Origin of the sequence: Serratia sp. CY55921, from assembly GCF_052167655.1 — a bacterium.
Classification (GTDB): domain Bacteria; phylum Pseudomonadota; class Gammaproteobacteria; order Enterobacterales; family Enterobacteriaceae; genus Serratia; species Serratia ureilytica.
The window spans coordinates 56919-232537 of record NZ_JBJNMU010000006.1; the positions used below are offsets into that span (position 1 = coordinate 56919).

Consider the following 175619-nt stretch of genomic DNA (forward strand, 5'->3'; position numbering starts at 1 on the left):
ACGGGGAGTTGGACGAGTAACGAAGATGGCCGCAGGCAGGGCGCCTGCGGCCGACGGATTATTTCTCTTCGGCCAGCGAGTAGGGCAACGGTTTGATCGCCAACTGGCTGGCGGCATCGTCGCGTACCCGCAGCTTGCTGTCGGCGTCCAAATCGTTGTTCATCACCACCTGCACCCACAGCGTGCCGTCGGCCAATTGGCTCGACGCCAGTACGGTGCCGGTGCGGCGCCAGTTTTCACCCAGCTGCAGCTCCAGATCTTCCGCCGCCTGCGGGGCGCGAGCGGCTTTACCTTCCAGCCAGTAGAGCGCGCGTTTGTTGGCGCCGCGGAATTTGGCGCGCGCCACCATCTCCTGGCCGGTATAGCAGCCCTTGCTGAAGCTGATGCCTTCCAGCGCCTGCAGGTTGGTGGCCTGCGGGATCAGCTGCGCGCTGTTGGCGGCGTCGATAATCGGATAACTGGCTTCGATCTCCAGCGCCAGCCACTGGCTGCTGTCATTCAGTTCCGCCTGATCATGCAGTTTGCCGATCAGCTGTTCGGCCACGGCGGGGCGGGTCACCAGCAGAAAACGTTCCGCCGGCGCAGCGAAGTGCAGCAGCGTGGTTTCGCCTTCCTGCACCACCGGGTGCTCGACGCTCGGCAGCGTGGCGAACAGGCCCGCCAGCGCGGCGCGCGCCTGGAAACCGGCGACCCCCAGCAATACCGCGTCATTATCGGCGGCGATGGTGACTTTGGAAAACACCGCATATTTTTTGATTTCAGCCAGTTGGCTGTCCAGCACGCTGCGGCGCTCCAGATAGGCGAAGCCTTCGCCACGGTGGAACAGACGCAGGTTGCTCCACATTTTGCCCTTGGCGTCGCAGTGGGCGCACAGCACGTGTTGATCGGCCGCCAGCGCGTCGATGTCCGCCGTCACCTGGCCCTGGAGATATTTCACCGCGTCCGGCCCGTTCAGCGTCACCAGCGCCCAATCTTCCAGCGAGATCAGCGTCAGGGGCAGATGGGTGGAAGCGGAGGGCTGACGGGGTGGGAATGGAATGTTATGCGCCATAGTAAGTTCCTGCTCAACGTTTAGCTTACCTGAAGGGTATTGAACCCATGGTAAAAGAGGCGGCGGGCTTTGCAAACTGTTATTCGCGCCGCGGCGCCGGGGGGCGCTTTTTTTGGCATTTTGCGCTTTATTGCGTTTTCCGCCACAAAGCGCCTTCCCGGCGTGTATGTCAAATTGTTACTCTATAGGCTTGCGGCCAGGGCACCCTTGCAGACAGATCCCCGGTTGATGGAATTATATTGCGACGGCGTTGCCATACAGTGTGTCATTTGAACCCTGCGCTGGCGCTGCCGCGCTGAAAAGAGGTGAGTCATAACAACATGGATATTAACAACAAAGCACGTATTCACTGGGCTTGCCGTCGTGGCATGCGCGAGCTGGACATCTCCATCATGCCGTTCTTCGAATACGAATACGACAGCCTGAATGACGCGGACAAGGCGCTGTTCATCCGTCTGCTCGAGTGCGACGATCCCGATTTGTTCAACTGGCTGATGAATCATGGCGCGCCGCAGGACAGCGAGCTGCAAAGAATGGTGACCCTGATCCAAACGCGAAATAAAGATCGTGGCCCAGTGGCGATGTGATATCCGCATTTCCTGGCGCACCCAGCTGTTCTCTCTGTTGACCCACGGCGTCCTGATCCTGCTGATCCTGATTTCGCCCTGGCCGGAAGGCTTTGGTCCGCTCTGGCTGGTGTTGCTGACGCTGGTGGTGTTTCAGTGCATTCGCAGCCAGAAGCGCATCGCTGCGGTGCAGGGTGAACTGCGGCTGCTGGCGGACAGGCGTTTCAGCTGGCACGGCCGAGAATGGCAGCTGGCGAAAAAGCCCTGGATGCCGGGCTACGGCCTGCTGCTGACGCTACAGTCTATGGAGGGCAAAAAGCGCCGTCGGCTGTGGCTGGCTTCCGACTGCATGAGCAAAGAGGAGTGGCGCCACCTGCGGCAGCTGTTGCTGTATCCGCCGGCGGGTGACGGCGAACAAGACTGATAGGGGGCGCCGGCGCGAATCATGTCGCCGGCGCTCGGCGTTTGGGGAAGATCGCCCGATAGCGGCTACAGCAGCGGCTCCATTTCCAACAGGATCTGTTCGCACCATTGCTGCAGGCGCTCTTCGCTCAGATCGTATTGGTTGACCTCATCGAGCGCCAGGCCGACGAAGTGTTTGCCGTCGGCGCTCAGCGGTTTGGGGCTGGTGAACTCGAAGCCCTCAGTTGGCCAGAAGCCGATGAACTGCACGCCCAGCGGTGCGATGTGATCGTGCAGCATACCCAGCGCGTCGAGGAACCACTCGCCGTAACCGAGCTGATCGCCCATGCCGTACATGGCGACGATCTTGCCTTTCAGATCCAGCGCCGGCAGTTGCGGCCAGATCGCTTCCCAGTCTTCCTGCAGTTCGCCGAAATCCCAGGTCGGGATGCCGAGGATGAGAATGGAATAGTCCTCCATCAGCTTGGGCGAGACGTCTTTCAGGTTGTGCAGGTCGACCAGGTCTTCACCCAGAATCTCACGGATTTTTTCTGCCGCCATCTCGGTGTAGCAGGTGCTGGAGCCGTAAAACAGACCAATCTTCATGTGTAAACCGTTACGTTGCTGTTTAGAGAATTGCAGCGAGTATACCTGATTTGCGTCGGCTTAAGGCATAATGGCGCGGGTGGAAATGCAACGAAGAGAGGACCGCGTGCAACAGCAAGACAATGCGCTGATTGAACAATTCCTGGATGCGCTGTGGCTTGAGCGCAATCTGGCGGAAAATACGCTGGCCTCCTACCGGCTGGATTTGCAGGCCCTGGGCGCCTGGCTTGGCCAGCAAAACACCGACTTGCTGCAGGCGCAGGCCTTGGATCTGCAGGCGTTTCTCGCCGAGCGGGTGGACGGCGGCTACAAGGCCACCAGCTCCGCGCGCTTGCTGAGCGCCATGCGTCGCCTGTTTCAGTATCTGTACCGCGAAAAGCTGCGCGCCGACGATCCCACCGCGCAGCTGGCTTCCCCGAAGCTGCCGCAGCGTTTGCCGAAGGATCTGAGCGAGGCGCAGGTCGATGCGCTGCTGCAGGCGCCCTGCGTCGATCAGCCGCTGGAGCTGCGCGACAAGGCGATGCTCGAGGTGTTGTACGCGACCGGGCTGCGGGTCTCTGAGCTGGTGGGGTTGAACATCAGCGACGTCAGCCTGCGTCAGGGCGTGGTGCGGGTGATCGGCAAGGGCAACAAGGAGCGGCTGGTGCCGCTGGGCGAAGAAGCGGTCTACTGGATCGAAAATTATCTGGAGCACGGGCGCCCGTGGCTGGTCAACGGCCAGACGCTGGATGTGCTGTTCCCCAGCAACCGGTGTCAGCAAATGACCCGACAGACGTTCTGGCATCGCATCAAACACTATGCCATCCTTGCGGGCATCGACAGCGAGCGTCTGTCGCCGCACGTGTTGCGGCACGCGTTCGCCACCCATTTGCTGAACCATGGGGCCGATCTCCGTGTCGTACAGATGTTGTTAGGCCACAGCGATCTCTCGACCACGCAAATTTATACTCATGTAGCGACCGAACGACTGAAACAGCTACATCAACAGCATCACCCGCGCGCCTGAGCGGCGGGTTCGAAAGGATTGGAACAATGAAAAAAGGTTTAATGCTGCTCTCTCTGCTGGTGGCTTCGGTGGCCGGCGCCGCCCATGCCGATGACGCGGCGATCAAAAAAGCGCTCGCCAGCCTGGGCATTCAGCAGGCGGACGTGCAGCCTTCGCCGGTCAACGGTCTGAAAACCGTGCTGACCGACAGCGGCGTGCTGTACGCCTCCGAAGACGGCAAGCACATCCTGCAGGGCCCGCTGTTCGACGTCAGCGGCAAAGAGCCGGTCAACGTGACCAACCAACTGCTGAGCACCAAGATGGAAGCGCTGAAAGATCAGATGATCGTTTACAAAGCGCCGAAAGAGAAACACGTGATCACCGTGTTCACCGATATCACCTGCGGTTACTGCCACAAACTGCATCAGCAGATGAAAGAGTACAACGACCTGGGCATTACGGTGCGTTACCTGGCGTTCCCGCGCCAGGGGCTGGCTTCCCAGGCTGAAAAAGACATGCAGTCGATCTGGTGCACCGCCGACAAGGCCAAGGCGTTCGACGCCGCCATGAAGGGCGACGCCGTTTCTCCGGCGACCTGCAAAACCGACATCAGCAAGCATTACGAGCTGGGCGTGCAGTTCGGCATTCAGGGCACGCCGGCCATCATCCTGGAAAACGGCATGATGATCCCGGGCTATCAGGGGCCGAAAGAGATGGCCGCCATGCTGGACGCGCATCAGGCCGCCACCAAAGCCGGTGGTTAATCGCCGGTGAGTATCAAAACGCAACTACGCCGCCGCCCGGCGGCGGACGACACGCATCTGCCCGCCAGTTTGCCGCCGCTTCTGCGTCGGCTTTACGCCCTGCGCGGCGTGCAGGCTGAGCAAGAGCTGGAGCGCGGCGTTAAGGGCATGCTGCCCTGGCAACAGCTGGACGGCATCGACGACGCCGTCAGCCTGTTGCAGCAAGCGCTGGCCGACGGTCGCCGCATCATGGTGGTGGGCGATTTCGACGCCGATGGCGCCACCAGCACCGCGCTGACGGTGCTGGCGCTGCGCAGCATGGGCGGCGCAGCCGTCGATTATCTGGTGCCTAACCGTTTCGAAGACGGTTACGGCCTGAGCCCCGAAGTGGTGGAGCAGGCGGCGGCGCGCGGCGCAGAACTCATTGTTACCGTCGATAACGGCATCTCCTCCCACGCCGGCGTCGACGTGGCGCACGCCAAAGGCATGCAGGTGCTGGTGACCGATCACCACCTGCCGGGCGAGACCCTGCCGGCGGCTGAAGCGATTGTTAACCCCAACCTGCGCGGCTGCGCCTTCCCGTCCAAATCGCTGGCGGGGGTAGGCGTGGCGTTCTACCTGATGCTGGCGCTGCGCGCCCGGCTGCGGGACAGCGGCTGGTTCGAGCAGCGCGCGCTGGCGATGCCGAATCTGGCGGAACTGCTGGATCTGGTGGCGCTCGGCACCGTGGCCGACGTGGTGCCGCTGGACGCCAACAACCGCATTCTGGTGTATCAGGGATTAAACCGCATCCGCGCCGGCAAATGCCGACCGGGCATCCGCGCGCTGCTCGAAGTGGCCAACCGCGACGCCCGCCAACTGGCGGCCAACGATCTCGGTTTCGCCCTCGGCCCGCGGCTCAACGCCGCCGGCAGGCTGGACGACATGTCGATCGGTGTGGCGCTGCTGCTGAGCGACGACATCGCGCAGGCGCGCATGCTGGCCAACGATCTCGATGCGCTGAACCAGACGCGACGCGAGATAGAGCAGGGCATGCAGGTGGAAGCCCTGCAGCTGTGCGATCAGCTGGAGCGCACCAGCACCGAGCTGCCTTACGGGCTGGCGATGTATCATCCGGAATGGCATCAGGGCGTGGTGGGCATCCTCGCTTCGCGCATCAAAGAGCGTTTCCACCGTCCGGTGATCGCTTTCGCGCCGGCGGGCGACGGCATCCTGAAAGGCTCCGGCCGTTCGGTGCCCGGCTTGCACATGCGCGACGCGCTGGAGCGGCTGGATATGCTGAACCCCGGGCTGATGATGAAGTTCGGCGGCCACGCGATGGCGGCCGGGCTGTCGCTGGAAGAGGCCAAATTCGACGAGTTCCGCCAGCGTTTCGGCGAGCTGGTGGGCGAATGGCTCGATCCGGCGATGTTGGAAGGGGTGATCTGGTCCGATGGCGAACTGGCGATGCAGGAGCTGTCGTTGACGACGGCGGAGCTGCTGCGCGAGGGCGGCCCGTGGGGCCAGGCGTTCCCGGAACCGACCTTCGACGGCAAGTTCCGCATCCTGCAGCAGCGGCTGGTGGGTGAGAAACACCTGAAGCTGATGGTGGAACCGCTTGGCGGCGGCCCGTTGCTCGACGGCATCGCGTTCAACGTGGACACCACGCTGTGGCCGGACAGCAGCGTGCGCGAAGTGGAACTGGCCTACAAACTCGACGTCAACGAGTTTCGCGGCAACCGCAACGTGCAACTGCTGATCCAGCACCTTTGGCCGCGCTGAGGCGAAATTGAACACAACTCGGGGATTGGGCTCTCCAATCCCCGGCATCCTTCCCGATCGCCACAAAAACTGACCAACTCGCTATAAACTGCCGCCCGGATCCGTTAGAATTAGCGGTTCCAATGGCATTCCGCCATCGACGACATCAACGTAAAAGAACGCAAAACCATGTTTGAAATTAACCCGGTAAAAAACCGAATTCAGGACCTGTCCGAGCGGACTGCGGTTCTTAGGGGGTATCTTTGACTATGATGCCAAGAAGGAACGCCTAGAAGAAGTCAACGCCGAGCTGGAGCAGCCGGACGTTTGGAACGAACCGGAGCGCGCACAGGCGCTCGGCAAAGAGCGCGCCGCGCTGGAAGCCATCGTTGAAACCATCGATCACCTGCAGCAGGGCAGCGAAGACGTCAGCGGTCTGCTGGAGCTGGCGGTGGAAGCCGACGATGAAGAGACCTTCAACGAAGCGGTCGCCGAACTCGATCAACTGATCGCCAAGCTCGAGCAGCTGGAATTCCGCCGCATGTTCTCTGGCGAATACGACAGCGCCGACTGCTATCTGGACATTCAGGCCGGCTCCGGCGGCACCGAAGCGCAAGACTGGGCCAGCATGCTGCTGCGCATGTACCTGCGCTGGGCCGAAGCCAAGGGCTTCAAGACCGAAGTGATCGAAGAGTCCGACGGCGACGTTGCGGGCCTGAAATCGGCCACCATCAAGATCATCGGCGACTACGCGTTCGGCTGGTTGCGCACTGAAACCGGCGTTCACCGCCTGGTGCGCAAGAGCCCGTTCGACTCCGGCGGCCGTCGCCACACCTCGTTCAGCTCGGTGTTCATCTACCCGGAAGTGGACGACGATATCGACATCGATATCAACCCGGCGGATCTGCGCATCGACGTGTACCGCGCCTCCGGTGCGGGCGGTCAGCACGTCAACAAAACCGAATCCGCCGTACGTATTACTCACCTGCCAACCAACATCGTGGTGCAGTGCCAGAACGATCGTTCTCAGCATAAGAACAAGGATCAAGCGTTTAAACAGCTGCGAGCCAAGCTGTACGAGTTTGAGATGCAAAAGAAAAATGCTGATAAACAGGCGATGGAAGACAACAAGTCCGACATCGGCTGGGGCAGCCAAATCCGTTCTTACGTGCTGGATGACTCCCGCATCAAGGATTTGCGCACCAACGTCGAAACGCGTAACACGCAGGCCGTACTGGATGGCGACCTGGATAAATTCATTGAGGCAAGTTTGAAAGCCGGGTTATGAGGAATAGAAATGTCTGAACAACAAGTACAGGGCGCCGATCAGGCGCTGGATCTCAATAACGAGCTGCAGTCCCGCCGCGAGAAACTGGCCGGCCTGCGTGAGAACGGCATTGCGTTCCCGAACGACTTCCGTCGCGACTCCACCTCCGACAAACTGCACGCCGCGTACGGCGATAAAGACAACGAAGAGCTGGAAGCGCTGGGCGTAGAAGTGACCGTCGCCGGCCGCATGATGACCCGCCGCATTATGGGCAAGGCATCCTTCGTTACGCTGCAGGACGTGGGCGGCCGCATTCAGCTGTACGTCGCGCGCGACGATCTGGCTGAAGGCGTGTACAACGAGCAGTTCAAGAAGTGGGACCTGGGCGATATCCTCGGCGCGCGCGGCAAGCTGTTCAAAACCAAGACCGGCGAACTGTCGATCCACTGCACCGAACTGCGTCTGCTGACCAAAGCGTTGCGTCCGCTGCCGGACAAATTCCACGGCCTGGCGGATCAGGAAACCCGTTACCGCCAGCGTTACCTGGATCTGATCGCCAACGAAGAGTCGCGCAACACCTTCAAGGTGCGTTCTCAGGTGATGTCGGCTATCCGTAACTTCATGGTGGAACGCGGCTTCATGGAAGTCGAAACCCCGATGATGCAGGTGATCCCGGGTGGCGCGTCGGCGCGTCCGTTCATCACCCACCACAATGCGCTGGATATCGACATGTACCTGCGCATCGCGCCGGAACTGTATCTGAAGCGTCTGGTGGTCGGCGGCTTTGAGCGCGTGTTCGAAATCAACCGCAACTTCCGTAACGAAGGCGTTTCTCCGCGTCACAACCCAGAGTTCACCATGATGGAACTCTACATGGCTTACGCGGATTACAAAGACCTGATCGAGCTGACCGAGACGCTGTTCCGCACCCTGACCGAGAAAGTGCTGGGCACCTCTCAGGTGCAGTACGGCGACGAAGTGTTCGACTTCGGCAAGCCGTTCGAGAAGCTGACCATGACCGAGGCGATCAAGAAATACCGTCCGGAAACCGATCTGGCTGACCTGGCCGACATGGGCAAAGCGGTGGCCATCGCGGAATCCATCGGCATCAAGGTTGAGAAGAGCTGGGGCCTGGGCCGCGTCGTGACCGAGATCTTCGAAGAAGTGGCGGAAAGCCATCTGATTCAGCCGACCTTCATCACCGAGTACCCGGCTGAAGTGTCGCCGCTGGCGCGCCGCAACGACGTGAACCCGGAAATCACCGACCGCTTCGAGTTCTTCATCGGCGGCCGTGAAATCGGCAACGGCTTCTCCGAGCTGAACGACGCCGAAGACCAGGCGCAGCGCTTCGCCGATCAGGTGAACGCCAAAGACGCCGGCGACGATGAAGCGATGTTCTACGACGAAGACTACGTCACCGCGCTGGAGCACGGCCTGCCGCCGACCGCCGGTTTGGGCATCGGCATCGACCGCATGGTGATGCTGTTCACCAACAGCCACACCATCCGCGACGTGATTCTGTTCCCGGCGATGCGCCCGCAGAAATAATCGCGTTTAGCGTGCAACAACCGGTGCGGGCAACTGCGCCGGTTTTTTTTCGTCTGCGGGACTTAACCGCTTAAAACATCGACAGTTACGCGCCATCTCCGCTTGCCCGCCGCCGATAACCGGTTATAATGCCTGTCGCACACCGATGCGGGTGTAGTTCAATGGTAGAACGGCAGCTTCCCAAGCTGCATACGAGGGTTCGATTCCCTTCACCCGCTCCAAGCCCGTTTACTCCTTCGTCTTACACGTTCACAGCACGCGTTATTTCCCGTTTCAGCCTCTGGCACTCATCTCGCCGAAGTCATTCTGACATTGCGCCTTGTCTCTCAATAAAGCAGGTCAGCGTTTGGCAAAGGCCGCCTGTATGCCGTTATTCTCCGCGTGCAGGGATCTGACATACTCGCTGGGCGACTGGCCCACCAGAGCGCGAAAATCGCGAGCGAAATGGGCCTGATCAAAATAGCCCAATTCCAACGCCAGCCTGCTCCAATCGCGAGGCGCGTGAGCCTGCAGTTGCGCGATGGCTTCATGCAGACGATAGCGTTGGATCACCCATTTGGGGCCGACGCCTACGTACTTATGAAATAGCCTCTGTAGCGCGCGTTTGTCTATCGCCGCAGTGCCCAGCAATTGGTTTACCGACGTTATGCCAAGGTTGTCGGCGATAGCGGCCACGAGCCTGTTCGCTCGCGCGACGTTAGGATCGGGTTGGGGCCGCCGCGCCAGCAGGAAAGCCTCCGCCACGAGCGTCATCGCACTCGTCGTAGCGCACGTGGCGATACGCGTCGCCAGCGACTGGCAATCAGCGCCAAACACGGTCTGCGCAGGCATCGAGCGGTTCGCGAGCGTCGATATGGGCGCTTGCAGAAAGGGATGGAAGCCGCCCGGCTTAAACTTGATGCCAAAGGCGAAGCCTCGCCCTTCAAGGAGCCGCTCGAAGCGATCGGTGTGAACGCCGTAAACGTATGATTCATTCCGTTCGATCACCAGATGCACGTTGGGGTGGGGCAGCGTCGCTTGCCGCTGAGGCGGTAACTCCCGCAGATCCCAGCGCACGCACCAGTAGTGCTCGACCAGATCGGCCAACGCAGCTGATGGCGAGTGGCGCTCGTGTATAAACTGACTTTGCGTCGGCTGCGGATGCAGCACTCCGCGCGGTTTGGCATTCCCGGCCGTCATCTTGAGCTACCGTCATGCGGGGCGACTTGTCGCGTTTTTGCAATCATCTACCTGGTCGCTCCTGATACATTCACATATGTCTTCGCGCCGCGTTATGCGCCGCGATAGCTGCTGGAAGATAATGACGATTTTATAACTCGACAGATTGATCTGTATGGGCGCGTTTAATCTTTGCCGCGGCCATTGCCAGGAACGCAGCGCGCACCGATGCGTCTGTGTCATCAACCTTAACAAAGGGGTTTGTAAAATGCATGCGACAGGAACATTCGACGTCAAATTGACGCCGCAAACCGCAACGGCTGAAATTGAGACGGCCAAGCTCAGTCGGATGACGATTGATAAGCAATTTCATGGTGACCTGACTGCGGCCAGCCTCGGAGAAATGCTGGCTGTACGCATGGAGGCGCATGGCTCCGCCGGTTATGTGGCAATGGAGCGCGTAACGGGGACCTTGCATGGCCACAAGGGCAGCTTCGTGTTACAGCACAGCGGCACCATGAACCGTGGGGTTTCGTCGCTGCAGTTGACGGTCGTCCCCGATTCCGGGACGGGCGAGCTGACGCAATTGAGTGGAACGATGACGATCGAGATCGACCAAGGCACGCACCGCTACACGATGGATTATGTCCTTCCCTAGGGGAAGAACGAGGTGAACGGCGACCCAAACTTGTGTCAGCGCCGTGGTGAAGAAAGCAGGGCAAAAAAATGCCGCCCCTGGGGACGGCATGTCGGCCTTTAGCGCACCAGATGCAAGAAATGCAGATGCTTTTCGTACTGGTCGAGAATATCGTTGATCAACTGCTCCTGATTCCAGCCCATGACATCGTAGTTCTGGCCGCCTTCTTTCAGGTAGATCTCCGCGCGATAATACTTGTGCTGCTCGGCTTGCTGTTCATCGTTATCCAGCCCGGCCAGAGCGAACGTCGGCGAACTGTAGCCGCGCAGTCTGACTTCATAGATAAAGTTAAGCTCATCGCCCAAATCGACCTCGAAACGAATGCGGTCTTCCGCAGTGGCGTTGATGCTGCTGAGCGTGTTTTGTTTACTCAGCTCTTCCTGCACCAGCGTCATGGCCGGTTGGATAACCTCATCCATAAAGCGCTTAACCAGCGAGCGTTTTGGCAGATAGGCGATATTGCGCAGCCTGCGCTGCCAGGGAATGGGGTTGCGGGCGGCGGTGGGGGCGATGGTGGCCATATTTTGGCTGTCGCGCTTGGTCAGGTCGCGGCGCAGCGCTTTAAGCAAACCGTAAATGGATATCAGCAAGATGGCCGAGAACGGCAATGCGCTGGCGATGGTGACGGTTTGCAGCGCGCTGAGCCCCCCGGCGATCAGCAAGGCGATGGCGACGATGCCCATCAGCGACGCCCAGAAAATGCGTTGCCATACCGGCGTGTTGCTGGAGCCGCCCGAAGCCAGCGTATCCACGACCATGGCGCCGGAGTCGGCGGACGTGACAAAAAAGACGATAACCATCGCCATGGCGATAAACGAAAGCACGCTGGAGAATGGGAAATGCTCCAGGAAGTTAAACAACGCCAAGGCCACGTCTTGTTGTACCGTAGTGGCGAGATCTGTCGCGCCCTTTTCCATGATGAGGTAAATGGCGCTGTTGCCGAACACGGTCATCCACATGAGGGTGAAGCCGGCCGGGACGAACAGCACGCCCGTGACAAATTCGCGGATGGTTCGGCCGCGGGAAACCCGTGCGATGAACATCCCGACGAAAGGCGACCAGGAGAGCCACCACCCCCAGTAGAGCAGCGTCCATCCGCCTAGCCAGTTGCTGGATTTGGGTTCATAGGCATACAGGTTGAAGGTTTTGCTGACCAGCTCGGACAGATAGCCGCCGGTATTTTCCACAAAGGATTTCAACAGCAAAACGGTTGGCCCCAACAGCAAGACCAAGGCCAGGAGCAACAGCGCTAGGCCAAGGTTCAGCTCTGACAGAAAGCGTATGCCCTTCTCCAGCCCGGAAACCACGGAAATGGTGGCCAGCCCGGTAATCACCACGATCAAGATCACCTGAACGGTTTCGTTGATTGGCACGCCAAACAGGTGGTTAAGCCCGGCGTTGACCTGCAATACGCCATAACCCAGCGAGGTCGCGACCCCGAATACGGTGCCGATGACGGCGAAGATATCGACGGCGTGGCCGATAGGGCCATAAATGCGATCGCCGATGATCGGATAAAGCGCGGAGCGCAGGGTCAACGGCAGGCCATGCCGATAGCTGAAGAAGGCCAGAATCAACGCCACGATGGCGTAGATCGCCCAGGCATGCAGCCCCCAGTGGAAAAAGGTCAGGCGCATGGCCTGTTTGGCCGCCTCGATGCTCTCGGGCGTGCCGACCGGCGGCGAGAGATAGTGCATAACCGGTTCTGCCACGCCGAAGAACATCAGACCAATGCCCATCCCCGCCGAAAACAGCATGGCAAACCAGGAGTGATAGCGAAAATCGGGTTGCGCATGATCGGGGCCAAGTTTGATGTCGCCGTAACGAGAAAGCCCCAGAAACGTCACGCTGAGCAATATGAGCGCCACGGCCAAAATATAAAACCAGCTGGCGTTGGTGAAGATTTGTTGCTGCAGAAGCTTGAAGTTTTTGTCAGCGACGTCGGGGAAAAAGGCGGCGAAGGCGACCAGAAGAAAAATGAGGACTGCAGAGGTGAAGAATACCGCTTTGTTGATATGGCTTTGCGGCTTATTTAAGGAGGTGTCTTTCTCACTCATAAATTGATTTATTCCATTTGTTTGATTATCGCCCTGAATGGAGGAAAGGTGGTGACTGTAATATCGTAGCAAAATAGTCGGGCTGGCGCAGGAGGCCGACGCCGCTCTATAGAGCGGAATTACCGCTGTCTCTGTGCGGTAATTCCGAATAATTCACGTTGCCGTCAGTTAAATAAAAAGGCCAATAACCCCGTCACCTTATTCTTATTTTCCCATCCCTCCAATTTCATGCAGGCATTAACGTGTTCTTTTCTGCGCATTTCATTACGGTCCGAAGGAAAAACGACGCCGTGAGTATTGGGGATATCCGCACCGTTGATATTCATGGAGGAGAATACAGGCGAGCGGGTGTCTAAAGACAGGCTCACGGGATAGCGTTGTTCGGCTTCTTGTCGGCAGCTTGCTCTGGCGGCTTCAAGGGGTGTCGGAGCCGCCGTTTGCGCTTCCCACTTTTCCGGCGTAGCGCAGGAAGACATCATCAACGCGGCGGTGATAACGGCATATTTTCTCAACGTAAAAATCCCTTTTCAAAAAAATCCCGCCTATTCTACCCAACCCCTCAAACAGGGGGAGCGTTATTCACGTTTAACGCCTCCGGCGACACGCACGGCTATTTATGCTGTGTGGCCCGCCGGAAAACCGGTCGGGCCGTTATGGCGCATTAACCGAGGATCTCCTTGGCGAGTATTTCAAACAGCGTATCGATCTCATCAAGGGTGTTGTAGTGCATCATGCCGATGCGCAGCACGCCGCCGTCCTGCAGCCCCAGTTGCTGAATCAGGCCCAGCGCATAGAAATGTCCGCTGCCGGCGCAGATGTTGTGGTGCCCCAGCCGTCGGGCGATCGCGTCGGGCGCCTGGCCGCTGAAGGTCAGGGCGAAGGTCGGCGTGCGGCGTGCGCTGTCCGCCTGCGGATTGCCGTAGAGCCGCACGCCGTCGAGTTGCTGCAGCCGTTGCAAAAAGTGGCGGCACAGCGCCTCTTCATGCCGGTGGTAGGCGGCGAAGCTCTCCTGCAAGCGCTGCCTTAACGGCGCGTCGGGCGTGCCCCACTGCGCCAAATACTCGATAGCGGCCGCGACGCCGGCCAGCGCTTCGAAGCTCTGCGTGCCGGTCTCGAAACGGCCGGGGCCGACGTCAGTGGCCGGCTCGACTTTGTACGGCCGCAGGCGCTGCAGCCACTGCGGCGCGATGTAGGCCATGCCGACGTGCGGGCCAAAGAATTTGTAGGCGGAGCACACCAGGAAGTCACATCCCAACGCCTGCACGTCGATCAGGTTATGCGGCGCGTAATGAACGGCGTCGACATACACCTGCGCGCCCACCCGATGCGCGGCTTCAACGATGGTTTTGATATCGACGATGCTGCCGGTGACGTTGGACGCGTAGCTGACCGCCACCAGACGCGTGTTGGCGTTGATGCGCGCGCACACTTTTGCCGCGTCGAGAGAACAATCGGCGCTCTCCAGCGCTATCTGATGCACCACGGCGCCTTTGTCGGCGGCGGCCTGCTGCCAGCTGGAGACGTTGGCGTAGTGATCCAGCGCGGTGACGATGACCTCATCGCCGTCCCGCCAATCGCGACTGATGATGCGGCTGAGATGAAAGGTCAGCGTGGTCATGTTCATGCCGAAGATGATGTTGTCGGGCGACGGTGCATTTAACAAGGCGCGCACCGATTCGCGCGCCTGGCCCATCACCTCGCCGGTAACCCGGCTGGAGAAATAGTGCCCGCCCAGGTTGGCGTTGTACTTCCCCAGGTAGTCGGTCATTTTTTCCAGCACGCCCCGGGAAACTTGCGCACCGCCGGGGCCGTCGAAAAAGATCGCCGGTTTGCCGTCGATCTGCCGGGACAGGGCGCTGAACTGGCGTCGGGCGAGCTCGGGGGTAAAGGTCATGCTTTCTCTCCCCGAGCGGTGAGGACGAAGAGATCCAGATAGCCTTCTTCATTCGGGCTTACGGTATTGATCGGCGTGGCGTTATGCCACAGTTTACTGTCCGCCAACAGCACGGCTTCACCGTCTGCCAGCGCTTTTTTGAAGAAAGGATCGTGGCGGCTGTCGTCGTACAGCATGATTTCGCCGCCGACGATATTGTGGCGATGAATGGCAATCATCGCGATATGGTCGAAACCGTCCTGGTGAATACCTTCCGGCGCCACCAGCGTATCTTTTTGGATGGCGACCACGCGCATCTGGTGGATCTCTATCTCGGCGCCTTCCGGCAGTTCGTTGTTTTCGGCAAACAGGTTGCACATTTCCGCCATGCCGGCGCTCTGCAGCACGGCGCTGTCGATAGGCTCGAAGCGGCGCACCACGTTGCCCTGGAAATGGTTGATCTGATCCGACTGCATGAAGGTGCGCGGCCCCACTTCGGCGATGTTGGGGTTGAGGTATTTCACGACGGAATAACGGCGCAGGCGATATTTGCCGTCGGCATGTTGCGTGTGGGGCAAGGAAGAAAATGAGGGCATCAGCTCTTGGGTGGCTTGCGGGCTTAGTACAGTCATACTTATTACGTTTTCGTGTTTCTGTAACATAATCACCTCTAATAATAATAATTTCTGATGTTGTAGGGGGTAATTCGATTGAATTGTAGACGACTCTATAACCAACGCAATGTGGGGTTGGCGAGGTGTGATGGCGGTCGTAAAGTGGGGAGAGCGCAAAAAGATAACGTGGCGAAAAGTCGGCTGATGCGGCGGTGAAACGGCGCGGCATCTTGCCCGCACCGGCAGGTATCAAGCGATGGGCGCGCGGCCCTCGTGTTCAGAATGTCTCGAAATAAAGCTCGCGCAACAGCCAGGAGATTTCGTTATTGGTGCGGTTCAGGACGTCTATTCTGTGAACCCCTATCGCTTCTGCGCGCAGGTCGAGCAGCAGGTTGCGAATCTGCCGGAATAACGGAGTTTGCGGGTTGGGTTTGGCCAACTGCTGTCCACACAGTTTGATACCGGCGTCGCAGCCGGTGGCGATGTCCGTCAGGCAGCACGGGCAAGCGGTTTTTTGGCGCGCCATATTGCGGCATTGTTGCCCGATTACCTGGTTGAAGTGGCGTAATTGCAGGCAGACTTCCCGCGAGTTCAACGGTTTGGAATGGGTTGTCATCGGTTTCAGCTCCCTTGTCTTCGCCTATATTGGCACTTACCGATGAAGATAACCACGGACAAGCTGAGGGGGTATCGCCTTGTTTTGTTTGCAAATGGGGAGGGGATGGCGGCCCGCCGTCGGCGGGCCGTTACGATCAGGCGCGTTTAAACAGATTCGCCGCCTGGAACAGGGCAAAGGAACTGACCAGCATCTCGATGCCGACGATCGCCGTCACCAGCGTCACCGACGCCGCCGGGCCTGAGCCGATCAGCATCCAGGCGATGATCAAATCGAGCACGCCGATGACGAACTGCAGCCAGTTGCCCGGCAGGCCGCGGCGCATATAGCCTGCCGCCAGGCGCGCGATGCCGCCGAGCGCAAACAGCACGGCGAGGTAGACGGCCAGCGCCAGAATGCCCGCCAGCGGGCTGGTGATGAACACATAGCCGATAATCAGGTAGGCTACGCCCAGCAAAATGCCGCCGATCATCGGCCAGGTATTCTGCGCCCGGTTGGCTATCATGGCGATAATCAGCCCGGCGCCGCTCAACAGCAGCAGGACGCCCACCACGATGCTCAGCGCTGCGCCGGAGGCGAAAGGATTCACCAGGCACAGTATGCCGCCCGCCAGCAGCAGGAAGGCGATGATCAGCAGGGTGGTGCGTTGCTTTTTGAGCAGCTCTTCGCTCAGGAGGGGCAGATTATTGCGGTCGAGGTTCAACATGACAGTACTCCATTTCGTCGTTGGGTAATTAATCAGTCATCCTTACCTGTTTAGCATAGACCGTCTGGGGGTTTTTGACTGACCCGGCGCAAATGTTACACTGTGCGGCTGACGCGTATCAGAACCGAAAGACGATTGGGGACAGGATTTGAGCACAGGAAGCAAGCTGGCAAGGTGGCGCCGCATCGCGGTGTGTCTGACATTGGGGCTGCTGTTGGCCGGGTGTTCGGGTAAAAACACCTACAACCGCGACTACGACAAACTGCCGAAGGGCAGCTACACCGGCAAGTCCTACACCGTCAAACGGGGCGATACGCTGTACTACATCGCCTGGATCACCGACAGCGAAGTCGGCGATCTGGCCAGAATCAACAAGATACGCCCGCCCTATAATCTGGAAGTGGGGCAAAAACTACGGCTGAGCGGCGGCGCGCCGACCAAAACCGCCGCTACGCGCCGTAAAACATCCTCGTCTTCCGCCGCGATCGCCAAGCAAACGCCGCCGCCGGGCGCCGCACGTTGCTGGCGCTGGCCGACCAGCGGCCGGATCGTGCAGGCGTACTCCAATGCCGATGGCGGTAACAAGGGCATCGACATCGCCGGTAAACGCGGCCAGCCGATCTATGCTTCCGCCAAGGGCAAAGTGGTGTACGTCGGCAACCAACTGCGCGGCTACGGCAACCTGATCATGATTAAGCACGGCGAAGACTTTATTACCGCCTATGCGCACAACGACACCACGCTGGTGCGCAATGGCCAGGATGTGAAAGCGGGGCAGAAGATCGGCACCATGGGCAGCACCGGCACCGATTCTGTGTTCCTGCATTTCCAGATCCGCTACCGCGCCACCGCGCTCGATCCGCAGCGCTATCTGCCGCCGCAGGGATCGTCGCCGTCCTGTTAACGTCAATCCGGCTCCTTGCGGGGCCGGATGTCAGCTATTTCAGCGGCAGATAAAGATCGGTCACCAGTTCATATTCCGCTACCTCGTGCACGAAGTTGTGGTAGTGGAAATAGAGCGGAAAGTCGCGCAGCTCCTCGCCGCTGGCCGGCAACCACTCGCTGTAGAGATAGCGGGCGCTTTCCGAGAGCCCATCCAGCGATCCGAGATGGCGCAGCACCGCGCAGCGTCCGGCCGGCAGCATGCTGTTCACCACGCCGAAGGCGTTGTCCTCCGGGATCGGCGCCGTGACCTCCCCGCAGAGGTAGAAGCGGAAGTCCTGCGCTTCGGTGGTGGCCGGATCGTGCGGCGCGATGCCGTACGTGCGGCTGCTTCTGACCGGCGACAGGCCGCTGGTTTTACGCCACTCGATAAAGCGCGCGGCGGTTTCATTGACCAGCGCGGACGGGCCGCGATGTTCGAGCATCGCCACCGGCGTGGCCGGGCAGTCGACAATGTCTACCTTCATGGGGTGTTTCCTTCTGTGTTTCGGTTCGGGAAAGCGCTGCTGCCAATCGATCCAGGCCGGCTGTTTGCGAAACTGGCTCGGCGTTTGGCTGAACGCCTGTTTGAAGGCGCGGCTGAAGGACTCCGGGTTTTGAAAGCCGGCGTCCAGCGCGATGTCAATCACCGGCTCCAGCGGGTTATACGCCAGGCGGTAAGAGGCGCGTTTAAGCCTCATCCACTGGATATAACGCCACACCGAGATGCCGCAATACGCGCTAAACTGGCGTTGAAAGTGGAAGCGCGAAAAATGGGCCACTTCGCTCAGCTTGTCGACGGTAAGCGCCTCGTCCAGGTGGCGGTCGATATAGTCAAAGACCTGCGCAAAGCGCTTTGCATACGTCTGGGTCATGTGATTGTCTCCTCCATGCCTGAACTTTGCCCGAGTCGCCGCCGCTTCTCCTGACGGATGATGCTGAGTTGCCATCGCAGGAAAACGGAATGGCTGCGGCGTTCGCCGCCGGCCAGGCCAAACTCATAACCCCCGCGCGGCCATGCGCCGCGAGCCCGACCGAGAAGATGAATATTACATGATGGATCGTTCCCGCTTGCTGAAATTCCTGCTGCCCTATCTGTGGCCGAAAGACAACCCGCGGCTGCGGGGGTATTTGGTGGTGGCCTTCGTGTTTATGGTGGCGGCCAAGGTCAGCACCACGCTGGTGCCGCTGGCCTACAAAGCGATGGTCGATGCGCTGAGCGGCGAGACGGCGAAAATGCTGGCGGTGCCGCTGGGGCTGATCGTCGCCTACGGCGTGGTGCGGGTGGGCGGCGCGCTGTTTGAGGAACTGCGCAACGTGATGTTTATCCACGTCAGCCAGAACGCCACGCGCCTGTTGGGCGTGCGGGTGTTTCGCCAGCTGCATGCGCTGAGCCTGCGCTTTCATCTGGAGCGCCAGACCGGCGGGCTGTCGCTGTCTATCGAGCGCGGCACCCAGGCGGTGTCCACGGTGCTGTCGCGATTGTTGTTCTCCATCGTGCCGATCCTGTTCGAGCTGACGCTGGTCACGGCGATCATGTGGCATATGCTGAACGGCTGGTTCGCGTTGGCGATCCTGACCACGGTCGGCTGCTACATTCTGTTCACCGTGCTGGCGGTGAGCTGGCGCACCCGCTTTCGCCGCGAGCTCAACAAGGCCAACGCCGACGCCAACAGCAAATCCATCGACAGCCTGCTGAACTATGAGACCGTGAAGTACTTCGGCAATGAAGCGTTCGAGGCTGAGCGCTTCGATCTGTCGCGCCGGCTGTACGAATACGCCGCCATCAAGAACCAATTCAGTTTTACCGCGATCAACCTGGGGCAAACCGCCATTATCTCGATCGGGCTGATCGTCATGATGGCCATGGCGGCGCAGGGTATTACGCAAGGGACGATGACGGTCGGCGACTTCGTGCTGGTCAACGCCTACCTGCTGCAGCTGTACCAGCCGCTGAACTTTTTCGGCTTTATCTACTCGGAGGTGCGCCAGGCGCTGATCGACATGGAGAACATGTTCGATCTGCTGCAGGAAAAGCGTGAGATCGTCGATAGCCCGGATGCGCAGCCGCTGCGCCTCGACCGCGGCGAAGTGCGGTTCGACGCGGTCAGCTTCGGTTACGACACGCGCCGGCCGATCCTCAAGCAGGTGAGTTTTACCATTCCGGCGGGCCACACGGTGGCGGTGGTCGGCGCCTCCGGCGCGGGCAAGTCCACGCTGTCGCGCCTGCTGTTTCGCTTTTACGACGTGCAGGGCGGCGCCATTACCCTCGACGGCCAGGACATTCGCCAACTGACCCAGGCCAGTCTGCGGCAGGCGATCGGCATCGTGCCGCAGGATACGGTGCTGTTCAACGATACGCTGCGCTACAACATCGGCTATGGCAAAACCGGCTCCAGCGATGAAGAAATCGAGCGTGCGGCGCGGCTGGCGCATATCCATGATTTTATCGTCGGTCTGCCCGACGGTTACGACACCCGGGTGGGCGAGCGCGGGCTGAAGCTGTCGGGCGGTGAAAAGCAGCGGGTGGCGATCGCGCGCACCATCTTGAAAAATCCGGCCATCCTGGTGTTCGACGAGGCGACCAGCGCGCTGGATACCCAGACCGAGCGCGAAATCCAGGGGCACCTGCGCGAGGTGAGCCGCAACCACACCACGCTGGTGATCGCCCATCGGCTCTCTACCGTGGTGGACGCCGATGAGATCATCGTGCTGGAGGCGGGGGAAATCGTCGAGCGCGGGGGGCATGAGGCGCTGTTGGCGGCGAACGGCCGCTACGCCGCCATGTGGCAAACCCAGTACAGCGAAGAGCAGGAACCGCGCTGACGCTGCCGTTCACACCATCGATGGCGCGGCCTTGAGCCGTTGTATCACGTACTCGCAGGCGATGCGGTAATCCTGCTGCAGATCGGTGTCATCCCCGGCCAGGCTGCCGCGCAGCCAGAGCCCATCGATCATCGCCGCCAGCCCGCGCGCCGCGTCGCGCGCCTGCTGCAGCGGCAGCTCGCGGCGGAACTGGCTGCATATATTGGAATAGAGCCGCCGATCGTTGGCGCGCTGCAGGCGGCGCAGCACCGGCTGGTGCATGCTGGCGGCCCAGAAGTCGAGCCAGGCGCGCATGGAAATGGCGTTGGTTTGACTGGGGTGGAAGTTGCCCTGAATGATGGCGCACAGCTGCGACTGGCTGTCGCTCGCCGCCTGAGCGCGGCACTCGGCCACCGCGTCGCGCAGATCGCGCAGGATCTTGCGCATGGTCGCGCTCAACAATCCCTCCTTATCGCCAAAATAGTGGCTGACGATGCCGGTCGACAGCCCGGCTTCTTTCGCCACCTGCGACAGGGTGACGCCGGCCAACCCCACCACGCTGATGGTTTCGAAGGCGGCGTTAATCAACTGCTCCTTGCGCTGCTCAGGAATGTCTCTGCGGTACATATTTTCCCCAACTGATAGGCAAATCACACTTTGAATTTGATTGATTGAACGGTCAATCAATACTCTATATGCTGCGAAAATGTCAAATAAATGACGATAAAATGTTAATCAAAAGTTGCGTTTAAATCGTCTGTCTTTCGCATCATGGAAGCCTGCCAATGACAATAAAAACTCCTCCATCGCTTGACGAAGAACCTGTCAGATTGAATGTCCCGGTATTTTTCGGCTCAGCCGCGGTGATCTTGCTGCTGGGGGCGCTGATTGTGCTGTTTCCCGCCGCCAGCAAACAGTGGCTGAATGTCGCGCAAAGTTGGGTGGCCGACGTGTTCGGCTGGTATTACATGCTGTTGATGGTCGCCTGTATGGTGTTCGTGTTCTGGCTGGCGCTGTCGCGCTTTGGCCATATTCGCCTCAGCCAGGATGACGAGCCGCCGCAGTTCAGCTATCCCTCCTGGGTGGCGATGCTGTTCTCGTCGGGCATCGGCATTGCGCTGGTATATTACGGCGCCTATGAGCCGTTGGATCACTTCCTGTCGCCACCGGAAGGCGACGGCGGCAGCGTACAGGCGGCGCGGCAGGCGATGGCGCTGACCTTTTTACACTGGGGGCTGCACGGTTGGGCGCTGTATGCGTTGATCGCCACCGCGCTCGCCTATTTCGCCTATTGTCGCGGTTTGCCGCTGGCGCTGCGTTCCGCGCTGTACCCGATCTTCGGCGAGCGCATCCACGGCGGCGTCGGCCATCTGGTGGACAGCTTCGGCATTCTGGTGACGGTTATCTCGATGGTGACCAACCTGGGGATCGGCGCGCTGTTGGTGAACTCGGGGCTGTTCTACCTGTTCGACATCCCGCAAAGCACCGGCGTGCTGCTGGCGCTGATCGTGGTGATGATGGTGGTGGCCACGCTGGCGGCGGTCACCGGCGTCGAGAAGGGCATCGCGATGCTGTCGAACATTAACGTCGGCTTCCTGTGCCTGCTGTTGCTGTTCGTGTTTCTGGCCGGCCCGACGCTGAACCTGCTCAACGGCATGTTGCAGAATATTGGGGATTATCTGACCTCGCTTGTCAGCCGCAGCTTCGATATGTATCTGTACGGCAAGGCGCGCCAGTGGCAGGGCGCCTGGACGCTGTTCTATTGGGCCTGGTGGGTGGCGTGGGCGCCGTTTGTCGGGCTGTTTATCGCGCGTATTTCCAAAGGCCGTACCATCCGCGAACTGATCTTCGGCGTGTTGCTGATCCCGCTGGGGTTCACGCTGGCGTGGCTGTCGATCTTCGGCAATACCGCCATCAGTCTGGTGCTGGAGGGCGGGCAAGCGATTCTGGGGCAGGTGGCGCAAAGCGATCCGCCGATGGCGGTGTTCAAGCTGTTCGAATACCTGCCCTATACCCAGCTGACCGCCGGTTTTGTGGTGGTGATAAGCTTCGTGCTGTTCCTGACGCCGGTCGATTCCGGCACGCTGATGATAGCGAATCTGTCCTGCCAGGGCGGTTCCGCCCACGATGACGCGCCGGCCTGGCTCCGGGTGTTCTGGGCGGCGGTCACCACGCTGGTGTGCGCCGGGCTGCTGTACGCCGGCAGTTTCAGCGCGATGCAGACTGCCGTGGTGCTGTGCGGCTTGCCTTTCTCGGCGGTGATCGTGCTGTACATGCTCAGCCTGCGCAAGGATCTGCGCGGCTACGCCATGAAGCCGGCGCTCCCCTGAGGCGGCTTATTCGTCCGCGCGCGGCCGGTGATGCACGTATTCGATAATCGTGCCGTCCGGCAGGCGCGCATTGAAACAGGCGCCGGTGGGCACTTCCACCGGGCCAAAGAAGATATCGGCGCCGGCGGCCTGTAGCCGCTGGTGGTAGGGATAAATGTCATCGACCAGCAACGTGCCGACGGTGCTGCGAAAAGGACGCAGGTTTTCTTCCGAGCCTTCCAGGATCAGAAATGGCCCCACCGCCGCCAGCACCAGCCGATGCTCGGGGAAGTCGAAACGCATATCCGCTTCCACGCCGTGCAGCTGCTCGTAAAACGCGATGGCGCGGTCAATCTCGCCTTCGTCGACATAGACCCGGATCAGCACGCGCGGCTCGCGCAGCGATGAAGAGTCGGCGGTTTTGCGCCAAAAGCCTGCTTCTGTCAGTTTTGCCGTCATTGCTCATTCCTCATGGTGGCTCGTTTCCTTGTCATCATGCCGCCGTTTGACGGCAGGGATTAGACCGAGTTGTTATGAACCAGCAGCGGCGGAAATAAAAAAGCCCCGGTAACGGGGCAAAGTCCAGCTCAGGTCGGAATAGCGGGCTAAAGCGGGCGTCAGGCGCGATGGAATTCCGGCAACACCCATTGGCCGATCTCCTGCATCGTCTCTTCCAGCGGCCGCTGGTTGCGGCGAAAATGCAGGCCGATGTGATTGACCCCGGCGTCACGCATGGCGCTCAGTTCCTGAATCAATCCATTGCGGCCGCTCTTGATGCCGAAGCGATGGCGCTGAATCGGCGCGTCGGCGTTATCGGTGAGGTCGAGATGAATAAAGCTGACGTAGGGCTTGTCACCGGCTACGTTGCGCCAGAGTTTGACCCGCGAAACATGGTCCGCAGGCGTGCCGGGATACGACAGCCAGCCATCCATATTTTTCCCCACCCACTCGGGCGTTTGTTGCGCCAGCCCGGCGACCAGCAGCGGCGGCGGCGGCGTGGCCGGCAGCAGGCGCAGTCCCGGTTGCAGTGCACTGTCGGCTTCCCCTTTGAGAATGCCGACGCTGGCGCGGAAGCTTTCACCGCGCGCGGCGTAATCGGCGCCGAACAGCGGGTACTCCACGGGGCGATCGCCGCTGGCGACGCCGAGCAACAGACGATCGCCGCTCAGCGTTTGCAGCGTGGAAGCCGCTTTGCGCACCAGCCACGGCTGCCGCAGCGGCAGCACCACGGCCGCGGTACCGAGCAGAATATTGCGCGTCAGGCTGGACAGGTAGCCGAGGTAGGTAAAGGTCTCAAACACCTGCGCGGCGTCGCCGAAGTCCGGATCATACAGCGGCACGTCGCGAACCCAGGCGGCGCGAAAGCCGAGCTCATCGGCCAGCTTGATGCGCGCAGCGTGTTCGCTCATGTCCGGCACGCCGAACGGCCGCCCGTCCTGCTGGCGTTTCAGCTGCCCGCTGGTGGACCAATCGTTGTCCAGCGGCAACTCGATGCCGATGGAAAGCGGCTCCCGGGTTAATTTTTCGATGCTCATGTGTCACTCCGTCTCAGGCCTTGCGGCGCGGTGTCGAACGATGGCCCGAAGTGTTGCATGGCGCTAAATTGAGATAAACAGCCCTAATCGCAATAGATAATTGCTGTTGCGAGCATAATTGCTTTGCAGGATACGGCATGATTGCCGTGATTTACGTCACGCTCTGCGCTTTTGTTATTGTCCAGACGGGGTTATATAACCCCGCCGTTGGCCTTTCCCTCGTAAGAGTTAGTTTTTTCTGCGGCCTTAAAATAAAACGAGATGATTCAATAGATAAAAATGGCTCTGAAGCGCGTGCGGGGATCATTCAATGCCGATAAAAAATTAATAAGCCTGAAGCGTCATCGATGGGATTATTCGCAAATAACGTGCAAACAGGCTTTTTTTAATCGCAAGAAAGTACCGGACATTATTTTATATGTATCAAGAACAGAAGGATAAATAACCTGAAGGTGATAATGCGATATTGAAATAGTACCCGTTCAGAATTTCATTTGTCTCTCGAAGAGCGCCGGTTGACAGACCGCCGGCTTGCGATAATTTTATGTCATTAACATGTTAATGAGTTGTTGTCGTGACGGAGGGCCAATTTCTCTCTTGGCCGAGCGCTTAACACACTTATGCCATGGCGGGTCGCCATTCATAAGTTAACTTATGGACAAATGACGCTATGAATACATCGCCAGCGGCACGCAGAGCATTAAGTGAAGAGAACCGGTTGCTGATTATTTTGTTTTTCGTGTTCGGCTGCGTGTTCGTCGATCGTCTGACCATCTCGTTTCTGTTTCCGATGATTGCCGCCGACCTCAAGCTCAGCAACGTGCATCTCGGCACGCTGTCGGCGGTGTTGGCGCTAACCTGGGCGCTGTCCGGCGCCGGGTTGGGGGCGATAGCCGATCGCTTTAATATCCGTAAGCCGATGCTGATCCTGTCCATCTTAGTGTTTTCGCTGTTCTCCGCGCTGTCGGGGCTGGTCAGCGGGTTTGCCATGTTATTGATCTTCCGGGCGCTGATGGGGATTGCTGAGGGGCCGGTATTGCCGATCGCGCAATCGTTGATGGTGGAAAGATCGCAGCCGCAGCGCCGCGGTTTCAACATGGGATTGATCCAGGGCGCGGCGCCGGGGCTGTTGGGTGGCATCATCGCGCCGCCGCTGATCATCTATCTGGCGCAGAAGTGGGGATGGAGCATGGCGTTTCACCTGACCGCCGTGCCGGGCATCATTCTGGCGTGGCTGATCTATCGCTATGTGAACGGCAAAAAGGATCCCGCTTTCAGCGCCGCGCCGGCGGCGGGTAAGCCGGCGGGCAAGGCCGCTTACGGCGAGCTGTTCAAAATCAAGAACGTGGCGCTGTGCATTCTGATCTCCTGCGTGTTCGTCACCTGGTTCATGATCATCATTACCTTCACCCCTAACTTTTTGGTGACCGACCGTGGCTTCGGTGAAGGCACGATGGGCGGCATCATGAGCGCCATCGGCGCCGCCTGGGTCTTCTGGGGCGTGGCGGTACCGGCGATCTCCGATCGCCTCGGGCGCAAACCGACGCTGATTTTCTTTTCGCTGCTGGCGGTGTGCTGCCCGCTGTTCCTGAGCTACGTCGCCAATCCGTGGCTGCTGGGCGTGCTGGTGTTCCTGTCTTATACCGGCCTTGGCTGTTTCACGCTGTTTATGGCCACCATCCCGTCGGAAACGGTGTCGCCGGCGCGCATCGCCACCGCGTTGGGGCTGGTGATGGGGATCGGCGAGGTGATTGGCGGCTGCCTGGCGCCGTTTATCGCCGGGCTGATCGCCGATCGCTACGGCCTGGTCAGCGTAATGTGGCTGGCGGCCGCCGGTGCCGTGTGCGCCGGGGTACTGAGTTGTTTTCTCGATGAAACCGCCCCTGCCGTGGTGAGCCGCCGAGCGGTGAAGCCGGCGGGCGTCGCCGACGTTTGAGACGATTTTTATCCCATTCAATTAAGGAGAGCGAAGATGTCAGCAGAATCATCCGTACTGAATCAAAATGCCGAGCCGGACTGGAAGAATTACGACGATTTCGCGCGCGGCATCGATACCAACCGGTTGCCGGGCTCTCAGGACTGGCGCGGCAAAATGCTGCAGATCGCCTTTGAAGACGGCGGGGACATCACACTGCGTTTCAGCGCCGACCGGCAACGGGTGTTGTGGGCCTGGGGAGGGGAGAGCGGTGAGGACGCTTACGAAGAGGTGCAAACCTCCGCCGCGCGCTATTTCTTCAATATTCCGCTGCAGTCGCCGGGCAACGAATGCCTGACGCTGGTGCTCAACCGCGACAGCGGCCGGGCGCTGCTGGTGCGCAGCACGCTGTTGCCCGAACAAACGGTGGAAAAGGGATCCCGCCTCAAGCAAAGCTTCCACGTTGGGCTGATTGCCGGCGTCACGCCGGGCGGCATCGCGCCGCATCTGACCCGCGAGCTGATCGGTTATCGCACGCTGAACGTTTACAGCCCCAACCATTACTACGAGCACTTCTACGTCAACACCGAGCGTTACGCCTGGCAAAACCTGCGCGGCGAGCAGTTCGGGCACGGCGACATGGATTACGCCACTTACTACAAGTTTGAGGACGAGATGTTCCTGTTCACCTTCCGGGAAAAGATTATCCCGGTGTGCTCGGTGTTCTTCTTCGACTTTATCTCCGGGCGCTGCACCGGCACCTTCCTCGGGTTGGACGCCGCCGGCCGGGTTCTGGTGTCACCGGCCGGGGCCTTCATCAGCAAGATGAGCTACAACGTCTACCCGGAGGGCGTGCAGCCGCTGTGAGTCAGGCGTTTCTGACCAGCGATCCGGCGTTGATCTCCGCAATGGTTTTCGCGCCGGTGAGCGTCATGGCGACGCGCATTTCCTTGTCGATCAGATCCAGCAAGTTAGCCACCCCGGCTTCGCCGGCCGCCGCCAGCGCATAGACGAAGGCGCGCCCCAGCAGCACGCTGTCGGCGCCCAGCGCGATCATGCGCACCACGTCCAGGCCGCTGCGGATGCCGGAATCGGCCAGTAAGGTAATGTCGCCTTTCACCGCGTCGGCGATCGCCGGCATGGCGCGCGCGGTCGACAGCACGCCGTCCAGCTGGCGGCCGCCGTGGTTGGAGACGATGATGCCGTCGGCGCCGAAGCGCACTGCGTCTTTGGCGTCTTCCGGATCCAGAATGCCTTTGATGATCATCGGGCCGTCCCAGAATTCGCGGATCCACTCCAGATCTTTCCAGGAAATCGACGGATCGAAGTTGGCGCCCAGCCAGCCGATGTAGTCTTCCAGGCTGGTCGGTTTGCCGCGGTAGGCCGAGACGTTGCCCAGATCGTGCGGCTTGCCGAACAGGCCGACATCCCAGGCCCACTGCGGATGGGTAAACGCCTGCAGCACGCGGCGCAGGGCGGCGTTGGGGCCGCTCATCCCCGAGTGGGCGTCGCGGTAACGGGCGCCGGGCACCGGCATGTCGACGGTGAACACCAGCGTTTTCACGCCGGCGGCTTTGGCGCGCTCCAGCGCGTTGCGCATAAAGCCGCGGTCTTTCAACACGTAGAGCTGGAACCACATCGGCCGATCGATCGCCGGGGCCACCTCTTCGATGGGGCAGACCGACACGGTGGACAGCGTGAACGGAATGCCTTTTTTGGCCGCGGCGCGCGCGGCCTGCACTTCGCCGCGGCGGGCGTACATGCCGGTCAGCCCCACCGGCCCCAGCGCCACCGGCATCGCCAGCTGCTCGCCGAACAGCGTGGTCTCCAGGCTGAGTTCGGACATATTGCGCAGCACGCGCTGGCGCAAGGCAATATCGGCCAGATCTGCGGTATTGCGCTTCAGCGTATGCTCCGCGTAGGCCCCGCCGTCGATGTAGTGAAACAGAAACGGCGGCAGTTTGGCCTGGGCGGCGGCCCGGTAGTCGGTTGACGCGGAGATGATCATAGTGTTTACCTTCTTGTCTTCTTGCAAATAACGGGTTGTCAGTCAGAGCGAGAGGATCGCCGCCATAGCGGCCGCGATCCCACCGTACGCCAGCATCGGCAGCGCGGTCTTTCTGATGATTTTGCCTTCGGCGTTGCCGATCCCCAGGATCGAACAGACCGCGATAATGTTGTTCAGGCATACCATGTTGCCCATGGCGCCGCCGACGGACTGCAAGGCCAGCGTCAGATTGACGTCGAGGCCGCTGCTCTGGGCGATCGATTGCTGAATGCCGCCGAACGTCAGGTTCGAAACGGTGTTGGAACCGGAGAAGAACGAGCCCAGCGCGCCGAGGAACGAAGAGAACAGCAGCCAGCTGTCGCCGGTCATCGCCGCCAACGCTTTCCCGATCAGGATCACCGGCGCGTTGTCGCCGCCCAGCATCATCAGATTGACCATGACCAGCGCGCCGAACAGGGCGATAAAGGGGCGCGTGATGCGCCCGCCGGTTTCGCTGAACATTTGCCGCACCTGGCCGCCATTCAGACGGAACAGCGGAATGCACAACACCACCACCAGCAGGAACGGGATCAGCGCCGGGACATACAGCGTTTTGTAGCCGGCCGCGGCGGAGGTGCCCAGCACCTGCCGCAGTTCGACGATCAGCGCTTGGCTGATGCGCAGCTCCCCGAGCCAGCCGAGGTTTTCCTGCCACAGCAGCGTGGTGGTGTTAAGCAGCGCCTTGAGGCCCAACTGGTGAATGCGCGTCACTATCAGGATAGCAATCAGCAGTAGGGTCGGCGTCATCGCCTTGACCACCTGCATGAACGGCACCGCCTGCGCGGCGCTCTGCGGTTTTTCCGCGCGGGCGAGGCCAATGCCGCCGCGCGCCAGCAGCACCGACAGCGCCAGGCCGAGAGCGCCGCCGACCAGCGCCGGGAACTCATAGTTCACCTGCGCCAGCAGCAGATAGGGGACGGTGCAGCTCAGCACGCTGAGCAAGATAAACGGCAGGTTGCGGCGAATATCCTGCCAGGAAACGATAAAGCGCAGCGCAAGCAGAGGAATGACGAAGCCGGCGACAACGTGGATCAGCGCGGTTTGCCGGCCGATCTCCAGCAGGCTGGCGTCCGACAGGCCGAGGTTGGCGAAGCCGAACCAGGTGGGGGTGCCCACGGCGCCGAAGGAGACCGGTACCGAGTTCATCACCAGCGTCAGCAGGGCGACGCGCAGCGGGTTGAAGCCCAGCCCGACCAGAATCGGCGCGGCGATGGCGGCCGGGGTGCCGAAGCCGCTGGCGCCCTCGATCATAAAGGCGAACGCCCAGCCGATAATCATTAGTTGGGCCACCGGGTTGGGGCTAACGGTTTCCAACCAGCGGCGCACCACGTTTTCCGCACCGCTTATCTGCATCAGTTTGTTGAGCAGAATGGCGCCGGCAATGATGGTGATCGGCGTCAGCGTCGAGACCAGCGCGGTGATGATATTGGCATGCAGCAGCCGCAGTGAGGCATCGAACCACCAGAGCTGCAGGGCATATACCACGGCGGCCGTCAGCGGCAGGGCCAGATAAGAGGGCACACCATTCCTTTTGGTCATCATCCATATCAGCAGGACGATCGGCGCAATACTGAAAAGCAGGGGCATAAGATCCTCAGGGTTATTATTTTTATGGGCAGAGATATGTAACTGAAAGGTTAATTACCGCAACATTTTCATTCTAATCACAACGTTGGCGATGATGCCACGCGATAATTTTTTAACATCGGCGAATGGCGCCGGCGACGGGAAAAATGTCGGCTGTTGAGGCTGAATTAAATTGATTTAAAATCAATTGGATGGGTTTTTATGTTGTGTAATGAATGCGCTGGATCACATTAATTAGGCGTTAATGTTCACGAGTTCATGTCCAAAAATGCGGTAATCCACGCGGTACTTTACGACGCGTGGAAATAATCAGGAGTGGAAACTTAAAAGTAGTGACTGATATTTTGATAGGAACCGATGATATGTTCGATCAGCAGGCGAGTTTTTAACGGCAGATTGCGGGTATAAGGGTAGACGGCGTAAATGCCCAATACCTTGCCGCAGTGGCCGGCCAGGATCTCCGTCAGTTTGCCGTCCTGCAAATCTTCGTACACCATGCAGCGCGGCACCATGGCGATGCCGTGGCCGCCGATCACCGCTTTGCGGATCGCCCGCGCATTGTTGGCCGACAGGTTGCCGTCAACCTGCAGCTCGTAGATTTCGTTGCGCCCTGGCCGCTTCATCAGCCAGTTGGCGGTGCCGCTCTCTTGATAGGTATAGGTCAGGCAGTTGTGGCTAAGCAGATCGTCGGGATTGCGCGGCTCGGGGTGGTTCTCCAGATAGCCCGGCGAGCAGACGATCACCCAGCGGGAATCGAAGATCGGCCGCGCAATCAGGCTGGAGTCCGGCATGGTGCCGGTACGGATCGCCAGATCGATGCCTTCTTCCACCAGATCGACGAAGCGGTTTTCCAGCCGCATCTCGACCTTCAGGCTGGGGTGCTGGGCGCAAAACTCCGCCACGCTTTCACTCAGCAGCAGCTCACCCGAAATGGTCGGCACCGACATACGAATGGTGCCGGTCAGCTCTTCGCTCTTTTCGCTGACGGCGTACAGCGCTTCCTGCACTTTGGCGCCGATCTCCTTGGCCTGCTGGTAGAGCGCCTGGCCGCTTTCGGTCAGCGTCAGGCTGCGGGTGGTGCGGTACATCAGCCGGGCGCCGAGCGATTTTTCCAACCGCCCGATGCGTTTGCTGACCACCGAACTGGTAATGCCGGCGCTCTCCGCCGCCTTGCTGAACGAGCCGCAGTCGACAATCAGGGCAAACAGAATCAGGTCGTTGGCGTATTCGTGAGTCGCGAGCATGGGCATCCTAAGAGTGAGAGTCCTGTTGCTCAGTGTAAGTCCGGCGCGGCAGGAAGCAATCTTTTCAGCCTGTTTCCAGCGCCGGTTAACTGGTCGGATCTGAAATTTTCTTGGTTAATTACCTCTTAAACTGAGAATTATCCTTCAAATAAATCGTGGCTATTCCGGGGGTGAAATTAACTTCCATGTTTTTATAAGTAATTAAATTAGAATAATCCTTATATCAAACGTTACTTATTCCACTAAGCCTGCGGTGCAGTGTAAATAATTGTATTGATCTGCTTGTGTGAGAGGGCTATTCTTTTTCCCGCAGCGCTCTCATTGTTATCAATTAAATGTTTTTCAATGTATTGAAGAATTACTCTGTCTTGCAGGCAGAGTGATGGGTAGTGTGTTTATATTTTAATATATATAAGGATATTGTAATGAAGAAAATCAATCTGTCTGAAGCGGCAAACATCGTCGGCGGTACTTTTGTGTGTACCAAGGAATTTGCCTGGGTGGGCGGTGGCAATAACCGCACTTGCCAACTGGTGAACACCTGTTCCGATAAGTTTGGCGGCGTGACCAAAAACTATCGTCCGGCGCCGGTGGCGAGCTGCCCTTCCACGCCGACAATCCCGAGCTGATGCGAGCTGAACGCTTGCAGTTAGGTTAGTGATGGACAGGCGGGGCGCTTGCGCGCACCGCCTGATAACGGAGATGAATTCCTTTTTTATCGCTGAACCGTCAATCTCCCTTTCTGATTTATAACGCTCATGCTCAAGTGAGTATTTATTTATTCGCAGGATGCGTCTGCTATGTATAAACGTCCTTTGCTGTTTTTTAGTTACACGCTCGTCATTATTTTCGCCTCTTCTTTTTTGACTGCGCTTTATTTCCAGCATTACGTTATGGCCTCGCCGGCGGCGGAAAGCCTGAGTTTTATCTCTGCGGAAAAAATAGAGCAAAGCCCATTGCAAGATGATAACGCCATTGTCGAAGTCTTCTCTTACGCCTGCCACTATTGTGAAGTTAACGAAAGCGGCGTGGCCGAGCTGGAAAAACGCTTACCGGCGGGAGCCAAATTGGTGCGCCTGCATCTCAGCGACGACGATCACGCCGGCATGGCGGCCTTTGCGCCCCTCTTCGCCACCCTGACGGTCATGGGGATCGAGGCGCAGCATCGTCCCGCCGCTTACCGCGCCATTATCAAAGAAAACCTCAATCTGGCGGATGAAAAGCAGCTCAGCGCCTGGTTGGTGGCCAACGGCATCGACGAGGCCGCCTATCAGCGGACCAGAGATTCAGAGCGGGTCAAGGAACTGTTGGCGTATATGACGGCGGTAAGCCGCTATTACCAGGTCAACGCGACCCCCAGCTTTATCGTCAATCGCAAATGGCTGGCGTTGCAAGACCGTGAGTTTTCCGCTTTCAGCCAGCAACTGCTGTCGCTGTTGCAGCACGATAAGCCGCTGGCCCCCTGATGCGCCTGCTCGCGGTTCGGGGCTTTCTGGCCTGGCGTAACGGCCTGGACGCCGTGGCGCGTCTCTCGGCTGTCCGCACCGGGGTGAGCCGGAGTCTGACGTGCGCTCTGCTGCGGCGCGTGGATTATCGCCTGTGGCTAAAGATGCAGAGGCGGTTGAGGTGGGGTCTGCAGCAACGCCGTTTTCGCCACCGGCAAGCGGTCGCTGAGGCGAATCGCCAAAGCCTGTTGGGCGACGGCAGGCTGGACTTCGCCTGGCTGATGCAGCGGCGACAATGGCTGGATTTGGCGGCGATCCAGGCCCGCAACGCCGCGTTGATGGAGCATTTGGCGCAGTGCACCTCACAGCTCAATCAGGTGGTGGAGCCGCTGCATCGCGCCGGGGTGCCGGTGTTGTTGGCGCCGATGCACACGGTTTCCGATGTGCTGGCGACGCTGGTCGGCGCGGGCGTTTATCCAGGGCGGGCAACGGTGATCGTTTCCGGCGACGCACAGACGTTAGCGCGGCGAGCGCCTGAGGGGGAATGGCGGCAGCGGCTCGACTATTGCTCGATTCACGACGATCCCCGGCATATTGCCGGCACCTTGTCGCAGGCGCTGCTGGAGGCGACGGAGCATCGGCGCAACATCATCCTCTTCCCGGACATCACGCCGGATTACACCTTGAACAGCACCCGGGACGCCTCGGCCAAACTGGCTTGCCGTTTGTTCAACCGGCCAGCGCATTTGCATAGCGGCATCGTTCGGTTATCTCGAGCGATGCGGGCTCGAGTGGTGTGCTATTCGCTTTATTACGAGCGCGGCGTTCGCATTCACATAGAAGAACCGATTGCCACAGAACAGGTCGGCCGCGCCGTGCCGGCGATCGTCGAGCGCACCCTGCGGCGACATGCGGATGATTGGCTGCTGTGGCATTCGCACTCTTTATTTTTTATCAACGAATAAGTCAGGGATATCACTACGCATGGAAAACACCCTCCCTACGCCGGTCTTGCAGAGCGAAATCAATGAATGCGGGCTGGCCTGCATCGCCATGCTGGCGGAAACGCAGGGCGTTCGCGCGCCATTGGCGGAACTGCGTGAGCGTTACCCCGCTTCGCAACACGGCACTTCGCTGGCGACGCTGTGCGCCATTTTAGGGGAGTTGGCGTTGCCGGCTTATCCGGTGGCGTTCGAGCACCGGGATCTGGCGGCGCTGCCTTTACCGGCGATTCTGCATTACGGCGCGGGCCACTATGTACTGCTGGCATATCGTCAAGGCGGTTACGTGTGCGTAATGAATCCGGCGTTGGGGCAACAGCTGCTGCCGTACGCCGCCCTGAAGGCGGAAATCAGCGGCTACGCATTGGTGCTCGATCGCGATGATTTACCGTCCACCGCCCCCGCCGTGCGGAGCCGCCGACGCGGTGCTTTCGCCAGTTTAAGCCTGAAGGATACCGCCGGCATCGCCGGCATTTATCGCCTGGCGGCGATGACGTTTCTTATCTCGCTGACGCTGTTCATCATGCCGATGATGGTCGCCAGCGCGATCAATCAGGTGTTCGCCATGGCCGGTGAGGTCGCGTTCCCTTACGCCTACTATCTGCTGGCGTTTGTGGCATCCACGGCGCTGGCCTTGATGGCGCGCATCATCACCGAGCGTTTTATCAAAAACTTCGTGTTGCTGCACGGCGCCGCCGGGTTTTCCCGCCTGCTGGAAAATTCGCTGAATTTCTTCAGCAAGCGCGCGCCCGGCGAGATTTTCAGTCGTTTCACCAGCTGGCAGATGGCCGCCGGCCAGAAAATCGAGCTGGATAACGGCCTGCGCACCGACTGGATCATCGCTGCTATCGCGCTGGCGGTGATGGGCTATTTGAGCCCGATGTTGGCGCTGGTGCCGATTGCCGGCGTACTGCTGATGGGGGCGATCAGCGTTTGGGCCATTTATCGCGATCGCCACTTCACCCAGCAGCTGCAGGTGAGAGGGGCGGCGCAGAATGATTTTATTCTGGAAACCATTCAGGGGTTTTCGACCATCAAGTCCGCCGGGCTCGCCGGCCAGCGGCAAGAGGGCTTTGCCGAGCATGCCCGTTCGCTGTTCAACTGCCTGCAGCGGCAAAAAGTCTATGAGCAGGTCAAGGGCAGCATTTATCAACTGATTGGCAGCCTGGAAATGGTGGTGTTCATGCTGCTGGCGCTGCCGCTGCTAAAGGGGGGCGAACTCAGTCTGGGGGCATTCTTCGCCTACAGCTTTCTGCGCGAAATTTTTACCTCTTACACCAGCAAGATCTTTTTTGCCGTCCTGCAGAAAAACCAACTGCACGTGATCGATGAGCGTGCGCGGGATCTGTTTCCTGCCGTATCTCTGCGTACCGGGTCTGGCGACGAAAGCGTGAACCATTTTGATGTGCAGTTGGCGTATCGGGGAGTGAGCTTTGCGTACGACGCCGGCCAACCGGTTTTGCGCGACCTGTCGCTGACGCTGGAACGGGGCGAGTGTATCGCCATCTGCGGCGGTTCCGGCGCGGGCAAGAGCACCTTGCTGAAGGTGCTCGCCTGTCTGTTGACGCCGCAGCGGGGGGAACTGACGCTGGATGGCCGCGTGCTGGCTAACGCCGCCGCGCAGCGGCTGTTCTTCCTGCAAAGCCAGGAGGACATTCTGTTCAATGCTTCGGTGTTGCAAAACGTCACGCTGTTCGCCCCGTCGGCGCCGGGCCAGCAGAGGCAAGTGGAACAGGCGCTATGCAGTTTGGGGCTGGCGGATGCGGTGGCGCAACTGCCCGGAGGCGTAAACGTTCTGGTGAGAGAGAGCCATGCCGGGCTGTCGCTGGGGCAACGGCAGCGTCTGTTGCTGGCGCGTGCCATGTACAGCCGTTGCCCGGTGTTGGTGCTGGATGAACCGACGGCGAATCTGGATGAAAAAACCGCTGCGGCGGTGATGTCGGCTCTGGTAGCGCATTGCCGTGAGAAGGGTAAAACCCTGGTGACCGTGACGCATAACCCGCGGCTGCTGCCGTTGTTTGATCGGGTGCTGCACTTGTCGCAGGGCCGGTTGTTGGCCGCCGTCGACACCAGGATGAATGACTGTGCTGAGGTGGAGTGACGTGCCCGGAAAGAAACGCTGGCGGCGTGTGGCGCTGGCGGCGATCGTGTTGGGGGGGCTGGCCGGCGGGCTGTTAGGGTTGAATCGGGCACCTGACATATCACCGCCGCAGACGGCGCGCGTCGATCGCGGCGACATCGAAAAAAGCGTGTTGGCTACCGGCATTTTGAAACCGGCCCGGCAGGTGAACGTTGGCGCGCAGGTCAACGGCCAACTGAAAAAACTGTATGTCAAACCGGGGGACAGAGTGGCTCAGGGCCAGCTGTTGGCCGAGATAGATCCGACGTTGCAACTTAACGAACTGCGCAAGTCGCAGGCCGAATTACGCAGCGCGCAGGCGCAGAAATTGGCGAGTCAGGCGCAGCTCAAGCAGTACCAACTGGAGTTGGCGCGGCAAAGGGCGTTGGCGCGAGATCGTGCCGGCGTGACCAGCGATTTGGAAAAAGCGCAGGCGCAGCACGACGCGCAACTGGCGCAGTTGAAAGTGAACGAGTCGCAGATCGTTCAGGCCGAAGTCGCGCAGGAAACGGCGAGAGCCAACCTGGCTTTTACCCGTATTACCGCGCCTATTGACGGCGAAGTGCTGGGTATCGTCACTCAGGAAGGGCAAACCATCGTCTCATCGCAAAGCGCACCGACCATTTTGGTGATGGCAGACGTGGATACGATGATGGTGCATACCCGCATATCGGAAAATGACATCTTGCAGGTGAGGGCGGGGCAGCCGCTGTGGTTTTATGTCGCCGCCGATCCCCGCCGCCGATATGAAGGGGTCATGGGTGCGATACAGCAAGCGCCGGCAGAAGCGCTGGAAGCCGATCCGCTGGGCAGAAATTCAAGCCAGCAAACGGCGGCGGTGTATTACAACGGCGTATTTGCCGTCGCCAACGGCGAACGTCGATTACGCACCGCGATGACGGCGCAGGTATTCATCATTACCGAACGCGCCACGGGGGTGGTGCGGCTGCCGATGGCGGCATTGGGAGAGGCACTGGATGGCGAGCGCTATCAGATCAGAGTGTTGGAAGGCCAGCGGGTTGTCGCGCGCAGCGTGCGCATCGGGAAGCGCGATCGCCGCTATGCGGAAGTGTTGGAAGGCGTGAGAGTGGGTGAGCAAGTGCTGCTGGAACACCAGCCAGATACGGAGGGTGAGCATGTCAGCTAGCACGGATCCCATTATCGTTTTGGAGAACGTTTCGCGCGAGTTTCAAGCCGGAGAGCAGAAAATCACGGTCCTCAAACGCGTTTCCCTGAGCATTCAGCGGGGAGAAATGGTCGCTATCGTCGGCGCCTCCGGCTCCGGAAAATCGACGTTGATGAATATTATCGGTTGTCTGGACAAGCCTTCTCAGGGGGACGTGTACATCAACGGGGTGGCGATTGGGCAAGCCGACGGCAATCGCCTGGCGCGGCTCCGCAGTCGGCATATCGGCTTTATTTTCCAGCGCTATCATCTGATGCCCTATCTGACGGCCGGTGAGAACGTGGCGATCCCTGCATTGTATACCGCCATGCCGGCCGCCGAGCGCCGCCTGCGGGCCGCACATTTGTTGGCTCGCCTCGGGTTGGCGCAGCGCGGTGGCCATCGTCCGGCGCAGCTTTCCGGTGGGCAGCAGCAGCGGGTCAGTATTGCCCGAGCTCTTATGAACGGCGCGGAAATCATTTTGGCCGATGAACCTACCGGCGCGTTGGATAGCGCCAGCGGTCAGGCGCTGATGGCCATTTTGCATGAGCTGAACGCTGTCGGACACTCCGTGGTCATCGTGACGCACGATCGGCGGATCGCCGAGCAGGCGCAGCGGATCATTGAGATCGGCGACGGCGAGATCGTGGCGGATCGTCGCCACGATGCCGCCCGACAGCGTTTTGCGTTCGAGAGGCCGCTGGCGTTGGCTGCGCCGCTGAAACGCATGAGCCCTTGGGCGGCGCTGCGAGAGGCGCTCGGCATGGCTTGGCGGGCATTATTAGGGCATCGGGTCCGGGCATTATTATCGATGCTCGGCATCATCATCGGCATTGCGGCGGTCGTTTCCGCCATCGCCATCGGTGAAGGCACGCGCCAAAGCATCCTCAGGGAAATCAGCCAGCTCGGCTCCAGCACGTTGGACATTCGTCCCGGATTGGGATGGGAAAAAACGCGTCCCGATTTTGCGCGTTCGCTGAGTGCGCGGGATGCAGCGCTGCTGGCGGCCTTGCCTTATGTTGACAGCGTTTCGCCGGTCATCAGCACTCAACTGTCGGCCGTGCGCGAAGGCAAGCAGGTGCCGCTCGCCGTGATGGGCGTCGGCGAAGGGTATTTCCGCACGCAGGGCATTCGGCTGCTTTCCGGTGGCCTGTTTACTGCGCAGGATCTGAGTGACCGCGCACCGGTGGCGGTGATCGATCCCTTGCTGCAACAGGCTCTGTTTTCTTCCCGGCAAGATCCGGTGGGCGCGGTTTTGCTGATCGCGGGTGTGCCTTATCGGGTGATCGGCGTCGCGCAGCGCCGCGGCGCCCAATACGCCGGTTCTCAACCGCTTGCCTGGCTGCCCCATACCTCCCTGACTGGCCGCATCGCCGGCGATATGCCGCTGGAATCGATTGTGATGCGAGTGAATGAAAAATTGACGTTGGAAGCGGCAAGGCGGGATGTGACCCGGCGTTTGACCGTAGAACATGGCCGGCGGGATTTTTTCACGCTGACCGACGATCAGCTGACGCAATCCATTCAGCGTGCCTCCGACTCCATGCGATTGCTGATTACCGCGATTGCCGCCATCTCGCTGCTGGTCGGTGGGGTGGGGGTGATGAACATCATGTTGGTTTCGGTGACGGAACGAACCCATGAGATCGGCATTCGATTGGCGGTGGGGGCCGCTGAGAAAGACATTATGCGGCAATTTTTGATTGAGGCGGTAGTGATCTGCAGCCTGGGGGGCGTGTTGGGGATCGCCTGCGCCGCGCTGGTTAAAGGGATTCTGAGCGGCTTGGCGCCGCAGGTGACGATGATCTTTACCTGGCCGCCATTGCTGCTGGCCTGCGGGTTCTCGGCGTTGATCGGCGTCGGGTTCGGCTTCTTTCCAGCCCGTGCCGCCGCGCGCCTGCAGCCGGTGGAGGCGTTGGCGCGAGAATGAACCGACTTTTGATTTATGGACTGGTCATGCTGTCTTTGAGCGCTTGCGGAGGGCGGCCGATCGACGCCACTGCGCCACCGTCGTTGCCGCAGCAGTGGCGCGTGGTCGATGAACGTTCCGGTTCATTGCGAGCAGGCGTCGCCTGGTGGGAAAACTTCAATGATCCGCAGCTTTCCTCGCTGATCGATGGTGTGCTCATCGCGAATCAGGATCTGGCGCTGGCTGGATTGCAGTGGCGTGAGGCGATGTTGGAGGCCGGGTTGGTAGCCGGCAATGCGACCCCCGACCTGGCCGCCAGCCTGAGTGGCCGCAATACCAAGGCATTGCGCGGCGCGGCGCGGCCGCAAGAAAGTTACCGCACAGGGCTGTCACTGAGTTATGAACTGGATTTATGGGGCAAGCTGGCGCGTATTCGCGAGCAGGCTCAGTGGCTGGCCGTCGCTTCGGAGTTGGATCGGCGCAATACCGCGTTGACTTTGATCGGCGCTACCGCTCGCGGGTATTGGCAGATCGCCGATTTGAATCAGCAAGTCACCCATCAGCAACAGGCGGTGGCGTTCGCGCGTGAGACTGTACGGCTGGTGGCGGCACGTCATACCGCCGGCGACGTCGGCCGATTCGAGTTATTGCAGGCGGAGCAAAACCTATTGGCGCGGGAGAATCAACGGGATGAACTGGCACGGCAGCGGGAAGACGCTCGCAACTCGCTGGCGCTGTTGTTCGGCCGTTCACCCTTGCTGCGATACAGCGAAAGGCGAGCGCTACCGATCAACGAGGTGCCCATTGCGCCACGTCTGCCGGCGGCGGTGATGGCGCGGCGGCCGGACGTGCAGGCGGCGGAGCGGCGCCTGCGGGCGGCGCTGGCCGGTGCGGAGGCCGCTACATTGCGTTTTTATCCGACGCTGAGTCTGGATGCCGCACTGGATGCCGGCAGCGGGCTTTTCCGCCAATGGTTCAGTGAACCTTCGCGCTCGCTGGGTGCGACGTTGACGCTGCCGTTCATCGAGTGGCGCAAGATGCGCTTGTCCAGCGACAAAGCGGCGTTGCAGGCGCAGCGCGCGGAGATTCAATTTCGCGATACGGTTTACCGCGCGCTGTCTGAGGTAGACAGCGCCATGCGGGAACGTCTGGAAGCGCAGCGGCAAATCGGCAATCAGCAGCGGCATCTGGCGATGGGGCGACAAGCCGTGGCATTGGCCCGCCATCAATATCAGGCCGGTTCCGTCGCGCTGCAAACGTTGTTGGACGCGCAAGAGGCGGTGTTAGCCAGCGAGAATTCACTGTCGGCACTGCAATATCGCTACCTGAACGCCACGATGCAGCTCTGGCTGGCGCTGGGCGGCAACGAGGCTTTCGCATCCGGGCAAGGGGAGTAAGCATGGACAAAGAACGGAATACAAGACGCGTGGTGGTCACCGGTTACGGCGCCGTCACCGCGCTGGGTGGCAACGCGCAGCAAAACTGGCAGGCGATCATGGCCAACCGTTTGGCCTATCGCTATCACGATAAATCGGCGGCGGGGATCCACGCGCGCTTTTTTGCTTTGCTGGAGGCCGAACCGGCGTTGGAAGACGTTGCCGCGCGGGTAAGCCGCCGGCTGCCCAGATTCGCTAGGCTGGCGCTGGCCGCCGCCTCGGAGGCGATCGACATGGCGTTTTCATCTGGCCACGTGAGGCCCGGGCATTTTTATTCGTCGTTGGACTGCGGGGTGATTATCGGCAGCGGCTGGGGCGGCCAGGATGAGATCATGCAAAACAATGCGGACTATCTGCAATCCGGCATGGGGCAGCTGTTTGGCTGTTTTCACGCAATGCCCAATATTGCGACCGCCATATGCGGCCAACATTGGCAGTTACGGGGCTATCAAAGTTCGCCGGCGGCGGCCTGTGCGACCGGCGGCATCGCGATTGGCGATGCGTTTGAGGTGATCCGCAGCGGCCGCGCTTCAATGATGTTGGCCGGCGCGTCGGAATCACTGAGCGGCAATGGCGCGATATGGAACATCGACGCGTTGCGTTTGCTGAGTCGGGAGCAAAAGGATATCACCAAGGCCAGTTGCCCGTTCAGCCGGGAGCGCAGTGGCTTCGTGTTGGCGGAAGGGGCCGCCGTGTTGTGTCTTGAGGAGCGAGAGGCGGCTTTAGCGCGCGGCGCGACAATACTGGGGGAGGTCAAGGGATACGGCAACTTTTCAGACGCTTTTGACCTCACCGCACCGGCGGAGGATCCGCAGGCCAAGGTGAAAACCATTCGATGGGCTCTGGAACAGGCGGGGCTAGGCAATCATGAAATCGACTATATCAATGCGCATGGCACGTCGACGGCGCAAAGCGATGTGAACGAAACCGTTGCGATCAAGGCGGCGCTGGGGCGCGATGCTTATCGCACGCCGATTTCCAGCACGAAATCCTATACCGGGCACTTGCTCGCCGCATCCGGCAGCTTTGAGGCGATCGTCTGCCTACAGGCGTTGCAGCAGCAAATGATGCCGGCAACCTGCCATTTGCACGAGAGCGATCCCGAATGCGATCTCGATTATATCCGCGAGGGGCATCGTCGCGGTCGTTTGCGCAATGTCATGAGTCTCAACTTCGGTTTCGGCGGTGCTAATGCAGCGCTGGTATTCGGCAATCACAATGGATAATGGTAGGGGATATGGAAAAGTATCATCGATTGTATGAGGCGATTTGCGGCCTGTTGTATGAAGCCAAAGGATTGGACAGAACGCTGCTATCGGCCGATATGCCGCTGCAACAGTTGGGGTTGGACAGCCTAGATTATATGGAGTTGATGCTGCTGGTTAGGCGTGAGTTCGGCATTACGCTCAATGCGGAAATGTTTATCGAACGGCCTGATCTGACCCTTGGCGAGCTGTGTCACGTTATGACCAGTCAATAATTCTCCCCCCCCCCAGGCGGCCGTGTGCGGCGGTCAGACCTGGGTTATTCCCCATCGTGACTTTTATTTCCTCCTGCCCTGACCTTTCCTCTTATCGATTCACATAAAGATTAATACTTATCGGTTTGGTTAAGATACGTTCGCGCCGGCGGATTTATTTCGTTTTTTTACGAGCCGTATAACGCTTTGAAACCCATGGCGCCTCGCGATTTTATTAGGATTTTTCTTTGTTTTGTCGGTTTGTTTGCCAATTTTAGCGCATGTGTGAAATGGAAGTATTAACGCAAACTAAAGTGAATCGGGAAGTATGCCGTCCTTATTATTTGTGATGGTGGCAGTTGAGCTGCGGTTTTCATTAATGAGGGGGCCTCAAGGGGGGCGCTGAAGGGGGGATTAATCCCTGTACACTGTTCGCGTTTGGCAAATCCGTTATACTCCGCGCTGGATGCAGGAACCTATCCATAGCCAGGGGAAACCCTGAGTGTCCATTGTGGTGATGTAAAAGGAAAATGACAGCCACATTTTTCCGATCAAAGTAATAGAGGTTGTATGTCTAATCGTAAACATCTGACGCCTTCTGAAGTGGAGAGACTGCTTGAGGTCACGCTGCATGGAAAGAATCCAGAACGCGATTATTGTCTGATTTATATGTGTTTTATTCATGGTTGCCGCGCCAGTGAAATTGGGGGATGGCGTTTGTCGGATATCGATCTGGAAGGCGGTAACATTTATGTTCATCGCTTGAAGAATGGTTTTTCCACGGTGCATCCGCTTTATCTGCGAGAAAGGCAATGTTTGCGGCGTTGGCTGGATAAACGCCGGCAACACCGTTGGGCCGATCAGGAATGGTTATTTCTTTCCAATCGGGGCGGGCGTTTGTCGCGCCAACGTATTTACGGCCTGCTTCGTCATTACAGTAAGGTGGCTAAACTGGAGATTAACGCCCATCCGCATATGCTGCGGCATGGTTGCGGATTTGCGTTGGCGGACCGAGGTATCGATACCCGATTAATTCAGGATTACCTCGGGCACCGAAATATTCAGAATACGGTGATTTATACCGCCAGCAATGCACAGCGCTTCAAAGAAATTTGGTAAGCGCGATTTAATAGAGTAACGGCAAGGAGTCACTTTGAACTAAACTGAAACATACTGTAAGGACGCGTAAAAACAATGTCAATATTCCTACGCTCACTTTGCCTGACAAAGGAAAATCTTTTTTAAAAACATAGCGTTGTGTTCATGCTTCATTTTTTCCGCACTCCAGCCATCTAAGCAAAATCCTAATAAAAGAAAAGTCAGTTTAAATCAATCGGCCAATCCCTTGGTTTTTTGGTCTGATTTGAGGTTATTTTGTTTTCTATTTGGTTTTAAATTCTGTCTTTTATTTGTTTTTTGGTTTTAAAAACCAAAGGAGTCACTTTAGTTCAAAATGAATCGTTTGGGTGAATAAGCCTTAGGCCATCAATAAGTTTGGTCAAGGGTATTTGCTCTTCGTGGAACTAAATAAAAGGGAATGACATTAAGGATATGTCGGAAATAAAACCATGCATATTTTGCATAATTTTAAGGAAAGTAGGATGAAAAAGAATCTGCTGGCTGTAGCTGTTTTGACCGCGTCTGCATTTACCTCCTCCGTATTTGCCGCTGATGGAAAGCTGAATATCACCGGTAGCATCACCGATCAGTCGTGCACCGTCGATCCGGACTCCCAAAACAAGCAGGTCGCTCTGGGTAAGATCGCCAAAGATGCGTTTATTCAATCTAATACTGCAGGTGCCAAGGCATTCAACCTGGTGTTAAAAAACTGCCCGGCGACTGTCACCGGCGCCACCGTGCGTTTTGACGGCACTCAAGTTCAGGGCCAGTCCGGGCTGTTGAAGCTGACTGACGCCGCCGATGTTGCTGGTGGCGTTGGCGTACAGTTGCTGGATGATGCCAGCAACGTGCTCAATATTGGCAACGATTCCCGCGTATATACGCTGGCAGAGAACAAAGACAACGTTCTGGGCTTTGTGGCGCGTTATTACGCTTACGATACCGTTTCCGTCGGTAGCGCGAACGCCACCGCCAACTTCACTATCGCCTATCAGTAAATTCACGCCGTTATGTCGGCGTGAGCGTTAGAAAAATGGGCCAGAGGCTGCGTCTCTGGCTCTTTATTCATCGGGGAAGATAACAAAATGAAAGCGGGATATTTTGCGCTGACGGCAGCGTTATTGATGGCGCTTTGGGCTCCGGCTCAGGCCGGCGTGATCGTGGGCGGGACACGGCTGATATACGACGGAGGTAAAAAAGAGTCCGCTCTGAATATCAATAATCCGGATGCGGTGCCTTATTTGATCCAATCCTGGGTCGATGCTCAAGAGGGGGAAAGCGCTAAAGCGCCGTTTATCATCACCCCACCGTTGTTTCGCTTGGACGGCGGCCAAAATAACCTGCTGCGCGTAGTGCGTGCGGGCGGCAATTTGCCGACGGACAGAGAATCGCTGTATTGGCTGAATGTGAAGTCTATTCCTTCGGTAGAAAAGAAAGAAAACACGCTGCAAATTGCGATCAAGACCCGCATCAAGCTGATTTATCGTCCCCAGGGGCTGGCCGGCAATCCGGAAGAAGCGGCCGGCAAAGTAACGTGGCGGCGCAGCGGCGATCGGCTGCAGGTGACCAACCCTTCACCCTATTACCTCACCTTTTTTAATTTGAAGCTGAACGGCAGTGCCATTACCGGCAACACCATGGTTGCGCCGCAAGCTACCGCCAGTTTTCCGTTACCGACGGCGCAGGGTGGGGGAGGCAGCCTGAGCTGGCAAATCATCAACGACTATGGCGGAACCGGCCAGACCTATACCGGCACGTTATAACCGGGCCGCGATACGTGTTTTTTGGCCCCGGAGTAACGCTGGGGCCGGCGTTCGGCTTACCTGAATTTTAGGCGGCTGAGCCAATCGGGACAGGGAGTTAAAAGGATGAATAACCCGAATAGCATTGGTTTACCAGGGACACGATCGATTTTGGCCGGTTTGATGTCTTGCCAGGTGGCGCTGCTTTATCCAATCGGTGCGGCGCATGCGCGTGATTACTTCAACCCGGCGCTGTTAGAGATTGACAACCCGGCGCTGCGCGGCGCCGATCTCTCCGTATTTGAGGAAAACAACAGCCAGGCGCCCGGCACTTATCGGGTCGATCTTTACCTTAACGGCGAACAGGTTGACAGTCTCGACGTCGAGTTCCGGCTGATGCCGACGGCTGGCGGAAAGCAAGCGCTGCAGCCTTGTTTCAGCGCGGAAAAATTGGCCGAATTGGGGGTGAGAGTCTCCATGTTACCGGCGATTGCGGCGGAGGAGCGCTGCGTCAATCTGGCGCAGGCCATTCCTCAGGCTTCGACGGTGTTCCAGTTTAATCAGCTGAGATTGAATCTGAGCATTCCGCAAGCGGCATTGAACTTAAATGCGCGCGATTATGTTTCTCCGGATAAATGGGACTCCGGCATACCGGCGCTGTTGGTCAATTACAACTTCAGCGGTGCCAATAGCCAAACACGCGGCAGCGAACGGCAGAACAACAATAACTATTACCTCAATTTACGCTCGGGCATCAACTGGGGCGCCTGGCGTTTGCGTAACTATTCCATCTGGAATCACTACACCGGCGGCGCTTCATCCTGGCGTTCAATCAATACCTATCTGCAGCGCGATATTGTTGCGTTGCAAAGCCGCCTGACTCTGGGCGACAGCACAACGTCCAGCGAGGTGTTCGACAGCGTACAGTTCCGCGGCGGGCAATTGGCTTCTGAAGATGACATTCTGCCGGACAGTATGAAGGGCTACTCGCCGGTGGTGCGCGGGATTGCGCGCACTAACGCGCAAATCGTGATCCGGCAAAACGGCTACGTGATTTATCAAAGTTATGTGCCGCCGGGTGCGTTTGAAATTACCGATCTGTACCCCACGGGCGGCAGCGGCGATCTGAACGTCAGCGTGCGCGAGGCTGACGGGCAGGAGCAACATTTCGTGGTGCCTTATGCCGTGGTGCCGGTATTGCAGCGTGAAGGGCGTTTCAAATACAGCCTGACCAGCGGGAAATACCGTTCATACAGCGGCGGCGTTGATGAACGTCCGTTCAGCCAGGCCACCGGCATCTACGGTTTGCCGTGGGGGGCCACGTTGTACGGCGGCGTGCAAGCCGCCAGTAAGTACCAGTCTCTGGCGCTGGGGTGGGGGCAGAACATGGGGGCGGTGGGGGCGCTGTCCGCTGATGTCACTCAGGCATGGACCAAGCAGGAAACTCGGCCGAAAGAGCAAGGGCAATCATGGCGCCTGCGTTACGGCAAAAACTTCATTGAAACCGGCACTAACTTCAGCTTGGCCAGCTACCGCTATTCCACGCGTGGTTTTTATAACCTGCAAGAGGCGCTGGAGAGCTACGGCGGCAACAGCGCGATCTATAACGATCACAAAAAGAGCCGTGCCGAGTTGACGATGAGCCAGAGCCTGTGGGATCTGGGGGGAACGCTGTCGCTCAGCCTGTTTAACGAAGACTACTGGAATGACAATCGTCGTTCGCAGTCGGTCAGCCTCAGCTACAACAACAGTTGGGAAGCTGTCAGTTACGGACTGAATTACACCTTCAGCCAGAACGGGTATGACAACAACGGCAACCGCAGCAATATTCGCGACCATATCGTGGCCTTCAACGTCAGCGTGCCGCTCAGCAAATGGCTGCCTGGCAGCTACGCCACCTACAACATGAACGCCAGCCGCAACGGCGCCACCAGCAACAATCTTGGGTTGAGCGGCACCGCTTTGCCGGGCAACAACCTGAACTACAGCATCAGCCAGGGCTACACCGGCAGGGGCGTGGGGGCGAACGGCAATATTCAGGCGGACTACAAAGGCGCCCTCGCCGAGTGGAACCTGGGGTATGGCTACGATCGCCATCGCCAACAGGTGAGCTACGGCGTGCAGGGCGGTGTTCTGGTGCACCAAAACGGCGTCACGCTGTCGCAGCCGCTGGGCGATACGGTGGCATTAGTGCAGGCGCCCGGCGCTTCAGGGGTGGATGTTTTGAACCAGACCGGGGTCAGCACCGACTGGCGCGGCTATGCGGTTGTGCCTTACCTGACGCCTTATCGGCGCAATATCGTCGGCCTGGACGGCGAGTCTTTCGCCGAGGATGTCGATATGACCTTGAGCAGCCAAACGGTGATCCCAACCCGTGGCGCCGTGGTGCGTGCCAGCTTCAATCCGGATGTCGGTGCCCGCGTGTTGCTGACATTACTGACGCGCAGTGGCAATCCGGTGCCGTTCGGCGCCACCGTCAGCAATCTCAATAGCCCCTCTGATAATGCCGGCATTGTCGGTGACGGCGGGCAGGTTTATTTGGCCGGCATGGCGGAGAGTGGCCGGCTGCAGGTTAAGTGGGGCAATGACGCGGCTCAGCAGTGTCAGGCTAACTATCAATTGGCTAATCAGCCAGAGAGCGGCGGAATACGTCTCGTTAACGGACAGTGTTTATAAGGTGCAGACAATGGCGACAGGAATATCGATTCAACGCAGGGCGATCGCCGGTGGGCTGCTGGCGTGCGCAATACTGGCTGTACAGCAGGCGCAGGCGGCGCTAGGGCAGTGTACGCCGATATCAGGAACGCACGGCTTTTCATTTTCCTTTTCCCCAAGCTTAAGCGACCCATCGCAAAACGTGACGGGGCGGATTATCAAGAACGCGGATAAGAACGCATGGAACTTGCCCGGTTCGTATTATGTGAAATGCGAATGTACCGCTCGCACGGCTTCTTACATCACCGCCAAAATGCTGTTGACCAACCCGGTATTTCAGGAGGGCGGATTGACGTATTACGCGTTGAACGAATATCTGGGCGTCGCCAGCGAGGTCTTCGTGGCGGGGCAGCGCAATGAATACCTTGCTGCACCCTTTACCAATGAGACTAACCGTAAGACCAGCATGGATGGCGATGATGAATCCTGTGCCCGTTCGCCCTACAACAGCGGCGCGCGTGGGCGCATTCACCTGTATTTCCGTCGGCCCTTCGTTGGCGTGACGGCGATCCCGAATACCCGACTGGTGGAAACGTATGTATCGGTAGTGAGTGGCGTGAAAAGCGATACGCCGGTTTCCACCATCTCTATGAGCGGTACCGTCACCGTGCCGCAGAGTTGCGAGATCAGTCCCCAGACGGTGGTGATCGACTTTGGCGATATCGTCAGCACCCATTTCCAAACGAAAGGCGCGATGCCACCTCGTTTCACACCGGAAGAGAGAACGCTGACGCTGTCTTGTCGCAATATTTCCGAGGGCGTCAAAGTCAGTCTGTCATTTCGCGGCGAGGCCGACGGCAACATGCCGGAGGCGCTGAAGACCAGCAACCGCGACATCGGCGTGATGATTAAGGATATGCAGGGCAATGTGATTCGGCCGCAGAGCGGGCGCTTGCCCATCGATGACTTCAACTATCCCGACCAAAGCGGCAGTTCGCGGATCAGCGTATATCCGATCAATACCACCGGGCAAGCCCCTTCAGTGGGGCAGTTTAATGCCACGGCAACCATTCAGGCCGAAATCCAATAAACGGATATTTCAACGGCAGCGGGCTGACGGGCCCCTGCGTTTAACGACAAGGAGCAGATTATGGTGAAAATGTGTAATCGTTTTGGCTGCAACCTGGCGCTGACCGGCGCGTTGCTTTTGACCGTACCGGCGGCGCTCGCGGTATCGAAAATAGTGATTAGCGGCAACATTAAAGCCGCCCCCTGCGAAATCGACGGTGCGAACGGCACTGTGTCCGTCAATTTGGGAGACGATATTTCCGCTGCTACCCTGGCGACGTCCGGGGCTTTCAGCCCCTGGATAGAGTTTCCTCTGACGTTAAAAAACTGCCCAAGCACCACCACCTCTGTCGTCGCGACCTTCAGCGGGACGCCCGCCGAGGAAAGCGCCAGCTTGTACAAGAGCAACGGCGGCTCTCGTCGGGTGCAAATTGAGTTGCAGAATAGCCAAGGGGCCAACCTGGGCAATGGCAAGAGCATGACGCAACTGGTGGATCGCGCGACGAATAATGCCAGATTCGATTTGCGTGCGCGGGCATACAGCACCCATGGCGGATCGACGCCAGGTTCAATAGACGGCGCTCTGCAGGTCACTTTTGTCTATCAGTAGGCAATGGGACAAAAGGGCCGGCGTGGGCGGAAGGTTAACGACAGAGTTAAGGTGATGATATGAAAATCAATTATCCCAATGGAATGGCCTTGGCGGCGGGCAATGAAGCGGCGGGTGCCGTGGCTGTCATGGAACCCTGCGCCATGACGGCTCTGGGGATGAGAAACCGGTTGATTGAATCCTGTGGTCTCCAACCTGGCAACATTCGGCAGGTGGCAAATCTGGGGGAACTGAGAGCCTTATTGACTGAGCATCCGCATCGTTTATTGGTGATGGAGCTGTGTGGTCAATCAGAGTCGGTATTGGAGGGATTCAAGCTGATCGCCGAGGTGCGGGAAAACTCGCCGGACACCGCGATTGTCATCTGTACGGCATTGGATGAACCGAGGCTGTTGCGGCAGCTCATCGCTTCCGGCATTCGCGGCCTGATGCTGAAGCAGGAACCGGCTATTGCATTGACCCACTGTGTTCAGCAAGTCCTGACAGGCAGTTGCAGCTTCAGCCACCGGGTACGCCAACGTCAATTGCATGAGGCTGGCGCCGATAAACCGCTGACGGCGAAGGAACTGGATGTGTTGACCCAACTGTTTTCCGGTAAGAGCGTGACCAGCGTGGCGCTGACCATGTGCCGTGATATCCGCACCGTCAGCACCCATAAACGCAATGCGATGTTGAAGCTGGGGTTTCACAGCGATGGGGAACTGTATCTTCAGGGGAAATGGATGGCTGCGCAAGGTTCATCCTTGGTTCGCTAGGCAAGCGCACGAGGTCTCGTGGGCAAGCAAGCATAGGAGCAGATTATGCATTTATGGCGTCAGCAACCGCTGAACATAGCATTAATGGACAGATGTCCATTGACGCTGGAAGGGTTGGCCAGTTTTTTAAAAACGCTGCCAACCCAGGTAAAAGTCGTCGTAAAGGAAACCAGCGTACGTGCGGTGGTGGATAGCGTGGTCTATCAGCAGGCCGACGTGCTGATTACCGAACTGGACGGTGAAGATGAGACGCCCGCTAAGGGCAGGGAAGCGTTGCTGGCCCTGTGCACGCAACTGCCCGAATTACGGGTGATTGCCTATACCCGTTGCCGTAATGCAGAAGAGTTAGGGCGATTGTTGCCTCAGCCCAATGTCAGCATCGTCGCCAGAGATGACGCTTTACCGCTGGTGGCGGAGTTTTTTAATCGGGTCTTGCTTGGGGAGCGAGTGTTGAGCCCACAGATAGGGACTTTTCTGGCACCCTCGGTTAGCGCAGATGAAGTGTTCACCCGAAAGCTGACTCGCTGCGAGACTGATGTGTTGGCCTTTTTGTTCAACGGCATGAGCCTGCGGCAAATTGCCGAATTGCAACGCCGCAGCATCAAGACGATCAGCGCGCATAAATGCAGCGCCATGCGCAAACTGCAGGTGAAGAATGACAGCGAACTGTTTTCATTGCACGGCAATATTACGCGACAATTTAGCGGGAAGTGGTCAAAGGGGACTTAATCGTTAATGACAGGGTATAAGCAGGTAGCATAGGCGTTGAAAAAACAATCAAACAAGTGTTCCCCTGGGCGGATGGATGAAAGCAGCTCGGCGTTGGAATAGTGCTGAATTAGACCGTTGTTGGCGTGCCGGGCTGCATTTTCCCATCCGATATTTTTTACCTTACTCAATGCGCATGTTAAAAGAAGATGAGCGCCTGCACCGTTATTTCCATCGTAAGATTAAATGCTGATCGTGCGGAATCGCTCTACATTGGTTGCGGTGTAGATCACCGTATTCTGGATATTTTTGTGCCCTAAATAATCCTGAATCAAGCGCGTATCGACCCCGTTATCTGCAAGCGCGTAACCGCAGGAGTGTCGCAGCATGTGAGGATGAACCTGAACGCTAATGCCGGCCATTTCACCGTACATTCTCATTAGGCGATACAGTTGCTGACGTGAAATTTGCCCGCCGTGGCGCGACAGAAATAACCATGGGGAATTGGCGTCAGGATAGTTCGCCCGCTGGGCCAGCCAGTTTAACAGCGCCTGTCGTTCTCGCGGCTGAATGGGGTGTTGAACGGAAAAACCGTTCTTTAGCCGAGATATATGGATCCGATGGGAGGTAAGATCAATATCTTGCAGGCGTAATGATCGCAGTTCGCTCACCCGCAAGCCGTGAATGAAGCACATTAATAGTAAACAACGATCTCGAATGCTATTTTTACCCTCATGCACGGCGGCAATCAGTTGTTCAATTTCAATCTGGCTAAGGAATTTCCTTTTTTTCATTTTCCTTTCCTGCGTATCTGATACTGGCGATTTCCATCATGAAGTTTTATTAAAGCATTGGAACATAATAGGCGGCAAAGGAAATAAATAATTTTATTTGCTAATGCATGGGTTTATTTTATCTTTTTCTTTTTGTTATTTTTTTAGTGAATGAATTTTGATTTTATAGATCTATTTTTTTAGCGGCTTATTTAATTGGCGAATATTTAGCGCCCAGAGTGAACCATGCTGCGAATTGGCCGCCGGCAGGCGGCAACGCCTCTCCCCCGACCAGTGCTTGATAAGCTGTGATGAGAATTCGTCTTGATCTCATTCTCGCGCCGCTTACAATGCCTGCCAGATCGCGATTTCAGAGGTTTGTTCATGGAACTGCTACGGGTGGTTTATCGGCAGTATCGTTGGCCATTTCTGGCGGTTATGGCATTGACCATGGCCAGCGCCGGTTTAGGCATCGGTATCATTGCTTTTATCAATCAATATCTGATGGACGCCAGCGGCAACCCATTGGCCGTGTTGCCGATGTTTCTCGCCCTGCTGGCATTGTTGATAGCGGTCACGTTGGGTTCGCAACTGGCGCTGACCACATTGGGCCATTACTTCGTCTATCGATTGCGTGGGCAACTGGTGAAGCGCATTCTGGATACCGAGATCGAGCGCCTCGAACAGTTAGGCAGCGCCTCATTGCTGGCCAGTCTGTCCAGTGACATCCGCAATATCACCATCGCCTTCGTGCGCTTGCCCGAATTGGTGCAAGGGGTGATTTTGACCCTGGGGGCAGCGGCCTATCTGGGGTGGTTATCGCCGAAAATGCTGGCGGTCACGGCGGTTTGGGTGGCGGTGACCGTGGTGGGTAGCGGCTGCCTGGTGTCACGGGTTTATCGCCATATGGCCAGTTTGCGCGAGTCAGAAGAGCGTCTCTATCATCGTTATGAATCGGTGATTGACGGCCGTAAGGAACTGACGTTGAACCGCAAACGGGCGCAGGCGTTATACGAGCAGGCCTATCAGCCCGACGCGCAAGCCTATCGCTACCATATCATTCGCGCCGATACCTTCCATTTGAGTGCGCTCAACTGGTCAAACATCATGATGTTAGGGGCGATCGGGCTGGTGTTCTTTATGGCCAACAGTTTGGGATGGGCGGACTCGACGGTGGCCGCGACCTACTCGCTGACGCTGCTGTTCTTGCGCACGCCCTTACTGCAGGCCGTGGGGGCGTTTCCGACGCTGGTCGGCGCCGAAGTGGCCTTCAACAAGCTGAAAGCGCTGCGTCTGGCCGAGTATCAGCCGGGGTTTCCAGCCGCCGTTGGCCGTTCCTGGCAGACGCTGGAGCTGCGCGACGTGGTTTTTCACTATGCAGATGCGGAACAACAGCCCGGTTTTACCGTCGGGCCGCTTAATCTGACGCTGCGGCGCGGTGAGCTGGTGTTTCTTATCGGCGGCAACGGCAGCGGCAAGTCAACGCTGGCGATGCTGTTGACCGGATTGTATCGGCCGGTAAGCGGGCACATCGTTCTGGATGGTGTCGCACAGACCGCGGCGGATATGCCGGACTATCGCCGGCTGTTTTCAGCGATTTTCACCGATTTTCATCAGTTCGATCGTTTACAAGGACCGGAAGGCGGCGAACCTGATACGGCGCTGGTCGCGCATTGGCTTGAACGGTTGAATATGAAAAGCAAATTGCAGTTCGACGGCGCCAGAGTGACCAACCCGCAACTGTCGCAGGGGCAGCGCAAACGTCTGGCCCTGTTGCTGGCGGTGGCGGAACAACGCGATATTTTGCTGTTGGATGAATGGGCCGCTGATCAGGATCCGCAGTTCCGGCGCATTTTCTATCGCGAACTGTTGCCGGCGCTGCGCGCGTTAGGCAAAACGGTGTTCGCCATCAGCCATGACGATCACTATTTCGAACACGCCGATCGGTTGCTGGAGATGCGCTCAGGCCATTTACGCGAGTTGACCGGCAGCGAGCGTGAACACGCCAGCCGGGATTCCGTCAGCAGAATCGGTTAACTTACGCCGGCCCGTGCCAGACCAAAACGGGCCGGCGCTTCTCCCGCGCATTATTTCAGTGCGTCGCTTCATTTTCTCTCGCTCCTCCAATGCTGTCTGCTGCCGATTTGGCTTACGACCAGTCAAATAATTGATGTTTGAATTATTTACCGGTGGTTTAATTTTGACCTTTAAAGGTGTGGCACACTGCGCATTCGTTCGCCTATCAAAACACGTTCTCGCCTGCCGATAACAGTGATATCCACGGTGCCGTTCTTACTAAGGCGGTAATGCAGGTCTATGGCTAGCAGCTGTTTTTTAAATTTCCATAGGAAAAAACGACTTTATCGATCGTTAAAACAGATCGATAATTGGTGTTTGAATGGTTTAATCTATTGGTTGAGGGCGCTGTGGTGAGCAAGGATGGATCTGATATCAAACGTAGAGCATGGCTGTGTGTGTTTATCGGTAGCGGGCTATTCTGGCTGTTAACCGCCACCGTGATTTACTGGTTACTGAGTTAGCAGGTTAAGCAGGAAGGCGATTCGTGAACAAAAAGCAGGCTAAAAACCGTGAGAGCGCTCAGCGTCGCGCGCAGTCCAAAATTCCGCCGTCATGGGTGCTGAGCGATGAGCAGCGCGCCTTTATTGAAGACTTATGGCAGGATACCGCTCCCGAAGCGGCGCGGCCCATCGTTCAGCGACGTTAGCCGATCACGCGGCTGCGGCCGGCCAACGCGCCGAACAGCATTTGCAAGACGGTCAGGCACAGCAGGGCGATCAGCGGCAAGCGCCAGCCTTCCGTCAGATCGTGCAGCAGGCCGAATAGGGTGGGCCCCAGCGCCGCCAACAGATAACCGACGGATTGTGCCATACCCGACAGCAGCGTCGCCTGATGATGATGCTGACTGCGCAATCCAAAGAACGACAGCGCCAGCACCAGCGAACTCCCCGCTCCCAACCCGGCAAACGTCAGCCACACCAGTGAACTGGCGGGTTGCACCAATAATCCCCCGACGCCGATAAAGATCAGCAGAGAACTGCCCAGCGCTATCGCCCGCTGATCGCGCGCCCGCGGCAAAATCACCACCATGACAAAGTTGGCGACGATCGCCACCACCTGATAAACGAACAGCTCGAAGCCCGCCTGCTGGGCTGAGGCGCCGTGGCTGACGGCAAAGGCGCTGAACCAGCCGATAATGGTGTAGAAGGCGATCGATTGCAGCCCCATGAACATCGCCACTTGCCAGCCCAGCGCGCTGCCCCAGGGAGAGCGATAGCGTTGCGGCTCTGCCGATTGTGGCTCTTTGGCTGCGGGTGTGGCTGTGCGCCGCAGCTGCGGCAACCAGATCAACAGCGCCAACAGCGCAGGTAATCCCCAGCACAGCAAGGAGAAGCGCCAGCCGAGATCGGCCAGGGAAGCCAGCGGTACCGCCAGACCGGAGGCGATGGCGGCGACCAGTGACATCACCGCCGCATAGGCCGCTATCATCGCGGCGGCGCGATGAGGAAAATCTCTTTTCACCAGCGTTGGCAGCACCACATTGGCGAAGGCGATGGCGGCGCCGATCAGAACGCTTCCCAGCCAGAGCATGGCGTCTTGCGGCAGGGAACGCAGCGCGATGCCGCAAACCAGCAGTGCGAGGGCAAAGCCCAGGGTGCGTTCGATTCCGAAGCGTTTCGCCAGCGCCGGGGTGAGTGGCGAGAGGACGGCGAACAGGATCAGCGGCAGCGAGTTGATCAGGCCGGCGGCGGTGGCGGACAACGCCAGCTGTTGCTGAATCTGTTCCAGCAGCGGGCCGACGCTGGTGAGGGCGGCGCGCAGGTTAGCCGCGATCAGCATGATGCCAACGATCAGCAGAGCAGGGCGATGCAAACGGCGACGCGAGGTCGCGATGGATGATGATGAAGATGAAGCGGGTTGCGGCATGAGTTCCTCGCACCAGGGCATGCAGACAATCAGCGCTGCATGGCGTGATGCGTTGATTGACGTTAACGCTTACGTACCGACAAGGAGCCGATATCTGATCGCAAGTGTAGGGAAGATGGCTCGTGCTGACAAGGGGATGGCCCGGCGGGATGGAGAGGGCTGACCCCCGCCGGCTGCAGGATAATTACCATTATGTGATCCTGGTCACTTAGCGAACTAAAAGCCATGGGGCAGGACGGGGTCTGCGGCGCTTTCACTTCTGCCGCCGCCGGTGCGGCTGCTCTCCGGCGCTCATGCTCGTCATGGCATTTCATTTTTCTCCCATTCCATTTTTTTTGCTTTTCGATTCGTTTCGATTCGAAAGGTTTTTTGGCGGTTTTTTTGCTAAAACGGGGCTGTAAGCCCGATCACAATTTCATTGCTTTCGCTTTGCTGTAATGCCAGCGCAGTAGAGCGAAAGCCATCTTCTCCCCGGCGATACCGGAAACCTGAGGACCGCAGCTCATGCCAGTGAATACCGCAAAGCGACGTGAACACATCATCGATCTGTTATGCGAGCACGGCAGCGTGCGTGTGGAACAGCTCAGCAAACAGTTTGCAGTATCCACGGTGACGATCCGCAACGATCTGCGCTTTCTGGAACGAAAAGGGTGTGCGCTGCGCGCTTACGGCGGCGCAATGCTCAATCAGCAATTCGCTTTCGATCGGCCGCTGCGGGACAAAGGGCGGTTGAATCGCGATGTCAAAACGCTGATCGCCAACGCGGCGGCCGGCTATGTGCGCGACGGCGAGGCGCTGATCCTCGATTCCGGTTCAACCACCGCGCAGATTGTGCCGTTCCTGAAGGGGCGGCGCGATCTGGTGGTGATGACCAACGCGCTGAACATTGCCTATGAGCTTTCGGGAAACGACGGGGTGGAAGTCATGGTGCTGGGGGGCAGCGTGCGCCGCAACTCTTACTCGCTCTACGGTCCGGCTGCCGAGCAGCAATTGCGTCAGTACCGCTTCGACAAGCTGTTTTTGGGCGTCGACGGGTTCGATCTGAGCGCCGGCATCACCACGCCTCACCCCGGTGAAGCGCACCTCAATCGCGTGATGTGCGAGGTGGCGCGCGAGATTATCGCGGTGGCGGATGCCAGCAAATTCGGTCGCAAGAGCTTTTGCATGATTCGCGAAGCCGGACAAATCCATCGGCTGATCACTGACAGCCGTCTTCCGGACGATTACGAGCGGGCGTTAACCGAGCTGGGCGTGGAGGTCATCATCGCCGATCGGTAGCACGGCGCCTGCATGGGGGCTTCATGCAGCAGTTGTTACAGCTTGTCGAGCAGCACAAGGCCGGTATGCCGGTCGGGATTTTTTCCGTCTGTTCCGCCCATCCCTGGGTTCTGGAGGCCGCGCTGCGGCAGGCTAAAAGCCGCGGCACGCCGGTGTTGGTGGAAGCGACCTCCAACCAGGTCAATCAGTTCGGCGGCTATACCGGCCAAACGGCGGCCCAGTTCCGCGATGCGCTTTGGCGTCTGGCGGATGAGGTTGGCCTGGCGCGCGAGCGCGTGTGGCTGGGCGGCGATCATCTGGGGCCGAACGCCTGGCAGGATCGCCCGGCTCAGGAAGCGATGGCGCTGGCGGAAACGTTGATCGACGATTACGTTCGCGCCGGATTTCGCAAAATTCATCTCGATTGTTCCATGTCGTGCGCCGGCGATCCCTCGCCCCTGGGGGATGCGGCGGTCGCCGAGCGTGCGGCACGCCTGTGCGCGGTGGCGGAACGCGCCTGGGCGCAGAGCGGCGGCGAAGCGCCGGTCTATGTGATCGGCACCGAGGTGCCGGTGCCGGGCGGCGCGCAGGAGGCGTTGGCGGGCCTGCAGGTCACCACGCCGCAGGCGGTGGCGCAAACGCTGGAAATGCACCGTATCGCCTGGCAAAAAGCCGAGCTGAACGATGCCTGGCAGCGAACCATTGCGCTGGTGGTACAGCCGGGCGTCGAGTTCGATCACCACAGCGTCGAACGTTATCAGCCGCAGCGCGCCGACGCATTGAGCCATTTCATCGAACGGCAGCCGGGCATGATCTATGAAGCGCACTCTACGGATTACCAACCGCCGCAGGCCTATCGCCAGTTGGTGCGCGATCACTTCGCCATCCTGAAGGTGGGGCCGGCGCTGACCTTTGCGCTGCGAGAAGCGCTGTTCGCCCTCGATCGCATCGAGCGTGAATGGCTGGGGGAACGCCAGTCGTCGCAGCTGCGCGCCACGCTGGAACAGGTGATGCGCGAGCAGCCGCAGCAGTGGAGCCGCTATTACCACGGCACGCCGCACCAACAGTATCTCGATCGCCACTACAGCCTGAGCGATCGGGTGCGTTACTACTGGCCGCAGCCGCAGGTGCAGCAGGCGGTCGACGGCTTGCTGGATAACCTGCGCCGCAACCCGGCGCCGTTGGCGCTGCTCAGCCAGTACCTGCCGGATCAGGCGCGGGCGCTGAACGCCGGCGAATTGAGCGCCGATCCGCAGGAATGGGTGCTGCATAAAGTGACGCAGGTACTCGACGATTACCACGCCGCCTGTTACCCGGAGGGCCGCTAGCATGCCGAACATTTTAATGACCCGCATTGACAATCGCCTGGTGCACGGCCAGGTGGGCGTGACCTGGACCAATACCCTCGGCGCCAACCTGGTGGTGGTGGCCAACGACGAGGCCGCCGCCGATCCGGTGCAGCAGAACCTGATGGACATGGTGGTGGCGGAAGGGGTGCAGACCCGTTATTTCACGCTGCAGAAAACCATTGACGTGATCCACAAGGCGGCGGATCGGCAGAAGATCTTTCTGGTGTGCAAAACGCCGCAGGACGTGTTGACGCTGGTGCGCGGCGGGGTGCCGATCCGTTTCGTCAACGTCGGCAATATGCACTTCGCCGAGGGGAAGCGGCAGGTGCACAAAACGGTATCGCTGGACGACGGCGACGTGGCCGCGTTCCGCGCGCTGGCGGAACTGGGCGTGGAGTGCGAAGTGCGCCGGGTGCCGGATGAAGCGGGTGAGGCGATCGGCAAACTGCTCTTTTGAGCCAGGGGGAAAGCATGTTGACGGATGCGTTATTGATTGCGCTGTTGGCCGGGCTGGCGGGGGTTGACCTGTTCGACGGTCTGACCCACTTCCACCGGCCGGTAGTGATGGGGCCGCTGGTGGGGCTGATTTTGGGCGATGTCTATACCGGGTTGCTGGTGGGCGGCACGCTGGAGCTGGTGTGGATGGGGATGGTGCCGTTGGCGGGAGCCCAACCGCCTAACGTGGTGATCGGCGGGGTGATCGGCACCGCATTCGCCATTCTGACCAAAGCCGATCCTAAAGTGGCGATCGGCGTGGCGGTGCCGTTCTCGATCGCGGTGCAGGGCTGCATCACGCTGCTGTTTACGTTGTTCTCACCGATGATGCACCGCTGCGATCGCATGGTGAAAGCGCTGAACTGGCGCGGTATCGAACGGGTGAACTATCTCGGCATCGGCATTCTGTTCATCTTCTATTTCGTGGTGGCGTTCCTGCCGATTTACTTCGGCGCCGATGCGGCCAGCGCCATGGTGCAGAAAGCGCCGGGCTGGCTGCTGGACGGGCTGGCGGTGGCGGGCGGCATGATGCCGGCGATCGGTTTCTCGCTGCTGATGAAGGTGATGATGAAAAAAACCTACGTGGCCTATTTTATCCTCGGTTTCATCTCGGTCACGTTTCTCAAGCTGCCGATCCTGGCGGTGGCGCTGGGCGCCCTGGCGATCGCTTTGATTGATTTCTTCAACACGCAACGCGGCGCGGCAGAGGCGACGGCCCGGCCCGCTCCGCAGGAGGACGCCGAAGATGGCATTTAACGATTCCGACGATCTGCTGGCGCAAAAGGCCGAACAGCGTATGGCGCAGGCGCTGGCCACCAGTCAGGTGGAGCAGGACGACTATCTGGACAGCCGGCCCGCCGAAGCGCTGACGCGCGGCGACATCAACCGCATGGCCTGGCGTTCGCTGCTGCTGCAGGCGTCGTTCAACTACGAGCGCATGCAGGCGGGCGGCTGGCTGTATCAGCTGATCCCCGCGCTGCGCAAGATCCACCGCAATCCGCAGGATCTGGCCAACTCGATGAAGATGCACATGGAATTTATCAACGTGCATCCGTTCGACGTCACCTTCCTGTCCGGCCTGGTGCTGGCGATGGAGCAGAACAAGGAAAAGATCTCCACCATTCGCGCGGTGAAAGTGGCGCTGATGGGGCCGCTCGGCGGTATCGGCGACGCGCTGTTTTGGCTGACGCTGTTGCCAATCTGCGCCGGCATAGGCGCTTCGCTGGCATTGGAGGGCAGCCTGTTCGGGCCGATCGTCTTCCTGCTGCTGTTCAACCTGTTCCACTTCGGCCTGCGTTTTGGGCTGGCGCACTACGGCTATCAGGCCGGCACCAGCGCGCTGGCGCTGCTGAAGACCCATACGCGGCGCATTTCTCACGCCGCTTCCATTGTCGGCATGACGGTGATCGGCGCGCTGGTGGCCTCGTACGTGCACCTGTCCACGCCGCTGGTGATGCATGCCGGCAAGGCCAGCGTGGCGCTGCAGACCGACGTGCTGGACAAGTTGATGCCCAACTTGCTGCCGCTGTGCTTCACGCTGCTCATTTTCTTCCTGATGAAGCGCGGATTCTCGCCGGTGAAGCTGATTGGCGTCACGGTAGCGATCGGCGTGGCGGGCAAATTTATCGGCATTTTATGAGGAGCGGGATATGCCAGGCATTGTGATTACCGGCCACGGCGGCTTTGCCTCCGGGCTGCTGCAGGCGGTGGAACAGGTGGTGGGGCCGCAGCGACATTGCGCGGCGGTCGATTTCCCCGAACAGATGAGCACCGCGCAGCTCAGGGATGCCTTACGCTCGGCGCTGGTCGCGGTGGCGCAGCCGGACGGCGTGGTGTTCCTGACCGACATGCTCGGCGGTTCGCCTTTTCGCAGCGCCTGTGAACTGGCGGATGCGCGGGGTGATTGCGAAGTGCTGACCGGCGTCAACATGCAGCTGGCGGCGGAAATGATGCTGGAGCGTGACGGACTGAGCCTGGATGAATTTCGCGAGGTGGCGCTGGCGTGCGGTAAACGCGGCCTGACCAGCCTGTGGCATGAACGCCGCCGAGTGAAGTGCGAAGACGCGCAGGCCGACGGCATCTGAACGAAAACCGGGCGCGGGCGCGCCCGGCTCCGTGAGTTAGGCCGGCAACGGGCTCAGCGCCAGACGCGCCGGTTGGTCTGCGCCGCGGCTGAAGCGCCAGCAGGTCTGGTGGTATTTCGCCACGCTGTTGCGGTGCGCCACGCTGACCAGCGTCACGTCCGGCAGTTCATCCACCAGCAGGCAGTACATCAGTTGCTCGGTTTCGTCGTCCAGTGCGCTGGTGGCCTCGTCGAGGAACAGGATGCTCGGGCGAATCAACAGGGCGCGGGCGAAGGCTAGCCGCTGTTGCTCGCCCGGCGACAGGCGATGGCTCCAGTTGGCGGAGGTGTCCAGCCAGCGCTGCAGGTGCTTCAGGCGGCAGTTTTCCAGCACCCGCATCAGCTGCGCGTCGCTGTATTCCGACGCCAGGCTCGGGTAGCTCAGCGCTTCGCGCAGCGTGCCGATCGGAATGTAGCTGCGCTGCGGCAGGAACAGCATGTTGGCGTTGCCCTCTACCCCGATGGCGCCCGCGCCGTAAGGCCAGATACCGGCGATGGCGCGCAGCAGCGTCGACTTGCCGCAGCCGGAAGGCCCGACGATCAGCAGGCGATCGCCGCGTTGCAGCGTCATCTCGGCGCCGGTCAGCAGCGGCTGGCCGTCGGGCAAGTGCAGGCTGAGGTTGTCTAGCGTTAACGGATGGGCGGTCTCCTCCCGCAGTTGAATGCCGCGCGGCTGATGGTGAACCTGATCGACGGCGGCGTTGAAGCCGGCCAGACGGTTAACGCAGGCTTTCCAGGTCGCCAAATCGTTAAACGCGTCGATAAACCACGACAGCGCGCCCTGCACCTGGCCGAAGGCCGAGGCGATCTGCATCAGGCCGCCCATCTGGATGGCGCCGGAGAAGTAGCGCGGCGCCGCCACCAGCAGGGGAAACACGATGGCGAACTGGCCGTAGAAGTTGGTGGCGATGTTGAGCCGCCGGGTGATGCGCATGATCGCCCACCAGTTGCTGCGAATGGTGTCGAAACGGTCACCCAACTGCTGCGCCTCGCGCGGTTCGCCGTGGTACAGCGCAATGGCGTCGTTGTTTTCGCGGATGCGGATCAGGCCGAAACGGAAGTTCGCCTCATACCGCTCCTGGTTAAAGCCCAGCATGACCAGCGGTTTGCCGACCCACCAGATCAGCAGCGATCCCAACACCGCATACAGCAGCGCGAACCACACCATATAGCCGGGCAAGGTGATGGCGTGTTGCCCGAGCGCGAAGGTCATCGGCCCGCTGACATGCCATAAAATGTCGATAAAGGAAAACAGCGTCACCAGGCTGGAGAGCAGCCCGAGCGACAGCGACAGGGTATATTGGGTCAGCACGTTGAGATCTTCAGCGATACGCTGATCGGGGTTATCGACGATCTGCTGCTGCTCGGTGTGGTAATACGCCTGGTGCGCCAGCCATTTTCCCATGAACCTTTCCGTCATCCAGCGCCGCCAGCGCATCTGCAGCCCCTGAGTCAGGTAGATCTTGTAGACCGCCAGCACGATGAAGATCAGCGCCAGATAGGTAAAGCGCCACAGCTGCGCCTTGAATACCGGGTAGTTTTTGTTCTGCAGCGCGTCGTAGAACACCTGGTTCCACTGGTTGATCTGCACGCTGATATAGACCAGGCCGAGCGACAGGACGACGATGGCGATCAGCATCATCCAGGCGCGCCATCGTTCCTCCGACACCCAAAAGGGTTTGATCAACTGCCAAATGGCGTGTCTCTGCAAGGGGGTTGCGTTCATAACGGCTCGATAATTGCGGTATTTTGTTCAGCATGGGCTGCGGGCCGGTAACAAACAAACCGCGACTGTAAGCAGTTTTGACTCCGCTAACCGTTTGAAATAAGGCGGCTGAATCGCCGGCGGCGCGCAGGTGAGCGCAATTGCGGCATACACTCCGGCGCCGGGCGGTTATACTGGCGCCGAATTTTTGCAGAAAGGATAAACGATGAAGGCTTGGTTTCCCCTGTTGCTGACCTGCGGCGTCTTCGCCAGCGCCCGGGCCTGGGCGCACATTGACGAGCCGGACATCGCCGCCGACTGCCAAAAGGTGGCGAGCTACGCCGAACTGGGAAAAAAGGCCTATCAGCGCCAGGATTACGCCAAAGCCGCCGACATCTTTCGCGATCAGGCGGCCTGGAGCGAGTTTTGCGGTCTGAGCGAGCAGGCTGTCGCCACGGCTTACAACAACGTGGCGCTGTCGCTGATGCACGCCGGTGAATTGCTCAAGGCGCAGGCCTATCTGGCGCTGGCGCCGCACGATGACAAATCGCAGCACAACATGAGTCTGTTGCGCCAACGCCTGGCGCAGCGGCCGCAGCCGCAGGGGCCGGGCGGCGTGTACTGGCAATACGCCGGGCGCGGCGTGTGGAGCGAAGTGGTGGTGAAGCCGCAGGGCGAGCGCTGGCTGATCGATTTTTCCGGCTACGCCATGCCGCAGATGGGGCTGTATTACGGCCCGAACATGGGCGACTTCACCGCCGAGCTGCCCATTGAGCACAGCAAGGCCGTCTACCATCAACATGACTCGGAAAGCGCGCAGGTCTGCGACGTGACGATGGCGTTTGGCGAGCAAGCGCTGGAGATGCATACGCGGGGGGATTGCGGGTTCGGCCACAATGTGCGGGCGGAAGGGCGGTTCGTGCGGGTCGAATGACCCGCCCCGGTGGCCGGGGCGAGAAGGGTTACGCCAGCGCGGCGGCGCCCAACAGATTCTTCCAGGCTTCCACATTGCCCAGATAATTGCCGGCCGGCAGCAGATGCAGCTGGCCCTCGCTATCCTGCAGCGCAAAGGTCGGGAAGCCTTGGCCCTGCACTTTGGCCAGCAGCGCCCGGCTTTCCGCGATGTGTTGCGCGGTCGGCGCACCGCTGTTGAAGCGCATTTCGGCGATAAATGCCGCCGAAGGCAACCCCAGCTCTTTCGCCAACGCTTCCAGCACCGGCGTGTCGGCGATGCGTCGCCCTTCCTGATAGTGCGCCTGCTGAATGCGGTGCAGCATGTCCAGCCCGCGTCCCGCCAGTTTTTCCGCCGCCAGGATAGCCGTGATCGGCGGCTCGGAATCCATCACCGCCGTGGTGTCGCGCAGCAGGCCGTTGAAATAGGCTTCGCCGAAAGGCTGGCCCGTCATCTCGGCGATGCGCTTGTCGTGCGGAATGACGTAGTTGCGCCATTCGTCGGTGATCTGACGGCGGTTGTTGCCGGTCATCATGCCGCCGGCGTGCGGCACGACCTTCAGCCCGGGGAGGCTCTGAGCCGCTTTCACCAGCGGTGCGGCGCCGTAGCACCAACCGCACAGCGGATCGAAAATGTAATGCAGAGTGGTTTCGGTCATTTTTACTCCTCGCTTGGCGCGCGGCAAGCCGCCGCGGCGCCAGGGCTGGTTCAATCACGCTCGGGCGCTTATTGCGGCCACTTCATCTCGCCTTTCAGCACTTTCGCGCTCAGTTCCAGGCTCGATTCGTCTTTCAGCGTCGGGTAGTGCTTTTTCATCGCTTCAATCAGCGCGGCGGAATCCTTGGCTTTCGGCAGTTCGGCTTCCAGCGTGGTCAGGTATTTTTGGGTAAAGTGCACCGATGCCAGTGTCTGTGCGGCACCCGGCAGGAAGTGGCCCGGCACGACGACCTGTGGCTTCAGCGCTTCGATGTTTTTCAGCGTCTGCTGCCAGTGCTGGCGCGATTCTACGCTCTGGTTATCGGCGATCCACGGATGGATATTGTCACCGGCGACCGCCACGCCGCCCACGACCGCTTTCAGCGCCGGGATCCACACGAAGGTGCGATCGGGGGTCGGGCCGTTCAGGCCTTTCACTTCCACTTTTTGACCGTCGATGGTGAAGCTGTCGCCCTGCAGCGGCTGCGGCACGATCACGGTTTTCGGCGCGTTGTCTTTCAGGATTGGGCCCCAGTAGGCGATTTTGCCGTCTTTGGTGGCGTTAATGTCCTTGATGGTGCCAGGCGAAGCGATGATTTTCGCCTCCGGGAAAGCGGCCTTAATCACGTCCAGACCGAAATAGAAATCCGGATCTGAGTGGCTGATGTAGACGGTGGTCAGTTTCTTGCCGGTCGCCTTGATCTTTTTCACCAGCTCTTCGGCATCGTTGCGCTGGAACTGTGCGTCGATCAGCGCCACTTCGTGTTTGCCGCTGACGATTTCGGAAGACACCGGGAACACGCTTTTCTCGCCCGGGTTATACACTTCCATGGTCAGGGTATCGGCAGCGGTGGCGTAGGTGCTCAGGGTGGCGACGCCGGTGAAGGCCAGAGTTAACAGTGATTTCTTAAACATGGGCAGAGGTCCTTAGGTATCGGTTAATGTTGTAATGATGTTAGGTTGCATAAAGCGATAGAAAAACCGGATAATAAGCAATTATTCGTTGCATAAATCGGACTAATCATGGATCGCATTACCGCCGCTGAGGTTTTTGTCACCATCGTCGATCGCGGCAGCATGATCGCCGCTGCGGAAACGCTGGAGATGTCGCGCGCGATGGTCACTCGCTACCTGGCCCAGATGGAGCAATGGGCCGGGGCGCGTTTACTGCACCGCACTACCCGTAAGCTTAGTCTGACCGACGCCGGTGAGCGTACTTTGGAGCGCTGCCGACAAATGTTGGCGCTGGCGGGGGAAATCGATCTGGTGGAGGAAGGGCAGAGCGACGAACTGCGCGGCCTGCTGCGCATCACCTGTTCGCAATCGCTCGGACAAACGGCGCTGGTGGGGGCCGTCGCCCAGTATCTGAAGCGTCATCCGCAGGTGGCGGTCGATCTGCAGATGAACAACCGGGCGGTGAACCTGGTGGAAGAGCGCATCGATCTGGCGCTGCGCATCACCAATGAGCTGGATCCCAACCTGATCGCCCGGCCGCTGTCCACCTGCGCGTCGGTGGTGTGCGCCGCGCCGGCGTATCTGGCGGCGCACGGCACGCCGCGCCAGCCGCAGGATCTGGCGTTACACAACTGCCTGACTTATTCCTATTTCGGCAAAAGCCTGTGGCATTTCGACGCTCAGGGGGTGAAATCGGCGGTGGCGGTCAGCGGCAACCTGAGCGCCAACGAATCGGTGGTGCTGATGGCCGGTACGGTGCAGGGGGCGGGCATTTCCCTGCAGCCCTACTATTCGGCGGCGCCGCTGTTGGCCAGCGGCGAACTGGTGGAGCTGTTGCCGGGTTACCGGCCGCAATCGATGGGCATCTACGGCATCTACACCTCACGCCGACAAATGCCCGCCACCTTGCGCACCATGCTGGACTTTCTGGTGGAATGGTTCGCCAGCGATCCGCAGTGGCAGGCGACGCTGCGCTAAGGCCGCGGCAACATTCCCACGCCGTTTTCACCGTTTGACGGCGGCGGCCAGGCGGGCGGAGAACAGTGCCGCCTGTTGATGCAGATGGTCGATAAAGGCCGCCACCAGCGCCGATGAAGGGCGGTGCAGCGGCCGTATCAGGCTGACGGTGAACGGCACGTCGATGCTGAATGGCCGCACGTGCACGCCGCTGCCGGCATAGTCGAGCGCCGTCAGCGGGTTGACGATCGAGACCCCCACGCCGGCTCTCACCATGGCGCACACCGACGCCGCGCTGTGCGTTTCCATCACCATGCGGCGCTCGACGCCCTGCTCGGCGAACAGCGCATCGAGCAAGTGGCGATAGCTGTCGGTGCTCGACAGGCTGATAAAGTTTTGCCCGGCGAAATCCTGCGGCGTCAGTTGGCCTTTCGCCAGCAAAGGATGGCCCGCCGGCAGCACGCAGACCTCATTCAACGTCATCAGCGTTACCCGCTCGGTGCCCGCCGGCGTAAGGGTGGTTTCCGTCAGCCCCAGATCGTGGCGCTGGGCCGACAGCCACTCTTCCAGCAGCGGCGATTCTTGCGGGATCACGCTGAAGCTGACTTCCGGGTAACGTTCGATAAAGGGCCGGCACACCGCCGGCAGCAGCGATTGGGAAAATACCGGCAGGCACACGATCGACAGCTGCGCCTGCTGAAACTGGCGAATGCCGGCGGCGGCGTTGACGATGCGATCGAGGCCATAATAGGAGCGTTGCACCTCTTCGAACAGCCGTAGGCCCTGCACCGTGGGGGACAAGCGCCCGCGAACCCGATCGAACAGCTGCAGCCGAATCAGCTTCTCAAAGCGCGCCAGCTCACGGCTGACGGTGGGTTGCGAGGTTTGCAGCAGGGCCGCCGCCTCGGTCAGGTTGCCGGTGGTCATCACCGCCCGAAAGATTTCTATCTGCCGCAAAGAGATGCTGTGCATGACGAGGCTGCTCGATTGTAGAGAAAGCTATATCATAAATGAATAGACTACGGCTAAATAGATATTTTCCACCCGATTCAGCGTGCGGCACTATTGGCTTATCTGCCGTCACTTTCGAATTGGGAATATCGCCATGCCACGCCCGTTGCACGACACCTCCACCGCGTTGAACGCCGCTAACCTGCTGGCCTTGCCGCAGCGCTTCGGTTGCCCGGTCTGGGCTTATGATGCCGACATCATCAGCCAGCGCATCGCTCAGCTGCGCCACTTCGACACTATCCGTTTCGCGCAGAAAGCCTGTTCGAACATTCATATTTTGCGCCTGATGCGCGAGCAGGGCGTGAAGGTGGATTCGGTGTCGCTCGGCGAAATCGAGCGGGCGCTGCAGGCCGGTTTTCAGCCGGGCGGCGAGCCGAGCGATATCGTGTTTACCGCGGACGTATTGGATCACGCGACGCTGGCGCGCGTCAGCGCATTGAAGATCCCGGTCAACGCCGGTTCCATCGATATGCTGGATCAGCTCGGCCAGGCTTCCGCGGGGCATCCGGTGTGGCTGCGCATTAATCCGGGGTTTGGCCATGGCCACAGCCAGAAAACCAACACCGGCGGCGAGAATAGCAAGCACGGCATCTGGTATGCCGACCTGCCGCAGGCGGTGGAGAAGATCCGCCGCTACGGCCTGAAGCTGATCGGCGTGCATATGCATATCGGCTCCGGCGTCGATTACCAGCATCTGGAGCGCGTCTGCGATGCGATGGTGCAGCAGGTGATCGATCTCGGTCATGACATCAGCGCCATTTCCGCCGGCGGCGGCCTGTCTATCCCGTATCAGTACGGCGAAGAGGCGATCGATACCGAACACTATTTCGGTTTGTGGAACCGGGCGCGTGAGCGCATCGCCGCGCATCTGGGGCACCCGGTGCAGTTGGAGATTGAACCCGGACGTTTCCTGATGGCGGAGGCGGGCGTATTGGTGGCCGAGGTGCGGGCGGTAAAAGACATGGGGAGCCGCCACTTTGTGCTGGTGGATGCCGGTTTTAACGATCTGATGCGCCCGGCGATGTACGGCAGCTATCACCATATTTCGCTGTTGCCGGCCGATGGGCGCGACACCTCGGAACAACCGCTGCGCGACACGGTGATCGCCGGGCCGCTGTGCGAATCCGGCGACGTCTTCACCCAGCAGGCGGGCGGCGGCGTGGAAACCCGCGAGCTGCCACCGGTGCAGATCGGCGATTATCTGGTGTTTCACGATACCGGCGCCTACGGCGCATCGATGTCCTCCAACTACAACAGCCGTCCGCTGTTGCCTGAAGTGCTGTTCGAAAACGGCGAGCCGCGTTTGATCCGCCGCCGCCAAACCATCGAAGAACTGATCGCGCTGGAACTTATCTGATAAGCGGGCGGGCGCCTTGCGCCCGCTTCACAGCGTCATGCGGCGGTGCTGGCCATTGGGCAATTGCACATCCAGCGACAGCGTGCCGCCCATCGCCTCGATATAGCGTTTGAGCGACGACAGCTTTATTTCGCTGCCGCGCTTTTCCAAATTGGCGACGGAGGGTTGGCTGATACCGAGCCGCTTCGCCAATTCAACCTGAGAGACCGCCAGCTCTTCCCTCAGCATTGCCAGCCGCAGTTCGAAAATTTCCTTGTCCGCTTTTTGCCTGGCTGCGGCAACGACGGCGGGATCGAGCTTGTCGATCAGTTGGGATAACGGTTTGGCCATCTGCACTACCTCCGGGTTGCCAGATAATGTGAAAATTCCATGGCAGCGATGGGCAACATGCGCTGGTAAAAGCGTTTGTCGCCGGTTTTATCGCCACCGCACAGCAATACTGCTTGCCGCTGTGGGTCAAAGGCGAAAAACACCCTGAAAGGGCGCCCGCGATGTTGAACGCGCAACTCCTTCAACTGCCGGGCCGCTTCGGAAAAATGCAGCGTATCGGCGTGCGGCCGCGCCAACTGCGGGCCGAACGTCTGTAATTTGAAGATTGCCGCCAGGATGCTTGTTTGCTGGGCGTTGTTCAGCGCCAAAAACCAGTCGTCGAATCGTTCGACGGTCACCACTTGCCACATGATGCGCTTCGAATATAGCGTTTATGCTATATAGCGTAAAGGTTATTGTGCCAACAATCTGCACGAACGCAGGGAGCGGAAAAAATCCAAAAGCGAGAAATGCGGCGGGCTGCGCAATCTGAGCGCATGGGTGACGGCTCACCCATGCGGCGGCATGATTACGGCTGTTCGTGCGCGTTGTTGAGGGTGGCGACCGAGTGGCGGCGCACCAGCGTTGGGCTGAACATGTTGGTGATTTCCGGCAGCGGTTGCCGGTTGGCCAGCGCCAGCGCCAGCTCCGCCGCCTGGGTGGCCATCGCCACGATAGGGTAGCGAATGGTGGTCAGGCGTGGGCGCAGGTAGCGCGAAATCAACACGTCGTCGAAACCGATCAGCGAAATTTCTCCCGGTACGTCGACGCTGTTATCGCTCAGCACCGACAGCGCGCCGGCGGCCATCGGATCGTTGTAGCAGGTAATGGCGGAGAACGAACGGCCGCGGCCGAGCAATTCGGTCATCGCCTGTTCGCCGCCGATCTCGTCCGGTTCGCCGTAGGCGATCAGCTTTTCATCCACCGCAATGCCGTGTTCCTGCAGCGCGTCGAGATAGCCTTGCAGACGATCGGTGGCGTCGGAAATCTGGTGGGTGGAGCAGATGATAGCGATGCGCTGGTGCCCTTGCTGGATCAGATGTCGGGTCGCCAGCCAGGCGCCGTAGCGATCGTCGAGCGCCACGCAGCGCGTTTCAAACCCCGGCAGCGTGCGATTGATGAGCACCATGCCCGGGATCTGTTGCATCCAGCCGCAAAGTTCCTGATCGCTCAGCCTTTTGGCGTGCACCACCAGCGCTTCGCAGCGGTGCCGCACCAGCTGTTCAATCGCCTGACGCTCTTTTTCGGCGTCGTGGTAACCGTTGCCAATCAGCAGAAAATTGTGGGTGGCGTAGGCCACCTGCTCGACCGCCTTGACCATCGCGCCGAAGAAGGGATCGGAAACGTCGGAGACGATCAGCCCCAGCGTCTCGGTGGATTGCTGCGCCAGCGCTCGTGCGTTGGCGTTAGGGTGATACTGCAGCTGTTCCATGGCGGCCTGCACCGCGGTGCGCGACCCTTCGCTGGCCTTGGGGGAATTGTTTATCACGCGGGATACCGTGGCCACGGAAACACCCGCCAGCCTGGCAACATCCTTTATCGTAGCCATATCAGTCAACACATCCTGGGTAATCGCTTACATCCCCCAGTTTTGCGGAAAAAAACCGGGGCTGCAAGCGGTCTCGTGCGCAACTTGTGGTGGCGGTTGCAGAATCTCTTCGAGTCTGTACGCATAACCGACTGCTACCGAACGATAGCGCAATTTGTACGTTGGCACTGGCGGCGGGCTGAGGTAACGTCTGTGCATTCCGATTTGCGCCGAGAACGCCATGTCCATTAAACGCTATCCGCAGCTCGCCCATTGGGGCGCTTATACCGCCGTGGTTGAAGACGGCCGGCTTATCCGTTGTGAACCCTTCGTCGACGATCCTGATCCTTCGCCGCTGCTCGATTCCATCGTCCCGATGGTCTACTCCGACAAACGCATCCGCAAGCCGGCGGTGCGCCGCTCGTGGCTGCAAAAGCGCGAGGGCAGCGACCGGACGCTGCGCGGCAGGGAAGATTTCGTCGAGGTGGACTGGGAATTGGCGCTCGATTTGGTGGCGCAAGAGAATCGCCGGGTGCGCGAGCGTTACGGCGCCTCCGGGTTGTTTACCGGCTCTTATGGCTGGTCGTCGGCCGGGCGGCTGCACCATGCCCGCTCGCTGGTGCGGCGGTTCTACTTCAGCGGCGGCGGCGGCGTCGATCAGCAGGGCAACTACAGCTGGGGCGCGGCGCAGTTCTTTCTGCCGTATGTGATCGGCACTTTTTCGCCCTTGACCGGGCGCGTCACCAGTTGGCCTAGCGTGGTGGAGCATTGCGAGCTGTTTGTGGCGTTTGGCGGATTGGCGCTGAAAAACGCTCAGGTCTCTTCCGGCGGCGCGGCGGAACATGCGCTCAAGCCCTGGCTGCAAAAGCTGGCGCGCAAGGGCACGCCGGTTATCAACATCAGCCCGATGCGCGATGATTGTCCCGAGTTTGTCAACGCGGAATGGATCCCGATCCGGCCGAATACCGACGTGGCGCTGATGCTGGCGCTGGCTTACGAAATCCAGCGGCTGGACGCGCAGGATGAAGCCTTCCTGCACAGCCACTGCGTGGGCTATCAACAACTGGCGGATTACCTGAACGGCACCGGTGACGGCGTGGCGAAAACCCCCGTTTGGGCCAGCGCCATTACCGGCATTCCGGCGGCGCGCATCGCGCTGCTGGCGCGGCAACTGATCGGCGTGCGCAGTTTCATCACCTGTTCCTACTCCGTGCAACGCGCGCATCGGGGGGAGCAACCGTATTGGATGATGATCGCGCTGTCGGCGATGCTGGGCCAGGTGGGGCTGCCGGGCGGCGGTTTCTCGTTCGGCCACGGTTCGATGAACGGCGTCGGCAATCCGCGCGTGGATACGCCTGCGCCGACCATGCCGGTAGGCGAAAATCCGGCCGGGCTGGCGATCCCGGTGGCGCGCATCTGCGACATGCTGTTGCACCCCGGTGAGGCCTATCAATTTTGCGGCGAGACGCGGCATTATCCGGATATCCATTTGGTGCACTGGGCCGGCGGCAACCCGTTCCATCATCATCAGCAGTTGAATCGGCTGGTGGAGGGCTGGCAGAAGCCGGACACGGTGATCGTTCAAGATATCTGGTGGACGGCGGCGGCCAAAATGGCAGACATCGTGCTGCCGGTCACCAGTTCGCTGGAGCGTAACGATATCGGCGGCTCGTCGCGCGATCGCTACGTGTTGGCGATGCATCAGGCCATTGCGCCGCAGCATCAGGCGCGCAACGATTTCGATATCTTCGCCGATCTGGCGGAGCGTCTCGGCTATCGTGAGCGCTTTACCGAGAATCGCGACGAGCGGGCCTGGATCGAAGCTATCTACCGGCAATGCGGCACAGCGCAGCAGCGCGCCGGCGTCGCCTGGCCCGAGTTTGAGGCCTTCTGGCAACGGGGCTATGTCGAGCTGCCCGCGCCGGCTAAAGAGTTCGTATTTTTTGATGCATTCCGCGCCGATCCGCAGGCTAACCCGCTGCAAACGCCCAGCGGCAAGATAGAGCTGTTCAGCGAGCGGATCGCCGGCTATCGCTACGAAGATTTCGCTCCGCATCCGCAGTGGCGGCCGCCGGTGGAGTGGCTGGGCGCGCCGCAGGCCAAAAACTGGCCGCTGCACCTGATCTCCATTCAGCCGAGCGATCGCCTGCATAGCCAGATGGATCCGGCGCCGCTGGCGCAGGGCAACAAGACCGCCGGGCGAGAAACCTTGTACATGCATCCGGACGATGCGGCGCCGCGCGGTGTGGCGGACGGCGCCGAAGTGCTGGTCAGCAACGCGCGCGGCAGCTGTCTGGCGGGGGTATCGCTCACCGATGGCGTGACGCGCGGCGTGGTGCTGATGGCGACCGGTGCCTGGTTCGAGCCGGGTTTCGACGCGCAGCGCCGGCCGGTCGAGCAGGCGGGCAACCCGAACGTGCTGACGCTGGATATCGGCACCTCGCCGCTGACGCAGGGGCCGAACGCCATGAGCTGCCTGGTCGAGGTCAGCGCATTCACCGAACGTCGGGATCAAGATAGTTAGCGCTGACCAGCAATTGGGTCGACAGCGGGATGTTATCGCGTTGCTGTTGACGCAGTTGTGTCGCGGACGCGGCGAAACTGGAGACTGTTAATGACAGTGTGAAGTGTTGCCCAACCTCGTTATCCGGTACAAGGATGTGTAATGCTTCCCGATCGACGGATAGACGATAGTTGGGTAGATGTCTTTGGCGTGGTTGCCCGGGGGCAAGTGAAAAGGAAAGGGGCTCACCATCACCGTTGCGTAATTCATCAACCGTGAGGCTGAGATAGCTAGAAGCATCGGTTGCGCCGCTTCCTTCTGCCAGGTTTCTATTCTCCCGCAGAGTGAACCCCTGCAACTGCACTGGTTCATCGCAAGTCAACCGATACTGCAATGGGGCGCTGTGCAGCAGAGTGGATTGCTGAGACAGTGTCCCAATATTGTGCTCCCCCAGATAAATGCTGTTTTGTGTGGTCGTTAGCGTGCAGTTAGCGTTAGCCCCAAAACTGATGGCTATGGCTGCCAACCCATAATAAATCACTTTCATGTGTTCTCCTGATATCGATGAACGTTTAGCGACACACTGCTTCGGAGTGGCTGATGCCGGCACGATTGCGGGAAGAGGTGTCTGCAGCAATTGCGAAATAACATGCCTGTCCCGAAGAGTTTTTCATGCTGAAGCGTTGTGAAGACGCATCGTTCGTCGCGCGGTGCGCTTTCTGATGTTCAATGAAGGCTGCGCCCTGATCATTGGTAAAAGCGACCACTTGTTGTTGTTCATCCAAAATCATGCTGCCGATAGCGGGTTTGGTGCCGTCTGCATAGCTAATCTGGACAATGGCCCGCAATGTATTAATGGCATCGATATTGATATGTTTAACGCTGCCACGTGCCAGATTGATCTTGCGCACGCCGTTATCGATATCGGCACCGGGAGGTAAGGTGCTTGTGTCTACGTTAATCAGGCTTGGTTGATACTCACGCAGCCTTGGGATGATCGCCTTACCTTGCTTGCCATAGGTTTTCACCTTGCCGCCTGGCGTAGACACGCTGACTCCGGCGAGGCCCGGTATCGACAAGACGCCGAAGGTATCGCCGATTTTCTGTGGTGAGAGCGTTAGCCCGCTGCTGTCTGCCACCAGGGAGCCAGAGGCACTGTAGTAAAATGCCTGCTGATTTTCTGACAGATGGCTATAGCTGCCGGAAAGCGTTGTGAACGGACTCAAATAGTTCACATTGCCTGAGTAGGTGCCGTTGTTGGATTGGGTGCCCTGTGTTGCATTGAATCCATAAGCCAGATCGCCATTCAACGCTTGGCCGGAAAGCGAATTGCTGATGCTACGATTTCTTCCGTTGCTTATCATATTGGCGCTATAACGTCGGTTTTTTCCCAGCGGTAATGAAAGGGTGGCGAACACCCTGGTATCGTTATCGCGAACCTCGCGGCTGCGCTCTTTTTCCAGGCTAACGCCAACGGTGGCTGCGCCAAATTGACGGTTCCAGAAGGCGTAGACTCGTTGATTTTGTTGCTTATCTCCGCCTTCAGCGCGTGTAACGCCTAAAGAAAGATTTCCGATGTATTTATGGTGCCAGCCTAGGCCCAGGCTGTAGCTTTGACGTTGGTGTGAAGATGATGCACCGTGCGATACAGGCCAATAAGTTCCTTCGCCGTCATCTTTACGCGGAGAACGGAGCTGTGTAGGCGAGCGGTATCGCTCTGACTGGATGCTGTAACCGGCGTTCAGCTTAAGGTTTTTTATCAGGGGTAATGCGCTATTCAGCTGTAGCTTGGTGCCCTTTCCGCTTGACGACTGCGCCACGTGGCTCAAGGCTGTAAAACGATAATCGCTATTGGCAACGCTATAACCGGCGGCGATGCCGCGATAATCGCGGCTGAGGAAACTTCCCCCTCTCACCTGGTGCTGGTTGAGCCATGGCAAAGAGAATGAGCCAGTGATGAAAGGCATTTCTGTGCTTTTTGCCAGGCTGTGAGTGCGCCCGAGAGCAAGGGAGTAACTGCCCTGGCGGGGAGTAGAGTGTCCTGAGCTCGTCAGATAAGGGACGATGAATTGTTTGCGGCTACCGTTGCTTTCCGTGACGGTGACGGACAAATCGACTGCGTCGAACTGCGCAGGGATATCGGTCAGGCGGAAAGTGCCCGGTTGCACCTGCGTGGCGTAAACTAATCTGCCATTCTGAAAAATCTCAACCTTGGCTTGGCTCTCGGCGATACCTTCGACTACCGGCACATCACTGCGTTGACTCAATGACAGCGACGAGTCAGGCAGCCATTGCAGGCCATCTAAGGTAATGCCGCTGTAAAGCGAATCTGATAACGTCGCTCGTCCCAAACGCATCATGGCGTCGTGATCCGTCAATGTCCGCTGCAGATAACTATTATAAGGCGTGTACCCCTGATGTCGTTCTGACTTGTTATAGGTGCCATTATGGCGAAACAGCCAATTGTTGCTGTTGAAGCCGGTTTCCAACGCCGCGTAATCACTGCTGTGATTTTGGCTGTCGAATCGGCTCGCGGTATAATTCAGCATCAGGGCATGGCCGCCAAATTCATAGTCCGCCGGTTGTCGACGGATATAGCGCTCGGGCAACAGCAAAATCAATTGATTATTACCGGTTTCATTGTCGATGCGGCTGCCTTGATAACATTGGCTCATCAGCATTTCTGCCTGAGTGTTGAGCTTGCAGGGGTGTAATCCCAGGCTTTCTACGAGTTCAGCGTCGTATTGCCATTCGCCTTGTTTGTCTATGTTGACTTCATGCCGTCCATGATTTTGTCCGTTGACGTTGATGAATAGCGCTTGTTTTCCTGCGGGAAATTTCGCGCCAGAGGAAAAGTAATCAGCAATCTCACTGGGTAGTCCAAGTGCCCGCATCATTTCAATATCGTAATCGGCCAGACTGGTCGAGGCATAGCCAATAGGCAGACAAAACGCCAGTAGACGTAGCGGTATATGCAATTTCAAAGGCTGCCTCACTGGATTGGGGCAAGGTTGACCGTGATATCGGGTATGGCGCGCCCCGTGTTACTGCTTGGCGTGAAGTGCAAACGGGAGGGGGGGATGGTAAGCCTATCGCTCTTACGTGTACCGATCGTTTGCCCAGGCAGCAAATAAGGTTGTTCTAAAACAAACTGCTGGTTACTGGGTTGTACGGTGATGGTAGGGGCTAACCTGACAACGTAAGGGCTGAGATTTTTGACTTGTATAGAATGCCCATTTTGTTGCCAATGCAAGGTTTGCCAGGGAGATTTGTTTTCCACTAGCGCGGAGGGCGTGACGATAGCGACGACCCGATGCCGAGTATTCACCTTAAGCTGGTTGCTTTTTTCTCCCATATCGGGAATTTCCTGGAAATAGATATGGCGCATTTGCTGACGGGTTTTATCAAGTCCCGAGGGATCGGCAAGCATGACGCGTACCAGCTGAGATTTACCCGGATCAATACGCGCGGCTGGCGGAGAAAGAATGAATAAGGGATCTTCTCCTTGCTTGCTTAATGCATTTTTAACAACGGATGAGAATAGCAACACAGGATAATTACCGATATTATCGACTCTTACCGTTGTCTCTCCTTTCTCTTGATTGACCAAGAGGCTTATTTTTTCCAGTTTAATGGTTGCTTGGCCATGAAATGGAGTAAGCAATATAAATATTGCGGTAAGATAATGGATGAGACCTTTCATTTTATTTCCTGAATAGCGGAGAATAACGAACTCTAGTCAAAGGACGTTAAGATATTTTGCCAAACAAAGAGGCTGAAATAAGTGGGAACAGCGAAGTGTCCCCACCTGGTGATTACAGGTAGTGAACCGAAAGATTCACAGAAGCTTGCAATGCAATGCTGTCTTGCATTTGGATGCTTTTATCATCAATGTAGCTAAGCGGGGTAAGGAATGAACGGTAGTTGAATGTGCCGCTCAGGTTCTGGCCGATCGCCATATTGTCGTAATTAGCATCTGATGTGACCGCAAAGCGATTACCTGAGGCAACAGAGAACATCGCCTGTTCGTGATCTGCACCGTTAGTTACATTGGTTAAATCGAAAATATCATCGCCTTCAGGAATCAGCGCCGCACGCACGGTTTCACCATCCATAGCGATATCTGACAGTGCAAGGCCCAGCACGGCGATATCTTTATTACTGGCGTCTTTTGCCAGCGATGCGGTGAAGTTTCTGTCCATATATTGATAATCGGCATCGCCGCTGGCGCTGGTAACTTCAATACCCATGTTGGTCGGTGCCGTGCAATTTACGGTGAACGGGATGCTGCCCATGCCGTTGCCTTCCAACTGGACAGGATTTACTTTATCAAAAGCTTCGCTGGAATGGCGGCCAAGATCAATGCTATTGGTGTTGGCAGCAATACTGCAGCTGGTGTTATTATAAATTTCTCCGGAGAAATCTACAGACGTACTGGCTGTTTTTGCGGCCAGTACGCTCGTGCACGACAGAGGTAGTAGGGCTAAAAATAAATATTTCTTCATTATTCAGATTTCCTTCTGAGAATATGCCACTAAATAAATAAAAATCGTATTGCTTGAAAATATAAAGCAAGGGTTTCGCAACGTTTTACTAGCGATTCAATGCATGGCTATTTTATTTTTCAATCTCATTTCTTGCAATATTGTGCTAAAAATTTATGTAAAAATAGATTTATATTCTGGTTTTTTGGTTTTTGTTATTCTTTTTTAATTGTTAACTCTGTTTGGTTATTAATGCATAGGTTTTATTGCTTGCGGTTTTTTTAATTATTAATAATTAATTATCCTCGGCGTGCACTTTTGCCGTGAGATCACGATAACAGCAAGGTCTGGAGGCGGCTCTGTTGTTAGTTGGCGCTTTTTGACTTTGTCTTTTTATTGTTGCCGTGCTTGAAAAGCAAGAAAACGAATTGCATAAGTTGATGAAAATGACACGTTGGATATCACGTCTAACTTGGCTCTTGCGTTTGAGAATAGTTTTCGTTAATTGATTGCTTTAGCGTTGAGGAGACAAGAGGGATTAAAGGATCTGCTTCAGTCTTGATTAGGCCGAACCCTCATGTGCTGCACTTACCAGCATATGCGCATGGCTTTTTTTCTCCCCCCACTCGCTTCCTGCGGATGACGCATCATTATTGATCTTTCCGCTGCGGCGATTATTTAAGTTTCATTGAGTTATTACAGCAGATCGCGGGAAATTTACAGCTGGTTGCATTTGGAGCAGAACTCTTGCGATTCGGTGGTAGTTTCCTGCACGCCATCTCTCTAGAGTAGGTGATCCCAGAGGTATTGATTGGTGAGAAATCAGCGTGCCTTGCATGCTGAAGCCATTTTCAATTGCACCAACCTACGCGGATGCGTAGGTTTTTTTTTGCCTGCCATATAGTATTCTTTTCCCTACAACGATTTACGCCTCCATGGCCAAGGGAGAAGGGCATGATCTTTTCACTGCTGCGCGCGCTGTTTCGCCTGTTGTTTCGGGTACGGGTCGAAGGGGACGTCCAGCACTTCGAACGGCAAAAATTACTGATTACGCCGAACCACGTCTCTTTCCTCGACGGCGTACTGCTGGCGCTGTTCCTGCCGATAAAACCGGTGTTTGCGGTCTATGCCAGCATCGGCGAGAGCTGGTTTATGCGCTGGCTGCGGCCTTACATCGATTTTGTCTCGCTCGATCCCACCAAGCCGATGGCCATCAAGCAACTGGTGCGCATGGTCGAGCAGGGACGGCCGATCGTGGTGTTCCCTGAAGGGCGCATCACCGTGACCGGTGCGCTGATGAAAATTTACGACGGAGCGGCGTTTATCGCCGCCAAATCGGGCGCGACCGTGGTGCCGGTGCGGATCGATGGCCCGGAGTTCAGCCCGTTTGGCCGCATGGCCGGGGTGTTCAAGATCCGCTGGTTCCCGCAAATCAGCATCCGCATCTTGCCGCCGACCACGCTGCCGATGCCGGAAGCGCCGCGCGCGCGTGAACGCCGGGCGCTAGCGGGCGATCGGCTGATGCAGATCATGATGCGGGCGCGGATGGAGACGCGCGAGCCGCAAACGCTGTTCCATGCCTTGCTGGCGGCGCAGCACCGCTATGGGCGCCGCAAGCCTTGCATCGAAGACATCGCTTTCAAAGAGGACAGTTACCAGACGCTAGTCAAGAAATCGCTGGGCGTCAGCCGCATTCTGCAGCGCTTTACCGCCGAGGGGGAGCACGTTGGGCTGCTGTTGCCCAACGCCACCATTACCGCGGCGGCAATCTTCGGCGCTTCGCTGCGCAATCGCATCCCGGCGATGCTCAACTACACCGCAGGCGCCAACGGCCTGAACAGCGCGATGACGGCCGCCGGCATCAAGACCATCGTCACCTCGCGCCAGTTTCTGGAGAAAGGCAAGCTGACCCACCTGCCGGAACAGGTGCCACAGGCTAACTGGGTGTATCTGGAAGATCTGAAAGAGACGGTCACGCTGGCGGATAAGCTGTGGATCCTGCGTTACTTGCTTCAGCCGCAGCGCGCGGCGTTGCCGCAACGTCCGGAGGACCCGGCGCTGATCCTGTTCACGTCCGGATCCGAAGGCCATCCCAAGGGCGTGGTGCATTCGCACGCCAGCCTGCTGGCCAACGTAGAACAAATCCGCACTATCGCCGATTTCACGCCGCGCGACCGCTTCATGTCGTCGCTGCCGCTGTTCCACTCGTTCGGCCTGACGGTGGGGCTGCTTACGCCGCTGATCACCGGCAGCCGCATTTTCCTCTACCCCAGCCCGCTGCACTATCGCGTGGTGCCGGAGCTGGTATATGACCGTAACTGCACGGTGCTGTTCGGCACGGCGACCTTCCTTAACAACTATGCGCGTTTCGCGCATCCGTATGATTTTGCCCGCCTGCGCTATGTCGTGGCCGGCGCGGAGAAACTGGCGGACAGCACCAAACAGATCTACCAGGACAAATACGGCATCCGCATTTTGGAAGGCTATGGCGTGACCGAGTGCGCGCCGGTGGTCTCGATCAACGTGCCGCTGGCGACCAAGGTGGGCACCGTCGGCCGTATCATGCCGCAGATGGAGGCGCGTCTGATCGCGGTGCCGGGTATTGATAACGGCGGCCGTCTGCAGCTGAAGGGGCCGAATATCATGAAAGGCTATCTGCGGGTTGAACGCCCCGGCGAACTGGAGCCGCCGGCGGCGGAAGATGCGAACGGCGTGCTGCAGCCGGGCTGGTATGACACCGGCGATATCGTCAGCCTGGATGAGCAGGGTTACTGCACCATTCGCGGGCGCGTGAAGCGCTTCGCCAAGCTGGCGGGCGAGATGGTGTCGCTGGAAAGCGTCGAATTGCTGGCGCAACGGCTGTCGCCGGATAAACTGCATGCCGCCACGGTCAAAAGCGACAGCAGCAAAGGCGAGGCGTTGGTGCTGTTCACCACCGATCCCGCCATTACCCGCGAGGCATTGCTGCGGGTGGCGCGCGAACTGGGTAGCCCGGAGCTGGCGGTGCCGCGCGATATTCGCCTGTTGAAAACGCTGCCGGTGCTCGGCAGCGGCAAACCTGATTTCGTCACCCTGCGTCATATGGCCGAACAGCCGGAGAGTGCCTGATGAATCCTTCGACCGAATCCCCTTTGTTGTCACGCGGCATGATCGCGGTGATCAGCGCGCAGTTCCTTTCGGCGTTCGGCGACAATGCGTTGCTGTTCGCCACGCTGGCGTTGATCAAGCAGCAGCTGTATCCGGACTGGAGCCAGCCGATCCTGCAGATGGCCTTTGTCGCCACCTATATCATTCTGGCTCCGTTCGTCGGCCAGATCGCCGACAGCTTTGCCAAAGGGCGGGTGATGATGTTCGCCAACGCCCTGAAATTGGCGGGGGCATTGGTGATCTGTTTTGGGGGTAATCCGTTTCTGGGTTACAGCCTGGTCGGTGTGGGAGCCGCCGCGTATTCACCGGCCAAATACGGCATTCTGGGCGAGATCACCAGCGGTGAGAAACTGGTCAAGGCTAACGGCCTGATCGAGGCTTCGACCATTGCGGCCATTCTGACCGGTTCGGTGGCCGGCGGTATTCTGGCGGACTGGCACGTGGCGGCGGCGCTGGCGGCCTGCGCGTTGGTTTACGCGGGAGCGGTGGTCGCCAACCTGTATATTCCGCGTTTGGCGGCGGCGCGTCCTGGCGCTTCGTGGCGTCCGCAGGCCATGACGCACAGCTTCTTTGCTGCCTGCGTTACGCTGTGGCGCGATGGACAGACGCGTTTCTCATTGATTGGCACCAGCCTGTTTTGGGGGGCCGGCGTGACGCTGCGTTTTCTGCTGGTGCTGTGGGTACCGGTGGCGCTCGGCATCGCCGATAACGCCACGCCAACGCTGCTGAACGCCATGGTGGCCGTCGGCATCGTGGTGGGCGCGGGTGCCGCCGCGCGCTTCGTCACGCTTAAAACGGTGAAACGCTGTATGCCGGCCGGGATCCTGATCGGCGTCGCGGTCGCGGTGTTTGCGCTGCAAACGACCATGCTCAATGCCTACGTCTTGCTGGCGCTCATCGGCATGCTGGGGGGCTTCTTCGTCGTGCCGCTCAATGCGTTGCTGCAGGAGCGGGGCAAATATTCGGTCGGCGCCGGCAATGCGATCGCAGTGCAAAACCTGGGTGAAAACGCCGCGATGTTACTGATGCTGGGCCTGTATTCTTTGGTCGTGAAGCTGGGCGTGCCGGTGGTGGGCGTCGGCGTAGGGTTTGGCGTGGTGTTTGCGCTGGCGATTAGCGCGTTGTGGTGGTCGCAGCGGCAGTGAAACGAGGCGCAGCCAGGCTGCGCCCTCAGGTTTCAAGGCGCCGGAATGGTAAACCGGGTGTGGATTTCTTCGAGCGCCTGTAGCACGTCCTCATCCAGAATCACGTCGAGGCTATCGAGGTTGATTTTCAACTGCTCCACCGAGGTGGCGCCCAGCAGGGTGCTGGCGACGAACGGCTGCTGACGCACGAAGGCCAACGCCATCTGCGAAGGATCCAGCCCGTGTTTTTTGGCCAGCGCCACGTATTCGGCGATCGCCCGTTGGGTTTGCTGCCCTGAATAACGGTTGAAGCGGGTGAACAGCGTATTGCGCGCACCGGCCGGTTTAGCGCCGTTGAGGTATTTACCGCTCAGCGTGCCGAACGCCAGGCTGGAATAGGCCAGCAGTTCTACCCCTTCGTGCTGGCTGATTTCGGCCAGGCCAATCTCAAAGCTGCGGTTCAGCAGGCTGTACGGGTTTTGAATCGACACGATGCGCGGCAGCTCGTGTTTCTCCGCCAGTTGCAGATAGCGCATCACGCCCCAGGGCGTTTCGTTGGAGACCCCGATATAGCGAATTTTACCGGCGCGCACCTGCTCGGTCAGCGCCTCCAGGGTTTCCAGCAGCGTGACCGTGGCTTTGTCATCGGTATATTGATAGTTGAGTTTGCCAAAGCAGTTGGTGGCGCGCTGCGGCCAGTGCAATTGGTAAAGATCGAGATAATCGGTGTTCAGCCGCTTGAGGCTGGCGTCCAGAGCGGCGCGGATGTTTTTGCGATCGAGCGCCTGCTGCGGGCGGATGCTGCTGTCAGTGCCGCGCACCGGGCCCGAGACTTTGCTGGCCAGGACGATTTTTTCGCGATTGCCGCGCGCTTTGATCCAACTGCCGATATAGCTTTCGGTCAGGCCCTGGGTTTCCGGGCGGGGCGGCACCGGGTACAGTTCGGCGGTATCTATCAGGTTCACGCCTGCGGCCAATGCATAGTCCAGTTGCGCATGGGCGTCGGCTTCGCTGTTCTGTTCGCCAAAGGTCATGGTGCCCAGTCCCAGCACGCTCACTTCTAAAGAACTGTGGGGAATACGGTGGTATTGCATTAACGGCCTTCCTTTCTTGTTAGCGCTGACGGGCCGTGTGGCCCGGTGAAACAGGAGCCCAATTCAGAAGACGGCGCAAAGTCCGTCGGGCGGCGATGTCGCCTTTCCTGACTATAACCAAGCGGTGAAGATGGGGGAAGCGGATTCCGTGCGGACACGAATGAGGGCTACCGCGCTCGAGCGGGCGATAGCCGGCGTGCGGTGATTAGCGTTCGATAACCTGGGAAACCTGATCGCCGTTGATCTGGCGGTGATTGCCTTTCTCATCTTTATAACTGATGAGCCCGGTGTCTGTGTCGATCTCCGGTTTGCCTTGCGTCAGGATCATGTTGCCGTCTTTGGTCGCCATGACGTAGTCGCTGGAACATCCCGCCAAACCGGCGGCCATAACCAGCGCAGACACTGCCATTACCCACTTTTTCATCCTGCGGATCCTCGATTATGCAGAAAACAATGTTCTTTCAAGATTAGCAAACTCTTGGCAGAGAGCGTCTCAGATAAGTCTTTATCTGATAAGAAAAACTGAAATGAGGGGGCAACGAAACGGCGGAAGCCGCCGATGGCGGCCTCCGCGTAGGGTTATTCCGGCGAACGGTTTTTCTTGCTGCGCATCAGATTGAGCGCTTCTACCGACATGGAGAAGAACATGGCGAAGTAGATGTAGCCTTTCGGCACGTGCACCTGGAAACTTTCCAGCATCAGCGTGAAGCCCACCAGGATCAGGAACGCCAGCGCCAGCATTTTCACCGACGGATGGCGATTGACGAATTCGCCGATCGGCCGTGCGGCGAACATCATCACGCCGACGGCAATCACCACCGCCGCCATCATGATGAACAGGTGATCGGAAAGGCCTACGGCGGTAATCACCGAATCCAGACTGAAGATGATATCCAACAGCATGATCTGTACGATCGCGCCGAAGAAGCTGTGCACCTTGGTGTGGTGCTCTTCTTCCGTGCCTTCGATGGTTTCGTGGATCTCTTTGCTGGCTTTCCAGATCAGGAACAATCCACCGAGCAGCAGGATCAGATCGCGGGCGGAAATGGCGTGATCCAGCACGGTGAACAGCGGGTGCGTCAAGCGGATCACCCAGGCGATGGAGGCCAGCAGCGCCAGACGCATAATCATGGCGGCGGCCAGCCCGAGCCGGCGAGCTTTGTTCTGTTGCGCTTTGGGCAGCTTGGCCACCACCAGCGACAGAAAAATGATGTTATCAATACCCAGTACGATCTCAAGAATGGTTAGCGTACCTAACGCTAACCAGGCATTGGGATCCATAATCCATTCGAACATTGCCCGACACACCTTAATACTTAATAAATGCAAAGCGTGAATTATACGCGTTTATCGTGGCGCTGACAGGGTTAGCTAAACCAGAGTTAAACGAAATCGCTTAGATTGAGAAATGTCTTGCCAGCAGCGCGCCGGTAAAACCCTTTTTCAGATAGAAACCGCGCGGCAGCGTCATGATAGGTTGCCCCTGTTCGCCGATGGCTTCGGTGAGCGCCTTGTTGTTGGCCGCTTTGGGGCGCAGTTGCAGCACTTCGCCGTGGCGTGCGGTGATGCGTTCTACGTGACCGAGCACAATCAGATCCATCAGCTCTTCCCAATCGCGGCGCAGCATCTCTTCTTCTGCAGCGCTCGGGCTCCACAGCAGCGGCGAACCGACGCGGCGCTGCGCCAGCGGGATTTGCCGTTCGCCCTCTACCGGTATCCACAACACGCGCGCCAGCTTGTGGCGAACGTGGCTGCTGGCCCAGGTGACGCCGCTGTTGCCGGTGAGCGGGGCCACGCAGACGAAAGTGGTCTCCAGCGGTTTGCCGGCGGCGTCGACAGGAATGGTTTTCAGCTCAATGCCCAGCTCGGGAAAATCCTGTTCCGGTTTGCTGCCGGCCATGGCACCGAGGTACAGCTCCAGCAGCATGCCCACCCAGCCTTTATCGCGTTTCAGATCCTTGGGGATCGGCAACTGCGCGCGGGCGGCCAGTTCGCCAAAACTGAAGCCGGCCAGCGCCTGAGCGCGCTCGAACAGCTGCCGTTCATTTTCCGGCGGGGGTGGCAGAGGGGATAAAAACGCCATAAATCAAGCCTGTCGAATTTGGTTGAAAAACGTACTGCAAAGATACACGGGAAACGGTAACCCCAGTCGCCTGGGGAAAAGAATAATAGTAGCATGATTTTACATGACTTTTTTTCTTTCCTTGCGCGGGCGACAATGCTCCCGCGAGGCTTGTTCACCTGAAGCCACCGACAATAAACAGGATCTTACACCTATTTATCCACAGATTTATGGGATAACCCAAATTTTTACCGATCACTGGTTCAATTTACAGCCTTGACTCGGGCGGTTTTTTACGAATTTGTCCGTTTTGTGCGTAACTTGCCCGGATAATCTGTGGATAAAAACGGCGTTGGTGGATCTTTCGCCAGGGTAAGATCCTTACCGTGCATAGATCACATTTTTGCCCTGTACATAACTGTGAGATATTGGTTAATTATATGTTTTTAGGAGTAATATTGTTTTTTCGGTGTGAGGAGGGATTTTCGGGGACGAGAGTTTTACCGGCTTATCCCTCGAGTTCTACACACACCTATCCACAGAAAAAGTGAATAAAACCGGTCTGAAATGCCGATGCATGTTTATAACTTTGCCTATATCTGTGAGTTATCCCAATGTTATCCGGCCCGCAGCGCCGTAAAGCAGTGGTTTACCGCCTGTAGCTTGTGTGAAACAATCAGGACATCTATGCGAATTTAAGCTTATCGAGGTAGTCCGGTGATCGATGATGATGGCTACCGCCCGAATGTTGGTATCGTAATCTGTAATCGTCAGGGGCAGGTCTTATGGGCCCGCCGTTACGGTCAGCACTCCTGGCAGTTTCCCCAAGGTGGGATTAACCCTGGCGAAACTGCGGAGCAGGCGATGTACCGTGAGCTGTTCGAAGAAGTGGGGCTGAGTAAAAAGGATGTGCGCATCCTGGCTTCGACCCGCAACTGGTTGCGCTATAAATTGCCGAAACGTTTGGTGCGTTGGGACACAAAGCCGGTTTGTATCGGCCAAAAGCAAAAATGGTTTTTGTTGCAGCTACTGTGCAATGACGCTGATATCAACATGCAGCGCAGCAGCACACCGGAGTTCGACGGTTGGCGCTGGGTGAGCTTCTGGTATCCGGTGCGCCAGGTGGTGTCGTTTAAACGCGACGTCTACCGCCGGGTGATGAAAGAATTCGCCGTGACCGTGATGCCGATGCAAGAGCAGGCGGCGCCGCGGCAGGCCCCCGCTTATCGCCGAAAGAGAGGTTAAGTTAAGCCGACTATGCTCACGCGCTTGCGAGAAATTGTAGAGAAGGTGGCCGCGGCGGCCAGTCTGACGGATGCGCTGGATCTGCTGGTCAATGAAACCTGTCTGGCGATGGACACCGAAGTGTGCTCCATTTACCTGGCGGACAACGATCGCCGCTGTTACTACTTGATGGCCACGCGCGGGCTGAAAAAGCCGCGCGGGCGCACTATCGCATTGGCGTTTGACGAAGGTGTCGTCGGGTTGGTCGGCCGCCGGGCCGAACCCATCAACCTGGCCGATGCCCAAAGCCATCCCAGCTTCAAGTACGTTCCGCAGGTCAAAGAGGATCGTTTCCGATCCTTCCTCGGGGTACCGATCATTCACCGGCGCCAGCTGTTGGGGGTGTTGGTGGTGCAGCAGCGCGAGCTGCGCCAGTTCGACGAAAGCGAAGAGTCGTTCATGGTCACCCTGGCCACGCAGATGGCCGGGATCCTTTCACAGTCGCAGCTTAATGCCATTTTCGGCCAGTATCGCCAAACGCGCGTGCGCGCGCTGGCGGCCTCGCCCGGCGTAGCGGTGGCGGAAGGGTGGCAGGACAGCAGCCAGCCTTCGCTCGATCAGGTTTACCGCGCGTCGACGCTGGACACCGCCAGCGAGCGCGAGCGCCTGACGTTGGCGTTGGAAGAGGCCGGCGCGGAATTTCGCCGCTTCAGCAAGCGTTTTGCCGCCAGCTCGCAAAAAGAGAGCGCGGCGATCTTCGATCTTTATTCTCACCTGCTAAACGACGCCCGCCTCAAGCGCGAATTGTTCGCCGAAATTGACAACGGCTCGGTGGCGGAATGGGCGGTGAAGCAGGTGATAGAAGCCTTTGCCGAACAGTTCGCCAAACTGCAGGACACCTATATGCGCGAGCGCGGCAGCGATCTGCGCGCGCTGGGTCAGCGCCTGCTGTTCCACCTCGACGACACCACTCAGGGCGCCACCCAGTGGCCGGCGCGTTTTGTGCTGGTGGCGGATGAACTGACCGCGACATTGCTGGCCGAAGTGCCGCAGGATCGCCTGGTCGGCGTGGTCGTGCGCGACGGCGCCGCCAACTCGCATGCGGCGATTTTGGTGCGGGCGATGGGGGTGCCGACGGTGATGGGCGCCGACATCCAGCCTTCTCTGCTGAGCCAGCGGCTGCTGATCGTCGATGGGTATCGCGGCGAACTGCTGGTCGATCCTGAGCCGGTGCTGGTGCAGGAATACCAACGGCTGATCAGCGAAGAACAGGAACTGAGCAAGCTGGCGGAAGACGACGTCGAACAGCCGGCGCAGTTGAAAAGCGGCGAACGCGTTCAGGTGATGCTGAACGCCGGCCTCAGCCCGGAACATGAACAGCTGTTGGGCGGCCGGGTGGACGGCGTGGGGTTGTACCGCACTGAAATTCCGTTCATGTTGCAAAGCGGTTTCCCTTCCGAAGAAGAACAGGTCGCGCAGTATCAAGGCATGCTGCAGCTTTACCCCAACAAACCGGTCACGCTGCGCACGCTGGACATCGGCGCCGACAAGCAACTGCCCTACATGCCGATCAGCGAAGAAAATCCCTGCCTGGGCTGGCGCGGCATTCGCATCACTCTGGACCAGCCGGAGATTTTTTTGATACAGGTGCGCGCCATGCTGCGCGCCAATGCCGGCACCGGCAACCTGGGCATTTTGCTGCCGATGGTCACCAGCCTGGAAGAGGTCGATGAGGCCAAGCGCTTGATTGACCGCGCCGGGCGCGAGGTGGAAGAGGTGCTTGGCTACGCGATCCCGAAACCGAAAATCGGCGTGATGCTGGAAGTGCCGTCGATGATTTTCCTGATCCCGCATTTGGCCGGGCGCGTCGACTTCATCTCGGTAGGCACCAACGATTTGACCCAGTACCTGCTGGCGGTGGATCGCAACAACACGCGGGTAGCCTCGCTGTACGACAGCCTGCATCCCGCGATGCTGCAGGTGCTGAAGCTGATCGCCGAACAGGGGAAAGCGGCCGGGCTGCAGCTTAGCCTGTGCGGTGAACTGGCCGGCGATCCGATGGGCGCGCTGTTGCTGGTAGGCATGGGCTATCGCAATCTGAGCATGAACGGACGCAGCGTGGCGCGCATCAAATACCTGCTGCGGCATATCGATCTTGCCGACGCCGAAGTGTTGGCGCACCGAGTGTTGAACACCCAAATGACCACGGAAGTGCGCCATTTGGTGGCGGCGTTTATGGAGCGACGCGGCATGGGCGGGTTGATTCGCGGCGGCAGATAATCGCCGCGCGATGTGATTTTTTTACAGAACTTTTCCCGCGCTGCCGGCCCGGACCGCGCTAAGCCTATGTTATGATGCGCAACCTCAGCGCGACGCATGTTCGTCGTCTTGCAAACCGCAGCGGCCAACGCTGCCGTTTGAAAGGCGTGTGACAACCTGCGCCGACGTTTGGCACCTGCCGCCCCCGCATGGGGAAAAATAACAGACATGTTGTGGTGATAGATGAGCAATAGCTATCTGGCGTTTCCTAAATTTGATCCGGTCATTTTCTCCATTGGCCCGGTTTCTTTGCATTGGTACGGCCTGATGTATCTGGTCGGCTTCGTTTTTGCCATGTGGCTGGCGGTGCGCCGCGCCAACAAGCCGGGCAGCGGCTGGACCAAAGACGAAGTGGAAAACCTGCTCTACGCCGGTTTCCTGGGCGTATTCGTCGGCGGCCGCGTGGGCTATGTGCTGTTCTACAACCTGCCGTTGTTCCTGGATAATCCGCTCTATCTGTTTAAAGTCTGGGATGGCGGCATGTCGTTCCACGGCGGATTGATGGGGGTGATTCTGGTGATGTTCTGGTTCGCTCGCCGCACCAAACGCACCTTCTTCCAGGTTTCCGATTTTATCGCGCCATTGATCCCGTTCGGTTTGGGCGCCGGCCGCCTCGGCAACTTCATCAACGGTGAACTGTGGGGCCGCGTGACCACCGACACCCCTTGGGCGATGCTGTTCCCAAGCTCGCGCAGCGAAGACGTGGCGCTCGCCGCCGCCGATCCTTCTCTGCTGCCGCTGCTGAATCAGTATGGCGTGCTGCCGCGTCACCCGTCCCAGCTGTATGAACTGCTGCTTGAAGGCGTGGTGCTGTTTATCATTCTGAACCTGTTCATCCGCAAGCCGCGGCCGATGGGTGCCGTATCGGGCCTGTTCCTGATCGGTTATGGCGCATTCCGCATCATCGTTGAAGCGTTCCGCCAGCCGGATGCCCAGCTTGGCCTGTTCGACGGCGTGATCAGCATGGGGCAGATCCTGTCCATCCCGATGGTGGTGGCCGGTGTTATTATGATGATTTGGGCGTACCGTCGTCGCCCGCAGCAACAACTGTCGTGAGGGACAAATGAAACAGTATCTGGATTTGATGAACAAGGTGCTCGCCGAGGGCACTCCTAAAGCCGACCGTACCGGCACTGGCACGTTGTCGATTTTCGGCCACCAGATGCGTTTCAATTTGCAGGAAGGCTTCCCGTTGGTGACCACCAAGAAATGTCATCTGCGTTCGATCATTCATGAGCTGTTGTGGTTCCTGAAGGGCGATACCAACATCGCCTATCTGCGTGACAACAAGGTCACCATTTGGGACGAGTGGGCCGATGAAAACGGCGATCTCGGCCCGGTGTACGGCAAGCAGTGGCGAGCCTGGGGCGCGGCGGACGGTCGTCAGATCGATCAGCTGAGCAACGTGCTCCAGCAGCTGAAACAAGATCCGGATTCGCGCCGCATCATCGTTTCCGCCTGGAACGTCGGTGAGCTGGACCAGATGGCGCTGGCGCCGTGCCACGCGTTCTTCCAGTTCTACGTGGCGGACGGCAAACTCTCTTGCCAGCTGTACCAGCGTTCCTGCGACGTGTTCCTCGGCCTGCCGTTCAACATCGCCAGCTACGCGCTGTTGGTGCATATGATGGCGCAGCAGTGCGATTTGGACGTCGGCGACTTCGTCTGGACCGGTGGCGATACCCATCTGTACAGCAATCATATGGAACAGACGAAGCTGCAGTTGACGCGTGAACCCCGTCCGTTGCCGAAGCTGGTGATCAAACGCAAGCCGGCTTCGCTGTTCGATTACCGTTTCGAAGACTTCGAGATCGAAGGTTACGATCCGCACCCGGCCATCAAGGCGCCGGTCGCGATCTGACCTTAACCGCATCACACCAGGGGCGCAGCGATTGCGCCCCTTTTTTTATCCGCATTGCGCGCCGCGCCGTATTTTATTGTCGCCATTTGTCGCTATAGGGAAAACATTGCGCAACTTGCCGCAAGGCTTGCGCATGCGGCTTTACCGCCTTGTTACGGCCCTTAAACTGGCCGCATGAAAGAAAATACGCTCTCGAACATCGATGACCGCCAGCGTGGCATGACACTGATTGAGCTGTTGGCGGCGCTCCTGATCGCCGGCATGCTCACCGGCTGGGGCGTCGGTCAATGGCGCCACCATCAGCAAATGTTGCGTCTGGAACATACTGCCCAGCAGCTGCTGGCGTTTTTACTGCGACTGCAGGCGGACGCCAACTGGCGCAACCGCACGACGCTGCTGTGGTTCAAGAACGGCACGCCCTGGTGCCTGGGCGGCGGTGTGCCGCCGCCGGATTGCGCTTCCGCCGAGGGTTCCGTTTTCTCACCGTCTTACCGCGACGTCGTTTTGAGCGGCTACACCGACAAAGAGATCGGGTTTTACGGCTTGCGCAATACCGCGCAGGCGGGGCACATCCTGCTCAGCAACGAGGCAGGCGGCCTGCGGCTGGTGCTGTCCGCCCGAGGGCGGCTGCGTTTGTGCAGCGAAGGGCTCCGGATAAGCGGGATCGCGCCATGCTGACTGTCGAACGCGGTTTTACCTTGCCGGAGATGATGTTGGCGCTGGTGTTCGGCAGCGTGATCGCGCTCGGCGCCGCGAAAACCTATCCGCTGTTGCGCCAGCAAAACGTGGCCGTCGGCCAGCATTTTCGGCTGGAGTCAACGCTGCGGCAACTGGCGTTCGGCATCGAGAAAGACCTGCGCCGCGCCGGTTTCTGTGCCGGGCAGTGCGCCGGCCGCCCGCTGCTGATCGGCCAGGCGGCGGGAGAAGCGGCGGGCAGCTGCGTTATCGTCGCTTACGACATTACCCGCAGCGGGCAATGGCTCACCTCGGGCGAGGATGCAGGTTATTTCGGTTATCGGCTGCGCAATGGCGGCTTGGAAGGGCAGCGCGGAGTAAGCCAATGCGACGGCGGCGGCTGGGAGCGGCTGCTCGATCGTGACGAAGTGCGCATTGAGCGGTTTCATGTGGCGATAGAGCGCGGGGAGCATGGCGGTGCGCTGGGCCGTTTGACTCTGGCGGGGCGCTCTGTCGGCGATGCGCGTATCAGGCGCAGCCTGAGCGGGAACGTCGAAATGGCGGCGTTGCCATGAACCGGCGGAGCCAGCGAGGCGGCAGCACTTTGGCGGCGGTAATGTTGCTGTTGGCGTTGGGGTTGATGTTGCTCAATGCCCAGCACCGGCAATTGGATAACGCGCTGTTACTGGCCGCCGATCAGCAGCGCTACCTCCAGGCTTACAATCAGGCCGCTTCGGCGCTGAGTTGGGGCATGCTCCAGCGTTGGCCGCGCGCCGAGCTGAGTGCGGCGGCCTGGTTATGCAGGCAGCGCGCGGAACTGACGGCCTGCGCCCGGCTGTCTGCCAGAGCGGGCGTCGTGACGGTACGCGGCCTTGGGGAGATGCGTGGCGGTGAGCCGCTTTGGCTGTATCAATGGGGCGCGTTTGACGGTGCGGAATCGGTCGGCAGGGTGCAAGCGCAGCCGGGCGGCCGGCTGGATTTTTGCCCCGAGAAAAGGCCGGCCGACTGTGAGGGTTAACGCTCGCGCAGGGCGGTTATCCCGCAACGGCTTCAGCCTGCCGGAAGTGTTGGTGGCGGCATTGTTGTTCTCGGTGTCGCTGCTGGGCTTGTTACAGTATCATCAGGTGCTGTTGCAGTCGTTCCAGCGCCAGTGGCACTACCGGCAAGCCTGGGTGATGGCGCATCAGCAGTTGGAGGCGTTCGCCGTCACCGGTCGGCTCGATGCCGAACCGCTGCCGGAAGGCTGGCGACGCGAGACGGCGTTCGACGGCGCGGATGCGGATTGCCGCCGATTGACGGTCAGAGTACAAACTCCGCAACGGCAGTGGGCGACGCTGAGCCGCTGGTATTGCACCCGTTTTTGAGCCGGTACGTATCTTGTTTTAAAGGAGCCATCATGTTCACGGTTTATCATTCCAATCAGCTGGATTTATTGAAAACGCTGACCAGCGCGCTGATAGCCAGAGATCCGTTGGCCGATCCTTTTCAACAGGAAGTGGTGCTGGTTCAGAGCCCCGGTATGGCGCAATGGCTGCAAATGCAGCTGGCGGAGCAGTTCGGCATCGCTGCCAATGTCGCGTTTCCGCTGCCGGCGACCTTCATTTGGGACATGTTCACCCGCGTGTTGCCGGATATCCCGAAAGAGAGCGCCTTCAGCAAGGACGCCATGACCTGGAAGCTGATGTGGCTGCTGCCGGAGATGCTGACCCAGCCGGCGTTCGCGCCACTGCAGCACTATCTCACCGATGACGGCGACAAGCGAAAAATCCACCAATTGGCCGGCCGGGTTGCCGACCTTTTCGACCAGTATTTGGTTTATCGCCCGCAGTGGCTGGAGAGCTGGCAGCGCGGCGAGCGCATCGACGGTCTGCCCGAGGCTCAGCAGTGGCAGGCGCCGCTCTGGGCGCGGCTGGTGGAGTACACGCGCGAATTGGGGCAGCCGGAATGGCACCGCGCCAATCTGTACAGCCGCTTTATCCACGCGCTGGAGCAGGCAACAACGTGTCCGCCCGGTTTGCCGCCGCGGGTGTTTATCTGCGGCATCTCGGCGTTGCCGCCGGTCTATCTGGAGGCGCTGCAGGCGCTGGGGCGGCATATCGATATCCACCTGATGTTCACCAACCCTTGTCGTTATTACTGGGGCGACATTCAGGATTACGCTTTCCTGGCCCGCTTGCAGAGCCGCAAGCGCCGTCACTATCATCAGGCGCGCGAGCAAGGGCTGTTTCGCGAACCGGCTGACGCGGCGCGTCTGTTTGACGCTGAAGGGCAGCAGCAGCTCAGTAACCCGCTGCTGGCCTCCTGGGGCAAGCTCGGGCGCGATCACCTCTATTTGCTGTCGCAGATGGAAGGGGCGCAAGAGGTCGACGCCTTTGTCGATATCCCGGCGGATACCATGCTGCACGCCGTTCAACGCGATATGCTGGAGCTGGAAGATCACGCGGTGATCGGCATCACGGCGGAAACGCTGGAAAGCAGTTTCAGCAAGCGCAGGCTCGATCCGCAAGATCGTTCCCTCAGCCTGCACGCCTGCCACAGCCCACAGCGGGAAGTGGAGGTGCTGCACGATCAACTGCTGACCATGCTCGCGCAGGATCCCGCGTTGACGCCGCGCGACATCATCGTGATGGTGGCGGATATCGACAGCTATACGCCTTATATTCAGGCCGTGTTCGGCAATGCTCCCGCCGAGCGCTACCTGCCGTTCGCCATTTCTGACCGTAAAGCGCGACAGGCGCATCCGGCTTTGCAGGCGTTCATCTCCCTGCTCGATCTGCCGCAAAGCCGCTTTACGTCGGAACAGGTGCTGGCGCTGTTGGAAGTGCCGGCCCTGGCCGCCCGTTTCGCCATTGGCGAAGAGGGGCTGCGCCTGTTGCGTCACTGGGTCGGTGAATCCGGCGTGCGCTGGGGGCTGGACGACGATAACGTGCGAGAACTGGATCTGCCCGCCACGGGCCAGCACACCTGGCGATTCGGCATTACGCGCATGCTGCTCGGTTACGCGATGGACAGCAACGCCGGCGATTGGCAGGGCATTTTGCCTTACGACGAGTCGAGCGGGTTGGTCGCCGAACTGGCGGGGCAGTTGGCGGATCTGCTGGCCCAATTGAGCCATTGGCGGCAAGTCTTGAGCGAAGCGCGCTCGCTCGAGGCATGGCTACCGCTGTGCCGACAGCTGCTGGATGCCTTCTTCGAAGCGGATAGCGATACCGAAGTGGTGCTGGCATTGATCGAGCAGCAGTGGCAGCAGGCCATCAATTTTGGCCTGGCGGCGCGCTATCCGGATGACGTGCCCTTGACGATTCTGCGCGACGATTTGGCGGCGCGCCTCGATCAGGAGCGCATCAGCCAGCGCTTCCTCGCCGGGCAAATCAACTTCTGTACGCTGATGCCGATGCGCTCGATTCCGTTCAAGGTGGTGTGCCTGTTGGGCATGAACGACGGCGTGTATCCGCGCACGTTGCCGCCATTGGGTTTTGATCTGATGGCGCAGCAGGTCAAGCGCGGCGACCGCAGCCGGCGCGATGACGACCGCTATCTGTTCCTGGAGGCGATTCTGTCCGCGCAACAACGGCTGTATATCAGCTTCATTGGCCGTTCCATTCAGGACAACAGCCCGCGCTATCCTTCGGTGCTGGTTACCGAGCTGCTGGAGTATCTGGAGCAAAGCTATTGCCTGCCGGGAGACGAGGCGTGCACCGCAGACGACAGCGCCCGGCGAGTGGGCGAGCATTTGCTGAAGTGGCATGCGCGCATGCCGTTCGCCGCCGAGAATTTCTTGCCGGGCTCGGAAGCGCAAAGCTATGCCGCCGAGTGGCTGCCCGCCGCCGACGGGCGCGGGGCGGCGCACCCGGCCTTCAACCAGCCGCTGCCCGCCGAAGCGCTGCAGCAAATAGCGTTGGATGAGCTGCTGCGGTTTTACCGCCATCCTATTCGCGCCTTCTTCCAGCTGCGGTTGGGCGTCAGCTTTATCCTGGAAGAGACCGAGCTGCCGGACGAAGAGCCCTTCACGCTGGATAACCTCAGCCGCTACCAGTTCAACAGCCAACTGCTGAATACCCTGATTGACGGCGACGATCCCGAACGGTTGTTCCAACGGGTGCGCGCCGCCGGGGGGTTGCCCTATGGCGCCTTCGGCGAGATCTATTGGCAAAAGCAGCAGGAAGAGATGAGCGAACTGGCCGAGCAGGTGCGTGCGGAACGCGCAGAGAGCCACAGCCTGGAATTGGACATCGATATTGCTGGCGTGCGCCTCAGCGGCTGGCTGCATCAGGTGCAGGATGACGGCCTGTTGCGCTGGCGGCCCGCCACGTTGTCGGCGGTGGACGGCATATTACTGTGGCTGGAGCACCTGGTGTACTGCTGCGCCGGCGGCACCGGCGAGAGCCGCATGTATGGTCGCAAGAACTCCGCCTGGCGCTTTGCCGCGCTTGCGCCTGAAGAGGCGCAGGCGCAGCTGGCGGAACTGCTGGCGGGCTATCAGCGCGGTCTGTGTCAGCCGCTGTTGTTGCTGAACAAGAGCGGCTGGGCGTGGCTGAGTCAGTGCTATCAGCCGGAAACGCAGCAAATCGACTGGGAGGAAGAAGCGCAAGCAAAGGCTCGCGCCAAATTGCTGCAGGCTTGGCAGGGCGATCAGCGCATTCCCGGAGAAGGGGAAGATCCCTATGTTCAGCGAGTGTTCCGCCAATTGGACAATGACTACCTGGCGCAAATACTGGCCGAAACAGAGCGTTATCTGCTGCCGGTGGCGCGTCATAACCTGGGGTAACAATCCCCCGGTGGTGCTGTGCGGCGGGAGGTGGTAAAAATAACGAAGGTTATATTCAACCATTGGGGTAATTCCCGGTCTTACATAACGTACAGGCATATACCCGCCGCGTTTTGGGGCGCCACATTGGCGAAGAACCCGGCGAGTACAGATTTGGTTATGTGGTTTTGATGTACGTCGCCAGCGTCAGGGAGTGGGCGTGGCGATGTCAGAATAGGGGTTTATTTTGGATATGCGCAGACAGTTGGCCCGCATCACCGGGCTGGTATTATTGGCTATGTGTTGGGCGCCGTTGAGCTGGGCCGCACAAGGATGGCAACCGCTGGCGGAGAAGATCAACAAGAGTGAGCACGATCCGCGTCAGTACGAGGCGATCAAGTTGGCTAACGGCATGACGGTGCTGCTGGTGTCCGATGTCCAGGCGCCGAAATCGCTGGCGGCGCTGGCATTGCCGGTCGGGTCGCTCGAAGATCCGAACAGCCAACTGGGCTTGGCGCACTATCTGGAACATATGGTGCTGATGGGCTCCAAACGTTATCCCGAGCCGGAAAACCTGTCCGAATTCCTGAAAAAGCACGGCGGCAGCCACAACGCCAGCACGGCTTCTTATCGCACCGCCTTCTATCTGGAAGTGGAGAATGACGCGCTGGAGCCGGCGGTCGATCGCATGGCCGACGCCATTGCGGAGCCGCTGCTGGATCCGGGCAATGCCGATCGCGAGCGCAACGCGGTGAATGCAGAATTGACGATGGCGCGTTCGCGCGACGGCATGCGTATGGCGCAGGTCGGTGCGGAAACCCTCAACCCGGCGCACCCGAGCGCGCGCTTCTCCGGCGGTAATCTGGACACGCTGAAAGACAAGCCGGGCAGCAAGTTACACGATGAGCTGATGGGGTTCTATAAGCGCTACTACTCCGCCAATCTGATGATGGGGGTGCTGTACGGCAATCAACCGCTGCCGCAGCTGGCTGACATTGCCGCAAAAACCTTTGGCCGCGTGCCGAATCATGACGCCAGCGTGCCGCCGATCACCGTACCGGCCGTCACGCCGGAGCAGCAGGGCATCATCATTCACTATGTGCCGGCGCAGCCGCGCAAGCAGCTGAAGGTTGAGTTCCGCATCGATAACAACAGCGCCGCGTTTCGCAGCAAAACCGATACCTACATCGGTTACCTGATCGGCAACCGCAGTAAAAATACCCTGTCCGACTGGTTGCAGAAGCAGGGATTGGCGGACGCCATCAATGCCGGTGCCGATCCGATGGTGGATCGCAACGGCGGCGTCTTCGCCATCAGCGTCTCGCTGACTGACAAAGGCTTGGCCCAGCGCGACCAAGTCGTCGCCGCCATTTTCAACTACCTGAAAATGCTGCGCAGCGAAGGTATCAAGCAGAGTTACTTCGACGAAATCTCGCATGTTCTGAACCTGGACTTCCGCTATCCGTCGATCACGCGCGACATGGACTACATCGAATGGCTGGTGGACACTATGCTGCGCGTGCCGGTTGAGCATGCGCTGGATGCGCCTTACCTGGCCGATCGCTATGATCCTAAGGCGATCGCTGAACGTCTGGATGCCATGACGCCGCAAAATGCGCGCATCTGGTTCGTCAGCCCCGATGAGCCGCACAACAAGACGGCCTATTTCGTCAATGCGCCTTACCAGGTCGACAAAATCACGCCACAGCGCTTTACGCAGTGGCAGCAGTTGGGCAGCGGCATTTCCCTGTCATTGCCGGCGCTCAACCCGTACATTCCGGATGATTTCACCCTGACCAAACCGTCGCATGAATTCAAAAAGCCGGAAATGGTAGTGGATAAGCCCGGCCTGCGCGTGCTGTATATGCCGAGCCGTTACTTCGCCGATGAGCCGAAGGCCGATGTCACCGTCGCTTTCCGCAACGCCAAGACCATGGATTCCGCGCGCAACCAGGTGCTGTTCTCGCTGACGGATTATTTGGCCGGCCTGGCGCTGGATCAGCTGAGCTATCAGGCGTCGGTCGGCGGGTTGAGTTTCTCGACGTCGCCGAACAACGGCCTGATGTTTAACGCCAACGGCTTTACCCAGCGCCTGCCGCAGTTGTTGACGGCGCTGATCGAGGGCTATTCCAGCTTCACGCCGACGGAAGATCAGCTGGCGCAGGCCAAGTCCTGGTACCTGGAGCAGTTGGACGCCGCCGAGAAGGGCAAGGCGTTTGAACTGGCCATTCAGCCGGTGCAGATGGTTTCCCGCGTGCCGTATTCCGAACGCAGCGAGCGCCGCGAAGTGCTGAAAACGCTGACGCTGAAAGACGTGCTGGCGTATCGCGACAGCCTGCTGGCCGAGGCCACGCCGGAGCTGCTGGTGGTGGGCAACATGAGCAAGCAACAGGTCGATACGCTGGCGTCGACGCTGAAGCACCGTCTGGGCTGTACCGGTATTGAGTGGTGGCACGGCGAAGACGTGGTGGTGGACAAGAATCAGCTGGCCAACCTGCAACAGGTAGGCAGCAGCACCGACTCGGCGCTGGCGGCGGTCTACGTACCGACCGGTTACGACGAAGTGACCGGCATGGCCTACAGCTCGCTGTTGGGGCAGATTATTCAGCCGTGGTTCTACAGCCAGCTGCGCACTCAGGAACAATTGGGGTATGCGGTCTTTGCCTTCCCGATGTCGGTGGGCCGCCAGTGGGGCGTAGGCTTCCTGTTGCAGAGCAACAGCAAACAGCCGGCCTACCTGTACCAGCGCTATCAGGATTTCTATCCGAAAACCGAGAAACGCCTGCGTGAAATGAGCGATGCCGATTTTGAGCAGTACAAACAGGCGCTGATCAACGAACTCAAACAGCGGCCGCAAACCCTCAGCGAGGAGGCCAGCCGGTTCGCCAATGATTTCGATCGCGGCAACTTCGCCTTTGATACCCGCCAGAAGCTGATCGCGCAGGTGCAACAGCTGACGCCGACCAAACTGGCGGATTATTTCCACCAGGCAGTGATCCAGCCGCAGGGGCTGGCGGTGTTGTCGCAGGTCAGCGGCAGCGGGCAGGACAAAGCGGATTACGCGGCGCCTAAGGATTGGGTCACCTATCCGAACGCGTCGGCATTGCAGCAGATCCTGCCGCGTAAAGTGGCGACGCCATGACGGAAGTCGCCCCGCAGAGGCTAGAACCGCTGACGCTGCCGCTGTTTGGCGAACGCCTGATCGAGGCGTCGGCGGGCACCGGTAAAACTTTTACCATCGGCGCGCTGTATCTGCGCTTGCTGCTGGGATTGGGGGGGGAAGCGGCGTTTCCCCGCCCGTTGACGGTCGAAGAAATCCTGGTGGTGACCTTTACCGAGGCCGCCACCGAGGAGCTGCGCGGGCGTATCCGTGACAATATCCACGGGCTGCGCATCGCCTGCGTGCGCGGCATCAGCGCTAACCCGCTGTTTTCGGCGCTGATGGAAGAAATTGACGATTTGTCTGACGCCGCTGCGCAGCTGCTGGCGGCGGAGCGGCAGATGGACGAAGCGGCGATTTACACTATCCACGGTTTTTGCCAACGGATGTTGACCCACAACGCCTTCGAGTCCGGCATGCTGTTTGAACAAACGCTGGTGCAGGACGAACTGCCGCTGCGGCGGCAGGCCTGCGCCGATTTCTGGCGCCGTCATTGCTATCCGTTGCCGCTGGGCGTGGCGCGTGCGATCAGCCAGGAGTGGAGCGGCCCGGAAGCGTTGCTGGCCGACCTTTCCGGTTATCTGCACGGTGAAGCGCCGGCGCTGCGGCGACCACCGAAGGACGAAGAAACCGTTCTGATGCGCCACGAGCAGATCGTCGCGCGCATCGACGCCATCAAGGCGCAATGGCGGGCGGCGGCGGGCGATCTTGAGGCGTTAATCGCCCAGTCCGGCGTCGATAAGCGCAGCTACAGCAGCAAACACCTGCCGAACTGGTTGAACAAGGTCGGCGAATGGAGCGGGCAGGAGACCCAGGATTACCAACTGCCGAAGGAGCTGGACAAGTTTCGCCAGTCGGTGCTGCTGGAGAAGACCAAGAAGGGCGAGCCGCCGCGTCATGCGCTGTTCACGGCGATAGACGAACTGTTCGATGAACCCTTGACGTTGCGCGACCTGATCATGGCGCGCGCGCTCAGCGAGATCCGCACCTCCATTCAGCAGGAAAAGCGCCAGCGCGCCGAGCTGGGGTTTGACGACCTGCTCAGCCGTTTGGACAGCGCCCTGCAAAGCGGCGGCGGCGAACAGTTGGCGCAGGCGATCCGCCAGCGCTATCCGGTGGCGATGATCGATGAATTCCAGGATACCGATCCGCAGCAATACCGTATTTTCCAAAAACTTTACGTCGGCCGGCCTGATTGCGGCCTGCTGTTGATCGGCGATCCCAAGCAGGCGATTTACGCCTTTCGCGGCGCCGACATCTTTACCTACATGCGCGCGCGTTCAGAGGTGAGCGCCCACTATACGCTGGAGACCAACTGGCGCTCGTCGCCGTCGATGGTCGCCAGCGTCAATCACCTGTTTTCTCAGGTAGAAAAACCTTTCCTGTTCGGCCAAATCCCCTTTATTGAGGTTAACGCGGCGGAAAAGAACCAAGGGCTGGTGTTTGAATTGCACGGCAAGCCGCAGCCGGCGATGCAATTCTGGCTGCAGCAGGGGGAAGGCGCGGGTGTAAGTGATTACCAACAGCTAATGGCGCGCCTGTGCGCCACGCAAATTCGCGACTGGCTCAGCGCCGGGCAGCAGGGCCTGGCGCGGCTGCAGAGCGGCAAGGCGTCACGGCCGGTGCAAGCCTCTGATATCACGGTGCTGGTGCGCAGCCGCAACGAGGCGGCGTTGGTGCGCGATGCGCTCAGCGCGCTGTCTATTCCGTCGGTCTACCTGTCCAACCGCGACAGCGTGTTTGACACCCCGGAGGCCAAAGACCTGCTGTGGTTGCTGCAGGCGGTGTTGGCGCCGGAGCAGGAGCGCACGCTGCGCAGCGCCATGGCCACCGGGCTGATGGGGCTGGACGCGCCGACGCTGGACGGCCTGAGCCGCGATGAGCGCGCCTGGGACGCGCTGGTTAATGAATTCGACAATTACCGCACGCTCTGGCTGCGCCGCGGCGTGTTGCCGATGCTGAGCGAGGTGATGAAAACGCGCCAATTGGCGGAGAACCTGCTGGCCAGCGCCGGCGGCGAGCGTCGCTTGACCGACGTGCTGCATCTGGGGGAGCTGTTGCAAGAAGCGGCGGCGCAGCTCGACAGCGAGCATGCGCTGGTGCGCTGGCTGGCGCAGCAGATCGCTCAGCCTAATCGCCAGTCCGACAATCAGCAACTGCGGCTGGAGAGCGACCGGCATCTGGTGCAGGTGATCACGATCCACAAGTCCAAGGGGCTGGAGTTCGATCTGGTGTGGCTGCCGTTCGTCGGCAACTTCCGCCAGCAGCAGCAGGCGCTGTATCACGATCGCCACAGTTTCCAGGCGTTGCTGGACCTCGACGCCAATGAAGAGAGCCAGGCCTGGGCGGAGGAGGAGCGGTTGGCGGAGGATCTGCGTCTGCTGTATGTGGCGCTGACCCGCTCGGTGTACCACTGCAGTATCGGCATTGCGCCGCTGTTCCAGGGCACGCGCAAGAAACAGGGCGATACCGACCTGCACCGCAGCGCATTGGGCTATCTGGTGCAGGGCGGGCAGCCCGGCGACGCCGTGTATCTGCAGGAGCGGCTGCAGCAATTGGTGGGTGGCGGTATCGCGCTGTCGCTGGTTGAACCGCCGGATGCAGAACCCTGGCAACCCCAGGCGTCGCTGGCCGAAGCGTTGGCGGCGAAAAGCTTTACCCGGCGGATCCAGGATTTTTGGCGGGTGACCAGCTATACCGGTTTGCAACAGCACGGCGCGAGCCTGATGCAGGATCTGCTGCCGCGTCTGGATGTCGACGCGGCCGGTGAGCGCGGGGAAGAAAGTGAGCCAGCGCTTACACCGCATACCTTCCCGCGCGGCGCAACGCCCGGCACCTTCCTGCACAGCCTGTTTGAAACGCTGGACTTCACCCGGCCGCTCGACGAACAGTGGCTGCTGGAACAGCTGCAGCAGCAAGGGTTTGCCGAACACTGGCAACCGATACTGCTGGCGTGGATGCAGGTGCTGCTCAATACGCCGCTCGATGACAGCGGCGTGACGTTGGCGGCGCTGACGCCGCAGCATAAGCAGGCAGAGCTGCAGTTCTATTTACCGATTAACCGGCTGTTGCAGGCGAAGGAGCTCGATGCTCTGGTGAAGCGTTACGATCCGCTTTCCGCCCGCTGCCCGGCGCTGGATTTCCATCAGGTGCAGGGCATGCTGAAAGGCTTTATCGACCTGGTGTTCTGCTGGCAAGGCAAATACTACCTGCTGGACTACAAGTCCAACTGGCTGGGGGAGGACAGCAGCGCCTATACCCGGCCGGCGATGGAGCAGGCGATGGCGGAGCATCGTTATGATCTGCAATACCAGCTGTATACGCTGGCGTTGCATCGTTATTTGCGCCATCGGTTGCCGGATTATGATTACCGGCGCCATTTCGGCGGGGTGATTTATCTGTTCCTGCGCGGCGTGGATGCGGCGCACCCGGGCAACGGCATTTTCACCTGTCTCCCCGCGTTTGAGCTGGTGGCGGGAATGGATAGCTTGTTCAGCGGCGAAGCTGCGGCGACGGAGGAAAAATCATGATCGCACTGCTGGAGCAGGCGGTGGCGCTTGGCGCGCTGCGCCCGCTGGACGTGCAGTTCGCCCGCGTGGTGGCGAGCGAAGACGAGCCTGATATTTTACTGGCCGCCGCCTGTCTGAGCGCAGAGGCGGGGGCGGGGCATGTTTGCCTGATGCTGGAGCAGCTGCAGGCGGACACGCTGTTTGAAGGGCGCCAACCGGCGCTGGCGCTGGCGCTGTGGGAGGCGGCCGGGCGACCGGATAGCGCACGTTGGCAGCAGCGCCTGGCGAGCAGCGCGGCGGTTGGGGACGGCAGCGGCGCTACGCCGCTGGTGTTGCGTGGGCAGCGCTTATATCTGCAACGCATGTGGCAAAACGAAGGTGAAGTGGCGGCGTTTATCGGCGGTGAAGGTGAGTCGCTGACGGTGCCGGAGGAGGCGTTGCGCGCCATTCTCGACCGCTTGTTCGGCGCGGCGAGCGATGAACCCGACTGGCAGAAGATCGCTGCTGCGGTGGCTGCCACGCGGCGCATCGCGGTGATTTCCGGCGGACCGGGCACCGGTAAAACCACCACCGTCGCTAAACTGCTGGCGGCGCTGGTGCAGCTGGATGAAAGCGCGCGCTTGCGGATTCAGCTGGCGGCGCCAACCGGCAAGGCGGCGGCGCGCCTGACGGAATCGCTTGGCAGCGCCAGCCGTCAGCTGGCGTTGACCCCGGCGCAGCAGGCGTTGTTCCCCACGGAGGCGGCGACGTTGCACCGTTTGTTGGGGGCGCAACCCAACAGTCAGCGCATGCGCTATCACCGCGGTAACCGGCTGCATTTGGATGTGTTGGTGGTGGATGAGGCCTCGATGGTCGATCTGCCGATGATGGCGCGCCTGATTGCGGCGTTGCCCGATCGGGCCCGGGTAATTTTCCTCGGCGACCGCGATCAGCTGGCCTCGGTGGAGGCCGGCGCGGTGCTGGGGGATATTTGCCGTTTTGCCGAGCAGGGATACAGCGAGGCGCGCGCAGCAGAGCTGAGCCGCCTGACCGGTTGTTCGATCGAAGGACAGCGGGCCGACGCGCAAGCGGCGGTGCGCGACAGCCTGTGCCTGTTGCGCAAGAGCTATCGCTTCGACGCCCGTTCCGGCATCGGTCAACTGGCGTTGGCGGTCAACGCCGGTGCGGGGGATGGTGCGCTGGCGGCATTAAACGGCCGTTTCGGCGATGTCGCGGGCTATGCGCTGGCGACGAGCGAAGAGTATCTGGCGCTGCTGGACGCGTGCGTGGCGGGCTATCGCGACTATCTGCGGCTGACTGCCGAAGGCGCGGATGCGGCGGTGGTGCTGGCCGCCTTTAGCCGCTTCCAGGTGCTGTGCGCGCTGCGTGAAGGGCCGTTCGGCGTTGCCGGCCTGAATGAACGTATTGAACTCGGGCTGCAGCGCGCCGGTCTGATCGACCGCAAACCGGGTGTGCTCGGCCGCTGGTATCGGGGGCGGCCGGTGATGATCGGCCGCAACGACAGCGCGCTGGGGTTATTCAATGGGGATATCGGCATTACTCTGCCGGATGAGCGCGGCGAGCTGCGCGTGCATTTCCAACTGCCGGACGGCAGCATCAAGTCGGTGCAGCCGAGCCGTTTGCCGGCGCATGAAACCGCTTACGCCATGACGGTGCACAAGTCCCAGGGATCGGAGTTTGAGCATACGGTTCTGGTGTTGCCGAACCATTTCCTGCCGGTGCTGACGCGTGAGCTGGTCTATACCGCGATCACCCGTGCGCGTCAGCAGCTCTCGCTGTACGCCACGGACGCGGTGCTGCTGCGGGCCATTCGCACGCCGACCCAGCGTCGCAGCGGATTGGCTGAACGGCTGCAGACGACGGAATAAGCGATGAAGGGGCGCGGTAGCGGCCGCGCCCACAGGGATTACAGATCCGCCAGCAGAATTTTGGAGCGGCGTTGGTAGTTGTACAACGCCTGTTTCTGCATCGGCAGCACGTCGACCTCCGCTGGGGTGAAGCCACGCTCCTGGAACCAGTGGATGCTGCGGGTGGTCAGCACGAACAGCTTCTTCAGTCCCATCTGCCGCGCCTGATTTTCCACCCGCTGCAGCAGCATCTCGCCGCGCGAAGAGCTGCGGTAATCGGGATGCACCGCCACGCAGGCCATCTCGCCGATTTTTTCCTCCGGGAACGGGTACAGCGCCGCGCAGGCGATGGTCAGGTTATCGCGTTCGATAATGGTGAACTTGTCGATCTCCATCTCCAGCTGTTCACGCGAACGGCGCACCAGAATACCCTGCTGTTCGAGCGGCCGGATGAGCTCCAGAATACCGCCGATGTCGTTGATCGTCGCCCGGCGCACCTGTTCGGCGCTTTCCATCACGATTTGGGTGCCGATGCCGTCGCGTGAGAACAGTTCTTGCACCAGCGCGCCGTCCTCCTGATAGCTGATCAGGTGGCTGCGGCGCACGCCGCTGCGGCAGCCTTTCACCGCGCCGCGCAGGAAGCGCACGGTGCCGGAATGGTAATCACCGCCTTCCTCCAGCTCTTCAAGACGCTTTTGCGCGTCGTTGGGGAACAGCTCGGAAAGGATGTTGCCTTCCGCGTCGGTCACGCCCTGCGAGGAGCAGAAACCGATCATTTTTTCCGCTTTCAGTTTGATCGCCAGCTGAGTCGCGACTTCCTCCGAAGTCAGGTTGAAGCTCTCGCCGGTCACCGAGACGGCGACCGGGCCGATCAGCACGATGGCGTTGCTGTCGAGCTGACGATGGATCGCTTCTTCATCGATGCGGCGAATGCGGCCGCTGTGGCAGTAGTCGATGCCGTCATCGACGCCCAGCGGCTGCGCGATGATGAAGTTGCCGCTGACCACGTTAATGTGCGCGCCCTGCAGCGGCGTGTTGTTGAGGCTCATCGACAGCCGGGCGGTGATGTCCAGCTGCAATAAACCGGCCGCCTGCTTGACCAACTCAAGCGTATGGGCGTCGGTCACGCGCGTATGCTTGTGGTAGATCGGTTCATAGTTGTGCTGCGCCAGATTGGCGTCGATCTGCGGCCGAGCGCCGTAAACCACCACCAGGCGAATGCCCAGGCTATGCAGCAGCCCGATATCATTGACGATGTTGGAAAAATTCTCGTGTTCGATGGCTTCCCCACCGAGCATGATGACAAACGTCTTGCCGCGGTGGGCGTTGATATAGGGGACGGAGTGACGGAATCCTTGCACCAGCTCTGTACTACGTTCCTTCACGGGCAAACCTCTTTGCATATTTATACGATATTTTTGTATTTTTATTCTTTTATTGCGCCAATGGCAAGTGGGAAATCGTCATGAAGAGCGAGCTAAGGGCGCTAAATCGTTAATAAATTGAAAAACCATAAAAAGATTTTCTGATGACAGGGCTGGAATGATTGGTTAAAGTTTTCGGCATTCCCAAGTCATTGGTGTTTTTTTCATCTGTTGTAAACAGTTATTACTGCCGGAGCCGCATGCCAAACGCTAATCACAATCTGGGCCGCCGTCGTTTATTACAGGGCGTTGCCGCCAGCTGGTTGCTGAGTGTGAGTCGCACGGGCTTCGCCGCGTCATCGCACGTGATTGCCGTGCGCGTCTGGCCGTCCTCCACTTATACCCGCGTCACGCTGGAATCCAACGTCGAACTGAAATACAAGCAGTTCGCCCTGACCAATCCCGATCGCGTGGTGGTGGATATCGAAGGCGTGCATCTCAACAGCGTGCTGAAGGGCATCGCCGGGCAGGTGCGCGCCGACGATCCTTATCTCAAGCAGGCGCGCGTCGGCCAGTTCGATCAGAATACCGTGCGGCTGGTGCTGGAGCTCAAGCAAAGCGTCAGCCCGCACATGTTCTCGCTGGCGCCGGTGCCGGAGTATCGCAACCGTCTGGTGATGGATCTCTACCCGACCAAGGGCGGCAGCGGCGGCGAGGAGTATGATCCGCTACTGGCGTTACTGGAAGATTACAACAAAGGCGATCTGGAGCGCACGCTGCCGCCCGAAGCGCCGCAGGCCGGCAAGGCGGGGCGCGATCGGCCGATCGTCATCATGCTGGATCCTGGCCACGGGGGCGAAGATCCCGGTGCGATCGGCAAGTATAAGACGCGCGAGAAAGACATCGTGCTGCAGATTGCCCGCAAGCTGAGCGCCATGATCAAGCGCGAGCCGAACATGAAGGTGTTCATGACGCGCAATGAAGACGTGTTTATCCCGCTCAAGGTGCGCGTCGCCAAGGCGCGCAAGCAGCGCGCCGATCTGTTCGTTTCGATTCACGCCGACGCCTTCACCAGCCGCGCCGCGCGCGGGTCATCGGTGTTCGCGTTGTCCACCAAAGGCGCCACCAGCTCGGCGGCCAAGTTCCTGGCGCAGACGCAGAACGCCTCGGACCAAATCGGTGGCGTCAGCAAGAGCGGCGACCGCTATCTCGACCACACCATGTTCGATTTGATCCAGACCGCAACCATCAACGATAGCCTGAAGTTCGGCAAGGAAGTGCTGAACCGGATGGGTAAAATCAACCGGTTGCACAAGAATCGCGTCGATCAGGCCGGTTTTGCGGTGTTGAAGGCGCCGGATATCCCGTCGATCCTGGTGGAAACGGCGTTTATCAGCAATATCGAAGAGGAGCGCAAGCTGCGCACCAGCCATTTCCAGCAGCAGGTGGCGGAGTCGATTCTGGCGGGCATCAAGGCTTATTTCGCCAACGGCGGCGCGTTAGCGAGCCGATAGCGGCAGGGCCGGGCGCAAGTCCGGCTGTTTTTGCGGATTGCAGATACAAAAAAACACCCGTCAGGGTGCTTATCTGTTGTCATCAAGAGTTGGTTGCGGGGGCCGGATTTGAACCGACGACCTTCGGGTTATGAGCCCGACGAGCTACCAGGCTGCTCCACCCCGCGTCCGTCTTGATGCGGTATTACGACGAAACCACCGTTCATGTTATGCCGCTGGTACGGCATTCGGTTGGTTGCGGGGGCCGGATTTGAACCGACGACCTTCGGGTTATGAGCCCGACGAGCTACCAGGCTGCTCCACCCCGCGTCCGTGTAATACTTTGTTATCGAACCCAAACGCAAAATACCGCCACTGCGGCATCGGTTGGTTGCGGGGGCCGGATTTGAACCGACGACCTTCGGGTTATGAGCCCGACGAGCTACCAGGCTGCTCCACCCCGCGTCCGATGGATGCGCACTATACTCTCCATGCGTTTTGTTGCAAACCCTTTTTGCATTTTATTGGCCTAAACCCGTTTTTCTGCTGAATTTGCCCGCAATTTGCCTTCTTTTTCATCACCATCCTCCGTGCGGCTTTTTTTATTTGCAGCGATTCCTTTATCAATGAGCGTTTGTTATCGTTCAGCCGGTAGATCATATCAGTTTGAGAGTGTGCGCGATGAAAGGACGTTGGGGCAAATACCTGCTGGGCGGGTTGATGGTGGCGGTATTGGCGGGCTGTTCGTCCAAGCCGACCGATCGGGGTCAGCAATATAAGGACGGCCGTCTGGATCAATCGCTGGAGCTGGTCAATCAGCCCAACGCCAAAGGTTCGCCGGTCAACGCCAAGGATTATTCGGATCAGCTGATGGAGATCAAGTACGCGTCGCCTTCGCTGTTTAACCGCAACAACAGCACCTATCAGGCGGTGCAAAACTGGATGGCGTCCGGCGCCGACACGCGCATGCTGAGCCAGTACGGCCTCAGCGCTTACCAGATGGAAGGCGTCGACAATTACGGCAACGTGCAGTTTACCGGCTACTACACGCCGGTGGTGCAGGCGCGCTATACCCAACAGGGCGAGTTCCGTTATCCGCTGTACCGCATGCCGCCGAAGGGTAGGGGCCGCTTGCCGGATCGCGCGGGCATTTATTCTGGCGCGCTCGACGATCGCTATATCATCGCTTACACCAACTCGCTGATGGACAACTTCATGATGGAAGTCCAGGGCAGCGGCTACGTCGACTACGGCAACGGTCAGCCGCTGGTGTTCTTCGGCTACGGCGGCAAGAACGGCCACGCCTACCGCAGCATCGGCAAAGTGCTGATCGATCGCGGTGAAGTGGCCAAGGCGGACATGTCGATGCAGGCGATCCGTCAGTGGGCGGATACCCACAGCGCCGCAGAGGTGCGCGAGCTGCTGGAGCAGAACCCGTCGTTCGTGTTCTTCCGCCCGGAAGCTTTTGCGCCGGTGAAAGGCGCCAGCGCGGTGCCGCTGATCGCCAAAGCGTCGGTGGCCTCCGACCGTTCACTGATCCCGGCAGGCACCACGCTGCTGGCCGAAGTGCCGCTGCTGGACAACAAGGGTAAATTCACGGGAAAATACGAGATGCGTCTGATGGTCGCGCTCGACGTGGGCGGCGCCATCAAGGGCCAGCATTTTGACATGTATCAGGGCATCGGGCCGGAAGCCGGCCACTCGGCGGGCTACTACAACCACTATGGCCGCGTCTGGGTGCTGAAGAACAACGGCGGCGGCCAGCTGTTCAGCGCCAATCAGTCAAACGGCGGCGGTTCGTTGCTGGTCACCCGCTAAACGCGCACGGCGTGAAAAGATTGACCCGCAAGGGCCGGATTTTCCGGCCCTTATCATTTGCATTACGAAGGTAATTAAAGCGTTATGAGCACAGCTTATTCGGAAGCCTATCTGCAGCGTTTCGGCGGCACGGCGCGGTTATACGGCCAGCAGGCGCTGGCGGTGTTCGCGCAGGCGCACGTCTGCGTGATCGGCATCGGCGGCGTGGGTTCCTGGGCGGCTGAGGCGCTGGCGCGCACCGGCATCGGCGCCATCACTCTGATCGACATGGATGATGTTTGCGTCACCAATACCAACCGTCAGATCCACGCGCTGCGTCAGCATGTCGGGCAATCGAAAACCGAGGTAATGGCGGAGCGTATCCTGGCGATCAACCCGGAATGCCGGGTGACCTGCATTGACGATTTCATTACCCCGGACAACGTCGCCGAGCTGCTGGACCATAACTTCAGCTACGTCATCGACGCAATCGACAGCGTACGGCCGAAAGCGGCGCTGCTGTCATACTGCCGCCGCTTCAAGATCCCGGTGGTGACCACCGGCGGCGCCGGCGGGCAGATAGATCCGACCAAAATCGAAGTGGCCGATCTGGCGAAAACCATTCAGGATCCGCTGGCCGCCAAGCTGCGCGAGCGGCTGAAGCACGATTTTAACGTGGTGAAAAACGGCAAGGGCAAGCTGGGCATCGACTGCGTCTTTTCCAGCGAGCCGCTGGTTTATCCGCAGCCGGACGGTTCGGTATGCGCTTCGCGCAGTACGGCGGAGGGGCCGAAAAGAATGGATTGCAGCGCAGGTTTCGGCGCGGCGACCATGGTCACCGCCACCTTCGGCTTCGTCGCCGTGTCGCACGCGCTGAAAAAGATGGTGGCGAAGGCGGCGCGTCAGGCGTAACGGGCGGCGATCGCCTGCACGGCGGCGGCTAACGCCGCCAGCCCGCTGGCGCGAGTGGCGCTCAGCTGAGCGCGCAGCGCCAGGCGGTCGAACAGCGCCAGCGGATCCAATTCGGCGATCTGCTGCGGCGTTTTCCCTTCCACTTCGGTCAGCAGCACCGCCAACAGGCCACGCACGATGCGGCCTTCGCTGTCGCCATAAAAGTGCAGCGTGCCGTCTTCCAGCAACTGGTGCCCCAACCAGACGCGGTTTTCACACCCGCTTAACGCCATTTCTTCACTGCGCAAGGCCTCCGGCAGCGACGGCAGCCGTTTTGCGAGCATAATCAGTTGTCGGTAGCGGTCTTCCCACTGTTTCAGCGCGCTGAAGGTGGCGATTAACGCTTCGGCGGTGATCTCTCGGCCAAAAGGATGGGGGGCGAGCATAGCGTCTCCGGGAATCAAGTCAGTCGGCCAGCAGGTCGAGGGCGTGGGTCAACGCGCTGACCAGCGTATCGACGTCCTGTTGAGTATTGTAGGGGGCGAACGACGCGCGCAACGTACCGCTGACGCCTAACGCCGCCATCAGCGGCTGCGCGCAGTGCTGGCCGGCGCGCAGCGCAATGCCTTGCTCCGCCAGCAGCGTGACGATGTCGCTGTGGTGTACGCCGGCGATATCGAACGCCAGCAGGCTGGAACCGGAACTGCGGAAGCTGCGAAAGCCCGGCAGCTGCGCCAACCGCTGTTCTGCCCGATCCGCCAGCTCGCGACTGTAGCGCTCCGCCGCCGCCATGTCCTGTTCGCGAAGCCAGGTGAGCGCGGCGGCCAACCCCAGCACGCCGGCGATGTTTGGCGTGCCGGCTTCGAAGCAGTGCGGCGGTTTTTGCGGGATAAAACCGTCGAACGACGCCTGGGTCAACATCTTTCCCCCTCCTTGCCACGGCGCCATCTGCGCCAGCAGCTCGGATTTGCCGTACAGCGCGCCGATGCCGGTCGGGCCATACAGTTTGTGGCCGGAGAAGGCGTAGAAATCGATATCGAGCCGCTGTACGTCGGCCGGGTCGTGAACCACGCCCTGTGCGCCGTCGATCATCACGCGCGCGCCGGCGGCATGGGCCAGCGCGATCGCCGGCGCCAGATCCGGGCAGCCGCCGGTGACGTTGGACATTTGCCCCAGCGCCAACAGGCGGGTTCTATCGTTGAGCAGGGCGGGCAGCTGCGCCAGGTCCGGCAGACGGTCGGCGCCGATCGGCAGTTTCACTACCCGCGCGCCGGTTTGATCCGCCACCATCAGCCAGGGGATCAGGTTGGCGTGGTGCTCCGCTTCGCTCACCAGAATTTCATCCCCCGGCTGCAGACGCGGACGCAGATAACTCTGCGCCACCAGGTTGATCGCCTCGGTGGTGCCGCGCGTCCAGACGATGTCGTCGGCCGACGGCGCATGGATAAGTTGCGCGACCTGGCCGCGCGCCTGCTCGAAACGGGCGGTCAGATCCTGCGCCGCCCGATGCTGGCTGCGGTGCACGGTGGCGGCGTCGTCGCGATAAAACTGCTGCGTGGCGTCGATCACCGCCTGCGGCTTCAACGCGGTGGCGGCGCTGTCCAGATAGATGCCGTCCTGCGCGAGCGCGGGAAACTGTTGGCGAAAAAGGCTGGGGTTAAAAGGCGTCATACCCTGATTGTCACTGGCTTGAGTCGATGGGTGATCCTGTCCTATTTTGCCGCCGGAGACAAGCGTTCGCGCCGATTAGGACTTATCGCCTGGCAAAATTGGGAAAGTTTGTTATGCTATTAAACGTGCGCTTGTTAATCGCATCTATACGCATAAAAGGTATTTATCAGCATTTAAAACTAAAAAGGAGTCCTCAATGAAGAAAACAGCCGCAGTTCTCTCTGCCCTGATGCTTACGTTCACCCTGGCCGCCTGTTCCAGCAACTACGTGATGCATACCAATGACGGACGCACCATTGTCGCTGACGGCAAGCCTAAAGTGGATAACGATACCGGCATGATCAGCTATAAAGACGCCAACGGCGTCGAACAGCAGATCAACCGCGCCGATGTGAAAGAGATGGTTGAAAGCAACCAGTAACCGTCAGGCAAAAAAAAAGCACCGCAAGTTTTGCGGTGCTGCATAAAATCACTATGGACAGACAGGGTAAATGTACAGGAAGTGAAAAAACAGTAGCCTAGCTACCATGTCCGGAATCGCCGGACAATTTGCAAACACAACATCACAACCACAAGCCAAAAGTTCATCGGCGTCCTCGACACCCACTCCCTTTTCGTTCCGGCCCGGGAAGTGCCGCCACTATAGGTATTTGCTGGCGCATCCTCAACGGACAAATTATAATGGCTCGGATTAAAAAAACTAATGGCAATGCGCCGTTAGCGTTTGTCCATGGCTTGCCACACAAAGCCGCCCGATTTTCGGCGCCGAATCATTCGGATTAATGTTACACAAAAGTAGCTAATTTAATGTCTAAACGCTTACCTCCCCTCAATGCGCTGCGCGTGTTCGATGCGGCCGCTCGCCACCTGAGTTTCACCAAGGCGGCGGAAGAGCTGTTCGTGACTCAGGCCGCGGTGAGCCACCAGATCAAGTCGCTGGAGGACTTCCTCGGGCTGAAGCTGTTTCGCCGGCGCAATCGCTCGCTGCTGCTGACCGAAGAGGGGCAAAGTTACTACCTTGATATCAAGGAGATCTTCTCTTCGATCAACGAGGCGACGCGCAAGCTGCAGGCGCGCAGCGCCAAGGGGGCATTGACCGTCAGTTTGCCGCCGAGCTTCGCCATTCAGTGGCTGGTGCCGCGTCTGTCCGGCTTTAACTCAGCTTATCCGGGCATCGACGTGCGCATCCAGGCGGTGGACCGTGAAGAGGACAAGCTGGCGGACGACGTCGACGTGGCGATTTTCTATGGCCGCGGCAATTGGCCGGGGCTGCGCGCCGAGCGCCTGTATGCGGAATATTTGCTGCCGGTTTGTTCGCCGAGCCTGCTGACCGGCGATCATCCGCTGAAAACCGCAGACGATCTGGCTTATCATACGCTGCTGCATGACGTTTCACGTCGCGACTGGCTGGCCTATACGCGCCAGCTGGGGTTGCAGCACATCAACGTGCAGCAGGGGCCAATCTTCAGCCACAGCGCCATGGTGGTGCAGGCGGCGGTGCACGGTCAGGGCGTGGCGCTGGTGAACAACGTGATGGCGCAAACCGAGATTGAAGCCGGTCGTCTGGTGTGCCCGTTCAACGATGTGTTGGTCAGTAAAAATGCTTTTTATCTGGTATGTCATGACAGCCAGGCAGAACTGGGTAAAATAGCCGCCTTCCGGCAGTGGATCCTGGCGCGTGCCGCCAGCGAACAAGAGAAGTTCCGCTTCCGCTACGAACAATAAGGCCGGCCGCCGCCTTGCCGCGGCCGGTGATTTTTAATGGGATAGATCACGATGAGCAGCCGTTCCATGCTGGTTTTCGCCGCTATCAGCGGCTTTGTGTTTGTCGCGCTGGGCGCATTCGGCGCGCATGTGTTAAGCGGCACGCTGGGCGCCAACGAAATGGCCTGGATCCGCACCGGGCTGGAGTATCAGGGGTTCCACACCCTGGCCATCCTGGCGCTGGCGGTCGCGATGCAGCGCCGCGTGAGCCTGTGGTTTTACTGGAGCGGAGCGCTGTTGGCGTTCGGCACCGTGTTGTTCAGCGGCAGCCTCTATTGTCTGGCGCTGTCGCACCTGAAGGTCTGGGTATATATCACGCCGGTTGGCGGCGTGTGCTTCTTGATCGGCTGGATATTGATGTTGATTGGCGCTTTGCGTCTGAGGAAAAAGGCCGAGCGCCATGAATAAGATTGCGTTGTACTGCCGCCCCGGCTTCGAAAAAGAGTGTGCGGCGGAGATCACCGATAAAGCCGCCCAGCTGGAGATTTACGGCTTTGCGCGGGTAAAAGAGCACAGCGGTTACGTGTTGTTCGAATGCTATCAGCCGGACGATGCCGACCGCCTGGCGCGGGAGATTCCGTTCCGCGAACTGATTTTCGCCCGCCAAATGCTCGTGGTGGGTGAGCTGCTGCGCGATCTGCCGCCGGAAGATCGGGTATCGCCGATCGTCGGCATGCTGATCGGTGTGGTTGATCGCGGCGGCGAGCTGCGGGTGGAAGTGCCGGACACCAACGAAAGCAAAGAGCTGATGAAATTCTGCCGCAAGCTGACGGTGCCGCTGCGCGCCGCGATGCGTGAGCAGAAGGTGCTGATGGCGCGGGAGAACCCGACTCGCCCGGTGGTGCACGTGTTCTTCATCGCGCCGGGCTGCTGCTATGTCGGTTACTCCTACAGCAACAACAACTCGCCGTTCTACATGGGTATTCCGCGTCTGCGCTTCCCGGCCGATGCGCCGAGCCGTTCGACGCTGAAACTGGAAGAAGCGTTCCATGTGTTCATCCCCGCCGACGAGTGGGACGAGCGCCTGGCCAGCGGCATGCATGCGGTCGATCTGGGGGCCTGCCCGGGCGGCTGGACCTATCAGCTGGTGAAGCGCAGCATGATGGTGCATTCGGTGGATAATGGCCCGATGGCGCCGAGCCTGATGGAAACCGGCCAGGTGACGCATCACCGCGCCGACGGCTTCAAGTTCGAGCCGAACAGCAGCAAGATCTATTGGTTGGTGTGCGACATGGTGGAAAAACCGGCGAAGGTGACCAGCCTGATGATTCAGTGGCTGGTGAAAGGCTGGTGCCGCGAAGCGATCTTTAACCTCAAACTGCCGATGAAAAAACGCTACGAGGAAGTGTCGCAAAACCTGATGAGCATCCGCGAAGCGCTGAGCGCCGCCGGCATCAGCGCTGAAGTGCACGCCAAACAGCTGTATCACGACCGCGAAGAGATCACCGTACACGTGCGCCGCATGTGGTCGGCGGTGCCGGGCCGCCGCGACGAGCGCGATTAATCGCGTTAAACCTGATGAAGGGCGCTGCTTGCAGCGCCCTTATTGTATCGGCAGTCGCAGCTGCTGCAGGTTGCCGTCCAGCGACAGATCGGTGCGCAGCGTGGCGACGTGTTTGCTGACGTAGGCCAGCTCGCGGTGCTGCTCCAGCTTGCCGCGCCATTTCTCCGGCACCTGCTCCAGGTGCTGATAGATCCCGTCCAGACTGCCCGACTGCTGCAACAGCAGCACGGCGGTTTTCGGCCCGATGCCGGCCACGCCGGGGATCTTGCTGCTGCCGATCCCCGCTAACCCCCAGTAGTCCGGCAGTTGCTGCGGCAGCACGCCGAATTCCTGCTGCACGAAAGGCATATCCAACCAGCGTTTCTGGAAGTAATCGCGGATCTGTACGTTCGGCGCCAGCAGTTGGCAATAGCCTTTGTCGGTGGAGACGATGGTCACCTGGTGGCCGCCGCCGGCGACCTTCGCCGCCAGCGTGGCCGCCAGATCGTCTGCCTCGTTGCCGGGTGAATGCCAGCTGGCGACGCCCAGTTCGGCGAAGGCCTCACGCAGCTGCGGCATCTCCTGTTGCAGGTTTTCCGGCATCGGCGAGCGCCCGGCCTTGTAGTCCGGCAGAATTTTGTGACGCCAGCTTTCGCTGCGGTCGTCCTCGTCAAATACCGCCACCGCGTGGGTCGGGCGGCTGTGCTGAAGCAACTGCTGCAGCGCGTGGCGACAGGCGTTGACGCAAGGGGAGCCCTGTACGGCGTGAATGCGGCGGATGAGGTTCAGGGCGTCGACAATCAGTAGGTGTATCATCATGGGCGGCAAGGTCAGAAAAAACAGGGCGGCCGTTACGCCGCCCGGGATTGAGGATCAGGCGACGATTTCGTAGCAGGGCACATAGGCGCTGCCCGGCAGCTTCATGCGGTGCTGGGCGACAAAGCCCTGCAGCAGGCTGTCCATCTGCTTCATCATCTGCGGTTCGCCGTGCAGCTTGTACGGGCCGAACTGCTCAATGGCGTGGATGCCGTTTTCCTTCACGTTGCCGGCCACGATGCCGGAGAAGGCGCGGCGCAGCGCGGCGGCCAATTGCTCCGGCGGCTGGTTCGGATACAGATTGAGGTTTGCCATGTTCTCGTGGGTCGGCTCGAACGGCAGCTGCAGATCCGGTGCGATGCGGATCGACCAGTTGAAGCTGTAGGCGTCGCCGGTGTTGCGGCGGTTCTCCTTCACCAGCGGCATGGCTTTTTTCATTTGCCGTGCCACTTCCGCCGGATCGTCGATGATGATGGTGTAGTGACGGCGCGCGGCGTCGCCCAGCGTGTTCATGATGAACTCGTCCAGCACGCGGAAGTAATCGGCGCTCTCTTTTGGCCCGGTCAGGATCAGCGGCAGCACCTGCTCGCTGTTCTCCGGGTTCATCAGGATTCCCAGCAGGTACAGCAGCTCTTCGGCAGTGCCGACGCCGCCCGGGAAGATGATGATGCCGTGCGCGATGCGCACGAACGCTTCCAGACGTTTTTCGATGTCCGGCATGATCACCAGCTCGTTCACCAGCGGGTTAGGCGGCTCGGCGGCGATGATTGACGGCTCGGTCATGCCGATGAAGCGGCTGTTGCGGTAACGCTGCTGCGCGTGGCCGACCGCCGCGCCTTTCATCGGCGCTTCCATGGCACCCGGCCCGCAGCCGGTGCAGATGTTCAACTCGCGCAGGCCCAGCTGGCTGCCGACCTTACGCGCGTACAGGTATTCGTTCTCGTTGATCGAGTGCCCGCCCCAGCACACCACCATGTTGGGATCCTCATCCAGATGCAGCGTGCGCGCATTGCGCAGGATCGAGAACACCAGGTTGGTGATGTGGGCCGAGTTTTCCAGGTTCAGGTGTTGGAAACGGCCGGCGCTGGCGATTTGGCCGTGCACGAACAGAATGTCGCGCAACACGGCGAACAGGTTGGCCTGCAGTGAACGGATGATGCGGCCGTCGACGAACGCCTCTTCCGGCGGATTGACCAGCTCCAGCTTCACGCCACGCTCGCGGCGCAGCACGTTGATATCGAAGGTTTCATAGCGCGACAGCAGCTGTTTGCTGTTGTCGGTTTGGCTGCCGGAGTTCAACACGGCCAGCGAACAGTTGCGAAACAGGCGGTACAGGTCGCTGCTGGCGGTGCGCTTCAGCATGTCTACTTCCAGCTGCGACAATAAATCCATAGAGCCAAGCGGGCTGATGTGTGTAATCAAGGTAACTCCTTTGCACCCGGTGTGGGGCGGTAGTAATCCATACGCAGCAAAACAGCATCTCGTTATGGTTGGCGTGCTGCGGCGAAGCGGGCGCTCTGCCCGGCCGCAGCCTCGTTTTAACCTTACCGCCGTCCCTGCGCTTTTACCAACACAAACCGCTCGTTAGCTCAGTTGTTGAGCAATGTTTCGCACTTATTGGCGCGCCAGGCGGCCGTGCTCGGGAGCGAATGCGACGTTGCTGCGCCACGGGTTGATATCCAGTCCGCCGCGGCGGGTATAGCGGGCGTAAACCGTCAGGCTTTGCGGCCGGCAATAGCGCATCAGATCGTTGAAGATGCGCTCGACGCATTGCTCGTGGAATTCGTTGTGGTGGCGGAAGGAAACCAGATAGCGCAGCAGCGCTTCGCGATCGATCTTGCCGCCGCGGTAGCTTATCTGCACCGAGCCCCAGTCCGGCTGATGGGTGATCAGGCAGTTGGACTTCAGCAGGTGGCTGACCAATTGCTCTTCCACTACCTCTTCACCGGCGGCGTTCTGCAGGTAGTCGGCGTTGAACTCATAATTGTCGATGCGAATATCCTGCTGGTCAATGCAGTCGCCGGCCAGACGAGCGATCGGGCTGCCTTCCAGTTGGTCGACGCTGAACAGGGTGACGCTCACCTCGCCCTGGGCGCAGGCGGACAGATCGCGTTGCAGCGTGCTGCGCACCGTTTCCCAATCGGCGAACGGCGTTTGGTTGAAGCTGTTGAGATACAGCTTGAAGCTTTTCGATTCGATCAGGTTCAGGCTGTCGGCGTTGAGGCCGATCTCGCCAACCGCCACCTGCGGCAGCCCGTTGGCGTTCAGCCAGGAGAGTTCGTACAGCGTCCAGATGTCCGCGCCGTGGAAGGGCAGGTTGTCGGGATACAGCCCCAGCGGCTCGCGGTTCATGCTGCGCGGCACCGCCTGCAGCAGCGTGGCGTCGTAGCGATCGCGATAGGCGGTGGGTTTGCCCAGCGTCAGCCCTGACAGGGCCTGGTGGTCTTGATATGAGGACATCTGCTGTCACCTCGGTCAGAGATAGGTACAATGGCCGTCAGTTTAACGTATGCGAGAAAGAATATGGACCATGATGTATCGCACGCTCTGCGTGAATTCACTCAACGCTATGTCGAGTTGTGGCAGCAAGAGCGCGGCCACGCGCCGGCCAGCGAGGCGCTGTACGGCGTGCCGTCGCCCTGCATCGTGGAGAATCGCGAGGACGACGTGCTGTGGTTGCCGCAGCCTTTCGAACCGGCGGCGACGCTGGAGAAGGTCGAGGCTGCGCTGGAGCTGCGTTTGCAGCCGGATGCGCACCGTTTCTACACGCAGCAATACGCCGGTGACATGAGCGCGCAATTTGGGGAGCATCGCCTGAGCCTGCTGCAGGTATGGAGCGAAGAGGATTTCATCCGCCTGCAGGAGAATCTGATCGGCCATCTGGTGACGCAAAAGCGCCTCAAATTGTCACCGACCCTCTTCCTGGCGACCACCGAATCCGAGATGACGATGGTGTCGCTGTGCAACGTCAGCGGCAACGTGGTGCTGGAGCAGTTCGGCAGCGATAAGCGCACCTTGTTGGCGGCGACGCTGGGGAATTTCCTCGATGCGCTGCGCCCAGTGCTGGACTGAAGCGCGGCGGATTCGCCGTCGGTCGTGTAAGAGATCTCTCACACGGGCTGTGAGAGATCGCTCTTAATTTTTTTCACCTCTCTTTGGACCATGAGATTATTGTTATCCAGATCAATTGGTTAGAATTTCTTTAGGATAACTCTTAGTCTTAATTTAGTGTGAGACACCTCTCAAACCCTTGTGATTCCGGGAAATTTGAGCGATCTTATCATTACCGGCACGGACCCGGCGGAGCAGGAAAGCATCAGGATGATGCAGCTTCAGGAAGAAGAAAGGGATGCGCTCAGGCAAGAGCGAGGGATGGCGTCAGGAGATGCCCAGGATGTTTCAGGATTGAAACCAAGGACACCTCCAGGACGGAGATTGAGAGCCGGCGCAGGACTGTCGGCGGGTCAGGAAGGCTGAGGAACCGCGTCAGGACGATGCTGCAGGATGATGCAAGGACCACTTGGTCAGGATGGCCGCAGGAAAAGTTTTCAAGGATTGAGCAGGGAGCATGCTGTGTAGCGGGATGGCTATAAAACGAACCGGGGGCACTGTTAACGCAGTGCCCCCAACTTTTTGTTCTATTCCGCCTCGCGTGCGCCCCGTCTCAATCCTTCTTCCGCGTTAACCAATCGCGCCCAGCGTATCGCCTGCGCCCTGTTTTTTCGGCAGCAGGAACAGCGTGGCGTAGATATCCAGCAGGTAAATCGCCGCCAACAGGCTGATGGCGGCGGTAAACGACACCTGCGTCACCAGCGCGCCGATCACCAATGGCCCCAGGCCGCCGACGCCGCGTCCCAGATTGAACAGGATGTTTTGCGCGGTGGCGCGCGCTTGCACCGGGTAGGTATCGGAAATCAACGCGCCGTAACCGCCGATCATGCCGTTGACGAACATGCCCATCACTGCGCCGGCGAACAGCATCAGCATCGGATCGCTCAACTGGGCGTAGCCGATCACCATCACCACCGCGCCGACCTGATACAGCACGAAAATCTTCCAGCGGGCGAAGCGGTCGGCCAGGACGCCGAACAGCCAGATGCCGAACGTCATGCCGACCACCGTCACCGCCGTCCACAGGCCGGACTTGGTGAGCGAGAAGCCGAAGTTTTTCGCCAGATAAGTCGGCATCCAGATCATCAGCCCGTAGTAGCCGAAGTTCTGCACCGAACAGAGAATGAAGATGCCGATGCTGGCCTTGCTGGTGGCGCGATCCTTAAACAGCAGGCGCAAACGCTGAAGGAAGGAGAGCGGCTGCCCGGCGTCTTTTTGCCGCACGAATTCCTCCGGTTCGCCCAGCGTGCGGCGGATCAGGAATGACGCCAGCGCCGGCAGCAGGCCGACCAGGAACATGCCGCGCCAGCCGATATGTTCCAGCAGCAAAGGCGTCAGGAAAGCGGCCGCCAGCACCCCCAACTGCCAGCCCATGCCGACGTAGGCTGAAGCGCGGTTGCGTTTCTCCGCCGGCCAGGCTTCGGCGATCAGCGCCATGCCGATGCCGAACTCGCCGCCCAGCCCGATGCCCGCCAGCGTGCGATAGGCGAGTAGATCCCAATAGCCTTGCGCCACGGCGCACAGGCCGGTGAACAGGGAAAACATCAGGATGGTGATAGTCAGCACCCGGATGCGGCCGAAGCGATCGCTGAGATGGCCGAAGATCACGCCGCCCAGCACCGCGCCGATCAGCGTCCAGGTGACCAGCGAGCCGGCGGCCGATGAGGTTAATCCTAATTCGATGCTGATGGCCGGCAGCATAAAGCCGAGGATCAGCAGGTCAAACCCGTCCATGGCGTAACCGGTGACCGAGGCCAGCATGGCCTTACCGGGCGTCGCGTGATTTTTTTTCTCTGTTATTACGGACATGAATCTTTATCTGTGTGGTGAATTCGGTGGGCCTATTGTGCCGCGCGGCGGCGCACGCCACCAGATAAAAACGGCAGCCGGTCTCGGGCGCGCCAAATTTGGGCTATAAAAATGCTATGCTTTGCCGCCTTTCAGCCAGCGAGCTGAATATCATGATGAAAAGAGATCGGGAATGCAGATGAGTATACATAATCAGGTTCGCCGCAGTTTGCAGGCGATTGAACAATCCATGCGCGATTTGGCCTTGTGGCAGGCCGCGCCGCCCGAGCCTGAGGCTTTCTCCAGCACCGAGCCGTTCTGCATCGACAGCATGTCGGCCGAGGCTTGGCTGCAGTGGGTGTTTCTGCCGCGCATGTATGCGCTGTTGGACGCCGAAGCGCCGCTGCCGACGCGTTTTGCCATCACGCCTTACTTCGAGGAGGCGTTGAAGGAGCGTGAGCCGAGCAGTCTGCCGCTGTTGGTGCTGCTGCAGCAGTTGGATTTGATGTTGAATAAAGAGCCGTAATTCGCCGGCGGCGCGCAGATTTTTGCCGCCCGGCAGTGTAGAGTACTCGCGCGGATGCCGGGCAGGAGAGCCGACGGCGTCTTTCGGCTCGGTTAAACCGCGGCGGTTGACCGGGGGCTGCATTAGGATGATGAGGTGCTGCAATAATGGATTTATTAAGGTTTATCCTTCGTTTGCCTTTTACCCTGGTTAAGGGCGTTTGCCGCCTGTTGGGTGGGGTCTTGTCGCTGTTGGGGCGGTTGCTGAGACCGCTGGTCGGCAACCTCAGCTGGCGCGCGCCGGCCTGGTGGGCTGCGCTGCCGCGCGGTTTTCTGCGGCTGGAAAGCGGCGTGGATAAACATCCGAAAGCGATCGGTCTGGGCCTGCTGCTGCTGGCAGGCGCCGCGGGCGGCGCGTTTTACGGTTGGCACTGGTGGCAAAATCGGCCTCAGCCGATCGAACCGGCGCCGATGGTGGTTCAGGAGGTCAGCGCATCGCTGGCTAACCCCGCGCCGATAGATTACACCGCCGCCCGGCAAGCGCCACAAACGGTGAGTCTGGCCTTCAGCGGCTCGGTCGCGCCGATCGCCGCGGTGGGCAAAACCGTGAGCGCCGGCATCACCCTCAAACCGACGGCGGAAGGGCAGTGGGCGTGGAACAATGAATCGACGCTGGTGTTCACGCCGAAAAAGCCGCTGCCGATGGGCGCGAAATATGACGTGACCCTCGAGCCCGCTACCTTGCTGGCGCCGCAGGTCAAACTCGCCAAAACCCGCTATGCCTTCACCGTGCCTGCGTTCGGCTACCGTCTGGGGCAGGCCGAGTACTACCGCGATCCGCAGAATGCGCAGAAACGCAGCGCGATTTTCAATCTGCAGTTCAACGCGCCGGTCGACGTCGCCAGCTTTGAAAAACAGATTTCGCTGGGATTGAAAGAAGGCAGCGCCACCTCCGAGAAGAAGCTGAATTTCTCTCTGGTATATGACGAGAAAAAACTGAACGCCTGGGTGCATTCCGAGCCGCTGCAGGCGCTGGATCAGGGCGGCGCGGTACATCTGACCGTCGGCAAGGGCGTTAAATCGACGGCGGCCGGCAACGCGGTCGAAGAGGCGAAAAGCAACTGGGTCAAGGTTCCTACCCTGTACAGCCTGGCGCTGAGCGACGCCAGCGCCCAGGTGGTGGACACCGACGGCGGCAAAGGGCAGCGTGCGCTGGTGGTTGGTTTCAGCGATGCGGTGAAGGATAAAGAGCTGGCGCGAGCCGCGAAAGCCTGGCTGCTGCCGCAGCACGATCCGAGCGATGCCGAGGCCGCCAATGATGCTGAAGACTTTTACCCATGGACGGTAGACAGCGTCGGCAAGAACGTGCTGGCGCAGGCGACGCCGCTGCCGTTGACGCTTAACGAGGCGGAAGAGGCCTATCAGCCGCAGTTCAGCTTCCGTTTTGACGCCCCGGCGCACCGCTTTATGCTGCTCGAGATCGATAACCAGCTGATCTCCGCCGGCGGTTACAAAATGCCGAAGAAGGTTTATCGGGTGGTCGAAGTGCCGGAGTTCCCGAAATCGCTGCAGTTCATGTCGCAGGGCTCGCTGCTGTCGGTCAACGGCGACAAGCAGATCAGCGTGGCGGCGCGCAACGTGGCGGGCCTGCGGCTGGACATCAAGCGGGTGATCCCGAGTCAGCTGCAGCACATTGTTTCCTTCAAAAGCCGGGAATACTCGTCCACGGAATTCAACCGGCTCAACGATGAGTATTTCACCGAGCATTTCAAATACCAGACGGCGCTCAACAACGAGCGGCCGGGGGAAGTGAACTATCAGGGCATCGATCTTTCCCGCTATCTCTCCACCAACGCCAGTTCCCATCGTGGGGTGTTTCTGTTGACGCTGTCGGAATGGCAGCCGAATCGCAAACCGGCGGCGGAAGAGGCGGGTGCCGAGCAGGAGCAGGAACAAGATGAAAGCGAAGGGGAAGAGCAGCCCGACGTCGGCGATTCGCGTTTTGTGGTGGTGACCGATCTGGGCATCGTCGCCAAGAGCTCGCAGGATAAGACGCGCGACGTCTTCGTGCAGTCGATCCAAAGCGGTGCGCCGGTCAGCGGCGCCAACGTATCTGTGGTGGCCAAAAACGGCGTGACGCTGCTCAGCCAAACCACCGGCGCCGACGGCCACGTGCGTTTCCCGGCGCTGGATGTGTACACCAACGAGCGCCAGCCGGTGATGTTCCTGGTGGAGAAAGAAGGGGATGTCTCCTTCCTGCCGACCGGCAGCTATAACGATCGCGGGCTGGATTTCTCGCGCTTCGACGTTGCCGGTGAACAAACGCCGACCGATCCGCGCACGCTCAGCAGCTACCTGTTCTCCGACCGCGGCGTGTATCGGCCGGGAGACACCTTCAATATCGGCCTGATCACTCGCGCCGCCGACTGGCGCGTTGGCCTCGCCGGCGTGCCGGTGCGCGCCGAAATTCGCGATCCGCGCGACAAGCTGATGTCCACCGTGCCGCTGACGCTGGGCGCCAGCGGTTTCAACGAACTGAGCTATACCACCGATGAAAACTCGCCCACCGGCGAGTGGAACGTTTATCTGTATCTGATCGGCAAAAACAACGACACCTCCACGCTGCTCGGCCATACCGCAGTCAATGTGAAGGAGTTCGAGCCGGATCAACTGAAAGTGAAGCTGGCGTTGACGCCGGACCGCCAGCAAGGCTGGGTCAAGCCGTCTGAGCTGAAGGCCAGCATCGATGTGCAGAACCTGTTCGGCACCCCGGCGCAAGATCGCCGTGTGACCACCAGGCTGACGCTGCGGCCAATGTATCCGAGCTTCGATCGCTTCCCGGATTATGCGTTCTACGAAAACCGACAAAACAGCGACGGGTTCGAAACCGAGCTGGAAGATCGCACCACCGATGAACACGGCGCGGCTGATATTCCGCTCGATCTGAAATCTTACGCCGACGCCACTTATCAGCTGCAGCTGTTGTCGGAGGCGTTCGTTGCCGGCGGCGGTCGCTCGGTGGCGGCTACCGCCCGTACGCTGGTTTCGCCTTACGATTACCTGATTGGGGTGAAGGCCGACGGCGATCTGGGCTACATCAATCGCGATGCGGAGCGGCATCTGAATGTGATCGCCATTGATCCGGCCTTGAAACAGATCGCCATGCCGAACCTGAAGCAGGTGCTGATCGAACAGAAATACATTTCGGTGCTGACCAAACAGGATTCGGGCGTTTACAAATATCAGTCGAAGATGAAGGAAGTGCAGCTCTCGGAACAGCCGCTGGCGCTGGGCGATCAGGGCGCGGATCTGCGGCTGGCGACCGATAAGCCGGGCGACTTCGTGCTGGTGATCGAAGATGCGCAGGGCAAGACGCTCAACCGCGTCGCCTACAGCGTGGCCGGCAACGCCAACCTGAGTCGTTCGCTGGATCGCAACGCCGAACTGAAGCTAAAACTCAACCAGGCGGAATACCAGCCCGGTGAAGAGATCGAGGTGGCGATTAACGCGCCCTATACCGGCAGCGGCTTGATCACCATCGAGAAGGACAAGGTTTACGCCTGGCAGTGGTTCCACACCGACACCACCAGCTCGGTGCAGACGATCCGCGTGCCGGCCGGCATGGAGGGCAACGGCTACATCAACGTGCAGTTCGTGCGCGACATCAACTCCAGCGAGATCTTCATGAGCCCGCTGAGCTATGGCGTGATGCCGTTCAAGATCAGTACCAAGGCGCGCCAAAACAGCCTTGAGGTGACGGCACCGGAGGTCATCAAACCGGGTGAAAACCTGACGATGACGGTCAAGACCGATGCGCCGCAGCAGGTGGCGCTGTTCGCCGTCGATGAGGGTATTCTGCAGGTGGCGCGTTATCGCCTGAAGGATCCGCTGGAGTTCTTCTTCAGCAAGCGCGAACTGAACGTGAGCAGCTCGCAGATCCTCGATCTGATCCTGCCGGAATTCAGCAAGCTGATGGCGCTGACCGCGGCGCCGGGCGGCGATGCGGGCGAAGGGCTGGATCTCAACCTCAACCCGTTCAAGCGCAAGCGCGATAAGCCGGTGGCCTATTGGTCCGGCATTACCGAGGTCAGCGGCGAGAAACAGTTCGTCTATCCGGTGCCGGATTACTTCAACGGCAAGATCCGCGTCATGGCGATTTCGGTGACGCCGGAGAAAATCGGCAAGGCGCAAACCGCCGCTACGGTGCGCGACAGCTTCATCATGACGCCGAACGTGCCGGCGATGGTGGCGCCGGGCGATGAGTTCGACGTCAGCGTGGGCGTCAGCAACAACCTCGAAGGGCTGAACGGCCAGTCGGCAGCCATCAACGTCCTGCTGACGCCGCCGCCGCAATTGGAGGTGGTGGGCAACGCGACGCAAAGCCTGACGCTAGCGGAAAAACGCGAGGGCGTGATCGCCTTCCGTCTGCGCGCCAAAGCCGTTTTGGGCGATGCGCCGCTGGTGTTCGACGCCCGTTACGGCGACCAGGCCAGCCGTCGCACCGTCAGCACCTCGGTGCGGCCGGCGGCGCCGTACCGTACTCAATCGGTGATGGGGCGCATGAGCGGCGGCAGCCAGAACGTCGATGGCCTGCGCCAGATGTTCGACGCTTTCGCGCAGCGCCGGGCGGCAGTGTCGAATTCGCCGCTGGTGCTGACCAGCGGGTTGGCGCAATACCTGGCGGATTATCCGTATTACTGTTCCGAGCAGATCGTCAGCCGTTCCATTCCGCTGATGTTGCAGAGCCGCCATCCAGAGATGAAAGGCAGCCTGAGCCAGGCGGAAGTCAGCAAGCAGCTGCGCAACCTGCTGGGCGTGCTGCGCGCCCGTCAGAACGACAGCGGGGCGATCGGCGCCTGGCGTTCGTCGCCGGATGCCGATCCTTTCGTCACGCCTTATGTGGTGCAATATCTGCTCGAAGCCAAAGCGGCGGGTTACGCCCTGCCGGAAGGCATGCTGGACGAAGCTAACGGCGCGCTGCGCGAGCTGGCGGCCAGCGGTTTCGATGATCTGTATCTGCTGCGCCTGCGTAGTTGGGCGGTCTACCTGCTGACGCTGCAGGGCGAAGTGACCACCAACTCGCTGGCGGCCGTGCAGGATACGCTGCAAAAACGCTATGGCGAAGGGTGGAAAACCGATCTGAGCGCGCTGTATCTGGCCTCTTCCTATCGTTTGTTGAAGATGGACGACGAAGCCGCCGCGCTGTTGCAACCCAGCTGGCAGCAACTGAGCAAAGCCTATGACAGCGCCTGGTGGACGCAGAACTATTTCGATCCGCTGGTGCAGGATGCGACGCGGCTGTATTTGATTACCCGTCACTTCCCTGAGAAGGTGGCGTCGATTCCGCCGCAGGTGCTGGAGAATATGGTCAAGGCACTGAAGGAAGAGCGTTATACCACCTACTCCTCTGCAATGAGCATCCTGGCGCTGGAAAGCTATTCGGCCCAGGTGGCGGCGCAATCCGCCAATGCGGACGCGTTAGGCATCGTGCAGGTGGGCAAAAGCGGCGGCGACCCGCAGCGCATCAGTGAGCTGCAGGGGCTGTTCGTTCAGGGGCAGTTCAACGCCGATGCCACCGCCGTGCGCTTCACCAACGGCGGCAGCGCGCCGGCCTGGTATGTGGTGACGCAGGCCGGTTACGATCTGAACGCGCCGCAAAAAGCGCTGTCGCGCGGGATTGAGATCGTCCGCGAGTACACCGACGAACAGGGCAAACCGGTGACGCAGGTGACGCTGGGGCAGAAGATCAACGTCCATCTGAAGGTGCGCGCCAACTCGAAAGAGGGGCAGAGCAACCTGGCGATTGTCGATCTGCTGCCGGGCGGGTTCGAAGTGGTGCAGCAGACGCCGCCGGAACCGGCCGATGCCGGTGAGGAGAGCGACGATCGCGGCGGCTGGCAGTCGCCGCTGGCCGCCACCGGCTCCACCTGGGCGCCGGATTACAGCGACATCCGTGAAGATCGGGTGATTATCTACGGCAGCGCCGGCACCGAGGTGCAGGAGTTCGTCTATCAGATCAAGGCCACCAATACCGGCAGCTTTATTATTCCACCGGCCTACGGCGAAGCCATGTATGACCGAGAAGTGCAGGCCATGTCGGCCGGCGGCGGCAAGCTGGTGGTGGTGCCGGCGGGCAACGACTAGGCCGTATCCGGCGCCAGGCCAGCGTCTGGCGCCGGAATGCTGAGAACGTATGAAGATCCTGACCGGGCGCGTGCTGCAAAACGGCTTGATGGCGGTGTTTTTACTGGCGCTGCTGTTGACCGCAATTCGGCTGTGGCCGCATCCGCCCCTGTGGCAGGGGCTGCCGCAGTCTTCCGTTTATTACGACAGGCACGGCGCGCTGCTGCGCATTACGCTGGCCAACGACGATCGCTACCGGCTGTGGACCCCGCTGGAGCAAGTGTCGCCGCTGGCGGTGCGCGGGTTGCTGCTGCACGAAGATCGTTGGTTCTACTATAACCCCGGCTTTAACCCTGTCAGCCTGATGCGCGGTTTCTGGCGCAGCTATGTCGCCGGCGGCAAAATGCAGGGCGGTTCGACCATCAGCATGCAGCTGGCGCGGATGCGCTGGCATCTCAATACCCGTACGCCGGGCGGCAAGGTGTTGCAGGTGCTGCGTGCGGTGCAGCTGGAACTGAGCTACTCCAAGCGCGATATCCTGGAAGCCTATTTGAATTACGCGCCCTACGGCCGCAACATTGAAAGCATCGGCGCCGCCAGCCTGATCTATTTCGCCAAGCCGCCGCGGGAGTTGACTCTGCCGGAGGCGCTGACGCTGGCGGTCTTGCCGCAGTCACCCAGCTACCGTCTGGAGCCGAAAACCGGCGTGCTCGGCGCGGCGTTGACGCAGGCGCGCAATCGTCTGTTCCAGCGTTGGCAGCGGGTTTACCCCACCGACGCCAGCCAGCAAACGCTGTTCCGCCTGCCGTTGGCGCTGCGGCAGCCTGAACAAGTGCCTTATATCGCACCGCACTTTATCGAACAGCTGCGCCTGCAGACGCAGCAACTGGTGCAGCGCGATACCCGCGTAGACACGACGCTGGACGCCGGGCTGCAGCGGCTGGTCGAACGGCAGGTCAACGCTTTTATCGCCCGCAACCGCAGCCGCGGCATCCAAAACGCCGCGGTGCTGCTGGTGGACAGCCGCGATATGGGGGTGCGCGCGCTGGTGGGCTCGGCGGACTATTACAATCGTCCGATCCAGGGGCAGGTGAACGGCACCAACGCCAAGCGTTCGCCGGGATCGACGCTGAAGCCGTTCATCTACGCGCTGGGCATGGAGCAGGGCGTGCTGCATCCGATGACCATTCTGAAAGACGTGCCTTCGTCGTTCGGCGCCTATGCGCCGGAAAATTTCGACCGGCGTTTTCTCGGCCCGGTGACCGCCACCGACGCGCTGAATTTCAGCCGTAACATCCCGGCGGTCTATGTCGCCTCACAGCTGCGTCAGCCGACCTTTTATCAGTTTTTGCGCCTGACCGGCGTCGCCAATATGGCCAATGAGAGCCACTACGGACTGTCGCTGGTGCTGGGCGGCGGCGAGGTGACGGCGCAGGAGCTGGCGAAGCTGTACGCGTTGCTGGCGAACCGCGGCGAGCTGCGGCCGCTGCGATTGCGGCTGAACGAGGGTGAACCGAGGCCGGTGCGGCTGTTGAGCGAGGAGGCCAGTTTCATCACGCTGGATATGCTGCGCCAGCACCGGCGGCCGGGCGATACGCTGGCGCAGCGTTCTTCGTCGCTGCCGGTGTACTGGAAGACCGGCACCTCATGGGGCTTTCGCGACGCCTGGAGCGTCGGGATTTTCGGCCCTTACGTGCTGGTGGTGTGGGAAGGCAACTTCGATGGGCGCGGCAACAATGCGTTGGTCGGCGCCGAGGCGGCCGCGCCGCTGTTTTTCAATATCATCGACAGCGTCAACGCCAGCTATCCCGCCCTGCGGGAACCGAAACATCCGTTCCCCAAGCGGCTGCGGCGGGTAGACATCTGTCTCGCCAGCGGCGATCTGCCGACGCCGTGGTGCCAGCAAAAGGGCAAGACCTGGTTCATTCCCGGCAAGTCGCCGATCAAGGTAGACAGCGTCTACCGGCCGGTGGTGCTGGATATTCACAGCGGCGAGGTTGTTTGCCCGCCGTATGACGCGGCGCAGACCCGCACCGAAATTTTTGAATTCTGGCCTTCCGATTTGGCCAACGTGTTCGCCCAGGCCGGGCTGCCGAAGCGGGCGCCGCCGGTCAATCGCTGCAAGGACAACGGCATCGCCGTCGGCGGCAACGCGCCGCGCATCACCTCGCCGTTGAAAAACACCACTTATACCCTGCGCCAGTCGCAACAGGGACGGGACAAAATCGCCTTCAATGCGGTGACGGACGCCGACAGCAAGACGGTGTACTGGTTCGTCGACGATATCTATCTCGGCAGCAGCGCCAGCAAAAAACCGATCGACTGGCGGCCGATCAACAACGGGCGCTACCGCATTCGGGCGGTGGACGATCGCGGCCGCGCCGATACGCGCCTGGTGACCATCGAATGGGTGAACTAGCGTTGCGTCTCATGCCTGTTATACTCGCGCCCGAAACGGCTATTGACCTGGGAATGCGATGTGATTGAGATTTTGTATCAGGATGAACACCTGGTGGCGGTGAACAAACCGTCGGGCTGGTTGGTGCACCGCAGTTGGCTGGACCGTCATGAAACTCGCTTTATGATGCAGACGGTGCGCGATCAGCTCGGGAAGCACGTCTTTACCGTGCACCGTCTCGATCGTCCGACGTCCGGCGTGCTGCTGATGGCGCTCTCCAGCGAGGTGGCGCGCCTGCTGTCGCAGCAGTTCGAGCAGCATCAGGTGCAGAAAACCTACCATGCGGTGGTGCGCGGTTACGTGCAGGAGGAGGCGACCCTCGACTACCCGCTGACGGCGGAGCTGGATAAAATCGCCGATAAACATGCCGATGCCGACAAGGGGCCGCAGCCGGCCGTGACGCACTACCGGCCGTTGGCGCAGGTAGAGATGCCGGTGGCCGTCGGCCGCTACGCCAGCGCGCGTTACAGTCTGGTGGAACTGCAGCCGGAAACCGGCCGCAAACATCAGCTGCGGCGCCATATGGCGCACCTGCGCCACCCGATCATCGGCGACAGCAAGCACGGCGATCTGCGGCAGAATCGCGGGATGGCGCAGCATTTCGGTTGCCCGCGCCTGATGCTGCACGCCAGCCATCTGCAGCTGACGCACCCGGTGACCGGCGAGCCGCTGCAGGTAACGGCGCGCTGGGACGAGGCCTGGCAAGGGGTGATGGCGCAGTTCGGCTGGGCGGGGGTATTCCCTGAACTTGCCGGGGTTGAGTTTAACGCGGCTAACGGTCAGGATAGCTGACAATTTTTAAAGGTAATGAAGGGAGTAGGAGCCATGGCTCAGGTTGGTATCTTCGTGGGAACGGTCTACGGCAATTCGCTGCTGGTGGCGGAAGAGGCGCAAAACATCCTCAGCGAGCAGGGCCATGAGGTCAAACTGTTCGAAGAGGGCACGCTGGAGGCCTGGCAGTTTTATCGTCAGCACTACGCGCTGGTGATCACCTCCACCACCGGGCAGGGCGATCTGCCGGACAGCATCGCGCCGCTGTTCCACGCTATCCGCGATCAGGTTGGCTATCAGCCGGAGCTGCGCTATGGGCTGATCGCCCTCGGTGACAGCAGCTATGACCACTTCTGCGGCGCCGGGCGCACGTTCGATGCGCTGCTGCAGGAACAGGGCGCCACCCGCGTTGGCGAAGTGCTGGAAATCGATGCGATGGAACAGCCGGAGCCGGAAGTGGCCGCCTGCCCGTGGGTCGAGCAGTGGGGCACGCTGCTGCAGTCATAACGTAAAAAGGCGCCGCAAAAGGGCGCCTTAACGATGATGCGGGTCAACCGATCCGCATTATTTGCCGCGGGTGAGTTTTTCCAGATCGGCTTCGATCTCGGCAATCTTGTGCGACACCACGCCTTCGAGATGGCGCAGGTCGTCGAGGATTTTACGCTTCAGATCCACTTCCACCTGATCGCGCTGGCACAGCTGATCCAGCTCGTCGATCACGTAACGCAGGTTCGGGTTGATCTCGTGAATTTCCTTGTAGCCCTGGCCGGCGTTGTCCGCCACCACGGTTTTACGCTGGCGCGGATACTTGAACTTCACGCTCTTGGCGAAGAACTCGCCCTTGTCCTTGCGGAAATAGATCTTGAGGATGTCGTTGTTGGCCTCTTGACGCAGGCTATAGCGATCGACGTCTTCCGGTTGATTGATGCCCAAACTCTTCAAGTTATCGTACATACTGCGCCCTCTTTAGATGTGATCGTTATATTCCACGACTGCGATTATGGCGGAAAGCGAGATCTGCGACTGTGACTGCCAGCGAAACGCAGACAAAAAAATAGCGGGTGAATCACCCGCTATTTCAATTTAGTCGATAGTACGCAATAACTCATTAATGCCGACTTTACCGCGCGTTTTGGCGTCGACTTTCTTGACGATCACCGCGCAGTACAGGCTGTAAGAACCGTCTTTCGACGGCAGGTTGCCGGAAACCACCACCGAACCCGCCGGCACACGGCCGTAATGGATTTCGCCGGTCTCGCGGTCATAGATGCGGGTGCTCTGGCCGAGGTAGACGCCCATCGAAATCACCGAGCCTTCTTCCACGATCACGCCTTCCACCACTTCGGAACGCGCGCCGATGAAGCAGTTGTCTTCGATGATGGTCGGGTTGGCCTGCAGCGGCTCCAGCACGCCGCCGATGCCGACGCCGCCGGACAGGTGAACGTTTTTGCCGATCTGCGCGCAAGAACCGACGGTGGCCCAGGTGTCGACCATGGTGCCTTCGTCGACGTAGGCGCCGATGTTAACGTAAGACGGCATCAGCACGGTGTTGCGAGCGATGAACGCGCCCTGGCGCACGGTGGCCGGCGGCACGACGCGGAAGCCTTCCTTCTGGAAGCGTGCTTCGTCGTAGTCGGCGAATTTCATCGGCACTTTGTCGTAGTAGCGGGTTTCCGCGCCGTCCATCACCTTGTTGTCGTTGATGCGGAAAGAGAGCAGCACGGCTTTCTTCAGCCACTGGTGGGTGACCCATTGACCGTCGATCTTCTCGGCGACGCGCAGGGCGCCGCTGTCCAGCAGGCCGATCACCTGGTTTACCGCTTCGCGCGTTACGGTGTCTACGTTCGCCGGGGTGATGTCCGCACGGCGTTCGAAGGCGCTTTCAATAACGTTCTGTAATTGCTGCATGCTGTTCTCTTTCCTGATGTTGTCGGTAAAAAGTTACTTGTATCACATTTTATCGTTTGGGGTGAGGGCCTCTGTCAACCGTTGCTCCAACTTTCTGCGCGTTTCTTGGTCGAGCGCGCGCCGCTCGCCGTCGGCCAGGATAAACAAATCCTCGACCCGCTCGCCGATGGTGGAAATGCGCGCGCCGTGCAGCGACAGCCCCAGATCGGCGAACACTTCGCCCACCCGCGCCAGCAGGCCGGGTTGGTCGAGCGCGGTCAGCTCCAGGTAGCTGCGGCGATCGGTGTGGGTCGGCAGGAAGGTGACCTCGGTCGGCACGCTGAAGTGGCGCAGCTTGGAAGAGGGGCGGCGCACGCGCGGCGGCTGGTACTCACGCTGGGTGATGGCCTGCAGCAGCGCCTGGCGGATCGCCGCGTGGCGATCCTGCGCCAGCGGGCTGCCGTCCGGCTCCAGCACGATAAAGGTGTCCATCGCCATACCGTCGCGGTTGGTGAAGATCTGGGCGTCGTGCACGCTCAGGTTGCGGCGATCCATCTCCCCGGCAACGGCGGCGAACAGATAAGGACGATCCGGGCTCCAGATGAAGATCTCGGTGCCGCCGCGCGTCGCCTGGCGGCTGACCAGCACCAGCGGCTGGGTGGAATCGTGGGCCAGCAGATGGCGGGCGTGCCAGGCCAGCTGATTCGGCGAGTGGCGCAGGAAATAGTCGGCGCGGCAGCGGCTCCAGATGCGGTGCAGCGCCTCTTCGTCGATGTTGTCCATGCGCAGCAGCGCCAACGCCTGCAGCCGGTGGTGGCGCACGCGTTCGCGCAGATCCGGGCTGTTTTGCATGCCGCGGCGCAGCTGTTTCTCGGTGGCGAAATACAGCTCGCGCAACAGGCTCTGCTTCCAGCTGTTCCACAGGGTTTCGTTGGTTGCGCAGATATCCGCCACCGTCAGGCATACCAGGTAGCGCAGGCGAGTTTCGCTCTGCACTTCGCTGCTGAACTGCTGGATCACCGTCGGATCCTGGATATCGCGGCGCTGCGCGGTGACCGACATCAGCAGGTGGCAGCGCACCAGCCAGGCCACCAGTTGGGTTTCTCGCGAGTTGAGGCCGTGCAACTCGGCGAACTCCACCACGTCCTCCGCGCCGAGGATCGAGTGATCGCCGCCGCGCCCTTTGGCGATATCGTGGAACAAGGCGGCCAGCAGCAGCAGTTCCGGGTGCGGCAGGCGCGGATACAGCTCCACGCACAGCGGATGGCGCGGCCGGGTTTGCGGATCGGCGAAGCTCTCCAGCTTCTGCAGCACCCGGATAGTGTGTTCGTCGACGGTATAGGCGTGGAACAGATCGAACTGCATCTGCCCGACGATCTTGCCCCACTGCGGCATATAGGCCCACAGCACGCTGTGACGGTGCATCGGCACCAGCGCGCGCGACACCGCGCCGGGATGGCGCAGGATGGCCATGAACAGATCGCGCGCTTCCGGGATGGTGCACAGCGGCTGTTTCAGGTGGCGGCGCGCATGGCGCAGCTGGCGCACGGTGGTGGAGTAAATGCCTTTGATCTCGCGGTTGCGCACCATCAGGTAGAACATGCGCATGATGGCTTGCGGCTCGCGGATGAACAGCGTTTCGTCACGCAGATCGATCAGATCGCCGCGCAGTTGGAAATCGTCGTTCAGCGGACGCGGTTTTTCGGTGGCGTCCAGCGCCAGGATGGCCTCGTCGAACAGCTGCAGCAGCATGTGGTTCAGCTCGCTGACGCGCCGCGTCATGCGGTAGAAGTCTTTCATCATGCGCTCGACCGGCTCGTTGCCTTCGCCTTCATAGCGCAGCAGCTGCGCGACGCTGAGCTGGCGATCGAACAGCAGACGGTTGTCGTAACGCGGCAGCACCAGGTGCAGCGCAAAGCGGATGCGCCACAGGAAGCTCTGGCATTCGTTCAGCTCGTTGCGTTCGGCCTGGGTGAGAAAGCCGAAGCCGACCATTTCGTCCAGCGAGGTGGCGCCGAAGTGGCGGCGCGCCACCCACAGCAGCGTGTGGATGTCGCGCAGGCCGCCGGGGCTGCTTTTGATATCCGGCTCCAGGTTATAGCTGGTGCCGTGGTAGCGCTGATGACGTTCTTGCTGCTCGTTGATCTTGGCGTGGAAAAACTGCGGCGAAGGCCAAAAGCCGTCGCTGAAGATATGTTTTTGCATCTGCAGGAACAGCGCGACATCGCCGCAGATCATGCGCGATTCGATCAGGTTGGTGGCCACGGTCAGATCCGCCAGCCCTTCCAGCAGACACTCTTCCAGGGTGCGCACGCTGTGGCCCACTTCCAGCTTGAGATCCCACAGCAGGGTGATGAATTCGCCGACCCGCTGCGACTGTTGCTCCGTCAGCCGGCGCTGGCTGAGCACCAGCACGTCGATATCCGACAGCGGGTGCAGCTCGCCGCGGCCGTAGCCGCCTACCGCCACCAGCGCGGTTTCCGGGATATCTTCAAAGCCGTAGAACGTCCACAGCCGGCGCAGCAGGCGATCGATGAAGTCGCTGCGCGCCGCCACCAGGCTTTCTGCGCTGGAGCCGGCGTCGAACGCCGCCGCCAGCCACAGCTGAAACTGTTCCAGCCGCTGTTTCAGCACCGGGCAGGTGAGCTCGTCGCCGCCGTAGGCGCTGGGGGAGGCGGGCGGCATCGGCACGGCCGGGGCCGCCTGTTGAAGAAGATTGTCAGACATAGTGCGCAGCCCATAAAAAAGGCCGGCATAAGCCGGCCTGGTGATATTCTGCACGCGGCGTTCGCCGCGGTGCTTACATCTCGTGCGTAATGATGTTGGGGATGGTGTCATCCTTGCGCAACGTCATTATCTCGCAGCCGTTATCAGTCACCACAATAGTATGCTCATACTGCGCCGACAAGCTGCGATCTTTGGTTTTTACCGTCCAGCCGTCTTTCATGGTGCGGATGCGGTAGTCGCCGGCGTTGACCATCGGTTCGATGGTGAAGGCCATGCCCGGCTGCAGCACCACGCCGCCGTCGTCCGCGTCATAGTGCAGCACCTGCGGCTCTTCGTGGAACACTTCGCCGATGCCGTGGCCGCAGTACTCGCGCACCACGGAGAACTTCTCGGCTTCGACGAATTGCTGGATAGCCTTGCCCAGGGTGCGCAGACGGATGCCCGGTTTGACCATCTTCAGCGCCAGATACAGGCTTTCCTGAGTAACGCGGCACAGGCGCTCGCCCAGAATGGTCGGTTTGCCGACGATGAACATCTTCGAGGTGTCGCCGTGGAAACCGTCTTTAATCACGGTCACGTCGATGTTGACGATATCGCCGTCTTTCAGCGTTTTGTCGTCGCTCGGGATGCCGTGGCACACCACTTCGTTCACCGAAATGCACACGGATTTCGGGAAGCCGTGATAGCCGAGGCAGGCGGAAATGGCCTGCTGCTCGTTGGTGATGTACTCGTGACAGATACGGTCCAGCTCGCCGGTGGTCACGCCAGGTTTGACGTGCGGCTCGATGATCTCCAGCACTTCGGCGGCCAGGCGGCCGGCCACGCGCATTTTTTGGATGTCATCAGGTGTTTTAATTGAGATTGCCATGAAATTCGTCCGCAGGTGTCGTTATCGTCGACAATAAGAAGCAGTGACTTATGGTATCAGCCCGGCCGGGGGCTGCCAAATTTCATTTCCTGACGCCCGGCGAAACGCAACAAAAGTTGGTGTCGGCGGCGGGTTTATGGTATAAAGCGCGCCGGCGATCCGTGTCTTGGTTCTTGTGACCTGGCGGGAATGAGCCGAAAATACTTTAACTGCACTCATTTTGTGTAAATAACACACACGTATCGGCACATCCGCCGGGGTGCCCTGAGGTGACTTGTCGCCGCCAGGGTCGGCGTTATGGGATACGTGGAGGCATAACCCCAATTAATCTATAGAGGTTTAATCATGGCAACTGTTTCCATGCGCGACATGCTCAAGGCTGGTGTTCACTTTGGTCACCAGACCCGTTACTGGAACCCGAAAATGAAGCCTTTCATCTTCGGCGCTCGTAACAAGGTTCACATCATCAACCTGGAGCAGACTGTACCAATGTTCAACGCCGCTCTGGCTGAACTGAGCAAGATCTCTTCCCGTAAAGGCAAGATCCTGTTCGTTGGTACCAAACGCGCAGCAAGCGAAGCGGTAAAAGACGCTGCGAACAGCTGTGACCAGTTCTTCGTGAACCACCGCTGGTTGGGTGGCATGCTGACTAACTGGAAAACCGTTCGTCAGTCCATCAAGCGTTTGAAAGATCTGGAAATCCAGTCTCAAGACGGCACCCTGGACAAGCTGACCAAGAAAGAAGCGCTGATGCGCACTCGTGAACTGGCCAAGCTGGAAAACTCCCTGGGCGGTATCAAAGATATGGGCGGTCTGCCAGACGCACTGTTCGTTATCGATGCCGATCACGAGCACATCGCGATCAAAGAAGCCAACAACCTGGGTATCCCGGTATTCTCTATCGTTGATACCAACTCCAACCCAGACGGCGTTGACTTCATCATCCCTGGTAACGACGACGCAATCCGTGCAGTAAACCTGTACCTGACTGCTGTTGCTGCCGCTGTGCGTGAAGGTCGTTCTCAAGATCTGGCCGTTCAGGCGGAAGAAGGCTTCGTAGAAGCTGAATAATAAGGCAAGCTCGTCACTGAGCCCTTATTAACCAGGTATTGACATATGTTGGTTAGGGGGGCCTGTAAAGGCCCCCTTTGCTTATCTGAATGAGAACTGTCTCCACGCGAGATAACCGAGGAAAAATAAATGGCTGATATTACCGCTGCCCTGGTAAAAGAACTGCGCGAGCGTACCGGCGCTGGCATGATGGATTGCAAGAAGGCGCTGGTTGAATCCAACGGCGACATCGAACTGGCAATCGAAAACATGCGTAAGTCCGGTGCGATCAAAGCCGCTAAAAAAGCAGGCAACGTAGCTGCTGACGGCGTGATCAAAACCAAGATCGAAGGCAACTACGGCATCATTCTGGAAGTTAACTGCCAGACTGACTTCGTTGCGAAAGACGCCGGTTTCCAGGCGTTCGCCGACAAAGTGCTGGATGCCGCTATGGCCGGCAAAATCACTGACGTTGACGTGCTGAAAGCACAGTTCGAAGAAGAGCGCGTAGCGCTGGTGGCAAAAATCGGCGAAAACATCAACATTCGTCGCGTTGCTTCCCTGGAAGGCGACGTGCTGGGCAGCTACCTGCACGGCGCGCGCATCGGCGTTCTGGTTGCGGCTAAAGGCGCTGACGAAGAGCTGGTTAAGCAAATCGCAATGCACATTGCGGCGAGCAAGCCAGAGTTCGTGAAGCCAGAAGACGTGTCTGCTGAAGTGGTAGAAAAAGAGTACCAGGTTCAGCTGGACATCGCCATGCAGTCCGGCAAGCCGAAAGAAATCGCAGAGAAAATGGTTGAAGGCCGCATGAAGAAATTCACCGGCGAAGTTTCTCTGACCGGTCAGCCTTTCGTTATGGATCCGAGCAAATCCGTTGCTCAGGTGCTGAAAGAGCACAACGCTGACGTGACCAACTTCATTCGCTTCGAAGTGGGCGAAGGCATCGAGAAAGTCGAAACCGACTTCGCTGCTGAAGTTGCCGCGATGAGCAAACAGTCTTAATGACTGTCGATGGAACCGCCGTCTGGCGGTTCCATACTATCCAGCCAGAATTACACCGGTGGCAGGCCCTGCAGCGTGATGCTCACCTCAGGCGCGTTTCATCGGCTGAAATCCCCAATACTAATACTGCTTCTTAGGACAGAACACCATGGCAACCAATGCAAAACCCGTATATCAGCGTATTCTGCTTAAACTGAGTGGCGAAGCCCTGCAAGGTGCAGAAGGTTTTGGTATCGACGCCAGCGTTTTGGATCGCATGGCTCAGGAAGTGAAAGAGCTGGTCGAACTGGGAATTCAGGTCGGTGTAGTTATTGGCGGCGGGAACTTGTTCCGCGGCGCGGGGCTGGCGCAAGCCGGCATGAACCGCGTAGTGGGCGACCACATGGGAATGCTGGCTACCGTGATGAACGGCCTGGCTATGCGTGATGCACTGCACCGTGCCTATGTGAACGCCCGCCTGATGTCAGCGATCCCGCTGAACGGCGTATGTGATAATTACAGCTGGGCAGAGGCTATCAGCCTGCTGCGCAACAACCGCGTGGTGATCTTCTCCGCCGGTACCGGCAACCCGTTCTTTACCACCGATTCCGCTGCCTGCCTGCGCGGCATCGAGATCGAAGCGGACGTGGTGCTGAAAGCCACCAAAGTGGATGGCGTATACTCCGCCGATCCGGTGAAAAACCCGGATGCGACGCTGTATGAACAATTAACCTATCAGGACGTGCTGGAGCGCGAGCTGAAAGTGATGGATCTGGCGGCGTTTACGCTGGCCCGCGATCACGGTCTGCCGATCCGCGTGTTCAACATGAACAAGCCCGGTGCGCTGCGCCGCGTGGTGATGGGTGAGAACGAAGGTACGCTGATCAGCAAATAAGGCTGTTCACACCTCTTTTTCGGAGCGCGTGACGCCAGGCGCCGCGCGCTCTTCGAGTACGATTACGGGCTATACTTGAGTATCGCCTGCCAAGTAACCAGCTTCCAAGGGTTTGCAACGTGACTAATGAAATCAGAAAAGATGCTGATTCACGCATGGAAAAAAGCGTAGAAGCATTCAAAAACCAAATCAGCAAGATCCGTACCGGCCGCGCTTCTCCAAGCATTCTGGATGGCATCATGGTGGAATACTACGGCGCCGCTACGCCGCTGCGTCAGCTGGCCAACGTGACCGTGGAAGACTCCCGCACGCTGAAAATCAACGTATTCGACCGCAGCCTGAGCCAGGCCGTTGAGAAAGCGATCATGAGCTCCGATCTGGGCCTCAACCCGTCTTCCGCCGGTTCTGACATTCGCGTTCCGCTGCCTCCGCTGACCGAAGAACGTCGTAAGGATCTGATCAAGATCGTGCGCGGCGAAGCCGAGCAGGGCCGCGTAGCGGTGCGTAACGTGCGTCGCGACGCCAACGACAAGGTCAAGGCGCTGCTGAAAGATAAAGAGATCAGCGAAGACGAAGAGCGTCGTTCACAAGACGAGATTCAGAAAATGACCGACGCTTACATCAAGCTGGTCGACGCCGCGCTGGCGGAGAAAGAAAAAGAGCTGATGGAATTCTAATCAGCATCGCGCAGAAAAAAAGCGTCGCCTGGGCGGCGCTTTGTTTTTTGTGGCGCAGATCCCGTTTCATCGTACTGAAAGATCATGGACAAGCGGTGTCCAAGGTTCCACACTGGAGCACCTCCGATCTCATCAGACAGTTATTCAGAGTGAACTCATGAAGCAACTGACCATTCTTGGCTCGACCGGCTCGGTAGGGACCAGCACCCTGGCCGTGGTCAGGGCGAATCTCGACCGTTTTGCGATCAAAGCGCTGGTAGCCGGCCGCAATGTTGCGGTCATGGCGCAGCAATGCATGGAATTTCGGCCCGCGTTTGCCGCGATGGCGGATGAAAGCGCCGCGCGCGAGCTGCGCGCCATCCTGGCGGAGAACGGCGTCGCTACCGAAGTGTTGGCCGGGGAACAAGCGGCCTGTGAATTGGCCGCTTTGGATGACGTCGATCAAGTGACGGCGGCCATCGTCGGCGCCGCGGGGCTGTTGCCGACGCTGGCGGCGATCCGCGCGGGCAAGCAGGTGCTGCTGGCCAACAAAGAGTCGCTGGTCACCTGCGGCCGTCTGTTTATGGACGCGGTGCGGCAAAGCCAGGCGCAACTGCTGCCGCTCGACAGTGAGCACAACGCGATTTTTCAGAGTTTGCCTGAGAACATTCAGCGTCAGTTGGGATACTCTTCACTGGACAGTCATGGTGTTTCGCGCATCGTGCTTACCGGTTCCGGCGGCCCGTTCCGCACCACGCCGTTGGAACAGTTCGCCGCGATGACGCCGGATCAAGCCTGCGCCCACCCGAACTGGTCGATGGGTCGCAAGATCTCGGTGGATTCCGCCACCATGATGAACAAAGGTCTGGAATACATTGAGGCCCGCTGGCTGTTTAACGCCTCGGCCGAGCAAATGGAAGTGATCCTGCACCCGCAGTCGGTGATTCACTCGATGGTGCGCTATGCAGACGGCAGTGTGCTGGCGCAGTTGGGGACGCCGGATATGCGCACGCCAATCGCTCACGCGATGGCGTATCCGCAGCGTGTGAATTCCGGTGTGGAGGCGCTGGACTTCTGCCGTATCGGTTCGCTGACCTTCGCCGAACCGGAGCGTGAGCGTTATCCTTGCCTGTATTTGGCGATCGAAGCGTTTGATGCCGGCCAGGCGGCCACCACCGCGCTGAACGCGGCCAACGAAATCGCCGTGGCGGCATTTTTGCAGCAGCAGATTCGCTTTACCGATATCGCGGCGGTCAATCGCCAGGTGGTGGAACGTCTCGCGCTGCAGGAACCGACGAGCATCGAAGCGGTCTTAGACATTGACCGTCAGGCGCGCGCCGCCGCTGAGGAGCGGGTTCGCGCGTTGTGCGGCCGATCACGGTGATTATCCGATTTTGCTCGTAATTCGCGTGCGCCGCAGCGGGGCCGTTTGTTCATGCCCCGCTGAGGTGGTATAGTCTGCGCCACCTGTCAGCGGTTATACCGTTGAATTATGGCCCGATTGGCGCCTTGTGCGTCAATGGCGGCCCGGCTGCGCCGGGTGTCGCCAGGGCAGGCTGAAAGCCGTGTCGGGCACACGGCTTTTTTTGCGCGTAAGGGCCTGATGTTCCGGAAAGGCAGTTATATTTCTATTGAGGAAATAAGTACGAGTTATGTCGTCCGCAAACCAACAAGAGGCTAATCCATCTTCCCCGGGGCCGCGCCATGTCGCCATTATCATGGACGGTAACGGACGCTGGGCCAAACGTCAGGGCAAGTTACGTGTCTTCGGTCATAAAGCAGGGGTGAAATCGGTTCGCCGCGCGGTCAGTTTTGCCGCCAGCCACCATTTAGATGCGCTCACGCTTTATGCCTTCAGCAGCGAAAACTGGAACCGTCCGGTGCAGGAAGTCTCTGCCCTGATGGAGCTTTTTGTCCGCGCTTTGGATAGTGAAGTAAAAAGCCTGCATAAACATAACGTCAGGCTGCGAGTGATCGGCGATATCAGCCGATTCAGCGCGCGTTTGCAGGAGCGGATCCGCCGCTCTGAAGCTCTGACGGAAAATAACGATGGCCTGACGCTCAATATCGCTGCCAACTACGGCGGCCGTTGGGATATCATTCAGGGAGTAAGGGAACTGGCCGAACAGGTACGGGTAGGCGAGTTGCACCCGGATCAGATCAGCGAGGAATTATTGAACGAGCGGGTTTGCATGAGCGACCTGGCGCCGGTGGATCTGGTTATCCGCACCGGTGGCGAGCATCGCATCAGTAATTTCCTGCTGTGGCAAATCGCCTATGCTGAACTTTACTTTACTGATGTGCTCTGGCCTGATTTCGATGAACTTGTCTTTGAAGGTGCGCTGAATGCATTTGCACAACGTGAGCGCCGCTTCGGGGGAACAACACCTAACGGCGCCGATGCGTCCTAGGGAGAACTTTTGCTGAAGTATCGCCTCATAACTGCTCTGATTTTAATCCCGATCGTTATCGCGGCGCTGTTCCTGTTGCCGCCGTTGGCCTTTGCTCTGGTAACGCTCGTCGTGTGCATGTTAGCTGCCTGGGAGTGGGGCCAATTGGCCGGTTTTACCTCCCGTTCGCAGCGCATCTGGTTGGCGATACTGTGCGGTTTTCTGCTTGCGCTGATGATGCTCAGCGTCCCCGCTTACCATCAATCCGTGCCGCAGATAAGCGGCTCGCTGTGGCTGTCGTTGGCCTGGTGGCTGGCGGCGTTGCTGTTGGTGCTGTTCTATCCCGGCTCGGCCGCTATCTGGCGCAATTCGCGCCCGCTGCGCCTGCTGTTTGGCCTGCTGACCATCGTGCCGTTTTTCTGGGGCATGCTGGCGCTGCGCCAGTTCGGCTACGAGCAAAACCCGTTTACCGGCGCCTGGTGGCTGTTGTACGTGATGTTGCTGGTGTGGGGCGCGGATTCCGGTGCCTACATGTTCGGCAAGCTGTTCGGCAAGCATAAGCTGGCGCCGAAGGTCTCACCGGGCAAAACGTGGGAAGGGTTGATCGGCGGGTTGCTGACGTCGGCGGTGATCTCGTGGCTGTTCGGCCGCTACGCGCCGCTGAACGTGGTGCCGACCACGCTGCTGGCCTGTTCGGTGATCGCCGCGCTGGCTTCGGTGCTGGGCGATTTGACCGAAAGCATGTTCAAACGCGAAGCGGGCATCAAGGACAGCGGGCATTTGATTCCCGGTCATGGCGGCATACTGGATCGTATCGACAGCCTGACCGCGGCGGTGCCGGTGTTTGCCTGCCTGATGCTGTTGGTGTTTTAATCCGTCGATGACGGAAAGTGAGGGATGATGGTCAGCGTGCTTTGGAACCTGGTGGCGTTTCTGATTGCGCTCGGTATCTTGATTACCGTGCATGAGTTCGGACACTTTTGGGTTGCCCGTCGTTGCGGCGTGCGCGTTGAACGCTTCTCCATCGGCTTTGGCCGGGCGCTGTGGCGCCGAACCGATCGCCAGGGCACCGAGTACGTTATCGCTCTGATCCCGCTCGGCGGCTACGTGAAGATGCTGGACGAGCGCGTGGAGTCGGTGGCGCCGGAGATGCGCCACCAGGCCTTCAACAATAAAACCGTCTGGCAGCGCGCGGCCATCATCAGCGCCGGCCCCATCGCCAACTTCCTGTTTGCTATCCTTGCCTACTGGCTGGTGTTCATCATCGGCGTGCCGAGTTTCCGTCCGGTGATCGGCGAAATCGCGCCGCAATCGATCGCCGCCAAGGCTGAAATTTCGTCTGGCATGGAACTAAAGTCGGTTGACGGCATCGAAACGCCTGATTGGGAGTCAGTTCGTCTGGCGCTGGTGGCGAAGATTGGCGATGCGCAAACCGAAGTCGGCGTAGCGCCGTTCGGCTCTTCGCAGGTGGTGACCAAAACCCTGGACTTGCGCCAGTGGAACTTTGAACCGGACAAGCAGGATCCCGTTGTCGCGCTGGGGATTATGCCGCGCGGCCCGCAGATCGAATCCGTGTTGGCGGAAGTGCAGCCGAACTCGGCGGCGCAAAAGGCGGGTTTACAAGCGGGGGACAGGATCGTTAAAGTCGATGGTCAGCCGTTGGGTCGTTGGCAGACGCTGGTGAAGCGTATCCACGATGGCCCGGGGCAACCGCTGGCTTTGGAGATTGAAAGAAACGGCGCCCCCTTGTCTTTGACGCTGATACCGGATACAAAGCCGGTGGGAAAAGACAAATCGGTGGGGTTTGCAGGCATCATTCCAAAGGTGCTGCCGCTGCCGGAAGAGTATAAGACGATTCGCCAGTATGGACCGTTCCCGGCGCTGTATCAGGCCGGCGACAAGACCTGGCAGCTGATGCGGCTGACGGTCAACATGCTGGGCAAATTAATAACCGGTGATGTAAAGCTGAACAACCTGAGTGGCCCGATCTCGATTGCACAGGGAGCTGGGGCGTCAGCCGGAGTCGGATTCGTGTATTATCTGATGTTCCTGGCGTTGATTAGCGTCAACCTGGGGATCATCAACCTGTTCCCATTACCGGTGTTAGATGGTGGGCATCTCCTCTTCCTGGCGATAGAAAAGCTGAAGGGTGGGCCGGTTTCCGAGCGAGTACAGGACTACAGCTACCGCATAGGTTCGATCGTGTTGGTGTTGTTGATGGGTCTTGCACTTTTCAATGATTTTTCCCGCCTTTAGGGGCGGGGATAGGTTAGGAAGAACGCATAACAACGATGGCGATGAAAAAGTTGCTCATAGCGTCGCTGCTGTTTGGCAGCGCCACCGTATACGGTGCAGACGGGTTCGTAGTGAAAGACATTCATTTCGAAGGCCTGCAGCGAGTTGCCGTCGGTGCGGCGTTACTCAACATGCCGGTTCGCGTCGGCGATACCGTCACTGACGATGACATCAGTAATACCATTCGTGCCTTGTTTGCCACCGGCAACTTCGAGGACGTGCGCGTACTGCGCGATGGTAATACCTTGATCGTGCAGGTGAAGGAACGTCCTACCATCGCCAGCATCACTTTCTCCGGCAACAAGTCGGTGAAGGATGACATGCTCAAGCAAAACCTGGAAGCCTCCGGCGTCCGGGTGGGCGAGGCGCTCGACCGCACCACGATTTCCAGCATTGAAAAAGGGCTGGAAGACTTCTATTACAGCGTTGGTAAATACAGCGCCTCGGTGAAAGCCGTGGTCACGCCGTTGCCGCGCAACCGTGTCGACCTGAAGCTGGTGTTCACGGAAGGGGTCTCCGCCAAGATTCAACAAATCAACATCGTCGGCAACCATGCCTTCACCAACGATGAACTGATCTCGCGCTTCCAACTGCGTGACGAAGTGCCGTGGTGGAACCTGGTCGGCGATCGCAAATACCAGAAGCAAAAACTGGCGGGCGATCTCGAAACCCTGCGCAGCTTCTATCTGGATCGCGGCTATGCCCGCTTTAACATCGATTCTACCCAGGTGAGCCTGACGCCGGATAAAAAAGGCATCTACATCACCATCAACATCACCGAAGGCGATCAGTACAAGCTTTCTGATGTTGTCGTGAACGGCAACCTGGCCGGCCACTCGGCGGAAGTCGCTCAGATCACCAAAATCGAGCCGGGCGAGCTGTATAACGGCAGCAAAGTGACCAAAATGGAAGACAACATCAAAACGATGTTGGGCCGTTATGGTTACGCCTACCCGCGCGTCGGCACCCAGCCGGAGATCAATGACGCGGATAAAACCGTCAAGCTGCACGTCAACGTTGACGCGGGCAACCGTTTCTACGTGCGCCGCATCAAGTTCGAAGGCAACGACACCAGCAAGGATTCCGTACTGCGTCGCGAAATGCGCCAGATGGAAGGCGCCTGGCTCGGCAACGAGCAGGTCGAGCAGGGCAAGGAGCGTCTGAACCGCCTGGGCTACTTCGAAACGGTCGATGTGGAAACCCAGCGTGTGCCGGGCACTGCCGATCAGGTCGACGTGACCTACAAGGTTAAAGAACGCAACACCGGTACCTTTAACTTCGGCGTCGGTTACGGCACCGAGAGCGGCGTCAGCTTCCAGGCCGGCGTGCAGCAGGATAACTGGTTGGGTACCGGCTACTCGGTCGGCATCAGCGGCACCAAGAACGACTACCAGACCTATACCGAACTGTCGGTCACCAACCCGTACTTCACCGTTGACGGTGTGAGCCTGGGCGGCCGCATCTTCTACAACGACTTTAAGGCGGATGACGCGGATCTGTCGGACTATACCAACAAGAGTTACGGTATCGACGGCACGCTGGGCTTCCCGATCAACGAAAACAACTCGTTGCGTACCGGCCTGGGCTACGTCCACAACGGTCTGTCGAACATGCAGCCGCAGATCGCCATGTGGCGTTACCTCGACTCGATGGGCGTGGATGCGAACAAGACTGACCGCGCCAGCTACTCGACGGACGACTTTACGCTGAACCTGGGCTGGACCTACAACAACCTGGACCGCGGCTACTTCCCGACGTCGGGTAACCGCACAACGTTGAACGGCAAGGTCACCATTCCGGGCTCGGACAACGAATACTACAAGGTGACGCTGGACAGCGTACAGTACGTGCCGATCAACGACGATCGCACCTGGGTGCTGTTGGGTCGCGGCCGTCTGGGTTACGCGGATGGGCTGGGCGGCAAGGAAATGCCGTTCTACGAGAACTTCTATGCCGGTGGTTCGAGCACCGTGCGTGGCTTCCAGTCCAACACCATTGGTCCGAAGGCGGTGTACTACAACTCCAACTCGTACCAGTGTCAGTTCAACGCCGGCAGCACGACCGATCGTCAGAGCATCTGTAGCTCGGATGACGCGGTGGGCGGTAACGCCATGGCGGTCGCCAGCCTGGAGCTGATTACCCCGACGCCGTTCATCAGCGAGAAATACGCCAACTCGGTGCGGACGTCGCTGTTCATCGATGCCGGTACCGTGTGGGATACCAAGTGGAAGAATACCAACGAAACGCTGATGTACGGCGTGCCGGATTACAGCAAGGCCAGTAATATTCGTTCTTCCGCCGGTATCGCGCTGCAGTGGATGTCGCCACTGGGGCCGTTGGTGTTCTCTTACGCCAACCCGATCAAGAAATACGAAGGCGACAAGTCCGAACAGTTCCAGTTTAACATCGGTAAGACCTGGTAACGGGTCTCGCCTCTGGGCATAACAGTTATTAAGAATCGCAATGGCCAGGCGCCCGCCGGCAGAGGGAGATGATTCTCATTGTTTGGTGGGATAAGTCTGGCAAATTGTGTACTTCAGTGTCATATGACACAAATGGGTGATGGTAAGGAGTTTATAGTGAAAAAGTGGTTGTGTGCCGCAGGCCTCGGTTTAGCAATGGCTGCTTCAGCTGGTGTTCAGGCAGCAGATAAGATCGCTGTCGTTAACGTCTCCAGCATTTTCCAACAGCTGCCGGCCCGCGAAACGGTCGCTAAACAGCTGGAAAACGAGTTTAAAGGCCGTGCAAGCGAACTCCAGAACATGGAACGTAGCCTGCAGACCAAAATGCAACGTCTGCAGCGTGACGGCGCTACCATGAAAGCCAGCGACCGCAGCAAGTTGGAAAAAGACGTGATGGCGCAGCGCGAGCAGTTCTCTCAGAAAGCCCAGGCTTTCGAGCAGGACAACCGTCGTCGCCAGATGGAAGAGCGTAACAAGATCCTGAGCCGCATTCAGGACGCGGTGAAATCTGTCGCGAGCAAAGGCGGTTATGACGTGGTGATCGACGCCAACGCCGTTGCCTATGCAGACTCTTCCAAAGATATCACTGCTGACGTGCTGAAACAGGTTAAATAACACATGCTTTCAATTCGACTGGCTGATTTAGCGCAGCAGTTGGATGCACAATTGCACGGTGATGGCGATCTCGTCATCACCGGCATTGCTTCTATGCATTCGGCACAGCCTGGCCAAATCACGTTTTTGTCAAACAGCCGCTATCAAGAGCAGCTGTCTTCCTGCCAGGCAAGCGCCGTGGTGCTTACCGAAGCGGATTTACCACACTGCCGTGCTGCGGCGCTGGTGGTTAAGAACCCTTACCTGACCTATGCGCGCATGGCGCAACTGATGGACACCACGCCGTCGCCGGCTCAGGATATCGCGCCAAGCGCGGTTGTCTCGCCTGAAGCGCAGCTGGGGCAGAATGTCGCCATTGGGGCGAACGCGGTGATCGAGTCGGGTGCGGTGCTTGGCGATAACGTGGTTATCGGCCCGGGCTGCTTCATCGGCAAACACGCACGCATCGGCGCGGGAACGCGTCTGTGGGCGAACGTAACGATTTATCATGCGGTCGAAATCGGCCAGCGCTGCCTGATTCAGTCGGGCACCGTGATCGGCGCAGACGGTTTCGGCTATGCGAATGAGCGCGGCGAGTGGATCAAGATCCCTCAGTTGGGCACGGTGATTATCGGCGATCGCGTCGAAATCGGCGCTTGCACCACCATTGACCGCGGCGCTTTGGATAACACCCAAATCGGGAATGGTGTTATCATCGACAACCAATGCCAGATTGCACATAACGTCGTGATTGGCGACAATACCGCCGTCGCCGGCGGTGTGATCATGGCCGGCAGCCTGAAAATCGGCCGCTACTGCCAGATTGGCGGCGCCAGCGTGATCAACGGTCACATGGAAATTGCCGACAAGGTTGTTGTTACCGGAATGGGAATGGTTATGCGACCAATCACCGAACCTGGGGTATACTCTTCGGGCATTCCGTTGCAGCCTAACAAGGTTTGGCGTAAAACCGCTGCGTTGGTAATGAATATCGATGAGATCAGCAAGCGCTTGAAAGCTGTCGAACGTAAAGTCGGAAAAGACTAGTCATTGCCGCCCGCTCTCGCGGGTACAAAACGAAACGCGTTGGTCGTGAGACCAAAAGCGCAAAGAGATGTTAATTTGCGGCCTGCATGATGATCTCCTTTTGGGGTCAGCGCAGGCCGTGTTGTTGATGCCATCAGTTTTTAGAGACAGGAAGAGTATTTTGACTACTGACACTCATACTCTGGATATTGCAGAAATTTTGGATCTGCTTCCTCACCGTTACCCGTTCTTGCTGGTCGACCGCGTCCTCGAGTTTGAAGAGCACAAATATCTGCGTGCGGTGAAGAACGTATCGGTGAATGAACCGTTTTTCCAGGGCCACTTCCCTGGCAAACCGATTTTCCCAGGCGTATTGATCCTGGAAGCCATGGCGCAGGCCACCGGCATCCTGGCGTTTAAAAGCGTCGGCAAACTGGAACCGGGCGAGCTGTATTACTTCGCTGGTATCGATGAAGCTCGCTTCAAGCGCCCTGTGGTGCCAGGCGATCAGATGGTCATGGAAGTCACCTTCGAGAAAACTCGCCGCGGTCTGACTCGCTTCAAAGGCGTGGCGACCGTTGACGGTAAAATTGTCTGCGAAGCAACCATGATGTGTGCCCGCAGCCGGGAGGCTTAATCCGTGATTGACCAAACCGCCTTTATCCATCCTAGCGCGATAGTCGAAGAAGGCGCCGTGATTGGCGCCGGCGTGCATATCGGCCCTTTCTGCTACGTCGGCTCCCAGGTGGAAATCGGCGCCGGCACGGTGCTGAAATCCCACGTGGTGGTGAACGGCATTACCAAGATTGGCCGCGATAACCAGATTTATCAGTTCGCCTCTATCGGCGAAGTGAATCAGGATCTGAAATACGCGGGCGAGCCGACGCGTGTGGAAGTGGGCGATCGCAATCGCATCCGCGAAAGCGTCACCATCCACCGCGGCACCGCGCAGGGCACCGGCCTGACCAAAGTGGGCAACGATAACCTGCTGATGGTCAACGTGCATGTCGCCCACGACTGCGTAGTTGGCAACGCTTGCGTGCTGGCCAACAACGCCACGCTGGCGGGGCATGTGGAAATCGACGATCACGCCATCATCGGCGGCATGACGGCGATCCATCAGTTCTGCATTATCGGCGCGCATGTGATGGTAGGCGGTTGTTCCGGTGTCGCTCAGGACGTGCCTCCGTTCGTCATCGCTCAGGGCAACCACGCTACGCCGTTCGGCGTCAACGCGGTCGGCCTCAAGCGCCGCGGTTTTGACAAGGATGAAATGCAGGCGATCCGCAACGCCTACAAAATCCTGTATCGCAGCGAAAAAACGCTGGATGAAGCGAAAGCGGAAATCGAAGCCCTGGCCAAAGAGCAGCCGGTGGTGCAGCAGTACCTCGATTTCTTCACCCGTTCTACCCGTGGCATCATTCGCTGAGTTATGTCGAATCGTCCATTGACTATCGGATTGGTCGCCGGAGAAACCTCCGGTGACATTCTCGGCGCCGGTTTGATCCGTGCGCTCAAGGCGCAGATCCCTGACGCGCGTTTCGTTGGCGTCGCCGGCCCGCTGATGCAGGCCGAAGGGTGCGAGGCCTGGTACGAAATGGAAGAGCTGGCGGTAATGGGCGTGGTGGAGGTGCTCGAGCGCTTGCCACGCCTGTTGAAGATCCGCAAGGATCTCACCCGCCGCTTCGGTGAGCTGCGGCCGGACGTGTTTGTCGGCATCGACGCGCCGGACTTCAACATCACGCTGGAAGGCCGCCTCAAGCAGCGCGGCATTCGCACCATCCACTATGTCAGCCCTTCCGTGTGGGCCTGGCGACAAAAGCGCGTTTTCAAAATAGGCAAAGCCACCGATTTGGTGCTGGCCTTTCTCCCTTTCGAAAAAGCGTTTTACGATCGTTTCAACGTCCCCTGCCGGTTTATCGGTCACACCATGGCGGACGCTATGCCGCTGCAGCCCGATCGGTTGGCGGCGCGCGCTCAGCTTGGCATCGCTCCGCAGGCGCGCTGTTTGGCCTTGTTGCCGGGCAGCCGCGGCGCCGAAGTCGAGATGCTGAGCGCCGACTTCCTCAAAACCGCGCAGCTGCTGCGTACGCGTTATCCCGAGCTGGAAGTGGTGGTGCCGCTGGTCAACGCCAAACGGCGTGAGCAGTTTGAGCACATCAAGGCCGAAGTGGCGCCGGATCTGACCGTACATCTGCTGAATGGGCAGGGGCGTGAAGCGATGATCGCCAGCGACGCGGCGCTGCTGGCATCCGGCACGGCGGCGCTGGAATGCATGCTGGCCAAGTGCCCGATGGTCGTGGGCTATCGCATGAAGCCGTTCACTTTCTGGTTGGCGCAGAAGCTGGTGAAAACGCCTTATGTCTCGCTGCCGAATCTGCTGGCGGGGCGGGAGATCGTCACCGAACTGCTGCAGCATGACTGCGTCCCGGACAAACTGGCCGCCGCCGTGATGCCGCTGCTGGAAGAGAGCCCGGAAACCGACGCGCTGAAACAGACTTTCCTTACCTTGCACCAAAGCATCCGTTGCGGTGCGGACGAACAGGCCGCTCAGGCTGTGTTGGAGCTGGCGAAAGCATGATTGAACCCTTTATCTATCCCGCTGCCACGCTGATTGCCGGTGTGGACGAAGTGGGCCGCGGCCCGTTGGTCGGCGCAGTGGTCACCGCCGCCGTGATCCTCGATCCGGCGCAGCCGATCGTCGGGCTGGCAGACTCCAAAAAGCTCAGTGAAAAACGCCGGCTGGCGCTGTATGACGAAATCGTCGCCAAAGCGCTCTCCTGGAGCCTGGGGCGCGCCGAACCGGCGGAAATCGACCAGCTGAACATTTTGCACGCCACCATGTTGGCGATGCAGCGCGCGGTGGCCGGGTTGCATATCGCGCCGGACATGGTTTTAATCGACGGTAACCGTTGCCCGAGCTTGCCGATGCGTTCGCAGGCGGTGGTGAAGGGCGACAGCCGCGTGGCGGAGATCAGCGCGGCGTCCATTCTGGCGAAGGTCACGCGCGATCGCGAAATGGCCGAGCTGGACAGCGAGTTCCCGGACTACGGTTTCGCGCAGCATAAAGGCTACCCGACCGCCTTCCACCTGGAGCGGCTGGCCGCGCTGGGCGCCACCGAGCATCATCGCCGCAGCTTCGCGCCGGTGAAAAGGGCGCTCGCGCTGTAGCCTGCGAGCCTGACCGGCTCGACGATAGCATTAACCCGGGCTCAGCACGCTGAGCCCCTTCAATCAGGTATCTGGAGATGGCCGAACCTCGTTTTATTCACCTGCGCGTCCACAGTGACTACTCCATGATTGATGGATTGGCCAAGACGGCGCCGCTGGTGAAAAGAGCCGCCGCGTTAGCCATGCCTGCTCTGGCAATCACCGATTTCACCAACCTGTGCGGGCTGGTGAAGTTCTACGGCAGCGCGCACGGCGCCGGGATCAAACCGATCATCGGCGCGGATTTCCATGTGCAAAGCGAAGTCTTGGGCGACGAACTCGCTCAGCTGACGGTGCTGGCCAGCAACAACGAAGGCTACCAGAACCTGACGCTGCTGATTTCCCGCGCCTATCAGCGCGGCTACGGCGCCGCCGGCCCGATCATCGATCGCGACTGGCTGATTGAACATCGCGAAGGGCTGATCCTGCTTTCCGGCGCGCGTCAGGGCGACGTCGGCAAGTTCCTGCTGCGCGGCAACCAGGCGCAGGTGGATCAGTGTCTGGATTTCTACCAGCAATATTTCCCCGACTGCTACTACCTGGAGTTGATCCGCACCGGCCGCCCGGACGAAGAGAACTATCTGCATGCGGCGGTGGCGCTGGCCACCGAGCGCGGTTTGCCGGTGGTGGCCACCAACGACGTGCGTTTCCTGGTGGAAGATGACTTCGACGCCCATGAGATCCGCGTCGCCATCCACGACGGCTTTACGCTGGACGATCCCAAGCGGCCGCGCAACTACAGCCCGCAACAATACATGCGCAGCGAAGACGAGATGTGCGAGCTGTTCGCCGACATCCCGGAAGCGCTGCTGAACAGCGTCGAAATCGCCAAACGCTGTAACGTCACCATTCGCCTCGGCGAGTACTTCCTGCCGCAGTTCCCGACCGGCGATATGAGTACCGAGGACTTCCTGGTACTCAAATCGAAAGAGGGGCTGGAAGAGCGCCTCGAGTTCCTGTTCCCCGATCCTGAAGTGCGCGCGCAGCGCCGCCCGGAATACGACGAGCGTCTGGACGTCGAGCTGAAAGTGATCAACCAGATGGGGTTCCCCGGCTACTTCCTGATCGTGATGGAATTTATCCAGTGGTCGAAGGACAACAACGTGCCGGTGGGCCCAGGGCGAGGCTCCGGCGCCGGTTCGCTGGTGGCCTATGCGTTGAAAATCACCGACCTCGATCCGCTGGAATTCGACCTGCTGTTCGAACGCTTCCTGAACCCGGAACGTGTCTCGATGCCCGACTTCGACGTCGACTTCTGCATGGAGAAACGTGACCAGGTAATCGAGCACGTGGCGGAGATGTACGGCCGCGAAGCGGTATCGCAGATCATCACCTTCGGCACCATGGCGGCGAAAGCGGTTATCCGCGACGTAGGCCGCGTGTTGGGGCACCCGTACGGGTTCGTCGATCGCATCTCCAAACTGGTGCCGCCGGATCCGGGCATGACGCTGGAGAAAGCCTTCGCCGCCGAACCGCAGCTGCCGGAGATTTACGAGGCCGACGAAGAGGTCAAAGCGCTGATTGACATGGCCCGCAAGCTGGAAGGGGTGACGCGCAACGCCGGTAAACACGCCGGTGGCGTGGTGATCGCGCCGACCAAGATCACCGACTTCGCGCCGCTGTACTGCGATGCCGAAGGGAACCACCCGGTGACCCAGTTCGACAAGAACGACGTGGAATACGCCGGGCTGGTGAAGTTCGACTTCCTCGGTCTGCGCACCCTGACCATCATCGACTGGGCGCTGGAGATGATCAACGCCCGGCGCGCCAAGACCGGGCTGGAACCGATCGACATCGCCGCCATCCCGCTCGACGACAAGAAAAGCTTCGACATGCTGCAGCGTTCGGAAACTACGGCGGTGTTCCAGCTTGAATCGCGCGGCATGAAAGACCTGATCAAACGGCTGAAGCCCGACTGCTTCGAAGACATGATCGCACTGGTGGCGCTGTTCCGTCCGGGGCCGCTGCAGTCGGGAATGGTGGATAACTTCATCGACCGCAAGCACGGCCGCGAAGAGATCTCCTACCCGGACATTCAGTGGCAGCATGAGTCGCTCAAGCCGGTGCTAGAACCAACCTACGGCATCATCCTGTATCAGGAACAGGTGATGCAGATTGCCCAGGTGCTGGCCGGCTATACCCTGGGCGGCGCGGACATGCTGCGCCGTGCGATGGGTAAAAAGAACCCGGTCGAAATGGCCAAGCAGCGCGGCGGCTTTGAAGACGGCGCCAAAGCGCGCGGCATCGACGGCGAACTGTCGGTGAAAATCTTCGACCTGGTGGAGAAATTCGCCGGTTATGGCTTCAACAAATCGCACTCCGCCGCCTACGCGCTGGTGTCGTACCAGACGCTGTGGCTGAAGGCGCACTATCCGGCCGAGTTTATGGCGGCGGTGATGACCGCCGATATGGACAACACCGACAAAGTGGTGGGTCTGGTGGACGAATGCTGGCGCATGGGGCTGAAGATCCTGCCGCCGGACATCAACAGCGGCCTGTATCACTTCCACGTCAACGACGACGGCGAGATTGTTTACGGCATCGGCGCCATCAAGGGCGTGGGGGAAGGGCCGATCGAAGCCATTATCGAAGCGCGCAACAGCGGCGAGCAAGGTTATTTCAAAGACCTGTTCGATCTCTGCGCGCGCTCCGACATCAAGAAACTGAACCGCCGCATTCTGGAAAAACTGATCATGTCCGGGGCGTTCGATCGCCTTGGGCCACACCGCGCCGCGCTGATGAATTCGCTCGGCGACGCGTTGAAAGCGGCGGATCAGCATGCGAAAGCCGAAGCTATCGGCCAGGTGGACATGTTTGGCGTGCTGGCGGAAGCGCCGGAGCAGGTGGAGCAATCCTACGCCAACATCGCGCCCTGGCCGGAGCAGGTGGTGTTGGACGGTGAACGGGAAACGCTGGGGCTGTACCTGACCGGCCACCCGATCACCCAATACCTCAAGGAGATCGAACGTTACGCCGGTGGCCAGCGTTTGAAAGACATGCACCCGACGGATCGGGGCAAAATGACTACCGCCGTCGGGTTGGTGGTCGCCGCGCGGGTGATGGTGACCAAGCGCGGCAACCGCATCGGCATCTGTACGCTGGATGACCGTTCGGGCCGTCTGGAAGTGATGCTATTCACCGAAGCGTTAGAAAAATACCAGCATTTGTTGGAAAAAGACCGTATCCTTATCGCCAGTGGACAGGTCAGCTTTGATGACTTTAGCGGCGGGCTTAAAATGATGGCCCGCGAGGTAATGGACATCAGTGAAGCCCGGGAAAAATACGCTCGCGGGCTTGCTATCTCGCTGACTGACAGGCAAATTGATGACCAGCTTTTGAACCGTCTCCGTCAGTCGTTGGAACCCCATCGCTCGGGGACGATTCCAGTGCATCTCTACTATCAACGGGAAGATGCGCGAGCCAAGCTGCGTTTTGGCGCAACCTGGCGCGTGACGCCCACCGACCGCTTGTTGATAGACTTGCGGACGTTGGTAGGCAATGAGCAGGTGGACTTGGAATTTGACTAAAATAGGAATGCTATGAGTCTGAATTTTCTTGATTTTGAACAGCCGATTGCAGAGCTGGAAGCGAAAATTGACTCGCTGACTGCAGTCAGCCGTCAAGACGAAAAATTAGATATTAATCTGGACGAAGAGGTTCAGCGCCTGCGTGAAAAGAGCGTTGAGCTGACGCGCAAGATTTTTGCCGATCTTGGGGCCTGGCAGATTGCCCAATTGGCACGCCACCCGCGCCGTCCTTATACCCTGGATTATATCAAACATATCTTTACCGACTTCGAAGAGTTGGCGGGCGATCGCGCTTACGCCGACGACAAAGCGATCGTCGGGGGGATTGCGCGTCTGGATGGCCGCCCGGTGATGATCATCGGGCACCAGAAAGGCCGTGAGACCAAAGAGAAGATCCGCCGCAACTTCGGCATGCCGGCGCCGGAAGGCTACCGCAAGGCGCTGCGCCTGATGGAAATGGCCGCCCGCTTCAAAATGCCGATCATCACCTTTATCGATACCCCGGGCGCTTATCCGGGCGTGGGCGCGGAAGAACGCGGCCAGTCGGAAGCCATCGCGCGCAACCTGCGTGAGATGTCGCGCCTGAACGTACCGGTCATCTGCACCGTCATCGGTGAAGGCGGCTCGGGCGGCGCGCTGGCGATCGGCGTGGGCGACAAGGTGAACATGCTGCAGTACAGCACCTACTCGGTGATTTCGCCGGAAGGCTGCGCCTCCATCCTGTGGAAGAGCGCCGACAAGGCGCCGCTGGCCGCGGAAGCGATGGGCATCACCGCGCCGCGTCTGAAAGAGCTGAAGCTGATCGACTCGGTGATCCCGGAGCCGCTGGGTTCCGCGCACCGCGACGTGCCGGCGATGGCCGCCGCGTTGAAAGCGCAGCTGCTGGCCGATCTGAAAGATCTGGATGGCCTGAACGACGAAGAGTTGCTCAACCGCCGTTACCAGCGTCTGATGAACTACGGCTACTGCTGAGTTGCGATCTTCACGGTAATAAACCGCCTTCGGGCGGTTTTTTTTTGGCTACACACCGCCGGATTTTCGTGGTGTTATAGAGACTTGGCCGTTAACTGACAGGAGCTGCCGATGAATATCATCGCCATCATGGGCCCGACGGGCGTCTACTACAAAGATGAGCCGATCCGCGAGCTCCACGCGGCGCTGGGCGCGATGGGATTCCAGCTGGTATACCCCAAAAACAGCGGTGACCTGCTGAAGCTGATCGAAGCCAATGCCCGCATCTGCGGCGTGATCTTCGACTGGGACGATTACAGCCTGGAGCTGTGCAGCGAGATCAACGAGCTGAACGAATACCTGCCGCTGTACGCCTTTATCAATACTCACTCCACCTTCGACGTCAGCCTGCATGAAATGCGCATGGTGCTCTATTTCTTCGAGTATGGCCTGAATGCGGCAGACGATATCGCGCAGCGCATCCAGCAATACACGGCGGAATACATCGACACCATTACGCCGCCGCTGACCAAGGCGCTGTTCAACTACGTGCGCGAAGGAAAGTACACCTTTTGCACGCCGGGCCACATGGCCGGCACCGCGTTCCAGAAAAGCCCGGTGGGCTGCCTGTTCTATGACTTCTTCGGCGCCAATACCCTGAAGGCCGACATCTCGATTTCGGTCACCGAGCTCGGGTCGCTGCTGGATCACACCGGCCCGCATCTGGAGGCCGAAGAGTACATCGCGCGCACCTTCAATGCCGAGCAGAGCTATCTGGTCACCAACGGCACCTCCACCGCCAACAAGATCGTCGGCATGTATTCAGCGCCGGCGGGCAGCACGGTGCTGATCGACCGCAATTGCCACAAATCGCTGTGCCACCTGCTGATGATGAGCGATATCGTGCCGATCTATCTGCGCCCGCTGCGCAACGCCTACGGCATCCTCGGCGGTATTCCGCAGCGCGAGTTTACCCGCGCCAGCATCGCCGCCCGGGTGCAGGAGACCCCGAACGCCACCTGGCCGGTGCATGCGGTGATCACCAATTCCACCTATGACGGCCTGCTGTACAACACCGACTACATCAAGCAGACGCTGGAGGTGCCGTCGATCCACTTCGACTCCGCCTGGGTGCCTTACACCAACTTCCATCCGATTTACGACGGCAAGAGCGGCATGAGCGGCGATCGGGTGCCCGGTAAGGTTTTCTACGAAACCCAATCCACCCACAAGCTGCTGGCGGCCTTCTCGCAGGCCTCGATGATTCATATCAAGGGCGACTACGACGAGAGCACCTTCAACGAAGCCTACATGATGCACACCACCACTTCGCCGCACTACGGCATCGTGGCGTCGATGGAGACCGCCGCCGCCATGCTGCGCGGCAATCCGGGGCGCCGCTTGATCAACCGTTCGGTGGAGCGCGCGCTGCATTTTCGCCGTGAAGTGCAGCGGCTGCGCGAGGAAAGCGACAGCTGGTTCTTCGATATCTGGCAGCCGGAAGAGATCGATGAAGCGCAGTGCTGGCCGCTGGATCCGGACGATAACTGGCACGGTTTCGGCCAGACCGATCGCGATCATATGTATCTCGATCCGATCAAGGTGACGATCCTGACGCCGGGCATGAATGAGCTGGGGGCGCTGGAGGAAGAGGGGATCCCGGCGGCACTGGTGGCGAAGTACCTCGACGAGCGCGGCATCGTGGTGGAGAAGACCGGGCCGTACAACTTGCTGTTCCTGTTCAGCATCGGCATCGATAAAACCAAGGCGATGAGCCTGCTGCGCGGCCTGACCGACTTCAAGCGCGCCTACGATCTCAACCTGCGGGTGAAGAACATGCTGCCGGATCTGTACGCCGAGGATCCGGATTTCTATCGCCATATGCGCATCCAGGATCTGGCCGCCGGCATTCATCGCCTGATCTGCCAACACGATCTGCCGCGCCTAATGCAGCGGGCGTTTGACGTGCTGCCGGAAATGAAGCTGACGCCGCACCAGATGTTCCAGGAGCAGGTGCGCGGCAATGTGGAAACCTGCGAGCTGGATCAGTTGGTGGGCAAGGTGGCGGCCAATATGATCCTGCCTTATCCGCCGGGCGTGCCGCTGGTGATGCCGGGGGAAATGATCACCGAAGAGAGCCGGGCGGTGCTCGATTTCCTGCTGATGCTGTGCTCGATCGGCGAGCGCTATCCCGGTTTTGAAACCGATATCCACGGCGCCAAGCTGACGGAAGACGGACGCTATCTGGTGAAGGTGCTGAAAGCCCCGCAGCCATAAGGCCATAATGCGCCCGGCGGTTTGGAAAGATGCGCCGGGCTTCCTCATTGACGGCCTCATCGCCGCCGGATACCGTGCACCATCAGAATGAACAGGAGAGGGTTTCTATGCTGGCATTACGTCAGGTGCATCACATCGCGATCATTGGCGCGGACTACGCCGCCAGTAAGCATTTCTATTGCGACATTCTCGGCTTTACCCTGCTGAGTGAAGTTTACCGCGAGGAGCGTGACTCCTGGAAAGCGGATCTGGCGCTCAACGGGCAATACACCCTCGAGCTGTTTTCTTTCCCTTCGCCGCCGGCCCGCGTCAGCCGCCCGGAGGCTTGCGGCCTGCGCCATCTGGCGTTCAGCGTTGACGATATAGACCAAGCCATCGCCCATCTGCAGGCGGCCGGCGTCGCCTGCGAACCGGTACGCGTCGATCCTTATACTCAATCTCGTTTTACCTTTTTCAGCGATCCCGATGGTTTACCGTTAGAATTATACGAGAGTTAACGGCTTAATCGCCTCCCGGCGGCCACAGCCGGGGGCGATTATGCTATGATCGCGCCCTTGCCCCACATGCCTACAGAGTTATTTCCGCCATGCAAGAGCCTGCTTTTCGCGTCGGGGAGTGGCTGGTTACCCCTGCCGACAATACCATCAGCCGTGACGGCCGCCAGAAAACGCTGGAACCGCGCCTGATCGACATGCTGTGCTATTTCGCCCGGCACCCCGATGTGGTGTTGAGCCGCGACGAGCTGATCGATAGCGTTTGGAAGCGCAATATCGTCACTAATCACGTGGTGACCCAATGCATTTCAGAACTGCGCAAATACCTGAAAGACGGCGACAGCGACAGTCCGGAATACATTATCACCGTGCCTAAGCGCGGGTATAAGTTGGCGGCTTCGGTGATCTGGTGTGAAGACGGGGAGTCGCAGCCCGCCCCTGCGCCGGCGCCGCAGATTGCGGTGATCATGCATGAGCCGGAAGACGGCAGCGATGATGAAGACGATACGCCGTACGTGCCGCCGAGCCGGACCCGAACGCCGGTTGCCGCGCCCGGCGAAAAGCAGCCGCGCTTTTATCGCCGCTCGACGTTCTGGGTGTGGCTGGCGTTTCTGGCGGCGCTCAGCGTCTGCGTGGCGTTTGTCGGCATCGCCACGCTGTCGCAACGCGTGCCGGTATCGACCATGCCGGTGCTGCTTAACCCGCGCGACATCGATATCCGCATCCAGGGCGGCGAGAGCTGCAGCAACTGGATGCCGCAGCTCTCCTATGTGGTGGGCGTCAGCGAGCTGATCACCGATTCGCTCAACACCTACTCGACCTTCCTGGTGCACGACCAAACCAATTACAACTATTCCGGCCCCAGCAACTCCGGCAAGTCGCTGTATATCGAGTTCGTCAATCAGCGCCACTACCGCGCCCAGCAGTGTTTCCTGTCCGTGCGGCTGGTGGATAACGCCGACAGCTCAATCATGTTGGACAAGCGTTACTTCATTACCGCCGATAACCAGCTGAAGATCCAAAGCGACTTCCTCGCCAGCCTGTCCGCCGCGCTGAAACAGCCCTGGCCGCCGCAGCTGGAACAGCGTCTGGCGCAGCTGCTGCCGGACAACGGGCCGCTGCTGCAGCGCTTCTACCAGGCGCATCAATTGTTGATCCATGGCGACGCCGATTCGTTGACTCGCGCCAGCGCGCAGCTGAGCGAGCTGATTAAAAGCGCGCCTAATTTCCACTACCTGCTGGCGGAAAAAGCGCTGGTGGATGTGCTGCGCAACTCTTATCAACCGTTCGACAGCCAGGGGCTGGCGCAATTGCGCGCCGATATCAGCCATCTGGCGACGATCCCCGAATTGAAAAATACGCCGATCGTGCAGCAAGTTCTGGCGGTTGATGCGCTGGCGCAGGGACGCATTGACGATGCGCACCGGGCGATCGAGCTGGGGATTGAGTTGCAAATGTCGTGGCTGAATTATGTGCTGCTGGGCAAAGTGTATGAAATGCAGGGGCAGAATCATTTGGCGGCGGATTCTTATATTACCGCGTTCAACCTGCGCCCCGGTGAAGATACCTTGCATTGGATCACCAATGGCGTATTCCAGACGTCATTGACCAACGTGGTGCCTTATTTAAATAACTATCAGCGCCAATAATTCACCAGAACCACGCCGCCATTATTCTCAGGGAATTCCGGCGGCGTTATTTATTGGTGAAGACATGTTGCGCCATTGTGTTATTTTGCTGCGCAATATCGTTCCTTTTCTGCCGTTTGTTATTCGTGATTAACCTGGTTATTATCCTGTTTTTTAACGATGTTTATCTTTTCTTTAGCTTACCTTTTTATCTTGATGTGTTAATCAAAAACCTCAGATTATCATTTGTATGATCATGAGCGTAATCTCACTTTATCTTTAGGACTTTATTTCTGCCGATGGTTAGCATCCTGACTATCAAGCCGGCTCATTAAAATCTTTTATTTATGGGTGTGGCTTATAAGAAACGTAAATCAGGAGAAACTGACCATGGCTTCACCCAAGAAAATAGGGCTTATTGCCTGCACCGGCGTAGTCGCCGGTAATATGATGGGGAGCGGGATTGCCTTATTGCCCGCCAACCTGGCGAGTCTCGGATCCATCGCCATTTGGGGATGGGTGATCTCGATTATCGGGGCGATGTCGCTGGCCTACGTGTACGCCCGCCTCGCGACCAAAAACCCGCAGCAGGGCGGCCCTATCGCCTACGCCGGTGAAATTTCCCCGGCGTTCGGCTTCCAGACCGGCGTGCTTTATTACCATGCCAACTGGATCGGCAACCTGGCCATCGGCATTACCGCCGTTTCTTATCTCTCCACCTTCTTCCCGGCGTTGAACAACCCGGTGCCTGCCGGCATCGCCTGTATCGCCATCGTGTGGATCTTCACCTTCGTCAACATGCTGGGCGGGACCTGGGTCAGCCGCTTGACCACCCTGGGCCTGGTGCTGGTGCTGATCCCGGTGATCGTAACCGCCACCCTCGGCTGGCACTGGTTTGACGCCGCCACCTACCAGGCTAACTGGAATACCTCCGGCACCACCGACAGCCATGCGGTCATCAAAAGTATTCTGCTGTGCCTGTGGGCGTTCATCGGCGTGGAATCCGCGGCGGTCAGCACCGGCATGGTGAAAAACCCGAAACGCACCGTGCCGCTGGCGACCATGCTTGGCACCGGCCTGGCGGGCATCATCTACATCGCCGCCACCCAAGTGATCAGCGGCATGTTCCCGGCGTCTGAAATGGCCGCCAGCGGCGCGCCGTTCGCCATCAGCGCCTCGGCGATTATGGGCAACTGGGCGGCACCGATGGTTTCCGCGTTCACCGCCTTTGCCTGCCTGACCTCGCTCGGGTCATGGATGATGCTGGTCGGCCAGGCCGGGGTGCGCGCCGCCAACGACGGCAACTTCCCGAAAGTGTACGGCGAGCTGGATAAAAACGGCATTCCGAAAAAAGGCCTGCTGCTCGCGAGCTGCAAAATGACCGCGCTGATGGTGCTGATCACCCTGATGAGCTCCGCCGGCGGCAAGGCTTCCGATCTGTTCGGCGAGCTGACCGGCATCGCGGTGCTGCTGACCATGCTGCCTTACTTCTACTCCTGCGTAGACCTGATTCGCTTCGAAGGGGTCAACGTGCGCAACCTGCTGAGCCTGATCGCTTCGGTGTGCGGCTGCGGCTTCTGCTTCATCGCGCTGATGGGCGCCAACTCTTTCGAACTGTCCGGCACCTTTATCATCAGCCTGATTATCCTGATGTTCTACGCCCGGAAAATGAATACCCGCCAGGCTGCCAATGCAGCGGCGGTCGATGAAAACACCACGGCCAAAGCGCACTGATTCGCGTCCGCTGACCGACTGAATTTACCCAGCCCCTTTCTTTCCGACCTGTCAGCCGCGACGGGAAGGGGCTTGCTTTGCCAGGAGAAATGCATATGAACGTTATCGCCATCATGAATCACATGGGTGTCTACTTCAAAGAAGAGCCTATCCGTGAACTGCATCAGGCGCTGGAAAGTCTGGATTTCCGCATCGTTTACCCTAACGATCGCGAAGACCTGCTGAAACTGATCGAGAACAACGCCCGTCTGTGCGGGGTGATCTTTGACTGGGACAAATACAATCTGGAGCTGTGCGAAGAGATCAGCCAGCTGAACGAATACATGCCGCTGTACGCATTCGCCAACACCTATTCCACGTTGGACGTCAGCCTGAACGATCTGCGCATGCAGGTGCGCTTCTTCGAGTATGCGCTCGGCGCGGCAACCGACATCGCCGCCAAGATCAAACAGAATACCGACGAGTATATCGACACCATCCTGCCGCCGTTGACCAAGGCGCTGTTCAAATACGTGCGCGAAGGCAAATACACTTTCTGTACGCCGGGCCACATGGGCGGCACCGCCTTCCAGAAAAGCCCGGTGGGCAGCCTGTTCTACGATTTCTTCGGCCCGAACACCATGAAGTCGGATATCTCGATTTCGGTGTCCGAGCTTGGGTCGCTGCTGGATCACTCCGGCCCGCACAAAGAGGCGGAAGAGTACATTTCCCGCGTGTTCAACGCCGAGCGCAGCTACATGGTGACCAACGGCACCTCCACCGCCAACAAGATCGTCGGCATGTATTCGGCGCCGGCGGGCAGCACGGTGCTGATTGACCGTAACTGCCACAAGTCGCTGACTCACCTGATGATGATGAGCGACATCACGCCGATCTACTTCCGCCCGACCCGCAATGCCTACGGCATCCTCGGCGGCATTCCGCAGAGCGAGTTCCAGCGCGCCACCATCGCCAAACGCGTGAAGGAGACCCCGAACGCCACCTGGCCGGTGCATGCGGTGATCACCAACTCCACCTATGACGGCCTGCTGTACAACACCGACTTTATCAAGAACACTCTGGACGTGAAGTCGATCCATTTCGACTCCGCCTGGGTGCCTTACACCAACTTCCATCCGATCTATAAAGGCAAGTGCGGCATGAGCGGCGGCCGCGTGGAGGGCAAGGTGATCTATGAAACCCAGTCCACCCACAAACTGCTGGCGGCCTTCTCGCAGGCTTCGATGATTCATGTGAAGGGTGACATCAACGAAGAGACCTTCAACGAAGCCTACATGATGCACACCACCACCTCGCCGCACTACGGCATCGTGGCGTCGACCGAAACCGCCGCGGCGATGATGAAAGGCAACGCCGGCAAGCGCCTGATCAACGGCTCTATCGAGCGCGCGATCAAGTTCCGCAAAGAGATCAAACGCCTGAAAGTCGAGTCCGACGGCTGGTTCTTCGACGTCTGGCAGCCGGAGCATATCGATGAGCCGGAATGCTGGCCGCTGCGCTCCGACAGCGCCTGGCACGGTTTCAAGAACATCGACAACGAACACATGTATCTGGACCCGATCAAGGTCACTATCCTGACCCCGGGGATGAGCAAGGAAGGCGAGATGCAGCCGTTCGGTATCCCGGCCAGCATCGTGGCGAAATACCTCGACGAGCGCGGCATCATCGTCGAGAAAACCGGGCCTTACAACCTGCTGTTCCTGTTCAGCATCGGCATCGATAAAACCAAGGCGCTCAGCCTGCTGCGCGCGATGACCGACTTCAAACGCTCGTTCGACCTGAACCTGCGGGTGAAAAACATGCTGCCTTCGCTGTATCAGGAAGCGCCTGATTTCTATGAAAACATGCGCATTCAGGATCTGGCGCAGAACATTCACCGCCTGGTGGAGCAACACAACTTGCCGGACCTGATGTACCGCGCGTTCGAAGTGCTGCCAACCATGGTGATGAATCCGTACCAGGCGTTCCAGAAAGAGCTGCACGGCGAAGTGGAAGAGGTCTATCTGGAAGAGATGGTCGGTAAGGTCAATGCCAACATGATCCTCCCATACCCACCGGGCGTGCCGCTGGTGATGCCGGGCGAGATGCTGACCGAAGAGAGCCGGCCGGTGCTGGAGTTCCTGCAGATGCTGTGCGAAATCGGCGCGCATTATCCGGGCTTTGAAACCGACATTCACGGCGCCTATCGCCAGGCGGACGGACGTTATCGGGTGAAAGTGCTGAAGGCGAAATAACCGCAGCCAATAAGAGGGGAGGCGCTCGCGCTTCCCCTTTGTCGTTCACCGACTGATGGGAGACCACCATGAAAACACCCTCACAGCCGCGCGCAATCTACTATGTCGTAGCGATACAAATTTGGGAATATTTCAGCTTTTACGGCATGCGTGCGTTATTGATCCTCTATCTGACCCACCAACTCGGCTATACCGACAGCCACGCCATCGATCTCTACAGCGCTTACGCTTCGTTAGTTTACGTCACTCCTATTCTTGGCGGCTGGCTCGCCGACCGCCTGCTGGGCAACCGCGTCGCGGTGATCGCCGGCGCGGCGCTGATGACCCTGGGACATATCGTGCTTGGCCTGAGCGCGGTCTCCGCCCAGTCGCTTTATCTGGCGCTGGCGATCATCATCTGCGGCTACGGCCTGTTCAAATCCAATATCAGCTGCCTGCTGGGCGAACTGTATCCGGCGCAGGACTCGCGCCGCGAAGGGGGCTTCTCGCTGCTGTACGCCGCCGGCAACGTCGGATCTATTCTGGCGCCGATCGCCTGCGGGCTGGCGGCCGAGCGCTATGGCTGGCACGTCGGCTTTGCGTTGGCCGGGATCGGCATGTTCGCCGGCCTGGTGATTTTTCTGCTGGGCGGACGCCATTTCCGCCATACGCGCGGCGTGAATGCACCGCTGATGCGCGCCAGGAGCCTGGGCCTGCCGCACTGGGGATGGCTGCTGGCGGCGCTGCTGGCGTCGCCGCTGTTCTTCACGCTGCTGTTTGAACGCGACTGGGCCGGCTATTTGCTCGGGTTGGTGTGCGTGGCGGCGGTGGCGCTGGTGGCGCGCATTATGCTGCGCGCGGACGCCGGCCAGCGCCGGGGGCTGTGGCAGATCATCGTACTGATGCTGCTGGGCACGCTGTTCTGGGCTTTTGCCCAGCAGGGCGGCAGCTCCATCAGCCTGTTTATCGATCATTTCGTTGACCGGCGCTGGTTTGGCTGGACGGTGCCGACCGCGCTGTTCCAGTCGGTTAACGCCTGCGCGGTGATGCTGGGTGGCGTGGCGCTGGCCTGGCTGGCGAGCGGCGATGGCGATCGCACGCTGCGCATCTGGTGCAAGTTCGCCTTCGGTCTGCTGTTGATCGGCGTCGGCTTTACGCTGATGGCGCTCAATACGCGGCTGCACGGGCCGGGATCGATGGGGCTGATGATCGCCGGTTTGGCGGTGATGGGCTTTGCCGAACTGTTTATCGATCCGGTGGCGATGGCGCAGATCACCCGGCTGAATATCCCCGGCGCCACCGGCGTGTTGACCGGCATCTATATGTTGGCGACCGGTTCGATCGCCAACTATCTGGCGGGCATTATCGCCAATCAGACCGCCGAGGATCACATCGAAGGGGCGGCGATGCAGGCGTATGGCCGCATTTTCGCCCAGATCGGCTGGGGAGCGGCCGGATGTGCGCTGGCGGTGATCGCGGTGCTGGGCGGCTGGTGGCTGCTGACGCGACGCCAGGCCCGGACGGTTAATGCTTGATTGATGGCGGTAGGCGGGGTTAACGTGCAGCTATGTAGAAGTGACAAAGCCTACCGATGGATACTGATCAATTAACGACGCAGGTGGCGGACCAGCTGGGCGCGCAGCAGCGGCTGCTGGTGGCGTTCAGCGGCGGCCTGGATTCCAGCGTGCTGCTGCATCTGCTGGCGGCGTTGCGCCGCCAACGTCCGGCGCTGCAGCTACGTGCGCTGCACGTGCACCATGGCCTGAGCGCCTTTGCCGACCGTTGGGTTGAGCATTGCCGCAGCCGGTGTGCCGAGTGGCGGATCCCGCTGACGGTGACGCACGTGCAGGTGGATGCCCGCCAGGGCGGCATCGAAGCGGCGGCGCGTGCGGCGCGCTATGCCGCTTTCAGCGCAGCATTGGCGGAGGGCGAAGCGCTGCTCACCGCCCAACACCTTGACGATCAAAGCGAAACCTTCCTGTTGGCGCTCAAGCGCGGCAGCGGGCCGGCGGGATTGTCGGCGATGGCGGCGCGCGCCACGCTGGGCGAGCACCTGCTGTTGCGGCCGCTGCTGGGCTGCTCGCGTCAAACGCTGGAAAATTACGCGCAACGCCACGCCTTAACCTGGATAGACGACGACAGCAATCAGGACACGCGCTTCGATCGCAATTTCCTGCGGTTGCAGGTGTTGCCGCAGCTCAATCAACGTTGGCCGCACTTCGCTTCGGCGGTGGCGCGCAGCGCCAGCCTGTGCGCCGAACAGGAACAATTGTTGGACGAGCTGCTGGCGGAACCGCTGCAAAGCCTGTTGGCGGCGGATCGCTCATTGGCGATCGACGGTTTGACGGCCTGTTCGCCGGTGCGGCGCTTCGCTCTGTTGCGGCGCTGGATCGCATTGTTCAACGTTACCATGCCGGCGCGTGAGCAGTTGCAGCGTCTGTGGGATGAGGTGGCGCTCAGCCGGGAAGATGCCGAACCGCAGCTGCAGCTCGGCGCCTATCAGATCCGCCGCTTCCGAGGCCGATTGCACCTGTTGCCGCCGCTGGCGGCACTGCGCGATGTGCATCTGCCCTGGCAGCCTGACCTGCCGCTGACGTTGCCGGACGGGCTGGGGCAGTTGGTTGCCGGGGAGGGCGATCTGGCGCTGCGCGCGCCGCTGCCATCGCAGCAGATTAGCATTCGTTTCGGCGGCGTGCAGGGCGCGGTGCGCATCGCGGGGCGCGCCCATTCGCGGCCGATAAAAAAACTGTGGCAGGAGCTGGGTATCCCTCCCTGGCAGCGTGAACGTATCCCGTTGATTTATTATGATGAGCAGCTGATCGCCGCGCTGGGCGTATTCGTCTGTGAGGCGGGGCAGGTGCCGGAATGCGAATGCCCGTGGCGGCTGCGCTGGGAAAAAAATCATAATCGTGAGGAGCAATGATGAAGTTTGTGGAAATCGCGCTGTTGGCCGCCGGCCTGTTCAGCCTGCCGGCGTTGGCGGCGGGGGATGCGGCCGCCGGTCAGGCCAAAGCCGCCGCGTGCGCGGCCTGCCACGGCGCGCAGGGCAAGGTGACGGTGCCGATGTACCCGAATCTGGCCGGGCAGAACGCCATGTACCTGCAGCACGCGTTGCAGGCCTACAAGAAAGGGGAACGCAACGGCGGCCAGGCCGAGGTGATGAAAGCCTATGTGTCGGGATTGTCGGATGACGATATCGCCGATCTGGCGGCTTATTACGCCAGCCTGAAGCCCTAAATGACGAGGGCAGCCGTTGGGCTGCCCTGTTGGGATGGGGTTACCGCTGCTCAGTCCGACAGACTGACGACCACGGTACCGATTTCCGGATGACTGAAACTGCTGATATGGTCCAGACGCAGGTCGCGCTGCTGGCCGTTCTGTTCGATGGTCAGATACTCAACGCGTTTCTTTTGCAGCAGGTCGATCGCCTTGGCCTCGATCACTTCTCCGTCGCGTAACTCCAGCTTCAGAATAAGTTTATGCTGACAGGCGAGTTCCAGGTTGTCGTAGTCATCGCAATTGATGGGTTGGTACTCATCATTCATCAACATAGTCGCTCACCAATAAGTTAGCGGCGGCAAAGGCCGCCTGTTCCCTAACGGAGGACGGTAGCGCGTGGTTCGCTGCGACATCGTCCAATGCCTTTAACGCACAAGCCAGCGCATCAGGCACGTAGCCAAGATCTCCACTGCCAATCTCGGCGTAAGTACGGCGTACTAACTCACAGTATTGTTGCACAGTTTCCTCCCTTAAGAACCTCTGCATCATCAAGACTACTATCGCGATGAGGCGCAGACTCTCGGAGTTTTATCCTATCCTAGACGACTATAGCACAGCTGTTATGGAGTTATCAGCACCCCGGCACGCCTTTCGCACTGCCGCAGCCTGGCCGCGCTGGCGGGGTTTGGCCCTGATCAAGTACACTGTCGCCGGATAATAACGAGGTCACCCATGGCGCTGAAAGCAACCATTTATAAAGCCGCGGTCAATATTGCTGATATGGATCGTCACTTCTACCACGACGCCACGCTGACGCTGGCGCAACACCCGTCCGAAAATGAGCAACGCATGATGCTGCGCCTGTTGGCCTGGATCTGCCACGCCGACGAGCGGCTGGTGTTCACCAAAGGGCTGAGCGCCGACGACGAGCCGGAGATCTGGCAGCGCAACGACCACAACGGGCTGGAAATGTGGATCGAGATGGGATTGCCCGACGAGAAACGCATCCGCAAGGCCTGCAACCAGTCGCCGCGCGTGGTCTTGTACGCTTACGGCGAGCGCGCCGCGCACGTTTGGTGGCAGGCGATGCAGGGAAAAGTGGCCGGCTACAAGAACCTGAGCGTGCGCTTCCTCGATGACGAACAGCTGGCGCGCCTGACGGCGCTGGCCAGCCGCACCATGACGCTGCAGGCAACGCTGCAGGAGGGAACTATTTGGCTGTCTGATGCTCAGAATAGTCTGGAAATCCAGTTTGCCGAGTGGCAGCAGGCACAGGTGTGACCGGTGCTGGAACTGTCAAGAAACGTAGCCATACCGGATAATGAGCTGGAATTGACGGCGATCCGCGCGCAGGGCGCGGGTGGCCAGCACGTGAACAAAACCTCAACGGCGATCCATTTGCGCTTTGACATCCGGGCATCCAGCCTGCCAGAGTATTATAAGGAAAGGCTGCTGGCGCTGAATCATCATCTCATTACCGCTGATGGCGTAGTGATTATCAAGGCGCAAGAGTATCGCAGTCAGGAATTGAATCGCGAAGCGGCGTTGGCCAGATTGGTCGCGCTGATTCAGCAGGCGATGGTGGTGGAAAAAACGCGCAAGGCGACCAAGCCGACCAAAGGGGCAAAATTGCGCCGTTTGGAAGGCAAGGCGCGTAAGGGCGCCACCAAGGCGCTGCGTGGCAAGGTTCGCACTTAGGAATACATGAACACAGTAGGAGAATAACTGTGAAGAAAATTACGGTAGCCCTGTTCTTGGCGGCAGGCGCACTCTCGTTGTTGGGATGCAACAATCATTATCAACCGAAGGAACAACCGCTGCAGGCGATGCCGCAGAGTTATCAAGGGCTGTTGCCTTGCGCCGATTGCGGCGGGCTGGATACGGCGCTGTTCCTGGATGAGGACGGCACCTTTGTGCTGCAGGAAACTTATCGCGGCACCAAAGACGGCGATCAGACCTTCGCCGACTACGGCAAATGGGCGCGCACCGCGGATAAGCTGGTGCTGACTGACAGCACCGGGGAAAAACGCTACTTCCGCCCGGTGGGCAAGAGTCTTGAGATGCTGGATCGCAGCGGCGCGCCGATCGCCTCCAAGCTGAATTATCGTCTGGAGCCGGTCGAGAAGCAATTGCCTAAAACGCCGATGGTGATGAAAGGCAGCTACACCTATATGGCCGACGCGGCGGTGTTCAAAGATTGCGCCACCGGCATCACGTTCCCGGTGGATAACAACATCGCGCTGGAGCAAGGTTACGCCAAAGCCAATAAGGATGCCGGTGAGCCGGTGTTTCTGACTTTCAACGCGCACTTCAGCGTGCAGCCGTCGATGGAAGAGGGGCAGATAGAGAAGGCGGTGGTGCCGGACGGTAAAATCGCGTTCGACCGCAGTAAAAGCTGCAGCAACAACTAACTTCCCCTGTCCCCATGGACATAAAAAAACCCGCCTAGGCGGGTTTTTTATTCGCTGACGCTCGGTGTTTAGCGTTTGATCTGGCCCAGCAGGAAATCAACGATTTCACCGGTTTTGATCATTTGCTTCTCGCCGACGCGGCGGTTTTTGTACTCGATCTCTTCGTTGTCGAGGTTACGGTCGCCGATAACGATAGAGTGCGGCACGCCGATCAGCTCCATATCCGCGAACATCACGCCCGGGCGCTCTTTGCGGTCATCGAGGATCACGTCGATGCCGTGGGAGCGCAGGGTGTTGTACAGCTCTTCGGCCAGCGCCTGCACGCGGAACGACTTGTGCATGTTCATCGGCAGAATAGCGACCTGGAACGGCGCGATGGCGTCCGGCCAGATAATGCCGCGTTCGTCGTGGTTCTGCTCGATGGCGGCGGCCACGACGCGCGTCACCCCGATGCCGTAGCAACCCATGGTCAGCACCTGGTTGCGGCCGTCTTCACCCTGTACGGTAGCTTTCATCGCTTCCGAATACTTGGTGCCGAGCTGGAAGATATGGCCCACTTCAATGCCGCGTTTGATCAGCAGCGTGCCCTGACCGTCCGGGCTGGCGTCGCCTTCCACCACGTTACGGATGTCGGCCACCTGCGGCAGCGGCAGATCCCGCTCCCAGTTGATGCCGAAGTAGTGTTTGCCGTCGACGTTGGCGCCGGCGCCAAAGTCGCTCATCGCCGCTACGCTGCGGTCGGCAACCACCGGCATCTGCAGCTTGACCGGGCCGAGGGAACCCGGGCCGGCGCCGACGATGGCGCGGATCTCTTCTTCAGTGGCGAAGGTCAGCGGCGCGGCAACCTGCGCCAGCTTCTCGGCCTTGATTTCGTTCAGCTCGTGATCGCCGCGCACCAGCAGGGCGACCAGTTTATGGCCGCTCTCTTCGGTGGCGCGCACCATCAGCGTCTTCACGGTTTTTTCCACCGGCAGCTGGAATTGCTCGACCAGCTCGGCGATGGTTTTGGCGTTTGGCGTATCCACCAGGCGCAGCTCTTCGCTGGCCGCCGCGCGCGGCGCTGCCGGAGCGACCGCTTCCGCCAGCTCGATGTTGGCGGCGAAGTCGGAACCGGTGGAGAACACGATATCGTCTTCACCGCTGTCTGCCAGCACCTGGAATTCGTGCGACGCACTGCCGCCGATCGAGCCGGTATCGGCCTGCACCGGGCGGAAATCCAGGCCCATGCGGCTGAAGATTTTGCTGTACGCTTCGTACATCGCGTCGTAAGTCTCCTGCAGAGACTCCTGCGAGGTATGGAAGGAGTAGGCATCCTTCATCAGGAACTCACGGGAACGCATCACGCCGAAACGTGGGCGCACTTCATCACGGAACTTGGTCTGGATCTGGAAGAAGTTCAGCGGCAGCTGCTTGTACGAGCTGATCTCGTTGCGGATCAGATCGGTGATCACTTCTTCATGCGTCGGGCCCAGCACGAAAGGACGGTCGCCGCGGTCGACGAAACGCAGCAGCTCGGGGCCGTATTGCTCCCAACGGCCGCTTTCCTGCCACAGGTCGGCAGGCTGAACCACCGGCATGGACACTTCGATCGCGTTAGCATTGTTCATTTCTTCGCGAACGATGTTTTCAACCTTTTTCAGAACGCGCAGGCCGGTCGGCAGCCAGGTGTAAAGACCGGAGGCCAGCTTGCGGATCATCCCGGCGCGCAGCATCAGCTGGTGGCTGATCACTTCGGCGTCGGCAGGTGTCTCCTTCAGAGTGGAGAGCAGATATTGGCTAGTACGCATGGTGTTTTGGTTCCGTTAGAACTGCAAATTGCATCGGGCTGCCAGAGTGGCGGCCAAAAAGTGATTTAGTTTACCAGCGCGAGCGGGTCGCCAAAAGAGAGGCGGCGGAATTTTAACGCGGGTCGAGCGACAGCACTTCGGTGTGGCCGTCCACGACGCGCCAGCGCACGTTGAAATCCAGCAGCCAGACGGCGTAATCCCGTTCGACGTCCTCTCCTTTACGATAGGCGGGACGGGGGTCCTGTGCCAGCACCTGGCTGATAAAACGCCTTAATTGCGGGTAGCGCGCCTGATGTTGCTGCAGCTGCTGTTCCGCCTGCGGCGCGAAACGCACCGGCATATCGCCGGCGGGCGCGGCCTGGGCAAAGCCGGCGCGGGCCTGCGGTTGGTTCTCGGCGAACGGCAGATAAGGCTTGATGTCCACCACCGGGGTGCCGTCGACCAGATCGAGGCTGCCCAGTTCCAGCGCCACTTCCCCGTTTTTCACCCGTACGCCTTTGAGCTCAATGAGCGACATGCCGAGCGGGTTGGGGCGGAAGGTGGAGCGGGTGGCGAACACGCCCATGCGGGCATTGCCGCCTAAACGCGGTGGGCGTACCGTCGGGCGCCAGCCGCCTTCCATGGTTTGATGGAAAATGAACATCACCCACAGATGGCTGAAATCGCTGAGACCGCGAACCGCTTCCGCCTGGTTGTAAGGCGGCAGCAGCAGCAGTTCGCCGCCACCGTCTTCGACCAGCCCCGGTTGGCGGGGCACGGCGAATTTCTCTTTATACGGCGAGCGGATCACGCCGATCTGCTCAAAAACGAATTCGGTCATTTAGACGAGACGTTAAGCGCCGAGCCCTGGCAAACGGCCTGCTGGTAACAACCGGCGACGCCGCTGACAATCTGGCAGTCGTGCAGCAGCACGGCGTTGGCCTTCATGTAAGACGCACGGATTTGCATGCGTTTACGGGCGGTAGCCAGATTCGGTGGGGAGTCTTGTACGGTGGTTTGGCACGATTCGCCGGACACTTCACCCAGATCGCGGAATGGTTTACCCACGAGTTCTTCTGCACTTTTATACAGTTTTACCGGAGCGGGGCGGGCGGCCGGCGTGGTCTTGGCCGGGGCGGTCGTGGTCGGCTTGCTGGTGCTGTTTGTTGAGGATGGCGCGATACGTTGCGATGAACATCCGGCCAGCGCGAGCGCTAACAAACAGAGAGGTAAAACACGCATTGAGATTCCTCTGCCTTAATGAAAGTGGCGCTATTGAAGCAATCTATGGCGGAAATAACAAGACGGGCCTTGGCCCGTCTTGCAATTATAGGAATAAAATTGGTGAATAAGCGCTTACCAGCCTTTCACGGCACCGCCGTTGAAGATTTTGTTGGCGGCGGCGTCCACTTCGTCAGACTGGTAGGCCTGAACGAATTTCTTCACGTTTTCCGCGTCTTTATTATCTTCGCGCGCAACCAGCAGGTTGACGTAAGGCGAGTCTTTATCTTCCACAAACAGACCGTCTTTCGCCGGCGTCAGGCCGATCTGGCTGGCATAGGTGGTGTTGATCACCGCCAGCGCGATCTGCTGATCGTCCAGAGAGCGCGGCAGCTGAGGGGCTTCCAGCTCAACCAGCTTCAGGTTTTTCGGGTTCTCGGTCACGTCCAGTACGGTCGGCAGCAGGCCAACGCCGTCTTTCAGTTTGATCAGACCGACTTTCTGCAGCAGCAGCAGCGAACGGCCCAGGTTGGTCGGATCGTTCGGCAGTGCGATCTGAGAACCCTCTTTCAGCTCGTCCAGCGATTTGATTTTCTTGGAGTAACCGGCGATCGGGTAAACAAAGGTGTTGCCGACCGGCACCAGCTTGTAGCCGCGATCTTTGATCTGCTGATCCAGATACGGTTTGTGCTGGAAGGCGTTCAGGTCGATATCGCCTTTGCTCAGCGCTTCGTTAGGCAGCACGTAGTCGTTGAAGGTGACCAGCTCAACGTCCAGACCGTATTTCTCTTTCGCCACTTTCTGCGCCACTTCGGCCACTTGCTGTTCAGCGCCGACGATCACGCCGACCTTGATGTGGTTTGGATTCTTTTCATCCTGGCCGCAGCCCGCCAGAGCCAGAGTGCCGATCAGTGCGCCAATTGTCGCGATGGATTTAAATGTTAACGACATATCCCTTCCTCATTAGACTCGCATTAATATGCTGTGAAACTATTTATGGGTAACGGCTTTGACGATGCGATCGCCGCAGAATTGGATCAGATAAACCAAAACTACCAGTAATACTAATACGGTATTCATAACTGTGGCGTTATAACCGATATAACCGTATTGGTAACCGATTTGGCCCAGGCCGCCGGCGCCGACCGCGCCGCCCATGGCGGAGTAGCCCACCAGGGTGATCAGGGTGATGGTCGCGGCGTTGACCAGGCCCGGCAGGGCCTCCGGCAGCAGCACTTTCTTGATGATCTGCATCGGCGTGGCGCCCATGGCGCGCGCCGCTTCCACCAGACCGGACGGGATCTCCAGCAGGGCGTTTTCCACCATGCGCGCGATGAACGGCGCGGCACCGACGGTCAGCGGCACGATCGCCGCTTGCAGACCGATCGAGGTGCCGACGATCATGCGGGTAAACGGAATCATCCAAACCAACAGGATAATGAACGGGATGGAACGGAAGATGTTCACCAGCCCGGACAGGATTTTATACAGCGAATTGTTGGCGATGATCTGCCCCGGGCGGGTGACATACAGCAGCACGCCTACCGGCAGGCCGAGCACGAAACCGAAAAAGCCGGAGACAAAGGTCATCATGACGGTTTCCCACACGCCACGCGCCATCAACCACATCATTGCCTCAGACATAACCCAGAACCTCTACTTTTACCTGATTTTCTTGCAGGAACTTAATCGTTGCCAGCGCGTCTTCGTCGCTGCCGTGCAGCTCCGCCAGCATCACGCCGAATTTCACGCCGCCGGCATAATCCATCTGGGCGCTGATAATGTTGTTGTTCACGTTGAAGCGGCGAGCGGCTTCAGACAGCAGCGGCGCATCGACCGACTGACCGGTGAACTCCAGGCGCAGCAGCGGCTGACGGTCGCCCTGACGCTCCGGCGACAGGCGCGCGGCGTAGTCGTCCGGGATATCCAGATGCAGCGTGGACTGAATGAACTGTTGGGCCAGCGGCGTTTTCGGGTGCGAGAACACTTCGCTGACGCTGTCTTTTTCGATCAGCTGCCCCTGGCTGATGACCGCGACCTGGTCGCAGATGCGTTTCACCACGTCCATTTCATGGGTGATGAGCAGAATGGTCAGGCCCAGACGGCGGTTGATGTCTTTCAGCAGTTCCAGGATGGAACGGGTGGTGGCCGGATCCAGCGCGCTGGTGGCCTCGTCGCACAGCAGCACTTTAGGGTTGCTGGCCAGCGCGCGCGCGATCGCCACACGCTGTTTCTGGCCGCCGGACAGGTTGGCCGGGTAGGCGTCGTGCTTGTCCGCCAGGCCGACCAGTTCCAGCAGTTCGGTCACGCGCTTTTTGATCTCGGCGCGCGGCGTATTGTCCAGCTCCAGCGGCAACGCCACGTTGCCGAACACCGTACGGGAAGAGAGCAGGTTAAAGTGCTGGAAGATCATGCCGATTTGGCGACGGGCGCGCGTCAGTTCGCTTTCTGACAGAGACGTCAGATCCTGGCCATCGACCAGCACCTGGCCGGAGGTGGGGCGCTCAAGCATGTTGGCGCAGCGGATCAGCGTGCTTTTACCGGCGCCGGAGGAACCGATGACGCCATAGATTTGCCCGGCAGGAACGTGAAGGGTCACGTCAGAGAGCGCGGTAATGGTGCGCGAACCCTGCTGGAACACTTTAGTGATGTTAGAAAGTTTAATCATATTCTTCTTATTTTAGCGTGGTTGCCCGTGGCTAGATAAAAGTAAACCTCGGCGTGGAACCAAGGTATGCCTCAGATGTTAAGGCGTCTAGACGTCTAAGTCAATGACCAACGACGTTCTCCGGCGTTCTCAGCGTGGGGTAAAACATGCGATACTGTTAGCGTATACAGGCCCTCAGGAGCAAAGCGGTGACACAAAGCGTTCCAGCAATTTTTCTCGATCGTGACGGCACGATTAATGTTGACCATGGCTATGTCCATGAAATCGACAACTTCCACTTTATCGACGGCGTGATCGACGCCTGTCGCGAGCTCAAAAAGATGGGCTTCGCGCTGGTGATGGTGACCAACCAGTCCGGCATTGCGCGCGGCAAGTTCAGCGAAGACCAGTTTATGTACCTGACCGAGTGGATGGACTGGTCGCTGGCCGATCGCGACGTCGACTTCGACGGCATCTATTTCTGCCCGCATCATCCGGAGGCGGCAGTAGAAGAGTATCGCCAGGTGTGCGACTGCCGTAAGCCGCAGCCGGGCATGTTGCTGCAAGCGCAGCAGGAATTGAACATCGATATGGCCGCTTCTTATATGGTGGGCGATAAACCGGAAGACATGCAGGCGGCGATCGCGGCCGGCGTCGGCACCAAGGTGCTGGTGCGTACCGGCAAGCCGGTGACGGAGCAGGGCGAAAAGCTGGCCGATTGGGTGCTAAACAGCCTGGCGGACCTGCCGGCAGCCATCAAAAAGCGGGTTTAATAGGCGTTACGAATGAATAGTGAGCGGTCAGATAAAAAATGCATATTAACGCTTGTCATTCTGAACCGGCTCCCTATAATGCGCCTCCATCGACACGGAACATGTGAACAACTTCACAGAGTATCCGGGGGTCGCAGAGAAAAAATCCTGAAAATTAGGGTTGACTCTGAAAGAGGAATGCGTAATATACGCCACCTCGAGTTAGCAAGCGAAAGCGTCTAACTCACTGCTCTTTAACAATTTATCAGACAATCTGTGTGGGCACTCCACAAGACGATATCCAGCATCTTCGGATGCAAAAAAATATCAAGTCTTGAAGAGTGACTAACTGAAGTAA

General features: G+C 59.3%; 153 protein-coding genes and 4 tRNA genes (1 of these 157 only partly in view). 102 read left to right on the top strand and 55 right to left on the bottom strand.

The annotated features are described in order from the left end of the window. Positions 1-20 carry the end of a DUF2165 family protein gene (locus ACJ8M3_RS21085; RefSeq protein WP_033644774.1) on the top strand. 478 nt of this gene lie to the left of the window's left edge, so 20 of the gene's 498 nt are visible here — the last part of the coding sequence; its start codon lies off the left edge, out of view; the stop codon is at positions 18-20. A gap of 38 nt (positions 21-58) precedes the next feature. Here the strand turns inward: ACJ8M3_RS21085 and ygfZ are convergent, their stop codons facing one another. Beyond that, positions 59-1051, bottom strand: a complete 993-nt coding sequence (gene ygfZ, locus ACJ8M3_RS21090; protein WP_442514730.1) for a tRNA-modifying protein YgfZ — start codon at positions 1049-1051, stop codon at positions 59-61. A gap of 320 nt (positions 1052-1371) precedes the next feature. Between ygfZ and sdhE the strand changes: the two genes are divergently transcribed. After that, positions 1372-1638, top strand: a complete 267-nt coding sequence (gene sdhE / locus ACJ8M3_RS21095; protein ID WP_019455657.1) for an FAD assembly factor SdhE — start codon at positions 1372-1374, stop codon at positions 1636-1638. Beyond that, complete coding sequence (locus tag ACJ8M3_RS21100) at positions 1619-2041, top strand: protein YgfX (RefSeq protein ID WP_089197400.1); 423 nt, start codon at positions 1619-1621, stop codon at positions 2039-2041. Before sdhE ends, ACJ8M3_RS21100 begins: the two co-directional genes overlap by 20 nt. A 65-nt stretch (positions 2042-2106) precedes the next feature. Here ACJ8M3_RS21100 and fldB read toward each other — a convergent pair whose 3' ends face one another. After that, positions 2107-2625 (bottom strand): flavodoxin FldB, encoded by a 519-nt coding sequence (gene fldB, locus ACJ8M3_RS21105; RefSeq protein ID WP_033635825.1) that lies wholly within the window; start codon positions 2623-2625, stop codon positions 2107-2109. 106 nt (positions 2626-2731) lie between these two features. Between fldB and xerD the strand changes: the two genes are divergently transcribed. The 6 genes from xerD (at position 2732) to ACJ8M3_RS21135 (ending at position 9129) form a co-directional block, all read left to right on the top strand. Next, positions 2732-3631 (top strand): site-specific tyrosine recombinase XerD, encoded by a 900-nt coding sequence (gene xerD, locus ACJ8M3_RS21110; RefSeq protein ID WP_033644935.1) that lies wholly within the window; start codon positions 2732-2734, stop codon positions 3629-3631. A 26-nt stretch (positions 3632-3657) separates the two neighbouring features. Beyond that, complete coding sequence (gene dsbC / locus ACJ8M3_RS21115) at positions 3658-4374, top strand: bifunctional protein-disulfide isomerase/oxidoreductase DsbC (RefSeq protein WP_042785306.1); 717 nt, start codon at positions 3658-3660, stop codon at positions 4372-4374. A 6-nt stretch (positions 4375-4380) separates the two neighbouring features. Beyond that, positions 4381-6114 (top strand): single-stranded-DNA-specific exonuclease RecJ, encoded by a 1734-nt coding sequence (gene recJ, locus ACJ8M3_RS21120; protein WP_033639478.1) that lies wholly within the window; start codon positions 4381-4383, stop codon positions 6112-6114. A gap of 168 nt (positions 6115-6282) precedes the next feature. Continuing rightward, positions 6283-7381 (top strand): peptide chain release factor 2 gene (gene prfB, locus ACJ8M3_RS21125; protein WP_099783420.1). Its coding sequence is split into 2 segments (ribosomal slippage): positions 6283-6357 and positions 6359-7381, totalling 1098 coding nucleotides; the frame shifts between segments, so codons are not numbered across the junction. A 9-nt stretch (positions 7382-7390) separates the two neighbouring features. Then, entirely contained in the window at positions 7391-8908 is a 1518-nt protein-coding gene (gene lysS, locus ACJ8M3_RS21130; protein WP_004931697.1) for a lysine--tRNA ligase, read from the top strand. Between the two features lie 147 nt (positions 8909-9055). Further along, a tRNA-Gly gene (locus ACJ8M3_RS21135) sits at positions 9056-9129 on the top strand. Between the two features lie 118 nt (positions 9130-9247). Here the strand turns inward: ACJ8M3_RS21135 and ACJ8M3_RS21140 are convergent. Beyond that, positions 9248-10087 carry a helix-turn-helix domain-containing protein gene (locus ACJ8M3_RS21140; RefSeq protein WP_089195126.1) on the bottom strand — a complete coding sequence of 280 codons (840 nt, stop codon included), beginning with the start codon at positions 10085-10087 and terminating at the stop codon, positions 9248-9250. A gap of 247 nt (positions 10088-10334) precedes the next feature. On the opposite strand from ACJ8M3_RS21140, the gene ACJ8M3_RS21145 reads away from it, so the two are divergent. Continuing rightward, complete coding sequence (locus tag ACJ8M3_RS21145) at positions 10335-10724, top strand: DUF3224 domain-containing protein (RefSeq protein WP_047026636.1); 390 nt, start codon at positions 10335-10337, stop codon at positions 10722-10724. A 98-nt stretch (positions 10725-10822) separates the two neighbouring features. Here the strand turns inward: ACJ8M3_RS21145 and ACJ8M3_RS21150 are convergent, their stop codons facing one another. From ACJ8M3_RS21150 to ACJ8M3_RS21175, 6 genes are all read right to left on the bottom strand, one after another. Continuing rightward, positions 10823-12820 carry a BCCT family transporter gene (locus ACJ8M3_RS21150; RefSeq protein WP_089195125.1) on the bottom strand — a complete coding sequence of 666 codons (1998 nt, stop codon included), beginning with the start codon at positions 12818-12820 and terminating at the stop codon, positions 10823-10825. A 164-nt stretch (positions 12821-12984) separates the two neighbouring features. Next, on the bottom strand, positions 12985-13332 hold the full coding sequence (locus ACJ8M3_RS21155; RefSeq protein ID WP_052752701.1) for a hypothetical protein: 348 nt from the start codon (positions 13330-13332) through the stop codon (positions 12985-12987). A gap of 149 nt (positions 13333-13481) precedes the next feature. Further along, positions 13482-14714: a cysteine desulfurase-like protein gene (locus ACJ8M3_RS21160; protein WP_089197399.1), complete on the bottom strand. Its 1233-nt coding sequence runs from the start codon at positions 14712-14714 to the stop codon at positions 13482-13484. Next, positions 14711-15325 (bottom strand): 2OG-Fe dioxygenase family protein, encoded by a 615-nt coding sequence (locus tag ACJ8M3_RS21165; protein ID WP_223524591.1) that lies wholly within the window; start codon positions 15323-15325, stop codon positions 14711-14713. Before ACJ8M3_RS21165 ends, ACJ8M3_RS21160 begins: the two co-directional genes overlap by 4 nt. Before the next feature lie 259 nt (positions 15326-15584). Continuing rightward, positions 15585-15923 (bottom strand): hypothetical protein, encoded by a 339-nt coding sequence (locus ACJ8M3_RS21170; protein ID WP_033644790.1) that lies wholly within the window; start codon positions 15921-15923, stop codon positions 15585-15587. Between the two features lie 136 nt (positions 15924-16059). Further along, on the bottom strand, positions 16060-16629 hold the full coding sequence (locus ACJ8M3_RS21175; RefSeq protein ID WP_004931723.1) for an HdeD family acid-resistance protein: 570 nt from the start codon (positions 16627-16629) through the stop codon (positions 16060-16062). A 148-nt stretch (positions 16630-16777) separates the two neighbouring features. Between ACJ8M3_RS21175 and actS the strand changes: the two genes are divergently transcribed. Next, entirely contained in the window at positions 16778-17533 is a 756-nt protein-coding gene (gene actS, locus ACJ8M3_RS21180; RefSeq protein WP_033644792.1) for an amidase activator ActS, read from the top strand. A gap of 34 nt (positions 17534-17567) precedes the next feature. Here the strand turns inward: actS and ACJ8M3_RS21185 are convergent, their stop codons facing one another. Next, the gene (locus ACJ8M3_RS21185) at positions 17568-18425 is read right to left on the bottom strand and encodes an AraC family transcriptional regulator (protein WP_033652160.1); all 858 of its coding nucleotides are present in this window, start codon (positions 18423-18425) and stop codon (positions 17568-17570) included. Between the two features lie 181 nt (positions 18426-18606). On the opposite strand from ACJ8M3_RS21185, the gene ACJ8M3_RS21190 reads away from it, so the two are divergent. Beyond that, positions 18607-20376, top strand: coding sequence for an ABCB family ABC transporter ATP-binding protein/permease (locus ACJ8M3_RS21190; RefSeq protein WP_442514739.1), 1770 nt, complete (start codon positions 18607-18609; stop codon positions 20374-20376). A 9-nt stretch (positions 20377-20385) separates the two neighbouring features. On the opposite strand, the gene betI is transcribed toward ACJ8M3_RS21190, so the two are convergent. Beyond that, the gene (gene betI / locus ACJ8M3_RS21195) at positions 20386-20982 is read right to left on the bottom strand and encodes a transcriptional regulator BetI (RefSeq protein ID WP_042785301.1); all 597 of its coding nucleotides are present in this window, start codon (positions 20980-20982) and stop codon (positions 20386-20388) included. 158 nt (positions 20983-21140) lie between these two features. Between betI and ACJ8M3_RS21200 the strand changes: the two genes are divergently transcribed. After that, on the top strand, positions 21141-22685 hold the full coding sequence (locus ACJ8M3_RS21200) for a BCCT family transporter (protein WP_042785300.1): 1545 nt from the start codon (positions 21141-21143) through the stop codon (positions 22683-22685). 6 nt (positions 22686-22691) lie between these two features. Here the strand turns inward: ACJ8M3_RS21200 and ACJ8M3_RS21205 are convergent, their stop codons facing one another. After that, on the bottom strand, positions 22692-23123 hold the full coding sequence (locus ACJ8M3_RS21205; protein WP_046687747.1) for a VOC family protein: 432 nt from the start codon (positions 23121-23123) through the stop codon (positions 22692-22694). A gap of 158 nt (positions 23124-23281) precedes the next feature. After that, positions 23282-24199, bottom strand: a complete 918-nt coding sequence (locus tag ACJ8M3_RS21210; protein ID WP_033652158.1) for a TIGR03571 family LLM class oxidoreductase — start codon at positions 24197-24199, stop codon at positions 23282-23284. A gap of 137 nt (positions 24200-24336) precedes the next feature. Between ACJ8M3_RS21210 and ACJ8M3_RS21215 the strand changes: the two genes are divergently transcribed. From ACJ8M3_RS21215 to ACJ8M3_RS21225, 3 genes are all read left to right on the top strand, one after another. Continuing rightward, entirely contained in the window at positions 24337-24519 is a 183-nt protein-coding gene (locus ACJ8M3_RS21215) for a hypothetical protein (RefSeq protein WP_145957738.1), read from the top strand. Positions 24520-24869: 350 nt separating this feature from the next. Continuing rightward, complete coding sequence (locus ACJ8M3_RS21220) at positions 24870-26135, top strand: MFS transporter (protein WP_232094473.1); 1266 nt, start codon at positions 24870-24872, stop codon at positions 26133-26135. Between the two features lie 36 nt (positions 26136-26171). Beyond that, positions 26172-26981: a MoaF C-terminal domain-containing protein gene (locus tag ACJ8M3_RS21225; RefSeq protein WP_089197397.1), complete on the top strand. Its 810-nt coding sequence runs from the start codon at positions 26172-26174 to the stop codon at positions 26979-26981. A 1-nt stretch (position 26982) separates the two neighbouring features. Here ACJ8M3_RS21225 and lldD read toward each other — a convergent pair whose 3' ends face one another. The 3 genes from lldD to ACJ8M3_RS21240 all read right to left on the bottom strand — a co-directional run bounded on the left by lldD (position 26983) and on the right by ACJ8M3_RS21240 (position 30992). After that, a complete protein-coding gene (lldD, locus tag ACJ8M3_RS21230; protein WP_033632193.1) occupies positions 26983-28122 on the bottom strand; it encodes an FMN-dependent L-lactate dehydrogenase LldD in 1140 nt (379 codons plus the stop codon). 42 nt (positions 28123-28164) lie between these two features. Next, positions 28165-29748, bottom strand: coding sequence for an L-lactate permease (locus ACJ8M3_RS21235; RefSeq protein ID WP_089197396.1), 1584 nt, complete (start codon positions 29746-29748; stop codon positions 28165-28167). Between the two features lie 323 nt (positions 29749-30071). Beyond that, the gene (locus ACJ8M3_RS21240; protein WP_033652155.1) at positions 30072-30992 is read right to left on the bottom strand and encodes a LysR family transcriptional regulator; all 921 of its coding nucleotides are present in this window, start codon (positions 30990-30992) and stop codon (positions 30072-30074) included. A gap of 425 nt (positions 30993-31417) precedes the next feature. Here ACJ8M3_RS21240 and ACJ8M3_RS21245 point away from each other — a divergent pair, with 425 nt between their 5' ends. From ACJ8M3_RS21245 to ACJ8M3_RS21325, 17 genes are all read left to right on the top strand, one after another. Next, positions 31418-31621 (top strand): DUF4762 family protein, encoded by a 204-nt coding sequence (locus ACJ8M3_RS21245; RefSeq protein ID WP_442514731.1) that lies wholly within the window; start codon positions 31418-31420, stop codon positions 31619-31621. A 171-nt stretch (positions 31622-31792) separates the two neighbouring features. Beyond that, a complete protein-coding gene (locus ACJ8M3_RS21250) occupies positions 31793-32458 on the top strand; it encodes a DsbA family protein (RefSeq protein ID WP_089197395.1) in 666 nt (221 codons plus the stop codon). Next, positions 32458-33402: an ABC transporter gene (locus tag ACJ8M3_RS21255; protein ID WP_089195122.1), complete on the top strand. Its 945-nt coding sequence runs from the start codon at positions 32458-32460 to the stop codon at positions 33400-33402. Before ACJ8M3_RS21250 ends, ACJ8M3_RS21255 begins: the two co-directional genes overlap by 1 nt. A gap of 19 nt (positions 33403-33421) precedes the next feature. After that, positions 33422-35539: a peptidase domain-containing ABC transporter gene (locus tag ACJ8M3_RS21260; protein WP_442514732.1), complete on the top strand. Its 2118-nt coding sequence runs from the start codon at positions 33422-33424 to the stop codon at positions 35537-35539. 70 nt (positions 35540-35609) lie between these two features. Then, positions 35610-36704 (top strand): efflux RND transporter periplasmic adaptor subunit, encoded by a 1095-nt coding sequence (locus tag ACJ8M3_RS21265; protein WP_230079627.1) that lies wholly within the window; start codon positions 35610-35612, stop codon positions 36702-36704. Further along, complete coding sequence (locus tag ACJ8M3_RS21270; protein WP_089197393.1) at positions 36694-38652, top strand: ABC transporter permease; 1959 nt, start codon at positions 36694-36696, stop codon at positions 38650-38652. Before ACJ8M3_RS21265 ends, ACJ8M3_RS21270 begins: the two co-directional genes overlap by 11 nt. Positions 38653-38678: 26 nt before the next feature. Continuing rightward, positions 38679-40028 carry an efflux transporter outer membrane subunit gene (locus ACJ8M3_RS21275; protein WP_442514733.1) on the top strand — a complete coding sequence of 450 codons (1350 nt, stop codon included), beginning with the start codon at positions 38679-38681 and terminating at the stop codon, positions 40026-40028. Between the two features lie 2 nt (positions 40029-40030). Continuing rightward, a complete protein-coding gene (locus tag ACJ8M3_RS21280) occupies positions 40031-41293 on the top strand; it encodes a beta-ketoacyl-[acyl-carrier-protein] synthase family protein (protein ID WP_145957736.1) in 1263 nt (420 codons plus the stop codon). An 11-nt stretch (positions 41294-41304) separates the two neighbouring features. Beyond that, entirely contained in the window at positions 41305-41547 is a 243-nt protein-coding gene (locus ACJ8M3_RS21285; RefSeq protein WP_033644937.1) for an acyl carrier protein, read from the top strand. A 549-nt stretch (positions 41548-42096) separates the two neighbouring features. Further along, positions 42097-42645 carry a tyrosine-type DNA invertase gene (locus ACJ8M3_RS21290; RefSeq protein ID WP_033644811.1) on the top strand — a complete coding sequence of 183 codons (549 nt, stop codon included), beginning with the start codon at positions 42097-42099 and terminating at the stop codon, positions 42643-42645. Between the two features lie 482 nt (positions 42646-43127). After that, positions 43128-43643: a fimbrial protein gene (locus ACJ8M3_RS21295; protein WP_089197391.1), complete on the top strand. Its 516-nt coding sequence runs from the start codon at positions 43128-43130 to the stop codon at positions 43641-43643. An 87-nt stretch (positions 43644-43730) separates the two neighbouring features. Next, positions 43731-44408 carry a fimbrial biogenesis chaperone gene (locus ACJ8M3_RS21300; RefSeq protein WP_033644813.1) on the top strand — a complete coding sequence of 226 codons (678 nt, stop codon included), beginning with the start codon at positions 43731-43733 and terminating at the stop codon, positions 44406-44408. A gap of 105 nt (positions 44409-44513) precedes the next feature. Then, positions 44514-47063, top strand: coding sequence for a fimbria/pilus outer membrane usher protein (locus ACJ8M3_RS21305; protein ID WP_089197389.1), 2550 nt, complete (start codon positions 44514-44516; stop codon positions 47061-47063). Between the two features lie 10 nt (positions 47064-47073). After that, a complete protein-coding gene (locus ACJ8M3_RS21310) occupies positions 47074-48132 on the top strand; it encodes a fimbrial protein (RefSeq protein WP_199560473.1) in 1059 nt (352 codons plus the stop codon). A 60-nt stretch (positions 48133-48192) separates the two neighbouring features. Further along, positions 48193-48720 (top strand): fimbrial protein, encoded by a 528-nt coding sequence (locus tag ACJ8M3_RS21315; RefSeq protein ID WP_089197388.1) that lies wholly within the window; start codon positions 48193-48195, stop codon positions 48718-48720. A gap of 59 nt (positions 48721-48779) precedes the next feature. After that, positions 48780-49475, top strand: coding sequence for a response regulator transcription factor (locus ACJ8M3_RS21320; protein WP_047573837.1), 696 nt, complete (start codon positions 48780-48782; stop codon positions 49473-49475). Positions 49476-49520: 45 nt separating this feature from the next. Continuing rightward, a complete protein-coding gene (locus ACJ8M3_RS21325; protein WP_089197387.1) occupies positions 49521-50204 on the top strand; it encodes a response regulator transcription factor in 684 nt (227 codons plus the stop codon). Between the two features lie 221 nt (positions 50205-50425). Here the strand turns inward: ACJ8M3_RS21325 and ACJ8M3_RS21330 are convergent, their stop codons facing one another. Further along, complete coding sequence (locus ACJ8M3_RS21330; RefSeq protein ID WP_033644817.1) at positions 50426-50977, bottom strand: tyrosine-type DNA invertase; 552 nt, start codon at positions 50975-50977, stop codon at positions 50426-50428. 363 nt (positions 50978-51340) lie between these two features. Here ACJ8M3_RS21330 and ACJ8M3_RS21335 point away from each other — a divergent pair, with 363 nt between their 5' ends. The 3 genes from ACJ8M3_RS21335 (at position 51341) to ACJ8M3_RS21345 (ending at position 53681) form a co-directional block, all read left to right on the top strand. Then, entirely contained in the window at positions 51341-52993 is a 1653-nt protein-coding gene (locus ACJ8M3_RS21335) for a multidrug ABC transporter permease/ATP-binding protein (protein ID WP_033644941.1), read from the top strand. Positions 52994-53382: 389 nt separating this feature from the next. After that, a complete protein-coding gene (locus tag ACJ8M3_RS21340; protein WP_089197716.1) occupies positions 53383-53496 on the top strand; it encodes a YmiA family putative membrane protein in 114 nt (37 codons plus the stop codon). A gap of 23 nt (positions 53497-53519) precedes the next feature. Continuing rightward, positions 53520-53681 carry a hypothetical protein gene (locus ACJ8M3_RS21345; RefSeq protein WP_199560472.1) on the top strand — a complete coding sequence of 54 codons (162 nt, stop codon included), beginning with the start codon at positions 53520-53522 and terminating at the stop codon, positions 53679-53681. Here the strand turns inward: ACJ8M3_RS21345 and ACJ8M3_RS21350 are convergent. Continuing rightward, positions 53678-54901 carry a CynX/NimT family MFS transporter gene (locus ACJ8M3_RS21350; RefSeq protein ID WP_089197386.1) on the bottom strand — a complete coding sequence of 408 codons (1224 nt, stop codon included), beginning with the start codon at positions 54899-54901 and terminating at the stop codon, positions 53678-53680. The two genes, ACJ8M3_RS21345 and ACJ8M3_RS21350, sit on opposite strands and share 4 nt — an antisense overlap. Before the next feature lie 504 nt (positions 54902-55405). Between ACJ8M3_RS21350 and agaR the strand changes: the two genes are divergently transcribed. Genes agaR through agaF form a run of 6 tightly spaced genes read left to right on the top strand, consistent with a single transcriptional unit; the run spans position 55406 to position 60086 of the window. Next, positions 55406-56179 (top strand): transcriptional repressor AgaR, encoded by a 774-nt coding sequence (agaR, locus tag ACJ8M3_RS21355; RefSeq protein WP_033644822.1) that lies wholly within the window; start codon positions 55406-55408, stop codon positions 56177-56179. Between the two features lie 23 nt (positions 56180-56202). Further along, on the top strand, positions 56203-57486 hold the full coding sequence (locus ACJ8M3_RS21360; RefSeq protein WP_089197385.1) for a D-tagatose-bisphosphate aldolase, class II, non-catalytic subunit: 1284 nt from the start codon (positions 56203-56205) through the stop codon (positions 57484-57486). 1 nt (position 57487) lies between these two features. Beyond that, entirely contained in the window at positions 57488-57964 is a 477-nt protein-coding gene (gene agaV / locus ACJ8M3_RS21365) for a PTS N-acetylgalactosamine transporter subunit IIB (RefSeq protein ID WP_004931808.1), read from the top strand. Positions 57965-57978: 14 nt separating this feature from the next. Then, on the top strand, positions 57979-58758 hold the full coding sequence (gene agaW, locus ACJ8M3_RS21370) for a PTS N-acetylgalactosamine transporter subunit IIC (protein WP_033644826.1): 780 nt from the start codon (positions 57979-57981) through the stop codon (positions 58756-58758). Continuing rightward, positions 58748-59641: a PTS system mannose/fructose/sorbose family transporter subunit IID gene (locus ACJ8M3_RS21375; RefSeq protein ID WP_033644827.1), complete on the top strand. Its 894-nt coding sequence runs from the start codon at positions 58748-58750 to the stop codon at positions 59639-59641. Before agaW ends, ACJ8M3_RS21375 begins: the two co-directional genes overlap by 11 nt. A gap of 10 nt (positions 59642-59651) precedes the next feature. After that, positions 59652-60086, top strand: a complete 435-nt coding sequence (agaF, locus tag ACJ8M3_RS21380; protein ID WP_033644830.1) for a PTS galactosamine/N-acetylgalactosamine transporter subunit IIA — start codon at positions 59652-59654, stop codon at positions 60084-60086. 36 nt (positions 60087-60122) lie between these two features. Here the strand turns inward: agaF and ACJ8M3_RS21385 are convergent, their stop codons facing one another. Then, positions 60123-61850, bottom strand: coding sequence for an ABC transporter ATP-binding protein/permease (locus ACJ8M3_RS21385; protein ID WP_089195116.1), 1728 nt, complete (start codon positions 61848-61850; stop codon positions 60123-60125). A 205-nt stretch (positions 61851-62055) separates the two neighbouring features. Here ACJ8M3_RS21385 and ACJ8M3_RS21390 point away from each other — a divergent pair, with 205 nt between their 5' ends. Further along, on the top strand, positions 62056-62763 hold the full coding sequence (locus tag ACJ8M3_RS21390) for a tetratricopeptide repeat protein (RefSeq protein WP_089195115.1): 708 nt from the start codon (positions 62056-62058) through the stop codon (positions 62761-62763). Between the two features lie 28 nt (positions 62764-62791). Here ACJ8M3_RS21390 and ACJ8M3_RS21395 read toward each other — a convergent pair whose 3' ends face one another. Both ACJ8M3_RS21395 and ACJ8M3_RS21400 read right to left on the bottom strand, forming a co-directional pair. After that, positions 62792-63439, bottom strand: coding sequence for a DsbA family protein (locus ACJ8M3_RS21395; protein WP_033644834.1), 648 nt, complete (start codon positions 63437-63439; stop codon positions 62792-62794). A gap of 68 nt (positions 63440-63507) precedes the next feature. After that, positions 63508-64392 carry an MBL fold metallo-hydrolase gene (locus ACJ8M3_RS21400; RefSeq protein WP_047026616.1) on the bottom strand — a complete coding sequence of 295 codons (885 nt, stop codon included), beginning with the start codon at positions 64390-64392 and terminating at the stop codon, positions 63508-63510. A 108-nt stretch (positions 64393-64500) separates the two neighbouring features. Between ACJ8M3_RS21400 and ACJ8M3_RS21405 the strand changes: the two genes are divergently transcribed. Then, complete coding sequence (locus tag ACJ8M3_RS21405) at positions 64501-65409, top strand: LysR family transcriptional regulator (RefSeq protein WP_033644836.1); 909 nt, start codon at positions 64501-64503, stop codon at positions 65407-65409. A gap of 27 nt (positions 65410-65436) precedes the next feature. On the opposite strand, the gene ACJ8M3_RS21410 is transcribed toward ACJ8M3_RS21405, so the two are convergent. Then, entirely contained in the window at positions 65437-66360 is a 924-nt protein-coding gene (locus tag ACJ8M3_RS21410) for a LysR family transcriptional regulator (protein WP_089197383.1), read from the bottom strand. A 133-nt stretch (positions 66361-66493) separates the two neighbouring features. Between ACJ8M3_RS21410 and lysA the strand changes: the two genes are divergently transcribed. Further along, positions 66494-67756, top strand: coding sequence for a diaminopimelate decarboxylase (gene lysA / locus ACJ8M3_RS21415; RefSeq protein WP_033644838.1), 1263 nt, complete (start codon positions 66494-66496; stop codon positions 67754-67756). Between the two features lie 27 nt (positions 67757-67783). On the opposite strand, the gene ACJ8M3_RS21420 is transcribed toward lysA, so the two are convergent. The 3 genes from ACJ8M3_RS21420 to galR all read right to left on the bottom strand — a co-directional run bounded on the left by ACJ8M3_RS21420 (position 67784) and on the right by galR (position 69614). Further along, on the bottom strand, positions 67784-68086 hold the full coding sequence (locus ACJ8M3_RS21420; protein WP_025304078.1) for a helix-turn-helix domain-containing protein: 303 nt from the start codon (positions 68084-68086) through the stop codon (positions 67784-67786). Positions 68087-68091: 5 nt separating this feature from the next. Continuing rightward, positions 68092-68436, bottom strand: coding sequence for a type II toxin-antitoxin system RelE/ParE family toxin (locus ACJ8M3_RS21425; RefSeq protein ID WP_033644839.1), 345 nt, complete (start codon positions 68434-68436; stop codon positions 68092-68094). Between the two features lie 158 nt (positions 68437-68594). Continuing rightward, positions 68595-69614 (bottom strand): HTH-type transcriptional regulator GalR, encoded by a 1020-nt coding sequence (galR, locus tag ACJ8M3_RS21430; protein WP_033652132.1) that lies wholly within the window; start codon positions 69612-69614, stop codon positions 68595-68597. A 220-nt stretch (positions 69615-69834) separates the two neighbouring features. Between galR and ACJ8M3_RS21435 the strand changes: the two genes are divergently transcribed. Next, the gene (locus ACJ8M3_RS21435) at positions 69835-72117 is read left to right on the top strand and encodes a molybdopterin guanine dinucleotide-containing S/N-oxide reductase (RefSeq protein ID WP_089197382.1); all 2283 of its coding nucleotides are present in this window, start codon (positions 69835-69837) and stop codon (positions 72115-72117) included. On the opposite strand, the gene ACJ8M3_RS21440 is transcribed toward ACJ8M3_RS21435, so the two are convergent. The 4 genes from ACJ8M3_RS21440 to ACJ8M3_RS21455 all read right to left on the bottom strand — a co-directional run bounded on the left by ACJ8M3_RS21440 (position 72089) and on the right by ACJ8M3_RS21455 (position 76601). Next, entirely contained in the window at positions 72089-72643 is a 555-nt protein-coding gene (locus tag ACJ8M3_RS21440) for a hypothetical protein (protein WP_046687732.1), read from the bottom strand. The two genes, ACJ8M3_RS21435 and ACJ8M3_RS21440, sit on opposite strands and share 29 nt — an antisense overlap. A gap of 25 nt (positions 72644-72668) precedes the next feature. Next, a complete protein-coding gene (locus ACJ8M3_RS21445; protein WP_046687731.1) occupies positions 72669-75080 on the bottom strand; it encodes a fimbria/pilus outer membrane usher protein in 2412 nt (803 codons plus the stop codon). An 8-nt stretch (positions 75081-75088) separates the two neighbouring features. Next, positions 75089-75799, bottom strand: coding sequence for a fimbria/pilus periplasmic chaperone (locus ACJ8M3_RS21450; protein ID WP_442514734.1), 711 nt, complete (start codon positions 75797-75799; stop codon positions 75089-75091). 112 nt (positions 75800-75911) lie between these two features. Then, positions 75912-76601 (bottom strand): hypothetical protein, encoded by a 690-nt coding sequence (locus ACJ8M3_RS21455; protein WP_127897171.1) that lies wholly within the window; start codon positions 76599-76601, stop codon positions 75912-75914. Positions 76602-77534: 933 nt separating this feature from the next. Here ACJ8M3_RS21455 and aas point away from each other — a divergent pair. Together aas and lplT are read left to right on the top strand one after the other, a co-directional pair. Next, complete coding sequence (gene aas / locus ACJ8M3_RS21460) at positions 77535-79688, top strand: bifunctional acyl-ACP--phospholipid O-acyltransferase/long-chain-fatty-acid--ACP ligase (RefSeq protein ID WP_060660307.1); 2154 nt, start codon at positions 77535-77537, stop codon at positions 79686-79688. Continuing rightward, positions 79688-80872, top strand: a complete 1185-nt coding sequence (gene lplT / locus ACJ8M3_RS21465; protein WP_442514735.1) for a lysophospholipid transporter LplT — start codon at positions 79688-79690, stop codon at positions 80870-80872. Before aas ends, lplT begins: the two co-directional genes overlap by 1 nt. 32 nt (positions 80873-80904) lie before the next feature. On the opposite strand, the gene ACJ8M3_RS21470 is transcribed toward lplT, so the two are convergent. The 4 genes from ACJ8M3_RS21470 to mutH form a co-directional block, all read right to left on the bottom strand. After that, entirely contained in the window at positions 80905-81945 is a 1041-nt protein-coding gene (locus tag ACJ8M3_RS21470) for an NADP(H)-dependent aldo-keto reductase (RefSeq protein WP_033644844.1), read from the bottom strand. Between the two features lie 205 nt (positions 81946-82150). Then, positions 82151-82369 carry a YgdI/YgdR family lipoprotein gene (locus ACJ8M3_RS21475; RefSeq protein WP_016929923.1) on the bottom strand — a complete coding sequence of 73 codons (219 nt, stop codon included), beginning with the start codon at positions 82367-82369 and terminating at the stop codon, positions 82151-82153. Between the two features lie 155 nt (positions 82370-82524). Continuing rightward, complete coding sequence (locus tag ACJ8M3_RS21480) at positions 82525-83241, bottom strand: TerC family protein (protein ID WP_042785275.1); 717 nt, start codon at positions 83239-83241, stop codon at positions 82525-82527. Between the two features lie 100 nt (positions 83242-83341). Beyond that, positions 83342-84028, bottom strand: coding sequence for a DNA mismatch repair endonuclease MutH (gene mutH, locus ACJ8M3_RS21485; protein WP_033644848.1), 687 nt, complete (start codon positions 84026-84028; stop codon positions 83342-83344). Positions 84029-84724: 696 nt separating this feature from the next. Between mutH and rppH the strand changes: the two genes are divergently transcribed. The 12 genes from rppH (at position 84725) to recD (ending at position 103367) form a co-directional block, all read left to right on the top strand. Continuing rightward, the gene (gene rppH / locus ACJ8M3_RS21490) at positions 84725-85252 is read left to right on the top strand and encodes an RNA pyrophosphohydrolase (protein ID WP_004931849.1); all 528 of its coding nucleotides are present in this window, start codon (positions 84725-84727) and stop codon (positions 85250-85252) included. A gap of 12 nt (positions 85253-85264) precedes the next feature. Next, a complete protein-coding gene (gene ptsP / locus ACJ8M3_RS21495) occupies positions 85265-87511 on the top strand; it encodes a phosphoenolpyruvate--protein phosphotransferase (RefSeq protein WP_033644849.1) in 2247 nt (748 codons plus the stop codon). A 222-nt stretch (positions 87512-87733) separates the two neighbouring features. Next, positions 87734-88606 (top strand): prolipoprotein diacylglyceryl transferase, encoded by an 873-nt coding sequence (gene lgt / locus ACJ8M3_RS21500; RefSeq protein ID WP_015378920.1) that lies wholly within the window; start codon positions 87734-87736, stop codon positions 88604-88606. Positions 88607-88613: 7 nt separating this feature from the next. Beyond that, positions 88614-89408 carry a thymidylate synthase gene (gene thyA, locus ACJ8M3_RS21505; protein WP_089197379.1) on the top strand — a complete coding sequence of 265 codons (795 nt, stop codon included), beginning with the start codon at positions 88614-88616 and terminating at the stop codon, positions 89406-89408. Positions 89409-89582: 174 nt separating this feature from the next. After that, on the top strand, positions 89583-90086 hold the full coding sequence (locus ACJ8M3_RS21510) for a prepilin peptidase-dependent protein (RefSeq protein ID WP_089197378.1): 504 nt from the start codon (positions 89583-89585) through the stop codon (positions 90084-90086). Then, positions 90080-90658 (top strand): prepilin peptidase-dependent protein, encoded by a 579-nt coding sequence (locus tag ACJ8M3_RS21515; RefSeq protein WP_089197377.1) that lies wholly within the window; start codon positions 90080-90082, stop codon positions 90656-90658. The genes ACJ8M3_RS21510 and ACJ8M3_RS21515 overlap by 7 nt, the downstream gene beginning before the upstream one ends. After that, complete coding sequence (locus tag ACJ8M3_RS21520; RefSeq protein WP_015378916.1) at positions 90655-91101, top strand: YgdB family protein; 447 nt, start codon at positions 90655-90657, stop codon at positions 91099-91101. Before ACJ8M3_RS21515 ends, ACJ8M3_RS21520 begins: the two co-directional genes overlap by 4 nt. Next, positions 91091-91447, top strand: a complete 357-nt coding sequence (locus ACJ8M3_RS21525; protein ID WP_015378915.1) for a prepilin-type N-terminal cleavage/methylation domain-containing protein — start codon at positions 91091-91093, stop codon at positions 91445-91447. Before ACJ8M3_RS21520 ends, ACJ8M3_RS21525 begins: the two co-directional genes overlap by 11 nt. 32 nt (positions 91448-91479) lie before the next feature. After that, entirely contained in the window at positions 91480-94851 is a 3372-nt protein-coding gene (recC, locus tag ACJ8M3_RS21530) for an exodeoxyribonuclease V subunit gamma (protein WP_046687722.1), read from the top strand. A 232-nt stretch (positions 94852-95083) separates the two neighbouring features. Beyond that, complete coding sequence (ptrA, locus tag ACJ8M3_RS21535; protein WP_089197715.1) at positions 95084-97972, top strand: pitrilysin; 2889 nt, start codon at positions 95084-95086, stop codon at positions 97970-97972. Beyond that, entirely contained in the window at positions 97969-101520 is a 3552-nt protein-coding gene (recB, locus tag ACJ8M3_RS21540) for an exodeoxyribonuclease V subunit beta (protein ID WP_089197376.1), read from the top strand. The genes ptrA and recB overlap by 4 nt, the downstream gene beginning before the upstream one ends. Next, on the top strand, positions 101517-103367 hold the full coding sequence (gene recD, locus ACJ8M3_RS21545; RefSeq protein ID WP_089197375.1) for an exodeoxyribonuclease V subunit alpha: 1851 nt from the start codon (positions 101517-101519) through the stop codon (positions 103365-103367). The genes recB and recD overlap by 4 nt, the downstream gene beginning before the upstream one ends. Before the next feature lie 38 nt (positions 103368-103405). On the opposite strand, the gene argA is transcribed toward recD, so the two are convergent. Beyond that, positions 103406-104731, bottom strand: a complete 1326-nt coding sequence (argA, locus tag ACJ8M3_RS21550; protein ID WP_015378910.1) for an amino-acid N-acetyltransferase — start codon at positions 104729-104731, stop codon at positions 103406-103408. 239 nt (positions 104732-104970) lie between these two features. On the opposite strand from argA, the gene amiC reads away from it, so the two are divergent. Continuing rightward, the gene (gene amiC, locus ACJ8M3_RS21555; RefSeq protein WP_033644859.1) at positions 104971-106224 is read left to right on the top strand and encodes an N-acetylmuramoyl-L-alanine amidase AmiC; all 1254 of its coding nucleotides are present in this window, start codon (positions 104971-104973) and stop codon (positions 106222-106224) included. Positions 106225-106314: 90 nt separating this feature from the next. On the opposite strand, the gene ACJ8M3_RS21560 is transcribed toward amiC, so the two are convergent. From ACJ8M3_RS21560 to ACJ8M3_RS21570, 3 genes are all read right to left on the bottom strand, one after another. Continuing rightward, positions 106315-106391: transfer RNA gene (locus tag ACJ8M3_RS21560), tRNA-Met, on the bottom strand. A 65-nt stretch (positions 106392-106456) separates the two neighbouring features. Beyond that, positions 106457-106533: transfer RNA gene (locus ACJ8M3_RS21565), tRNA-Met, on the bottom strand. Between the two features lie 58 nt (positions 106534-106591). Next, a tRNA-Met gene (locus tag ACJ8M3_RS21570) sits at positions 106592-106668 on the bottom strand. A gap of 216 nt (positions 106669-106884) precedes the next feature. Between ACJ8M3_RS21570 and mltA the strand changes: the two genes are divergently transcribed. Further along, on the top strand, positions 106885-108021 hold the full coding sequence (gene mltA / locus ACJ8M3_RS21575) for a murein transglycosylase A (RefSeq protein ID WP_033644860.1): 1137 nt from the start codon (positions 106885-106887) through the stop codon (positions 108019-108021). 84 nt (positions 108022-108105) lie between these two features. Then, a complete protein-coding gene (gene tcdA / locus ACJ8M3_RS21580) occupies positions 108106-108912 on the top strand; it encodes a tRNA cyclic N6-threonylcarbamoyladenosine(37) synthase TcdA (protein ID WP_004931886.1) in 807 nt (268 codons plus the stop codon). Here the strand turns inward: tcdA and csdE are convergent. Next, positions 108903-109337, bottom strand: a complete 435-nt coding sequence (gene csdE / locus ACJ8M3_RS21585) for a cysteine desulfurase sulfur acceptor subunit CsdE (RefSeq protein WP_046687719.1) — start codon at positions 109335-109337, stop codon at positions 108903-108905. The two genes, tcdA and csdE, sit on opposite strands and share 10 nt — an antisense overlap. A 19-nt stretch (positions 109338-109356) precedes the next feature. Further along, positions 109357-110562: a cysteine desulfurase CsdA gene (csdA, locus tag ACJ8M3_RS21590; RefSeq protein WP_042785270.1), complete on the bottom strand. Its 1206-nt coding sequence runs from the start codon at positions 110560-110562 to the stop codon at positions 109357-109359. 196 nt (positions 110563-110758) lie between these two features. Here csdA and ACJ8M3_RS21595 point away from each other — a divergent pair, with 196 nt between their 5' ends. The 4 genes from ACJ8M3_RS21595 to rlmM all read left to right on the top strand — a co-directional run bounded on the left by ACJ8M3_RS21595 (position 110759) and on the right by rlmM (position 113830). Then, on the top strand, positions 110759-110983 hold the full coding sequence (locus ACJ8M3_RS21595; protein WP_025304050.1) for a YgdI/YgdR family lipoprotein: 225 nt from the start codon (positions 110759-110761) through the stop codon (positions 110981-110983). 386 nt (positions 110984-111369) lie between these two features. Then, entirely contained in the window at positions 111370-112287 is a 918-nt protein-coding gene (locus tag ACJ8M3_RS21600) for a transcriptional regulator GcvA (RefSeq protein ID WP_004931894.1), read from the top strand. Positions 112288-112338: 51 nt separating this feature from the next. Further along, positions 112339-112734, top strand: a complete 396-nt coding sequence (locus ACJ8M3_RS21605) for a DUF423 domain-containing protein (protein ID WP_004931896.1) — start codon at positions 112339-112341, stop codon at positions 112732-112734. Then, positions 112727-113830, top strand: coding sequence for a 23S rRNA (cytidine(2498)-2'-O)-methyltransferase RlmM (gene rlmM / locus ACJ8M3_RS21610; RefSeq protein WP_033652492.1), 1104 nt, complete (start codon positions 112727-112729; stop codon positions 113828-113830). The genes ACJ8M3_RS21605 and rlmM overlap by 8 nt, the downstream gene beginning before the upstream one ends. A 39-nt stretch (positions 113831-113869) precedes the next feature. Here rlmM and xni read toward each other — a convergent pair whose 3' ends face one another. The 3 genes from xni to queF all read right to left on the bottom strand — a co-directional run bounded on the left by xni (position 113870) and on the right by queF (position 117085). Next, positions 113870-114628, bottom strand: coding sequence for a flap endonuclease Xni (gene xni / locus ACJ8M3_RS21615; protein WP_195880617.1), 759 nt, complete (start codon positions 114626-114628; stop codon positions 113870-113872). A gap of 54 nt (positions 114629-114682) precedes the next feature. Next, positions 114683-116047 carry a nucleotide 5'-monophosphate nucleosidase PpnN gene (gene ppnN / locus ACJ8M3_RS21620; protein WP_019455737.1) on the bottom strand — a complete coding sequence of 455 codons (1365 nt, stop codon included), beginning with the start codon at positions 116045-116047 and terminating at the stop codon, positions 114683-114685. Between the two features lie 192 nt (positions 116048-116239). Beyond that, positions 116240-117085, bottom strand: a complete 846-nt coding sequence (gene queF / locus ACJ8M3_RS21625) for an NADPH-dependent 7-cyano-7-deazaguanine reductase QueF (protein WP_046687717.1) — start codon at positions 117083-117085, stop codon at positions 116240-116242. 63 nt (positions 117086-117148) lie between these two features. Between queF and syd the strand changes: the two genes are divergently transcribed. Beyond that, positions 117149-117697, top strand: a complete 549-nt coding sequence (syd, locus tag ACJ8M3_RS21630) for a SecY-interacting protein (RefSeq protein WP_033644866.1) — start codon at positions 117149-117151, stop codon at positions 117695-117697. Positions 117698-118306: 609 nt separating this feature from the next. Here the strand turns inward: syd and ACJ8M3_RS21635 are convergent. Next, positions 118307-119545, bottom strand: a complete 1239-nt coding sequence (locus ACJ8M3_RS21635; RefSeq protein ID WP_033644867.1) for an MFS transporter — start codon at positions 119543-119545, stop codon at positions 118307-118309. Positions 119546-119723: 178 nt separating this feature from the next. On the opposite strand from ACJ8M3_RS21635, the gene ACJ8M3_RS21640 reads away from it, so the two are divergent. The 5 genes from ACJ8M3_RS21640 to ACJ8M3_RS21660 all read left to right on the top strand — a co-directional run bounded on the left by ACJ8M3_RS21640 (position 119724) and on the right by ACJ8M3_RS21660 (position 129887). Next, positions 119724-120050, top strand: a complete 327-nt coding sequence (locus tag ACJ8M3_RS21640; protein WP_033644943.1) for a YqcC family protein — start codon at positions 119724-119726, stop codon at positions 120048-120050. 146 nt (positions 120051-120196) lie between these two features. Then, positions 120197-126172, top strand: coding sequence for an alpha-2-macroglobulin (locus ACJ8M3_RS21645; protein WP_442514736.1), 5976 nt, complete (start codon positions 120197-120199; stop codon positions 126170-126172). 49 nt (positions 126173-126221) lie between these two features. After that, positions 126222-128570: a penicillin-binding protein 1C gene (gene pbpC, locus ACJ8M3_RS21650; protein ID WP_033644869.1), complete on the top strand. Its 2349-nt coding sequence runs from the start codon at positions 126222-126224 to the stop codon at positions 128568-128570. 60 nt (positions 128571-128630) lie between these two features. After that, on the top strand, positions 128631-129401 hold the full coding sequence (gene truC, locus ACJ8M3_RS21655) for a tRNA pseudouridine(65) synthase TruC (RefSeq protein ID WP_089197714.1): 771 nt from the start codon (positions 128631-128633) through the stop codon (positions 129399-129401). Positions 129402-129434: 33 nt separating this feature from the next. Further along, positions 129435-129887: a flavodoxin gene (locus ACJ8M3_RS21660; protein WP_033644870.1), complete on the top strand. Its 453-nt coding sequence runs from the start codon at positions 129435-129437 to the stop codon at positions 129885-129887. 57 nt (positions 129888-129944) lie between these two features. Here ACJ8M3_RS21660 and ACJ8M3_RS21665 read toward each other — a convergent pair whose 3' ends face one another. From ACJ8M3_RS21665 to map, 4 genes are all read right to left on the bottom strand, one after another. Continuing rightward, positions 129945-130334, bottom strand: a complete 390-nt coding sequence (locus ACJ8M3_RS21665) for a DUF3461 family protein (RefSeq protein ID WP_004931929.1) — start codon at positions 130332-130334, stop codon at positions 129945-129947. A 129-nt stretch (positions 130335-130463) separates the two neighbouring features. Then, entirely contained in the window at positions 130464-131288 is an 825-nt protein-coding gene (dapD, locus tag ACJ8M3_RS21670) for a 2,3,4,5-tetrahydropyridine-2,6-dicarboxylate N-succinyltransferase (protein WP_004931932.1), read from the bottom strand. Between the two features lie 42 nt (positions 131289-131330). After that, complete coding sequence (gene glnD / locus ACJ8M3_RS21675) at positions 131331-133994, bottom strand: bifunctional uridylyltransferase/uridylyl-removing protein GlnD (RefSeq protein ID WP_089197713.1); 2664 nt, start codon at positions 133992-133994, stop codon at positions 131331-131333. Between the two features lie 73 nt (positions 133995-134067). Beyond that, a complete protein-coding gene (map, locus tag ACJ8M3_RS21680; protein ID WP_028127527.1) occupies positions 134068-134862 on the bottom strand; it encodes a type I methionyl aminopeptidase in 795 nt (264 codons plus the stop codon). Between the two features lie 345 nt (positions 134863-135207). Between map and rpsB the strand changes: the two genes are divergently transcribed. The 25 genes from rpsB to ACJ8M3_RS21805 all read left to right on the top strand — a co-directional run bounded on the left by rpsB (position 135208) and on the right by ACJ8M3_RS21805 (position 166482). Continuing rightward, entirely contained in the window at positions 135208-135933 is a 726-nt protein-coding gene (gene rpsB, locus ACJ8M3_RS21685) for a 30S ribosomal protein S2 (RefSeq protein ID WP_016929891.1), read from the top strand. Between the two features lie 129 nt (positions 135934-136062). After that, a complete protein-coding gene (gene tsf, locus ACJ8M3_RS21690; protein WP_033644872.1) occupies positions 136063-136914 on the top strand; it encodes a translation elongation factor Ts in 852 nt (283 codons plus the stop codon). Positions 136915-137062: 148 nt separating this feature from the next. Further along, positions 137063-137788 carry a UMP kinase gene (gene pyrH / locus ACJ8M3_RS21695; RefSeq protein WP_004931940.1) on the top strand — a complete coding sequence of 242 codons (726 nt, stop codon included), beginning with the start codon at positions 137063-137065 and terminating at the stop codon, positions 137786-137788. A gap of 119 nt (positions 137789-137907) precedes the next feature. Beyond that, entirely contained in the window at positions 137908-138465 is a 558-nt protein-coding gene (frr, locus tag ACJ8M3_RS21700; RefSeq protein WP_025160240.1) for a ribosome recycling factor, read from the top strand. 157 nt (positions 138466-138622) lie between these two features. Then, the gene (gene ispC / locus ACJ8M3_RS21705) at positions 138623-139828 is read left to right on the top strand and encodes a 1-deoxy-D-xylulose-5-phosphate reductoisomerase (protein WP_046687715.1); all 1206 of its coding nucleotides are present in this window, start codon (positions 138623-138625) and stop codon (positions 139826-139828) included. 268 nt (positions 139829-140096) lie between these two features. Further along, complete coding sequence (gene ispU, locus ACJ8M3_RS21710; RefSeq protein WP_033644874.1) at positions 140097-140855, top strand: (2E,6E)-farnesyl-diphosphate-specific ditrans,polycis-undecaprenyl-diphosphate synthase; 759 nt, start codon at positions 140097-140099, stop codon at positions 140853-140855. 9 nt (positions 140856-140864) lie between these two features. Further along, the gene (cdsA, locus tag ACJ8M3_RS21715; RefSeq protein WP_033644875.1) at positions 140865-141707 is read left to right on the top strand and encodes a phosphatidate cytidylyltransferase; all 843 of its coding nucleotides are present in this window, start codon (positions 140865-140867) and stop codon (positions 141705-141707) included. Positions 141708-141734: 27 nt separating this feature from the next. Continuing rightward, positions 141735-143090: a sigma E protease regulator RseP gene (gene rseP / locus ACJ8M3_RS21720; protein WP_025304033.1), complete on the top strand. Its 1356-nt coding sequence runs from the start codon at positions 141735-141737 to the stop codon at positions 143088-143090. A gap of 35 nt (positions 143091-143125) precedes the next feature. Further along, the gene (gene bamA, locus ACJ8M3_RS21725) at positions 143126-145552 is read left to right on the top strand and encodes an outer membrane protein assembly factor BamA (protein WP_063990766.1); all 2427 of its coding nucleotides are present in this window, start codon (positions 143126-143128) and stop codon (positions 145550-145552) included. Positions 145553-145708: 156 nt separating this feature from the next. Further along, a complete protein-coding gene (gene skp / locus ACJ8M3_RS21730) occupies positions 145709-146206 on the top strand; it encodes a molecular chaperone Skp (RefSeq protein ID WP_025304031.1) in 498 nt (165 codons plus the stop codon). 3 nt (positions 146207-146209) lie between these two features. Further along, positions 146210-147232 (top strand): UDP-3-O-(3-hydroxymyristoyl)glucosamine N-acyltransferase, encoded by a 1023-nt coding sequence (gene lpxD, locus ACJ8M3_RS21735; protein WP_033649808.1) that lies wholly within the window; start codon positions 146210-146212, stop codon positions 147230-147232. 160 nt (positions 147233-147392) lie between these two features. Continuing rightward, positions 147393-147848: a 3-hydroxyacyl-ACP dehydratase FabZ gene (gene fabZ, locus ACJ8M3_RS21740; RefSeq protein WP_004931962.1), complete on the top strand. Its 456-nt coding sequence runs from the start codon at positions 147393-147395 to the stop codon at positions 147846-147848. A 3-nt stretch (positions 147849-147851) separates the two neighbouring features. Beyond that, positions 147852-148640, top strand: coding sequence for an acyl-ACP--UDP-N-acetylglucosamine O-acyltransferase (gene lpxA, locus ACJ8M3_RS21745; RefSeq protein ID WP_033644878.1), 789 nt, complete (start codon positions 147852-147854; stop codon positions 148638-148640). Positions 148641-148643: 3 nt separating this feature from the next. Further along, complete coding sequence (gene lpxB / locus ACJ8M3_RS21750) at positions 148644-149792, top strand: lipid-A-disaccharide synthase (protein ID WP_089197372.1); 1149 nt, start codon at positions 148644-148646, stop codon at positions 149790-149792. After that, a complete protein-coding gene (gene rnhB / locus ACJ8M3_RS21755; protein WP_019455763.1) occupies positions 149789-150382 on the top strand; it encodes a ribonuclease HII in 594 nt (197 codons plus the stop codon). The genes lpxB and rnhB overlap by 4 nt, the downstream gene beginning before the upstream one ends. A 77-nt stretch (positions 150383-150459) precedes the next feature. Then, the gene (gene dnaE, locus ACJ8M3_RS21760; protein ID WP_033652500.1) at positions 150460-153948 is read left to right on the top strand and encodes a DNA polymerase III subunit alpha; all 3489 of its coding nucleotides are present in this window, start codon (positions 150460-150462) and stop codon (positions 153946-153948) included. 12 nt (positions 153949-153960) lie between these two features. After that, positions 153961-154920, top strand: a complete 960-nt coding sequence (gene accA, locus ACJ8M3_RS21765; RefSeq protein ID WP_004931972.1) for an acetyl-CoA carboxylase carboxyl transferase subunit alpha — start codon at positions 153961-153963, stop codon at positions 154918-154920. 111 nt (positions 154921-155031) lie between these two features. Beyond that, a complete protein-coding gene (locus ACJ8M3_RS21770) occupies positions 155032-157176 on the top strand; it encodes a lysine decarboxylase LdcC (RefSeq protein WP_042785262.1) in 2145 nt (714 codons plus the stop codon). Between the two features lie 107 nt (positions 157177-157283). Beyond that, positions 157284-157673: a VOC family protein gene (locus ACJ8M3_RS21775; RefSeq protein WP_047026598.1), complete on the top strand. Its 390-nt coding sequence runs from the start codon at positions 157284-157286 to the stop codon at positions 157671-157673. Between the two features lie 89 nt (positions 157674-157762). Further along, positions 157763-159319, top strand: coding sequence for a lysine decarboxylation/transport transcriptional activator CadC (gene cadC / locus ACJ8M3_RS21780; protein ID WP_033644885.1), 1557 nt, complete (start codon positions 157763-157765; stop codon positions 159317-159319). 369 nt (positions 159320-159688) lie between these two features. Continuing rightward, positions 159689-161032, top strand: a complete 1344-nt coding sequence (gene cadB, locus ACJ8M3_RS21785) for a cadaverine/lysine antiporter (protein WP_033644886.1) — start codon at positions 159689-159691, stop codon at positions 161030-161032. Positions 161033-161127: 95 nt separating this feature from the next. Further along, complete coding sequence (cadA, locus tag ACJ8M3_RS21790; protein ID WP_033635725.1) at positions 161128-163266, top strand: lysine decarboxylase CadA; 2139 nt, start codon at positions 161128-161130, stop codon at positions 163264-163266. Between the two features lie 68 nt (positions 163267-163334). Then, positions 163335-164780 (top strand): dipeptide permease DtpD, encoded by a 1446-nt coding sequence (gene dtpD, locus ACJ8M3_RS21795; RefSeq protein WP_089197371.1) that lies wholly within the window; start codon positions 163335-163337, stop codon positions 164778-164780. Positions 164781-164836: 56 nt separating this feature from the next. Beyond that, a complete protein-coding gene (gene tilS, locus ACJ8M3_RS21800) occupies positions 164837-166168 on the top strand; it encodes a tRNA lysidine(34) synthetase TilS (protein ID WP_089197370.1) in 1332 nt (443 codons plus the stop codon). Beyond that, positions 166168-166482 (top strand): c-type cytochrome, encoded by a 315-nt coding sequence (locus tag ACJ8M3_RS21805; RefSeq protein ID WP_025304017.1) that lies wholly within the window; start codon positions 166168-166170, stop codon positions 166480-166482. Before tilS ends, ACJ8M3_RS21805 begins: the two co-directional genes overlap by 1 nt. A gap of 50 nt (positions 166483-166532) precedes the next feature. Here ACJ8M3_RS21805 and rof read toward each other — a convergent pair whose 3' ends face one another. Continuing rightward, complete coding sequence (gene rof, locus ACJ8M3_RS21810; RefSeq protein WP_004931991.1) at positions 166533-166796, bottom strand: Rho-binding antiterminator; 264 nt, start codon at positions 166794-166796, stop codon at positions 166533-166535. After that, positions 166783-166983, bottom strand: coding sequence for a YaeP family protein (locus tag ACJ8M3_RS21815; RefSeq protein WP_033652508.1), 201 nt, complete (start codon positions 166981-166983; stop codon positions 166783-166785). The genes rof and ACJ8M3_RS21815 overlap by 14 nt, the downstream gene beginning before the upstream one ends. A 213-nt stretch (positions 166984-167196) precedes the next feature. Here ACJ8M3_RS21815 and ACJ8M3_RS21820 point away from each other — a divergent pair, with 213 nt between their 5' ends. The 3 genes from ACJ8M3_RS21820 to nlpE are packed head-to-tail and all read left to right on the top strand — an operon-like array spanning position 167197 to position 168875. Further along, on the top strand, positions 167197-167745 hold the full coding sequence (locus ACJ8M3_RS21820) for a YaeQ family protein (RefSeq protein ID WP_033644891.1): 549 nt from the start codon (positions 167197-167199) through the stop codon (positions 167743-167745). 3 nt (positions 167746-167748) lie between these two features. Beyond that, positions 167749-168162, top strand: a complete 414-nt coding sequence (arfB, locus tag ACJ8M3_RS21825; protein ID WP_060660319.1) for an alternative ribosome rescue aminoacyl-tRNA hydrolase ArfB — start codon at positions 167749-167751, stop codon at positions 168160-168162. 29 nt (positions 168163-168191) lie between these two features. Then, complete coding sequence (gene nlpE / locus ACJ8M3_RS21830) at positions 168192-168875, top strand: envelope stress response activation lipoprotein NlpE (RefSeq protein WP_442514737.1); 684 nt, start codon at positions 168192-168194, stop codon at positions 168873-168875. Positions 168876-168943: 68 nt separating this feature from the next. On the opposite strand, the gene proS is transcribed toward nlpE, so the two are convergent. The 6 genes from proS to metN all read right to left on the bottom strand — a co-directional run bounded on the left by proS (position 168944) and on the right by metN (position 174530). Next, positions 168944-170662, bottom strand: coding sequence for a proline--tRNA ligase (gene proS, locus ACJ8M3_RS21835; protein ID WP_033644896.1), 1719 nt, complete (start codon positions 170660-170662; stop codon positions 168944-168946). A gap of 112 nt (positions 170663-170774) precedes the next feature. Then, positions 170775-171482 (bottom strand): tRNA (N6-threonylcarbamoyladenosine(37)-N6)-methyltransferase TrmO, encoded by a 708-nt coding sequence (tsaA, locus tag ACJ8M3_RS21840; RefSeq protein ID WP_442514738.1) that lies wholly within the window; start codon positions 171480-171482, stop codon positions 170775-170777. Next, positions 171479-171883: an Rcs stress response system protein RcsF gene (gene rcsF, locus ACJ8M3_RS21845; protein ID WP_025304011.1), complete on the bottom strand. Its 405-nt coding sequence runs from the start codon at positions 171881-171883 to the stop codon at positions 171479-171481. Before rcsF ends, tsaA begins: the two co-directional genes overlap by 4 nt. A 114-nt stretch (positions 171884-171997) precedes the next feature. Next, entirely contained in the window at positions 171998-172813 is an 816-nt protein-coding gene (locus ACJ8M3_RS21850; RefSeq protein WP_033644900.1) for a MetQ/NlpA family lipoprotein, read from the bottom strand. A 39-nt stretch (positions 172814-172852) separates the two neighbouring features. Beyond that, positions 172853-173506 carry a methionine ABC transporter permease MetI gene (locus ACJ8M3_RS21855; RefSeq protein WP_004932010.1) on the bottom strand — a complete coding sequence of 218 codons (654 nt, stop codon included), beginning with the start codon at positions 173504-173506 and terminating at the stop codon, positions 172853-172855. Further along, entirely contained in the window at positions 173499-174530 is a 1032-nt protein-coding gene (gene metN, locus ACJ8M3_RS21860) for a methionine ABC transporter ATP-binding protein MetN (RefSeq protein ID WP_004932012.1), read from the bottom strand. Before metN ends, ACJ8M3_RS21855 begins: the two co-directional genes overlap by 8 nt. 188 nt (positions 174531-174718) lie before the next feature. Here metN and gmhB point away from each other — a divergent pair, with 188 nt between their 5' ends. Next, positions 174719-175282 (top strand): D-glycero-beta-D-manno-heptose 1,7-bisphosphate 7-phosphatase, encoded by a 564-nt coding sequence (gene gmhB / locus ACJ8M3_RS21865; protein WP_025304009.1) that lies wholly within the window; start codon positions 174719-174721, stop codon positions 175280-175282. Positions 175283-175619 lie beyond the last annotated feature (337 nt).

What these genes read in the sequence shown, in the direction of transcription:
- rcsF (WP_025304011.1), bottom strand. Translation starts at nt 171,883, where the DNA reads ATGCGTGTTTTACCTCTCTGTTTGTTAGCGCTCGCGCTGGCCGGATGT.
- cadB (WP_033644886.1), top strand. Translation starts at nt 159,689, where the DNA reads ATGGCTTCACCCAAGAAAATAGGGCTTATTGCCTGCACCGGCGTAGTC.
- tsaA (WP_442514738.1), bottom strand. Translation starts at nt 171,482, where the DNA reads ATGACCGAATTCGTTTTTGAGCAGATCGGCGTGATCCGCTCGCCGTAT.
- ACJ8M3_RS21200 (WP_042785300.1), top strand. Translation starts at nt 21,141, where the DNA reads ATGACAATAAAAACTCCTCCATCGCTTGACGAAGAACCTGTCAGATTG.
- pbpC (WP_033644869.1), top strand. Translation starts at nt 126,222, where the DNA reads ATGAAGATCCTGACCGGGCGCGTGCTGCAAAACGGCTTGATGGCGGTG.
- ACJ8M3_RS21175 (WP_004931723.1), bottom strand. Translation starts at nt 16,629, where the DNA reads ATGTTGAACCTCGACCGCAATAATCTGCCCCTCCTGAGCGAAGAGCTG.
- tcdA (WP_004931886.1), top strand. Translation starts at nt 108,106, where the DNA reads ATGAGCACAGCTTATTCGGAAGCCTATCTGCAGCGTTTCGGCGGCACG.
- ACJ8M3_RS21820 (WP_033644891.1), top strand. Translation starts at nt 167,197, where the DNA reads ATGGCGCTGAAAGCAACCATTTATAAAGCCGCGGTCAATATTGCTGAT.
- ACJ8M3_RS21235 (WP_089197396.1), bottom strand. Translation starts at nt 29,748, where the DNA reads ATGCCCCTGCTTTTCAGTATTGCGCCGATCGTCCTGCTGATATGGATG.
- ACJ8M3_RS21385 (WP_089195116.1), bottom strand. Translation starts at nt 61,850, where the DNA reads ATGAACGCAACCCCCTTGCAGAGACACGCCATTTGGCAGTTGATCAAA.
- ACJ8M3_RS21210 (WP_033652158.1), bottom strand. Translation starts at nt 24,199, where the DNA reads ATGAGCATCGAAAAATTAACCCGGGAGCCGCTTTCCATCGGCATCGAG.
- ACJ8M3_RS21600 (WP_004931894.1), top strand. Translation starts at nt 111,370, where the DNA reads ATGTCTAAACGCTTACCTCCCCTCAATGCGCTGCGCGTGTTCGATGCG.
- ACJ8M3_RS21215 (WP_145957738.1), top strand. Translation starts at nt 24,337, where the DNA reads ATGATTGCCGTGATTTACGTCACGCTCTGCGCTTTTGTTATTGTCCAG.
- cadC (WP_033644885.1), top strand. Translation starts at nt 157,763, where the DNA reads ATGCAAGAGCCTGCTTTTCGCGTCGGGGAGTGGCTGGTTACCCCTGCC.
- betI (WP_042785301.1), bottom strand. Translation starts at nt 20,982, where the DNA reads ATGTACCGCAGAGACATTCCTGAGCAGCGCAAGGAGCAGTTGATTAAC.
- ACJ8M3_RS21660 (WP_033644870.1), top strand. Translation starts at nt 129,435, where the DNA reads ATGGCTCAGGTTGGTATCTTCGTGGGAACGGTCTACGGCAATTCGCTG.
- ACJ8M3_RS21330 (WP_033644817.1), bottom strand. Translation starts at nt 50,977, where the DNA reads ATGAAAAAAAGGAAATTCCTTAGCCAGATTGAAATTGAACAACTGATT.
- ACJ8M3_RS21245 (WP_442514731.1), top strand. Translation starts at nt 31,418, where the DNA reads ATGAAGAAAATCAATCTGTCTGAAGCGGCAAACATCGTCGGCGGTACT.
- ACJ8M3_RS21310 (WP_199560473.1), top strand. Translation starts at nt 47,074, where the DNA reads ATGGCGACAGGAATATCGATTCAACGCAGGGCGATCGCCGGTGGGCTG.
- ACJ8M3_RS21520 (WP_015378916.1), top strand. Translation starts at nt 90,655, where the DNA reads ATGAACCGGCGGAGCCAGCGAGGCGGCAGCACTTTGGCGGCGGTAATG.
- ACJ8M3_RS21510 (WP_089197378.1), top strand. Translation starts at nt 89,583, where the DNA reads ATGAAAGAAAATACGCTCTCGAACATCGATGACCGCCAGCGTGGCATG.
- lplT (WP_442514735.1), top strand. Translation starts at nt 79,688, where the DNA reads ATGAATCCTTCGACCGAATCCCCTTTGTTGTCACGCGGCATGATCGCG.
- ACJ8M3_RS21375 (WP_033644827.1), top strand. Translation starts at nt 58,748, where the DNA reads ATGGCATTTAACGATTCCGACGATCTGCTGGCGCAAAAGGCCGAACAG.
- ACJ8M3_RS21270 (WP_089197393.1), top strand. Translation starts at nt 36,694, where the DNA reads ATGTCAGCTAGCACGGATCCCATTATCGTTTTGGAGAACGTTTCGCGC.
- csdA (WP_042785270.1), bottom strand. Translation starts at nt 110,562, where the DNA reads ATGACGCCTTTTAACCCCAGCCTTTTTCGCCAACAGTTTCCCGCGCTC.
- ACJ8M3_RS21305 (WP_089197389.1), top strand. Translation starts at nt 44,514, where the DNA reads ATGAATAACCCGAATAGCATTGGTTTACCAGGGACACGATCGATTTTG.
- ACJ8M3_RS21480 (WP_042785275.1), bottom strand. Translation starts at nt 83,241, where the DNA reads ATGTTCGAATGGATTATGGATCCCAATGCCTGGTTAGCGTTAGGTACG.
- fldB (WP_033635825.1), bottom strand. Translation starts at nt 2,625, where the DNA reads ATGAAGATTGGTCTGTTTTACGGCTCCAGCACCTGCTACACCGAGATG.
- ACJ8M3_RS21400 (WP_047026616.1), bottom strand. Translation starts at nt 64,392, where the DNA reads ATGTTTAAGAAATCACTGTTAACTCTGGCCTTCACCGGCGTCGCCACC.
- ACJ8M3_RS21320 (WP_047573837.1), top strand. Translation starts at nt 48,780, where the DNA reads ATGAAAATCAATTATCCCAATGGAATGGCCTTGGCGGCGGGCAATGAA.
- ACJ8M3_RS21515 (WP_089197377.1), top strand. Translation starts at nt 90,080, where the DNA reads ATGCTGACTGTCGAACGCGGTTTTACCTTGCCGGAGATGATGTTGGCG.
- agaF (WP_033644830.1), top strand. Translation starts at nt 59,652, where the DNA reads ATGCCAGGCATTGTGATTACCGGCCACGGCGGCTTTGCCTCCGGGCTG.
- dapD (WP_004931932.1), bottom strand. Translation starts at nt 131,288, where the DNA reads ATGCAGCAATTACAGAACGTTATTGAAAGCGCCTTCGAACGCCGTGCG.
- dtpD (WP_089197371.1), top strand. Translation starts at nt 163,335, where the DNA reads ATGAAAACACCCTCACAGCCGCGCGCAATCTACTATGTCGTAGCGATA.
- ACJ8M3_RS21250 (WP_089197395.1), top strand. Translation starts at nt 31,793, where the DNA reads ATGTATAAACGTCCTTTGCTGTTTTTTAGTTACACGCTCGTCATTATT.
- recB (WP_089197376.1), top strand. Translation starts at nt 97,969, where the DNA reads ATGACGGAAGTCGCCCCGCAGAGGCTAGAACCGCTGACGCTGCCGCTG.
- ACJ8M3_RS21475 (WP_016929923.1), bottom strand. Translation starts at nt 82,369, where the DNA reads ATGAAAAAGTGGGTAATGGCAGTGTCTGCGCTGGTTATGGCCGCCGGT.
- ACJ8M3_RS21285 (WP_033644937.1), top strand. Translation starts at nt 41,305, where the DNA reads ATGGAAAAGTATCATCGATTGTATGAGGCGATTTGCGGCCTGTTGTAT.
- ACJ8M3_RS21805 (WP_025304017.1), top strand. Translation starts at nt 166,168, where the DNA reads ATGAAGTTTGTGGAAATCGCGCTGTTGGCCGCCGGCCTGTTCAGCCTG.
- lldD (WP_033632193.1), bottom strand. Translation starts at nt 28,122, where the DNA reads ATGATCATCTCCGCGTCAACCGACTACCGGGCCGCCGCCCAGGCCAAA.
- csdE (WP_046687719.1), bottom strand. Translation starts at nt 109,337, where the DNA reads ATGCTCGCCCCCCATCCTTTTGGCCGAGAGATCACCGCCGAAGCGTTA.
- ACJ8M3_RS21255 (WP_089195122.1), top strand. Translation starts at nt 32,458, where the DNA reads ATGCGCCTGCTCGCGGTTCGGGGCTTTCTGGCCTGGCGTAACGGCCTG.
- ACJ8M3_RS21315 (WP_089197388.1), top strand. Translation starts at nt 48,193, where the DNA reads ATGGTGAAAATGTGTAATCGTTTTGGCTGCAACCTGGCGCTGACCGGC.
- ACJ8M3_RS21775 (WP_047026598.1), top strand. Translation starts at nt 157,284, where the DNA reads ATGCTGGCATTACGTCAGGTGCATCACATCGCGATCATTGGCGCGGAC.
- ACJ8M3_RS21205 (WP_046687747.1), bottom strand. Translation starts at nt 23,123, where the DNA reads ATGACGGCAAAACTGACAGAAGCAGGCTTTTGGCGCAAAACCGCCGAC.
- mutH (WP_033644848.1), bottom strand. Translation starts at nt 84,028, where the DNA reads ATGGCGTTTTTATCCCCTCTGCCACCCCCGCCGGAAAATGAACGGCAG.
- ACJ8M3_RS21280 (WP_145957736.1), top strand. Translation starts at nt 40,031, where the DNA reads ATGGACAAAGAACGGAATACAAGACGCGTGGTGGTCACCGGTTACGGC.
- ACJ8M3_RS21645 (WP_442514736.1), top strand. Translation starts at nt 120,197, where the DNA reads ATGGATTTATTAAGGTTTATCCTTCGTTTGCCTTTTACCCTGGTTAAG.
- ACJ8M3_RS21350 (WP_089197386.1), bottom strand. Translation starts at nt 54,901, where the DNA reads ATGCCGCAACCCGCTTCATCTTCATCATCATCCATCGCGACCTCGCGT.
- amiC (WP_033644859.1), top strand. Translation starts at nt 104,971, where the DNA reads ATGCCAAACGCTAATCACAATCTGGGCCGCCGTCGTTTATTACAGGGC.
- rlmM (WP_033652492.1), top strand. Translation starts at nt 112,727, where the DNA reads ATGAATAAGATTGCGTTGTACTGCCGCCCCGGCTTCGAAAAAGAGTGT.
- dsbC (WP_042785306.1), top strand. Translation starts at nt 3,658, where the DNA reads ATGAAAAAAGGTTTAATGCTGCTCTCTCTGCTGGTGGCTTCGGTGGCC.
- ACJ8M3_RS21850 (WP_033644900.1), bottom strand. Translation starts at nt 172,813, where the DNA reads ATGTCGTTAACATTTAAATCCATCGCGACAATTGGCGCACTGATCGGC.
- ACJ8M3_RS21395 (WP_033644834.1), bottom strand. Translation starts at nt 63,439, where the DNA reads ATGACCGAAACCACTCTGCATTACATTTTCGATCCGCTGTGCGGTTGG.
- rof (WP_004931991.1), bottom strand. Translation starts at nt 166,796, where the DNA reads ATGTTGATGAATGATGAGTACCAACCCATCAATTGCGATGACTACGAC.
- aas (WP_060660307.1), top strand. Translation starts at nt 77,535, where the DNA reads ATGATCTTTTCACTGCTGCGCGCGCTGTTTCGCCTGTTGTTTCGGGTA.
- sdhE (WP_019455657.1), top strand. Translation starts at nt 1,372, where the DNA reads ATGGATATTAACAACAAAGCACGTATTCACTGGGCTTGCCGTCGTGGC.
- ACJ8M3_RS21595 (WP_025304050.1), top strand. Translation starts at nt 110,759, where the DNA reads ATGAAGAAAACAGCCGCAGTTCTCTCTGCCCTGATGCTTACGTTCACC.
- queF (WP_046687717.1), bottom strand. Translation starts at nt 117,085, where the DNA reads ATGTCCTCATATCAAGACCACCAGGCCCTGTCAGGGCTGACGCTGGGC.
- recD (WP_089197375.1), top strand. Translation starts at nt 101,517, where the DNA reads ATGATCGCACTGCTGGAGCAGGCGGTGGCGCTTGGCGCGCTGCGCCCG.
- ACJ8M3_RS21665 (WP_004931929.1), bottom strand. Translation starts at nt 130,334, where the DNA reads ATGTACGATAACTTGAAGAGTTTGGGCATCAATCAACCGGAAGACGTC.
- bamA (WP_063990766.1), top strand. Translation starts at nt 143,126, where the DNA reads ATGGCGATGAAAAAGTTGCTCATAGCGTCGCTGCTGTTTGGCAGCGCC.
- syd (WP_033644866.1), top strand. Translation starts at nt 117,149, where the DNA reads ATGGACCATGATGTATCGCACGCTCTGCGTGAATTCACTCAACGCTAT.
- ACJ8M3_RS21220 (WP_232094473.1), top strand. Translation starts at nt 24,870, where the DNA reads ATGAATACATCGCCAGCGGCACGCAGAGCATTAAGTGAAGAGAACCGG.
- ispU (WP_033644874.1), top strand. Translation starts at nt 140,097, where the DNA reads ATGTCGTCCGCAAACCAACAAGAGGCTAATCCATCTTCCCCGGGGCCG.
- ACJ8M3_RS21605 (WP_004931896.1), top strand. Translation starts at nt 112,339, where the DNA reads ATGAGCAGCCGTTCCATGCTGGTTTTCGCCGCTATCAGCGGCTTTGTG.
- ACJ8M3_RS21425 (WP_033644839.1), bottom strand. Translation starts at nt 68,436, where the DNA reads ATGTGGCAAGTGGTGACCGTCGAACGATTCGACGACTGGTTTTTGGCG.
- ACJ8M3_RS21410 (WP_089197383.1), bottom strand. Translation starts at nt 66,360, where the DNA reads ATGCACAGCATCTCTTTGCGGCAGATAGAAATCTTTCGGGCGGTGATG.
- rseP (WP_025304033.1), top strand. Translation starts at nt 141,735, where the DNA reads ATGGTCAGCGTGCTTTGGAACCTGGTGGCGTTTCTGATTGCGCTCGGT.
- ACJ8M3_RS21295 (WP_089197391.1), top strand. Translation starts at nt 43,128, where the DNA reads ATGAAAAAGAATCTGCTGGCTGTAGCTGTTTTGACCGCGTCTGCATTT.
- lpxB (WP_089197372.1), top strand. Translation starts at nt 148,644, where the DNA reads ATGTCGAATCGTCCATTGACTATCGGATTGGTCGCCGGAGAAACCTCC.
- glnD (WP_089197713.1), bottom strand. Translation starts at nt 133,994, where the DNA reads ATGTCTGACAATCTTCTTCAACAGGCGGCCCCGGCCGTGCCGATGCCG.
- lgt (WP_015378920.1), top strand. Translation starts at nt 87,734, where the DNA reads ATGAGCAATAGCTATCTGGCGTTTCCTAAATTTGATCCGGTCATTTTC.
- ACJ8M3_RS21170 (WP_033644790.1), bottom strand. Translation starts at nt 15,923, where the DNA reads ATGACAACCCATTCCAAACCGTTGAACTCGCGGGAAGTCTGCCTGCAA.
- ACJ8M3_RS21420 (WP_025304078.1), bottom strand. Translation starts at nt 68,086, where the DNA reads ATGGCCAAACCGTTATCCCAACTGATCGACAAGCTCGATCCCGCCGTC.
- tsf (WP_033644872.1), top strand. Translation starts at nt 136,063, where the DNA reads ATGGCTGATATTACCGCTGCCCTGGTAAAAGAACTGCGCGAGCGTACC.
- ACJ8M3_RS21390 (WP_089195115.1), top strand. Translation starts at nt 62,056, where the DNA reads ATGAAGGCTTGGTTTCCCCTGTTGCTGACCTGCGGCGTCTTCGCCAGC.
- ACJ8M3_RS21640 (WP_033644943.1), top strand. Translation starts at nt 119,724, where the DNA reads ATGAGTATACATAATCAGGTTCGCCGCAGTTTGCAGGCGATTGAACAA.
- rpsB (WP_016929891.1), top strand. Translation starts at nt 135,208, where the DNA reads ATGGCAACTGTTTCCATGCGCGACATGCTCAAGGCTGGTGTTCACTTT.
- agaR (WP_033644822.1), top strand. Translation starts at nt 55,406, where the DNA reads ATGCCAGTGAATACCGCAAAGCGACGTGAACACATCATCGATCTGTTA.
- ACJ8M3_RS21240 (WP_033652155.1), bottom strand. Translation starts at nt 30,992, where the DNA reads ATGCTCGCGACTCACGAATACGCCAACGACCTGATTCTGTTTGCCCTG.
- ptrA (WP_089197715.1), top strand. Translation starts at nt 95,084, where the DNA reads ATGCGCAGACAGTTGGCCCGCATCACCGGGCTGGTATTATTGGCTATG.
- ACJ8M3_RS21150 (WP_089195125.1), bottom strand. Translation starts at nt 12,820, where the DNA reads ATGAGTGAGAAAGACACCTCCTTAAATAAGCCGCAAAGCCATATCAAC.
- lysS (WP_004931697.1), top strand. Translation starts at nt 7,391, where the DNA reads ATGTCTGAACAACAAGTACAGGGCGCCGATCAGGCGCTGGATCTCAAT.
- ptsP (WP_033644849.1), top strand. Translation starts at nt 85,265, where the DNA reads ATGCTCACGCGCTTGCGAGAAATTGTAGAGAAGGTGGCCGCGGCGGCC.
- xni (WP_195880617.1), bottom strand. Translation starts at nt 114,628, where the DNA reads ATGATGATACACCTACTGATTGTCGACGCCCTGAACCTCATCCGCCGC.
- dnaE (WP_033652500.1), top strand. Translation starts at nt 150,460, where the DNA reads ATGGCCGAACCTCGTTTTATTCACCTGCGCGTCCACAGTGACTACTCC.
- ACJ8M3_RS21455 (WP_127897171.1), bottom strand. Translation starts at nt 76,601, where the DNA reads ATGAAGAAATATTTATTTTTAGCCCTACTACCTCTGTCGTGCACGAGC.
- ACJ8M3_RS21770 (WP_042785262.1), top strand. Translation starts at nt 155,032, where the DNA reads ATGAATATCATCGCCATCATGGGCCCGACGGGCGTCTACTACAAAGAT.
- ACJ8M3_RS21140 (WP_089195126.1), bottom strand. Translation starts at nt 10,087, where the DNA reads ATGACGGCCGGGAATGCCAAACCGCGCGGAGTGCTGCATCCGCAGCCG.
- map (WP_028127527.1), bottom strand. Translation starts at nt 134,862, where the DNA reads ATGGCAATCTCAATTAAAACACCTGATGACATCCAAAAAATGCGCGTG.
- agaV (WP_004931808.1), top strand. Translation starts at nt 57,488, where the DNA reads ATGCCGAACATTTTAATGACCCGCATTGACAATCGCCTGGTGCACGGC.
- cadA (WP_033635725.1), top strand. Translation starts at nt 161,128, where the DNA reads ATGAACGTTATCGCCATCATGAATCACATGGGTGTCTACTTCAAAGAA.
- ygfZ (WP_442514730.1), bottom strand. Translation starts at nt 1,051, where the DNA reads ATGGCGCATAACATTCCATTCCCACCCCGTCAGCCCTCCGCTTCCACC.
- recC (WP_046687722.1), top strand. Translation starts at nt 91,480, where the DNA reads ATGTTCACGGTTTATCATTCCAATCAGCTGGATTTATTGAAAACGCTG.
- ACJ8M3_RS21190 (WP_442514739.1), top strand. Translation starts at nt 18,607, where the DNA reads ATGGATCGTTCCCGCTTGCTGAAATTCCTGCTGCCCTATCTGTGGCCG.
- ACJ8M3_RS21435 (WP_089197382.1), top strand. Translation starts at nt 69,835, where the DNA reads ATGTCCATTAAACGCTATCCGCAGCTCGCCCATTGGGGCGCTTATACC.
- rnhB (WP_019455763.1), top strand. Translation starts at nt 149,789, where the DNA reads ATGATTGAACCCTTTATCTATCCCGCTGCCACGCTGATTGCCGGTGTG.
- ACJ8M3_RS21470 (WP_033644844.1), bottom strand. Translation starts at nt 81,945, where the DNA reads ATGCAATACCACCGTATTCCCCACAGTTCTTTAGAAGTGAGCGTGCTG.
- ACJ8M3_RS21165 (WP_223524591.1), bottom strand. Translation starts at nt 15,325, where the DNA reads ATGACTGTACTAAGCCCGCAAGCCACCCAAGAGCTGATGCCCTCATTT.
- ACJ8M3_RS21855 (WP_004932010.1), bottom strand. Translation starts at nt 173,506, where the DNA reads ATGTCTGAGGCAATGATGTGGTTGATGGCGCGTGGCGTGTGGGAAACC.
- tilS (WP_089197370.1), top strand. Translation starts at nt 164,837, where the DNA reads ATGGATACTGATCAATTAACGACGCAGGTGGCGGACCAGCTGGGCGCG.
- lpxD (WP_033649808.1), top strand. Translation starts at nt 146,210, where the DNA reads ATGCTTTCAATTCGACTGGCTGATTTAGCGCAGCAGTTGGATGCACAA.
- ACJ8M3_RS21145 (WP_047026636.1), top strand. Translation starts at nt 10,335, where the DNA reads ATGCATGCGACAGGAACATTCGACGTCAAATTGACGCCGCAAACCGCA.
- ACJ8M3_RS21300 (WP_033644813.1), top strand. Translation starts at nt 43,731, where the DNA reads ATGAAAGCGGGATATTTTGCGCTGACGGCAGCGTTATTGATGGCGCTT.
- ACJ8M3_RS21275 (WP_442514733.1), top strand. Translation starts at nt 38,679, where the DNA reads ATGCTGTCTTTGAGCGCTTGCGGAGGGCGGCCGATCGACGCCACTGCG.
- ispC (WP_046687715.1), top strand. Translation starts at nt 138,623, where the DNA reads ATGAAGCAACTGACCATTCTTGGCTCGACCGGCTCGGTAGGGACCAGC.
- mltA (WP_033644860.1), top strand. Translation starts at nt 106,885, where the DNA reads ATGAAAGGACGTTGGGGCAAATACCTGCTGGGCGGGTTGATGGTGGCG.
- ACJ8M3_RS21335 (WP_033644941.1), top strand. Translation starts at nt 51,341, where the DNA reads ATGGAACTGCTACGGGTGGTTTATCGGCAGTATCGTTGGCCATTTCTG.
- pyrH (WP_004931940.1), top strand. Translation starts at nt 137,063, where the DNA reads ATGGCAACCAATGCAAAACCCGTATATCAGCGTATTCTGCTTAAACTG.
- ACJ8M3_RS21160 (WP_089197399.1), bottom strand. Translation starts at nt 14,714, where the DNA reads ATGACCTTTACCCCCGAGCTCGCCCGACGCCAGTTCAGCGCCCTGTCC.
- proS (WP_033644896.1), bottom strand. Translation starts at nt 170,662, where the DNA reads ATGCGTACTAGCCAATATCTGCTCTCCACTCTGAAGGAGACACCTGCC.
- ACJ8M3_RS21360 (WP_089197385.1), top strand. Translation starts at nt 56,203, where the DNA reads ATGCAGCAGTTGTTACAGCTTGTCGAGCAGCACAAGGCCGGTATGCCG.
- metN (WP_004932012.1), bottom strand. Translation starts at nt 174,530, where the DNA reads ATGATTAAACTTTCTAACATCACTAAAGTGTTCCAGCAGGGTTCGCGC.
- ACJ8M3_RS21440 (WP_046687732.1), bottom strand. Translation starts at nt 72,643, where the DNA reads ATGAAAGTGATTTATTATGGGTTGGCAGCCATAGCCATCAGTTTTGGG.
- galR (WP_033652132.1), bottom strand. Translation starts at nt 69,614, where the DNA reads ATGGCTACGATAAAGGATGTTGCCAGGCTGGCGGGTGTTTCCGTGGCC.
- ACJ8M3_RS21635 (WP_033644867.1), bottom strand. Translation starts at nt 119,545, where the DNA reads ATGTCCGTAATAACAGAGAAAAAAAATCACGCGACGCCCGGTAAGGCC.
- ACJ8M3_RS21405 (WP_033644836.1), top strand. Translation starts at nt 64,501, where the DNA reads ATGGATCGCATTACCGCCGCTGAGGTTTTTGTCACCATCGTCGATCGC.
- ACJ8M3_RS21225 (WP_089197397.1), top strand. Translation starts at nt 26,172, where the DNA reads ATGTCAGCAGAATCATCCGTACTGAATCAAAATGCCGAGCCGGACTGG.
- ACJ8M3_RS21450 (WP_442514734.1), bottom strand. Translation starts at nt 75,799, where the DNA reads ATGAAAGGTCTCATCCATTATCTTACCGCAATATTTATATTGCTTACT.
- ACJ8M3_RS21290 (WP_033644811.1), top strand. Translation starts at nt 42,097, where the DNA reads ATGTCTAATCGTAAACATCTGACGCCTTCTGAAGTGGAGAGACTGCTT.
- ACJ8M3_RS21185 (WP_033652160.1), bottom strand. Translation starts at nt 18,425, where the DNA reads ATGACCCAGACGTATGCAAAGCGCTTTGCGCAGGTCTTTGACTATATC.
- thyA (WP_089197379.1), top strand. Translation starts at nt 88,614, where the DNA reads ATGAAACAGTATCTGGATTTGATGAACAAGGTGCTCGCCGAGGGCACT.
- ACJ8M3_RS21260 (WP_442514732.1), top strand. Translation starts at nt 33,422, where the DNA reads ATGGAAAACACCCTCCCTACGCCGGTCTTGCAGAGCGAAATCAATGAA.
- agaW (WP_033644826.1), top strand. Translation starts at nt 57,979, where the DNA reads ATGTTGACGGATGCGTTATTGATTGCGCTGTTGGCCGGGCTGGCGGGG.
- accA (WP_004931972.1), top strand. Translation starts at nt 153,961, where the DNA reads ATGAGTCTGAATTTTCTTGATTTTGAACAGCCGATTGCAGAGCTGGAA.
- ACJ8M3_RS21325 (WP_089197387.1), top strand. Translation starts at nt 49,521, where the DNA reads ATGCATTTATGGCGTCAGCAACCGCTGAACATAGCATTAATGGACAGA.
- lysA (WP_033644838.1), top strand. Translation starts at nt 66,494, where the DNA reads ATGCCACGCCCGTTGCACGACACCTCCACCGCGTTGAACGCCGCTAAC.